Raw genomic sequence first — 228945 nt, 5'->3', positions numbered from 1 at the left:
CGGGACCGGTCCATCGACGAGGGTTTGGCCGAGTTGGTGGGCCGGCTGGCCGGCACCGACACGCTGCCCCTCGACGAGGTGTGCGACCTGCTGCTCGCCTCGATTCACGGCCGTGAGGACGACGCCGCGCTGCTGGCCGTACGGGCCCGGTGAGCGGTCCAGCGGGGACCACCTGGACGGGTCACCGGCGCGCGTCGGCTCGCGACGGGTCCGGGCGGGGCGTCCGGCGGGCTACCCTGGGCCGGGTGAGAGCCCGTCCCCCGTACCCTCGCGTCCGTCGCCTCCGGGCGGTCCTCGCGGCGTCCTGCGCGGCGCTGCTGCTCGCCTCGGGTTGCAGTTTCGGCGAGCCGGAGCCCGACCCGGCCGGCGAGCCGCCCAACCTGCCGACGCCGTCCGCGTCGGCGAGCCCCGGCGGCGCCGGCCAGCAGGCGGTGACGACCGTGTTGGCGAAGGGTCTGCGGGTGCCGTGGGGCATCGCCTTCCTGCCCGACGGCGGCGCGCTGGTCACCGAACGGGACAACGGCCGGATCCTCCAGGTCGGCCCGGAGTCCGGGCCGGACGGGCTGCGGGTCCGCCCGGCGCAGACGATCCCCGACGTGGCGGCGGCCGGGGAGGGCGGTCTTCTCGGCATCGCCGTCTCCCCCAACTACGCGCAGGACCGGTCGGTCTTCGTCTATTACACCTCCGCGCAGGACAACCGGGTCGCGCGGCTGGAACTCGGCGGTCAGCCCACCCCGATCCTGACCGGCATCCCCAAGGCCAACGTGCACAACGGCGGCGGGTTGGGTTTCGGCCCCGACGGGCAGCTCTACGTCAGCACGGGCGACGCGGGCGAGCGCCCCCTCTCGCAGGACGTGAAGAGCCTCGGCGGCAAGATCCTGCGGATCACACCGGACGGCAAGCCGTCCGCCGGCAACCCCTACCCCGGTTCGCCGGTCTGGTCGCTGGGCCACCGCAACGTACAGGGCTTCACCTGGGACGCCGCCAAGCGGATGTACGCGGTCGAGTTCGGCCAGAACACGTGGGACGAGATCAACCAGATCACCAAGGGCGGCAACTACGGTTGGCCGGAGGTCGAGGGGCGGGCCGGCGACAAGCGGTTCACCGACCCGATCACGCAGTGGGCGACCTCGGACGCGTCCTGCTCCGGTCTGGCCGCCGCGGACCGGCTGCTGGTCACCGGTTGCCTGCGCGGCAAGCGCCTCTGGGTGATGGAGTTGACCGACACGGGTACCCTGCTCGGCCAGCCCAGCGATCTGCTCACCAACCGGTACGGCCGACTGCGAGCGGTGGCCGCCGCACCGGACGGGTCGCTCTGGGTGGGCACGTCGAACCACGACGGGCGGGGTGACCCGGCCGGCGACGACGACCGGCTCCTGCGGGTGGTCTTCGCGGGCGGCGACGGCGGGCGCGGCTGACGTCCGTCACCATCCGTTCAGGTTTGCCAAGATCTTCCGACGGGCAGGTCAGAATCTCAGCATGGACGGGCAACGCGACGAGCAGCACGACGACGCCGGCGACCGGGACGACCCGGCGACCGGCGGCGACCTGCCGCGCCCGAACGGCAGGTGGGTGGCGCTGGCCGGGCCGCTGCGCCGCATCGGGCTGATCGGCGCGGTCCTCGCCATCGCACTGGTCGGGGCGGCGCTCGGGGTGCTGGCCGGCGGTCGGGTGGACACCGACATCGGCCCGTTCCGGGCCAACCTCAGCATCTCCCCCGCCCGGGACGGCGGCACCACCGTCGACATCCCACCGCTCGGTGCGCTGCTGCTCGACAGCCACGACGGGCCGACCCACCTCACCGTCCGGCTCGGCGCACTCGACCAGGGCCGCACCGAGGCACTGCTCGACGACCCGGCCAGCATCAGCCGGGCGAGCCAGAGCGCGGTGGAGGACGTCCGCTCCGGCATCATGCGACTCGGTCTGCGGACCCTCGGCGCGTCGGTGCTGGTCACGCTGGTCCTGGCCGGCTTGATCTTCCGGAACTCGCGGCGGACGGCCTGGGCGGGCGGGTTGGCGCTGCTGTTCACCGCGGGCAGCCTCGGCACGGCGGCGGCCACCCTGCGCCCCCAGGCGATCGAGGAACCACGCTACGAAGGGCTGCTGGTCAACGCGCCGGCCATCGTCGGTGACGCCCGCCGGATCGCCAACGACTACACCAAGTACGCCGAGCAGTTGCAACGCCTGGTCGGCAACGTCAGCCAGCTCTACACCACCGTCTCGGCACTCCCGGTGTACGAGCCGGCCCCGGGCACCACCCGGGTCCTGCACGTCTCCGACATGCACCTCAACCCGACCGGCTGGCAGCTGATCCGCACCGTCGTCGAGCAGTTCGGCATCGACGTGGTGATCGACACCGGCGACATCACCGACTGGGGCAGCGAGCCGGAGGCGTCCTTCGTCGGTTCGATCAGCCTGCTCAAGAAGCCGTACGTCTTCATCCGGGGCAACCACGACTCGGGCAAGACCGCCGCCGCGGTGGCCCGACAGTCGAACGCGATCGTATTGGACAATTCCACGACGACAGTCGCGGGCCTGACCATCGCCGGCATCGGCGACCCGCGTTTCACCCCGGACAAGAACACCTCCCCGGCCGGCAGCGGGCTGACCCCGCAGGTGGCCGACCAGGTGGCGGGGGCCGGCGTCGATCTCGCCGCGACCGTCCGCGCCTCACCGCGACCGGTCGACATCGCGCTCGTGCACGACCCGGCGTCGGCCGGGCCGCTGGCCGGCACCTGCCCGCTGGTGCTGGCCGGGCACACCCACTCCCGGCAGGTCTCCAAGCTGCCGCAGGCGCCGGGGCAGCAGCCCACCACGCTGATGGTGGAGGGCTCGACCGGCGGTGCCGGGCTGCGGGGCCTGGAGGGCGAGAAGCCCACCCCACTGTCGATGAGCGTGCTCTACTTCGACCAGCAGAAGATGCTGCAGGCGTACGACACGATCACCGTCGGCGGCACCGGCCAGGCCCAGGTCAACCTCGAACGACGCCTGGTGGAGAACCCGACCGCCGGTGTCCCCGCCACGACCACGCCCACGCCGACCGGCGGAGCGCCGGCCACTCCCACGCCCACGCCGACCGGCTGAGCCGAGGCGACGCGCCGATGGGGCGACCCCGCCCCTCGAATGTGACGGACAGTAGAAAGACCGGAGCCCCTTCACCACCCCGCTTGCCCCCTTTGCTCTGCCGCCCAATCCGCACCAGTCACTCTCGGTGCACCTGGCCACGCCCACGCCAACCTAGAGTCGGCCTGTTCGCGCTGGTCAACCTGGTGGCGCATCGGCAGCAGCAGAGCAAAGGACGAATTGGGGTGGTGTTGTTGACGGCTGGCCATCACAGTGAGTTGCGAACATGCTCTTCCTGAGCAACTCACTCAAAGTGACAACGCTCCTCGCCGGAGTCAGCGCAGGGCGATGGCGGCCAGCGCCGCGTTGACGATGCTGCCGGGCAGCAGGTCGTGCACCTCGTACAGCTCCGCGACGGTGCCGGACTGGCCGAACTCGTCCACCCCGAGCGGCACCGCCGGCGCGCCCACGGCCGACCCGAGCCAGGCCATCGCGTGCGACGCCGCGTCGTGCACGGTCACCACCGGCACCCGGTCGGCGAACGCGGACCGCAGCGCACCAGGCACGCTGGGCACCGTGGCCGTGCGCACACCCTGCCGCAGGGTGCGCTGCCACGCCCGGTAGAGCCGGTCCAGCGACGTCACGTCCACCACGTGCGCGGCGACGCCCTCCTCGGCCAACTCCGCCGCGGCGGCCAGCACCTCGGGCAGCACCGCGCCGGAGGCGGCCAGTTGCACCACCGGCGCGTCGACCAGGTGCGGGTACGCCTGGTGCGCGTCGACCAACCGGTACGCCCCGGCGACCACCTGCCGACGCAGGACCGCGTCACCGAGCCGGGCCCGGGCCGCCTCGAACGGCGCCTGGTCCAGCGGGCGGGTGCTCAGCCGGAAGTAGTACGCCCCGTCCTCGGTCGGCCCAGCCGTCGCGGCCGGGCTGGAACCGCCGGCGATCTGGCCCAGCGCGTCGCAGAGCAACCAGTCGAGGCTGCCCGCGTACGCCGGTTCGAGGAAGGTCACCCCGGGCAACTCCAGGCCGACCGACGCGGTGATCGTGGACTGGTGGGCGCCGCCCTCCGGGGCCAGTGTGATGCCGGACGGGGTGCCCGCCACCACGAACCGGGAGCCGGAGTACGTGCCGTACAGGAACGCGTCGAGGCCCCGCAACACGAACGGGTCGTAGACCGTGCCCACCGGCAGCAGCGGCTGCCCGGACAGGTCCCACGACAGGCCGAGCTGACCCAGCAGCAGGAACAGGTTCATCTCCGAGATGCCCAGCTCGATGTGCTGCCCGGCGGGGCTCTCCGTCCAGCGCAGCATCCGGTCCTCGGTCCAGGAACGCTGCTCGGTGGGGGCGAACACCCCGGTCTTGTTGATGAACCCGGCGAGGTTGGTGGAGGTGGCCACGTCCGGGGCGGTGGTGACCAGGTAACGACCCACCTCCCGGTCCCGGGCCAGGTCCACCAGCACCCGACCGAAGACCTCCTGCGTGGAGATCGGCTTGTTGGCGCGTACTCCCGTGCTCTCCGGGACGGTGACCCCCAACGCGCGCTCGCGCGGCGCGCGGGACAGCGCCTCCCGGCGGGCGCCGGCCCGGATCCCGGCCGGTGACGCCGGGTCGAGGCGGTCCCACTCGGTGTCGGCGGTGAGGCCCTGCGCGGCCCGCAGCGTGTCCACCTGCTCGGTGCTGAGCAGCGCGGAGTGGTTGCGGGGGTTGCCGGCGATGGGCAGACCCCAACCCTTCACGGTGTACGCGAAGACGACGCTGGGCCGGTCGGTGACCGCGTCGCACTGGGCGTACGCGTCGAGCATCGCCTGCAGGTCGTGCCCGCCCAGGTCGGTGACGAGCGGGCCGAGGTCCTCGTCGGAAACGTCGGCGATCAGCTCGGCGATCCCGCCCGGCGCCCCGTCCAGGAACTGCTTGCGCAGGGCGGGACCGGCCAACCCGAACAGCGACTGGTACTGCTCGTTGGGCATCGCGTCGATCCAGTCGCGCAGCGCCTCGCCACCCGGCCGGGCGTACGCCTCGGCGAGCTTACGGCCGTACTTGACCTCCACGACGTGCCAGCCGGCCGCCTCGAACTGACCGCGCCACTGGTTGATCCGGATGCCCGGGACCACCCGGTCCAGCGACTGACGGTTGAAGTCGACGAGCCACATGACGTTGCCCAGCCCGGTGGTGGCCGGGTCGGCGACCGCCTCCCAGATGTTGCCCTCGTCCAGCTCGGCGTCCCCGATGAGCGCCACGAACCGGGAGTGCGGGCGGGCCCCGAAGTGCGCGTCGACGTACCGCCGGGTGGCGGCGGCGAAGAGCGGCGCCGCCGCCCCGAGACCCACCGAACCGGTCGAGAAGTCCACCTCGTCCGGGTCCTTGGTGCGCGACGGGTACGACTGGAGGCCGCCCCGGGCCCGCAGCCGGGGCAGGTAGGACCGGTCCAGGTTGCCGAGCAGGTACTGGATGGCGTGGAACACCGGGGACGCGTGCGGCTTCACGGCGACCCGGTCCTCGGCGTCGAGGTGCGCGAACCAGAGCGCGGTCATCGCCGTCACCAGGGAGGCGCTGGACGCCTGGTGGCCGCCGACCTTCACACCGTCACCGGTGGCCCGGTCGTGGTTGGCGGCGTCCACGATCCGGGTGGCGAGCCAGAGCACCCGCCGCTGGATCTCGTCGAGGACGTCGAGGTCGTGCTGGGTCACGGTGGCTCCATTCGGGCGTCCGCGTTGACGCCCTCGACGAGGGGTGCGGGGTGGCCGCGTGGTCGACGGGGGTGACGGAAGGCCGCCGCCGGGTCACGGCGGCGGCCTGCTCCGGGTCGATCTCTCAGCCCTGGACGCCGAAGCGCTCCAGGATCAGCGTGCGGACGGCGGCGGCGTCGGCCTGGCCCCGGGTGGTCTTCATGACGGCCCCGACCAGCGCGCCGGCCGCGGCGACCTTGCCGCTGCGGATCTTGTCGGCGATGCCGGGGTTCGCGGCGATCGCCTCGTCCACGGCGGCGGTCAACGCACCGGTGTCCGAGACGACCTCCAGGCCCCGGTTGGTCATGATCTCGGTGGGCGAGCCCTCACCGTCGACCACGCCCTCCAGCACCGTACGGGCCATCTTGTCGTTGAGCTTGCCGGCGTCGACCAGCCCCTGCAGCTCGGCGACCTGGGCGGGGGTGGCACCGATCTCGGCCAACTCCACGCCGCTCTCGTTGGCCCGGCGGGACAGCTCACCCAGCCACCACTTGCGGGCCGCCGCCGGGGTGGTGCCGGCCGCCACCGTGGCCTCGATCAGCTCGACCGCGCCCGCGTTCAACACCGACTGCATGTCCAGGTCGGAGAGGCCCCACTGCTCCTGAAGCCGACGCCGGTGCACCCGGGGCAGCTCCGGCAGGGCCGCCTTCAGCTCGGCGACCCACGCCGGGTCCGGAGCGATCGGCACCAGATCCGGCTCCGGGAAGTACCGGTAGTCGGTGGCCGTCTCCTTCGAGCGACCCGGGGTGGTGTCGCCGGTGTCCTCGTGGAAGTGCCGGGTCTCCTGGGTGATCCGGCCACCCGCGTCGAGCACCGACGCCTGCCGCAGCATCTCCGAGCGGACCGCGCGCTCCACCGACCGCAGCGAGTTGACGTTCTTCGTCTCGGTGCGGGTGCCCCACTCCGCGCCCGGCAGGTTGAGCGAGGTGTTCACGTCACAGCGCAGCGAACCCTCCTCCATCCGCACGTCGGAGACACCGAGGGCACGGATCACGTCGCGCAGCTCGGCGACGTACGCCTTGGCCACCTCCGGCGCGAGCGCGCCGGTCCCCGTGATCGGCTTGGTGACGATCTCGACCAACGGGATGCCGGCCCGGTTGTAGTCGACGAGCGACTCCGTCGCGCCGTGGATGCGGCCGGTGGCCCCACCGACGTGCAGCGTCTTGCCGGTGTCCTCCTCCAGGTGCACCCGCTCGATCTCGATCCGCACCGTCTCGCCGCCGACCTCGACGTCCAGGTAACCGTCGACGCAGATCGGCTCGTCGTACTGGCTGATCTGGAAGTTCTTCGGCATGTCCGGGTAGAAGTAGTTCTTCCGGGCGAACCGGCACCACTCGGCGATCGAACAGTTCAACGCCAGACCGATCCGGATGATCGCCTCGATCGCCGCCTTGTTGGCCACCGGCAACGACCCGGGCAGGCCCAGACACACCGGGCAGACCCGGGTGTTCGGCTCGCCACCGAAATCGGTCGGGCAGCCGCACCACATCTTGGTCTTCGTGCCCAGCTCGACGTGGGTCTCCAGGCCGATCACCGGTTCGTAGCGCGCGACGACCTCGTCGTACGCGGGCAGTGTCGTGGTCATCTGGGCTCCTGCCTCACAACGTCGGTGGAGTGAACGTGCCGATGGCGGACTCCAACGCGGCGGCGACCCGGTACATCCGGTCGTCGGCCATCGTCGGGGCCATCACCTGCAGACCGACGGGCAACCCCTCGGAGAGCCCGCACGGCACCGAGATGCCCGGCCCGCCGTAGAGGTTGGTCGGGATCGTGTACAGGTCGGCCAGGTACATCTGGTACGGGTCGGCGGTCCGCGCACCGATCGGGAACGCCACCGACGGGGTGGTCGGCGAGATCAGCGCGTCGACCTGCTCGAACGCGGCGTTGAAGTCCCGCGTGATGAGCGTCCGGACCTTCTGCGCCTGGCCGTAGTACGCGTCGTAGTAACCCGACGACAACGCGTACGTGCCGATCATGATGCGGCGCTTGACCTCCGGACCGAAGCCGGCCTCACGGGTCAGCGACATGACCTCCTCCAGCGAGCGGTTGCCGTCGTCGCCGACCCGCAGGCCGAACCGGACGCCGTCGAACCGGGCCAGGTTGGAGGAGCACTCGCTCGGGGCGATCAGGTAGTACGCCGGCAGCGCGTACGCGAACGTCGGGCAGGACACCTCGACGATCTCCGCGCCCATCTTCGCGAGCGCGTCCACGGACTCGCGGAACGCGGTCATCACGCCCGGCTCGGCGCCCTCGCCGACGAACTCGCTGACGATGCCGAGGCGTACGCCGGTCAGGTCACCGGTCGCGCCGAGCTTCGCCGCCGCCACCACGTCCGGGATCGGCTGCGGGATCGAGGTGGAGTCGCGCGGGTCGTGGCCGCCGATGACCTGGTGCAGCAGGGCCGCGTCGAGCACGTTACGGGCGCACGGTCCGGGAGTGTCCAGCGACGAGGAGAACGCGACCAGCCCGTAGCGGGAGGTGCCGCCGTAGGTGGGCTTCGCACCGACCGTGCCGGTGACCGCACCGGGCTGGCGGATCGAGCCGCCGGTGTCCGAGCCGATCGCCAGCGGCGCCTCGTACGCGGCCAGCGCGGCGGAACTGCCACCACCCGAGCCGCCCGGGATCCGGGTCAGGTCCCACGGGTTGTGCGTCGGGCCGTACGCCGAGTATTCGGTGGAGGAGCCCATGGCGAACTCGTCCATGTTGGTCTTGCCGAGCATCACCGTGCCGGCGTCGCGCAGGCGCTGCACGATCGTCGCGTCGTACGGCGGGCGCCAACCCTCCAGGATCTTCGAACCCACTGTGGTCGGGATGCCCCGGGTGGCGAGCACGTCCTTGACGGCTACCGGCACTCCCGCGAGCGGGCCCAACTCCTCACCGGCGGCCCGGCGCTCGTCCACCGCGCGAGCCGCGGCGAGCGCGCCGTCGGTGTCGACGTGCAGGAACGCGTGCACCCGGTCGTCGACGGCGGCGATCCGGTCCAGGTGGGCCTGGGTCACCTCGACGGCGGAGGTCTCGCCCCCGGCGATCAGGGACGCGATCTCCGTCGCGGTCATCTTGATCAAATCGCTCATGCCGTCACTCCGCTCCGCTCCGCGACGCCATGAGGCACCACGGCGCTGCACCGACGATTCGCTCGCTGCCGCTCGCTCATGAGGCCACGTCCTCGCTGAGGATCCGCGGTACGCGGAACCGCTGGTCCTCGGCATCGGGTGCGCCCGAGAGCGCCTCCTGCGGGGTCAGGCACGGCGTGACGACGTCCTCGCGGAAGACGTTGGTCAGCGGCACCGAGTGCGAGGTCGGCGGGATGTCCGCGGCGGCGACCTCGCCGACCTGGGCGACCGCCTGGAGGATCACGTCGAGCTGGCCGGCGAACGTGTCCAGCTCCTCCTCGGTGACGGCGAGCCGCGACAGGCGCGCCAGGTGCGCGACCTCCTCGCGGGAGATGGCGGCCATCCGTGCCCCCTTCTGATGTCCTGCTGGTCGGGCGGTGTGCCTGCCGCGCGGCGGGTGGAGCGTGACGCGCGGTGACCGGAGCGAGTCTATTGTTCCGCTCCGGTGCCGCGTCCCCGACTCCCCCTCCCGGCACCCGGCTCAGCGGGTGGGGTGGCGACCGGTGTTCGACTGCGGGGGCCCGCTCGGGCGAACCGGCCGGTACCGGGCCAACCACGTGACCAGTTCCTCGGCGGGCATGGGCCGGGCGTAGAACCAGCCCTGCGCGGCGTCGCAGCCGGCGGCGTGCAACATCCGCCAGGTCCGCTCGTCCTCGACGCCCTCGGCGACCACCCGCAGCCCCAGTGCGCCGGCCAGCTCGATCATCGACCGGACGATCGCCGCGTCGTCGGCGTCGTCGGCCATGCCGAGCACGAACGACCGGTCCACCTTCACCTCGGACAGCGGCAACCGGCGCAGGTGTTGCAGCGAGGAGTAGCCGGTGCCGAAGTCGTCCAACGAGATGGCCACGCCGATGCGGTGCAGATGGGAGATGGTGGCCAGCACCCGGCGCGGGTCGGCCATCAGGGCGCCTTCGGTGATCTCCACCTGGAGCCGCTCGGCCGGCACCTGGTGACGGGCCAACCGGTCGGCGATCTGGTCGGCGATCTCGCCGGTGTGCAGGTCGCGCACGCTCACGTTCAGCGCCGCGCGCACATCGATGCCGGCCGCCGACCACTTGGCGAGTTGTTCCACCACGTCGTCGACCACCCGACGGGTGAGGAGCCGCATCACCGCGCTCTGCTCCGCGACCCGGATGAGTTCCTCCGGGTCGACCATGCCCCGCCGGGGGTGCCGCCACCGCAGCAGGGCCTCGACCCCGACCACCTCGCCGGTCGCGATGGCGATCTGCGGCTGGTAGTACATGGTGATCTCCCCGGCGTCGTCCGCCGCGTCACCGTCCGGGTGCGCCCACCCGGTCGCTCCCACCTGGTGCCCCGACGTGCCCGGCCCGCCCTCACGCCTCGGCCAGGGGCCACCGTTGCCCCTCGCGGGCAGCGCGCCGCCGTTCGACGACCGGCGGCCGTTCGCCACCGCGGCGCGTCGTTCCCGGGCCGGACCCGAGCGGGTGCCGGCGACCGAGGCACGGGAACCGCGGCCCCGGATCGGGTCGGCCCCGGTGGCGATCCGTTTGATCAGCTCGTCGGCGTGCGCCAGTTCGGAGTCGTTGCGACGACGGCGCCCCCACCAGCGGAGACCGGCCGGCGACGCCGTGGCGACCGCCGACGCCGGCTCCGCGTGTGGTGCGGGCTCGGCCGGGGACCCGATGGGCAACGCCGCCCCGTCACCGCCGCGCACCTCGGCCTTCCCCGCCAGGGGTACGTCGACCCGCTCGACGCCGCTCGGTACGACCTTCCGGCCGTCCCCGTCAGCCTGCCCGGCCGCGCCCTCGTCGTGAACCGACCCCGCTCGACCGGGGTCGAACGACCCGCTGGTGCGGGCGGCATCGGCCTCCGACGACCCGATGGTCTGGTCGGCCGGGTCCGCTGCCTGGTCGGCGTCGAACAGCCCGTCCGTGGACGGTCCGGATTCCAGGACCCGGCGTAGGTCGGCGAGGAGGCCGAGTCGCTCGGCCGAGTTGTGGTCGGACTCGGGGGCGTACACGGCCACCGTGTCGTTGCGGTGCTTGGCGTCGTACATCGCCACGTCGGCGTGGCGCATCAGGGTGGCGAAGTCCTCGCCGTGTTCGGGGAAGATCGCGATCCCGATCGAACCGCCGACGTCCAACGGCAGCCCGTCCAGTGGCACCGGCTCGGCCAACGCCTGGACCACCCGGTCGGCCAACTCGCGCGCCTGAGCGACGTCGGTCAGGCCGGTCATCACGATGGCGAACTCGTCGCCGCCGAGCCGGGCGATCATCTGTGGCCGGGGCTGCACGTCGGTGAGCCGGGCACTGACCTCGACCAGGAGCCGGTCGCCCACGGCGTGACCGAGAGCGTCGTTGACGTTCTTGAAACGGTCCAGGTCGATCAGGAGCAGGGCCAGTCGCCCGTCGGGTTCGCCACGGGCCGTCCGCTCGGCGTGCAGGTGCACCTGCTCGGCCACCTCGGCCAGCAACGCCTTGCGGTTGGGCAGCCCGGTCAGCGGGTCGGCGGCGGCGAGGTGCTGCTGCTCCACGGTCAGTCGGGCCATCCGGTAGACCGCGAAGAGCGGCACCAGCACCAGCGGGATCAATGCCGCGCTGACCCGCGCGGCGGCGACCAGCACCGGGGCGAGCAGCAACAGCGAGCCGGTGGACAGCAGCTCGAAGCCGAGGCCCCGGCGGAGGGTCGGCCACCACCGGTCGCCGAAACGCAGTCGCACCGCCCAGCTGACCAACCCGTAGTTGACGACGAACCACGCCAGCGTGGCACCGCCGACAGCAGCCACGTCGGTCCAGTGCAGACGCCCGCCGGAGAAGATGATGCCCGAGCCGAGCTGGATCACCCCGTACGCGGCGGCGAGAGCGCACGCGTACTGGCCGACGTTGAACGCCGTCCGCCAGGCCGCGTGCCGCATCCGCCAGCCCGAGACGATCACCCCGACCGCCTGCACCGCCACTGCGGGCGCGAGGCCCCAGCCGAGCAGGATCGCGAACGTGAAGCAGGTGGACGGGAAGACCGCGGAGGTCTGCCGACGCCCCGGTGGGACGAACGGTCGGGCGTCGCAGACCACCGCGAGCACCGCCATCGTCCAGAACGCCACCGGCAGGCCGGGCACGTCGGCGGGGAGCTTCGCCAGGGGGACGGCGGCGGTCAGCGCGGCCACCACCAGGATGCCGACGACGAAGGTGGCGAACGGCGTCGCGCGTCCCGGCGGGAGCGAGTTGCGTGGATCGGCGACCTCCACCACACCTCCCGACGACCGTCGGCGTGCCGGTGCGGTACGCCGTGACCCAATGAAACGCCCTCAGCCCCCGGTTTCCCGGTATGACAGTCACGAATCGGTCGTAGTCGTAATTAAGTTGGTATACGCCGCCGGCCGTCGCCGCAACCGCGGTCGGGTCACCCGCCGAGCTGGGCGACCTCCCGGGCGGCGTCCGGACCCGCGTCCAGCAGCAGCCGGAACCCGTCCTCGTCCAGCACCGGCACCTTGAGGCTGGCCGCCTTGTCGGCCTTGGAGCCGGGGTTGTCCCCGACGACGACGAAGCTCGTCTTCTTGGAGACCGACCCGCTGAGCTTTCCGCCCCGGCTCTGCACGGCTTCGGCCGCCTGGTCCCGGGAGAAGCCAGCGAGTGTGCCGGTCACCACCACGGTCAGCCCCTCCAGCGGGCGCGGGCCCTCGTCGACCGCCTCCTCGGCCATCCGTACGCCCGACTCGGCCCACTTGCGGACGACCTCCCGGTGCCAGTCCACCGCGAACCACTCGCGGATGCTGGCGGCGATGGTCGGGCCGACCCCGTCGACGGAGGACAGCTCCTCCTCGCTGGCCGCGTCGATGGCCTCCATCGAGCGGAAGTGCCGGGCGAGCGCTTGGGCGGCGGTGGGGCCGACGTGGCGGATGGAGAGCGCCACCAACACCCGCCACAGGTCACGCTCCCGGGCGACGGCGAGATTATCCAACAACTTGACCGCGTTGCTGCCCAGCGTGCCGTCCTTGTTGACGAAGAACGGGGACCGGGACAACTGCTCGGCGTCGAGCTGGAAGAGGTCGCCCTCGTCCGCGATGACCTCGGCGTCCAGCAGGGCCGCCGCGCCCTTGTAGCCGAGAACCTCGATGTCGAACGCGCCGCGACCGGCGAGGTGGAACACCCGTTCCCGCAGCTGGGCGGGGCAGCTGCGGGTGTTGGGGCAGCGGATGTCGATGTCGCCCTCCTTCGCCGGCGCGAGCGGAGTGCCGCACGCCGGGCAGGTGGTCGGCATGACGAACGGCCGGGCGTCGACGGGCCGCAGGTCGATGACCGGGCCGAGCACCTCGGGGATCACGTCGCCGGCCTTGCGCAGCACCACCGTGTCGCCGATGAACACGCCCTTGCGTTCGACCTCGCGGGCGTTGTGCAGGGTGGCCAGGGCGACGGTCGAGCCGGCCACCCGCACCGGCTCGAGCACGGCGAACGGGGTGACCCGCCCGGTGCGCCCCACGTTGACGTCGATGTCCAGCAGCTTGGTGGTGACCTCCTCCGGCGGGTACTTGAAGGCGATCGCCCATCGCGGCGCGCGACTGGTCGAGCCGAGCCGGCCCTGGATGGACACCGGGTCGACCTTGACCACCACCCCGTCGATCTCGTGCTCGACGTCGTGCCGGTGCTCGGCGTAGTAGGCGATGTATTCCGCCACCCCGGCCAGATCCGGGACGACCCGCCACCGGTCGCTGGTCGGCAGCCCCCACGCCTTCAGCGCCGCGTACGACTCGGACTGGGCGGTGGGCTGGAACCCCCGGCGGGCGCCGATGCCGTGCACCACCAGGCGCAGCGGCCGGGAGGCGGTGATCCGCGGGTCCTTCTGCCGCAGGCTGCCCGCAGCGGCGTTGCGAGGGTTGGCGAACGGTGCCTTGCCCTGCTCCACCAGGCCCGCGTTGAGGTCGGCGAACGCGGCCACCGGGAAGTAGATCTCGCCCCGGACCTCGATCAGCTCGGGCACGTCCGGGAAGTCGGCCGACGCGGTGAGCTGGCCGGGCACGTCGCGGATGCTGCGGACGTTGGCGGTCACGTCCTCACCGGTGCGGCCGTCGCCCCGGGTGGCCGCACGGACCAGCCGGCCCTTCTCGTAGGTCAGGTTGATCGCCAGCCCGTCGACCTTCAGCTCGCACAGGTAGGGCACCGCGCCACCGGCGTCCCGCTCGACCCGCTCGGCCCACGCCGCCAACTCCTCGTCGGCGAACGCGTTGTCGAGCGACAGCATCCGCTCGGCGTGGGTGACCGGGGTGAAGTCCGTGGAGAACGTGCCACCCACCCGTTGGGTCGGCGAGTCGGGCGTGCGCAGCGCCGGGAACTCCGTCTCCAGCGCCTCCAGCTCGCGCAACTGCCTGTCGAAGTCGGCGTCGGTGATGGTCGGCGAATCCAGCACGTAGTAGCGGTACTGGTGCTCGGTCAGCTCCTGGCTGAGCGTGGCGTGCCGCTCCCGGGCCTGGGGCGTCGGCTCCGCACCGGCCGCCGCCTCCTGAGCCGGGCTGACCTGCTGACCGATCTGCTCCTCGGACACACCGCCACCTTCGGACACGCCTGCGACCTCCCTGATCACGCTACTCCGGCACGGTATCGGGCCGGTGGGACAATCTGCCGTCCGCCCGCGCCGGAAGCGACGCCGCCCTCACCCGCTCCCTTGATCGACCCCACCTCGGCGACGCGCTGCCGTCCTCTCGGCATCCGGGTTCGACGCCACATCGGCGACGTGGTCCCATCCCGCCACGCCGACACCGCCACATCGCCGACCTGGCGCCCCCCGCCACTCCGACACCGCCACATCGCCGACCTGGCGCCACCCCGACAAGCCCACGGCGGCGACGTGGAGTGGCGACGCTGCGGCGTTGTCGGCGGGCGGTCCGGGCGATGACGTGCGAGGATCGCCGGACGGTGCGACCTCCCGGGGTCGCCGGGAGGCGGAGGTACGGATGCCCGAGGCGCTGCTCTGGGCCGTGGCGATCCTGCTGGCGGTGGCCGCTGGTTGGGCGTGGAACAGTTGGCGGCACCGGGTGTCGACCCGCCCTCCGGGCACCCGCCCGGATCGCGCCGCCCCGGCCCGCCCCGGCGGTCGACGTCCGGCTCCGCCCCGACCGCGCGGCACCGACCGGCCCGCGGCCAAGCCCCGCCCACGCGACTCCGACCGGCACGACGTCCCGGCACCCGGCGAGATCTGGTGGGCCGACGTGCCGTACGCCGACGGCACCGGATCGAAGGTGCGCCCGTGCCTGGTGCTACGCGCGGATTCCCGGGGCGCCGACGTTCTGAAGATCACCAGCCAGGACAAGAGCGACCGGGACGACCACGTGCGGATCCCCACCCGGGACTGGGACCCCGGCGCGGAGCACGACAGCTACCTCAGCCTGACCGAGCCGATCCGACTCGACTTCGCCGCCTTCGCCGACCAGGCCGGGCGCTGCCACGCCGACCTGTGGCGCACGGTACGCAGCCTGCGCCACCTGCCCACCGCCTGACCATCTCGGTCACCCCGGAAGGGTGCCCGGGGCCGTGATCCACTCGGCTTCTTGAAAGGCGCGGCATCAGCGGCCCTGCGACACCCCGACTTCCAGAAACCCGAGTCGATCACGGTCACCGGCCGAACGGGACGGCACACGACCCCCGCCGGACGGACCGGCGCGTGGCCGATCAGTCCCAGACGGCGCCGAGGGTGGCGAGCTGGTCCGCGTGCTCGATGCGGTCGGCCCATTCGGTCGGCCAGGCGGCCATCCCGAGCGCCGCGCCCACGAACGCGCCGGCCAGGGCGGCGATCGAGTCGGAGTCGCCGGCGGTGGTCGCGCCCCGGGCCAGGGCGGTGACCGGGTCGTCGGCGTGCCGTACGGCGCAGAGCAGCGCGGTGGCCAGCGCCTCCTCGGCGACCCAACCCTCTCCGGTGGCCCGGCACGGGTCACCGCCGTCGTCCGGCCGCCCGAGGGCGTTCACCAGTCGGCCCAGCGCCACCAGGCACTCGTCCCAGCCCTGGGCGATGAACTCCTCCGGAGGCCGCGGACCGGGGCGCTGCCACAGGTCACCCAGCCAGTGCTCCCGGTAGACCAGGCGCTGGGACCGCGCCCGCTCGATGAGCAGCGCGGGCACCTCGGGCAGTGTGGCTCCCGCGCGTAGCGCGAAGACCGCGTACGCGGTCAGCTCGCTGGCGGCCAGCCCGGTCGGGTGACCGTGGGTCAGCCCGGCCTGTAGCTGGGCCAGCCCGGCGAGGGTGTCCAGGTCGGTGTCGAGCAGGCCGACCGGGGTGACCCGCATGTTGGCCCCGCAGCCCTTCGACCCGGCCACTGTCGCTTCCTGCCAGCGCACCCCGCGGCTCAGCTCGGCGCAGGCGCGCAGGCAGGTCATGCCCGGGGCGCGGTTGTTGTCCGGGCTGACCGACCAGGCCACGAAGCGTTGCCGCAGCAGCGGCTCCACCGCTTCCGGGGTCAACGAGGGCGCCTCGTGGAGTGCCCAGCCCACGGCGAGCGCCATCTGGGTGTCGTCGGTGACCAGGGCCGGCTCGCCGGACAGCTCGCGGGGCCCGGCCGGACCGTACCGGCGTTCGATCTCGGCCACGGTCAGGAACTCGGTCGGCTTGCCCAGCGCGTCACCGTAGGCGAGGCCGTAGAGCGAACCGGAGGCGCGCAGCGCTGAGTTGTGGATCACGGCGGCCATCATGCCCGGCCGCCGCAACCCACGCCGGGGTCAGTCCCAGCAGAGACAGAACGGGTGGCCGGCCGGATCGGCGTAGACCCGGAAACCCTCGCCCTCACCGGGCAGCCGTCGGGCACCGAGTGCGAGCGCCGCCTTCTCCGCGCTCTCGATGTCGTCCACCGTCACATCCAGGTGGAACTGTTGCGGGCGCTCCGGGTCCGGCCAGGCCGGTGACCGCAGGTTGAGCGCCTGCTGGAAGGCGAGACGTGGCTGGTGACCGGGCGGGCCGCCCAACACCACCCAGTCGTCGTCGGAGTCACCCTCGGCGAAGGGGATGCCGAGCAGCTCGGCGTAGAACGCCGCCAGCGCCCGCGGATCCGGGCAGTCGATCACCACTGAACGCAGCTGTCCAATCATGACCGTCATGCTGCCCACCGGGTACGACAGGAAACCCGGGTACGACAGGAGACCTCACACGTCGGCGAGCCGCCGGCCGGCGTCCCGGCAGGCGGTGAGCACCGCCCGGGCGTACTCCGGGGTGGCACCGGCGAGACCGCAGGCGGGAGTGACCACCACCTGCTGGGCGAGTTGTCGGCGGGGAAAGCCGAGGCGGTCCCAGAGCTGGCGCACCCGATCGGCGATCTGCGCGGAGGTCGGAGCGCGACCGGCCGACGGCGGCCGGGTCGGCGCGGCCCCGGCCAGCAACCCGAGACCGGCGTCGATCGCCTCGCCCAGCGGGTCCAGGTCGGTGACGAGGTCCAGGTCGAGGGCGACCGCGACGGCACCGGTGGAGCGGATCAGCTCCAGCGGCACGTCCGGGGCGCAGCAGTGCACGAGCGTCGGCACGCCGACCGTCTCGACGAGGGCGCGTAGCAGCGCGGCGGCGTCCGCCGACTCGACCGCACGGTACGCGCCGAACCCGCTCTCGGTCGGCACCCGCCCGGCCAGCACGGCCGGCAGCGACGGTTCGTCCACCTGGAGCAGCACCGACGCCCGGGGGAGCCGCCGGGCCACCGCCGCGACGTGGGCGCGCAGCCCTTCGGCGAGGGAGCCGGTCAGGTCGCGGACCGCGCCGGCGTCACGCAACAGGCGACCACCGATCGGCAGCTCCAGGGAGGCGGCGAGCGTGAGAGGGCCGGCGGCCTGCACCTTGACCGGCCCGGCGTACTCCTCGGCCTGCTCGGCGAGCTGGTCCAGGTCGCGTTCCATCAGGTCGAGGGCTCGGCGCAGGTCCCGGCCCGGGCGCGGGGCGACCCGCCAACGGCCGGCGTAGACCTCGACCGGCAGGTCGACGAGCAGCCCGGCGGAGCGGCCGATCAGGTCCGCGCCGGGACCACGGGCCGGTAGCTCGGGCAGGTGGGGCAGGTCGGGAAGCTCACCGAGGACCACCCGCTGGGCCTCGCCGATGTCGGTACCGGGCAACGAGCCGATCCCGGTCGCCGAACCCGCCGCCCAGGGCCACGCCTGATCTGTCACGGCCGAAAGGCTATCCCGCGAACACCCGGGCCGTGCGGTCAGCCGGTGATGGTCGCCGAGCCGAGGACCACGTCACCGGCCGGGTCCGGCCGGTACGCGACGAGGGCCTGACCGGCGGCGACGCCGCGTACCGGCCGACGCAGCTCGGCGTGCAGCAGATCACCGTCGAGGGCGACGGTGGCGGGCACCACGCTGCCGTGCGCGCGCAACTGCACCTCGCACTCCACCGGGGAGCCCGGAAGCGGGCCGCCGGTCCAGACCGGACGAACGGCACGGACCTCGGACACCTCCAGCGCCTCGGCGGGGCCGACGGTCACCGTGTTGGTCTTCGGCGTGATGGAGAGCACGTAGCGCGGCCGGCCGTCCGGGGCGGGCCGGTCCAGGTGCAGCCCACGACGCTGCCCCACCGTGTACGCGTACGCGCCGGTGTGCGTGCCGACCACCGCGCCGGTGCTGGCGTCCACCACGTCGCCGGGCGCCTCGCCGAGCCGCCCGGCCAGGAAGCCACGGGTGTCGCCGTCGGCGATGAAGCAGATGTCGTGCGAGTCCGGCTTGTCGGCGACCGCCAGGCCACGCTCGGCGGCCTCCGCGCGGACCTGCGCCTTGGTCGAGTCGCCCAGCGGGAAGATCGATCGGTCGAGCTGCTCGCGGGTGAGCACGGCCAGGACGTACGACTGGTCCTTGGCCACGTCGACACTGCGCCGCAGCAGCCCGTCCGGGCCGAGCCGGGCGTGGTGCCCGGTGACCACCGCGTCGAAGCCCAGCGCCACCGCCCGGTCCAGCACCGCCGCGAACTTGATCTTCTCGTTGCAGCGCAGGCAGGGGTTCGGTGTGCGACCGGCGGCGTACTCGGCGACGAAGTCGTCCACCACGTCCTCGTGGAAGCGGTCGGCCATGTCCCACACGTAGAAGGGGATGCCGATCACGTCGGCGGCCCGGCGGGCGTCGCGGGAGTCTTCCAGGGTGCAGCAGCCGCGCGCCCCAGTCCGATAGGTCTGTGGGTTGCGGGCCAGCGCCAGGTGCACGCCCGTCACGTCGTGCCCGGCCGCCACCGCCCGCGCCGCCGCCACGGCCGAGTCAACCCCGCCCGACATCGCCGCCAGAACCCGCACCTACGAACTCCCTCCACCCCACCGAACGCCCCCAACCATATCCACCACCCTCCCACCCCCGTCGATCATGGAGTTGTGCTGGGTGACAAAAGGTGCCTTTACGCCGTCTCCGGGCACCACAACTCCATGATCGACCCGTAAAGGAGGACGGGGGTTAGCGGGGGGTGCGGGGGGCGGCGGCTCGGCGGGCTCGCTCGACTGCTGCCGGGAGGGCCGCCACGACGGCGTCGACGTCGGCCTGGGTGCTGGTGTGGCCCAGGGAGAAGCGCAGCGAGGATCGGGCGCGGTCGTCGTCGGCGCCCATCGCCAGGAGCACGTGCGACGGCTGGGCCACCCCGGCGGAGCAGGCCGACCCCGTCGAACAGGCGATCCCCTGCGCGTCGAGCAGCAGGAGCAGGGCGTCGCCCTCGGAGCCGGGGAAGGAGAAGTGCGCGTTGCCGGGCAGCCGGTCGACCGGGTCACCGTTGTAGATCACCTCGGGTACCGCCCGGCGCACCCGCTCGATCAGGTCGTCGCGAAGGGCGGCCACCCGGGCCGCGTACTCCTGCTGGCCCTTGACGGCGGCCTCGACGGCGACCGCGAAGGCGACGATTCCCGCGGTGTCGAGGGTGCCGGAGCGGATGTCCCGTTCCTGCCCGCCACCGTGCAGCAGCGGCGTGGCCGCCACGTCCCGGCCGAGCAGCAGCGCGCCCACCCCGGCCGGGCCGCCCAGCTTGTGCCCGGTGACGGTCAGCGCGGCCACCCCGCTGGCGGCGAAGTCGACGGGCACCTGACCGACCGCCTGAATGGCGTCGGTGTGGAACGGCACACCGTGCTCGGCGGCGACGGCGGCCAGCTCGGCGACCGGCTGGAGGGTGCCCACCTCGTTGTTCGCCCACATCGCGGTGACCACCGCCACCCGGTCGGCGTGCGCGGCCAACTCGGCGCGCAGGTCCTCCGGGTCGAGCCGACCGACGGCGTCCACCGGCAGCAGGCCGACCTCGGCGCCCTCGTGCTGCGCCAACCAGTCGACCGCGTCCAGCACGGCGTGGTGCTCGACGGCGCTGGAGACCACCCGACGGCGGTCGGCGTCCCGACGAGCCCAGAAGACGCCCTTGACCGCGAGGTTGTCGCTCTCGGTGCCACCGCCGGTGAAGATCACCTCGGAGGGCCGTGCACCCAGCACCGCGGCCACCCGCTCGCGTGACTCTTCGACCCGGCGACGGGCACGGCGACCCGCCGCGTGCAGGGAGGACGCGTTGCCGACCTCGCGGGCGGTAGCGACGTACGCCTCCAGTGCCTCGTCGAGCATCGGAGTCGTCGCCGCGTGATCCAGGTAAGCCATCACCGTCCAGCGTACGGCCGACACGTCGGGAGCCGGATGCCGGAGGGGCTTCACGTCACGTGCCGGGGTGGAACTCACCACCCCGGCACGTGGCGGGCCTCGTCAGGCGGGCACCGCGGTGACGACGATGTTGTCCCGGTACGTGCGGGCCTCGGCGTCGAACGGCCCACCGCACGTGATCAGGGTCAGCCGCGGCTTGCCGTCGCGGGCGAAGTACCGGTCGAGGGGGATCCTGGTCTTGGCGTACTCCTCCCGGGCGACGACCCGGTACCGCCGGGCCGCACCGTCGCTGCCGGTCGCGGTCACCGTGTCGCCCTGGTCCAGCTCCCGCAGCCGGAAGAACGCGCCCCTGCCCTGCTCGGCGCTGTCCACGTGACCGGCGATGACCACCGATCCGGCCGCTGCCTCCAGGCCGGGGCCGTGGCGGTACCAGCCGATCCGGTCGACGCTCGGCGGCACCTCGAACTCGTCGGTCCGCTCGTTGATGCCGACCGCGTCGACGGTGGCGGTGACGTCGATCTCCGGGATCACCAGCCGTACCGGCCCGACGACCTCCGCTTCGGCGGGCAGCTCACCGGCGGTCACCGGGACCGACGGGCCGGTGGCGACGGGCGGTGGGGTGTCGGCGAGGGCTGTCGCCTCGTCGGCGCCCACGTTCGCCGCCGGCTGCGAGCCGCACGCCACCAGGGCGGCGACGGTGAGCGCGGCAACGCCGGCGGCCACTGCCGCCAGCGCGCCGCGGTTGCGCACCGTCACTTGCGACCGGTCCGTGCGGTGGCCATCCGCACCCCACCACCGAGCAGCAGGAGTACGCCGGCACCGGTGAGCACGTACCACCAGGTCTGCACGCCCGTGCCGGCCTGCCCACCGTCACCGCTCGGCACACCGCCGGGGGCGGAGTGCAGGCCGGAGATGGTCTGTGCCACCACACCGAGCGTCTTGCCCTCGGCGGAGCCGATCGCGTAGACGATCGTGGCGGTGCCCTCCTTGAGGTTGAGGTCCGCCGGGCCGATCGCCACGGTCTCGGTGCCGGCCAGCACCACGTCCGCCTGCACACCGCCGGCGTCGACGTCGCCCTTGGCCTCGTTCGGGTTGGTGAGGTCCTCGAAGACCGGGGTGCCACCGGCGCGTACGTCGACCGCCGGGGCGGCGGCGGTGTGCCGGACGACGAGCCGGGCCTTGCCGGCACCGACCTTCGAGACGTCGTTCACGAACGGCGTGATCTTCGGCTGGCCGGCGGCGTCGAGGTGCGCCGCGATGCTGATGTTCGCCCCGCCGGGCACCGCCGCGTCGTCGGCCTTGAGGATCGCGCTGCCGATCGGCTCGCCGGGCTTGGTGAGCGCGATGTCGTAGTCGCCCTCCTCCAGGTTCAGTGGGCCGGCGACGTCACCGGGCTTGAAGTTCTCCAGCGTCTTCTCGCCGTTGACGTAGACGTCGACGGGGGTGTCCGGGATGCCGTGCACGACGGAGACCTTCGACGTGGCGGCGTACGCGGGGGTGGCGGTGAACGCGCCGACACCGGCGAACGTCAACGCGGCGACCGCGCCACCCGCGGCGACCCGACGGACGTACGAGAGCTGCATGTCTGCCTCCTGGTGATAACTGCTGATTCGTCAGGCCTGGCTTGCAGAACGGGTTACGCCGGCTCTCCGACGGGCGGATGCGCCGGAGGCGCACTTTTCTTTTCGGCGGCGCCTGCATCCGGGCGGGGCTCCGGGAGCGAAGAGCTGGTGAGATGACATCGACCGGGAGAGTGGGGCGGAGACTGTGGCAGCTACAGTCGGGCATGCCCCATCGAAGGCGAGCCGCCCGATGACGGCCCCCCGACAGGAACCGGACCCTCCGGTGGACGACCTCGACCTGCGCTTCCGCGACGGCGACGAGGGGGCGCTGCGCGAGGCGTACGACAGGTACGGCCGCGCCGTGCACCACCTGGCCACCTCCATGCTGGCCAACCGCACCGACGCCGAGGACGTCACCCAGGCGACGTTCGTCGCCGCCTGGCTGGGTCGCGACACCTTCGACCCGGCGAAGGGATCGCTGGTCGGGTGGCTGCTCGGCATCGGCCGCCGCAAGGTGATCGACCGGATGCGCGCCTCGGCCCGGGAGACCCGGGTGGTGGAGACCGTGCGGCAACTACCCGAGCCGACCTCCACCGAGCCGGACCCGGACCGGGTGGTGGACCGGCTGGTGATCGCCGACGAGCTGGCCCGCCTCCCGGACGACCAGCGGCGCATGTTGGAGTTGGCCTTCTACGACGACCTGACACACCAGCAGATAGCCACGATGACCGGAGTGCCGTTGGGCACCGTCAAGAGCCACATCCGGCGCGGCATGGCGAGCTTGAAACGCAGATGGGAGGTGGACGGTGCAGCACCTGGACCACGACCGGCTGGTCTTTCTGGCGCTCGGTGAGAGCGAGGCGGACAACGGGGAGAGCACCCACCTCGACACCTGCACGCACTGCCGTGCGGAGCTGGCCACCCTCGAACGGGTGGCGGCGCTCGGCACCGAGACGCAGGGCCTCGCCGACCTGCCCGACCCGCCGGAGCACGTCTGGCAGGACATCATCGCCCAGGTCGGGGCTGCGGAAGCCGGGGCGTCACCGACCGGGTCCGGTCGCCGGCAGGTGCCCGGGCAAGCCGACGCCACCAGCGTCGAGAGGGTCGACGACACGACCACCGGGGCGACGGTCACCCGGTTGGATCCGGCGCGCCGGTCCCGCCGGGGCTCCGGCTGGTCGCGGTGGGCGGCCACCGCGGTGACCGCGGCGGCGGCCGCGGCGGTCGGTGTGGTGGGCACGGTCTCCGTGCTCCGGCCGGACGACCCGACGCCCGCTCCACCGCAGGTGGTGGTGGCGAGCGCGCCACTGGCGGCGTACGGATCGACGCCACCGGCGGCCAAGGGAGACGCGCGGGTTCTCCAGAACGGCCAACTGCATCTGCATGTGGCGAATCTCCCGCGCGTCCCTGGGTACTACGAGGTCTGGCTCATCAATCCGACGACGATGGAGATGTTCTCGGTGGGGACCCTGGGAGGCGGATCGGACGCGCTGCTGCCGCTGCCCCCGAACGTCGACCTCGCGAGTTACTCGGTTGTCGACGTGTCCGCCGAGCAGTACGACAACAACACCCGCCACTCCGGCGACAGCCTGTTGAGGGGCACCCTGACGGGCTGATCGGTGGGCCGGTTCAGCTCCCCGGCCCGCCGATCAGCTCCCACAATGGAAGTGGCCGCCCGTCGCGACGGGCGGCCACTTCCGTGGTGACCGGGTCACTTGCGCTTGCGGATCTCCTCGGCGGCCTGCGGGACGATCTTGAACAGGTCGCCCACCACGCCGAAGTCGGCCAGCTCGAAGATCGGCGCCTCGCCGTCCTTGTTGACCGCGACGATGGTCTTCGAGGTCTGCATGCCGGCCCGGTGCTGGATGGCGCCGGAGATGCCGAGCGCCACGTAGAGCTGCGGGGAGACCGTCTTGCCGGTCTGGCCCACCTGGAACTGGTGCGGGTAGAAGCCGGAGTCGACCGCCGCGCGGGACGCGCCGACGGCGCCGCCGAGCAGGTCGGCCAACTCCTCGACCAGCTTGAAGTTGTCGGCGTTGCCGACACCGCGACCGCCGGAGACGACCACGCCGGCCTCGGTCAACTCGGGGCGGGAGCCCTTCTGCTCGGCGACCCGCTCGACGACCTTCGCGAGCTTGTCGGTGTCGGTGACCGACGCGGTGAGCTGCTCGATCGTCGGGGTGGCCGCCGCCGGAGCGGGGGTGACCGAGTTGGGTCGTACGGTGACCAGCGGCAGACCCTTGGTGACCTTGGCCTTGACGATGGTGGAGCCGGCGAAGGCGACCTGCGTGGCGGTGCCGTCGGCATCCAGACCGACCACGTCGGTCAGGATGCCGTTGTCCAGCTTGACGGCGAGCCGAGCGGCGATCTCCTTGCCCTCCTGGGCGGAGGCCAGCAGCACGGCGGCCGGCTGCACCCGCTTGACCAGTTCGGCCAGCACGGTGGCCTTGGGGGCCACCAGGTAGCCGTCGATGTCGTCACCCTCGGCGGCGTAGATCTTCTCCGCGCCGTACTCGCCCAGCTTGCCGCTCAGCGCCTCGGCGGCGCCGGCACCGCCGAGCACCACCGCGCTCGGGGTGCCCAGCTCGCGGGCGAGGGTGAGCATCTCCAGGGTGACCTTCTTGACGCCGAATTCCTTGGTGGCTTCGACGACGACGAGAACCTCAGACATGTCCAGACCCGCTCTCACACGAACTTCTCGGTGGCGAGGAACTCGACCAGCTTGACGCCGCCCTCGCCCTCATCGGTGATCTTGGCTCCGCCGGAACGCGGCGGGCGCTTGGTGTGCTCGACGACGGCGCTGGTGGCACCGTCGAAGCCCACCTCGGCGGGCGCGACACCGAGGTCGGCCAGCGCGAGCGTCTGAACCGGCTTCTTCTTCGCGGCCATGATGCCCTTGAAGGAGGGGTAGCGCGGCTCGTTGATCGTGTCCCAGACGGAGACCACGGCCGGGGTGGAGGCGGTGACAACCTCGTACCCCTCCTCGGTCTGCCGCTCGACGGTCAGCGTCGCGCCGTCCACGGTGAGCTTGCGGGCGCCGGTGAGCGCCGCGACACCCAGCCGCTCGGCGATCATGTGCGGCATGACCTGGACCCGACCGTCGGTGGACTCGGCACCGCAGATGACCAGGTCGGCATCGAGCTGACCGAGGGCGGCGGCGAGCACCTTGGAGGTGGCGACGGCACAGGAGCCGTGCAGGGCGTCGTCCAGCACGTGCACGGCCTTGTCCGGGCCCATGGAGAGCGCCTTGCGGATCGACTCGGTCGCCCGGTCCGGACCCATGGTCAGGATGGTGACCTCGCCGCCGTGCGCCTCCTTGATCTTCAGCGCCTCCTCGATGGCGTACTCGTCCATCTCGTTGATCACGTTGTTCGCCGAACCGCGGTCGACGGTGTTGTCGTCATTGCGCAGGTTGCGGTCCGCGCCCGAATCAGGCACCTGCTTGACGAGTACGACGATGTTCATCGCGCTTCGACGACCCTCCTGTGTGGTGTTGCGATTCGCTCGCCCGGTATGGGGCGCAGCGTCGCGCGTCGGTCGACGCCAGGTCAACCGCGGGCTGCTGTGCGGTTTCCCACGAGGCAATGTTACCTGCCAGTAGGTTGCGCTCCCGAGGGGCACGGAGTGACACAGCTCACCGACGCCGGGCCGGTCAGGCCGGCTCGGCCAGCGCAATCCTGATCTGGTCGATGGCCGCCGCCTCGGCGGGCGCGACCCCGTCGTGCGCCCGGGCCACCCGGTCCGCCGCGGCCAACACCACCGACCGGTACGCCTCCACGTCCGGCGGCGACTTCTCGCGCAGGATCAGCACCGCCGCACGCAACGCCGGCAGCACCACCGACTCGATCTCCAACTGCGAATCCCGGGGAAGCCGCGGCAACGGGCCGGTGGTCAGCGCCTCCTTGACGGCACCACTGGCGTCGGCGAGCGCGCCGGACGCCGCGATGCTCTCCCGGATCACCCCCAGCACCCCCGGATCGGCGTTGGAGACCAGGAAGACAGCACCGAAGGCACCGGTCTTGATGGTCAGGCGCTCCTCGTCCGTCAACCGCTGCTCCATGATCACGGAGTGTAGACGTACGGGGTGGTGGTGGTGACCGCGACGAGGCCGAGCCGCTGGAGGATCGGCCGGCTGTCCTCGGAACAGTCGACCTGCATGAGCGTCCGCCCCCGCTGCTCGGCCAGCCGGGCCCGGTAGTTGACCAACGCCCGGTAGATGCCCTTGCGCCGCCACTGCGGCAGCGTCGAGCCACCCCACAGCGTGGCGAAACCGGTGTTCGCCGGGAACCGCACCCAGCCGGCGCTCACCACCGTCCCGTCCGCCTCGGCGACCACCACGGTGATCGAGGTCGGGTCGGCGTCGATCTCCTTGGCCAGACCCGACACGAGGTGCGAACGGTCGGCCTGCCAGACCTCCTCCTCCATGGCGGCGATCCGCTCCAGGTCCTCCCGGGACGTCACCTCACTCAGGCGTACCCCCTCGGGGACGACCGGCAGCGCGCCGGCCAGCGGCGCGACCGGCCCGACCACGACGGTCTCCCGGTCCTCCGGCACGAAGCCGGCGGCGCGCAGGCGGTCCGCCAGGTCGGCCGGTTCGTCGTGTTCGTTGAGCTTCCACTCGACCGACTGGCCACGCTCACGGAACAGTCGCACCTGCCGGCCGATCAGCTCGTCCAGCGCGTCACCGGTCAACCCGCCCAGGTCGCGGTAGGTGAGGAACCCACCGGCGTCGAGCCCGATGATGCGGACCAGCGGCCCGTCCCGCTCCACGGTCACCCCGGCCGGAACCGGGTCGGGGATCTCCGGGCGGAGTTGGTTGTCGTAGGCGTCGCGCAGCGCGATCACGTCGAGATCAGTCACCGGCCCAGGCTAAGCGGCATGGGAAGCGGATAATCTCCCTCTGTGTGGGAGGCGATCAGGCGATGGTTCGACCCGGCGGAGCTGCGCTCGGTCGGTGAGACGCCCGACTACCGGTTCTCGCTGGCCAACGAACGGACCTTCCTCGCCTGGTTGCGCACCGGGCTGGCGCTGGTGGGCGGCGGGTTGGCCGCCGCACAGTTCCTGCCGCCCCTGGCGATGAGTCACCTGCGGGAGGCGATCGCGGTGACGTTGCTGCTGCTCGGCGGGCTGGTCGCGATCCGCGCCGTGGACCACTGGGCGCGTACCGAACGGGCCATCCGCCTCGGTGAGGAGCTGCCCGCGTCGCGCTTTCCCGCCGTCCTCGCCATCGCGGTGGGCGCCGGGGCGGTGCTGCTCGTCGTGGCCGTCCTGAGCCGGGCCGTCGGCGGGCGGTGAGCACCGGACGCGATCCGGGGCTGCAACCGGAGCGGACCCGACTGGCCTGGCGGCGCACGCTGCTCACGGTCACGGTGGTGACCGCGCTCGCCATCCGGCTGGCGTCGACCGGAGGCCGGGCCGGGGCGCTGGTCGCCGGTGTCACGGTGCTGTTGTGGGGCGCTCTGCTGGTGCTCTGCTGGCCCCGCGCGACAGGCACCGGAGCGGCCCGCACCGGCGGCCGGACACTACCGCTGGTCGCGTTCGGGACCGTGGGGCTCGCCCTACTGGGAGTGCTGCTGGTGCTCCGCGGACTGGGGTGACGGGAAACGGTGCGCCATGATGGGGGTATGGCCCGGCTTGGCGTACTCCTCTTCCTGGTGCAGATCGTCCTCGCGGTCTGCGCGCTGATCAGCTGTCTCTCCGCCGAGGAGGGGCAGATCCGTGCCCTGCCCCGGATCGCCTGGGTGCTGATCATCTTGTTCTTCCCGCTGATCGGCTCGATCGCCTGGTTCGTCGCCGGTCGGCAGGCCGGCTCCGGCGCCCGCAAGGGCTGGCTGGGCGGCACCGGCTCACCCGAGCGACAGCGTCCCCGAACGGTCGCCCCGGACGACGACCCCGAGTTCCTGCGTTCCGTGCAGGAGCGCGCCAAGCAACAGGACGAGGAGCTCTTCCGCCGCTGGGAGGAGGACCTGCGTCGGCGCGAGGACGACCTGCGCCGCCGCGACGGCGAGCCGCCCCGCGAGGGTGACCGGCCGGAGGTGTGAGCGCGCCGCCGTCGCCCCCGCAGGAGCGACGGCGGCGGCAGGTGCGATTCAGGCCAGGTTCGACGACCTGGGGTACGCGTCGGTCGGGTCGGTGAGCACGTTGACCAGGTACGGCACTCCGGAGTCGAACGCCCGCTGGAGCGCCGGACCGAGGTCGGCGGCCTTGGCGACCGTCTCCCCCGCACCGCCGAGCGCGCTGACCACCGTGTCGTAGCGCAGCTCCGGCTGAAGGTCGGCGGCCACGTCGTAGCCGTACATGGCGCGCATCGGGTGCTTCTCCAACCCCCAGATGCCGTTGTTGCCGACGACGATCACCACCGGCAGCTTCTGGCGGACCAGCGACTCGACGTCCATCAGCGAGAAGCCGGCCGCGCCGTCACCCATCAGCACACAGATCTGCCGGTCCGGGTGACTGACCCGGGCCCCCATCGCGTAACCCATGCCGGTGCCCAGGCAGCCGTACGGGCCCGGGTCCAGCCAGGTGCCGGGCTGCGACGGCTCCAGGTACCGCCCGGCGTACGACACGAAGTCGCCGCCGTCGCCGATGGTGATCGCGTCCGGGGCCAGCACCCGACGAAGCTCGCCGTAGATCCGCGCCGGGCGGATCGGGTCGGTCTCGGCGGCCATCTCGGCGGCGTCCCGCGCCTTCGCCGCGTCCTCGGCGACGCGCAGGTCGGCGATCCAGTCGGAGTGGTCGGTCCGGTCGCCGGCGTGGTCGGCCAGCGCGGAGAGGATCAGGCGCAGGTCGCCGGCGGGGGCGGCGGCCGGCTGCACGTGCGTCGCCCGCTGGCTGGGCGCGTCGACGATGTGCACCACCTTGGCGTCGCCGAAGTCACCGAAGCTGAGGCGGAAGTCCAGCGGGGTGCCCACCACCACGACCACGTCGGCGCCGGAGAGCGCGGCCCGGCGGGCCTTGGCGAACGCGAGCGGGTGCTCCGGCGGGAGCGAGCCGCGACCCATCCCGTTGGTGAAGACCGGAACCTGCAGCGCCTCGGCCGCCTCGCGCAGCGCGGCGACCGCGTCGCCCGCGTACACGTCGGAGCCGGCGATGATGACCGGTCGCTGTGCCCCGGCGATGAGCAGGGCGGCGCGGCCGACCTCCTCCGGGTCCGGCGCGACCGGGTCGACGCCGGTCGCGGCGGGCAGCTCGGCCTCGGCGACCGAGAAGACCGTCTCGAGCGGGAAGTCGAGGAAGGCCGGACCGCGGTGCGGGGTGAGCGCGGCGGTGAGTGCCGCACCCACCGCACGCGGGATGTCGTCGGTGCTGAACACCGTCTCGGCGTGCTTGGTGACCGGGGCGACCAGCGGCAGGTGGTCCATCTCCTGGAGGCTGCCGGAGCCCCAGCGGAACGCGGGCGCGCGGCCACCGAGCACCAGCACCGGGGAGGCGTTGAAGAACGCGCTGGTCATGCCGGAGATGCCGTTGGTGACACCGGGCCCGGCGGTGAGCACGGCGAGACCGGGGCGACGCTGCAGCTTGGCGACCGCCTCGGCGGCGAAGACCGCGGACTGTTCGTGCCGGACGTCGTAGATCGGGAAGTCGGTCTTGTACGCGGCGTCGTACAGCGGGAAGACGTGCCCTCCGGAGAGGGTGAACATCTCCCGTACGCCGTGCGCGCGTAGGGCCGCGAGCGCCAACTCGCCGCCGTGACCCTCGATCCGCTCCGTCATTCGCCGCTCCCCTTCGTTCCTCATGACCGAGGCCCCACGCTACTGGCCGGTAGGAACAATGTGAACCGTTCTCGGCTAAGCCGTGTCAGCGGCCGGTGAAGTCCGGCTTGCGCTTCTCCACGAAGGCCGACATGCCCTCCCGCCGGTCGTCGGTGGCGAACAGCGCCGCGAAGAGCTGGCTCTCCCAGGCCAGGCCCGAGTTGAGGTCCATGTCCAGGCCGCCGTCGACAGCCAGCTTCGCCGCGCGCAGCGCCTGCACCGGGCCCGTCAGGTACGGCTTCACGTAGGCGACCGCGGCCTCGTAGACCTCGCCGGCCGGAACCACCCGGTCGGCGAGGCCGATCCGCAGCGCCTCCTCGGCGTCGACCATCCGACCCGTCATGATCAGATCCTTGGCGCGGGCCGGGCCGACCAGGCGGGCCAGCCTCTGGGTGCCGCCGGCGCCCGGGATGATGCCGAGCTTGATCTCCGGCTGGCCGAGCTTCGCGTCGTCGGCCACGATCCGCCAGTCGCAGGCCAGAGCCAGCTCGCAGCCGCCACCGAGGGCGTACCCGGTGATCGCGGCCACCACCGGCTTCGGGATCCGGGCGATCGCACCGAGAGCGCTGGACAGGTTCGCCGCCCGGTCCGCCATGTCGACATAGGACATCTCGGCCATCTGCTTGATGTCCGCACCGGCGGCGAAGACCTTCTCCCCGCCGTACACGATGACGGCGCGGACCTCGGGGTCGTCGGTGGCGGCCGTCGCGGCGGCGCGCAACTCCTCCTGCACCTGGGTGTTGAGCGCGTTCATCGGCGGCCGCTCCAGCCGGATCGTGCCGATGCCGTCAGTGGTCTCCAGCCGAACGAACTCGCCCACGCTGCCCTCACTTCCTCGTCGAAGTCGCGTGCCAACCTTACGACCCGGCTCGTTTGGGTAAGTAGTGTGGTGTCAGCCCCGTGGGCGGGAGTCCAGCCATGACGACGTACTACGACGACAGGTCGGTGCAGGTCACCTCCACCACCGTCCGGGTCGATGGCCGCAGCTACGCGCTGTCCGACATCAGCATGATCTGGCACCGCCGCGGCACCCGTTCCTGGCGCGTGCTCGCCGGGCGGGGCGCGATCGGTGCGGCGCTCGCCGGTCCGCTGGTCGCGGCGGTGCTCGGCATCGGTGTGGCGGTCTGGCTGCACCGCTCCCCCACCGTGACGATCGCGATCGTCGGCGCGTCGGTGCTGGTCGGCCTGGCCGTCGGGCCCGTCGCCGACTTCCTCTTCGAACATCTGGACCGCTCGTACGCCCGGGGCAGCCGCCAACTGGAGATCTGGGCCCGTTGGCGGGGCCAGCCGGTGCGTCTGCTGCGGACGGGTGACGCGCTGCGCTTCGGGCAGATCTACCGTGCCCTGCAGCGCGCCGTCGAGCACAGCCAACCGGCCCGCCCCGGCGCCCGCCGCTAGCCGTCGCGTCCCGACCTGAGCGGCGGGCGGCGGGCGGCGGGCGGCGGGCGCAGTGTTCGTCCAGTGCCTATGGAGCTGATATCGCAAACGAATCAGACCGGGCCCAGCACCGCGGCGCCACAGCGCCCCGCCGCGACACGGCGACTGACGCCACCGGCCACGACCAGGAAGGACCCCGGCGCCACGACATAGCGGCGCGGCGACACGGCGCGATGACACAGCGATGCCGCCACACGTGATGTCGCAAACGATTCAGCTCCAAAGGACCATCGCGACATCAGCTCCACCCGCCCGACGACGTGCGGCGAATCCGGGGCGGGCCAGGGCCGAGTGCCGGCGGCCGAGCCGGGCGGAAGTTGCCCTCCGGTGGTTAGGCTTAGTGATGACCCTCTATTACCGGGACGACGCGGTGCAGGTGACCTCCGAGTCGATCCGGGCGGGCGGTCATGTGATCGCCCTGTCCGACGTGACGTTCGTCTGGCACGCCCGCGGGCAGAAGACCCTCGCCGTACGCGGCCGGGTGCTGGGTCGCGGTGTCCTGGTCCTGCTGCTCTCGCTGCCACCGCTGGTCGCCGTGGTGTGCGTGCTGTCACTGGCCTGGTCCGCCCAGGATCGGGGCAACTGGCAACTGGCGCTGATCATCCTCGCCGCCTGCGCGGTGGGGGCGCTGGCGTTGACACCGTTCCTGGAGATCCCACTGGGCTGGCTGGACCGCTCCTACGAGCGTGGCAGCCACGTGCACGAGCTGTGGGTGCAGCACCACGGTCGGGAGGATCTGCTGGTGCGTACGCCGGACGCGCTCCGGTTCGGGCAGATCTACCGGGCCGTGCAGCGTGCCGTCGAACAGCAGGGCGACCACCGGTGACCGTCGGCGTCGCCCATCCGGCGGTTGCGGCCCGGTCGACGCACACTTGATCCCATGGCGATTCCCCTCCCCACCCCGACCGCCGTGGTCGGCCTGACCCGTTCCGCTCTCGACCAGGCGCTCGGCTCGGCCGCCTCGTTCGCCGCCGTGCCCGCCCGCGCGTTCGCGGTGCTGGACGGGGTGGAGGCGCTGCTGGCCCGGATCAACGGCGTGGTCGACCGGATCGAGACGACGCTGGACCGCACCGACCAGGTGCTCACCGACGCCGAGGCGGCCGTCCGTGAGGTGGCCGTGATCAGCGCCGCCGCGACCACCGCCATCGACACCGCCACCGAGGTGGCGTCGGCGGCCGCGGTCGTGGTCCAGGAGGCCGACACCGTCGCCCGGGTGGCCGGCACGGTGGTCGCCGACGCCGAGGCGGTGGCCGGCCGGGCTGCGGTGACAGTGGGCACCGCGACGGAGGCGGCGGCCACGGCGGCCGAACTGCTGGCGGCGTACGAGCCGGCGCTGCGGCGGGCCGCGCCGATGACCGAACGGTTCGTCGAACAGCTCAGTCACGAGGAGATCACCGCCGCGATCCACCTGATCGACGAGCTGCCCAAGCTCAAACAGCATTTGACGGCGGACATCCTGCCGATCCTGGCCACCCTCGACCGGGTCGGGCCCGACCTGCACGATCTGCTCGACGTGACCCGTGACCTCAAGCTCGCCGTGGCCGGCATCCCCGGGCTGGGCATGCTGCGCCGACGCGGGGAGAAGCTCAGCGACGACGACGCCGGTTGAGCCCTCGGTTCAGGCCGGCGCGTACAGCTCGTCGATCTCGGCGCGCTGCGGAAGCGCCACCGAGGCACCGAGCTTGCGTACGCAGGCGGCACCGGCCGCCGACGCCCAGCGCACCGCGTCGACCAGGTCGCGTCCCTCGCCCCAGCCGACGGCCAGCGCGGCGGTGAACGCGTCACCCGCTGCGGTGGAGTCGACGACGTCGACGCGTACCGGCGGCACGTGCACCTCGACGCCGTCCCGGTCGACGTACCAGGCGCCCTCCCCACCGAGGGTGAGTACGGCCCGAGGAGTCAGGTCCAGCAGCGCCCGGGGTTCTTCCCGACCTCGACCGGCGAGCGTGCGCGCCTCGCCCTCGTTGACGACCAGCAGGTCCACCGACGCGAGCAGCTCGGGCGGGAGATCGCGGGCCGGGGCGGCGTTGAGGATGACCCGGGTGCCGGCGGCGCGGGCGGCCACCGCGGCGGCCGTCACCGTCGACACCGGGATCTCCAGTTGGGCGACGAGGACGTCCGCCGCGCTCACCGTGGCCAGCTCGTCCTCGGTGAGACCGGTCAATGCGTCGTTCGCGCCGGGGGTCACCATGATGGCGTTCTCGCCCTGGGCGTTCACCATCACCAATGCCACGCCGGAGGTGCCGTAGACCACCCGTAGTTGGCTGGTGTCCACCCCGGCCGCCGTGATGCGGGCCTTGAGGGTGACGCCGAAGGCGTCCGAGCCGATCGCGCCGAGGAAGGCACAGGACGCGCCGGCCCGGGCCGCGGCGACGGCCTGGTTGGCGCCCTTACCGCCGGGCACCATCATGAAGTCGGTGCCGAGCATGGTCTCGCCCAGTCTCGGCAACGCCGGCGCCATCGCGACCAGGTCCATGTTGGCGCTGCCCACCACGGCGACGCGGGTCTGCGGCACTGTCGTCTCCGCCCTGACCGTCGCTCAGGCGGCCCGAGCGGTGTAGCGGTCGCCGGAACGCTCGACCACCAGCGGCAGGCCGAAGGTCTTGGAGAGGTTGTCGCCGGTCAGCGTCTCGGCGAGCAGGCCCTGGGCGACCACGCCACCCTCCCGCAGCAGCAGCGCGTGGGTGAACCCCGGCGGGATCTCCTCGACGTGGTGGGTGACCAGCACCATCGCCGGGGCGTCCGGGTCGTACGCCAGCTCGGCCAGTCGGGCGACCAGGTCCTCCCGACCACCCAGGTCGAGCCCGGCGGCGGGCTCGTCGAGCAGCAGCAGCTCCGGGTCGGTCATCAGGGCACGGGCGATCTGCACCCGCTTGCGCTCCCCCTCGGAGAGGGTGCCGTACCGGCGTTCGGCGAGCCCGCCGACGCCGAGCTGGCTCAGCAGTGCCCGCGCCCGCGCCTCGTCGCCGCGGTCGTAGTTCTCCCGCCAGCGGCCGACGACCGACCAGGCGGCGGTCACCACCACGTCGCTGACCTGTTCGTCGGCGGGCAGCCGTTCGGCGATCGCGGCGGTGGTGAGCCCGATGCGGGTACGCAGCTCGTTGACGTCGGTGCGGCCGATCCGCTCGCCGAGCACGTGCGCGACACCGGTGGTGGGGTGCAGTCGGCCGGCGGCGAGGTTGAGCAGTGTCGTCTTGCCCGCGCCGTTGGAACCGAGCACGACCCACCGCTCGTCCAGCTCGACACGCCAGGTCAGGTCCTGCAGGAGGGCGGTGCCGGAGCGGCGTACGCCGACGCTGTCGAGGCTGACCACCAGATCCGGGTCGACGGGGGCGCCGGCAGCGCCGGGGAGCAGGTCACCAGTCACCGCTCCATCCAACCACGCAACGACGAGGCGCCCCCCACGGGCGGCGCCCCGGCCATAGGGTGATGCACCGTGTCGTTGCTCACCAAGACCGAAGGACCACTCATGCCCCGCCGAGGTACGGAGCCGCGCGGATGAGCGCGGCCATCGAGATCGAGGGTCTGCGCAAGACCTTCCACACCCTGCGCAACGGCCGACGGGTGGCGGTTGACGGGTTCGACCTGCTGGTCGAGGAGGGCCAGATCCACGGCTTCCTGGGGCCCAACGGTTCAGGCAAGACCACCACGCTGCGCGCCCTGCTCGGGCTGGTACGCCCGGACGGCGGACGGATGACGGTGCTGGGTCAGCCGTCGCCGGAGTTGCTGCCCCGGGTGGCGGGCCAGGTGGGCGCCATCGTGGAGAGTCCGCAGTTCTTCGGTAACTTCACCGGTCACCGCACCTTGCGCCTGTTGGCGCGCGCCGGCGGGGTGCCGGTCTCCCGGGTGGACGAGGCCCTGGACCTGGTGGGCCTGCGCGACCGGGGCGACGAGCGGGTGAAGGGCTACTCACTGGGCATGAAGCAGCGCCTGGCGGTGGCGTCCGCGTTGCTGAAGGACCCACGGTTGCTCATTCTGGACGAGCCGGCGAACGGGCTGGACCCGGCGGGCATCCGGGAGATGCGGGACCTGATGCGGTCGTTGTCGGCGCAGGGGGTGACCGTGCTGGTGTCCAGTCACATCCTGGGTGAGATCCAGCTGATCTGCGACCACGTCACGATCATCTCGCGGGGGCGTCGGGTGGCGGCCGGCCGGGTGGACGAGGTGCTGGCGGGTCACGACCGGCACGAGTTCCTGGTGCGGGTGGCCGAGTCCGAGCGTGCCGTCGAGCTGCTGCACGCGGCCGGGATGACGGCGGTCGTCGACGGCGAGGCGCTCGTGGTGAGCGGGGTGAGCGACCCGACGGCGGTCAGCCGGGCGCTCGGCGAGCAGGGTCTGTGGGTGGGCGAGCTGACCCCGCTCCGGCCGGATCTGGAGAGCGTCTTCCTGGAGCTGACGGGCGCGTACGACCATCCGTCGGTGCCCCGCCAGGTCGACGACTCGCACCTGCCGTACACCGACCAGGGTGGCGCGGTGATCGACATCGATCGGGGAGTGGACGCGTGAACCTGGTCCGTGCAGAGGTGGAGCGACTGTCGGCCCGTCGCTTCGTGCAGCTCATGGTCGTCCTGCTGGCGTTCGCCTTCGCGGTCACGGCGGCGACCACGCTGGCTGGTTCGCACAAGCCCAACGCGGACGAGTTGAACTCGGCGCGGGCTCAGGCCGTCGAGGCGCGGCAGGCGATGGACCTGGCTCACCAGCAGTGCCTGGCGCGACAGAACGGCACTCTTCCGCAGGGCGACATGGAGAAGTACTTCCCTGAGGAGTGCTCGGACATCGACCCCGTCCGGCAGGATCGGCTGCCGATCGCCGCGGACTTCCTGCCGGGGGTGTTCAGCTTCGCCAAGCAGGCGCTGCCGCTGCTCTATTTCCTCATCGCCTTCCTGGTGCTGTTCGGGTTCCTGGTCGGTGCCTCCTACATCGGCGCCGACCTGAATTCCGGTGGCGTGGTGAACCTGCTGCTCTGGCGACCACGCCGGTTGACCGTGCTCGCGACCAAGTTGGGCACCCTGCTCGGCACGGTGCTGGTCCTGGCCGTGATCGCGTCGGTGGCCTACCTCGGCACGTTCTGGGTGATCGGGCAGACCGCCGGGCTACCCGGCCGGCTGAGCGGTGAGTTCTGGCGTTCGCTCGGCGCGGTGCATGTCCGTGGCCTGGTGCTGGTGCTGCTGGCCTCCGCGTTGGGCTTCGCGATCGCGACCCTGGGTCGGCACACGTCGGCGGCGCTGGGGGCGGCCGCCGCGTACCTGGTGGTGTGGGAGTTGGGCGGTCGCCTGATCCTGGAGATCGTCGACGCCCGACGACCGGACCGGTTCATGCTCTCCAGCCACATCCAGGCCTGGCTCACCGCCAGGGCGGATTTCTGGGACACCTGCCCCGGCAGCTCGGGCACCGCGTACTGCGATGGCTCCTACAGCCTGACCTGGGGGCCGGCCCTGGTGGTGTTGCTCGCGCTCACCGGCGGGCTGACCGCGGCGGCGTTCGCCGTGTTCCGTCGTCGTGACCTGATCTGAGTCGAGTCCGTCGGGCCGGCCGTACCCGGGCCGGCCCGACGGATCGGCAAGAGCTTGCAACCCGTCGCCCTGCGGTGAAATATTCCTTCACATGACCGCCGCAGCGGGCTCAGCCGACGGTGGAGCCGAACACCTCGTCGCGCACGGCGTCCAGCGCGGTGCGCAGCGCGCCGTGCAGGATCGGCTCCTCGGTCAGCCCGGTCGGCACCACCCGAGGTCGGACCAGGGTGATCGCCGCCACCTCCTGCTGCACCCGGTCGGCGAGCGCGGCGCCACCGGCCTGACCCACCTCGCCGGCGAGCACCACGAGCGGCGGGTCGAGCACCACGCAGGTGCTGGCCACGCCGATCGCGAGCCGGCGGGCCAGCTCGTCGAGCATCGGGCCGCCGTCGGCGCCGGCCGCGACGGCCGCGCGGACCGCCTCGGCGGCGTCGGCGTCCGGGTAGCCGTGCTCACCGGCCACCGCGCGCACCGAGTCCGCGCCGACGAGCTGCTGGAAGGCCGGCTTGGCGCGACGGGAGACATCACGCGGGATGGGCGCGCCGGGCACCGGCAGGTAGCCGATCTCGCCGGCCGCTCCACTGCTGCCGTGGTGCAGCCGCCCGCCCAGCATGATCGCCAGCCCGACGCCGGCACCCACCCACACCAGCACGAAGTCCGAGAGCCCCTGCGCGGCGCCGGACTGCGCCTCGGCCACCGCGGCCAGGTTGACGTCGTTCTCGAAGACGACCGGGGTGTGCAGGTCCTCCCGCAACGCGGCGAGCAGACCGCTGTGCCAGCGCGGCAGGTTGAAGGCGAACGTGATGTCGCCGGTGCCCGGGTCGACCAGGCCCGGCGTGCCGAGCACAATCCGGCGTACGCTGCTCAGCTGCGCCTGCGCGCTGCTCGCGGCCTGCACCACGGCGTTGTGCACCACACCCACCGGATCGTCGGTGTCCCGGGTCGACTGCTCCACCCGCCCGATGACCGCACCGGTGATGTCGGCACAGGCGGCCACCACCCGGTCCGGCCCGACGTCGACCCCGACCACGTGCGCGCTGCTCGGGCGAACCGCGTAGAGCTGGGCGTTCGGCCCCCGCCCGCCGGCCTGCTCGCCGACGCGCGTGACCAGACCGCGCTCCTCCAGCCGCTCGACGAGCTGCGACGCGGTGACCTTGGACAGCCCGGTCAGCTCGCCGAGCCGGGCCCTGGTCAGCGGACCGCGTTCGAGGAGCAGTTCCAGCGCGGCACGGTCGTTGAGCGCCCGCAACAGGCGGGGGGTGCCGGGTAGCCGGGTCGCACTCATGACACGTCCTCTAGTTTTAGTAAACTTTGCTAACTGTAAACCGACCTGCGAACGGGTAGCCGTAGCGTAACGGTCACCCGACGGTGGGACGCTCGGCCGACTCGGCAGGGCCAAGACCACCACAGGTATGACGTTTCGTACCCGCCGGGCACCGAAGGGGGAGATCACGTGGGGCTGGATCCAGGACTGCGCCGACTGGCGCTCGGCACGCTACTGGCCGCGTACCCGGGGCCGGTCCCGCCGGACTGGGCGGTCGACCTGCTGACCGACGGGCTGGCCGGGCACACCCTGTTCGGCACCAACGTGCACGACCCGGCGCAGGTGGCGGCGAGCACCGCCGCGCTGCGCGCCGGACGACCGGACGTGCTCATCGCCATCGACGAGGAGGGTGGCGACGTGACCCGGCTGGCGCACGCCACCGGCAGCCCGTACCCCGGAAACGCCGCCCTCGGCGCGATCGGCGACGTGGCGCTCACCCGACGGGTCTACCAGTCGATCGGCGCCGAACTGGCCGCGCTCGGCATCACCGTCAACCTCGCCCCGACGGTGGACGTCAACACCGCCGACGACAACCCGGTGATCGGCACCCGGTCCTTCGGCGCGGATCCGGTGCGGGTCGCCGCCCACTCGGCCGCCGCCGTGGCCGGCCTGCAGGCGTCCGGCGTGGCCGCCTGCGCCAAACACTTCCCCGGGCACGGTGCCACGATCACCGACTCCCACCACGAGTTGCCCACCGTGGACGCACCACTGACCCTGCTGCGCCAGCGGGACCTGCCGCCGTTCGCGGCGGTCGTCGCCGCCGGGGCGCGGGCCGTGATGACCGCGCACATCCGGGTTCCGGAGCTGACCGGGAACGACCCGGCCACCTTCAGCCGGGCCGTCCTGGTCGACCTGCTCCGCTCCGAGTACGGCTTCACCGGCGCCGTCATCACCGACGCCCTGGAGATGAAGGGCGCGGCGGTGGCTGCCGGCGGGGTGGGCCCGGCCGCCGTCCGCGCTCTGGCCGCGGGCGCCGACCTGCTCTGCATCGGCGCCAAGGTCGACGTCGAGCTGGTCGAGCTGGTCGCCGCCGAGATCGTCGGCGCGCTCACCGACGGCCGGTTGACGACCGCGCGAGTCGAGGAGGCGGCCGGTCGCGCCGCCGAACTCGCCGCTTGGACCCGGGCCGCCGTCGCGTCGCCGACCACCCCCGACAACGACCTGGGGTACGCGGCAGCGCGGCGAGCCGTGCGGGTGGACGGCCTGCTCACCGGCCTGGACCAACCACTCGTCGTGCACCTGCACACCGAGTCGACGATCGCCGAGGGGCGGGTGCCGTGGGGCCTCGGTCCACACCTCGACGGCGTGCAGGAGCTCCGGGTGATCGCCACCGAGGCCGACCCGTCGGGGCTGCGCGGGCTGGCCGGTGACCGACCCATCGTGCTGGTCGGGCGGCACCTGCACCGCCTTCCCGGCGGGCCGGAGCTGATCACCGACCTGGCCGCCCAGCACGCGGTGACGGTGGTGGAGATGGGCTGGCCGGCACAGTGGCGGCCGGCCGGCGTACGCGCCTTCGTCACCACCTACGGAGCGAGCCACGCCAACGGGCGTGCGGCGGCCGAGGCGCTCGGCCTGACCGGGTGAACGGAGCGATCGACCCCGGTACGGCACGCTACGTCACCGGCAGTTGAGCTACCGTGACCGGCCCAGCCGCAGGTCAAGTCCACTTTTCGACACTCCGAACCGACAGCCTAAGCCTTGCTCCACGCCTGTTCGATACGTAGCGTGATCGACATGTTCCGGCTCGCGCAGAGCGTGACCGGCGCACCGGAGCCGGGGCCTGGGGGGAGGTTGCGGACCGTGGATCCGGCCCGGGATCCACGGTCCGCGCCCATTACCGGCCTGCTGGCCCGCTCAGCGTGGGTAGACCCCGTACGCCCGCCAGCCCCGATCCGGGAACCCGGCCGCGTCGGCGACCCGGGCGGACGCGTGATTGTCCCGCTCGTGCAGATAGGTCGGCACCGCTCCCTCGTCGAGGACCCGCCGTGCCGCCTGCGCCACGAGCCGACGGGCCAGGCCGCGCCCCTCGGCGGCCGGCACCGTGCCCACTGCCAACTCGTGCCCGTACGCGTCGTGCCGTTTGATCCCGGCACCCGCCAGGTAGGTGCCGTCCGGGTCACGAACCACCAGCACAGGTTGGTCGAAGAGCCGCAACCAGGGCGGCAACCCGGGAGCCGTCGGCTCGGTCCACTCCCCCACGTCGGGAAGCGGCGCGGGAGCCACGCTCCACCGGAAGGCGCCGTCGTGCACGCACCACTCCGGCAGCCCGACGGCCTCCGGCAGCGCGGCGAGCAGCCGATCGGGCGTACGCCGCACCAACGAGCGGATCGCCGCCACCCGCTCCGGTGCCACGGAGAGGACACCGCTCTGCCCGGTGTCCACGGCGAGCGCGGGGCGCAGCCGACCGTCCCAGGCCGGTTGGGCCCGTCGGCGCGAGGCGACCACGTGCAACCCCGGCCCGGCCGGCCACTGGCCGAGCCAGCTGGCCAGGTGCAGTTGGAGCCGCCGGTCGAGCATCAGACCTCCCCGTCACCCGGCCCGTCGTGGATCACCGTACGCCGGGTGGCCCGATCGGGCGGACGAACCGTGCGGGCCGGACCCGACCGCGCTGGCGCGGAACCAGGCGAACGAATCGACCGTCATATCTATTTCCATACCTGGACACCTTTGTTTGGGACGGTGAACGCATGCCGATGCAGCCGAGCGACAACTACCAGCAGGACCCCGAGCGACTCTGGCGGGCGGCGGAGACCGTCGGCGGCATCCCTCCGCAGCCGCGCTACCGCCACCCCCGCGCGGTCGGCGCCGGCGACCTGTCGTGGAGCGGGCTGAACAAGATGTCCTCCGGCAGTTCCACTCGACACCGCCTGAACCGCCACTGACGCACCAGCGACGGACCGGGCCCTGGCGGTCCATCGCATCCTCGCGGCGGACAGCCAGCACCGCCACTTCCGGCTACCCGACCTGATCATCGCAGCGACCGCGGAGCAGCACGGCGCTACGGTGCTGCACTACGACGCCGACTACGACAAGATCAGCGCCGTCACCGGTCAGCCCACCGAGTGGGTCGCGCCGAAGGGCAGCCTCTGAGGCTCCCGCGTGGGCGACACACCGGGGAGGTCCAGCGGCGGCTTTCGCACACCTGTCGGGTAATTTCTTGTGGTCCGGCATCCCGGCCAACGACAGGAGAAGCTCCGCGCATGGGCAAGAAGACGATCCACGTCTCCGACTTCACCGGCACGGTTCTGCAGCAGGACGACGAGGTGGTCCGCGTCGTGGTGCTGGAGCACCCGGACCTGGTCGCCGGGCCCGTGCAGTTGGACGCCACGCCGACCGAGGTGGAGAACATCGACGACGCCGCCCTGGACGTGGCGGTGGTCGAGATCCACGACCGGCACGGCGGCGGCGAGCCCCGCCGGGTGGTATTGACAGCCAGCGAGTTCGACGCGATGGCCACCGACGTACCGATGGCCCAACTACTGAAGACGGCCGAGCGGGTCCGCCCGCCCAAGGCCCGCAAGAGCGCCGAGAAGATCGACTACGGCACGCTGGAGCACGCCGGCAAACCGCACCGTGGTCGGGTGACCGAGGAGGAGGCCCGACTGGTACGCGAGCAACTCGACGAGGTCAACAAGCGCCTCGCCGACGCGGGCGTGCGCCAGATCGACCCTGCCGATCCGGAGCACGCCCTGCGCTACGGCTTCTCCGACGCCTCCTGACCCGACCGCGTCAGCAGGCCTTCTTCGCCTTGTCGCGGAAGGCGGTCTCGGTGACCGCCTTCCGCTTTCCCGCCGTCCCACCGGTCAAGACCTGCTCCGGCCCGAGCCCGGTCACCTCGGCCAGTGTGAAATGGACGGGGACGGCGTTGTGCCGATCCCCATAGGCGGCGACGGAGTATTCGGTATCGGGTTCGAAGGCGGTGAGCGTCTGCTCGTCGGCCGTCCAACCCGTCGGGGGCGCGAAGAAGGTCACGTCCCTCACCTCGCCGCCACCGTCGCGGTCGATGGTCCACCTCTCAGCCGGCGTGACGTCGACGGTGTAGACGCTGATCCGGTCGGCGGTGAATTCAGCACACTCCGCCAGGACCAGAGCCGGTTGCCCGTCGACCACACGTACCGCGAGCACCGGCTTGTCCGCCGGGGAGCAGGCGGTCAGCCCCGCCAGGGCGGCGAGCGTCACCAGGACGCCCACCGCCCGGACCCGTGCGCTGGTCACCAGGTCTCGCCTAGCACCAGACGATGATCCAGCACTTGGACCAGTCGATGATCGGCTTGCCGTATTCCCAGTAACCGCCCTTGTACGGGTTGGCTCCGATCTCCCAAGGATTGCCATTACCGTCGGTTCCCGTCAGAAGGTAGGAGGTGCCCGTTCCGAGGAAGTACAGCGTAAGGAACTGGGTCGGCGGTAGGTACTGCCACTGGTCGGAATGCCGCGCCTCGTGTTCCAGGAGATCGGGACCGTAGGTGCTGGCGTCCACGCCCGCTGCCCGCAGGGCGTCCCGGTCACTGGCCTCGCTGTTCAACAGGCTGTCGAGGTCCGCGCGGCTGTGGGGATAGAGCAGGTAGTCGCCGACCGTCATGGGTCGGCCGTTCGGGGTGTCCACATCGGTGCAGATGATCTGCTTGGCGCCGGTGAAGCAGTTGCCTCCCCAGAGCAGCAGCGCAGCCTGGGCGAGGGCGTTGTTGCCCAGCAACTCGTTCCCCAACCGCCTCGGATCCTCCCCGGTCGGCTGGTCCAGTCGCGGCCCGTCGGGCGGCCCGCCCGGGTTCTGTGCCGCCTCCTGGCGCTGGAGGGTGACGGCTGCGGCCAGCGCCGCCGCCGCCTCCGCGGCGGCCTGGTCGGCACTTCGACCGGCGGCCAACGCCGAGGCGCGGGCCCGGTCCGCGGCGTCGTACGCCGCGCTGGCGTAGGCACTCGCCCGTGCCGCGGCGTCAGTGGCCTTGGCAGCCGACGCGGCGGCGTTCGCCGCACTCTGCCGCGCCGAGGCGGCGGCGGCCTTCGCGACCTGCGCCGCCTGCGCGGCCTGGATCGCCGATGCCGCTGCCGACTGCGCGGACTGCATGGCCTGGGTGGCGTAGCCGGCGGCCTGGCTGGCCGCCTGCTGAGCCTCCAGTGCGTACCGCGCCGCGTCCTCGGCCGCCTTGCGGGCCACCGCCGCGACCCGTGCCGCCTCGGCGGCGTCCTTACGCGCGTTGGCGGCGTAACCGGCCGCCTCGGCGACCAGGCCGCGCACCCGCGCCACGTGGGTGACCGCCTCCAGGTCCCGCCGTTGCGCCCGGAACTGCCCGTCGGCCAGGAAGTCCTTCAGGAGCGCCCGGGAACCCTCCAGGGCCACCTGGGCGGCGGACTTCACCTCGGGGCCACCGGTGGACATGATCTGGCCGACCTTGATCCGGTCGTCGATCTCGGCCGCGGCGTACTGCCCGGTCATCAGGAACTCGTGCCGGTCGGCTTCGGTGCCGTTGAGCGCCGCCTGCCCCCTGGTCTGCATGGTCGGCCCACCCGCGGTGATCAGCTGACCGATCTGGATGCGGTCGTCCTGCTCCTTGCCCACGTAGTCCCTGGTGCGCAGGAACCCCTCGACGTCGTCGTGGTCACCGGCGAGGGCCGCCTTCGCCGCGTCGCGCAACGCGGGCTTGCCCAGGGCACCGATGTGCCGCACCCGCGCGCGGTCGTCCTCCTCCGCCGCCACGGCCCGTCCGGAGGCCAGGAAGGTCCGCAGGTCCGCCTCGGAACCCGCGAGGGCCTCGGAGGCTGCCTTCCGGGTCCACTGACCACCGGTGCGGACGAGGCGCGCGGCCGCGAGCCGGCCACTGGACAGCACGACTGTCGAAGGCGCTCCGGGTGCGCTGGCCTCGGCCAACCACTGCCGCGTCTGCGCGTCCAGCCGGGCCTCCTCGGCCGCGTCGTCGGCGGCCTGGGCCGACTCCGCCTGCTCGGCGAGCCGGGCCTCCTTGGCGTCCTGCACGCCGTACTCCGTCTGGGCCGCCAACCGCTCCACGTCCGCGACCCGGGCGGCCTCCTCGACCGCCGCGGCCTGGTTCGCCGCTGCGGTGGCGGTGTTGGCGGCGGCCAGCGCACCGGCCGCGTGCTGGGTCGACTTGGCCGCGGCCGTCGCGGCGTCACCAGCGTGCGCGGCCGCGTCGTCGGCCGCTGCGGCAGCCGCGGTCGCGTGCGCGGCGGCGTCCATCGCCGCCTGGTACGCCTGGTTGGCCGCCTGCGCCGACTGCCGGGCGAACCGGTCGGCCTCGTTCGCCGCACGGGTCGCGGCGGCGGCGTTGCGCTGTGCGGCCTCGGCCGCCGCGCGGGCCCGCGCCGCCTCCGCCGCCGCCACGTTGGACTGCCCACCGGCTGCGGCAGCTGCCGCAGCGGCCGCCGCCGCGTGCGCTCCGGCGTTGGCGGCGTTGAGCGCCGCTCCACTGGCCGCCTGCGCCGCGTTGCCGGCCGCCTTCGAGGCGTCGGCCGCCTTCCGGGCGTCCGCCGCCACCTTGCGCGCCGTCGCGGCGGCCTGGCGGGCCGCCTCCGCCTTGCTCGCGTCGGTCGCCGCTGCGGCTGCCGCCCCGAACGCCTTGGAGGCCGCCTGGCCGGCGAGGGTCGCCGCCGAGGCGGCCCGGGCCGCGGCGTTCGAGGCGAGTCGGGCGGCGTTGTTGGCCGCCTTCGCCGCGCTGACCGCGGTCCGCGCCGCGTCCGCCGCACGAGCCGCCGCGTCGGCGGCCCGGGCCGCTGCGCGGGAGGCCCGCTCGGCGGAGTTCTGCGCGGCCTGGGTCTCGGCCTTGGCGCGCTCGGCGGCCTCCTTGGCCAGCCGGGACGCCTCCACCGCCTGGGCAGAGGCGAGCTTCGCGGCCTCGGTCTCCTCGGCCGCCAAATCGCCGGCTTCCTTGGCCCGGCTCACCAGCGACGACAGCGTGCTGATCTCCTGGTCGCGCGCCCGCGCCACGTGTTGCCCGGCGATCAGGAATTCCCGCAGGTCCTGACCGGTGCCGCCGTTCAGTGCCTGTTGGGCGGACTCCCGAACGACCGGGCCGCCGGCGGAGATGATCTGCGCGATGCGGATCCGGTCGTCGAGGGTGCGGGCCTGGTCCAGGCCGAGGTAGAAGAAGTTGAGGACCTGCTGGTGACTGCCGTTCAGCGCGGTCTGACCGGCGGCCTTGACCTGCGGCCCACCAGCGGAGATGACCTGACCCAGCTTGATGCGGAGGTCGATGGCCAACGGTTCCTCGTACCCAGTGTCGAGGAACGCCCGGACATCGGCGGGCGAGCCGGCCAGAGCGGCCTCGGCCGCGGCGCGGGTGGTGCTGCCGCCCGCGGCCTGCAACTGCGCCACCTGCACCCGGTCGTCGTGCGCCTGAGCGGCGGCCAGCCCGGTGTCCAGGAAGGCCCGCAGGTCGGCGTCCGAACCGGTGAGTGCCGACTCGGCGGCGCGGACGACCTCCGGGCCACCGGTCAGCAGGAGGTCGACGCAGCGCTGCCGGTCGGCTGGGGTCGGTGGGTCGGCCTGTGCCGGCGCGGCGAACATCCCGCCGGCCACTGTCAACACGACGGCGGCTCCCATGGTGCGTCGGAGCAACCGTCTGAATGAATTCCTCAATTCGCTCCCCCGTTCAACGAATTCCCATGCGTCAATGGTCGACGCGATGAGCCGAGGCTAGGTGAGCGCGGTCCGGCACGAGGACCCGTGGAGGCATATGCAACTTTCCGGACGCCGATCACCGGGCGAAGACGGGCGATTGCCAGGACCGCCTGCGCCATTCACGGTCGGTGATGCCGGGGTGAGAGGCGCTGCGACGGACCGGGGCCGCCACGCTCGCCCCGGAGCATCGGATTGAAGGGCGCCTTCCGCGACGAGGGAGGCGTGATGAGTGCTGCTGCGACGACGTGGGCTGCCGGCGACGGCACGCGCCGTCCCGCAGTGGCCTCGCCACTCGCGGGACGGCTGGAACGGCTGCGGGACGCCTAACCGGCGTCGTCGCTCTTCGACGCGGCTGTGACGGCGGCGGCGAGTGCGGTGGCGAGGTCGGCCTCCACCGCCGCCTTCTCCAGGCCGAGGCTGGTGAGCACCCCGGCACCGTCCTCCTGCTCCAGCAGGGCGAGCAGGATGTGCTCGGTGCCGATGTAGTTGTGCCCGAGGCGCAGCGCCTCCCGGAAGGTCAGCTCCAACGCCTTCTTGCCGCGAGCGTCGTACGGGATGAGGTCCGGCACCTGCTCGACCCGTGGCGGAAGGGCGGCGGCGACCGTCTCCCGCACCGCCTCGGGCGTGACGCCCAGGTCAGCCATCACCCGGGCGGCCAGCGCCTCCGGCTCGGCGAGCAGACCCAGCACCAGGTGCTCGGGCCTGATCTCGGCGTTCCCGCTGGCGCGGGCCTCCTCCTGGGAGGCCATCACCACGTTCCGGGCCCGGGGGGTGAACCGGCCGAAGCCGGCGTTCGGGTCGAGTGTGGCGGTGTCGGTCGAGGTCTTCGGCACGAAACGCTTCTGGGCGGCCTGCTTGCTGACGCCCATGCTGCGGCCGATGTCGGTCCAGGAGGCACCCGAGCGGCGAGCCTGGTCGACGAAGTGACCGATCAGGTGATCGGCGACCTCACCGAGGTGGTCGGCGGCGATGACCGCGTCGGTGAGCTGGTCGAGCGCATCGGTGTGCGCCTTCTTGATCGCCTGGATGAGGTCGTCGAGCTTGACGGTGACACCGATCTGAAGAGGTTCTGTCATGCGTCAACCATAGGTTGACGCACCTCCCGTCGTCAACCCCTAGTTGACGACAGGAGGTCGGCCGTCGCCCCGATACCGGCCCGGATACGGTGGGCAGCGTCGAGCACGGTCACCGGTGGGAGGGGTGCGGTCATGCGTCTCCACGTGGGGTGCGCGATGTGGAGTCACCGGTCGTGGCCGGGGCACCGGCTGCCGCCTGGGGAACGCCTGGCGCACTACGCGAGCTGGTGCGACGCCGTGGAGGGCAACACGACGTTCTACGCGACCCCGACCCGGGACACCGTGACGTCGTGGGCCGCGCAGACCGATCCCGCGTTCCGGTTCCTCCCCAAGCTTCCGAAGGTCGTCACGCACGAACGTCGACTCACCGACGTCGACGAACCACTGCGCGCCTTCCTGGACGCGATCGAGCCGCTCGGCCCCCGCGCGCACGCGCTCTGGATCCAGTTGCCCGGCTCGTTCGCGCCCGCCGACGTGCCGACCCTGGGTCGCTTCCTGACCCGACTCCCCCGATCCCACCGGTACGCGGTGGAGGTCCGCCACCCGGCGTTCTTCACCGACGACCGCGCGATCCGACTGTTGGAGGCGACCCTCGGATCCGTGTCGGCCGAGTGGATCCCCTTCGACACGACCGCCTTCTTCGCGAGCCGGCCGACCAGCGACGCGGAGCGGGACGCCTGGACCAAGAAACCCCGTGTGCCGCTGCGGTCGCTGGCACTGACCGATCGGCCGATCGTCCGCTATCTCGGCCGCGACGACTCCGCTCGCACTGTCGAGGGGTGGCAGCACTGGGTCGACGTGACAGCCACCTGGCTCCGGGAGGGGCGCTCACCGACGATGTTCGTCCACACGCCGGACAACGCCGACGCGCCCGCGCTCGCCCGCCGGTTCCACGACGAGGTACGCGCGCAGGTGCCCACGCTCGACGCACTGCCCGAGCCGATCCCGGTCGAACCCCTGACGCTGTTCTGAACGGGTCAACCCTGCTCGTCGAGCAGACGGTCGAGGTGGTTCGCGGTACTGATCAGCGACAGGTGACTGAACGCCTGGGGGAAGTTCCCGATCTGCTCACCGGTCGGCGCGATCTCCTCGGAGTAGAGGCCCAGCGGGTTGCTGTAGGTGAGCATCTTCTCGAAGGTCAGTCGGGCGTCGTCGAGCCGGCCGGCCTGGGCGAGGGCCTGCACGTACCAGAAGGTGCACATGCTGAAGGTGCCCTCGGTGCCGGCCAGACCGTCCGGCGAGGCGTTCGGGTCGTAGCGGTAGACGAGGCTGTCGGAGACCAGTTCGGCGTCCATCGCCCGCAACGTCGACTCCCACATCGGGTCCATCGGTGAGATGAAGCCGATCCCGGGCATGGCCAGGAGCGAGGCGTCCAGGATGTCGGTGCGGTAATGCTGCACGAAGGCTTGCCGACCCGGGTGGAAGCCCCGGGTCATGATCTGCTCGTAGATGGCGTTGCGCTCGGTCGTCCAACGGGTGGTGTCACCGGGGCGCCCGCGGCGTTGGGCGAGGCGGATGGCGCGGTCCAGCGCCACCCAGGACATCACCCGCCCGTACGTGAAGTCCTGCCGTCCTGACCGGGTCTCCCAGACGCCGTCCTCGGGTTGGTCCCAGTGTTCGCAGAGCCAGTCCATCAATTCTGCCGTTTTCCGCCAACCCTCGTACGGCGCGATGAGGCCGTTGCGGTCGGCGAGTTCCAAGGAGTTGAGCGCCTCGCCGTGGATGTCGAGTTGCAGCTGGCCCGACGCGGCGTTGCCGATGCGCACCGGCGCCGAACCCCGGTACCCCTCCAGGTGGTCCAGCACCTCCTCGGGCAGGTGCGGTGAGCCGTCGATCCGGTACATGATCTGTAGGGGCAGATCGGGATCTCGGGCCTCCCGGATGCGTGCGTCCAGCCAGAGCAGGTATTTCTGGGCCTCGTCGGTGAAGCCGATACTCAGCAGCGCGTGTACCGAGAAGGACGCGTCCCTGATCCAGGTGTAGCGGTAGTCCCAGTTCCGCTGCCCGCCGATCTGCTCCGGCAGCCCGGTGGTGGGCGCGGCGACCAGAGCGCCGGTCGGGGCGTACGTCATCAGTTTGAGCGTCATCGCGGACCGCTCGACCACCTCCCTCCACCGACCGGTGTAACGGCAGCCGTCAATCCACCGTCGCCAGTAGTCGCGGGTCTGGGCGAGCAGTTCGCATGCCTCGTCGGTGTTGAGCGGTCGCGGTGCCTGTGGTCGGGCCGTCTCCAGCACCACCCCGCCGATGTCGCCGGCGTGCAGCGTGAACCGGGCCGACACGCCCTGCTCGTCGCGGTGGATGTCCGCCTCGCCGATCAGCCATTTCCCGTCCCTGAAGGGGGTGAGAGTGAGGTTCAGCGTCGCGCTCCGGAACACGTCTCCCCCGGGGTGCACCTCAAGCTCGAACGGGTCGCGTCCGTAGTTGAATCGAGGCTGGCAGTCGAAGCGAAACGGCATACTGCCCCGGATCATGCGGACGAGCCGGACCAACCGGTGCCGGTTGGTGGCGTGTTCACCGGTGACCGGCATGAAGTCCACCAATTCGCCCACACCGTCAGCACTGTGGAAACGAGTGATGAGGATCGGCGTACCGGGCAGGTAAAGCTGCTTGCTCGTGTAGTCGATGCCGTCGGGCGCGAGTTGGAAGTAGCCGCCCTTCCGGCGGTCCAGCAGCGCTCCGAAAACGCTCGGTGAATCGAAGCGGGGCGCGCAGAACCAGTCGACAATGCCGTCCTTGCTGATCAGCGCCGCCGTCTGCAGGTCACCGATGAGGCCATGGTTCTCGACCGCCGGGTAGCTCTCCACGCTGTCCCCCGCCATCCGTCGTGGCAACGGCGGCGACTACCCGGAAAAGGGCCGCGACACACTGCCCGCACCCGTCCCCTGACTCGACATCGTCGAACCCGACGGCATTGCGGAAGGGATCCGTCCGCAATCGCCGATAACGTCTTCATCGACGACAGCGACGAGAGGACCGCGGATGAGCCTGCGAGGATTTGCCACACTCAACATCTGGGCGGACGACGTGGAGGCGGCCACCGCCTGGTACGCGGACCTCCTCGGCGTCGAGCCGTACTTCACGCGCCCCGGGCCGGACGGACGCCTCGCGTACGCCGAGTTCCGCGTCGGCGACTACCAGGCTGAACTGGGCATCATCGACCGCCGGTACGCACCACCCACGGCATCCGCGACCGGGCCCGGCGGTGTGGTCATGCACTGGCACGTCGACGACCTCGACGCCACCGTGGACCGACTGCTGGCGCTGGGCGCGACGGAGTACCAGCCGATCACGCCGCACGGGGACGGGGGGTTCGTCACCGCGTCGGTGGTCGACCCGTTCGGCAATGTGCTGGGCGTCATGAGGAACCCGCACTACCTCGACGTCCTCGCCGCACTCACGGCGACCTGAGGCGGATCAGTCCCATTCGTCCGGCTCCGCCGTCCGCCGCACCAACAGCGCCGCGGCGTCGGCGTCGAGCCCGCTGGCGATGAGCAGGTCGTTCGCCGCCGTACGGAACTCACCGGCGGCGACCATGCCCGAGTAGCCCAACCGGTGGGCGTGCAGGCGGTTGGGATCGGGCGCGACCTCCCCCTGCGCCTTCCCGACCAGCTCGACGGCCGTCAGGATCTGCTGCCGCGCCTCCCCTGGATCCGCCCGCGTACGGATCGCGCATCTGAGGGTCTGCACACTGACGGCCAGCAGGTCGATCGCCTCGGGAAACTCCTCGGGTATCGGTTCGTCGTCCCGGAGGGCCCTGGTGAGCCGCCTCGTGATGGACCGACAGCTGTACAGGCTGCGCTCCATGTGACGCACGGCTTCGGTGTAGAAGGCCAGCGACGCGCGTTCGCGCCAGCGCAGCGGCGCAAGTCGTGTCACCTCCTGGGCGGCGTTGAGCCCTTCGTCCAGCGCACCCAGCCGAGGGGTGAGCTCGCGCAGCTTGCCGAGAACCCGCTCGGTCGCGGCGATATCACGGAGGCGGAGCGCCGCAGCCAGGTCGTGCAGCGCGGTCATCGTCGAGTCGATGACGGGTTCGGCCAGCCGCCGCACCGTCCGCTGCGGGTGGATGGGCACCACCAACAGGCCGACCGCCAGCCCGATCAACCCACCGACCGCGGCGTCGACGAAGCGGGGAACGGACAGGTCACGCACGGGCGGTTCCAGCGTGGCGATGAGCACCGCCGTGGCACCCGCCTGGGTGAGCAGCGAACCACCACCCTTGAACAGCAGCGCGACGATGATCGCCAGTACGACGACCACACCGGTCTGCCAGGCCCCGATGCCGAACAACGGCATGAGCGTGTCACCGACGGCGAGCCCGAGGACCACCCCGACCAGCAGCTCGACCGTGCGCCGCAGGCGTGATCCCATCGAGGCCGCCACGATGCCCACCGCCGTGGTGGGCGCGAAGACCGGGGCGGAATTGTCCAGGAACTGGTAACCCACGAACCAGGCGGGCGACGCCGCGATGCCGGCCTGCACGGCGAGGAGCCCGTTGAGGCGCAGCCGCCAGGCGCGGGAGCGCACGCCGTATCCCAGCCGATCACGCAGGCCGGCCAACGCCCGGTCGGCCGGGGACGGGTCGGGGTCGCCTGACGACTCCTGCTTCGCGGGCACCGCGCCGTCTACCCGGCGGTGCCGGATCTATCCCGTCGGCGACGCGGAGCAGCGTCGCTCGCCTCAGTGGGCCGGATTCGGGGTGTGCGGCAACTTGCCGAGTTGCCGCCAGTTCGTCTCCGCGACCTCGACGTCGTAGTGCTCGGCGGCGGCGAGGATGTTCTGGAACGCCTGTTCACGCTCCTTGTCGGTGACCCCCTGCACCTGGTCGAACCGGGCGATGGCGTTGCGGACGTGGCTCGCGTCGGTCATCGGTTCCTTGCGCTTGTCGGGGAACGCGAAGACGCTCTCCGGCAGCTCGCGCTTGTCCTTGTCCGACAGGCCACCGTGCTTCTCGTGGGGTTTCCAGGTCGACGTCATCAGTCACCAGTACCCACAACCTGCGCGGCAGCACCTCCGGCGACGAGATTTTCCGGGCCACCACAAGATCCATATCATGCGGCCGATCCGGGTCCGGCCGAAGCCCCTGCAGCGGATCGTCCCTTGTGGAGTGCGAGCATGGCCGACATGGATATCTACGAGGACGCCCGTACGGTGTCACGTTCGGATCTGGCCGCCTGGTTGCGTCAGCTGGCGAGCCAGCTGGAGTCCGATGGGCGGATCTTCTACGGCGCGGCGGGCGCCGTGTCCGTGGCGGACACCGTGCGCTGCGAGCTGGAGATCGAACAGGAGAGCGAGACGGAGGTGTCCGTCGAGATCGAGTTCTCCTGGACGGTGCCGACGTCCGGGCAGGCGGCGGACGAGGTCGAGGAATCGCCGAGCGGGGAGCAGCAGGACGAGGCCGCGCCGGAGGCGTGATCCCGGGGGCGACGACACGTCGCACGGCGGCCATCGACCCGGTGGCCGCCACCACCGTCGCCCGCACCGCCGAGAGCGGAACGACCAACATCCTTTAAAGAAGCTTTAAGAAGCTGTCGGGTGTGATCGGGAAGCGCCTACCATACGGCGGCCGTGGCCGTCCGGGTCAACGCCGTCGTCTGCTCGTTGGGAGTGACCCGTGTCGTACGCCCCGTCGCCCGAACCGGACGCGAGCCCACCCCCGTCCCGGCACCGCCCGCCGAGTCGGTTCACCCGCACCCGGCTGGCGATGGCCGCAGGCGCGACGGTCGCGCTGGTCATCGCCGCCACCGGCGTGTACCTGGGCAACGGTGACGTGACACCCGAGCCGTCGAACGCGTCCAACGCCCTCGACGACCCGTCGACGTCGGCCGGGCAGCCCGGATCCCTCGCCGTGGCGGCGTCGACCTCGGCGACACCGGCGGCCTCCTCGACCCCGTCGGCCTCCACGACACCGTCGACCGCGGCCACGCCGAAGGTCCCGACGACCGGTTGGATACCCGTGGACCGGGCCGCCTGGAAGGCGCAGGCCGACGCGTACCAGAGGTTGAAGATCGATCCTGTCCCGGCCGGCGTGGGCAACCTCCCGGAGTTCCGGGCGGACTGCCAGTACAGCCACCGGCTGCCGGACGACCCGATCGTCGCTCCCGGCCTCCCGGGCGCCTCCCACATGCACTCCTTCGTCGGGAACAAGGCGGTCGACGCCGACACCGTCGCCGGGGACCTGACGAAGTTCACCGCCACCTCCTGCAAGCCGGTCCAGGACCACTCCGCCTACTGGGTGCCCACGCTCTACGACAACGCGACCGGCAAGCCGGTCGAGACGACCGGTTTCCGGGTCTACTACCGCTCGCTGGCGAAGAACTCGACCGGCCAGATGCCGATGCCCAACGGCCTGCGCATGATCTCCGGTGACGCCAAGAAGAAGAAGCCGACGCCGCGCGGCGCGACCGGCCAGTTCTACTGCGCCTTCTACGGCCCCGGTGACCTCGACGGAATCGCCCGCAGCACCAACGGCAACTGGCCCATCTGCGGCGGCGACGCGACCCTGCACTTCATGATGCAGTTCCCCGACTGCTGGGACGGCAAGCACCTGGACAGCCCCAACCACAAGGACCATGTGGCGTACGGCAGCGGCAACGGCTGCCCGAGCAGCCACCCGGTGCGGATCCCGGCGATCACCTTCGACATCCAGTACCCGGCGAAGGGCACTCCGGCGGGCTACTACCTCTCCTCCGACAAGGAGGGGAAGAGCGCTTCGTCGATGCACGGGGACGCGTTCGTGATGTGGGACGTCGACACCATGAACAAGCGCACCAAGAACTGCGTCCTGCAGCGGCGGACCTGCGACAACTACGGCTACCAGAAATAGCCGGGGCCAGGCCCGTGTCGGCCTGGCCCCGGGGTCGGGTTGGGTCAGCTACGCAGCGTCCACTGCTGGTTCGTGCCACCGTTGCAGGACCAAAGGATGATCTTCGTGCCGTTGGCGGTGGCGGCGCCGTTGGCGTCGAGGCAGAGCCCCGACTGGACGTTCGTGACGGTGCCGTTGGTGTTGACGTTCCACTGCTGGTTCGTGCCGCCGTGGCAGTCCCAGATGATGACCTGGGTGCCGTTGGCCGTGCCGTTCCCGGAGGCGTCCAGGCACTTGTTGCCGTACACGGTCAGTTGCCTGCCGCTGGTGTGGGTCCACCGCTGGTTGGCGCCGCTGCCGCAGTCCCAGAGCTGCGTCTGGGTGCCGTTGGTGGTCGACGAGTTGGGCACCTCGACGCAGCGACCGGACTGGCCGCCCACGAGCTGTCCCTGCCCCGTACCGCTGCCGCCGCCCTGCTGCTGGCGGACGATCCACGTCGACTCCGCCGACCGGTTGCCCTGGGCGTCGACGACGTAGAGCCGGTACTCACCCTGGGTCGCCGGCACGGCGATGGTGGTCGCGTTGCCGGCCGCCCGGGTCATCGTCGCCCCGGCGGTGAAGCTGGTCGTGCCGGACGGCGCCAGCCAGACCGACCTGGTGGCGTCGCCGGTGCTCCGGACCGGGATCGACGCCGTGGCGCTGGTGACGAACGTGCTGGCCGGCAGCACGTAGTTCGGCGAAGAGGAGATGCTCGCCGGGACGATGTCCCGGTAGGCGTCCTCGAGGCCGGAGTTCGCCGCGATGCTGTATGCCACCGCCGGCCAGACGTAGTCGGAGGAGACGAGGATGTCCGCGACGGTGCTGTTCGGCAGGTTCTTGTTCGAGACCTTGTTGATCGGGCCGTAGATCTGCGTGATGCTCAGGTCGTGCTTCCGGCCGAAGTCGTCGGAATTGATCATCCAGGTGACGTTCTTGTCGATGCTCAGCACGTTGTCCCGGAAGGTGATGAACGCCGACCCCTCGTCCGGGTGCAGGCCGTACTTGTGACCCGACGGAACGCCCTGGAGATAGTTGTTGGTGATCGTCGTCCCCGGCTGGCTGCCCAACGTGTAGATGGGCGCCGTGTCACTCAGACGCTGCACCGTGTCGATGATGTGGTTGTGGCTGATCGTGTTGTTCCGCGCCGTCGTGGTGGGGCGGTTCGGCTGGATCGAGCCCGATGACCCGTCGAAGTTCCACCATCCCCACCCCATGGTGATGCCCGACCACGGGGCCTTCTCGATCCGGTTGCGCTGGATCGACAGGGTGTCGACGAAGTACGCCGAGATGGGGCTGTGCCCGTTGAACAGGACAGCGCTGTCGTAGATGTAGTTGTTCTTGATGTCGATGTTCTTCGGCAGCCCCTCGACCTGCGGGAGGTACTTCTCCCGGTTGGTCGACGTGCCGTCTCCGATGTAGACGTGCTGGGGATGACCGACGTTGATGGCCGACCCCGCGATGTCGTTGGTGGCGTTCCCGATCAACTGCGTGCCCTGCACGTCGTTGATCAGGCTGATGCCGTCGGCGCCGGTGTGCTCGATCCGGTTGCGTTGCAGCAGGAGGCCGTCGGCGTTCTGGATCTGGATGATGCCGGGGGTGAGGTCCACGTTGCGGTAGTGGTAGACGTGGAAGTTGCCCTTCGCGTACGCCTGCGCGCCGAGGTTGCCCTGCTGCGCCTGCTTGTAGGACGAACCGGCGACGTTGAACAGGTTCCAGTCCGAGTGCCGCACGGTCAGACCGGAGAACGTGATGTTGCGGGCGTGGCTGGTCGTCGAGGTGCCGGCGACCCGCAGCACGGTGGTCACGTTGTTCGGCGCGTAGACCGTCGCGGTGGACATGTTCTCGGCGCTGGCCTTGTAGTAGTAGACCGTCTTCGCGCCCTTGTCGTAGTAGAACTCACCGGGCGCGTCCAGGAACTCGTACGCGTTCATCAGCTTGTGGGTGCCGCCGACCTGGGCGTTGCCGTTGAAGGCCCCCTGGGCGATGGCCGCACCCGGCTGCTGGAACAGGGCGACGCGGCTCCCACCGTCGGTGGTCACCTGGCGGACGCCCACGATGGCGGTGGTCCAGGTCGTGCCGGTCTCGATCTCGATGTCGTCCTGGTTGCGCGCGATGGCGGGGAAGTCGTTCTGGTTGTACCTGGCGCCGTCGCACTGCGACCCCGACTCCCAGGCCCACGCGGCCTGGCCGGCGGTGATGTTGTACGTCCCGAAGCAGCCGCCCGAGCTGACCGTCTTCGTCGCCATGACGGCGCGCTTGTCGTTGACGTAGAGCGCCCGCAGCTTGTTGGCGCGGTCCAGCGGCGCCTTCCAGATGTTGCCGCTGTGCTGGGTCCAACCGGTCACCTGGACGCCACCGTCGAGGATCGGCTTCTCGTTGGCGTACGCGCCGTAGATGACCCGGTATCCGTTGGTGCCCGAGTCGCTCTGACCGAACTCGACCGTGCTGCTGATCGGATAACTCCCACCACGCAGATACACGTTGATGTCGCCGGTCATGTTCGCGTTCACCGTACGAACGACGTCTCGTGCGCGTTGCAGGGTCCGGAACGGGGATTGGAGCGTCCCCGCGTTGGCGTCGTTTCCGTCGGGGGCGACGTAGTAGGTGGCCTGCACCGCAGCCGCGGCCGGTGTTTGGTCGCTCAGCACGGCCGGCAGTGTGGCGGCAACGAGGGCCGCCACCGCCAGCATCGACGTTCGAGCGGTGGACACGTTTGACCTCACGTACGGTTCCTCTCATTTGCCGTCGACAGGGGGCCCCGTGCGTATCGAGCGACGAGCGCGGAAACAGCGACACCACTAAGGACCGGTGGGCACTTGTCGCCCGACCGCACTCTGTTGTTAATCGCTACGAAATCTTCCCGAAGCGTAGGTCACACGTGTGATGAATGCAACCATGAATCGTAGTACATCTATGCGCTAATGCTGGTTTTTCGGACAGATCGCCCTTCACTGCTTGGCACTGCCGATTGATCATCAGATGAATCCGCACCGATGCCGGTGATGTGCCAGCCGGGGGTCGGGGCGCGACAGCCGCCCCGACCCCCGAACCTCCCGTCACCTGATGGAGAAGTCCGCCAGCCGCAGCGCGGAATCGAACACCAGGTACACGTCATGGGTGCCGGCCACCCGGGCCAACTCGGTGCTGGTGCTCACGTACCGGTAGTCGTCGCCGGTGCTGGGCGCGGTGACCGTCCCGAGCAGTCGGCCGGTGGGTGAGCCCAGCCGGACCTGGATCGCACCGACGCCCGTCCCGGCCCTGGCGACGGTCGCGGTGAAGGTGCGCGCGCCGGGTCGCAGCGCGGAACCCGCGAAGGAGACCCACTGACCGGCCTCGGTGGCACCGACGGCCGTACCCCTGACCTTCGTCTCGTCGACGAGCCGGACCCCCGCGTACCTGTCGAAGTTCTCCGCCCGGGTGGGCCGGGACAGGTCGCGCGCCGGGATCGTCTCCCCGTCGACGCGCACCGCGGTCCGAGCCCGGATGTCCCCGGCGGAGGCCCCGACCATCAGGTCGTAGGTGGACGACTCGACCACCCACCGGCTGCGGGTGACGTCCCAGTGCGCCAGGTCGGCGGCGGGCACCCGAAGCGTCACGGTACGGGTCTGCCCGGGTGCGAGTTCCACCCGCTGGAACGCCTTGAGCTGCTGGATCGGCGTCCGGTCCCGGGACGTGCGCTGATGGGTGTAGAGCTGCACCACCTCGGAGCCGGCCCGCCCGCCGGTGTTCGTCACGTCGACGTCGACCGCGATGGTGCCGTCGGTGGTGACCGACCCGGCACCGACGCGGGCCGGGCCGTACCGGAAGCGGGTGTACGACAGCCCGTGGCCGAACGGGTAGAGCGGCTTCGCCTTGCTGTACAGGTAGGTCTGTCCGGACGAGATGATGTCGTACTCCAGCAGGTCCGGCGGCAGTTGCCGGTCGGAGCGGTACCAGGTCTGGGTCAGCCGTCCGGACGGGTTGCGGTCGCCGAAGAGGACGTCGGCGACGGCGTGCCCGGTCTCGGCCCCGGCGTGCGTGGTCCAGACGATCGCCGGGACGTGCTCCTGCGCCCATGTCGTCGTCACCGGGTAACTCGTCTGGAGCACCAGCACGGTCCGCGGGTTGGCCCTCGTCACGGCCTTGACCAGCGCCTCCTGGCTCGCGCTCAACGCCGTCGAGGTCCGGTCGTGCGCCTCCCGGCCGTTGATGAACGGGTTGCTGCCGACCACCAGCACGGCGGTGTCGGCCGCCTTCGCCGCCGCCACGGCCCGATCGAGCCCGCTGCTGATCAGCTCGCGACTGAAGTGGGTGGCGTCGGCCGCCGTCGACGCGCCGAGCTTGAGGGCGCCGTCGTCGCCGACCGTGACGTACGTGTTCGCGCCGAACCAGCTCTCCTTGGTCTCGTAGCCGACGTAGCGCAGCGCCACCGTGCCGTCGGCCTGCGGCTCCAGCTTGAACTGCTGCTGCACGTACCAGCCGTTCGGCTGCTCGTCACGGGTGACGAACGGCCCCCAGTTGTAGCCGAGGTAGCGGCCGTTGGCGGCGTTGCGCAGCGTCACCACGTCCTGCCCCCAGTCGACGACGTCGAACTGGGCGGCGGGTGACGCCGTTTCGCCGGTGGCGGCGACCGGGTCGGCGTCGGTGGTGCCGGTGGCCGAGACGTACCGGCCGGTCGACGACACCTTCAGCGCGATCCGGTCCGCCCCGTCGAGCCCTCGAACGTCGGCCGCGCCACCCAACCGTTCGCGGACGCCGTCGAGCGTCGTCACCTGGTACGGCAGGTCGCCGCCGTACCAGTCGGTGTAGAGGGTGTCGGCCAGCGGACCGAGCACGGCGACCTTGCGGGTCCGGGCCGGATTCAACGGAAGCGCCTGCCGGGAGTTCTTCAGCAGCACCATGGCCTCACCGGCGGCCTCGCGGGCGAGTCGCTGGTGCTGCGGGCTGTTGATGACGTCCGGGGTGATGCCGCCGTACCGACCGCCGCCCGGGTCGAACTCACCCAACCGGAACCGGATGTTCAGGATCTCCCGGATCCGGGCGTCGATGTCGGCCTCGGTCAGCAGGCCGGTGGCGAGGGCCTGCCTGATGGCGGTGACCGTCGGCTGTGCGTTCGTGTCGTCGGTGATGAAGCTGCTGAGGCCGGCCTTGACGATCGCCGCGTTCCCCTCGGCCTGGGTGGCGTAGTACTTCTGCGAGTTGACGAGGTTGTTCGGCGCCCAGGCGTCGGTGACGTTCATCAGCGGCCGGTCGGTCCAGGTGGGGAACACCGTGTTCAGGTCCGGGTCCACGGTGGCCGGACGGCCGTTGACCAGGTTGTACGCGGCCATCACCCCGGTCGCGGCGTCGGCGGCGAGGGCGGGCTTGAAGGCGGCGCGGTCGTACTCGTTGAGCACCCGTGGTGGCACGTTGGACGAGGTGACGTCCCGCCGGACCTCGTTGTTGTAGGCCAGGTAGTGCTTGAGGGTCGGCGCGCTCTTCAGGTGGTCCGGGTCGCCGCCGGTCATCCCCGAGCCGTACGCGGTGGACATGGCGGCGGTGAGCACCGGATCCTCCGAGTAGCCCTCCTCGTTGCGGCCCCAGCGGGGGTCACGCAGCAGGTTGACCACCGGCGCCCAGAGGTTGAGACCCCAGACCCGGGGGTTCTGCGCGTGGTAGCCGCGCGCCTCGTCACCGACGGCGGAACCCACCCGCTGGACCAGGTCGGTGTTCCAGGTGCTCGCCATGCCCACCGGCTGCGGGAAGACCGTGCCACGGGCCTTCACCACCGCGCCGTTGTTGTCGATGTCGGTCGACCAGGCGACCCCGTGCAGGGCCTCGGTGCCGGTCTTGAACAGGCCGATGCCCAGTCGGGGCACGGCCGGCTGGTACTGGTGCAGCCAGGAGATCTTCTCGTCCAGGGTGAGCCGGCCGAGCAGATCGTCGACCCGGGCGTTCACCGGCAGGTCGGGATCTCGGAACGGGTAGGTCGGTTCGGCGAGCGCGGTGCCGGGAACGGCTGGTAGGGCCAGCAGGGCGAGCGCGAGCGCGGTGATTCCGCGCCGAAGGCGCCACTTCCGCATGCGGTTCTCCTCATGTCGTACGACAGGCGCGATTCAGCGCCAAGACCGGCTCGGCCAGGCTCGACACCCGGCTGACGGGCCTGAACGACGAATCATCGAAGCGCTTCGACGACCCCACCGCACCACCACGGTCAGGAAGGTGTGCGATCGCGCAACTATAGGTGGGCATCTATTGGTGGACAAGCCGGCGCGGACGGCGGGGGTGCGCGCGTCTCAGCGACGAGCAGCCGACGACCCGCGCCGGGCGAAGGATCCTGAGGTAGCGTCGGCGTCAGGGGGACCGGTCCGCACGGCGATGATCGGAGACGACATGGACGACGGCCTGCGATCGATCGCCCTTGCGAGCACATGCGCGGCCTTCGTCGCCACACCCGTACTCGGAGCACTGGTCGGTGACGGGGAGCAGACCGCGCGCTACGACACGGTCATCACGCCGCCGGACTACGCGTTCGCCGTCTGGGGGCCGATCTTCGCCGGGTGCGTCGCCTCGACCGTTGGTCAGTGCCTGCCGCAGGGTCGACGCCACCCCATGAGTCGCCGGGTGGGTTGGCCGTTGGCCGGCGCCTATGCGGTGAACGCCGCCTGGTCGGTGGCAGCGCAGACCGATCGTTTCGCGTACACCCCGTACCTGCTGCCGGTCGCCGCCGGCCTCGCCGCCACCGCTCACCTTCGCCTTCAGCGCATCCCCACCACGATCAGGTGGACCGCGCTCACACCACTGAGCACGGGCCTCCTCCTGGGATGGACGGCCCTGGCGAGCACCGTCAACATCGCCGCCGCCAAGGTCGCCTCCGGCACGCCCCCGGACGCGCCGCGCACGGTCACCGCATCCACCGTCGGACTGCTCGCCACCTCCGCCGTGGCAGCCGGCACGGTCGCGCGAAGCCGGCGAGGGCGGCTGCCGCTCGCGCTGGCGTCCGGGTGGGGGCTGGTGACGACGGCCCTGTCCACGAATCGACCTCGCCGCGTCCGACTCGCCGCCGCAGCCGGCGCTGCCCTGATCGCCACAGCCGCGGCAGCCACCCGACTCCGCTAGCCCGAGCCGCCCTCGCCGCGCGCCCCACGCCCCGGATCCGCGCAACATCAGGGATATCGCTGCCTCCCAAGCCCCCGCAGGCAGCAACATCGGGGAAGTTGCGCGGATCTCGGTCGTGGGGCGCGAGGCGCGAGGGTAGACCCAGTCGATCAGACACATCTACAATCTTCGTTGTTAACGCTCACACTCGTCCCAGTGCTGAGGCAGGAGAGATCTATGCGAACGAGGGCAAGATGGCTCGCGACACTCGCCGCGCTCGGTGTCGTGGCCTCCGGTGTGCTGACCCCGACCGGCCCGGCCAGCGCGGAGTCCAACGGCGGGGTACGGGTGATGCCGCTCGGCGACTCCATCACCGAGGGCACCCAGGTGCCCGGCGGATACCGCATCGGGCTCTGGCAGCGACTGGTCAACGGCCGGTACACGGTGGACTTCGTCGGGTCGCAGTTCAACGGGCCCGCCAGCCTGGGTGACCACGACCACCAGGGGCACCCCGGCTGGCGCATCGACCAGATCGACGCGAACATCGTCAACTGGCTCAACACCCAACGGCCGCAGACCGTCCTGCTGCACATCGGCACCAACGACATCCTGCAGAACTACAACGTGAGCAGCGCACCGAACCGGCTCTCCACGCTGATCGACCGCATCACCACCACCGCGCCCACCGCGGAGGTGTTCGTGGCGCAGCTCATCCCGATCTCCAACAGCAACCAGGGAGCCGCCGTCCGCACCTTCAACGCGGCGATCCCGGGCATCGTGCAGAGCAAGGTGAACGCCGGCAAGCGGGTGCACCTGGTCGACATGCACAGCGCCCTCACCACCGCCGACCTGATCGACGGCGTACACCCCACCGCCGGTGGCTACGACAAGATGGCCGCTCGCTGGTACAGCGCCCTACAGTCGGTGCCCGGCAGCATCGGCAACCCGGGCAGCGGCGGCGGGCAGACCACCGCCATCGTGGGCACCCGGTCCGGCCGGTGCGTCGACGTCCCCGGGGCGTCCACCACCAACGGCCTCCAACTACAACTGTGGGACTGCCACGGCGGCACCAACCAGCAGTGGACCTACACGAGCGCCAAGGCCCTGACCGTGTACGGCAACAAGTGCCTCGACGCCGCCGGCTACGGCACCTCCCCGGGCACCCTGGTCACCATCTACGACTGCCACGGCGGGACGAACCAGCAGTGGAACGTCAACGCGAACGGCACCATCACCGGGGTGCAGTCCGGCCTCTGCCTGGACCCCGTGAACCAGGGCACCGCCAACGGCACCAAGCTCGTCCTGTGGACCTGCACCGGTCAGACCAACCAGCAGTGGACCCGCCGATAGCCGACACGACGTCGGCGACCTGCCGTGCCGCCGAGGACGGTGTTCGGCGGCACGGCGCGGGTCAGCGCGGTTTCAGCGCCTTTTCAGGCCGCTCAATACGTTCGCGGCATGACAATCAACCGTTCCACGCGTACGAGGCGCGGGACCGCCGTGGTGGCGATGATCGCGGTCACCGCGGCAAGCGTGCTGTTCGGCGAACCCGCGTCGGCCGACCCCGTCCCCGTCCCCATCCCACCGGCAGCGCTCACCGACCGGGCCTTCGGCCAGGTCGCCGAGACCCACATCCAGGGCGCCGACCGGATCAAAGGCCGTCGTGCTGTCGGCCGAGTTCGTCCAGTGGCACCGGCTGCACCCGAACGCCACCACCGAACAGGCGCAGGCCCAGCTCACGGCACGCAAGCAGGTGCTCGACAGCTCGCTGACCGGCTACGACCTCCTGGTGCCCGAGCAGGACCTGCTGCTGCGGTCCGTCGACATCCTGCTCGGCACACCCGGCGGCGACACCCGGACCTCGCCGGAGATCACCGGCCTGGTCGCCGCGGTGATCGGCAAGACGGTCGAGCCGTGGGACACCCGTGAGGAACTCGCCTCCGGCGCTCTGCGTACCGCCCAGTGGTCGCGCGGTCGCGACGACGCCCTCGCCGCCGTGTGGTCCGCGGTCCGGCAGGCGGCGACCGCCGACGCGCCGGTCGCCAGCGCGTGGAACGCCGTACTCGGTGCGCCCTTCGGGGTGGATGTGACACGTACCTACGAGCAGCTCACCCAGGATCCCGGGCTGTCCCACGTGAACCTCGGCGCGATCCTGGCGCTACAGGGCGACCCGGTGGCGTACGTCGCGGCGGCCAAGCAGAAGCTCGCCTCCCTGCACGCCCGACTACTCGGCCTGAGCGTGGAGATCCGCCTCGAGATCGGCGCCAACAACAGCAAGTGCCCACCGGAGGGGCCACCCAGCGCCGAGTGCACCGCAGCGGCCAAGAAGGCCGCCGAGGACCGGGACAAGGCGCGGCAGCAGACCATCTCCGACGTCAAAGCCGGGCTGGGCATGGTGTCCACCCTCATCGGGTTCGCCGACCCCGACGCCGGAAAGAAGGCCAAGGTGATCGGCGAGGCGGTCCTCACCACGATCAGCGCCATCTCGACGTACGCGGCGGCGATCACCGGCCGCGGTCTGGCGGGCTCGGTCTTCAACACCGCTACGTTGGCGATGACCGGCAACATCTTCGGTGCCGTGATGTCGATCGTCGGACTCTTCGGCAACAGCGCCCCGTCGCTGGACGCGCAGATCCTCGCCCAGGTGAAGGCACTGCGCGACGAGGTGCGGGCCCTCGGCGACGAGATGCGCGCCGGCTTCGCGCGGGTCGAGGCCCAGATCAACACGGTGTACGCGAACATGATGGCCCAGTTCGACAAGCTGAACGCGGCGATCGCCGGCAACACCGCGCAGCTCACCCTCGTCCAGCAGCAGGTCGCCCAGCTCGGGCTGCGACTGGAGGACATCGCCGCCACCGTCCTGGCCGCGATCGGCGACGCCACCCTGCACGACGCCCGCGCCGACATCAACAAGTACATCGGCTACCTGGAGAACTTCGGCCAGCCGATCCCGACGTACGGCGAGTTCGTCGGCCCGGAGAACGAGTTCCACCTGACCGCCACCCAGTTGGCCGGCGGTGCCGCCTTCGTGGTGCCGAAGGCCGACGCCGACAACCCCGCGCTCGACCCGACCACCGTCCTGAACAGCTTCGGCGAGGCCCGGTCGATCAACTACCTGGCCCGGGTGGCCAGCGGACGCGACCCGTCGATGGTCGAACCGGCGACCCCGGTCGGCAACCCCACGGTCTGGAACCTCGGAGCGCAGGCGTACTCCATGCTGATGCTCCAGAACCCGACATACGCCGCCCAGGTCAGCGCCAGTCGCGCGGCGCAGATCGAGGCCGAGGGCACCCGCATCGCCGACCTCGCGGCCAGCTTCGGCCGACCGGTCGACGGCAACGCCAACAGCCTGATCACCGGGCTGGTCGACGAGTACCTCGGCGCCACCAACGAGCTGTCGGCCGCGCTGAGGGCGTTCCGGACCAACGAGATCCAGGTCCGCTGGGAGCCCGACGCCAACGGCGTGCAGGTCAAGACCCCGAAGGACTACGACCTGTTCTGGGACACGGACAAGCAGCTCGCCCCGGCACCGGCGAAGGCCGACGAGGCGACAGTGCCGTCGTGCAACGGCACCCGGCAGATCGACCGACCCGGCAACGTCCGCTACGACCTGATGTCGAACGTGGTGCGGACGCTCCACTACGCGTACACGCCACGCCCCGACGAGCCACCGGCAGGGGTACGGGAGTTGCCCGAGGTGGGCCACTGCTACACGCCGAGCTGGGTCCACACCCGCACCACGGGCTACGGCACCGGGGTGATCCGGTACTACGGCAAGCTGCGGTTGCAGATCCACAGCCGGTTCCGGCTCAACTCCTCGTCAGCCTGGCAGACCTCGCGGACGGCCGACTTCACCTGGCCGGACGAGCAGGTCTACCAGGTCGACTGCGAGCTGTTCAACTGTGACAGCGAAACCAGCCCGGACCAGGCGCTGACCCAGAAGTGGCCGTCCGGCCGGTACACCTTCGCGAGCGCCGCCACGGCAGTGCCCAACCCGGCGCTGGACGCCTCACTGACGCCGACGCTGCGCGGTTTCCTCCAGGCCCGGCAGAGGTCGATGTACGACCGGGTCCGGGACCTGAGCACCCAGACCAGCGGACCGGTGCCCGCCGCGCTGAAGAAGATGAACACGGCGGCGCGGCTGCTCCAGGCGTACACCAGGTTGGGTCTGCCCAACGCCCTCGACGCGGACGACGTGCTGTCGGCGAACCTGTTCGGGCAGTACCAGATCCCGGTGAACATGCCGACCGACGCCAAGATCGGCAATGCGTACGCGAAGGCGGGCGGGAACTACGCGGCGTGCGGGCCCGCGCCGTGCGCGCCCGACCCCAGCCGACCGTTGCGCGACCAGGTCAGCCTCAAGCTGCCCTGCGAGCCCGCTGTCGACTCGTCCAACCTGCCCGGTGATCCGCTCGGGGACTGCCTGGTCACCAGCGCGCGGTCCCGCGCCGGCGCGCTGACCCAGCGGTACGAGGTCTGGGCCGACCAGATGACCGCCGGCCTGCACCGCGAGCGGCTGCCCTGGCTGAACGACACACTGACCGGGCTGCGCATCACCACGCGCCTGACCCACGCCAACTGACACGAAGCGGTGCCGGTGCCTTCGGGCGCCGGCACCGCGCCGACAATCGTCAGTCGGAGCGGAAGCTGGCGAGGGCCAGTCGTTGCAAAGGCTCGGTCGCACTCCACTGGCTGTCCTGGGTGATCCAGGACAGGCTGTAGGCGCGGGTCCTGCTCTCGTTCACCAGTAGCCGGCGGACGTGCAGCCGCGCACCGGCGGCCCGGTCACAGGTGTACTCCCACTCCGCGGCGCCACCCGGGCGAATGACCGGCCCGATGCTGATCCGCTGGTAGGCGGGTAGCGCCCCGGCCCCCAGCGCGTCGCGCTCCGCGGCCTCCCACCGGGTCGACGGTATCGAGGTCACCGTGGCGGCGGGATCGACGGCGATGGCCCGCACCTCGACGGGGTCCCGGAAACAGACGGTTCCGCCCTCGGTGTGCCGGGTCCATCCCTCGGGCACCGCCATGAGGAAGCCAGCCGGGTCCTGGTGCCACACCCAGCCGTCCGGCAACGCGTACGGCAGTGGCGCGCTGGCCGCCTCCAGAGGTTCGGACTCACTGGAGGCGGCATCGTCCAGGCAGAGGTGGGCAGGCTGCGCCGCCTCGGTCGACCCCACCGCTCCGGCCGCCGCACCGCCCGGTTCGGCCACCGACGCGTCGTCGGGACCGCCCAAGCCGCCGATCACGGCACCGGCTGCCGTGACGACGACGGCCACGACCGCCAGCAGGCCCACCACGGCACCAGCGAACGCCCAGGCGGTCGTCCGGTCACGGGTCGTCGAAACGCCTACTGGAATGACAGTGGTGTCGACCCCGTCCTGTGGGATCGGAGACGCCGGGGAAGCGGTGTCTCGCGGCGGACGACGCACTGTGGCGCGCACGCTCCGCCAGCGACGCGATCGGGGCATCGACACAGGCTCGATCGGTACGGTCGCCGCAGCCACCTGCTCCAGCAGGCTGCGGGCCTCCCGCGCGGACAGGCGCTGACGGGGATTGCGCAGTAGGAGACCGGTGATCGCGGGTTCGAGCGGCAGGGCGCTCATTCGGTGCGGCGCCTCGGTGGCCAGAGCGGCGAGCGTGGCCAGGGTCGAGGATCGGGCCCACGGTGGGCGACCCTCCGCGGCCAGGTAGAGAGTCGCGCCGAGAGCCCACAGGTCGGAGGCGGGGGTGGACCTGCCATCGCGAGCACGCTCAGGCGCGACGTACTGGATCCTCGACAGGCTCGCCGCGCTGACGGTCGCCGGGCTGTGGCTGTCGAAGATCGACGGGCCGAACCCGCCGAGCATGACCCTCCCGTCGTCGACGAGCAGCACGTTCTGCGGACAGAGCTCCCGATGCACCACGCCCACCCCGTGCGCGGCACTCAGTGCGGCGAGCAGGTGCAGCCCGACCCGCGCCACCTCGGTCGGCGCCAGCGGGCCGCCGGCGGCAACCACCTCTGCCAGGGACCGAGAGGGCACGTGCTCCATGACGAGCCACAGGTACCCGTCGGCGCTCAGCACGTCCCACATCCCCACGACGCCCGGATGGTCCAGCCCGGCCAGCCCACGAACCTCGGCCAGCGTCCGCTCGTGCAACCGGGACCGTTCGGCGTCGCTCGCCCACCCCGGCACCGCGATCTGCTTGAGCGCGACGTCCCGGCCGAGCACCTCGTCGCGAGCCAGCCAGACGCGTCCCGGGGTGGCCGTGTCTTCGACAGGCAGGAGCCTGCGGTACCGGCCGGCGAGCAGCTCGTCATCCATGTGGGTGATTCGGAGCGATCCGCCGCACGGATGGCTGGGTGACGAGACGAGCAGCAACCGGGCCGGCCGACGGTGTGACCGCGGCCGGCCCATGCTCAGCTCAACTCGACCGTACCCACGATCCGTGTGGGGGCGACGGAGCCGCCCACGGGCTCGTTGGACACCCCGAAGGTGCCCGCCTGGGCGACCGGACCGATGACGGTGGTCGACGCCCTGCCCCCCTCGGGCAGTTGCCCCACGGAGCGGGCCGGCTCGGTGCCACGGATGAGCCACAGCTCGTAGATCCGCCCAGGGCCAGGTTCAGGCAGATCACGCAGCAGCACCACCCCACGGTCGCGATCCCGGGACACCACGACGGTCGCGGCACCGCCGGGCTGCAACGACCGCTCGAACACCCGGGCATCCGGAGCGTCCAGAACCGCGGCGATCTGCCGAGCCTGGTCGCTGCTGGCCCGCTCGTCGCTGACCCGATCGTTGCTCACGGTCCAGGTGACCACGCTCGCGCCGGCAGCCACGACGACGGCTGCGGCGGCGGCCACGGTGAGCTGTCGCCATCTGCTCGCCTGCCGCCTGTGGCCGGTACCTGTGGCGGCGACCCGCAGCTGCGGTGTCCTGGCAACCTCGGCCAGGGTCCGCTCCCGCAACCCCCGCGAGGTCACCTCGACAGCCGTGTCCTCGGCGAGCCGCGCGGCCGTCTCCCGCAGCTCGGTGACCTCGACGCGACACGGCTCGCACTCGGCCAGGTGCCGCTCGAACGCGGCCCGCTCCAGGTCGTCGACCGCGTCGAGGGCGTACGCGCCGGCGAGGGTGTGGATGTCGGCGCTCATGCCCGTCCCTCCATCTCGATACCCAGACAGTCGCGCATCCGGATCAGTCCGTCGCGCATCCGCGTCTTCACCGTCGGCAGCGGCGCCTCCAGCTTCTCGGCGACCTCGCGGTAGGTGTGGCCGCCGTAGTAGGCGAGAGTCACCGCCTCCCGCTGGACCGGCGTCAACCGCCCCAGGCACCGGCGGACCTGTTCCCGCTCCAATCGGGCGGTGACGTCCTCGACCACCTCGTCGTAGGGGACGTGCGACTCGGTAGCGGCGACCTGCCGGTCGCGGTTGGTGTGGGCCTGCTCGGCGCGTACCCGGTCCACCGCCCGGCGGTGCGCCATGGTGAGGATCCACGCCGAGGCGGAGCCGCGACCGGGATCGAAACGGCCAGCGGTGCGCCACACCTCGACCATCACCTCCTGCGTCACCTCCTCCGCCTGCGCCGGATCGCGAACGACCCGGCGGGCCAACCCGAGGACCCTGCCCACCACGGCGTCGTACAGCGCCGCGAACGCCGCCTCGTCACCCCGCGCCACCTGTGGCAACAGCTCGTCGGCGGTCGGTGGGGTCGCGGTGTCCGGCGGCACTGACCGCAACCGCCTCGCCTGTTCCGGGTCGCCGCCCATTCTCGGCATGTCCTCTCCTGTGCTGGCGACGGTTGGGAGCACCGCCGACGTGTACTCGGCTTCAGGCGGGATGAGCGTGAGCGAGGCGTGCATAGACGATGACATTGTCGCGGTAGTGCTGGGTGGCGTCGTCGAACTCGCCGCCGCAGGTGACCAGGCGCAGCGCGGCGTGGTCGGTGGCCCCGTACACCTCGTCGGTGGGGAAGCGGTCCTTGGGATACTGCTCGACCCTGGTCACGGTGAACATCGCGGTGCCGCCGTCCTGACGGTCGACGGTGATCCCGGCGCCGACGGGCAGCTTGCCCAGGTCGAAGAACGTCCCACGGCGCCCCTTCCAGTTGACGTGCCCGGCCAGCACGGCCGGGCCGAGCGCTCCGGGCGTCGGCGCCTTGGTGAACCAGCCCACGTCGGTGGCGCTGTCCGGGACCTGCATCGCACCGTCCGCCTGCAGGCCGAGGGCGACGATCGCCGCAGTGGCCTTCAACGACGGGATCGACACCCGCGTCGGCGGCGAGCTGGCCATCAGCGGGCCCGAGGTCAACTCGCCCGGACTGGTCGCCGGGACAGGCGACGCGTTCCCGGCCGATGCCGCAACGGACGCCTCGGGTCGTGGGGGGTCGCCCCCCGGGTCGGCGACCGCGAGACCGATCGTCACGGCTGCCGTCACTGTGAGAATGCCGGCCACCGCCAGGAGCGCGAGACGCCCCTGACGGTGGCCGGTCGGCACTGGTGCATCGCCGGTGTCTGTCACGAATACTCCCGGCTCAGCGCTCGCCGACGAGCCGGCGTCGCGCGACGACCGCACCGGCGGCGCCGAGCAACGCGAGGCCCCCCACCGACCACATCATGGTCGGTGATCCGCCGGAGGTGCTGCCGTCACCGGTGGCGACACCCCCAGCGGGTACGGAGCCAGCGGCCGCGCCACTGACCATGCCGCACGTCGCGGGATCGGTGGCCTCGGCGGGGATCCCGTTGACACCGATGGACTTGGCGAACGTCGACTCCCCGAGCGCTTCCATGTCGTACTTGCCGTTCTTGTTGGCATCGATTCCGTGCTGCACGAGGTGCAGGTCCTTCAGGTGCTCGATCGTTCCGGCGGGTAGTTCGGCGGCCGGGATGGTGCGCTCGTAACTGAGGTTGCCCTTCGCGTCGGCCTTCGGCATCCGGTCCACCGCGAGTCCGCTCGCCTTCGTCGTGTCGCCGGTGGTGGTCAGCGAGATGAAGATGTCCCCGTACATCTTGAGGCCCTCCTCAGTGCTCACGTAGCCGTTGCCGTTGGCATCGGCGGACTTGTCCGGGCAGTGGAAGTCCATGCCGTTGGCCGCGCCGTGCACGTGCTGGGCGTGCGGCGAGTTCGGCGTCATGCCCTTCGACCGGATCATGACTTTCAGGTCACCGCCGCTCGTCGCGGTCAACGTCGCGGTTCCCGTCGCGCCGGTTTCGTTGAGGTCCTGCAACTGGACCTGCACGCTCTCGTCGGCGTGCGCGACGCCGGGGAACGCGAGGACCAGCGCGGCTGCGGGCACGGCGAGCAGGGCTCGGGTCAGTCTCACAACAAATCTCCGTCTCCGCCGGTACGGCGAGTTGATACTCAGGTGCTGTCGGGAGGTATTCGTCGCGTGCCGCGCGCCGGATTGGTGCCGGACCGAACTCTTTCCGGAGGATCTGACAGCCCGGCGGTCCTACGGTCGCCGTCCGGGTGCCGCCGCCCCATCTGCCAGTCGCACGTCGACCACATAGGGTGGATGGCGGACCCTCGCGCTGGAGGCTGTTATGGATCTGCTGTTGTCGGCTCGACCGGGCCGGGGTTGCACAGTTGTCGAGGCGCGAGGTGAGCTCGACATGGCCACCGCCCCGCAACTGCGCGACAGCCTGCAGCAGCTCATCGATTCCGGCGACCGGCAGGTGGTGGTCGACCTGTCAGGGGTGGGGTTCATCGACTCGAGCGCGCTGGGCACGCTGGTGGTGATGTTCACGTCGCTGCGCGACGTCGACGGCCGGCTGAGCCTGGCGGGGGTGCAGCCCGGGGTACGCCGCGTCCTGAGCATCACGTCGGTGGACCGGGTCATCGACATCTACAACGACGTACACACGGCCGAAAGCGACATCTCGATCTCCGGCGGCGTCACCCGGGGCCAGTAGTCACCCGAGCAACGCCACGCTGGCACGCTCCAGATCGGCACCCGCGCTGGTACGCCGGTCCTCCCCGTGCCCGCCGTACCAATCGATGATCAAGAGGGTCGCGTCGTCGGCAAGAGTCGGACCACCCACTTCCAGCACCGCGTCGGCCAACGCCCGGACGGCCTCGCGGGGGTGCAGCTCGCTGATCGAGCCCAACACGGCGGGCAGGTCCACGTTGGCGGCGTTGCGTTCCACCATGCCGTCGGTGACCACGACCAGACGATCACCGGGTTGCAGGGTGATCTCCTCGTGGAGGAACTCGGCCGCACCGAACATCCCCAGCGGAAAATTACCCGGCAGCCGCAGCGGCTGGGCTTCCCCGCCCCGTACCAGCAGTGGCGGTACGTGGCCGGCGTTGAGCATCGCGCACACCCCGGTACGCAGGTCGAGACGGCCGAGGACCGCGGTGACGTAACTACCGCGCACGCCGGCGTGTTCAGCCACCGCGGCGTTCGCGACATCAGCCTGTTCGACCAGTTCAGCGCCGCGTCGGCGGGTGTTGCGGAGGCTTCCCACACCGAGAGTCGCCGTCAGGGCGCTCGCCACGCCGTGGCCCATCGCGTCGGTGACGCTGAAGTGCAGCACATCGCGACCCAGGCTGTAGTCGAACGTGTCCCCGCCGATGCTGGCAGCCGGCTCCAGCCAACCGGACAACGTGAACGCACTGGCCTCACAGGTGAACGCCCCCGGCAGCAACCGGCGCTGGATCTCCGCGGACAGAGTGAACGGAGTCGTCCGTTGGCCCCACTCGAACAGGTCGGTGTGCCGCCGGTTCGCGATCACCACGAACGCCAACGCGTGCGCCGTGCGCGTGATCTCGCCCAACGCCTGCGCCGAGGGCTCCTCCGGTAACACCATCTCCAACAGGCCGATAGCCTCACCACGCTCCGTCACCGGCGCCAACACCATCCAGTCGTCAGACCGCGCGACCACCTGCACCGTCTGGGTGCGCAGCGCCTGCTCGGCCAGGCTGCCGTCGAACGGCAGCACGGTGGCGACCTCCCCACCGTGCCGGCGGCTCCCGCCCGCGTCGTCGATCGGCACATGCGCCAACCGCACCAGCGCCCGCCCACTGAAGTCGGCGATCAGGAACGAGACGGCCGAGGCGCCGAGCGCCACACCGACCTCTCGGGTGACCGCCTCGACCGCCTCGACCGGCGAGGCCGCCTCAGCCGCGTCCAACATGCCGGCCAGGGCTCGCCCTTGACTGCTCTGCACCCTCAGAGTTTACGAACATCCCCGGCCGACGGAGACGGAGCGCTGCCGACGCCTCCGACCGCCGACAACGCCCTGTGGCAGTTTCAGCGACGTTCCAGGCCGCGCAGGATCAGTCGCCGGGTGGACCCCATCCCGAAATGATCAGCCTCACCCGAGATCTCGGCGACCGCATACAGAACGGGCTCGACGTCGATCCCGTTGTCGCGCGCCCGCTCGCACAACTCCCAGATCTCCATGAGGTCGTCGCGTGGATCCGCAGACTGGTCCCGGGCGGAGATGTGGACCAGCCGTCGACGAAACTCGGCGGCGGCCGAGGGGAACTCATCGTGGAGACCGACTCCCCAGCTGAAAGCTCGATGGGCGCGGAAGATTCGGCGGACCTCGTCCCTGGTCACCTCGTCACCGAACTCGTAGACGTCCAGCAGAGCGGCCAGGGTCGCCGCCGCCTCAACGGCCACCCCGGCTTCCTCAACTGGCGGCTTGGCTGCTGACAGCTTCGCTGGCCAGTCCGGATCCGTCAGGTCCACCGGACGATCAGCGATGTCCCGGAGAAGGGCGTCGATGACGGCGACGTCCTCCCGAATCGCGGCGAGGTCCATATCGCGGAATCTAACCGTCCCTCTCGCGGGATGGCTGCGCCCTGGGGTAGGGCCTGCCCCACCGGCGACATTCCCGCTCACCGGCTGTCACCTTGATCTACCGCTTCGTAGGGTCGGAGAGAGGAAACCATCGAATTCGATGTCCTTTTCGTTACGGGGGTAGTCGCGTGACGTTCTCCATCAAAGACCCGCCAGTCGTGAATGAGGGATCACCCAGAACGGGCTCCCGGATCGCCGACGTCGACGCGCTGCGCGCCGTGGCGCTGCTCCTCATCCTCATTGTCAACATCGCCTTCTTCAGCTCCGGCTATTCCTTCCATCTGGTTCCGGATCCCGCGTACGACTCGTGGGGCGACCAGGCGGTCCGGTGGCTGGTCGAGCTGCTCTTCGCGATGAAGGCGTACCTGCTCTTCTCCTTCCTGTTCGGCTACAGCTTCACGCTCCAACTCGACTCCGCCGCGCGGCGGGGCGTCGACTTCGCCCCCCGGTTCCGGCGACGGCTGGCCGGGCTCTTCGTGCTCGGCATCCTGCACGCGGTGCTGCTGTTCCAGGGCGACATCCTGGCCACGTACGCGTTGCTCGGCCTGGTCCTGCTCGGCATGCGACGAGTCGCCGTCGGCACCGCCGTGCGCACTGCCGTACTGCTGACCGGCGGGATCGGTCTCGTCGTCGCGCTCGCCGCCGTCGGCGGGGCTCAGCTGGTCACCGATCCGGCGGCGGCGCTCGCGGCGGGGCAACGGTCCACCGAGGCACTGCAGGGCGGGATCGGGTCGGTGATCGCCGAGCACGTACGCCAACTGCCGGCGATGGTCGGCACGCTCCTCGTGCAGGGGCCGCTCGCCCTCTCGGCCTTCCTCTTCGGTTACGCGGCCGGGCGACGCCGGCTGCTCACCGACGCCGTCGGAAACCGGCAGCTCCTGCGCCGGGTGCAGCAGCTGGGCTATCCGATCGGCCTGGCCGGTGCGGTGATCTTCGCCGCCGGTGGGGGCACCGCCAACCTGACCGGGCTGGCGGCGGGCGTACTCACCGCGCCGCTGCTCGCGGCCGCGTACGCCGCCACCCTTCTCCAGTTCTTCCAGACCAGCCGGGGACGGCGGGTAGTCGCCGTAGTCGCGCCGGCCGGACGGATGTCCCTGTCGAACTACCTGGGTCAGTCGCTGCTCTGTGTGCTGGTCTTCACCGGCGTCGGACTGGGCCTCGCCGGCACCGCCGCACCTGCTGTCGTCCTCCTCATCGCGGTCGCCATCTACGGTGCGCAGCTCGCCGCGAGCGCGGCGTGGATGGCCCGGTTCCGGTACGGACCGGTGGAGTGGCTGTTGCGGGCCTGGACCGAGCAGCGGTGGCCACCAATCCGCGCCGCCGACAGGGTCTGACGGTCCCGCCCGCGCCGGGTTCCCCGATGCCGCCGGCTGAGCTGCGCTACAGGGACGCAACGTTCGGTGGCAGGTCGTCGTCGCGTCCGGTCTGAGGTAGCTCAGCCGCAGCCGCGATGGCCTCGACGGCGTCGACCAGGGTGGTGGTTTCCGGTAGGACGAGTTCGTCGGGCCATCCCAGGACGTCATGGGCGGCGTACCAGCCGCTCATCTGCTCGGCGCTGAACTCACCGACCTGCGGGCGCGTGAGGTGCCGGCGCAGGGTCTCGGCCAGGGACACGTCGAGATAGCAGAACAGTGACCGGCCGCGGTGGTCGTGCCGCAGGGCGGTCAGCATGCTGCGGTATCGGCTGGTGTGCATGATGCCCTCCAGCACCACGTGGTAGCCGTGGTCCAGCGCGAACCGGACCGTCTGACCGATCAAGTCCGGTGCCGCGCCGCCGGGCTTGTCCCGCTCGCGCAGCAGGATGCGGCGCAGGTAGTCCTGCTCGACCAGGGCGCAACCCCGGCCGTGCCGGCGTCGTAGCTCGCGGGCGATGCTGCTCTTGCCCGAGCCGGAGTTGCCCCGGATGCAGACGAGGATCGTGTCCGGGCTGCCGGTGGGTTCAGCGAGCACGATCCCTCCTCGGATTCACTCGTTGCGCACGCAGACCTGCTCGTCCGGCCGGTGGCGATACGACAACGGCATTGGACGGCACCATCGCACGAAAAAGGCCCTTCCCCAGTGTGATCCACCAGGTCAGGGCCTTGATCGTTGGTGCGCCGCCAGGGACTCGAACCCCGAACCCGCGGATTAAGAGTCCGCTGCTCTGCCAGTTGAGCTAGCGGCGCTCACCGACAACGGGACGAGACGTTAGCACGCCCGCGTATCCGCCCGGAGAGGCAGTGGCCAGCACCGGAGACGGGTGGCGAGAATCCGGCGGACCCTGGCAATTTCGCCTCTCGTCCCTTATGGCAGGCCTTCCTAGGCTCCTTCTCCACACGCTTCAACGGGAACGGAAACGGTGCTGGTCGTGCTTCGCTATGTCATGCCCGTGGTGATCGGGCTGGTCTACGTCGGGCTCAACTCCCTCGTGCCGGAGCCGCACCGGCGGCGCCTGAACGCGCTCATCGTCACCGGCGCCGGGGCCGCCTACATCAGCGGTGGCGGATTCGGACTGTGGGAGCTGGCTTTCTGCGCGCTGCTGCTGGTGGTGGGCTACGCCGGGCTCACCTCGTACACCTTCATCGGCGTCGGATGGCTCCTGCACACGGTCTGGGACGTCGTGCACCACCGGCGCGGTACCCCGATCATCCCGTCGCTGCACGACTCGTCCTTCGGCTGCGCGCTCTGCGATCCGGTCATCACACTGTGGTGCTTCGCCGGTGGCATGTCGGTCAAAGACCTGTACGACCGGGTCGTGCGGCGGGCGGACGATGCGCGCCCGCCGGTCACCGCACAGTCCTGACTGGTTGAATTCCGCCATGCACACCGTGGCCGTGCTCGCCCTCGACAGCGTCGTCCCGTTCGACCTGGCCACCCCGATGGAGGTCTTCCACCGCACCCGCCTGCCCGACGGGAGCGCCGGCTACCGCGTCCTCGTCTGCGCCGCCACGCCGACGGTCACCACTGGCGCGTTCAGCATGGCGGTGCCATGGGGCCTGGACGTCCTCGTCGACGCCGACACCGTCGTCGTGCCGGGTGTCTCCGACCCCGCCGCCGCGACACCCACCGCGGTGCTCGACTCGCTGCGCGCCGCCGCCGCGAATGGCGCCCGGATCGCTTCCATCTGCGGTGGGGCGTTCACCCTCGCCGCCGCCGGCCTGCTCGACGGACACCGCGCCACCACGCACTGGCTCGCCACCGACCGGCTCGCCGCCCAGCATCCGCGGATCCAGGTCGACCCCAACGTGCTCTACGTGGACAACGGCCAGTTCCTGACCTCCGCCGGCGCCGCTGCCGGGCTCGACCTGTGCCTGCACCTGGTCCGCCGCGACCACGGCGCCGCCGTCGCCGCCGACGCGGCGAGGTTGTCCGTCATGCCGCTGGAACGCGCGGGCGGACAGGCGCAGTTCATCACGCACGAACCACCGGCCCCGGAGGGGGCGACCCTGGAGCCGCTGCTGGCCTGGATGCGCGACAACGCCCCACGTGAGTTGACTCTCGCCGACATCGCCCGCCACGCCGGCATGAGTACCCGGACGCTGAACCGGCGCTTCCGCGACCAGACCGGCACCACCCCGCTGCGGTGGCTGCACCGGGTCCGCGTCCACCAGGCGCAGCACCTCCTGGAGACCACCGCCCATCCCGTGGACCGGGTGGCGGCGCGTGTCGGTTTCGGCTCCACCACCGCCTTCCGGGACCACTTCAAGCGGATCACCGGCACCAGTCCGCAGGCGTATCGGCGCAGCTTCCCCGGCGGGTGACCACGACGCGCGGGGCGGCCGATGGACGTAGCACGACAGGCAGGGGTCCGCCTCACTTCAGCGTCAGCGTGACCTGCCCGGTCGCGGCCCCGGACGGGTCTACCACCACTGTGTACGTGCCGGAGCTCGGCAGCACTGTCGGCGCGATGTCGCCGGCTCCGTTGATCACGCAGCCGCTGGTGATCGGGCTGTCGTCGGGGGCGCGTAGCTCCAGCACACCGCACTGGTCGGGCAGGTCGGAGGCGGTCGCGGTCAGGCTCACCGACGTACCGGCGTCGGCGGTGAACCGGTAGGTGGTGACGGCGCCCGGTCGGTCGATGGTGGCGACGACCGGCGGCCCGCCGACGGTGATCGTCGCCGCCTGGTCGCGGCTGCTGAGCAGCCGCAGTGTGGTCGCGCCGGTGGTGCGCCCGGTGGGGTCTACCACCACGGTGTACGTCCCGTCGGCGGGCAGCAGGGTGCCGTCGATCTCGCCGACGCCGTTGATCACGCAGCCGCTGCTCAGCAGCCGGTCCTCGGCGCCGCGCAGTTCCAGCGGGGAGCACTGGTTGGGCAGTGTGCTCGTGGGCACCTCGACATAGACGCGTTCACCCTGCTGCCCGGTGAACCGGTACCGGGCCCGCGCGCCGGGCTGATCCAGCGTCGCGGTGACCGCCGGGCCGTTCGCCTGCAGCGTGCCGTCGACGTCCCGAGCCACGTACACCCGGACGGCTGCTCGTCCGGTGTCGCCGGGGGCGGCGGTGACCCGCACGGCGTACGTGCCGGTGGTGGTGAGGTCGACGCGGTCGATGTACCCGACGCCGTTGATGGCGCAGCCGCCCCCGACGTACTGGCCGGTCGGGTCGGTGAGCGCGTACGGCGAGCAGCGGTCGGCGATCCCGGGCGCGGAGGCGTCGACGAAGACGGCGTCCCCGGCCCGACCGGGGAACGTCAGTGGCGGCCCGCCGGGGGTAAGGCTGGCGGTCGCCACGGGTACGGCGGTGATCGGCGTGGCGGCGGGCGGGGCGACCCGCTCGGTGGTGGCGCCGGCCACCGCGAACTCGGGGCGGCCGCTGACCGCGACGTCGAAGACGCACTCGGCGAGCTGGGCGGGGGCGGTGATGCCGGCCCACCGGCAGATCTGCTCGGCCGCGGCGCGGCGGGCCGGGTCGAGGTCGTCGACGGTGACCTCCCGTTCGGGGAAGGCGCGGTCGGTGAACGTGCCGGTGTCCTGCCCGTCGTCGTAGTGCAGCAGCGAGCGGTCCGGGGTGATCCGCCAACTGTCCGCGTACGCCGGGTAGAGCTGCGCGAACGGCACCGGCTGGGTGAGCGCGGTCCCGGAGGACGGTGCGATGTCGTCGGCCGGGTCGCCGTCGAAGTCGCCGAGCAGGCCGCGTACCTTCCCGGCCCGGCCGTCGGCGAGCCTGACCAGCACCCGGTAGCCGTAGTGGCCGATCTGGTCCACCGCCGCCGCGGAGCCGTCCGGCCACGTCACGTCGTACCCGTCGGTGGGTCCGGTGTCGGAGGGGCGGCGGGTGAGGGTGCCGCCGCCGGGCAGGTCGGTGCGTTCCGGTGGCGCGGCCAGCGACGTGCCGTCGACGTGTACGCGGGTGCCGCCGTCGGTGAGCGTGAGCGCGACCCGGTGGGCACCCACCCGGAACGCGACAGCCGAGTTGACCGAGGCGGTTCGGGTGCCGACCATCGGCGCCTGCCGGACCTGCACCTCCAGCGGATCGCCGCCGGTGGCGGTGACCAGCGTGAACTCGCCCACGGCCTGGAAGTCGTAGGCGACCCGGTCGAAAGTGACCAGGTGCGGGTCGCCGTTGCTGCCGCCGCAGTCGGCGCCCTCCTCGCAGAGCTTCACCGGGCCCTTCTGCGGGGGTTTCTTCTTCGCCGGTTTCTTGCACTCGTCGAGGCTCTTCGGCAGCGGCTTCCCGTCGTACTCGGTGCGCGGTGGCAGGCCCTTCGCCGCCCGGTAACGGTTCTCCGCGAGAGTCGCCTTCACCTCGGCGGTACGGATCTCGGTGCTGCCGCAGTCGCCCTGCGGAACCTTGTTCTGGGAGATGTCGTCGGCGTGGTTCAGCTCGTGGTAGAGGGCGGCGCAGGGGTCCCGGGCCACACCGTCGCCGTACGGTTCGACGGAGGTGGGATTCCAGGTGACCGTCGAGGATCCCTTCCCGTCGGGGCTGTCCGGGGTCTCGAACGCGCCCGAGCCGCCGGTGGTCGGGATGATCCGCACCCGGGGAGACTTCTTGTCCCGCAGCCGCGGGAGCAGGCCGGACGGGTCCCCGCCGGGCGCGGCGAACCCCTTGAGGCAGTTGTCGACAGCGCCCTGGAAGTCGACGCCGCTGACCGGCACGCCACCGGTCGGGTCCACCGCGTAGTCGGCCCGGGCCGGTCGGGACCCGCCGACGACCAGTGCGCCGACCGACACCAGCAGCAGTGCCACCGCGGCGGCGGTCGGCCGACGGCGGCGTGTCCGCCGGAGGACCAGCACCAACACGACGGTGAGTAGCGCCAGCAGCAACGCCGACCCGGCGAGCCACAGCCAGCGCCGCTGGGCCAGGCCACCGCCATCACCCACCGTGAAGGTGGTCGTCCGCAGCGTGGTCCCGCCCGCGCAGAGGCCGGTCGCGCCGGTCACCGGCAGGGGCAGGTAGCCGGCGGTCACCTCGTACCGGCCGGGAGCGCCGACCGGCCACAGCGTGTCCAGGCCACCGCCGTCCGGGGTCGCCGCCACCGAGCGGAGCAGCACCGCGTCGGGCGTGTCACCGTCGTGCAGGCGTACGCCGGTCAGGCTCACCGTCGTGGTCGCACCGGGTTCCACAGTGGTGAGGCCGGCGGTGGCGGCAGCACCGATGCCGTCGTCGTGGAAGCTGCGGGCCAGCGTCGGCGTGAGGTCCCGCCCGTCGAGGCGTACCCCGGTCACCTGGACGGTGCCGACGGCGCTGGTCGGCAGCGCGCACGCCGCTCCGCCGGTGTTCGTGACAGTGAGGTCGAGGCGGACCTGGTCGCCGGCCCGGTAGTCGGTCTGGCCGGGCCGCAGGGCCAGGCCGAGGCCGCCGTCGGCGGGCGCCGCGGCGGCGCTCACCGCTCCGGCCGCCAGGGCGGTCAGCAGTACGGAAACCGTGGCCGCGAGTCGCACCGTCCACCTCATGGTGCGGACTGTAGGGGCGCGACGGCCGGTCTCCGCACGCACTGTCGGGGACCGGTCCCAGCCGTCACGCGCCACACCGAGTGCGCGTGGCAGGGCCTCGCCTGCCACCACACGACAAAAGCCCTGACCAGGTGTGAACCACCAGGTCAGGGCTTTGATCGTTGGTGCGCCGCCAGGGACTCGAACCCCGAACCCGCGGATTAAGAGTCCGCTGCTCTGCCAGTTGAGCTAGCGGCGCTCATCGGCAACGGAGAGAACATTAGCACCCCCGGAACCTGGGCTCCAATTCGGTTGCCCGGCTCCCCCCTTCGGTCGAGCTTTGCCGACAAAATGCCCCAAACCGCCGCAGCCGCACACGACGGGGACTTGAGTTGCGGCGTCGATGCGGCACGATGTCCGCCAGGTACGCGAGAACAGAGGTGGGCATGGCACGGTTCACGCGAGCCGGAGCGGTGGTGGGCGCTCTGACTCTGGCGGCGTCGCTGGCACTGACCGGGTGTGGCGACGAGCAGAAGAAGCCGGAATTCGTGGGCGGGACGTCGGCGGCCGACCCGGGAGCCGCGCCCGGCTCGTCGGCGAGTCCGGACCCGAACGCGCCGAGCACACCGAGCGGGCCGACGCTCACCCTGAGCCCGGCCGACGGCACGAAGAACCGGCCGGTGAGCACGGAGATCAGTGCGAAGCTCCCGGACGGCGGGAAGGTGTCAGCGGTCACCCTGACGGCGGACGGCGGGGGCACCGTCGAGGGCAAGCTGCGTACCGACGGTTCCGCGTGGGTGCCGTCCGCCCCGCTGAAGTGGGGCACCCGCTACACCGCCACGCTGACGGCGAGCGGGGCCGACGGCACGAGCAGTCAGGGCACCAGCACCTTCACCACGATGGTCAAGCCCAAGTCGACGATCGGCTCCGGCCTGTACCTCTTCGACGACAAGAGCTACGGGGTGGCCATGCCGGTGGTCACCGAGTTCCACCCGGGCATCCCGAAGAAGGACCGGGCCGCGGTGCAGAAGCGGATGTTCGTCCGCACCGACCCGCCGCAGCCGGGCGCGTGGCACTGGGTCGACAACGGTACGCAGGCCTACTACCGGGCCCCGGAGTACTGGAAGCCGGGCACGACCATCACCGTGCGGATCGCCATCGCGGGGATGCCGCTGAGCAACGGCAAGTACGGCGACGTCGACCGCAAGGCCAGCGCGAAGATCGGCCGGTCGTTCGAGATGAAGGTCGACAACGCCACCAAGAAGATGACCGTGTACGAGAACGGCGCGGTCGTGCGCACCATCCCGGTGAGCCTGGGCAAGAAGAGCACCCCGTCGTCGAGCGGGACCATGGTCGTGATGGAGAAGAAGGAGGCCACGGTCTTCGACACGCGCGACGACCCGGACCCGGCCAACCGCTACGTCACCGACATCCAGTTCGCCCAGCGGCTCACCTGGGGCGGCGAGTACATCCACGCCGCGCCCTGGTCGGAGCACGTGCAGGGGCGGCAGAACGTGTCGCACGGCTGCGTGAACGTGTCGATGGTCAACGCCCGGTGGCTGTTCGAGAAGACCCGCATCGGTGACCCGATCACCATCAAGGGCACCGAGCGCAAGATCGCTGCCGGCAACGGTTGGACGGCGTGGAGCCTGAGCTGGTCCGCGTTCGTCAAGGGCAGTGCGCTACCCGTACCCAGTGGTGGGGCCGGCCCGGCGCTCTGAGTCGCCCGACGTCTATGTGCCGGTCCGGCCGATGGCCGGGCCGGCGCGTACTCTTGCAGTCCCGCGCCGCGACGACGCCGCGGCGACCCCTCAGCCCGGCACGGAGACGAAGCACGCTCACGAAACGCCGGATAGTAGCAAGAATCCGGCACCCTGGTCGGCGTGTTTCCGTTCACCCTCGGCAACCGGGGGCGGCTCTGGCGCGTCAGTAGGAGACGATGGGGCAGCGACCACGACTGTGAGGGAATCATGCGAGCTAGCCAGGATCGGCTGATCAGGCGAGGCGGGCGAGGCCGCGTGTTCGCGGCGGGTCTCCTCGCCGTGGCGCTGGCCTTCACCTCGGCGTGCACCGACGGCGACGGCGGCAAGCCGTCCTCGTGGCACGGCGGTGGCGAGGACGCGGCGCCGAAGGCGGCGGCGACCATCAGCGAGCCGGCGGCCGACGCCAAGGACGTGCCGGCCTCCACCGGCATCACCTTCACCACGAAGGACGCCAAGGAGACAACCGTCGAGCTCAAGGACGCGGCGGGCAAGGCGGTGGAGGGCACCCTCGCCGCGGACGGCAAGTCCTGGCTGCCGTCCGGCGCGCTGGACTACGGCACCGCCTACACCGCGACCGTGACCGCCACCGGCGACGACGGCCGTCCGGCCACCGCCACCAGCACCTTCACCACGATGGCCAAGCCGGCCAATCAGGTACGGGTGACCAGCTTCCTCGGTGACAACCAGGTCGTCGGGGTCGGCATGCCGTTGATCGTGAAGTTCAGCCGGGGCATTCCGGAGGACTACCGCGACGACGTGCAGCGCCGGATGACGGTGACGTCGACACCGGCGCAGGAGGGCATCTGGCACTGGGTCAGCCCCACCGAGATCCGGTACCGCCCGAAGGAGTTCTGGAAGACCGACAGCAAGGTCTCCTACCGCGTGCAGGCCGGCGGCCTGCCGATGGGTGACGGTTGGTACGGCCGCGCCGACCTGAACGTGGACATCAAGATCGGCCCTGCGGTGGTCATGACGGTGGACAACAAGACCAAGCGGATGACCGTCACCCGCAACGGCTCTGTGATCAAGACCATTCCGGTCAGCCTCGGCAAGAAGAGCACCCCGTCGTCGAGCGGCACCATGGTCGTGATCGAGAAGCTGCGCAAGACGGTCTTCGACACGTTCGAGGAGCTGGGCCCGGAGGAGGGCTACCGCACCAAGATCGACTTCGCGCAGCGTCTCACCTGGGGCGGGGAGTTCATCCACGCCGCGCCCTGGTCGGAGGGCCAGCAGGGCACCACGAACGTCTCGCACGGCTGTGTGAACGTGTCGATGGCCAACGGCGACTGGCTGTTCAAGAACACCCAGATCGGTGACCCGATCACGGTCAAGGGCACCGAGCGCAAGCTGCAGAACGGCAACGGCTGGACCGACTGGAACATGAGCTGGGACGAGTACGTCAAGGGCAGCGCCCTGCCGTACGAGCCTCCCGCCGACCCGGACACCACCCCGACGACGCCGGACGGCGCGACCCCGTCGGCGACGCCGACCGCCTGACCCAGGGTCGACTCGCGTTACCGGAAACCGGGGCAGCCCAGCGAGGGGATGCCCCGGTTTTCCGGTAACCGGAGTGGATCACGCCCGACAACGACGAAGGCCCCCTCCGAAGAGGGGGCCTTCTCGTGGGGTGACTGATGGGAATTGAACCCACGACAACCGGGACCACAACCCGGTGCTCTGCCAACTGAGCTACAGCCACCATGCCGCCGTCGCCCGGTCGATCGCCCCGGGCGGGGTGCGGACCAATAATAGCGGCACCGCCGCCGGCCCCGTCCAGCGGGTTCCCCGCCCACCGCGGCCGCGGTCAGAGTTCGGCGGCGATCGCCTTGGCGGTCTCCACGTCGGGGCCGGGCAGCGGGACGAAGAGCGTCCGCCGGTAGTACTCCAACTCCCTGATGCTCTCCCGGATGTCGGCCAGCGCCCGGTGGGCGAGCCCCTTCTGCGGCTGGCCGAAGTACACCCGCGGGTACCAGCGGCGGCAGAGTTCCTTGATCGACGAGACGTCGATCATCCGGTAGTGCAGGTGCGCGTCGAGGCGAGGCATGTCCCGGGCGATGAAGCCCCGGTCGGTGGCGATCGAGTTGCCGCACAGCGGGGCCGTACGCGGATCCTTGACGAAGCTGGTCACGTACTCCATCACCCGGTCCTCGGCCTCGGCGAGGGTGACCGCCGAACGACGGACCTCGTCGGTCAGGCCGGACTTGGCGTGCATCGTCTGGACGATCTCCGGCATCGCCTCCAACGCCGCCTCGTCGGCGTGGATCACCACATCGACACCGTCACCCAGCACGTTGAGTTCCGGATCGGTGACCAGTGCCGCGACCTCGATCAGTTTGTCCCTGCCGAGGTCCAACCCGGTCATCTCACAGTCGATCCAGACGAGGAGTTCAGCCACCGGGACAGCCTACGCGCAGCCCACGCCCCGCGGCTGCGCGCTCTCGGCGGACCGGCCCGCTAGGGTTTCGGGGTGCCAGCAGAACCCGTCGCACCGCCCGCCGTCACGGACGACGATCCCGGCGGCCGTACGGTCCGTCGCCTGGTCGCGGTGGTGGCTCTTCTCGCCGTGCTGCCGGCGCTTTACCTGCCCGGCCTGGTGCACAACTTCTTCGATCTCAAGATCTATATGTCGGCCATGGACTGGTGGCGCGTCGGTCATCCCCTCTACGACTACGTCCAGCCGGACCGGGTGCAGGGCGAGCTGTACTTCACCTATCCGCCGTTCAGCGCGCTGCTGCTGTGGCCGTTCGGTCTGCTGAGGCTGGGCGCCACCGTGGCGATCTTCACGGTGCTCACCGTGCTGGCCGTGGTGCTCACCACCCGCTGGCTGGTGCTGCCGGTGATCGCCCGGCACGGCCTGCCGCGGACGTTCACACTGGTCGCCGCCGTGCTCTTGGTGCTGGCTGTGGAGAGCATCCGCGAGACGATCACCTTCGGCCAGATCAACATGCTGCTGGTCGTGCTGATCCTGGCCGACCTGCTGTTCGCCGTGCCGCAGGCGCGACGCTGGGCCGGGGTGGGTGTGGGACTGGCGACGGCGCTCAAGCTCTTTCCCGGCATCTTCATCGTGTACCTGCTGGCCACCCGGCGGTGGCGGGCCGCGGCGGTGGCCGGCGCCACCGCGGCGGCGGCGACCCTGCTCGCGGCGGCCATCGCCCCCAGCGACTCGTGGCGGTTCTGGACACACGAGCTGTGGACCACCGAGCGGGTCGGACGCACCGACATCGTCGGCAACCAGTCGCTGTTCGGGCTGCTCAGCAGGTTCACCGCACCGGAGAAGCCGGACCGGCTGCTGTGGCTGCTGCTGGTCGCCGCGGTCGCGGTCTACGGGCTGTGGCGGGCCACCCGCGCCGCCCGGGCCGGTGACGCGTTGACAGGTCTGACGCTGACCGGGCTGGTGGGGGCTCTGGTGAGCCCGATCAGCTGGACCCACCACATCTACTGGTTCGTGCCGGCGGTGGTGCTGCTGGTCGACGCGGCGCTGAGCGCCGATCGGCCGGAGCAGGCGGGTCGGCGCTGGTGGTCCGCCACGCTCGCGCTGGTCACCACAGTCGTGATCGTCTACGGGGTGGTGACGTTCCAGAAGTGGGGCGCGGGCGTGATCCGTACCCATGACCCGGTGGACTTCGTCGCGCAGAACACGTACGTGCTGCTCAGCGTGCTGCTGTTGGCGGCCCTGCCGATCCGTTCGGGACACGCGACGGAAAATCGCACCAAATGGACAGACCTCTCGACTAGCCGCGATCAACGCTAATCTGACCTCATCTACCCCAAGCGTCGCTCGGGTAGCACCGCTCCCCCGGTGAAGGTGGCCCTCCGCGTCGGCAGCGCGGAGGGCCACCCGCCGTTGCGGCTCCGGAAACGCGCCGGCCCGCCCGATGGTGCGGGCGGGCCGGCGGGCGCGTCGGGGGTCAGGCCTTGGCGAGCGGCTCCCGACGGGTCCGCGTGAAGGCCAGGCCGCCCAGCACCAGGCCGGCCAGACCGGCGACGAGACCGGCGACACCGAGGCCGACAGCCAGGCCGTTGCCCTCGTCGTCATCGTCGTCGTCGGGAGCCGCGACGGCGGCGGTCGGCGTGGTGGCCGCGCCCTCCGGCGCGGCGGCGGCCAGGGTGAGCACCGGCGCGGGGTGCTCCGGCTCCTCGCCGCCCGGTGCCGGGTCGTCGATCCACCGCGAGATGTTGCCGTCCGAGTAGGTCTGCAGGACCTTGAAGACCATCGTGTCGACCTTCGGCAGCGGCCCCATCGAGACGGGGAACTCCTGGAACTGCCCCGGCTTCACGGCCGCGTCGCCGGTGGCCGTCCAGGTGATCTTGGAGACCGCCTCGGTGAGCTGGCTGCCGTGCACCTCGATCGGCGGGTCCACCTTGCGCTTCTCGGTGGCCACCGTCCACCCGGGCACCGGCATCGTCGACACCGAGCCGACGGGGGCGTTCTCCGGCAACACCACCTCCAGCTTGTTGGTCGAGGCGGTGTCGCTCTCGTTGGGCACCCGGAACGCCACCCGCGCGTAGCCGCCCTGGGTCGCCTCCTTCGGGTTCACCGTGACGTGGGCGGACGCCGGTCCGGCGAAGCCGAGCACAGCGGTGGCGGCGGCGGTGACCGCCAGGGCGGCAGCGGCGGTTGCGGTACGCCGGAATCGGGTCATGGGTTTCGCGGACCTCTCTAACGGATGGGCACGGTGGCGGTCACCGTGGCCTGGTCGATGTCGGTCGTACGGGCGGTGATCTTCAGTTGCCACTCGCCGGCGGCCGGCAGGCTGATGTCGCCGTAGGCGTGGTTGTCGGTCAACGGCAGCAGCGGAACCTCGATCGGCTCGATCCCGGCCGAGGGCAACGCCACTGTCGCCCGCCACTCCTTGACCGGCAGCGGCAGGTTGTCCTTGCTGTACGCGTACAGGTGCACGGAGTTGTTGCCCCGCTCGGCCGGGCTCAGCTCGACCTGCATGGTGTAGAGCGTGCTGGTCAGCGTGGTGGTGAACTGGCCGGCCGAGACGTCGGACGACTCGGCGGAGGCGGTCCGGGCGGGCGGCGTCTGCACGAGGGTCGCGGACAGGCCCAGCACCACCGCCGTCACGGCCAACTCCACCCAGACCGCCCGGCGGACCGGAACGGGACGCTGCGCCGCGACCCGACTGCGCACCAACTGCCGGGAGTACGCGGCCACGCCGATCACCACCGCGAACAGCGCGATCTTCGCCAGCAGCAGTCGACCGTAGGTGGTGCCGACCAGCGCCTGCGGGGTGGCCACCTCGATCAACGCCTGCACGGTGCCGCCGAGCAGCAGGGCCGAGACGGCGAGCGCCGCCCAGCGGGACCAGATCGGCAGGATCGCACTCAACTCCCGCTCGTCGGCCTGGCGCAGCAGGAAGACGGCGAGCATGAGCAGGCCACCCAGCCAGACCGCCATGCTGCCGAGGTGTACCGCGTCGACCACCACGGAGACCGCCGGTGCCGGGGAGGCCGCCGGGTGCCCGGCCAGCGGCCAGGTCAGCAGGGCGGCGACGCCGAGCACGGCCAGGATGATCGCGTCGGTGCGGCCGGCCGGGCGGGCCAGCAGCGGCCGGAGCAGGAAGACGGAGGCCGCCAGCAGGCCCAGCCGGACCAGGTGGGCGGCACCGAACGGGCTGCCGAAGACGGTGGCGAACCCCTCGCCGGACACCTCGAAGAGACCACCGCCGCCCGTGTACGGCACCTGCAACCACAGGTCGGCGAGCGTGGCGACGGTGACCAGGCCGAGGCCGGTCCAGGCCAGCCGGCTCGGCTCCCGCCGGGAGAGCCGCTTCGGCCACAGCGCGGCGAGCACCAGCACCGGCCCGACCAGCAGCACCAGGCCCGCGTAGCCGAGGAACCGGGCCACCTTCACGGCGGTGCTCACCACCGGGTCGGCGCGGCTGTCGTCCCCACCGGAGTCGGCCGGCGGGGTCGAGGGCGCACCCACCGAGTACGTGAACGCGCCGGACACCGGGTGACTGTCGGCGGAGATCACCCGGAAGCTGACCAGGTAGGTGCCACGTCCGGCGTCCGGGCTCACCGGGATCGTCACGACGGTGTTGTCGAAGGCCGGCTCACCCCGATCGGCCCGGGAGCCGTCCGGAGCGATGACCCTGATCTTGCCGGGCACCTTACGGACCGACTCGCTGAACGTGAGGACCACCTCGGACGGCCCGCTCGGCACGACCGAGGAGGCAGCCGGGCTGCTGCTCTGCAGCACCGCGTGGGCGCTCGCGGAGGTGGCCGGCGCGATCAGCAGTGCGCCGACGGTGACCAGCAGGCCGGCGGCGACAGCCAGCCGGGCGAGCCAGCGGTGGGGGGCGACAGTCATGCCAGCCATGGTCGCCGACAGGTGTGGATCTCGGCGACCCGAGTCGGGCAGAGGGCTCAACTCTGCTCAGCCGCCGGTGCCGCGCGTGAGGGATCGCGTGTCATGAGGAGGTAGTCGGTCCGCGGTGGGAGAAAGTTCCCGGGGTGGCGCAGACCATCCACGGGCCGAAGGCCCCTGTCGCTCGGCGGAGCGGCGCGTATCGTGGTTTGTCGTGATCCCCGTCCCGCGTGACACCGGTTCCGCCGGTCCGGCCGAGCCGGCCGACGACGTCGCCCGGGACCCGGCCACCGAGTGGGCGCTGAGCGCGCGACACGGCGACCCGACCGCCCAGTCGGCGTTCGTCCGGCTGACCCAGGCCGAGGTCTGGCGTTTCGCCGCCGCCCTGGTCGACCCGGACAGCGCCGACGACCTGACCCAGGAGACGTACCTGCGGGCGTTCCGGGCTCTGCCCGCGTTCGAGGGCCGCTCCAGCGCCCGCACCTGGCTGCTCGGCATCGCGCGCCGGGCCTGCGCCGACCACCTGCGCACGGTGATCCGTCGCCGCCGGCTCGACGAGCGCCTGACCGCGAACGCGTACACCGACCGCCCGCACCCGGACCCGTCCGGGCAGCTCGGCGCCACCGACCTGGTCCGCCGGCTCAGCGCCGAGCGACGCGCCGCGTTCGTGCTCACCCAACTGCTCGGCCTGTCGTACGCCGAGGCGGCAGCCGTGGAGGGGGTGCCGGTGGGCACCATCCGGTCCCGGGTGGCCCGGGCCCGCGACGAGCTGGTCGAGGCCGTCGGCGACGCCCTGGCCGGCTGATCCCGGAACTTCCGGCGGAGACGGAACGACAAATGAGCGTGACTGCACCTCCCGGCCGTTGGCCGGTGCTCCGGCCCTGGCTCGGCACGGTGGCCCGGCTCGGCCTCGCCGCCGTCTGGCTCGTCGCCGGCGCGTCGAAGGTCGGTGACCTGGCCGCCTCCGGGCGGGCGGTCAACGCGTACCAGGTGATGCCCTACGACGTGGCGACCGTGATCGGCGCGGCCCTGCCCTTCGTCGAGCTGGCGCTCGGCGTGCTGCTGCTGGTGGGGCTGGCCACCCGGCTCGCCGCCGGGGTGTCCGCCGCGCTGCTGGTGGTCTTCATCGCGGGGATCGCCTCGGCCTGGGCACGCGGGCTGGCCATCGACTGCGGCTGCTTCGGCAGCGGCGGGCAGCTGGCCGAGGGACAGGCCCCCAGTTATCTCCCGGAGATCCTCCGGGACCTGGGATTCTTGGTATTGGCCGGATTTCTGCTGATCTGGCCACGTACGCCGGTGTCGGTGGACGGGTGGTTGGCCGGCGAGCCCGTTGTGGAGGACGAGGATGAGTAGTCGCAAGGGGCAGCGGGACGCCGCCCGGGTGGTCCGCGAACAGCTCGCCCGTGAGCGGCGGCGTCGGCGCACGATATGGGTCTCCGCCGCCGCGGTCGTCGTCCTGGTCGTCGCCGGAGTCGCCGGTTGGGCGATCTGGTCCAGCCAGCGGTCGGACAGCTTCAACACCCCGCCCGGCGCGAACGCCGACGGCACCGGCATCGTCACCGGCGGCGGGCCGGTCACCGTCGACGTCTACGAGGACTTCCTCTGCCCGGCCTGCAACCAGTTCGAGCAGACCAGCGGCGAGACGCTCACCCAGCTGGCGGCCGACAACAAGGCGAAAGTGGTCTACCACCCGGTGGCGTACCTCAACCGCTTCTCCACCACCGAGTACTCCAGCCGTTCCTCGGCCGCCTCCGGCTGCGCGGCGGCCGGCGGCAAGTTCCGGGAGTACGCGTCCGCGCTCTTCGCCAAGCAGCCGCCGGAGGGCAGCGCCGGTCTGGACAACGACGAGCTGATCGACATCGGTGTCGGGGTGGGCCTCGACCGGGGTTCGTTCGCCGGCTGCGTCAAGGACGGCACGTACCGGACCTGGACCGAGCACGTCACCGACGAGGCCAGCCGGAGCAACGTCACCGGCACACCGACGATCCTGGTCAACGGCGAGCCGCTCGCCGACCGCAGCCCGCAGGGCCTCAGCGCCGCCGTGGCGGCGGCCGGCAAGTGATCCGTACCCTGCTGACCCGCGCCGCGGTCGTCGTCGCCGCGGCCGGCGCGGCCACAGTGCTCACGGCGGCGCCGGCCGCCGCGCACGGCGCGGACGCCCCGGACGGCACCGACTACCGGACCCGGACCACCGGGGTCGCGCCGGCGCGGCCCGGGCTGGAGGTACGCGTCGTCGAGGCGGGCGCCCGACTGGAGCTGACCAACCGCAGCGGCCGCGCCGTCGAGGTGATCGGTTACTCCGGTGAGCCGTACCTGCGGGTCGGCCCGGACGGCGTCTTCGAGAACCGCCGCTCCCCCGCGACCTACCTGAACCGCACCCTCGCCGGGGACACCGCGCTGCCGGCCGAGGCCGACCCGGCCGCACCGCCGTCCTGGCGGCGGGTCGCCGACGGGCCCACAGTGCGCTGGCACGACCAGCGGGCGCTGTGGCAGGAGTCGGGCCCTCCGGCGGCGGTACGCGCCGCACCGGACCGCGAACACCGGGTGCGGGACTGGACGGTCCCGCTGCGCGACGGCGCGGACCCCGTCGTGATCGGCGGCACGCTCGACTGGGTGCCGCCGCCGGACGCGTACTCCTGGTGGACGGTGACCATCGTGGGGCTCCTCGCGGTGGGCGCGCTCGGTCTGGTCGCCGCCGCCTCGGCGGTCGGCGGGCGAGCGCTGTCCGCGGTGGGCGCGCTGCTGATCGTCGGCGGCGCGGTCGCGGTGGTGTACCCGGTGGGTCGGGAGTTGGACGCCGGCGCGCAGGGCGTCGGCGGTGTGCTGCTCGGGTTGCTGTCCGGGCAGATCTGGTCGCTGCTCACCGGGCTCGGCGCGATCGCCGCCGGGTGGTACGCGTCGGCCCGCCGCCCGGCCGCCGACTTCGCGGTGGCGTTGGCCGGGGCCTGCCTGGCGCTGTTCGCGGGCGCGGCGAACGCCGCCGTCTTCGCCCGGTCCATCGCGCCGGTGCCGTGGTCGCCCGGGATCGCCCGCGTCATGGTGGCGACGGTGCTGATCACCGGCGCCGGAGCGACAGCCGCCGGAGTCCTGCGCCTGCACGCCGCCTCGCGGGCCGCCCGAGCGCCGCGCGTCGAGGACGCCGAGCAGGGAGCTACTGATCGGGGCGCCCCCGATCGGGGCGCTACGGCCGCGGGCTGAAGCCGTAGGGGAGTTCGAGGCGGTGGCGGGCCAGCAGGGCCGGGTCGGTCAGCAGATCCAGGGTGGGGGCGTCGGCGACGATCCGACCGCCGTCGAGGATCACCGAACGGTCGCACAGCTCCGCCGCGTACGGCAGGTCGTGCGTGACCATCAGCAGCGTCACCGGCAGGTCGCGCAGGATCTCGGCCAGCTCACGGCGAGCCGCCGGGTCCAGGTTCGACGACGGTTCGTCGAGCACCAGGATCTCCGGGTGCATGGCGAGCACGGTGGCCACCGCCACCCGGCGGCGCTGCCCGAACGAGAGGTGCTGCGGCGACCGGTCCCGGTGCTCACCCATCCCCACCGCGGCGAGCGCCTCGTCCACCCGGGCGGTCAACTCCGCCCCGCGCAGGCCCAGGTTCGCCGGACCGAACGCCACGTCCTCCGCCACCGTGGGCAGGAACAACTGGTCGTCCGGGTCCTGAAAGACGATGCCCACCCGCCGACGGACCTCGGCCAGGGTGGCCCGATCCGGCGTGACGGTCAGCCCGCCGACGCTCACGCTGCCCTCGGTCGGGGTGAGGATGCCGTTGAGGTGCAGCACCAACGTGGTCTTGCCGGCGCCGTTGGGCCCGAGCAGCGCCACCCGATCCCCGCGCGGCACGGTCAGGTCCACCCCGTGCAGGGCGACGTGCCCGTCCGGGTACGCGTACCGGACACCACGAACGTCCAGCGAGACAGCGGTCTGCACGACACCGATCATGACAGGACGACGGCGGTGGCGGCGATGGAGGCCGCCAGCACCGGCACGGTCGCCGCGACCAACCACTGACCGACGCTCGCCGCGCCCTCGCCCTGCCACACGACAGGCATCCGCCCGTTGTAACCCCGGGACAGCATCGCCAGATAGACCCGCTCGCCGCGCTCGAAGGCGCGCAGGAACAACGCCCCGATCCCGGCGGCGAAGCCGCGCAACTGCCACAGGAAGCGCGGGTCGTCACCCCGGGACATCCGGGCCACCCGCATCCGTCGCGCCTCGCCGACCAACACGTCCAGGTAGCGCAGCATGAACGTGGCGATCTGGGTGAGCACCTGCGGGCAGTGCAGCCGGTCCAGTCCCACGATCAGGTCCCGGGTGGTGGTGGTCGCGGCGAGCAGCAGCGAGGCGAGCACACCCAGGGTGCCCTTGGCCAGGATGTTCCACGCCCCGTGCAGCCCGTCCTCGGACAGCCGCAGACCCAGCACCTCGACCCGGTCACCGCTGCCGAGGAACGGCAGCGCGACGGCGAACAGCACGAACGGCACCTCGATCAGCGCCCGGCTGAGCAACCACCGCGGCCCGACCCGGGCCAGCGCCGCCACCACGGCCACCAGCAGGGCGTACGCGCCGAAGGCCCAGAACGCCTCGCGCGGGGTGGCCACCACGGCGATGGTGAAGACCACCATCGCCGCGATCTTGACCTCGGGCGGGAGCCGGTGCACCGGCGAGTCGGACTCGCGGTACAGCACATGCCCGTGACCGGCACCCATCTCCGCGTACTCCTTTATTCAGCTGGCCGCGTCGGCGCGGCGTCGGGCCTCGTCGTCGGCGGTCGTCGTCTCGGCGCCGTCGGTCGGGGTGCCGCCCCGGCGGCGCAGCAGCCAGAAGCCGCCGGCGCCGATCGCGAAGGTGACCAGCACGCCGAGGACCCCGGACAGACCGGTGGAGACGAAGCTGTTCTCGATGCCGCGCACGCCGTAGTCCGCGAGCGGGCTGTCCCCCAGCTCGTGGTCCTTCGCCTGCTGGGCCGGGCAGCTCCCGCCGACGATCGTGTCGTCGGCGTCGACGGTGCAGCCCTTGAGCAGTGAGGAGTCCAACCCGTCCGGGTGGGACGAGGCGTAGTTGCTGACCACACCGGCGAGCAGCAGGGCGACCAGCAGGCCGCCGGCCAGGAACGCCCAGGAACGGTTCTTCATCGGACACCTCCGGCGACCGGGACAGCGGGGGCGGTGGGCGTACGCAGGGAGCGCAGCGCGTACACCAGGTCGGGGCGCACCTTCGCGACGGTCAGCACGGTGGTCGCGGTGATCAGCCCCTCGCCGATGCCGATGAGCAGGTGGGTGCCGGCCATCGTGCCGGCCAGGCCGGCGAGGTTGCCGCCCAGGTCGGTGGTGCCGCCCAGCCAGTACTGCACGACGAAGCCCTGGGACGCGACGACCACGCTGAGCATGGCCGCGACGAACGCGGTCACCGCCAGACCGGCGCGCGTCCGGGGCAGCACCCGCAGCAGCAGGGCGATCAGCAGGTACGCCGCAGCGGTGCCGAGCAGCGCCATGTTGGTGATGTTGAGACCGAGCATCGCCACGCCGCCGTCGCCGAAGACCAGCGCCTGCACGACCAGCACCACTGACACGCAGAGCGCGCCCACCCAGGGGCCGACCAGCATGGCGGCGAGCGCGCCACCGAGCAGGTGCCCACTCACACCGGCGGTGAAGATCGGGAAGTTGAGCATCTGGACGGCGAAGATGAACGCCGCCACCAGGCCGGCCATCGGGGCCAGCCGGTCGTCCAGGTCGCGCCGGCCGCGCAGAACGCAGGCGGTGAGCCCGGCCAGTGCGAGCGCAGCGAAGATCGCTGCGACGGGACCGTCGATGATCCCGTTCGAGATGTGCATCGCCAGTGTCTCCACGCGACCTCCCACGCGTCAGCGAGCCCGAGCGGGCCGGCGTGCGTCAGCCTATTTCTCAAGCCTCGCTGTTGCCATAGCCTGGCAACAACGCGAGGTGATGATCACCTTTACGGCAGGTGGCGGACGCGCAGCTCAGGCCCCCGGGCGGCGACAGCACGTCGCACCTCGGCGGTAGGGTCGGGCCATGACCGCGCCCGACCGCCTCTCCCCCGGCGACCCCGCACCCGAGTTCACCCTCGCCACCGACACCGGCGACCAGCTCTCCCTCGCCGACCTGCGGGGCCGCAAGGTCGTCCTGTACGCCTACCCGGCCGCGATGACCCCCGGCTGCACCAAGCAGGCCTGCGACTTCCGTGACTCCCTCGCCTCGCTCCAGGCCGCCGGCTACGAGGTCGTCGGCATCTCCCCGGACAAGCCGGAGAAGCTGGCGAAGTTCCGCGAGCGCGACGCGATCACCTTCCCGCTGGTGTCGGACCAGGACCGGTCGGTGCTGACCGCCTACGGCGCGTACGGCGAGAAGCAGATGTACGGCAAGACCGTCACCGGCGTGATCCGCTCGACGTTCGTGATCGACGCCGACGGCAAGATCGAGCGCGCGTTCTACAACGTCAAGGCCACCGGGCACGTCGCCAAGCTCCGCCGCGACCTCGGCCTGGACTGACCTGTCACACGGGGCCATTACGGTCCGCGCATGACTTCCTCGACAACCGACCATGCAACCTCCGGCTGCTCTGCCCCAACTGTCACAGCCAGACCTCCACGTTCGCTGGTCAGCGGCGGCCTGCTCGCGTCGAGCCGGATGTGGTCTACGATCCTGATGCGGTTACTCCGACCGGCTACCCGATAGGCAGGCGACTGCCTCGGCAGGAGTGGCCGTGGTCGCTGGTGGAGTTCAGCTTCAAGGGGCCGTAGCCCAACGGCAGGAGGCATGCGGTTTAGGTCCGCACCAGTGCGGGTTCGAATCCCGTCGGCCCTACCTCAGTATTGGCCCGACACGGTGGCGCGGCCGACAGTCGACAACTGTCGGGCGCGTCACTGTCGTGGGTCACGGACCTGGTCGTCGGGTCAGGATGGCGGGCGTGAGTCTGCGCTTCGTCCTCGACCCCGAGCTGACCCCGCGGCTGCGCGCCGAGATCGTCGACCTCTGGGCGGACGTCAGCAACGCCGGCGGCGCGGTCGGCTTCGTGCCGCCGGTCACCGCGGCCGACGTGCACGTCCTCGCCGATCCGACCTTCGCCGGGATCGCCGACGGGCCGGACCGGCTGCTGATGGGCTACTTCGGCGACCGGCTCGTGGCGATGCTGGTCTTCAGTGACAACCGCTTCCCGCTCAAGGCGCACTGGTGTGTCCTGAAGCGGGTGATGGTCCACCCGGGCACCCAGGGCACCGGCTACGGCTCGGCGCTGATGATGGAGGCGGCCCGGTTGGCCCGGGAGTTCGGCCACGAGGCGTTGCACGTCACGGTGCGCGACGGGCTGGGGTTGGACAAGTTCTACGACCGTCTCGGGTACCGGGAGATCGGCCGTCTGCCGGGCGCGTTGCGGGTGGCACCCGACGACGACCGGGACGAGATCCTGATGTGGCTGGACCTCCGACCGCAAGGCCAGTAATGCGCGAAGCACCAACGGTCGCTAGGCGGAGCCGATCGCGGCCGCGCTCGCGGTGGCCCGCGCCGGGTGGCCGCGCAGGATGTCCGCGCCGGATGCTCATCGCCAAGATCCGCGCAACATCGGGCATGTTGGTGTTTCCCGCAGCCTGGAGGCAGCAATATCGGGGAAGTTGCGTGGATCTTGGGCGCGGCGCGGCGCGGCGCAGCGCCCGGCGCGAGGGCGCGCGGTGTGCGGCACAAGGGCCGCGGCGCAACGGGCGCGGCGCAAGGGCCGCGGCGCAAGGGGCGCGAGGCGTGCGCGTGGGTGCGGGCGGGTCGGACAGGTGCGGTCAGCCTGTGCACCAGCGGGCGTTCGCCGCGGCCGGCTGGGCGGTCGGTGTGCCGCTGGCCGGGGCGCTCGCCTGCGCCACCTCGACCGGCCGGCGGGTCGGTGTCGGCGTGCCGGCGGGCCGGTTCCCGGGTGGGCGGGGCGTCGCGGACGCCCGCGGGGTGGCCGCGACGGCGCTGCGCCCGTACATCCGGATCGTGCTGTTCTGGACCTGACCTGGTGCCATCCGGATGCCGCCGACGGTGGCCCGGTTTCCGTAGACGTCGCTGACGCGGATGCTGAACGGCCCCGGCCCGGCGCCGGAGGCGAGCAACCAGTAGTTGTAGTCCTGACGGGCGGCCGACTTCCACGCGCCGCTGTCGCCCTGCCGGACCTCGACGGACCGCAGCGGGTTGCCGTGGTTGCCGACGCGGACGGCGAACCACCACTGCGACGAGCCCTCCTTCATCCGGAAGGTGAGTGCTCCGGGCAGTGGCGGGTTGACCACCGCGCGGTAGGTGACCGGGACGAGGCCCTGGACCGGTTCGGCGATCCGGGCGAACGCCTCGCGGGACAGGTCGAGGTGGCCGGGCGCGCACTCCGGGCACTGATCCATGATCAGCACGCGGACGGTGCCCTTCGGGCCGGTCACGTCGAGGAACCCGCCGCAGGCGGCGCCGGCGGAGTATTCGGTCGGGCCGAGCGCGACGTAGAGCCGGTTGGCCGGGGCCGCCGGGTTCGAGCAGTTGCCGCCGGCGCCCTTCGAGTCGTAGAAGGTCGCCTTGCCGTTGTGGGTGGCGTTGCCGGTGGGCGGGGCGGCGGCGAGGGCCGGCCCGGCGGCGCAGGCCGGTGCGGCGCCGGAGCGCATGGTCAGGGTCAGTCCGAGCGCCGCCGCGACGACTGTGACGCCGGCGGCGACCAGCCACGGCGTCGAGCGGGGCGACGACGCCTGCTGCTCCTGGGGAGCGTGGTCCAGGTCGATGTCGATGTCGACCGCGCTGACGTCCGTCACGTCGGCGATGCTGCCGGACCTGGACGCGGAGGGACAAGCCGGCTAAGCCAAAGCTAAGACAGCATCGACGGACGGTGATCGGATTGTTTCGATCGGGGGTGGTGGGCCGGTCAGGGCGTGATGACGACCTGGTCGCCCACTGTCACCCGCCCAGTGTCGATCGGCACCAGGTTGAGTCCGAAGAGGAGCTTCTGCTTGACGTTGCGGTGTCGCCCGAGGGTGCGCAGTGGCTCCTTGGTGCGTACCCCGGTCTCCTGGTCGGTCGTGGTGACCACGCACCTGTCGCACGGCCCGGCGGCCCGGAGGAGCAGGTCACCGATGCGCAGCGTCCGGCCCACCCAGTCGTCCTCGGCCCAGGCCGACGCGCCGTCGACGACCAGGTTGGGCCGGAACCGGGTCATCGGCACCGGCTCCTGGGCCGCCTCGGCCAACCAGTCGTTCAGGGCGTCGAGGGAGGCGGTGTTCGCCAGCAGCAGCGGGTAGGCGTCGGCGAAGGTGACCTGGTCACCGGTGTCGTGTTCGCGGGTTCCGGCGGCCAGGTGGCGGGTCGGCTGGGCCAGCCAGACCAGCCGGACCGGTCGGCCGAGCAGCACGCCGAGCCAGTCGTCGGCCGCCGGGCCGGCCGACAGAGCCGGGACCGGGAAGGTGCGGCTGCGGAAGGTCCGCACCGGGACCGGGTCACCGTCGACCGGTTCGGGCACGTCGAGGTCGGGCCGCCCGTCGGCACGCAACGTCAGACCGCCGGGACGCACGGTGGCGCGCAGGCCGACCAACCGGGTGGTGTCCCGCTGGGTGACGCCGACGCCGTCGGCGTCCACGACCATCCACCGCCGGTCGCCGGCCAGGCCCCATTGATGCACGAACGCGCCGTCGTGGTCGAGCCGGTGACAACCCTTGACGGGGTACGTGTGGATCGAGGTCAGCCGCACCCGCTCACCATGCCACGCCGATGCCGTCGCCCGGGTACCAGTGGTTGGCGGGGCTCTCCCGGTAGGCGAGGAACCGGCGGCCGGTGCGCTCGGCGTGCTCGGCGAGCACGTTGGTGCTGGTGACGTTGTCGGTGAGCAGGATTGCGCCGGGGGCGAGCTTCGACTCCACGGCGTCGAACTCGCGCTTCTCGTGGGCGCGGCTGTGGTCACTGTCGTGCAGGAACAGGTCGACCGGGCGGTCCAGTGCGCCGATCGAGGCGATCGAGTCGCCGATCACCAGGTCGACGACCTCCGACCAGGGTTCGCTGGCGGCGAGGTAACCGGCTTCGGGGTTGATGTCCAGCGAGGTGACCCGACCGGGGTGCCCCTCCTGGGCGTTGCGCAGCAGGGCGGAGGCCAGGACGCAGGTGCCCAGCCCTTTGTCGACACCGGTCTCCACGACGTGTGCGGGGCGGGTGGCCCGGACGATCGCGTACCAGCCGACGCGGCGGGCGTAGTGGACCTTCTTGTCGGCGAGGCCACGGCGGGCCGCCCCGGCCGTGGCCCGTTCGATGTGGTCGCGCAGCGCCTGGTCGGACTCGATCTCGTCGAGCCAGCCCCGGACCTCCTTGACCGGTCGGTCGCAGACCACGCTAACGAACCAGGCCAGGTGGTTCCGGCTGAGTTTGGTCAACTCGTACGTGTAGTTGTGGTGCTCCCGGGAGGTGACCAGCCACCGGGCCGAGATGCGCAGCACCTTGGCGTCGTGGCGGGCGACCCGGGCAAGCCGCTTGGGAAACGCGGCGACGGGTGCGAGTGGGGTACGGGCGATGGCTCGGCGCAGCTGCGTAGCGTCCACTGCTGCTTCATACCAGGTTCAGGCGAACGTCTGGGCGGAAAGTTTTTTTGGTCAGGATGTGAAACCGGACGGCCCAGACGGGGGCACGTGAGCGTAACCCGCAATCAGTAGCATCGCGGCATGCAGTATCGCCAGGAGTACGCGGAGCCCGAAACCCAGTTCATTGCAGCGCAGCAACCACCGGAGCCGACTGAGCCGACGCGTCCGCGGCGTCGCCGGTGGCGGAAGATCGCGCTGATCACCTTTGTGGTCGTCGCGTTACTCGCTGGTGGTGGCATGGTCGCCGGAGGCCTCTACTTCCGTTCGATCAATTCGGGCATCGAACGGGTCGACGCCTTCGCCGACGTGCCGGAGGAGTCCCGGCCCCAGGTCGTCGCGAAGGGCGCCCTGAACATCATGATTCTCGGCAGCGACTCGCGCGACCCGGAGAACAGCTCCGGCTCCCGGACCGACACGATCATCCTGGCCCACCTTCCGAAGGACCGGCAGAGCGCACAGCTCATCTCGATCCCCCGGGACAGCTGGGTCAGCGTTCCGGAGTCGCCGCAGGGCCGGGGTGGCCGGGACGCGAAGATCAACGCAGCGTTCGCCTGGGGTGGCGTTCCGCTCATGGTGCAGACCATCGAGAAGTTCACCGGCGTCCGCATCGACAACGTGGCGATGGTCGACTTCGCCGGCTTCAAGGAGATCGTGGACGCCCTGGGCGGCATCGACATCACGGTGGACAAGGGCTTCACGTCGAAGCACTCGTTGAACCCGGATGGTCGGCGCGAGTTCGTCGCGGGCCGGCAGACCATGGACGGCGGCGCCGCACTGGACTACGCCCGCGAACGGTACGCGTTCGCCGAGGGCGACTTCACCCGGATCAAGCACCAGCAGCAGGTCATCAAGGCGATCCTGGACAAGGCCGCCTCCGGTGGCACGCTGGGCAGCCCCACCAAGTTGAACTCGTTCGTCCGGGCCACCGCCGACGCCGTCGCGGTCGATGAGTCGATGTCCCTGGTCGACCTGGCGATGCAGATGCGGCACCTGCGCAGCGGGCAGCTCAGCTTCTTGACCTGCCCCACGACGGGCACCGGCCGGATGGGCACGGAGAGCGTCGTCCTGGTGGACAAGCCGAAGGCGGAGCGGGTCTTCGACGCGGTTCGCCGCGATTCGGTGGAGGAAATCGCAGCCGCGGCGGCGAAGTAGCCAGCGGATATCGGCCCTTCGTCTAATACCGGCCGACCTGACCTGGCCGTAACCTTCCTTCGCCCTTCGGGTCGAGGTGTGGATTCCGAAGGACTAACGGGGAAAGGTTGACCATGTCGGGTCATTCGACAACAAGCCGATCAGACGTACCGGCACAATGGACCGGCGAGCAGCCGGGCCCAGCGCAGCGCCCGGTCTCGCCGGCACCGAGAACCGCGCCGACGCCACAGCCGGGCCTGGAGACCACTGCGGTCCTGCCGTACGCCGGGTCCCGGACGTCGTCCCGGACGCGCCTGCTGCGGGCCTGGATGATGACGATTCCGATCGACGTGGTGGCGCTGCTCGCCCCGCTGGCGATCTCGCAGAACTACTGGCGTGGCACGCTCGTCAACGCCGGGCTCACCATGGCCATCTTCGCGGCCGGCGGGCTCTACCAGGCCCGCCGGCACGTGAGCATCCTGGACGAGCTGCCCAGCATCGTCGGACGGCTGCTGGCGTCGGCCGCGGTGGTGGCCATCATCGCCGCGGAACGCCATGCGTCGGTCGAGTACGTCGGCGGTTTCATGCGTGGTGTCGCCATCTCCGCCGGTCTGGTGATCGTCGGTCGGGCACTCAGCCGGGCGCTCACCATCCTGGTGCGCAAGCGTCGCTGGGTGGAGCACAACGCCATCATCATCGGCAGCGGCCCGATCGCCCTGGAACTGGCCCGGTTGCTGCGCCGCTATCCGCGGTACGGGTTGCGCTTCGTCGGCTGCGTGGACGTGACCGCGCAGCAGGACTCCGCGGTGCTACCCCTTCTCGGCAGCCTCAACGACCTGGAGAAGCTCGTCCGGGTGCTGAAGGTCGAGGTCCTGGTCATCGCCGACCCCGACTGCCCGGAGTCGGACCTGATGGACACCCTGCTGCGACCCGGCAGCTCCCGCTGCGACCTGTGGGAGGTGCCGCGTCTGTGGGGGTCCCGCTCGCAGGGCGGCTACCCCGACCACATCGGGGCGATCCCGATCGTGAAGGTCGGTGACATCTCGCTCTCCGGTCCGCGCTGGGCGATCAAGCGGGCTTCCGACGTGGTGTTCTCCGGCCTCGCCCTGCTCCTGCTCAGCCCGGTCCTGCTGCTGTGCGCGCTCGCCACCTTCATCGACGGTGGGCGGGGCATCTTCTTCTACCAGGAGCGGATCGGCCGGTTCGGCAAGCCGTTCAACGTGGTCAAGTTCCGGTCGATGCGCCCGGTCGACGAGACCGAGTCGCAGACGAACTGGTCGATCGCGAACGATCGGCGGGTCGGCCCGATCGGTCGGTTCATGCGTCGCACCTCGCTGGACGAGCTTCCCCAGCTGTGGAACATCCTGCGCGGCGACATGAGCGTGGTCGGGCCACGGCCGGAGCGGCCGTACTTCGTCGAGAAGTTCTCGGCGGAGTACCCGAACTACGCGATGCGGCACCGGGTGCCGGTGGGCCTCACCGGGCTCGCGCAGGTCAGCGGTCTGCGTGGCGACACGCCGATCTCCGACCGTGCGCGGTTCGACAACTACTACATCGAGAACTGGTCGCTCTGGCTGGACGTCAAGGTCGTGCTGCGCACGGTCGCCGAGGTCTTCCGCGGCGGCGGCCGATGACCGTCAGCGTCCCGGTGAGCTGAGCAGAGGCAGCAGGCGGGCCCGGTAACCGCCGAGGTAGCGGTCCGGGTCCCCGGCCAACACGTGGGCGAGGACGGTGCCGAAGACGTCCCGAAAGTCCGTCGTCGCCTTCAGGTCACCGTCGTCCAGGTCCGTCAGGCTCGGCTGCTCGCCGTAGAACCCACCGGCCACGGTGTGCCCCAGCACGAATACCGGGCCGGCCGTGCCGTGGTCGGTGCCGTCGGAGGCGTTCGCCCGGACCCGCCGGCCGAACTCGCTGTAGACCACGACGGTGACCCGGCGGCCGGCCTCGGTACGCGCCATCCGGTCCACGAATCCGCTCAGCGCGTCATCCAGGTGCCGCAACAGCGTCTCCTGCCACACACGCTCACCGGCGTGGGTGTCGAAGCCACCGAGGCTCACCGAGTAGACCCGGGTGGGGACCCGGGACTCGACGCACCGGGCGACGAGCGCCAACTGGGCCGTCAACGCGTTGTCGCCACCCGTTCCGGTAGCCGGGACGGCCTCGCCGCCGCTGTGGCCCTGCTCGTCGGAGCCGCTGCCCGCGGATTTCGCCACCACCCGGTTCATGGTGATGAGGTCCGCGTAGGAGGTGGCGGCTCGCGCCTGCATCTCCGACTCGCCGGGCTGGACCTGACCGAGGGCCGAGACCGCGTCGGGGGTGACCCCCGGCGGCAGCACGAGCCCTCGATAGCTCACGCAGACGCCGATGCGGGACTTGCCCACGAGCAGCGGCGGCAGGACCGGCTCGAAGCTCACGGCCGCCTCGGTGGCGGCCTTCGTCCCGTCCAGCCACCGCCCGACCCAACCCGTGGGAGCGGGAGTGCCGGGGGATGCGGTCTGCCAGATGTCCATCGACTTGAAGTGGCTCCGGTCCGGGTTGGGGTAACCGGCCCCGAGAACGATCGCCAACCGCTTGGCATCCCACAGCCGCTTCATTCCGCGCAGCATCGGATTGAGGCCCAGCGTCTGGTCGAGTCGCAGCACCCGCTCCGGCGCGTACGCCAGCTCCGGTCGGGCCTGGTGGTAGGCCGGGTCCGCGTACGGCACGACGGTGTTGAGCCCGTCGTTACCGCCGTAGAGGGTGACCAGGACGAGTGTCGGCAGGCCGTCCTCGACGTCGCCGGCGGTGGCCTTCTCGGCGGTCTGAAGCAGTTCCTGGAAGCCCAGCACACCTGCCCCGGCCGCCAACGCGCTGCCGCCGACCACCCCGGAGGAGATGAGGAAGCGCCGTCGGGTCAATGCATCCATGTCCACCCACCCACTCTGGTCAGGTCACCAGATACTCGGGGCTGACCAGCCCGAAGGTCAGCTTCAGTCGGTCGCTGCGGGCATCGCGCAGCACCGCGTACGTCCGGTCGGTCCACCGGTCGACGCAGAGCAGATGGGCGACAGCCTCTGGGGTCAATGGACCGGGTCGCACCATGTCGACGAGCATGCCGGCGATCGTCAGCCGGGTCTGCGCGGCGGCCGACGTCAACCAGGCGGTGCCCGCCGGCCACCCGCCGACACTGGGTGGGGCGAGTGGACGTTGACCCAACGCCTCCATCGCCCAGTAGAGCTGCGTGAACACCTTGTCGGACATCGCCGCCGGCCGGAGCCCCAGATGACGCATGGCACCGACGAGCCACTCGACCGGCTGCTGGACCAGCGTCCCGCGGGTCTGCTGGAATGCCTCGTCGGCGAAGAGCACCTTGAGCATCGCCATCGGGGCCGGGAACGCCGCAGCCATCGCCTCCCGGGTGCGCTCAGGGATCGGTCGGTTGCTGGAGGCGTACCGGAACCACAGTCGGGATGCGATGAACCGGCTGCAGGCCGGCTGTCGGAGCAGGAGGTCGACGAGGCTTCGGGCGTCGAAGTTCTCGGTTACGCCGAGGATCGTCTTTCGGCCGGTATCGCGGTGCTGGGGCTCGGAAACGGGCATCTCGCGGTCGAGGATGACCCGCCAGCCCGCCAGAGCCCGACCGGCCTCCTTGATGTCCCGTTCCGTGTATTGCCCGACGCCGAGCATGAACAGCTCGAACAACTCCCGGGCCAGGTTCTCGTTCGGTGCCGACTTCTTGTTGTGCTGCCCGTCCAGCCAGTAGACCAGCGCGCGGTCGAGCACCATCCGGTGCGCCAGGTCGGCGAAGTCGCGCGCCTCTCGGAACGCGCGCAGCTGCCCGAACATGAGCTGAGGGCTGCGAACCTTGGCGACCGACGTGGCCCAGTGGCCGTGCCAGAAGAACAGAAGCTTCTCGACCGCCTGGTGGTCGGCCACGGTCATCCTGTCGAGCCACCACCGTGCCAGCGAGATGGTCTGCTCCGTGCGACGACGGGCGACCTCGGCTCGCTGGGCCTCGGTGGCAGTGGGCAGGAGCGTGACCGGATCGGGCCCCAGGTCGGGTGTGGGCGCGCTGGTCGCGCCGACATCCGGGCCGGTCGGCGCCAACACACCGGACAGTGTCGATGCGTAGCCGAGCCGACGAGCGGCACCAATCTCCGCCACGGTGGGACCGAAGCCGGCCCGCCGAAGCAGGAGCACGATGTCGTCGGTCATACGTCCACAGTAAGGGAGCAGTGGCGTTCCCCGCACACGGGCGGTAGTCGGTCCCTCGTCGGCACAGTCTGACCGAAAAGCCATTTCCTCTGCGTTACTCGCCCTCCCACACGCCCTCAAATCTGCACATTCCGTGCGGCCTTTCGTGGCCCGCGGCGGCGCCCGCCCGGTCCGGCGCCGGGCCGCCATTGACAGGAGGGGCGGCGTTGAGGTCTATTAACCCGGGCTTGACGGGCAGCCTGCACTGCTGCGCGTCTGCGGGTGCGCCCGATACAGCCTGGTCGGGCTGGCGAAGCGCGCCACACCAAACGGGGATCGTAAGGCAACGGGGGTGCGTCCCGTCATGCACGCACCAACGCTGCCCCGCGGTCTGCACACCTGCGGCCGCAGCGGGAACACGCGGCCGGACGAATCCGGAAGAGATACGTGACGACACCACCTTCGCCCCCGGACCCCCTTCCCGGAACCGGGTCGACAGCGCCGACGATCCTGGTCCTGGGCACCGCCGAGTGGAACTCTCCGATCGCCACGAACCAGCACTACGTCGTACGGGAACTGGCCCGTGACTTCGACACCTACTTCGTGGAGTCCCTGGGTCTGCGGCGGGTGCGGCTCGACGCGAAGGACGTCACCCGTATCGCGAAGCGGCTGCGCCACTCGGTCGTCGGCCATGAGAAGACTGCCACCTACCGTCCGATTCCGGATCGGGTCACTGTCATCTCGCCGCTCATCGTGCCGATTCACCAGGCGCCCACGCGGTTGCCGAACCGGCTTCTGTTGGAGCGGGCGGTGGCCGAGTGGCGACGCAGCCCCAGCCCGCGGGTCCTCTGGACCTTCACGCCCGTCACGTACGGTCTCGAACAGTACGCGGACTACACCCTCTACCACTGCGTGGACATCTTCCAGGCGTTCCCCGGCATCGACGGCTCGGCCGTGTCCGCTGGTGAGCGGATCCTCGCGAACCGTGCCGACCTGACCATCGGCACCAGCGGCGCCGTCACGGCCCACCTCAACGACGTCGGGTTCACCGATGTCCTGACCCTGCCGAACGTCGCCGAGGTCGACGTCTTCGCCGCCGACAGCCAACCGGCGGCCCAGCGGCGGCCCGCCGCGCTGTTCGCCGGCAACCTCACGCCGCACAAGCTGGACTTCGAGCTGCTGCGCACGCTGGCCACCGCACTGAAGGGCCGTGGCGAACTGCTCCTCGCGGGCCCGATCGCGGCGGGCGGGGGCGGATACGACCGGGAATTGGCCGAACTCGAACGGCTCGGGGCTCGATACCTCGGGATGCTTCCGCTCAACGAACTCGCCGCCGCGGCGGGCACGTGCACCGTGGGATTGATCCCGTACGCGCTGAACGACTACACCGCGGGTGTCAGCCCACTCAAGTGCTACGAATACCTCTCCTCGGGCCTGAAGGTGGTCAGCACCCCCATCCCCGACGTCGTGCAGGCCGCTCGGGCGACCGACCACATCACGGCCGCGACCTCGACCGACGACTTCGTCGACCACGTACTGGCCGCGATCGACCCCGCGTCGGACGACGTACTCGCGGCCCGTGTGCGGTACGCCGGCGACTTCGGCTGGAGTTCCCGGGGTGGTCTCCTGCGCGACATCGCGGCCCGGATGCCACGGCGCACCGACGAGGTGGTGACGCGGCCGGCGGGTGGTGCCGGAAGGCCTCGTGGCTAGGGCCCGCTCAGCCATCGCTTGGGCGATCACGATCGGATCGGCGCCGTGGGCCGCAGCGTGCCTCGTGCTCTTCCTCGCGGTGCCACAGTTCTATCTGCTGCCCGAGGGCAGCACCGACGTGGCGGCGTCGACGGTGGTCACCATCCTGCTGGTGCCGGGCGTGCTGTTGGCGGCCCGGCGCGGCTCAGGTGTCGAACTGTTCCGCCTCGGCCTGTTCCGCGTCCTGATCGCCCTGCTGGTGGTGCGGCTGCTCGCACTGGCCTGGTCCCCGGACCCGCGAGCCGGTCTGCCACTGATCGCCCTGCTCGGCCAGTTCGTCGTCACGCTGACGCTGATGGTCCAGGCGGTCCGTCAGGACGACGGCCTGCTGCGCCGGATCGAACCCTGGTACTGGCCCTGGATCGTGGTCGAGGCGCTGCTCGTACTCGTCTTCCGCGTCCTGCCCGGGGTGGAGGACGCCTTCCTGCGGTCGATCGCCGGGCTCGTCAGCGGGCAGAACACCGTCGCCGCCCTCTTCACCGGAAGTCCGAACAACGTCTTCGACGAGGCCAAATCCGGTGGGGTGTTCGTCAACGCGAACGTCGCCGGGCTCTTCCTCGGGGTGAACGCGGTCGCCGCGTTCGCCATCGCGACGATCACCGGAAGCCGCTGGACGCGCATGGTGGGCTTCGTCGCGCTGGCGGCGGTGCCGGTCACCGGTTCCAAATCGGCCACGCTCCTCGCGGTCGCCCTGCCCGCGTCAGTACTCGCCGTTCGGCGGCTCACCCGGGCACGCCGGGCGGGGTCGGGAGAGCCGCTCCCGTCCCGGCACGGCAGCCACCGACGCCCGGTGGGGCGCAAACTGGCGCTCGGGCTCGTGGGCGCCGGTGTGCTCGGCGTCGTCGGCGCGGTGGTGCTCGCCGCCGAACTCGGCTTCCTCCAGGCGTTGGCGAAGTCCTTCGGTGACCGGACAGCCATCTGGGGCTTCGGGGCCGAGGCGTTCCTGCGGGATCCCCTCCTCGGCCTCGGTTACGGGGGCTGGGACGCCGGCTTCGCGGCGTACGCGCGTGAGCACGGCATCTACCGCAGCTTCCCGCCCCACAACGTCCTCCTGGCGGGATGGGCCGCGACAGGTCTGGCCGGCCTGGTGCTGATCGCGGTGTTCTTCGCGCTCACCCTGCGGCTCGCCGTCCGGGCCGTGCACACCGGTGGTCACCGGCATCGGACCTTCGCGCTCTGGGCCACCGCCGCGGTCGCGTGGACGCTGATCCACGGCCTGGGCGACAACACCGAGATCTTCGGCGACATCCATCTCATTCCCATTCTTTCGCTGCTGGTGGCCTACCTCGTCGTGGGCGACCGCGAGGAGTCGAACCACCATGCAACTCCCCACCGTCGGGATCCTGAGACATCAACAATTCCTGCCGTCCGAGACGTTCATTCCGAACCAGGCCTTGGCGATGCGCAGCTTCCATCCCTTGTTCGTGGGCCGCGACCCGGTCCCGGCCCGACCGGGAACTGATTCGGTAAGCGTCGCCGAGTTCGGCAAACCCGCTGTCCTGTCGTACACGTTCACCCGCCGCTCGGAGGCACTCGTCGGTGCCCTCGGGAAGCGGGGCACCGCACTGCTGCACGCCCACTTCGGCGTGGAGGGGGTGTACGCCGTCCCCACCGCGAAGGCGCTGGGAGTGCCACTGGTCACCACCCTGCACGGCTTCGACGTGACGGTCAGTCGGACGAAGATGATGACGTCGAAGAAGCCCTCGTGGATGAACTACGTGACCTGGCGTCAGTCCCTCTTCGCCGAGGGCGCCGTGTTCATCTGCGTGTCCGAGCACATCCGTCGGCGCGCGGTGGAGTGGGGTTACCCCGCCGAGAAGTGTCACGTTCTGCCCATCGGGGTGGACGTGGACGCCATCGAACCGTCCGGTCCCGTGGAGACGCCCCGGATCCTGCACGTCGCGCGGTTGGTGGAGAAGAAGGGGACGCAGTACCTGCTGCGGGCGTTCGCCGAGGTGCGCAAGGCTGTTCCCGCCGCCGAGCTGGTACTGATCGGCGAGGGGCCGCTACGCGACTCCCTCGGTGCGCTCGCCCGGGAGGTCGGGGTCGAGGCCGGCGTGCGTTTCCTGGGCGCGCAGAAACACAGTGACACCCTCCGCTGGCTGAGCCGGTCGACCCTGCTGTGCCTGCCGAGCGTGACGGCCCAGGACGGTGACCAGGAAGGTCTGGGGATGGTCCTGTTGGAGGCGGCCGCCTCCGGCAAACCCGTGGTCGGAACCCACCACGGCGGCATCCCCGAGGCGGTCACGGACGGGGCGAACGGCTTCCTGGTGCCCGAACGAGACGCCACCGCGCTCGCGGCCCGGCTGATCGAGCTACTACGCGACCAGGACCTCTGTGACAGGTTCGGCAAGGTGGGACGGCAGAACGTCGAAGACCGGTTCAACCTGAGCCGACAGACCGGCAAACTCGAATCGTTGTATAGGGACCTGCTGTGATCGAGTCGATTCTCATCCATTCCCGGTCGACGCCGCACCACCACACCGGTGGAATGGAGACCCTCGCCTGGCGGCTGGCCGCCGAATGGGCATTGCACGTACCGCGGGTGCAGATCGTCACCACCGCGATCCCCGGCCGTTCCGGCACCTTCACCGAGGACGGCGTGCAGGTGACGCCGTTGGCCGGCACCCGGCCCGGCCGCTACTCCCATGCCTGGTGGGAGGAGTCCCGGGCGCACTGGGTGGCGACGGGCGCGGCCCCGAGCGTGGTCTTCTCGGTGAGCGCCGGCTCCTACGCGGTGGTCCGCGAGCGGGCCCAGCACCCTCGTACGCCGTTCGTGCTCCAGGTGCACGGTACGTCCGCCATGGAGTTGGGCTCGAAGCTGCGGGCGCCGACCGCGCGCTCCCTGGCCGGCACGCCCAAGAACGCCCTCGGCCTGGTGCGCGACCTGGCCCGCTACCGCGACTTCGACCGCCTCGTCGCGGTCGGCGAGAACGTGGTCGAGTCGCTGACGGCAGCACCGCAGAACTGGTCCGCCTCGCCCGACAAGGTGCGTCTGATCCCCAACGGCGTCCGAGCCGAGGATCACGCGTTCGACGGCGTCGCCCGGGACCGGATCCGGCGCGAGCTGGGAGTCGACGAGGAGACCGTGCTGGTCGGCTGCGTCGGCCGCCTGCATGTGCAGAAGAGGGTGGATCGGGCGCTGCAGGCGGCGGCGATCCTGCGCGACCGCGGCCTCGGCAGCCGGTTCCGGTTCGTGGTCGTCGGCGACGGCCCGGACGAGGGGCGGTTGCAGGGTCTGGTCCGCAAGCTCCAGTTGGAGGAGATGGTCCGGTTCACCGGACGCGTCGACGCGGACGTGGTGCGCGACTACTACTCCGCGGCGGACGTGTCACTGCTCACCACGGCACGTCTGGAAGGGCTTCCGATGGCGGTTCTGGAGGCGTTGGCGTCCGGCCTGCCGTGCGTCGTCACCGCCGGTTCGATCCGATCCGAGGCGCTGAGCCGGGTGTTGCACGAAGTCGACACGGCTGACTCCGACGCGCTCGCCGACGTGGTGCAGAAGGTGACGGCGGAGCGGGGGCCGCGCGTCAACCTGCTCCCGCCCACCTTCCTTCTCGACCACTGCGCACGGGACTACCTCGCCGACTTCGCGCAGCTGATCACACAGCGTCAGGCCTGACATGGGCAAGGTCTTCTTCCGTCTGGTTCTCGGTGGCATCGCCGGGAAGATCCTCGGCCTGCTCCGCGAGGTCCTGTTGGCCGCGCTCTTCGGAGCGGGGCGGGTGGTCGCTGCCAACCGCATCGCGTTGACGGCGACGTTGATCCCGATCAACTTCTTCACCGCCGACGCGCTCTCCGCCGGGTTCCTGCCGCTCTACGTGCAGTACCGCCAGGAGCGGCCCTCGATGGCGCAGGTGCTCTATCGCGCCGTGCACCTGCTGCTGGGTGTGTTCTCCGTGGTCCTGGCGGTGGCGCTCATCTTCGGTCGGGACCTGTGGGTGGGGCTGCTCGGGCCGGGCCTCGACCCTCAAACGGCGAACATCGCCGCGACGATGCTCGGCATCGCCGCGCTGGGCGTGCCGTTCTACGTTCTCTACAACCTGTACACCCTGGTCGGCCTCGCCAACGACGACGTCAGACTGATCAACCTGCGCCCCTCGTGCCAGAGCATCGGGCTGATCCTCGCCACGGTCATCGCCTGGATGACCGGCCACGTGTCGGTGCTGGCCTGGGGGTTCACCCTTCCGTACATCGTGCTGTGGTGTGTGGGCAGCTACTGGCTTCGACGTCAGGGCTATCTGCGCGACGCCGACGGGTCGGGTCCCCACCGCCCGGACCGGACCGCCACCAAGCTGGCTCTGCGGATGTTCTGGCGACGGCTGCGGCCGCTGCTGCTGATCCCGGTGATCCTCCAGGGGTCGATCGGCGTCGAGCGGGCCGTCGGGTCGCTGCTCGGTGTGGAGGTGGTCGCGGCCACCGAGTACGCACGGTTCGTGGTCGACTCGGTGATGGCCCTGCTCGCCGCGCCGCTGGGCCTGGCCGGCCTGGCCTCGTTCGCCCGCATGAAGACGCACGAGGTGGGTGACGGGCTCCGCCGCCTGATCCCGCCGGTGATCCTGGTGGCCATCCCCCTCGCCCTGGTCCTCTCTCTCAACAGCAGGGGGATCGTCACCCTGCTGTACGCCCGGGGCGAGTTCGACAGCCGAGCGGTGGACGTCTCATCGGTGCTGTTGCTGGGCTTCGCGCTCGGGATCTGGGCGCACGTGCTCGGCTACACCTTCGTGAAGGTGTTGAACGCCCGGGGAGCGAACTTCAAGGTAGCGATCGTGATGGCGGTCTCCTTCGGCGTTCCGATCGCCTTCAACCTGCTGCTGTACAAGCACTGGGGCGCTTTCACGATCGGCGCCGCTTCGTCCCTCAGCGGCATCCTGATGTTCCTCATCTCGGCCCGGTTGCTCTCGGTACTGGGCTTCAGCATGCGGCTGATCGCGATCGCGCTGCCCGGCGCGGCCGCCGCGGCCGTCGCCGGGTATCTGTTGGCCGGCTCCGGGCTGCTGCACCTCGTCGCGTCGTGCGTGGCGATCCTGCTGGTCTGGATCGGCTACGTGGCGGCCGTTCCCCAGCTTCGCCGTACGTTCCTGTCGTTCGTCCTGAAGAAGCTCGGTCGCGGAGTCGACGAGACTCCGCAGGACGACCTGGTAGCGATCAAATGAGGAAACCATGCTTGTGCAAGCCGGTTTGATGACCGGGGTGGAGGGAGCGCCGGACCGTCCGGCCCCACCGCCGGTGGCTACCCCCGATGTGACGGCCTCCGCGTCCTCGCAGCGCGCACGCGGCGACCGCCTCTACATCCTCGACCTGCTGCGCTTCTGCGCCGCCATCGCGGTACTCGGCTTCCACGTGTTCGTCGACAACGACAACCGCGGTGCCTGGGGTAGGAACGTGGTCGAGATCTTCGGTGAGCCGGTCGTCACCGTGTTCCGGTACGGCTGGATGGGTGTGGAGTTCTTCTTCGTCATCAGCGGGTTCGTGATCTGCATGAGCTGCTGGGGTCGGTCCGTTGCCGACTTCGCGATCTCGAGGGTCACCCGCCTCATGCCCGCATATGTCTTCGCGGTACTGGCCACCTCGGCGGCCCTCACACTGTGGCCGCTCGAGAACGGTCCCCCGCAGCCGTCACACGTCCTCATCAACGCGACGATGCTGCAGACCTTCCTCGGCATACCGAACATCGACTCGGTCTACTGGACTCTCTTCGTCGAGCTGAAGTTCTACCTCCTCTTCGCTGTCGTCGTGTGGTTCGGGCTGACCTACAAGCGGGTCGTGCTCTTCTGCGTGTTGTGGATGACCGCCGCCCTGTACGCCGAATACTCGCAGGTCAAGCCCCTGATCCAGTTTGTCGAGGCAGGCTTCGCCCCGTATTTCGTCGCCGGTATCGCGCTATACCTGATCTATCGGTTCGGTCCGAACCTGGTGGCCTGGGGAATTCTCGGCACGTCGATGGTGATCGGTCTGATCACCCTCGGACGCCGGGTGGATGGACAGAACGCCGACCAGCCCGTCGTGTCGTTCGAGGTCGCGCTTCCCGTGATGTTCCTGTTCTTCGCCCTGATGGTGGCGGTGGCGCTGGGCTGGTTCTCCTGGTTCAAGTGGCGCGGCCTGACTGTCATCGGGGCGCTGACCTATCCGGTGTACCTGCTGCACATGCAGTTCAGCCGGATCGTGGTTATCCGGTTCCACGACTCGGTGACGCCATGGCTGTTGGTTGCCTCTTTCGTGGCCGGGGTGCTCCTGCTCGCGTACCTGACGAACCGGTTCGTGGAGCGGCCACTCGCCAAGGCGCTCCGCCGACAGTTGCGCAAGGGTTTCGCGGAGATCAGTACGAAATCGGCGAGCGGCACCTCCACCGATCGCCGGACGGCGAACAGTGATCAAAATGGCGGCTCGGTCTCGTCGGGCGCCGCAAGTCCCGTGGCATGAGGAGCAACCAGTGGTAGACAACCTTTCCGCGATCCCCCAAGCCGGCGCGACAGGCCCACTCGACGCTCTGGCGAGCGCCCGTGTCGCGCTCGTTCACGAGTGGTTCGGGGCAACCGGCGGTTCGGAGAACGTCTTCCGGCAGATCAGCAACCTGCTGCCGGAAGCTGAGCGTTTCGTGCTCTGGAAGGACCACGACGCCGTCGAGCCCAACCTGCGGGAGTCGTGGATGGCGCGGACACCGCTGCGCCGGACGAAGGCAGGGGCGCTGCCGGTGATGCCACTGGTGTGGCGGACCCTCAGCCAGGAGCGGTTCGACCTCGTGATCTCGTCCAGCCACGCGTTCGCGCACACCGTTCGGCTCGGTACCTCGGAGAGCACCCGCTACCTCAGCTATGTGCACTCCCCCGCTCGGTACATCTGGAGCCCGGACTTCGACGGGCGTGGCTCCAACCCGATGCTGACGTTGCCGCGACGCGTGTTGCAGACCGCCGACGTCCGGCTCAGCCGTCATGTGAACAGCTATGCCGCGAACTCGGAGGAGGTGCGGGCCCGCATCGCCCGTTTCTGGCGCAGGGACGCGGTCGTCATCAACCCCCCGGTGGACGTCGACTACTTCGCGGCCGCGCCGGCTGCGGACCAGAGCCAGTCGCGCGACTACCTGCTCGGGGTGGGGCGGTGGATCCCGTACAAGAACTTCGACCTGATCATCCAGATCGCCGAGGAGGCCGGGCTGCCGGTGGTGATCGCCGGTTCCGGTCCGGAAGAGGCCGCTCTGCGACGTGCGGCCGAGCGGGTCAGGGTGCCGGTGACGTTCGAGGTGCGTCCGTCGAAGGAGCGTCTGCGCCAGCTCTACTGGGGTGCGAGGGCGCTGTTGTTCCCCGTGCACGAGGACTTCGGCATCATCCCGGTCGAGGCTCAGGCGTGCGGGACCCCGGTCGTGGGTCTGCGCCGAGGTGGCCTGCTGGAGACCGTCGTCGACGGGGAGACCGGCTTCCTCATCGACTCCCAGGAGCCGCGTAGCTTCGCTCCGCTGGTGCACCGGTTGACGCAGCTGTCGCAGGACCGTGTCCGGTCACACGCCAACGGGTTCTCGGAACAGCAGTTCGCGGCGCGGATGACGGCCTGGATCGCCGAAGCCGGCGTTTGAGTGTCACCGGCGACGGATGTGCGTGCCGCGCGGCACGCACATCCGCGCCGGGTTTAGAAGACGAGCACGCCCCGCAGGTAGGTGGCGATGCGACGCAGCTGATTCGCCTCCTGCATCGGACCGGTCAGCCGCAGGACGATCTGTCGATCGACGACGCCGTCCGGGCCACCACGGTAGTAGGCGACGACGGCCAGAGCGTGTCGCTGCTCACCGTCGACGTTGAGCAGCGTCTCGCCGAGCGTGGTGGACTGACCGGTGCGGATCCACCGCGCGCCCCACGCCTCTTCGGCCATCCGCATGGCGGTCTGGCGGCGCTCGTCGCACGGTTGAGGACAGTTCCGGACGATCAACTCACCGCCCATCGTGGACTCCCCGGAGGCCGCCCGGCCGCAGTTGTACTTGGCGAAGCCCTCGGCCTGACCGGCGATGGTGCAGTTCCAGTCCAGCGGAACCTTGACCGGGAAGCCGAGCCCGTCGAGGTTCGCCAACGTGCGTACGTTGTCCCGCTCGGTGAACGTCGGCCACTGGGTCGGCCACTTACCGCCCTGCGGCGGTTCGATGCCGGGTGACTGTGGTGGCGTGGCGGGCATCGGCGGCGGTGCGGGGCTGCTGCTGCCGCCGGCAACGTCCGTGGGCTTGTCGCCTGAACCCCTCCACAGTGCCAGGCCGCCGGCACCGGCGAGCACCACCAGGACCAGCGCGGCGATCCCGATCCAGAGGCCGGTCCGCTGGGGCTTGGGCGCGGACGGGGCGATGCGGCGGACCGGTGAGGAGAACGCGTCGCCGCCCGGCCCACTCGTCGGGACGGGGATGGCCGGCGGCGCGGAGGTCACCGCACCCGGTGAGGTGGGTGCGCCGGAGACCGGGTGCGGGGCTGCGGATACCAGTTGGCTGGGGATCGGCGCGGCCTGCACCGCCCACGGGGCAGGCGGTCCACCGGAGACGGGCTGCGGCGGGGCCGACACGGGAGGCGCGGACACCGCAGGCGGCGCGGAGAACGGTGGGGCGGAGGACGGTGGGGCGGAGGTCGGCGGGGCCGTCGTCGGGGCGGGGGTGTAGTCGACACCGAGGGCCCGGAACAGCTTCTCCGCGCCGGGGCCGACGTCCGCCGCGTAGGCCACCCAGGGGGCGGCGGCGGAGAAGTCGGCGTACGTGTAGGGGGTCGGGTCGGCCGACCGGGCCAGCAGGTCGGCTGCCCCGGAGAAGGCTTCGCGCCATCCGGCGGTGGCGGCGACGGTGGCGTCGAGCACCGCCACCGTGACGAACCGGCCCTGTTCGTCGATGGCTGCCCATGCCTTGCCCACTGGTGACCCGCCGAGAGCGTGGGTGAACCTGTAGGGGCCTTCCGGCTGCATGCGCACTCCTCCGTTGAACCGCCGTGCGGATAGTACCGACCGCCGTCCAGCGCTCCCGGCCCCGGTTGGCACCCTTCGATGCGGGGGACCACTGCTTGCCTCGTGAAAGTTTCTATGCATAGAGTCAGCTCATGAATGAAGGAGCTGTCGAGGCGCCCGCTGACCGGGTGCTCGACCTGTTCCAGGGTGTCCGGCTCACCCCCACGCAGCGCCGGATCGCGCACTGCCTCGTGCAGCACGCCCCCGCCGTGGCGTACCTGTCGGCCGCCGAGGTCGCCGATCTCGCCGGGGTCAGCCAGCCGTCGGTCACCCGGTTCGCCGTCGCGCTCGGGCACGACGGTTACCCGGCCCTACGCCGTCGGCTGCGTGATCTCACCGCCGGGACACCGGGCGGGTCGGCGGACGCGGGCAACGAACTCCAGCAGGCGGTACGCGCGGAGATGGGCAACCTGGACCGGCTGGCCGGTCAGCTCGCCGACCGGGACCGGATCGCCGAGACCGGTCGGCTGCTCGCCGAGAGCCGCCCGCTGCCGGTGCTCGGTCTGCGTGCCGCCGCGCCGCTGGCCGCGTACTTCGCCTATTTCGCGGCGAAGGTGCACCCGGACGTACGCGTGCTCGACGACGGAGGCAGCCTGCTCACCGACCGGCTGGAGCAGGCGGCCGAGGCCGGGGCGTCCGCCCTGCTGGCGTTCGTCCTGCCCCGCTACCCCCGGGAGACCCTGGACGCGCTGCGTGACGCGCGGGCCGCAGGCCTGACCGTGGTGGCGATCACCGACTCCCCGGTCAGCCCGGCCACCGAACACGCCCACGTGGTGCTGCCCGCCGCGGTCGGCGCGCAGCTCGTGTTCGACCTGCACACCGCACCGATGACCCTGGCCATGGTGCTGTTGCAGGCGATCTGCGACGCCGCGCCGGCCGACACCCAGCGCCGCCTGGAGGCGTTCGAAGCCTCCGCGGCCCGCCGACAGTTGTTCCTCGGATGACCGGAGGAGAAGCAGAGATGACCCAGCCCATCCGTGCCGCACGGGGCAGCCGGCTCACCACCCGCGGGTGGCAGCAGGAGGCCGCTCTGCGCATGCTGATGAACAACCTCGATCCCGAGGTGGCCGAGCGCCCCGACGACCTGGTGGTCTACGGCGGCACCGGGAAGGCGGCGCGGGACTGGCCGTCGTACCACGCGTTGGTCCGCACGCTCACCGACCTGCGCGAGGACGAGACGATGTTGGTGCAGTCGGGCCGCCCGGTCGGGGTGATGCGCACCCACGAGTGGGCGCCTCGGGTGCTGCTGGCCAACTCCAACCTGGTCGGCGACTGGGCGACCTGGCCGGAGTTCCGCCGCCTGGAACAGCTCGGCCTGACCATGTACGGGCAGATGACCGCCGGTTCGTGGATCTACATCGGCACCCAGGGCATCCTCCAGGGCACCTACGAGACGTTCGCGGCGGTGGCCGCCAAACGGTTCGGGGGCACCCTCGCCGGCACGTTGACGCTGACCGCCGGCTGCGGCGGGATGGGCGGCGCGCAGCCTCTCGCGGTCACCATGAACGACGGCGTGTGCCTGATCGTGGACGTGGACCGCACCCGGCTCGACCGTCGGGTGCACGACCGTTATCTCGACGAGGTCGCCGACTCCCTGGACGACGCGGTCGCGCGGGTCCTCGCCGCGAAGCGGGACCGCCGGGCGCTGAGCGTCGGGGTGGTCGGCAACGCCGCCGAGGTCTTCCCGGAGCTGCTCGCTCGGGGCGTCGATATCGACATCGTGACCGACCAGACCAGCGCGCACGACCCGTTGGCGTACCTGCCGGTGGGGGTGGAGCTCGCCGACGCCCGGGACTACGCGGCGGCGAAGCCGGCCGAGTTCACCGACCGGGCCAGGGCGTCGATGGCGAAGCACGTCGAGGCGATGGTCGGCTTCCTCGACGCCGGGGCCGAGGTGTTCGACTACGGCAACTCGATCCGGGGTGAGGCACAGCTCGGCGGTTACCAGCGGGCGTTCGACTTCCCCGGCTTCGTGCCGGCGTACATCCGGCCGTTGTTCTGCGAGGGCAGGGGCCCGTTCCGGTGGGCGGCGCTCTCGGGCGACCCGGCGGACATCGCGGCCACCGACCGGGCGATCCTGGACCTGTTCCCGGAGAACGAGTCGCTGGCCCGTTGGATCAAGCTCGCCGGTGAGCGGGTCGCCTTCCAGGGCCTGCCGGCGCGGATCTGCTGGCTCGGCCAGGGCGAACGGGACCGGGCGGGCGTGCGGTTCAACGACATGGTCGCCTCCGGTGAACTCTCCGCGCCGGTGGTGATCGGCCGGGACCACCTGGACACCGGCAGCGTCGCCAGCCCGTACCGGGAGACCGAGGGCATGGCCGACGGCTCCGACGCGATCGCCGACTGGCCGCTGCTCAACGCCCTGGTCAACACGGCCAGCGGGGCGTCCTGGGTGTCCATCCACCATGGCGGTGGCGTCGGCATCGGCCGGTCGATCCACGCCGGGCAGGTCTGCGTGGCCGACGGCACCGCCCTGGCCGGTCAGAAGATCGAGCGGGTGCTCACCAACGACCCGGCGATGGGCGTGATCCGGCACGTCGACGCCGGCTACGACAGCGCCCGCGAGGTCGCCGAACGCACCGGGGTCCGCGTCCCGATGGCCGAGGGTGCCGACTCATGACGGCCGACCTCACCGCCCGGTTCCGGGCCCTGTGGGACGAGATCGCGCCGATCGGCCGGGACGCCGACAGCGGTGGCTATCTGCGGTACGCGTTGACAGCGCCGGAGCTGGAGCTGCGGACCTGGTTCCGCGCGCAGGCCGACCGTCGCGCGATGCCGGTCACCGAGGACGGCAACGGCAACCTCTTCGCCCACTGGGGTGACCCCGAGGGCGCCGACGCCGTGCTGACCGGCAGCCACTTCGACTCGGTGCCGCACGGCGGGGCGTACGACGGCCCACTCGGCATCGTCAGCGCCTTCCTCGCCGTGGACGAACTACGCGCCGCCGGGGTCACCCCGGACCGGCCGCTGGTGCTGGGCGCGTTCGTGGAGGAGGAGGGGGCGCGTTTCGGCGTACCCTGCCTGGGGTCTCGGCTGCTCACCGGGGCCCTGCCGCCCGAGCGCGCAGCCGGCCTGCGCGACGCGGCCGGGGTGAGCTTCGCCGACGCGCTCGGCGACCGGCCGGCGGGCGCCCGCCCGGAGGTGCTGGGCCGGTTCGGCGCCTTCGTCGAGCTGCACGTCGAGCAGGGCCGGGCGCTCGTCGACACCGACGCGCCGGTCGCGGTGGCCAGCGCGATCTGGCCGCACGGCCGGTGGCGCTTCGACGTGGTCGGGGAGGGCAACCACGCGGGTACGACCCGGATGGCCGACCGCCGCGACCCGATGCTCACCTACGCGTTCGCGGTGCTGGCGGCCAACAAGGAGGCCCGGCTGCGCGGCGCGCACGCCACGGTGGGTCGGGTCGCCGTCGAACCCAACGCCACGAACGCGATCCCGTCGAAGGTGACCGGTTGGCTGGACGCCCGGGCCGCCGACCCGGAGACGCTGACCGGCCTGGTCGACGCGGTGCGCGGCAAGCTCACCGAGCGGGCCCGCCGCGACGGCACGGCGGTGACGGTCACCGAGGAGTCGGCCACCGAGCTGGTCGCCTTCGACGGTGGGCTGGCCGAGCGCCTGGCCACGCTGCTGGACGCGCCGGTGCTGCCGACCGGTGCGGGGCACGACGCCGGAGTGCTCGCCGGGCACCTGCCCACCGCGATGCTCTTCGTGCGCAACCCGACCGGGGTCTCGCACTCCCCCGCCGAGGCCGCGAGCGACGACGACTGCGCCGCCGGGGTGCAGGCACTGGCCCGGGTGCTGGAGGAACTGACATGCCGGTAGGCGTGGTACGGCGGCTCCGACGCGGCGGGGGTCGACCCCTGGTGGTGCCGTCCTTTGGAGCTGATGTCGCAAACGAATCAGATCGAGGCCCGGCACCGACGACCGCGCTCGTGCCGACGCCCGGCTCGGCACCGACGCTGATGTCGCAGACGATTCAGCTCCAAAGGAGGCGAGCGGCATGACCACCACCCGCTGGCTGGCGGAGTACGCCTGGTTGCCCGAGCACGCCGAGCCCACGCCCGACGTGCTGATCGAGGTCGAGGACGGCCGGATCACCGCGGTGACGCCGCTGCTGGGAGCGCACGGACCGGACGCCGGGGTCGAGGTGTACGCGGACTCCGTGGCACTGCCCGGCCTGACCCTGCCGGGTCTGGCCAACGTGCACTCGCACGCCTTCCACCGGGCGCTGCGTGGGCGCACCCACGGCGGCCGGGGTGACTTCTGGACCTGGCGGGACCAGATGTACGGCGTCGCGGACCGGCTGGACCCGGACACCTACCTGGCTCTGGCCCGCGCGGTGTACGCGGAGATGGCGCTCGCCGGGGTCACCTGTGTGGGCGAGTTCCACTACCTGCACCACCGCCCCGGCGGCGGCGCGTACGACGACCCGAACGAGATGGGCGCGGCGCTGGTCGAGGCCGCCGCACACGCCGGGATCCGGCTCACCCTGCTGGACACCTGCTATCTGACGTCCACCGTGGACGGACAGGCGCTCACCGGCCCGCAGCGCCGCTTCGGCGACGGCGACGCGACCCGCTGGGCGCAGCGGGCGGAGGCGTTCCAGCCGACGGACTCCCACGTCCGGGTCGGCGCGGCGGTGCACTCGGTACGCGCGGTCCCGGCCGACCAGCTCAGCACGGTGGCCGAGTGGGCCGGGCAGCGGCAGGCGCCGCTGCACGTGCACCTCTCCGAGCAGCCCGCCGAGAACGACGAGTGCCGGGCCGTGCACGGGCGCTCGCCCACCGGGCTGCTCGCCGAGCACGGCGTGCTCGGGCCGAACACCACAGCCGTGCACACCACCCACCCGACCAGCGCCGACCTGACAGTGCTCGCCGACAGCGGGACCGGGGTGTGCCTCTGCCCGACCACCGAGCGGGATCTCGCCGACGGCATCGGCCCGGCCCGGCTGATGGCCGACGCGGGCATCCGGCTGAGCCTGGGCAGCGACAGTCACGCGGTGGTCGACCTGTTCGAGGAGGCCCGGGCGGTGGAGTTGGACGAGCGGCTGCGTACCCGCCGACGCGGCCACTTCACGCCGGTGGACCTGGTGACGGCGGCCGGCTCCGCCGGGCACGCCGCGCTGGGCTGGGCCGACGCCGGGAGGATCGCCGTCGGCGAACGTGCCGACCTGGTCACGGTACGGCTGGACAGCGCCCGTACCGCCGGGGTGCCGCCGGTGGGCGCGTTCTTCGCGGCCTCCGCCGCGGACGTCACGCAGGTCGTGGTGGACGGTCGGCTGGTGGTGGCCGAGGGCCGGCACCTGAGGGTCGACGTGGCGGCTGAGTTGTCGGCGGCCATCGAGGCGGTGACGCTCTCATGAGCAGCCTGCTCGTCGACAACATCGGGGAGCTGGTCACCAACGGTGCGGGCGAGGGCCCGCTGGGCATCCGCCGCGACGCGGCCGTCCTGGTCGAGGAGGGTCGGGTGGCCTGGGTCGGGCCGTCCGCGTACGCGCCGGCCGCCGACCGGCGGCTCGACGCCGGTGGGGCGGCGGTGCTGCCCGGCTTCGTGGACAGCCACGCCCACCTGGTCTTCGCCGGGGACCGCGCCACCGAGTTCGCCGCCCGGATGGCCGGTCAGCCCTACACCGGCGGCGGCATCCGGACCACTGTCGGCGCCACCCGGGCCGCCACCGACAACGAGTTGCGGGCCACCGTGCGCCGGCTGCGCGGGGAGGCGCTGCGCCAGGGCACCACGACCATGGAGATCAAGAGTGGGTACGGGCTGACCGTCGCCGACGAGGCCCGCTCGCTGCGGATCGCCGCCGAGAGCAGCACCGAGACCACCTTCCTCGGGGCGCACGTGGTGCCCGCCGAGTACGCCGACCGCCCCGACGACTACGTGAGCCTGGTGTGCGGCCCGATGCTGGGCGCCGCCACGCCGTACGCGAAGTGGGTCGACGTGTTCTGCGAGCGGGGTGCCTTCGACGTCGACCACGCCCGGGCCATCCTGGCCTGCGGGCAGGCTGCCGGGCTGGGCGTCCGTATCCACGCGAACCAACTCGGCCCCGGAGCGGGGGTGCGGCTCGGCGTGGAGCTGGACGCGGCGAGCGTCGACCACTGCACCCACCTGGGCGACGCCGACGTGGACGCGCTGGCCGGCACGGCCCACAGCGACGGGTCGGGGACCCGTACGGTGGCGACCCTGCTGCCGGGCGCGGAGTTCTCCACCCGATCGCCGTACCCGGACGCGCGCCGGCTGCTCGACGCCGGTGTCACGGTGGCGCTGGCGACGGACTGCAACCCCGGGTCGTCGTACACCTCGTCGATGCCCTTCTGCGTCGCCCTCGCGGTCCGCGAGATGCGGATGACTCCGGCGGAGGCGGTCTGGGCCGCCACTGCCGGTGGCGCGCGGGCGCTGCGCCGCGACGACATCGGTGTCCTCACCCCCGGCGCGCGGGCCGACCTCGTCGTCCTGGACGCGCCGTCGTACCTCCACCTGGCCTACCGGCCCGGTGTCCCCTTGATCCGCCAGGTAATGCGCAACGGAGTAACGCCATGACGACAGTGACCATCCAGCCCACCGGAATCTCCGCCGACGACGTCCTCGCGGTGGCCCGCGGCACCGCCACTGTCGTCCTCGACCCGGCCACCATCGACGCGATGGCGACCAGCCGGGCCATCGTGGACGGCATCGAGTCGTCCGGCCGTCCGGTCTATGGGGTGTCCACCGGGTTCGGGGCGCTGGCCAACACCTTCGTCGCTCCGGAGCGGCGCGCCGAGCTGCAACACGCGTTGATCCGTTCGCACGCCGCCGGGGTGGGTTCCCCGATGCCGCGCGAGGTGGTCCGGGCCATGATGCTGCTGCGGGTCCGGTCCCTCGCCCTGGGCCGCTCCGGGGTCCGGCCGCTGGTCGCCGAGGCCCTGGTCGACCTGCTCAACAACGACATCACCCCGTGGGTGCCGGAGCACGGCTCGCTGGGCGCCTCCGGTGACCTGGCTCCGCTGGCACACTGCGCGCTGGCCCTGCTGGGTGAGGGCTGGGTCCTCGGCCCGGCAGGTGAGCGGCTGGACGCCGCCGACGCGCTGACCGCCGCCGGGCTCAAGCCGATCGAGCTGGCCGCCAAGGAGGGGCTCGCGCTGATCAACGGCACCGACGGCATGCTCGGCATGCTGTTGCTGGCGATCGACGACGCGGCGCACCTGTTCGCCATGGCCGACGTGACCGCCGCGCTGGCCATCGAGGCGATGCTCGGCTCCGAGCGGCCGTTCCTGCCCGAGCTGCACGCGATCCGGCCGCACCCCGGCCAGGCCGCCTCGGCGGCGAACATCCACCGGCTGTTGCAGGACTCGCGGGTGATGGACTCGCACCGCGACGACCTGGCGCACGCCGTGCAGGACGCGTACTCGATGCGCTGTGCCCCGCAGGTGGCCGGCGCGGCCCGCGACACCCTGGACTTCGTCCGGGCCGTCGCCGCCCGGGAGTTGGTGTCCGTGGTGGACAACCCGGTGGTGCTGCCGGACGGTCGGGTCGAGTCGACGGGCAACTTCCACGGCGCTCCGCTCGGGTTCGCCGCGGACTTCCTCGCCATCGCCGCCGCCGAGGTGGGCGCCATCGCCGAGCGGCGGGTGGACCGGCTGCTCGACGTCACCCGTTCCCGGGAACTGCCGGCGTTCCTCTCCCCCGACGCCGGGGTCAACTCCGGGCTGATGATCGCCCAGTACACGGCGGCGGGCATCGTCGCCGAGAACCGTCGCCTGGCCGCCCCGGCCTCGGTGGACTCGCTGCCCACCAGCGGCATGCAGGAGGACCACGTGTCGATGGGCTGGGCGGCGGCGAAGAAGCTGCGCACCGTGCTGGACAACCTGACCAGCCTGCTCGCGGTGGAGCTGCTGGCCGGCGTACGCGGGTTGCAACTGCGTGCGCCCCTGCAACCGTCGCCGGCCGGCCGTGCCGCCGTCACCGCGCTCGGCCCGGCGGCCGGTGAGCCCGGCCCGGACGTGTTCCTCGCCCCGGTGATGGAGGCGGCCCGTGCGGTCGTCGCCGGAGGTGAGTTGCGCGCCGCCATCGAACGGGAGGTCGGCCCGCTGGGCTGACCTCCGCCGGGTCGCTGTCGTCCGCCGCGGGTCAGGCGGCGGACGACAGCACCTCGCGCCCGTCAGGCGGCGGGCGGCAGCACCTCGCGCCCGTCAGGCGGCGGGCGGCAGCACCTCGCGCCCGTCAGGCGGCGGGCGGCAGCACCTCGCGCCCGTCAGGCGGCGGGCGGCAGCACCTTGGCGACCAGCTTCGCCAGCTCGCGCAGCGCCTTGCCCCGGTGGCTGATCGCGTCCTTCTCCGCCGGGGTCAGCTCGGCGTTGGTCCGGTCCTGCCCGTCACCCAGGAAGATCGGGTCGTAGCCGAACCCGCCGTCGCCGCGCGGAGTGCGCAGCACCTGCCCGGACTGCCGGCCGTCGACCAGGTGCTCCTTGCCGCCGGGCAGCACCAGCGCCACGGTGCAGACGAACGACGCCGCCCGCTGCTCGTCCGGCACGTCGGCGATCTGGTCCAGCACCAGCTGGAGGTTGGCCTGGTCGTCGCCGTGCCGACCGGACCAGCGGGCGCTGAACACCCCCGGCATCCCGTTGAGCGCGTCCACCGCGAGCCCGGAGTCGTCGGCGATGGTCGGCAGACCGGTCTGCCGACACCCCTCCCGCGCCTTGATCAGGGCGTTCTCACCGAAGGTCAGGCCGGTCTCCGGCAGCTCCGCGTACTGCTCGACGTCGTCCAGGCCGAGCAGGGCGATCCGGTGCGCGCCGAGCGCGCCGTCCAGGATCCGCTGAAGCTCCACCAGCTTCTTCCGGTTACGGGTGGCGAGCAGGACCTTGTTCATGCTGAATCACCTTTGTTCGCGACTGCGGGGCTCGCAAGCTCACTCCTCGCGCTCACGGGAGGGAAAGTGCCTTCCGCTGGGCTTCGGCCAATTCGGTGCAACCCGCGACGGCCAGGTCGAGCAGACTGTCGAGCTGGTCCCGGGCGAACACGCCCGCCTCCCCGGTGCCCTGCACCTCGACGAAGTCACCCGTGCCGGTGCACACCACGTTCATGTCGACCTCGGCGGCGACGTCCTCCTCGTAGCAGAGGTCCAGACGTGCCTCACCGGCGACGATCCCGACGCTCACCGCGGCCACCGACCGGTGCATCACCTTCTCCGGCTTGCCGGCCAACGCCTTGCGGGCGGCGAGCCAGCCCACCGCGTCGTGCAGGGCGACGTACGCGCCGGTGATCGCGGCGGTGCGGGTGCCACCGTCGGCCTGGAGCACGTCGCAGTCGAGCACGATCGAGTTCTCGCCGAGCGCCTTGAGGTCGATGGCGGCCCGCAGGCTACGGCCGATCAGCCGGGAGATCTCGTGGGTGCGTCCACCGACGCGGCCCTTGACGCTCTCCCGGTCCGAGCGGGTGTTGGTGGCGCGGGGCAGCATCGCGTACTCGGCGGTCACCCAGCCGAGCCCGGAGCCCTTGCGCCAGCGCGGCACCCCCTCGGTGACGCTCGCCGTGCAGAGCACCCGGGTACCGCCGAACTCGACGAGCACCGAGCCCTCCGGATGGGTGCTCCAGCCTCGGGTCAGAGTCACCGGTCGGAGTTGAGAGGGCCCTCGCCCGTCAGGTCGCGCCATGCCTGCACCCTATGCGGTGCGGGGATCCACCTCGCTCGGGGTGCCCACGGGCGCGTTCGCGTCGTGCACGCGGAGGAACCCGGCGACGGCTGCCGGCCACCCGAACTCCTCGGCCCGCGCCCGGGCGGCCAGTCGCCGCTGCGCCTCCGGTCGGCCCGCCAGGCGGGTCACCGCCGCGGCCATCGACTCCCCCGAGCCGTACGCGGCCAGACCGGCGGCTCCGATCACCTCGGGCAGGGCGCTTGCCGCGTTGACGACGACCGGGGTGCCGCAGGCCAACGCCTCCAGCCCGGCGAGACCGAACGTCTCCACCGGGCCGGGCGCGAGCACGACGTCGGCGCTCGCGAGCAACGCGGCCACCGCGGCACGGTCCGGCAGGAAGCCGGTGAACGTGACCGGCAGACCTTCCGCCCGCCGGGCGAGCGCGCCGCGCAGCGGGCCGTCGCCGGCCATCACCAGCACCGCCGGTACGCCGGCCCGACGCAACTCGGCGAGGGCCTGGACCGCCAACTCCGGCCGCTTCTCCGGGGACAGCCGAGCGCAGTGCACCACCAGCAACTCGCCCGGGTCGGCGTACCGGGCGCGCAACCCGGGGTCGGCCCGGTCCGGCGAGAAGGTGTCCAGGTCCACCCCGAGTGGCACCAGCTCGACGTTGCCGGCACCGATGCGGTCGAACTCCTCGGCCGCCCAGCGGGTCGTGCAGACGATCCGGTCGTACGCCTGGCCGGTCGCCCGGTTGAGCCGGTCGGCGGTCGACCTGCGCAGCGGGTGGGGCACACCCCACTGGCCGAGCAGCCCGGTCAGCGACTCGTGCGAGACCATCACCGACGGCACCCCGTGCGCCCGCGCCCACCGGCCCGTCCAACGCAGCGACGACCGGTCGGACACCTCCAACCGGTCCGGTGCCAGATCGGCGAGGAGTCGGGCCAGCCGACGCCGGCCGGCGAGCAGCCGGTAACCGCCGCTGCCCGGCATCTCCGGGCCCGGCAGGGTGATCACCCGCCCCCACGGGTACGACTCGTCGGCGGCGCGCCTGCCGGGGATCACCAGCACCGGATCGTGTCCCGCCGCCCGGTAGCCCTCGCCGAGGTGTCGCAGCGCGGTCCGCAGACCACCCGAGCGGGCGGTCACGAAGTTGGCGAGCCGCACGATCCGCAGACCGCCCGCAGCCCCGTTCACGAGGCGGCCGGCAGGCCGACGGTGGCGGCCACGGCGCGTACCGCGTGATAGTGCCCGATCAGCTCGTCGCCGACGGCCGACCAGCTACGGCGACTGACCGCGACCCGGGCGGCCACCCCGTAGGCCCGCCGCCGGTCGCCGTCGCCGGCCAGGTCGGCCACCGCCGCGGCGAGCGCGTCGCCGTCGTTCGGCGGCACCAACGAACCGGTCACGCCCGGGTCGACCAGGTCGACCGGGCCGCCGCTGGCCGGTGCCACCACCGGCACCCCGGAGGCCAACGCCTCCTGGATGGTCTGGCCGAAGGTCTCGTGCGGTCCGGTGTGCACGAACAGGTCCAGGCTGGCGTAGAGCCGGGCCAGGTCCTCGCCCTGCTGCACGCCGAGGAAGGTCACCCCGGGCAACTCCCGGGCCAACTGCCGGCGGGCCGGGCCGTCCCCGGCCACCACCACCCGCACACCGGGCAGCCGCGACGTCGCCGCCAACAGCTCCACCCGCTTCTCCGGGGCGAGCCGGCCGACGTAGCCGATCAGCAGCTCACCGTTGGGCGCCAGCCGCTCCCGCAGCGCCGCACACCGTTTGGCCGGGTCGAAGCGCACGGCGTCCACGCCACGACGCCACAGCCAGATCCGCTGCACCCCGTTCGCGATCAGGTCGGCCGCGGCCCGGGTGGACGGGGCGAGGGTGCGCTGCGCCGAATTGTGGATCTCCCGGATCCGCCGCCAGGCCGCCGCCTCGCCCCAGCTCACCCGGTACGCCCGCGCGTACGCGGCCACATCGGTCTGGTAGACCGCCACCATGGGCAGCCCGTGCCGGCCGGCCAGGGTGGCCGCCCGTGCGCCGAGGACGAACGGACTGGCCAGGTGGACCACGTCCGGCTCGGCCGACAGCAACGCGCCGGTCAGCCGGGTGGTGGTCGGCACGCCCAACCGGAAACCCTGGTATCGGGGCAGCGGCACGCTGGGGATGCGCACCACCGGGTACGGCAGACGGTCGGTGCTCTGCCGACCGGCGCCGGGCGGGGCGGGCGCGATGACGACCGGCTCGTGGCCCCGGTCGAGCAGGTGCTCCGCCGTGCGCACCACTGAGTGCGCGACGCCGTTCACGTCCGGTGGGAACGACTCGGTCACGATGGCGATCCGCATGCCCACACCGTGCGGGTGCCACTGGTGCGTCAGACGACCGTCCGCTGACCGGTTGGCGAACAGTACGGCACAACACCGCGGCCCGGCCCGCCCCAACCGGGACGGGGTGGGTCAGACGTCGTAACTGGCGCCGGGACGAACCACGTCGATGGGCCCGGTGTACGCCGCTGCCGCCGACTCCAACGTGTGCGCCTCGCTGCCCCACGCCGCGACCAGATGGGTGAGCAGCAACCGACCCACCGCGGCCTTGGTCGCCGTCTCGCCGGCCTCCCGGCCGGTCAGGTGCAGGTCCGGTGGGTTGTCCACCCCGTCCAGGTAGCTGGCCTCGCAGAGGAACATGTCGGCGTTCTGGGCCAACCGCAGCAACGCGTCGCAGGGCGCGGTGTCCGACGAGTAACAGAGCGACCGGCCACCGTGCTCCAGCCGCACCCCGTACGTCTCGACCGGGTGGTTGACCCGGTCGACGGTGACCGAGAACGGGCCGATCGGGAAGGTGCCGGGCTGGAGGGCGTAGAACTGGTAGACGTCCTCGACGGTTCCGTCGTCGCCGTACGCGGCGCTGAGCCGGTCCGGTGCGCCGGACGGCGCGTACACCGGCAACGGCGGATAAGGGCCCTCCGGGGCGTACCGGCGGACCACCACGTAGGTGACGGCGTCGAGGATGTGGTCGCAGTGCAGGTGGGTCAGCAGGATCGCGTCCGGGGCGTGCAGGCCCGCGTACCGCTGGAGGCTGGACAGCGACCCCGAGCCGAAGTCGACCAGGAGCCGGAAACCGTCGGCCTCGACGAGGTAGGCCGAACACGGTGCCTCGGGGCCGGGGAAGCTGCCGGCGCAGCCAAGGACTGTCAGTCGCATCGAGTCGTCTCGCTGTCACTGTCAGTAGCATTCGTGTCGGCCAACGCTCCAGCCGTGATCTCTACCGACGCGTGCGTCACGCTGCGCAGCCTACGCCCGGGGGCCCGGCGGCAAGAATGATCCAACGGAACTTGTCACGAACGTGACACCCGCTCACGGCGTGGCGGACAGCGTACGGGCCGCCGACACACGTCGACGGCCCGTAACGAGAAACCCACCGGTCAGGCCCAGAGCTGCCCCTCCAGGGCGTCCTCGGCGTCGGCGAGCGTGCCACCGTACGCGCCGGTGGACAGGTACTTCCACCCGCCGTCGCAGACCACGAAGGCCACGTCGGCACGCCGGCCGTCCCGGACCGCCTCGTGCGCCACAGCGAGCGCGGCGTGCAGGATGGCACCGGTGGAGAAGCCGGCGAAGATGCCCTCCACCTCGACCAGCTGCCGGGTCCGCAGCACCGCGTCCCGGGTGCCGACCGAGAACCGCCGGGACAGCACCGAGGCGTCGTACAGCTCCGGCACGTACCCCTCGTCGATGTTGCGCAGGCCGTAGACCAGCTCGCCGTAGCGCGGCTCGGCGGCCACCACCTGGATGCCGTCGACCTTCTCCCGCAGGTAGCGACCGGTGCCCATCAACGTGCCGGTGGTGCCGAGCCCGGCCACGAAATGCGTGATGGTGGGCAGGTCGTGCAGCAGCTCCGGCCCGGTCGTCTCGTAGTGCGCCCGAGCGTTGGCCTCATTGCCGTACTGGTAGAGCATCACCCAGTCGGGGTGCTCCAGCGCGATCTGCTTGGCCGTGGCGACCGCCTGGTTGGACCCGCCCGCCGCCGGCGAGAAGATGATCTCGGCCCCGTACATGCGGAGCAGCTGCACCCGCTCGGTGGAGACGTTCTCCGGCATCACGCAGACCAGCCGGTAGCCGCGCAACTTGGCCACCATCGCCAACGAGATGCCGGTGTTGCCACTCGTCGGTTCGAGGATGGTGTCACCCGTGCGGAGCCGACCGGCCTCCTCGGCCGCCCGCACCATGAACAGCGCCGCGCGGTCCTTGATGCTGCCGGTCGGATTCCGGTCCTCCAGCTTGGCCCAGAGCCGCACCGGCGGCGCCCCGTCGGGCACCGTCGGAGAGAGCCGGGGCAGACCCACCAGCGGTGTGCCCCCGCACGCGTCGAGCAGACTGTCGTACCGCGCCATGGCGGCCGACCTCAGCGAGCCGCGACGGCGCCGCGCACCGCCGCCGCCGCGGCGCTGTGCGAGCTGATCGCCGCCGCCGCGGCGCTGTGCGAGCTGATCGCCGCCGCCGCGGCGCTGTGCGAGCTGATCGCCGCTGCCGCGGCGAAGCCGAACGCACCGCCGGCCACGGCCGGCAGGATGGTGACGCTGTCGCCGTCGGAGAGCTTGGCGTCCAGCGCACCGAGGAAGCGGACGTCCTCGTCGTTGACGTAGACGTTGACGAAGCGGTGCAACGTGCCCGTCTCGGTGATCAGTCGGCCGCGCAGGCCGCCGTGCCGGGAGTCCAGGTCGTTGAGCAGATCGGCGAGGGTGTCGCCGGTGCCGTCGACGACCTTGGCGCCGCCGGTGTAGCTGCGCAGGATGGTGGGGATGCGAACCTCAATGGCCATGATGTCGAGCTCCTCGATCGGGTGTGCCTACGGTGGCGGGACGAGACGAATGCGGACGCTGACGGATCAGCGGCCGGAACACTCGTAGTCGACCGTCGCCGGGCTCTGCCCGAACATGTAGGACTGGACGGCATGCGGGTCGACGCCGGCCTCCACGACCTGGACCGGCTCCTCGGTGACCACACCGTCGACGATCCGGAAAGACCGGATCTCCTCCGAGTCGGGCTCACGGGTCGAGACGAGCAGGTAGTGCGCGCCCGGCTCGCCGGCGAAGGAGACATCCGTCCGCGACGGGTACGCCTCGGTGGCGGTGTGCGAGTGGTAGATGACGACGGGCTCCTCGTCCCGGTCGTCCATCTCCCGCCACACCCGCAGGTGCTCCATCGAGTCGAACTCGTAGAAGGTCATCGACCGCGCGGCGTTGTCCATCGGGATGTGCCGGGTCGGGGTGTCGCTGCCGACGGGCCCGGCGACCACGCCGCACGCCTCGTCGGGGTGATCCCGGCGCGCGTGGGCGACGATCGCGTCGATGATCGACCGGTCGATGCTCAGCACGAGCACCAGCCTAACGCCTGACGACCACACACCGAAGTGGTGCCGGTCACGCCTAGTCGATCAAGGCGTTGAGCAGCGACTCCTGCAAATATCCGAGGTACGCGTAGACCGAAAGCTGGAACACCCGGCTGGACGCCGGGTCCTCGGCGACCGCGTCGTCCAACTCCTCGCCCAGATCCGTGCCGTCCTTGATCTCCAGCCGGACACCCATCGCGAGCCGGGCGTCGTTGAGCGCCCGCAACCACGCCTCGGCCGCCTCGGCGTCCAGCCGCACCTCGCCACCGGCCTCGTCGGGCAGCGCGGCCAGGATCGCCCCCGCCTGGTCGATCTTGGCGGTCTTCAGGTCGCCCTCGGTGTAGCGGCGGAACTCCGCGGTGCCCGAGGCGTCCTGGGGGTAGACGGCGGGAAAGAGCCGACCGACGACCGGGTCGGTGTGGTCGAAGCCATCGGTGAGCAGGCCGACCACCTCGGAGGCGACCTTGCGCAACACCCGCGCCTCGTCCACGGCGAAGGTGGCGACGTAGCAGCCGGCCTGGCGACGGAACATGCTCACGACTTGTCCACCGTCGCCCACAGCCCGTACGCGTGCAGCTGCGACGCGTCGTGCTCCATCCGCTCCCGGGCACCGGTGGAGACCACGGCACGGCCCTTGTGGTGCACGTCCAGCATCAGCTGCTCGGCCCTCTCCCGGCTGTAGCCGAAAAGCTTCTGGAAGACCCAGGTCACGTACGTCATCAGATTGACCGGGTCGTCCCACACGATCGTCACCCACTGCCGGTCGGACGCCGGCACCTCGTCAGTGGCCGGCGTCTCGACCGGTGCAACCTGCGGAGCCGCCATGCCCCCCATCGTGCCACCGGTTTCCCGGAACCGAGGAACCGGAACGCCGGCCCGTCTTGGATCGCCTACTCCGGGCACGCCTGAGTCGCCCCGCACGCCGTCTGACGCGCGGTGCGAGACGAACTCGGACCGAGGTGCCACCGCGCGGTCAGGCCAGCAGGATGCCGTGGTCGACTGCATCGGAGAGCACCGCGCCCAGCGAGAGACGGATCACCTCGAACCGACGGGAGATCTCCCGGGACAACCCCAGCTCGACCTCCCGCACCGCCCGCTGGGACCAGGCCCGCGCCGCGCTGTGATCGTCGTTGCCCGGCGTACGCCACTGTTGCCAGCACCCGCCGGACAGCGCGACCGCGACCGGCGGGAGCACCTCGGCGCGGGCCGCCGCCGGATAGCTCGCGAGGGCGTCGATTGCCTCCGGGCCGGTCAACGTCGCGACCCCGGCCGTGCTGGTGATCAGTAGCACCTTGTCCAGCTCGTGGCCGGGCCGGTCGTCGACCAGGCCGTACTGCACGGCGGTGGCGATCCGCCGCCGCACGCCCTCGGTCGGCGGTGCGCCGAGCACCCGGCCCGCGACGTCGGTCACGATCCCGCGCACCGCCTGGTCGCACTGCGCGGTGGCCAACAGCGACAACGCCGCCATCTCCCGGTCCAGCAGGTCCGGTAGGCCCGCGCACCCGACCCCGAACACGATCTCCTGGACCGCCCGCAGGTGGATGTTCGCCAACTCCAGGGCGAGGTGCTGGCGGATCCGCTGGGCGCACGAGCGGGTGTGCCGGTCGAGTCGCTCGGACCAGTCGCCGGGGTCGGCGACCACCGGGATGCGGCCCTGCCCGCCCGGCAACACCGGCGGGTCGACACTGGCCCGCTGCAGGCCCTCCCGCGACGACCAACCGACGAGCGCCCGCCGCAGATCGGCGGCGGAGTCGGCGTCACCGACCGCGAACCACCGCGCGCCGGCCAGCGCCGGCACGGCGGCCAACAGCGCCGCGCGGTGTGCCGCCACGCTCACCGAGGCCGAGTCGACCTCCGTCGCCGCACCCTCGGCCGGCGGGACGGACGCCCCCGCGCCCTCCGTAGTCGCCGCACCGTCGGCCGACGGGGCCCAACCCGTCGCACCCGGGGTCACCGCGAAGACGACCTCCACCGAGGTCGGGGCGACCTCGGTGAGCAGGGTCAGCTCCGCGGCGGTGAACGCCTGGTCGGCAGCGATCACGAAGAGCAGCGCGCCGGCCCGGCCCACCGCGTCGAGCAGCACCCGGGTGCCGGCCACGCCCAGGATGGCGGTGTCCGGACTGTCGATCAGGGTGAAGTGCCGCAGAAGTGGTTCGGGCACGCTCAGCTCGACACGCCGGGGCGGGCGGGCCAACGCCGGGCCGGCGGCGTTGCGGTCCGCGCCGTAGGAGTGCGGCTGGCGGTAGCCGGGCACGAACGCGGCCCGGGTGGGCACCTTGGCGTTGCGCACCACCAGCCAACTGCCGGTCGGCACGGTGAGCATGACCGGGTCGAGCCCGAGCAGGGTGGCGAGCACGGCACGCCGGTCGGCGCCGGCCGGGCCGACGGCGACCACGCCGAGCGGTTCCTCCGGGGCGGGGCCGGTCACGCCGACCCGGGCGGGCAGCGGGCCGCAGATGGGCAGGTCGGCTGGGCCGGCCATGTCGTCCGGCGAGTCGACCGAGGGGAGAGGGCCCTGCTTCATCAGGTGACCTCCCGTGGCAGGTGACCGGTTACGGCGGTCGCGTGGAAGAGCCGGTGCACAACCCGGATGCCCGAACAGTACGGGCGGGCCGGCGACCGCGCGGAACACATCGGATACTCATCGGTAATTGTGCGACTACTCAACTTCGTTCCGTGACGGTACGGGCGCGGACGGATTCCGATCGATATGCTGCGCGGATGAGTCGATGGGAGTTCGTCGGCCGGACGGACGAGCTGAACCGCCTGCTGGCGGCGGTGACCGGCGAGGCTGGGCGCGGGCTCTTCTTCAGCGGCAGCGCAGGCATCGGCAAGAGCCGGTTACTGCGCGAGGGCGTCAACGCGTTGCCCAGCGACCGGTTCGCGATCTGGTCCATCGCGGCCAGCGCCACCACCGCCGCGCTGCCGTTCGGTGGGCTGGTGCAGGTCCTCCCCGCCGAGCAACCCCAGGGCCTCTCCCCCGCCGGCATCCTGCGCTGGGCCCTCAACGTGCTGCAACAGCAGGCGGCGGGCCGACGCATCGTGCTCGCCATCGACGACGCCCATTTGCTCGACCCGCCCTCGGCGGCGCTGGTGCACCTGGTCGCCCGTGCGGAGAACGCCACAGTGCTCGGCACCCTGCGCGACGGCGAGCAGATTCCGCTGCCGATCCGCGCACTCTGGACCGACGACCTGGTCGAGCACGTCGAGCTGAGCCCGATGCCACAGGAGGAGACGGCGGGGCTGCTGGCGGCCATCCTCGGCGGCCCGGTCGACGCCGGCTCCGCCGACCGGCTCGGTGAGCTCTCGGCCGGCAACCCGCTGCTGTTACGCGAGCTGGTGCACGCAGCCAGCGGCAGCGCGGAGCTGAAGCGCACCTACGGGATCTGGAAGTGGACCGGGCGGCTGGAGTTGGCGCCCAACCTCACCGACCTGATCGACACCCGGGTCGGCAAGCTCACCGACGGCGTCCGCGCGGTCGTCGAGCTGGTGGCGTTCGGCGAACCGCTCGGTCTGCACCTGCTCAAGCAGGCGGCCGACCAGGCGGATGTGGAGACCGCCGAGGAACGCGGCCTGATCAGTGTGATCCAGCACGACCGGCGGACCGACGTCCGGTTGGCCCACCCGCTCTACGGCGAGGTGATGCGCCGCCGCTGCCCGGTCAGCCGCACCCGCCGCCTCCAGGCGCACCTCGCGGAGTTGCTCGAACAGGTCGGCAAGCGCCGCCGCGACGACCTGCTGCGGGTGGCGGTCTGGCGCCTCGACTCCGGCACCGCACAGGACCCGGCGCTGCTGGTGGATGCCGCGGTCCAGGCGTTCACCCGCTACGACGTGCCGCTGGCCACCCGCCTGGCGCGCGCCGCGCTCAACGCCGACGGCGGTTCGGACGCGGCGGAGCTGCTGGCCACGATCCTGATGTTCGCCGACCGGCCCGAGGAGGCGATCGGAGTCCTCGACGGGGTGACCCCCGAACCCGGCGACGAACGGCGACTCTGCCGCTGGCTGACAGTGCGCGGGATGGTCAGCTACTGGGGGTTGAGCCGACAGTCCACGGTGGAGGAGATCGCGAGTCGGGTCGAGCAACTGAGCGACTCCGCCGACCGGTCCCGGGTGCACGCCTTCGAGGCGATCATGCGTCTGCACGGGATGGACACGACGACGGCCGTGCGGCTCAGCCAACGCGTCCTCGACCGACCGGCGGCCGGCGTCGCCGCCCGCGAACTGGCGCGCTCCACCATCGCGTACGTGCAGGCCGCGCAGGGCCAGCTCAACCGCAGCGGTACGGCGATCGCCCAGGTGCACTCCGCCGCCGCCAACTGGCGCACCGACATGCCGTACCTGCAGTTGGCACTGGAACTGGCCCGGGGCACCCGGCTCATGCTCACCGGCGACCTGGCCGGGATCGACGCGATCGTCGCCGACGAGTTCGCCGACCTCGCCGGTGCCGGTGACTTCCGGCTCGGCACCGGCTACCTCGCCATCCTCCAGGCGTACGCGGCCCGGATGCGTGGGCAGAGCGACGCGGCCATGCGGACCGCCCTGGGCGCCTGCGCGGTGCTGGCCACCAGCCGGGTCTACGCCGGTCTGGCCCAGGCCGAGCGCGCCCAGTCGGCGGCGCTTCGCGGTGACGCCGCGCAGGCGACCGCGGCGATGGCCGAGGCGGACCGCACCCACGCGCCGGGCATGGCGGTGCTGTATCCGTGGTTGGAGCAGGCCCGGGGCGCGGCCCTCGCCGCGTCGGGCGACCTGCCGGGCGCGGTCAAGCACCTCGGCGACCTGGTGGACCGGCTGCGCGCGGATGGTTTCGCCGGGCACGAGGTGCACGTCCTGCACGACCTCGTGCGGCTGGACCAGGCGAGCATGCCGGTCGGTCCCACCTGCTCCGACGGTGGCCGCCGGACAGTGGCCCAGCGCCTCGCCGAGCTCTCCGAACGGGTCGACGGGGTGCTCCCGCCGCTGCTGGCCCGGCACGCCCGCGCCGCGGTGACCGACTCGGCCACCGACCTGCTCGCGGTCGCCGACGACTACGCCGCCCTGGAGTTGACCGTGTACGCGGCCGAGGCCACCTCCCAGGCCGTGCAGCGGTTGCGCCGGCAGCACTCGGCGGCGGTCAACGACGCGCGGGAGCGCCTGGCCGGGTTGCTCGGGCGTTGTGACCTGATCCGGACGCCGGCGCTGCACGTCGGAGCGCCGGTGCTCACCGAGCGGGAATGGCAGGTGGCCCGTCTCGCCGCACACGGCGCTCCCAGCCGGGCCATCGCCGAACGCCTCTACCTCTCGGCCCGCACGGTGGAGAACCACCTCCAGCGGATCTACGCCAAGCTCGGCGTGACCGGCCGCACCGAGCTGTGGGCCGCGTTGCGCTCGATCCCGGGCCACGAGGGCGGCGAGGCGGGCTGAACCTTAGGCTGGGGCGGTGAGCGACAACCGACCCGCGCTGCTGACCGACCACTACGAGCTGACCATGGTCAGCGCGGCACTGCGGGACGGCACCGCCGACCGCCGGTGTGTCTTCGAGGTGTTCACCCGCCGGCTGCCCAGTGGCCGCCGGTACGGCGTGGTCGCCGGCACCGCCCGGCTGGTCGAGCTGATCCGTGACTTCCGGTTCGACCCCACCGAGGTCGACTTCCTGCGCCGGACCGGCGTGGTCGACGAAGCGGCCGCCGCGTGGCTCACCGACTACCGCTTCACCGGCGACATCGACGGGTACGCCGAGGGTGAGCTGTTCTTCCCCGGCTCACCGATCCTCACCGTCTCCGGGGGCTTCGCCGAGTGCGTGGTGCTCGAGACGCTGGTGCTCTCCGTGCTGAACCATGACAGCGCGGTGGCCGCGGCGGCGGCACGCATGGTGACCGCGGCACGGGGCCGGACGCTCATCGAGATGGGCTCGCGTCGGGCGCACGAGGAGGCCGCGGTGGCCGCGGCGCGGGCCGCGTACCTGGCCGGGTTCCGGTTCACGTCCAACCTCGCCGCCGGCGCGCGTTACGGCATCCCGACGGCGGGCACGGCGGCGCACGCGTTCACCCTGCTGCACGACGACGAGCGGGCGGCGTTCGCCTCGCAGGTCGCCACGCTGGGCAAGGACACCACGCTGCTGGTCGACACGTACGACATCAGCCAGGGCATCCGCAACGCGATCGCGGTGGCCGGGCCGGAGCTGCGAGCCGTCCGGATCGACTCGGGTGACCTGGCCGTGATCGCCCAGCAGTCCCGGGAACTGCTCGACTCGCTGGGCGCCACCGAGACCAAGATCATCGTGTCCGGCGACCTCGACGAGTACGCGATCGCCGCGCTGGCCGCCGAACCGGTGGACATGTACGGCGCCGGCACGGCAGTCGTCACCGGCTCCGGAGCGCCGACCGCCGGGCTGGTCTACAAGCTCGTCGAGGTCGAGGGACGACCGGTGGTGAAGCGCTCCGAGCAGAAGGCGACGATCGGCGGTCGTAAGGTCGCGGTCCGCCGGCACAAGCCGACCGGCACCGCCACGGAGGAGATCATCGTCCCGCAGGGTGTGCCGGACCGGAAGCCCAACGACCGCATGCTCCAGCACTCGTACGTGGTCGGCGGCGAGCCGGTGTCGCTGCCCACCCTCGACCAGTCCCGGGAGCACCTGCGGGAGTGCCTGATCTCCATCCCCTGGGAGGGGTTGAAGCTGTCGGCCGGGGACCCGGCCGTGCCGGTCACCGTCGTACCCGCTGGCTGAACCCTCCCGCCGACCCGATCTGAAAAGGGAACCCGATGGCCAACGCGCTGATCATCGTGGACGTGCAGAACGACTTCTGCGAGGGCGGTTCGTTGGCCGTCGCGGGCGGCGCGGGGGTGGCCGCGGGCATCTCCCGGCTGCTCGCCGGAGAGCCGGACCGGTGGACACACGTCGTCGCCACGAAGGACTACCACGTCGACCCGGGCGCTCACTTCGGCGATCCGCCGGACTTCGTGGAGTCCTGGCCCCGGCACTGTGTGGTCGGGACCAGCGGCTCGGAGTTCCACCCCGAACTCGACACCGGCCGGATCGAGGCGATCTTCCACAAGGGCGAGCACGCGGCGGCGTACTCCGGGTTCGAGGGGCACGCCGACGGCGGCGAGTGCCTGGCCGACTGGCTGCGCCGGCACGACGTGGACCGGGTCGACGTGGTCGGCATCGCCACCGACCACTGCGTACGGGCGACCGCGCTGGACGCCGCCCGGGAGGGTTTCGCCACCACCGTACTGCTCGAACTGACCGCAGCCGTCGCCCCGGCGACCACCGACGTGGCGCTGCGTGCGATGGAGGGCGCCGGGGTGACTCTGCACGGGGATCCTGTGATCACTGCCGCATGAGGGCGTAAATGGTTGGCCATCGGGCCGTCTCCCGTCGAGGATGTCGCCGGAGGTACGGACCCACGTGAACATGAAGCCTTACCGGCAGGCACTCGCGCTGCCCGGCCTGCGGTCGCTGCTGGTGGTGGCCGTCCTCGCCCGCATCCCGCTCACCGCGACCGGGGTGACGCTGACCTTCCACGTGGTGTTCGACCTCGGTCGAGGTTACGGAGCCGCCGGCCTGGTGGGCACGGCCGTCACGGTGGGTGCGGCGATCGGCGGGCCGATCCTCGGCCGACTGGTGGACCGGCGGGGCCTACGCCCGGTGCTGGTGCTCACCGGCATCGCCGAGGCGATCTTCTGGTCCACCGCGCCGACACTGCCGTACCCCCTGCTGTTGCCGCTCGCCTTCGTGGCCGGCTCGTTGGCGCTGCCGATCTTCTCCGTGGTCCGGCAGTCGATCGCCGCGCTGGTCCCGGAGGACCAGCGTCGCCCGGCTTACGCGTTGGACTCCATGTCGGTGGAGCTGTCGTTCATGATCGGCCCGGCGCTGGCCGTGGCCCTGGTCACCGCGATCTCCGCGCAGACCACCATGTACCTGGTCGGCGGCGGCATCGTCGCCGCCGGGATCGCCCTGTGGGTGGTCAACCCGCCGATCCGCGAGGGCACCGAGGAGCCGAGCGGCCCGCCACAGCGGGTGTCCCGCCGGGAGTGGCTGTCTCCGCGACTGCTCGCCGTACTGGCGCTCAGCGCGGCGGCGACCCTGGTGCTCGGCGGCACCGACGTCGCGGTGGTCGCGGTGCTGCGGGCCAGCGGCGAGGTCGGTTGGACCGGCGCGGTGTTGGCCATCTGGGCGGTCGCCTCGCTGGCCGGCGGGTTCGCCTACGGGGCTGTGCACCGCTCGTTCTCGCCGCTGGCGTTGACCGCCGCACTCGCCCTGTGCACCATCCCGGTCGGGCTGGGCGGCGCGCACTGGTGGCTCCTGTCCCTGGCGCTGATCCCGGCCGGCGCGCTCTGCGCGCCGACGATCGCGGCCGGTTCCGACGCGGTGAGTCGCCTGGTCCCGGCCCAGGTACGCGGCGAGGCGATGGGGCTGCACGGCTCGGCGGTCACCGTCGGCATCGCGATCGGCGCGCCGCTCGCCGGTGCGGTGATCGACGCCAGCTCGCCGGTCTGGGGTTTCGTGGTCACCGGAGCGCTCGGCGCGCTGGTCACGCTGGTGGTGCTCCCGATCGAGCTGCGCCGCCGCCGCGCCGCCGCAGCCACCCCACCACAGGTCGAGGCGGACCTCACCCCCGCCGTTCGCTGAGGGCTGCCTCCCCTCATCCCCCGACGCGACCGCGGCCACCGCCCCGGTGAAACCGCCGTGCGCTGCTGCGGCGGCCGGGCGGAGGCACGTACCCGAACAGCGGATATACCTGTGAGTCATATTTATGACTCACAGGTATATCTCTGAAAAGCAGCACCGCCGGATGAGCAGGGGGCGGATGGGATCGAGCCACGCCAAGCCGGGCCAAGGCCAGCGCAGGGGCCGGGGGCCGAGCGGGGAGGGGTTGGCAATGGCGACGGGCGCCGCTCCCGGGTGGTCCCGGGGGCGGCGCCCGTCGTACTGCCGAGCGTGGAGCGTCAGTGCCGATCGATGTCGCTGGCGGTGTCCTCGCGGTAGCTGGCGCCACCGTCGGACTCGCTGGTGAGCGGCTTGGCGCCACCCTCCGGCGGGCCGGCCAGGCTCTGGCCGCCGGCGGCCAGCTCCGGGAACTTCGCGTCGAACGCCGGCCGCTCGGAGCGGATGCGGGGCATCCGGTCGAAGTTGCGCAGCGGCGGCGGGCTGGTGGTCGCCCACTCCAGCGAGTTGCCGTGACCCCAGGGGTCGTTCACCTCGACCACCGGGCCGGTCTTGTACGACTTCCAGCAGTTGTAGATGAACGGCAGCGTGGAGATACCGGTGATGAACGCGCCGATCGTGGAGATCATGTTCAGCGTGGTGAAGCCGTCACCGGGCAGGTAGTCGGCGTACCGACGGGGCATGCCCTCGTTGCCGAGCCAGTGCTGCACCAGGAACGTGGTGTGGAAGCCGATCATGGTGAGCCAGAAGTGCACCTTGCCCAGCCGCTCGTCGAGCATCCGGCCGAACATCTTCGGGAACCAGAAGTAGATGCCCGCGAACACCGCGAACACGATGGTGCCGAAGAGCACGTAGTGGAAGTGCGCCACCACGAAGTACGAGTCCGACACGTGGAAGTCGATCGGCGGGCTGGCCAGCAGCACACCGGTCAGACCACCGAAGAGGAAGGTGACCAGGAAGCCGACCGCCCAGAGCATGGGCGTCTCGAAGCTGATCTGGCCCCGCCACATGGTGCCGATCCAGTTGAAGAACTTCATGCCGGTCGGCACGGCGATCAGGTAGCTCAGGAAGCTGAAGAACGGCAGCAGCACCTGACCGGTGGCGAACATGTGGTGCGCCCAGACGCTCATCGAGAGCGCGGCGATCGCGACGGTCGCGGCGACCAGACCCTTGTAGCCGAAGATCGGCTTGCGGGAGAAGACCGGGATGACCTCGCTGATGATGCCGAAGAACGGCAGCGCGACGATGTAGACCTCGGGGTGCCCGAAGAACCAGAACAGGTGCTGCCAGAGCATCGGCCCGCCGGTCGCGGGGTCGTACACGTGGGCGCCCAGGATGCGGTCCGCGGCGAGCGCGAACAGCGCGGCGGCCAGCAGCGGGAAGACCAGGATCACCAGGAGGCTCGTGACCAGGATGTTCCACGTGAAGATCGGCATCCGGAACATGGTCATGCCGGGCGCGCGCAGGGTCAGCACCGTGGTGATCATGTTCACCGCGCCGAGGATGGTGCCCAGACCGGAGATGGCCAGACCCATGATCCACATGTTGGCGCCGACACCGGGCGAGTGCTCGACGCTGCTCAGCGGCGCGTACGCGAACCAGCCGAAGTCGGCGGCGCCACCCGGGGTGATGAATCCGGCGGTCGCCATCGTGCCGCCGAACAGGTACAGCCAGTAGGCGAAGCTGTTCAGACGGGGGAAGGAGACGTCGGGCGCGCCGATCTGGATCGGCACGATGTAGTTCGCGAAGGCGAACACGATCGGCGTCGCGAAGAACAGCAACATGATCGTGCCGTGCATCGTGAAGAGCTGGTTGTACTGCTCCGGCGACAGGAACTGCAGCCCGGGTCGGGCCAGCTCAGCCCGCATGATCAGGGCCATCAGGCCACCGATCATGAAGAACACGAACGCGGTGATCATGTACATGATCCCGATCTGCTTCGCGTCCGTGGTTCGCAGCAGCCGCGCGATGGCCGACCCCTTGACCGGCTCCCGGACCGGCCAGGGCCGGGTCACGACCGGCTTGGGTGCGACGGTGGTCACGAGTGGCCTCCGGTTCTCGGTTGTCCCGCTCGGCACACGCTGGTTATCGGCGGGCCGTCATCCGCAAGGAGGATAGTCCCCGGCAGGTCGCAGCGCCGCGTGGGGTGGCGTGACACGATCTACAACGGGGCTACAGCGGGCCGAGCAGCAACCGGTAGTGCTCCCCGAAGATGCGGTCGCCGCGTCCGCGCAGCAGAGGGTCGCGCAACGCCGGCGGCACGTCCCTGGTCCGGTTGCGGTCCCGGGTCCGGTCCCGCACCCATCGGGTACGCGGGCGGCGGCGACTCTCGTACGCCACGAGCGCCGCCTCCACGCTGTTGGCGGCGCGCAGCGACTCGGCCAGCACCACGGCGTCCTCCAGCGCCATGGCCGCACCCTGGGAGAGCGTCGGCGCGGTGGCGTGCGCGGCGTCGCCGACCAGCAGCACCCGTCCCCGGTGCCAGCGGCCCAGCTCCACCTCGTCGGTGATGCCGACGTGCACCTCGTCGAGGGTGGCCAGCACCTCGGGCACCGGGCCCCGGTAGTCGGCGAAGAGTTCCCGCAGCCGCGCGAGGGGCTCGGCGGGCTCCTCGGTGCCGGCCTCGTCGGCGTACAGGTGCAGTCGTCCGGCACCGATGGGCACCATCAGGAAGCCGGAGCGCCGGCCGAGCAGGGCGGTCCACTCCGCGACCGGCGGGCCGTCCCGCAGCACGGCCCGGTAGACCACCTGCCCGACCGGGCGGGGCGGCCCGCCGAGCGCGGCCAGCGCCCGCACCGAGGAGCGTGGCCCGTCGGCACCGATGACCAGGTCGTACTCGGTGGTGGTGCCGTCGGTGAAGGTGACGCCGACCGCCCCCGGCAGCAGCTCCAGGGTGCGGACCTCGGCGCCGTGCCGGACGGCACCGCCGGCCCCACTGAGCAGCACCCGGTGCAGGTCGGCCCGGGGCAGCGCCCGGCACTCGCCGACGCCTGCCCAGAGGGTGTCGAGGTCGACCTCGCAGAGGTGCGCGCCGGCGGCGTCGAAGAAGTGCTGCCGGCGGATCACCTGCCCGAGCGGGCGGACCGGGTCGTGCAGGTCGAGCCGGTGCAGCGCGCGGGCGGCGTTACCGGGCAGGTAGAGGCCGGTCTCGGTGGACTCCCCCGGCGGCAGCTTGTCGGTGACGTCCGGCCGGAAGCCCGCCAGGCGCAGCGCCCGGGCCACGGCGAGGCCAGCGATGCCCGCGCCGACGACGAGGATGCGCAGGGGGGAGCCACCCATGGTGGTGTACGCCTCCGGAGGGGGAGCGGAACGCGTTGGAGGCAACACGCTACTCGGAGCTATCGGCCCACACCAGGCCCCGATCGGCTCGCTCGGCGGCGCTCGTCGGCGGTTCGCGGCGCTCAGCTGGCCGTCGGGTGGCGGCCGTCCGGCGCGGGCGTGGCAATCCTCACAATTCGCCAGTTTGACGCATGCAGTTGCGCCCTAGTTTCAAGCATGTAAATGTGTCGTTGAGCGTGGGAGCGCTCCCGCACCACCCCACCACATCCGGCGCCCGGCACGCGCCGAGTCAAGGAGCGTCATGAAACGTCAACTTCGGGCCCTGGCCGCCGCCGGGCTCCTCCTCACCAGCTCACTGGTGGCCGTGGCCCTCGGCGGCACCGCCTCCGCCGACACCCTGATCTGCGAGCAGTACGGCTCGACCACCATCCAGGGCCGCTACGTGGTGCAGAACAACCGCTGGGGCACCACCGCCCAGCAGTGCATCAACGTCACCAACAACGGCTTCGAGATCACCACGCTGAACGGCAGCAGCCCGACCAACGGCGCGCCCACGGCGTACCCCTCGGTGTTCCTCGGTTGTCACTACACCAACTGCTCCCCCGGCACGAACCTGCCGATCCAGGTGTCCCAGATCAGCAGTGCGACAAGCAGCATCTCCTACCGCTACGTCAGCGGCGCCACCTACAACGCGTCGTATGACATCTGGCTGGACCCGTCTCCCAAGCGGGACGGGGTGAACCAGATGGAGATCATGATCTGGCTCAACCGGCAGGGCCCGATCCAGCCCATCGGCTCGGTGGTCGGCACCACCAACCTGGCCGGCCGCACCTGGGAGGTCTGGCGGGGCAGCAACGGCTCCAACAACGTCATCTCCTACGTCGCGTCGTCCGCGATCTCCAGCCTGAACTTCAGCGTGCTGGACTTCATCAACGACACCCGCAACCGTGGCGCGATCACCAACTCCTGGTACCTGACCAGCATCCAGGCCGGCTTCGAGCCGTGGCAGGGTGGCGTCGGCCTCGCGGTCACGTCGTTCTCGGCCAACGTCAACGGCGGTGGCGGCCCCACCAACCCGCCGCCGACCACCCCGCCGCCGAGCGGTGGCGGAAGCTGCGCGGTGAAGTACACGGCCAACTCGTGGAACAACGGCTTCACCGCCGACGTGCAGGTCACCAACACCGGGTCCAGCGCGATCAACGGCTGGACGCTCAACTACAGCCTGCCCAGCGGGCAGACGGTCACCAACGCGTGGAACGCCACGGTGAGCCAGAGCGGCTCCGCGGTGACCGCCCGCAACGTCGGCCACAACGGGTCCATCCCGCCCGGGGGCACTGCCAGCTTCGGCTACCAGGGCACCCTGAACGGGTCGTACTCGTCACCGACGAGCTTCTCGCTCAACGGGGCGACCTGCTCGCGTAACTGACCGACACGGCCAGGGCCGTGCGGTGGTGACCGGATGGTCACGACCGCACGGCCCTGGTGTCGTTCGCGGTCCGCTCAGGCGGCAGTGATCAGACCCGGGTGAGGCGTACCGCGTCGGCGATGACCAGGCCGGCGGCGTTGCTCCACCGGCTCACCGCCACCCGGTTGGCGTCACCGGCCGGCAGCGCGAATGTGCCGAGGGCCCGCCACTGCCCTCCGGTCGCCCGCTGGTCGACATAGACGGTGCGGTTGCCGGTGCTGGTGGCGACGATGTAGGGGGTGGCGCTGTTGTAGCCGCTGTTCGTCGGCCACCACGCCTCGACCCGGTAGTTGCCGGCCGCCGGCACGTTGAACCGGTACCAGGCGGGGTCGCTGGCGGCGACCGGGTCGGCGTAGCGGTAGTCGGCGCCGTACCGCTGGCTGGAGTACGTCGAGACACCCCAGTTGGCGCTGGCGGTGAACCGGCCGGCGGTGGTGTTGTCCACGGTGGAGGACCACGCCGTGCCGCCGCCGGCCATCTTCGCCGCGACGTCGGCCCTCATCACGTTGAGGTCGATGAAGGACGGGTCGATCTTGCCGGTGGTGCTGGTCTCCCGGTGCCCCCGGGCGTAGCTGCTGTCCCGGCCGAGGCGGGTGAGCACGGCGGCGGTCGCGGCGATCGACGCGTTGTACTGCGCGGCGGTCATCTCCTGGTTGACGCCGTTGTAGTCGATCTCCCACCCGATCATCAGGGTGTTGCCGTCCCCGGCCGGGATCGGCCCGCTGCCGCCGCTGACCCCGGCGTGGTTGCAGCGGCCGGCGGAGATGACGTGGAAGACGCCGTGGTAGTCGACCAGCGCCTGGCACAGCGGCCCGGGCAGGTCGGACCGGCCGTTGATGCAGATGCCGAGCGCCGGGTGCGGGTTGCTCGCGCTGCTGGTGGAGGCGGTGTGGTGCCAGAGCACACCGATCGGGTCGAAGGAGCCGGGTCGCATCCGGTTGAGCCAGTCGCCCTCGACGACGACCTGGACCCCGGCGCCGCGCAGCACGTCCACGAGCCACGGAATCGTCGCCATCAGGCGTCCTGGAGCAGGTCGGCGAGGCACTCGGCCTTCGGTGCGGCACGTGCCGGGTCGGGGCGGGTGACGACTGCCAACGCGGCGACGACGAGGGCGGGGATGCCGAGCACCCCGCGGCGGCGGAGACGGACGGATGGTGATCGGGTCATGGCGATCCTCCAGCGACGGCGGGCACGAACGGATCGACGATCGTGATGACGGGCACGCTATACCGTCACGAACGTCGATGTCGATACCCTTCACAGCCAAGACGGAAGCTGAAGGAAACCGCCGCGTCAGGCGTTGCCGAGCGCGTCGATGTCGCGCATCTCCTCCGCAGTCAGGGCGAAGTGGAAGACGTCGAAGTTGGCGGTGATCCGCTCCGGCGTCACCGACTTCGGGATCGCCACGATCTCGTGGTCGATGTGCCAGCGCAGCACCACCTGCGCCGGAGAGACGTCGTGCGCCGCCGCGATCCTGGTCAGCACCGGGTCGCTGAGGTCGCTGGTCTTGAACGGGCTGTACCCCTCCAGCACCACTCCCCGGTCCCGGTGCTCGGCGTGCCGCTGCCTGTCGTACAACGCCGGACTCCACTCGATCTGGTTGACCGCCGGGTTCTCCTCGGTCGACTGGATCAACTCGTCGATCTGCCCGGTGCTGTAGTTGCTGACGCCGATCGCCCGGGTCAGGTTCTCGTCCCGGGCGGCGAGCAACTCGCGCCACAGCGGGATGCTGTCCGACGGCGACGACGGCGGCCAGTGGATCAACCAGAGGTCCAGGTGGTCGACGCCGAGCGCCTCCAGGCTCGCCTCCAGCGTCGCGCGCTCCTGACCCACCCGGTTCGGCGGGAGCTTGGTGGTGATGAAGACGTCCTCGCGGCGCAGCCCGCTCTCCCGCACCGCCCGGCCGACCTCCCGCTCGTTGCCGTACACGGTGGCGGTGTCGATGTGCCGGTAGCCGGTGTCGAGCGCGGCCAGCACGGCGTCGTAGCCGGCCTGGCCGGTGGCCTGCCAGGTGCCGAAGCCGAGCAGGGGCATCCGCACGTCACCGGGGAGCAGGGCGGCGGGCTGGTCGGTGAGGTCCATGAGGTCCGTTCTACCCCGCCGGGCCCGCTGCCGCCGAGCGAACCGGACACTCCGGCGTCCAGCGGGACGGTCCGGTCTGCCGGAGAATGCGGGTGTGACCGACCGGTTGGAGGAGTACCGGCGACGACGGGACGCGGCCCGGACACCCGAGCCGGTGCCCGAGCGGAGCCCCGCCGCCGGCCCGGACGGCGACACGGCCCGCTTCGTCATCCAGCAGCACCACGCCCGCAGCCTGCACTGGGATCTGCGCCTGGAGCACGAGGGAGTGCTCGCGTCGTGGGCGGTGCCGCGTGGTCTCCCCCGCGACCCGGGCCGCAACCACCTCGCTGTGCACACCGAGGACCACCCGATGGAGTATCTCGACTTCGCCGGCGAGATCCCCGCGGGCGAGTACGGCGGCGGCCGGATGCTGATCCACGACCGGGGCACCTACCGCTGCGAGAAGTGGCGCGACGACGAGGTGATCGTGACGCTCTCCGGCGACCGCACCGCCGGCCGCTACGTCCTCTTCGCCACCGGCGGCCGGGACTGGATGGTCCGGCGCACCGACCCGCCGCCGCCGGGATGGACACCGATGCCCGACCTGGTCCGCCCGATGCACGCCACGCCGGCCGCCCGGCTCCCCCGCGACCGCGCCGCCTGGGGGTACGAGCTGCGGTGGGACGGGGTCCGGGCGGTGGCGTACGTCTCCGGCGGGCGGCTGCGCCTGCTCTCCGAGACCGACGAGGAGATCACCGGCGGGTACCCGTGGCTGCGGGCGATGGCCGAGGCGCTCGCGCCCACCGAGGCCGTGCTCGACGGTGTGCTGGTGCGCATCGACGACGCCGGGCGGGTGCGCCCGATCCGCGCGAGCACCGGCGGCCGCGTCCCCGCCGGTGCCCAGTACCTGGTCGTCGACCTGCTCTGGTTGGAGGGCGCGAGCAGCGTCGACGTGCCGTACGCGCAACGCCGGGAGCTGCTCGATGGGCTGGCCTTGGCGGGTGCGCACTGGCAGACTCCGCCGTGGTTCCCCGGCGCGGGCGACGAGGCCCTGCGCGCCGGGCAGGAGCAAGGGCTGCCGGGCGTGGTCGCCAAGCGGCTGGACTCCGTCTACGAGCCGGGGCGGCGCAGCCGGCGCTGGCTGAGCGTCGACGCGGTCTGACGGCGAGGAGCGACGTGTACCTGACCCACCTGGACTGCCCGCGCTGCGGCCGGGAGCACGCGGCCGACCGGCTGCAGAACCTCTGCGAGTGCGGCTCACCGCTGCTGGCCCGCTACGACCTGGCGGCGGTGGCGAAGGCGGTCACCCCGGAACGTTTCCCGCTGCGTCCGGCCGACCTGTGGCGCTACCGGGAACTGCTGCCGGTCGCCGACCCGCGGCACGTGACGACGCTCGGTGAGGGCTGGACGCCGCTGCTGCGCGCCCCGGCGTACGGCGCCGAGATCGGCATCACCGACCTGCTGGTCAAGGACGAGGGGTTGATCCCGACCGGCTCGTTCAAGGCACGCGGCGCGGCGGTCGGGGTGAGCCGGGCCCGCGAGCTGGGCGTCGAGCGGATCGCGATGCCCACCAACGGCAACGCCGGGTCGGCTTGGGCCACGTACGCCGCGCGGGCCGGGATGGGCGCGACGATCGTCATGCCGCTGGAGGCGCCGGGCATCTGCCGACGCGAGTGCGTCGCCGCCGGTGCCGATCTGCGCCTGGTCGACGGGCTGATCAGCGACGCCGGACGGCGGGTGGCCGAGCTGATCGCGGAGTCGAACGGAACCATCTTCGACGCCGGCACGCTGCGCGAGCCCTACCGGCTCGAGGGCAAGAAGACGATGGGGTACGAGATCGTCGAGCAGCTCGGCTGGCAGATCCCGGACGTGATCATCTATCCGACGGGCGGCGGTGTCGGCCTGATCGGCATCCACAAGGCGATGCACGAGTTGCGCGAGCTGGGCTGGATCGGCGACAAGCTGCCTCGACTGGTGGCGGTGCAGTCGAGCGGCTGCGCGCCGATCGTCCGGGCGTTCGCCGCCGGTGAGGACCGGGCGCAACCGTGGGAGGACGCGCACACCGTGGCGTTCGGCATCACCGTGCCGGCCCCGCTGGCCGACGAACTGATCCTGGCGGCGTTGCGCGAGTCGTCCGGCACAGCCGTGGCCGTGGACGACGCGGAACTGCTGGCCGACCTGCGGGAGTTCGCCGGCCGGGAGGGGTTGCTGCTCTGCCCGGAGGGCGCGGCCTGCCTGACGGCGGCCCGGCACCTGCGCGCCGGCGGGTGGATCCGGGCCGGTGAACGGGTGGTGGTGCTCAACACCGGGGCCGGGCTGAAGTATCCGGACACCGTCGACGTGTCCGGCGTACCCGTGCTGGGGTGAGCCGGTGGGCGGGGCCGGTCAGAAGCTGTTCGGCTCGGTCAACCGCCAGGCCGCGTTGATCAGCCCGATGTGCGAGAGCGCCTGCGGGGTGTTGCCGAGCTGCATCCCGGTGGTCAGGTCGATCTGCTCGCTGAACAGCCCCAGGTCGTTGGAGAATCCGATCACCCGCTCGAACAGCGCCTCGGCCCGCTTCGGCTCCCCCGCCATCACCAGGCACTCCACCAGCCAGAACGAGCACAGCAGGAAGCCCGCCGGGTCGCTCGTCCACCGCCGCAGCAGGCCGCTCTCGGTGCCCAGGTCACGCTCGACCATCTCGATGGTGGAGCGCATCCGCGGATCGGTGGCCGGCAGGAAACGCGCCACCGGGAGGGCGAGCACGGAGGCGTCCAACTCCGGCGACCCGAACGCACCGGTGAACGCCCCGATGCGATCGTTCCACCCCTCACGCAACACGGTGTCGCGGATCTCGTCGCGTACCGCGGCCCAGCGACGTGGGTCGGCCCGGTCGCCGAGCCGGTCGGCGAGCCCCACCGCCCGGTCCAGCGCCAACCAGCAGGAGACCTTCGACGAGACGTAGTGGCGCTCCTCGTCCCGGGTCTCCCAGATGCCCCGGTCGGGCAGGCGCCACGTCGCGGCCACCTGGTCGGTCAACCCGAGCACCATCTCCTCCAGCTCACCGTCGAACCTTGCGCCGAGGTAGTCGCGCAGCCGCCACACCGCCGACATCACCTCCCCGGGAACGTCGAGCTGCCGCTGCCGCCAGGCGTCGTTGCCGACCCGGACCGGCCTGCTGTCGCGGTATCCGCGCAGGTGGTCGCAGTGGTGCTCGGAGATGTCCCGCTCGCCCTCCAACCCGAAGAGCACCGGCACGGGTTCGTCGCCGAACCGGCCGATCGAGCGGGCCGCCCAGGCGAACAGCCGGGACGTCTCCTCGGGACAGGCCGCCACCCAGAGCGCGCGCATCGTCAACGAGAAGTCCCGCAGCCAGGAGTAGCGGTAGTCGTAGTTCCGGTCGCCACCGATCTGCTCGGGCAGCGAACTGGTCAGCGCGGCGGCGACCGCGCCACTGCGGGAGTACGTGAGGCCGGTCAGGACCGTCGCGCTGTGCCGGACGAGTTCCGGGTAGCGGCCCTTGTAGATGTGCGTGTCGCGGAACGCCTGCCAGGCCCGCGTCGTCTCGGCGAGGGCGGCCAGCGGTTCCATCCGGGCCGGCGGGCTGCCGTACACCTCACCGAACGCCGCGTCCATCCCGATCACCTGACCGGCGGAGATCTCGAACTCGTGGTGCACCCGGTCGACGTCCGCCCGCAGGTCCAGATCGTCGGCGCGCAACACCAGCACCACCGGGCCCGCGCCGGCCAGCACGCCGCCGTCCGGCTGCTCATGGAAGTACGGCGTGAGCAGCCCATACTCCGGCCTGGGCGCGAAGTCCAGCACCATTCGTACCCGGCCGGACAGCCCCTGCACCACCCGGATCAGCACGGCTGGCGAGTTCTTGCCCAACTCGTGCGCACGGGCCCCGACCTCGGCGGCGAGGGCGTCGGTGACCGCCACGCTGCCCTGCGGTGTGTGGTGCACCGTGCGCAGCACCAGGGAGTCCGGCAGGTACGCCCGCTCCATCCGATGCCCCGGTCCGCCGACGCCCACCGGTGCCAGCTTGAAGTGCCCGGCCCCCGGGTCGAGCAGTCGCCCGAACACGGACGTCCCGTCGAACCGGTGCGGGCACCACCAGTCGACCGACCCGTCCTTGCCGACCAGGGCACCGGAACGGGAGTCCGAGAGGAATCCGTAGTCGGAGATCGCCGGCTGCTGCTCCACCCGCCGCGGGTACCCACGTGGGGCCGGATCAGGCAGCCGGCGGCCGGATCACTCGGTCGGTGGCTCGTCCTCGCCCGCCGCCTCCGCCGCGTCGGCCTCCTCCTTGGTCCGGTGCACGGCCTGGTCGGCGTGCTCCGGCGGGCCGTAGACGGTGTAGAGCACCAGCGGGTTGGGCCCGGTGTTGACGAAGTTGTGCTTGGTGCCGGACGGCACCACGACCAGATCGCCCGCGGCGACCTTCCGCTTCTCGCCGGCGACCCGGGCCTCGCCGACGCCGCTGACGAACGTCAGGATCTGGTCGATGCCCTCGTGGACCTCCTCGCCGATCTCGCCACCGGCGGGGATGGTCATGATGACCAACTGGGTGTGCTCACCGGTCCACAGCACCCGCCGGAAATCCGGGCTCTTCTCGGCGACCGTCGCGATCGTGAAATGCTCCATGCCGACGCTCATACCCCGTTCGGCAGTACGCCACGCCGGGACTCGCAGATGGTGGAATTCCCCACGTTCGGCGGGTTTGGACCCGCCCGGACCGGGGATCGACAACCCGACCGGCACGAACAGCCGGTCGAGCCAGGTCCCCGCCGGCGTACCGCCGAACGGCTGCGGTGGTGGGAGACGGCCAGAGCGCGGCGACGTTGCGACCACGGTCCAACGGCGCCGCGCGCTCGTTCCACCCCACCCACCCCGCCCTGCTCCTGCTCCTGCTCCACCCCGTCGATCATGGAGTTGTGGTGGGCGCAAAGCAGGCGCAATAGCACCGAACCAGACACCACAAGTCCATGATCGACTGCGGCAGTCGGTCGAGGGGCATTGGGGTCGGCGGAGGGGCTAGCGGTGCAGCCAGGTGAGCAGGTCGGGCGGGGCCAGCGCGGCCACGCGCTTCTCGTAGCGGGCCCGGTCGTCGGCGTCCAGCAGATCGCGGCCCTGCCCCGAGCCGCCCTGCCGGAAGAAGGCCCGGCGGTCGCGCAGCACGCCGAGCGTGTCCGGAGCGAGCCGGTCGGCGCGTTCCCGCATCCGACCGAAGGTCGCCGCCTCGACCAGGTCCGGCCCCGGGCTCGGGAGATCCCATCGCTCGGCGAGCCGGCGCATCTCACCACCCAGGTCGGCCAGCAGGTCGTCGTAGTGCACCAGCTCGACGTTCGGCTCGTGTCGACGCGCCCAGGCGTCGTTCAGATGCAGCAGCACCCCGGGCAGCGAATCCAGCTCGGCGCGCGGGTCCACCTCGTGGTCGACCCAGCTGCGCAGCCACTGCTCCACCGGCGCGCGCTCGCGGGTCGGCCCGGACGGGGCAGGTTGGCCGGTCAGCTCGGCGAGGCGTACGCGATCCAGGTTGCCCGCCTGGTGGTAGAGGGAGACCGCCATGTCCAACGGGTGCCGGGCCACCACCACGTAGTGCACCCGGGGTTCGAGGGGCACCCCGTCCAGTGGGGTGTGTGTCTTGATGAACCGCCGGTGCGGCTGCGCGGCCAACCTGTCGAACACCACGTCGCGGGGCTCGGCGAGCCAGTCCAGCCAGGGCGACAGCACGTTCAGCGGCGCCGGCAGCTCAGGAGTGCCCAGCACCAGCAGCGCGCAGATCATCTGCATCCAGGTGGTGCCGCTCTTGGACCGGGTACTGATCACGATGTCGCCGTCGCGGAACGGGAATCCGGCCCACCGGGCGCTGTCCTCGTCGTCGGAACGGTATCGGTGCGCTGGCTCGGGCATCGGAGGATGCTAGTCGCGCAGGCGACAGTCGAGCAGCCGAATTCCGACTCCACGAGCTGTGACATATGCCTATGCCTGGCTAGATTGAAGTATGGTGCCCGCCCACGGGAGCCGGGCGGCGGAACCGGTTTACCGCCCCATCCTCGCCTGCCGTCGAGGTGAGCTGGACGCCCTGAGCCACCTCGACCCCACGGCCACCACACTCGTCGCCCCGATCCTGGAGATCGGCACGATCGACCGGTCCACACTGGATTCCCTCCGCCGACTACCGGCCGGGTTGCTGCCGGCCGTCGACGTCAGCGGCATTCCCGACGGCCGCGCGGCGGAGCTGAGTCGTTGGGGCGTACCCCTGGTGCCGGTCATCGGTCTCGCGGAGAGCGACCACCGGTTGGTCGCGCACGGCGCGGCGGCGCGGGCCTGCGGTCGGCGGGCGCTGGTCCGCCTGCGGGCCGCACAGGACCGGGCCGGGCCGGACGCGAGCACCGCGGCCGTCGAACGGGTCTGGCGGTCCACCGACCTCGCCCCGGAGGAGTGCGACCTGCTGGTGGACGCGGGAGACGTGTGCTGCCCGGCGGATGTGCGGGTGGCCGAGCCACGGGTACGCCGTCTGCTGGACTGGGCGCGCCGGCACGCCTGGCGGTCGGTGACCGTGGCAGCGGGCGGCATGCCGCCCACCCTGTCCCGACTGCCGACCGACGAGCCGGTCCGGCTGGAACGCTGGGACTGGCAGCTCTGGCAGCGGCTGGCCGACGTCGGGGTCGACTACGGCGACTACGGGGTCCACCCGGCCGTTCCCGGCACCGGTGACCCCGGTGACCGGCTGCCGACGGTGCGGTACACCGACGACGGCAGCTGGTGGGTCTACCGCTGGGCACGCAGGGGTGGCCGGGGCGAGGAGCGGTTCGCCGACCTGTGCCGAACGCTGGTGTCGGCGTCGCACTGGCCGAGCACCGGTGCGGCGTTCTCCTGGGGCGACCACGAGTTGGCCCGCCGGGCCCGCCGAGGCGCCGGTGCCGGTTCGGCCGCCAACTGGGCGGCCTGGAGCACCTCACACCACCTGGCGTACGTGCTCGCCACGCTGTCGCGCCCGGACGGCGACACCGCACCGAGCCGGCACCACCGGCCCGGTCCGCCGCAGCGCGGGCGCTCGCTGCGGTGAGACGGGTGGCTACTGCTTCTCGGTGAAGCCGAACTGGATGATGCCCTCGTCGTCGACGGTGGCGTCCACCGAGGCGTCGCCGAGCAGTTCGGCGGCGTCCTCGTCCAGGAAGATGCGGGCGCCCTGGTTGTCGACCACCCGATCGCCCTGCACCGGCTCGGGCACCAGCTCCACGGTGAGCGAGCCGGCCTCGGTGTCGGCGGCGATCCGCACTCCGCCGCCCTCGGCGACGTCCTGCTGGTTGGCGAGGTCACGGATGACGAGCACGGCATTGTCGGTCATGGTGAGCATGAGCGGAACTCCTCGTGGAATCTCGGCTCCCGGTCGGAACCTTCGCAGACCGGACGATCGGCCCGCGTACGAGCACACCTGGGAGGCGACAGAAGGGGCGAACGGTCATCGCCGTCGCATCGACATCGGGGCAGCTGCGGGCCCCGCCACCACCACCGTGCCCGCTGACCGGCGATCCGTCAAATAGAGCCGGATCAGTCGAGAGCGGGGGCCGGGGCGAGCCGGGCGCGAATCTCGTTGACCGCCGCGCGACCGGCCCGGTTGGCGCCGATCGTGCTGGCCGAGGGGCCGTAACCGACCAGGTGAACCCGCTCGTCGGCGACCACCCGGGTGCCGTCCATCGTGATACCGCCGCCCGGCGCGCGCAGCCCCAGGGGGGCGAGATGGTCGATGGCGGCACGGAAGCCGGTGCACCAGAGGATCACGTCTGCCGGCACGAAGCGCCCGTCCGCCCACGCCACCCCGTCGGGTGTGATCCGGTCGAACACGGGTAGCCGATCCAGGACGCCCCGCTCACGTAGCCGGCGTACCTCCGGCGTGACCGGCAGCCCGGTCACGCCCACCACGCTGCCCGGTGGGCGGCCCTCCCGGACCGCCTCGTCCACCCGGGCCACCGCGGCGCGGCCCAACTCCGGGCCGAACTCCTCGTCCCGGAACTCCGGCGGCCGGCGGGTCACCCAGGTGGTGGCCGCCGCGACGGTGGAGACCTCGCCGAGCAGCTGCACGGCGGAGGTTCCCCCGCCCACGACCACCACCCGCTGGCCGGCGAATTCGGCCGGCCCTCGGTAGTCGGCAGTGTGCAGTTGCCGGCCCCGGAACGACTCCCGACCCGGGTAGTGCGGCCAGAACGGCCTGGTCCAGGTGCCGGTCGCGTTGATCAGTGCCCGGGCGATCCACCGGTCCTGGTCGGTGTGCACGTCCAGCCGCCCGTCCGGACGGGAGCGCACCGCACGGACCCGCACCGGCCGTCGTACCGGCAGGTCGAACGTCTTCTCGTACGCGGCGAAGTAGGCGCGTACCTGCTCGGCCGCCGGGCGGTGGGGCTGCACGGGCGGAAGAGGCAGCCCGGGCAGGTCGTGGAAGCCGTGCACGCGGTCGAAGACGAGCGTCGGCCAGCGGTGCTGCCAGGCCCCACCCGGCCCGTCGTCGCCGTCGAGGATGACGAAGCCGGTGCCGGGCAGGAAGCCGGTGCGGCGCAGGTGGTAGCCGGCGCTCAGGCCGGCCTGACCGGCACCGATCACCACGACGTCCACGGAGTGGGTGTCCACGTGATGTGCAACGCCGAGCACGGCACCGCTGTGCCCGCCGTCGGCCGTCGCGCCGATCACAGACTTTCGACAACGGCCTCCCGACCTGCACCTACGCTGAGTGAATGAGCGACTTCCGGCGGTACGCGGCTGAGTTCCTCGGCACTCTGCTGCTGGTCTTCTTCGGAGTGGGCAGCGCCGTCGCCGCACGGGTTCAGGGCGGCGTCGTGGTGGTCGCGTTGTCGTTCGGGTTCGTGATGCTGGCACTCGTCTACACGATCGGCCCGCTCTCCGGCAGTCACGTCAATCCGGCGGTGACCCTCGGCGTCCTGCTCTCCGGAAAGATCTCGGTGCTCGGCGCGGTGGCGTACTGGATCGCCCAGTTCCTGGGTGCGACGGTGGCCGCCTTCGTGCTCTGGGCGCTGACCCGGTGGGGCGACGTCGCGGACCAGACCGGGGCGCTGGGCACGAACGGTTACGGCGCCCACATCAACCGGGGCGGCGCGGCGGTGCTGGAGATCGTGCTGACGTTCCTGTTCGTCCTCGTCGTCCTGGTGGTGACCAGTCGGAGCGAGAACCCGGGTACCGCCGGGGTGGCCATCGGCTTGGCCCTGGCGGCGACCCAACTGGTCGGCGTGACGCTGACCGGTGCGGCGGTCAACCCGGCCCGGGCGTTCGGCCCGGCGGTCTTCGAGGGTGGCGTGGCTCTGCGGCAGCTCTGGGTGTTCATCGTCTTCCCGCTGCTCGGCGGGGCGCTCGCCGCCCTGGTCGCCCCCTTGGTGATGGGCGCGCAGCGGCACTACTGGGGCGGGCACGAGAAGTCGGTCGGACGGCCCGCGTAGCCCGGTTGGCAGTAACTTTCGCGTGGCACTCTTTTCCGGCGATTATCTTCGTGGCAGCATCAGCGCATGCATCGCCGTCAGTTCGTCCGGGCCCTGGCACTGCTCACGCTGGTCGCCACCGCGGCCACCGCCGGCGCGCCGGGTGCCACGGCCGAGTCGCCCACCCCCGCGACGACCCGACTGCACGACACCATCGACACGATCCTCGCCGACGCCCGCCTCAACGGAGCGCAGGCGTCGGTGGTCGTCGTCGACACCGGCACGGGGCAGACGCTCTACGACCGCAACGGCGACCGTCGACTGATCCCGGCCTCCAACACCAAGCTGATGACCTCGACAGCGGCCCTCGGGCTGCTCGGCCCGGGGCACCGCTTCACCACCGACGTGCACACCAGCGGCAAACGCCGCGCGGGCCTGCTCAGTGGCAACCTCTACCTGCGCGGTGGCGGTGACCCGACCATGCTCGCCGCCGACTACGACGCGCTCGCCGCCCAGGTCGCCGCCGACGGCGTACGGGTGGTGACCGGCAACCTGGTCGCCGACGACACCCGCTACGACAGCACCCGCCTCGGCCCCGACTGGACGTGGGACGACGAGCCCTACTACTACGCCGCGCAGGTGTCCGCGCTGACCGTCGCACCGGACACCGACTACGACGCGGGCACGGTGATCGTGCGGGCCACCCCCGCCGGCCGGGCAGGTGCCCCACCGGCGGTCGACACCACCCCACCGACCGGGTACGTCCGCGTCGAGAACCGGGCCGTGACGGTCGCCGAGGGCGAGACCTCGATCTCGATCGAGCGCGAACACGGCGGCAACACCGTCGTGGTGACCGGCCAGATCGCCGTCGGAAGCGCACCCGCCAGCGACTGGGTGACCGTCTGGGAACCCACCGGCTACGCGGCCGACGTGTTCCGGGCGGCGCTGCACCGGCACGGCGTCCGGGTGATCGGCCGGACCGTGCTGGGCCAACCCACCCCGGAGACCGCCCACCCGGTCGCCCGGCACGACTCGATGAGCCTGGGCGAGTTGATGACACCGTTCCTCAAGCTCTCCAACAACGGGCACGCCGAGGTGCTGACCAAGGAGATCGGCCGGGTGCTGAGCGGTTCGGGGACCTGGACGGCCGGCATGACCGCGATCAGCGAGTACGTCGCCGACACCGGGATGGACACCGGGCGGCTACGCCAGCGCGACGGCTCGGGGTTGTCCCGGCGGAACCTGGTCCCGGCGGCGGAGTTCGTGGACCTGCTGAGCGCCGTCCGCTCCGCACCCTGGTTCGAGACCTGGTACGCGGCCCTACCGATCGCCGGCCAGCCGGAGCGGTTCGTCGGCGGCACTCTCCGCAGCCGGATGGCCGGCACCCCCGCGGCCGGGAACGTGCACGCCAAGACCGGCAGTCTGACCGGGGTCTCCGGCCTCTCCGGCTATGTCACAAGCGCCGACGGCCGACTGCTGGCGTTCGCCATCCTGCTGAACAACTACCTCACGGCGTCGGTCAAGCCGTTGGAGGACCAGATCGCGGTGGCACTGGCCGGGTTCCGCGCGGACGGTACGAACACCGCCCGGACGGCACCGCCGGCGGTGCCGGAGACTCCCCGGACCCCCGAGGGCGTGGAGTGTTCCTGGGTGAAGCCGATCACCTGTTGAGCGGTGGCCGGGAGGCGCGGGCTGGCGCCTCCCGGCCGACGCGGCCTCAGGCCGGACGGTCCGGTGGAGGGCTCAGGCCGGACGGTCCGGTGGAGGGCTCAGGCCGGACGGTCCGGCGGGGGGACCACCGCCGTCGGGTCACCGCGCTCGATCAGCGCGGCGATCTCGGCGGCCCGCAGCCCGCGCAGCGCCAGCACCCGGGTGCCCCAGCGGTGCAGGCGGCACGGATGCGGGCTGGCATCGTTGCGGCAGACCACTCCCCCGGACCACCTCCGAGGGGCGTGCACCACCACGGCCCGCACCGCGAACTGGGTGTCCTCGCCCGTCACGTACGGCGGCAGGGGGATGTCGCGGAGCCCCTCCCCGGACGCGGCACCGGCACCGGACGAAGCGGCGCGACGGATGCGGTGGGCGGTACTACTGCTCATCTCCACTGCCTCCACACTGGATGGTTGGATGGGGACAGCAGAAAGCTACGGCCTGGTCGACGGTCGGCGACGGACAAACTGTCCCCGCTGTGCGGCCGCGCAGCGATCGGCCGGTCAGCGCACCGCCACGGCCTGGAGACCGACGTTGCCGCAGTGCGGAGTGAAGACCTTCTCGACTTTCCAGGTCAGCAGCAGTCGGGCGCCCTTCGGCACGGTGAACGTGACGGTGAACTGGGCGCTCTTGCTCGTGTACGGGTCCTCCAGCACCGCGCTGCTGGCCGGCCCGCCGGTGGACAGCCGCGCCTCCAGACGCCCCCGGGCCATCCAGGTGCCGCCGTAGAGCTGAACCGTGCGCGGCTCACCGCTGCCGGCCACCGACAGGGAGAACCCGTTGCCGGCACCGCAGGTGTAGACACCGTCGGCGCTGTCCCGCGCCGACCGCTGCGACGAGCCGTCGGACCACCTGACGTGCTCCTGGTTGCCGTCCCAGGCGACCCGGGTGCCGGCACCGCCCTCGTCGACGATCTCGCCGGAGCCCGCACGTTTGCGGACCGACGAGTTGGCCCCGCGCTGCCCCCAGTGCATCCAGTCCCGGGTGCCCACGGCGGTGAGGTTGACCTCGGCGGGCATCTCGGCCCGGGTCACCGACAGCACCGGCGGCTGCTGTGCCGGCGGCGGCGGGGCCGGGGCGGTCGCCGACGGTGTCGGGTCCGGCGAGGGCGGACGCTGGCGCGGACGCAGGCCGGGCTCCGCCACCCCCGCGTCAGCGGTGCGCCCGTCGGTGGCCGGGAAACCGGGAGAACGGGCGGCGACCCCGGTCACACCGTCCGGTCGAGCCGCCTGGTCGTCGTCGGGCGCCGGGTCCGACCGGATGCCGAGGTACGAGATCAACGCCGCCAGGCAGGCGAGTGCGGCGACCCCCTCCACGGCCCACCGGCGGCGCTGTCGGGCACGGGCGACCCGGCGCGACGCGGTGCGGGTCTGCCCGGAGGCGGCGGCACCCGGGCGGTGCTTCGCCGATGCGTCCCCAGCACCCGAATCAGTCCGCGTGCGGTCTTCGTCCGCCACCGACCCCTCCAACTCCACCACCCGGCCGCCGCCGACGACAGCGAATCACACCGTCCACTGTGGGCCGTTTCGCGTTCGTACCGGTGTGGACGACACGCTAGATCCGGACTGCCGGACGTGTCCAGCCCGCATCCCGGCGATGCCACCTGACCATTCCCGCGCGGGTGGGCACTTGGGCAGGCCACGAGCGCCGCCCGGGTCAGCCGATCCGGAAACCGAGCGACTGCGCGATGACGACGGCCTGCTCGACGTCGACGATGGCGCCGGCCCGTTCGACCACCGTCGGGTCGAGCGCGGTGAGATCACTGCCCCGCAGGTCGGCCCCGCCGAGCCGCATGTTGAGCAGTTGCGCGCCGGACAGGTCGACGCCGGTGACGGTGGCGCCGGTCAGGTTGGCGCGGGTCAGGTCCACCTCCCGCATCCGCACCCCGGTCAGCCGGACGCCCCGCAGGTCGGCACCGGGCAACGCCACGAACGACCAGTCACCGCCGTCGACTGTCAACGGGCGCAGGTCACACTCGGCGAAGGTGCTGCCGACCAGTTTGCAGCCGGTGAACTCGGCCTCGAAGAAGTTGCACCGGCGGAAGACGCAACGGGTGAAGGCCGAGTCGACATGTCGGGACGCGTTGAACCGGACGTTGCCGAACGTGCACCCGGTGAAGACCGCTCCCCGGCTCACCGCCTCGGTCAGGTCGACGTCGAAGAACTCGCAACCCACGAAGTGCCGGTCGGTCAACTCCTCGGCGTACCAGTCCTCGTTGCGGAAGGTCACGTCCTCGGTCAACTCCGGCATCCGGCCAGGCTAGTGGTCACCGGCGACGATCGGCTGCCGGCCCGACAGGTGTCGGCCCCCCTTCCGGTCCGGCCGTACCGGCGAGTAGGTTCGGCGGCGTGAGTGTGGCCCGAGGCAAGGACCCGGATCAGATCGGTTTCGACCCGGCGCGGTTGGCGCGGATCGACGAGCACTTCGGCCGGTACGTGGACGACGGCCGACTGGCCGGCTGGCAGGTCGTGGTCACCCGCCGCGGCGAGGTGGCGCACTCCTCGACGTGCGGGCTGCGGGACCGGGAGTCGGGCGCGCCGGTCGAGGCGGACACGCTCTGGCGGATCTACTCGATGACCAAGCCGGTCACCTCGGTCGCGGCGATGATGCTCTGGGAGGAGGGCCGGTTCGAGCTGACCGACGAGATCAGCCGCTGGCTCCCCGAGTTCGCCGATCTGCGGGTCTACTCCAAGGGGTCGGTGCTCAAGCCGTACACGGTGCCGGCGACCGAGCCGATCCGGGTCTGGCACCTGCTCACCCACACGGCCGGCCTGACGTACGGCTTCATGCAGACCTCGGTGGTCGACGGCCTGTACCGGGCCGCCGGCTACGACCTGTACCCGCCGGCGGACGTCGACCTGGCCGGTGCCTGCGCGGTCTTCGGCGAGCTGCCGCTGCTGTTCCAGCCCGGTTCCGCCTGGGGCTACTCGGTCGCCACCGACGTGCTCGGTCGGCTCGTCGAGGTGATCTCCGGGCAGAGCCTCGACGCGTTCTTCACCGACCGGATCTTCGGCCCGCTGGGCATGACCGACACCCGTTGGTGGGTGGACGGCGACGAGGCCGACCGGATGGCCGCGCTCTACGTACCGGACCCGCGTAGCGGGAAGGCCGTCCGCTACGACAGCCTCGGCGCACTCGCGTTCCGCAAGCCCGCCCTGCTGTCCGGTGGAGGCGGTCTGATCTCCAGCGCCGCCGACTACCACCGCTTCACCCAACTCCTGCTGCGCGGCGGTGAACTGGACGGGGTCCGCCTGCTCGGGCCCCGCACGGTGCGGTTCATGACCCGTAACCACCTGCCCGGCGGGCAGGACCTGGGCACCCTGTCCACCGGCGGCTTCGCCGAGACGACACTGGACGGGATCGGCTTCGGCCTCGGCTTCGCCGTCGTCGAGGACCCGATCCCCAGCCGGGTGCCGAGCAGCGTCGGCGAGTACTACTGGGGTGGGGTGGCCAGCACCGCGTTCTGGGTGGACCCGGCCGAGGAGATCACCGCGCTGCTGTTCACCCAGCTGATGCCGTCGAGCACCTACCCGCTCCGCTCACAGCTGCGCCAGCTCGTCTACGCGGCGCTGACCGACTGACGGCCGCGACTGCCGGTCAGTCGGCGAGGCGCGCGGGGAAGCCTCCGGTGGCGATCGGGCCCCACGCGTCGATGGTGACCCGGATCAGCGACTTCCCCTGGCGCACCATCGCCGCCCGGTAGTCGTCCCAGTCCGGGTGCTCGCCGGAGATGCTGCGAAAGTAGTCGACCAGCGGCTCCAGCGCCTCGGGCAGGTCGAGCACCTCGGCGGTGCCGTCGATCTGGACCCAGGGGCCGTTCCAGTCGTCGCTGAGCACGCACGCCGACACCCGCGGGTCGCGGCGGATGTTGGTCACCTTGGCCCGCTCCGGGTAGGTCGAGACGACCAGCCGGCCCTGCCCGTCGACGCCGGCGGAGACGGGGGAGGACTGCGGACGCCCGTCGGCTCGGATGGTCATCAACACGACGCGGTGTCGCGTCCGGAGGAAGTCGAGCAGGTCGTCCCGGTCGACCCGGGTGTTCCGTGCGATGCTGCGCGCCATTCCTCGTTCCTACCAGGGCGCGCGGGCGGCAGCGGCGGCGGGTCAGCGAGGTCGGGCGGTCGAGCGGTGCGTCGCCTGGGTGGGCACCCGGGGGCGGCCGGACGGGCGCCAGGCCCGCCCGTTGGCGTAGATCACCCGGAAGCCGAGGTACGACGCCAGCGGCGCCCAGTGGGCGGATCCCATCCGCAGCTCGGCGGCATTGTGTCGCTGGCCGTTGGCGAGCACGTCGAGGAGGACGGTCTCGAAGGCCGCCGATTCGACCCAGTCGACCTCCCGGGTGAAACCGCAGATCAGGGCGGCTCCGGTGACCTCAAGGAATTCGCGCAGCACGGCGTCGGAGGCGCGCAGGACGGAGCAGCTGCCGAAGTAGAGCCGGCGGCCCTCGGCACGGCCGGCCATCAGGTCGGCGACCTCGTTCAGCTCCACGGACTGCCAGTCGGTGAGGCAGAGCCGGCTCGGCTCGCCGTGCATGGCGAAGAAGCCGACCCGGTGGTCTGCGTACTGCTTGAGCAGCCAGCGGTCCAGGAAGTAGAACAGCTCGTCCCGGGTCGCGGCGTCCTTGTGGATGAAGCGGATCTTGCCCAGCCGCTCCAGCAGCTCGAGGGTGGGCAGCACGGAGCCCCGCTCGTTGAGGTCGCGGTGCCATTGACCCTCGACACAGAAGACGCCACCGCGTGCCACGTGCACCTCCGCCAGTCCGCCGCCCGGAGCTGACGTTACCGGCCACCACGGGCCAGGGAACATCACCCTCGGTGTGGCTGATTGCGACGTTCGGTGCGGTTGGCCGCAACAGCGCCGATCGGCGGTGAATGGCTGTTTCGCAAATCAGTCGAATTCACAGCCGATACCCAGGAGCGATGGTTTGTGAGGACGATTCTCGTTAATCGCCTCCAACCTCCTCGATCAGTGTCAGGGTGGAAATCGCGGGACTTCTTGGTCGATGCCCCGTAGCCACCCCAATCGCTCTCCTATCGGGAGGACTTCTGTGCGCGTAAACACCTTGAAGCGTGCTGCCATCGCATTCGCCCTGGCACTGCCCGGGGCAGCGATCGCCGCGGTGGTAGCCGCCCCGGCGGCACACGCGGACGGCTGCTACACGTGGAACCGCACCCTGAGCCAGGGGCGCTCCGGCGACGACGTCCGCCAGTTGCAGATCCGCGTCGCCGGGTGGGCCGGCTACCGGGACATCGTGGAGAACGACGGCCGCTACGGGCCGAAGACCGCCGCCGCGGTCAAACGGTTCCAGCAGGCGTACGGGTTGCGCGCCGACGGCATCGCCGGCCCGCAGACCTACGCCAAGCTGTACCAGCTCCAGGACAACGACTGCACACCCGCGCACTTCAGCTACGGCGAGATGGACAACGGCTGCGGCGGCAGCGGATGGAGTGGCGGCCCGCTGTCCGCGGCGCAGACCAAGCAGAACGCGCTGCGCACGATGTGGAAGTTGGAGGCGCTCCGCAAGAGCCTCGGCGACAAGCCGCTCTACGTGTCCAGCGGCTTCCGCAGTCGCGCCTGCAACAACCAGGTCGGCGGCGCGTCGGACAGCCAGCACCTCTACGGCAACGCGGCCGACGTCACCTCACGGACGTCGTCGCTGTGCCAGGTCGCCCGTACCGCCCGTGACAACGGGTTCAGCGGGATCTACGGGCCGGGCTACCCCGACCACGACGACCACGTGCACGTCGACTCGCGTCGGGAGAACAACAGCGACCGCAGCTCGAACACGACGAGTTGGTCCGCGCCGGACTGCGGCATCGGAGCCGGCAACGACTGAGCCGACGGTCGGAGCGACGCCGGCCCGACGCGGAGGGGAATCTCCGCGTCGGGCCGACGTCGTGTCGGCCTCGGGTCCGCGAGCGGAGGGGTAGCGCTCAGCTCGCCCGGGGCCAGCGCGGCGCGGTGACGGGGGCAGTCACCGGCCGGCCGGCAGCGGTGGGCCGTACACCCGGAGGCACGGCCCGCGCGGCCTGCTGCCGCGCCGGCAACCCGCCGGTACGCCCGGCCGGGGCCGGGTAGCCGGTCGTCGGCGGCCGGCTACCGGCGGGACGCGCCGGGGACGGCCCGGTCGCCGTGAACGGGAAGGGTACGTGCACGAACGGGTTGCCGTGCCGGATCAACGCCTCGATCTGCCGCTCGTTGAGCCCGTGCGCCTCCAACACGCGCCGCCCCCACCGGTGCAGGCGGCACGGGTAGGAGGCACCGTCGTTGCGGCACAGCGGCCCGGTGGGCCACTCCTCAGCGGTGTGTACGACCACCGCCCGGACCGCGAGCCGAACATCCTCCGGGGTCAGTGGTGCCGGCATTGGCACCTCACCCAGTACCTGGTCGATGGGATCCGTCGACTGCTCACCAACTCGCACGGCAGGCCTCCCGCAGCTCGGCAGCGGTACGGCGGACTCACCGCACCGACATCCTCGGCCATTGGTACGGGAGACGTCGGACGAAAGTTCAATCCTGGTACCGAATCGGATTCCTTGATGTCGGGGCATCTCCACGGCGGGACACCGCGACTTCGACGAAGCCGAGTCGATCGACCGGCCTGCGTCAGACGAGGCCGGCGTCGTGGACGAGCAGGGCCACCTGGACCCGGTTGTTGAGGTCCAGGCGGGTCAACAGCCGGGATACGTACGCCTTGACCGTCGCCACACTCATGAACAGCTCCCCGGCGATCTCCGCGTTGGTGTGGCCCCGCCCCAATGCGACAGCCACCTGCCGCTCCCGCTCGCTGAGCCCGGCGAGCAACCGCACCGCCCGCTCCCGGCGCGGGTCGGGCCCGACCGCGCCGGGAACAGCGGCGGTCACGTGCGCGATCAGCGTCCGGGTGACCGTCGGGGAGAGCGTCGCCTCTCCGGCCGCCACCCGGCGCACGGCGTGCACGATCTCCGCCGGCGGGGTGTCCTTGAGCAGGAAACCGGCCGCCCCGGCGCGCAGCGCCCGTAGCACCTGCTCGTCGGCGTCGAACGTGGTCAGCACCAGCACCTCCGGCGGGTGTGGCTGGGCGCGCAGCGCCTCGGTGGCGGTCAGCCCGTCCACCCGGGGCATCCGGATGTCCATCAGCACCACGTCCGGGGCGTACGCGGCGACGGCTGCGGGCACCTCACCACCATCGGCCGCCTCACCGACCACTGTCAGGTCCGGCAGGCCGCCGAGGATCATCGAGAGCCCGGCCCGGACCAGCGCATCGTCGTCCACGATCAGCACGCGCACCGACGGCACCACCGATTCCGGCCCGGCCACACCGGAAGGCCCAGCCGCACCGGACGGCACGGTCACACCGGAAGGCCCGGCCGCACCGGACGGGCCGGTCACCGCTCACCGGCCGGGAGGAGCAGGCCGGTCACGCCGGCCACGGCAGCCAGGCCGCCAGCCGGAAGTCGCCGCTGTCGTCCCGGCCGTAGGCGAGCCTGCCGCCGGCCAGGGTGACCCGTTCGCTGATCCCGACGAGGCCGGTGCCCGCACCCGGCAGGGTGCCGCCGGCCGGCGCTCCGACCGGCCACCGGTTGCCGATCGCCACGGTCAGGCCGGCGCCCGGCCCGCCGGCCACGTCCACGGTGACCGCCGCACCGGCCGCGTGCTTGCGGGCGTTGGTCAACCCCTCCTGCACGATCCGGTACGCGGCCCGGCCCAGCGCCGCCGGCACCTCCCCCGGCTCGGCGACGCTGTCGCTGACGTTGACCCGTACCCCGGCCGACCGCGACTCGGCGATCAGGGCCGGCAGGTCGGCGAGGGTCGGCTGGGGAGGCTCCGGCGCGTCGTCGCCACCGCCCTCGGCCCGGAGCACCCCGATGACCTCGCGCAGGTCCTGCAGGGCGGCGTGGGCGCTGCCCCGGATCACCCCGGCGGCGCGGGCCACCTCGTCGGCCGGCGCGTCCGGGCGGAACTCCAGCGCACCGGCGTGCAGGCTGAGCAGCGAGATCCGGTGGGCGAGCACGTCGTGCATCTCCCGGGCGATCCGGGTGCGTTCGAGGTGGCGGGCCTGGGCGACCCGAAGCTGCTGCTCCGCCTCGGCCCGTTCGGCCCGCTCCCGTAGCGACACGATCAACTGCCGGCGGGCCCGGACGAACATCCCCCAGGCCAACACGGCGAGAGTGATCACCACACCCCAGGTCACGGTGAGCCAGTACGACATCGCCGGATCCGGACGTGCCCAACTGAAGACCAGGTTGGTGACGAGCCCGGCGCCGGTGACCGCGATCGCGACGGCGGTCCGGCGATGCACCACCACGGTGAAGTAGAAGATCAGCAGCGGGATGGCGGCGGCCATCGAGAACATGCTCAGCGGCAGGGTGGCCACCGCCAGCCCGAGGGGCCACCGCCGACGCACCCAGAGCAGCCCGCAGCAGATCAGCCCGAGCACCGTGTCGACGCTGAGCATCCAGTCGTGCGGCAGCGGGAGCGCCATCTCCGGGGCGGGCGACAGGGCGTCGGCGGTGGCGAACCCCACCCAGAGCAGCCCGATCAGGAACGCGAGGCCGTCCACCACCCAGTCCCGGGTGGTGCGGCGCGGACGCCGACGCCCAGGGTCAGCCGGCACGGCCAGCGCCCCGGGCAACAGCCAGGGGTGCTCCGGGACGGCGAGGCTGGTCACCAGGCCATGCTAGGCAGCCGACGGGCGACACGACCAGCTACCAAAGTCGAGACCCGCCAGTCGACCAAGGTCGACGCGGCACCGACCGGTGGCCGCAGCGGATGGCCGGGCGGCCCCGGCACGCTCGGCGACATGATCGTCGTAGAGAACCTCACCAAGCGATACGGGCCACACCCGGCCGTGGACGACGTGTCGTTCCGGTGCGAGCCGGGCACCGTCACCGGTTTCCTCGGCCCGAACGGCGCCGGCAAGTCGACAACCATGCGGATGATCTGCGGGCTCACCGCACCGACAGCCGGTCGCGCCACCGTCTCCGGGCACCCGTACCGGGAGCTGCCCAACCCGGGGCGGGAGGTGGGCGTGCTGCTGGACGCCTCCGCCCAGCACGCCGGGCGCACCGGCCGCGAGGCGTTGACGCTGTCCGCGTACACCATGGGTCTGGACAAGCGCGAGGTCGCCGCGAAGCTCGACCTGGTCGGGTTGAACGCGGTGGCCGCGAAGCGGCGCGTCCGGGCGTACTCGTTGGGCATGCGGCAGCGGCTCGGGCTGGCGCAGGCGATGCTCGGCGACCCCCGGGTGTTGATCCTCGACGAGCCGGCCAACGGCCTGGACCCGGAGGGGATCTTCTGGATGCGCGGCCTGCTGCGCGACTTCGCCGACCGGGGCGGCACCGTGCTGCTCTCCTCCCACCTGCTGCGCGAGGTGGAGGCCGTCGCGGACCGGCTGGTGGTGATCGGGGGCGGCCGGATCGTGGCCCAGGGCGACAAGAACGAGCTGCTGGCGAGTGGCGGCACGGTGGTCCGGGCCCGCGACGGCGCGGCGTTGCGCCGGGCGCTGGAGACGGCGGGTCTGACCGCGGCCGACAGCCCCGACGGGCTGCTCGTGCAGGCCGACGCCGAGGCGGTCGGCCAGGCCGCCGCCGACGCCGGCGTCGCGTTGGCCGAGCTGCGCCCCGCCGGCGGCGGTGGCCTCGAACAGCTCTTCCTCACCCTGACCGCCGGCGAATCCACCAAGGAGGCCGTCCGATGACCACCACCGCAGCGCCCGCACCCGCCGTCGCACCCCAGCACCGTGCCCCGGTACGCCGCCCGTCGCTGCTCCGGCTCACCGGTGTGGAGCTGCGCAAGCTCGTCGACACCCGGGCCGGCCGTTGGCTGCTGATCACCATCGGCCTGGTCGTCGTCGCGATCGTCACCCTCCTGCTGATCTACGCCGAGGACTCCGAGCAGACCTTCTTCACCTTCTTCGTCACCTCGCTGCTGCCGGTGTCGGTGCTGCTGCCGGTGCTCGGCATCCTGTCGATCACCAGCGAGTGGTCGCAGCGCACCGCCCTCACCACATACGCCCTGGTGCCCCGCCGGGAGCGGGTGGTGGTCGCGAAGCTGATCGCCGTGACGCTCACCGCGCTCGCCTCGGTGCTGGCCAGCCTCGCCGTCGCCGCCGTCGGCACACTCGTGGCGTCCGCCATCGGCGGGGCGGGCACCTGGCAGTTCGATTGGTCGCTGGTCCTGAACGCGGCGATCCTCCAGGTCACCAGCGTGTTGATGGGCGCCGCCTTCGGTCTGCTGCTGCTCAACCCGCCGCTGGCGATCGTCGGCTACCTGCTGTTGCCCACCCTGTGGGGGGTGCTCGGCGAAATGGTCAAGCCGCTGCGCGGCCCGTCCGAGTGGTTGGACACCAGCAAGACCATGGAACCGTTGTTCGGCAGCGACGCCGTCACCGGCGAGCAGTGGGGGCGGGTAGCTGTCTCCCTGCTGGTCTGGATGGTTCTCCCGCTGGCCGCCGGCCTGTTCCGGACGCTGCGCCGCGAGGTGTCCTGACCATGGACACGGCCGATTACCGACCCCGCACCGTGGTCAGCGGCGGCCCGCTGGAGCTGGCGGTCCTGTGGGGTGGCTTCCCGCTGCTCGGCGCGGGCGCCGGGTGGCTCCTCGCCGCGGCGACGGGCTGGCTCGACCGGCTGCCCTGGGTGCCGTTCGGCGACCTGATCGCGTGGTTGGACCGGCTGCCCGAGCCGCAGGCCACCGCCGGCACCGTCGCGGTGGGCGTCGTCGCCGGCCTGGTCATCGCCGGGATCGGCACCGCCGAACGGCTGATCGTCACCGTCGACCCGGGGCAGGTCCGGTTACGCCGTTCCGACCAGGAACGGGCCGTCGCCCGGACCGACACCCGGGTGGTCTTCCTCGCCGACAAGCACCTGGTGCTGCTCGACGGCGACGGCGCGGAACTGGTCCGGGAGCCGACTGACCATTCGGCCAGGCAACTGGCGGCGGCATTCCGGGCACACGGCTGGGGTTGGGCGGACGACGACCCGCACCGGTCGGCGTACCGGCTGTGGGTGCCCGACCTGCCCGGGCTGCCGGCCGGCGCGGAGGCGCTGCTGCGGGCCCGCGAACGGGCGATCGAGCGGGACCGCCGCGACGACGCCCGGGAGTTGCGCCGGGAGTTGGGCCTGCTCGGGGTGGTGCTGCGCGACGAGGGCAAGCGGCAGTACTGGCGGCTGACCGGTCGGGCGGTGCCCGCTCGGCCGGAGCAGTCGACTTCGGCCGAGCGGGAGCCGGACGGACGGTAGCGTCGGTTCCAGCAGACAGTGGGAGCCGCACGATGACCGAACAGCAGCCGTACCGGGTGGTGTCCCGCCACCCCGGGTTCGAGCTGCGTCGGTATCCCGCCCACCTGGTGGCCGAGATGCAGGTCCAGTCCTCGTTCACCCGGGCGCCGATCGAGGCGTTCCGGCCGCTGGCCGCCTACCTCGGCGGCGCGAACCGGGCCCGACACCCGGTCGGTGCCCCCGAGCCGACGACGTCGGCGGCCGGCGGCCCGCAGAAGATCGCCATGACCGTGCCGGTGGTCCAGGTCGAGGGCGAGCGGCCGGGCGCGTACCTGATCCAGTTCGTCCTGCCGGCTGCCTGCACCGCGGCGACCGCGCCCGAGCCGGTGGACGCCCGGGTGCGGATCCGCGAGGTTGCGGCGCAACTGGCGGCGGCGATGCGCTTCTCCGGGCGGTGGACGGAGAAGACGTTCGGTCAGCGGGCCACCATGCTCGGCCGGTCGGTGACCGCGGCCGGGCTGCAGCCCACCGGCGCCGTCCGCTACGCACGCTTCGACCTGCCGTGGAAGCCGTGGTTCCTGCGCCGCAACGAGGTCGTGCTGCCGGTCGCCGAGTAAGCGGGCCGGTCATCCGACGACGCCGACCGGGGTCCGCGCGGGGCGGTGACGCAGTGACCGCCACGTCGGCAGCACGCTGGCCAGCACGGCGAGCAGCAGACACAGCCCCACCACACCGGCGATCACCGACCACGGCACCACCAGGTCGACTGACGTACCCACCTGCTCGGCCAGGCCGGCGCGGATGCTGAGCAGACCGACGAATGCGACCGCGCCACCGAGCAGCGCGCCGATCAGCACCACCAGGGCGGCCTCGGCCGTGACCAGCCAGACGACCTGCCGCCGGGTCGCCCCGGCCAACCGGATCAGCCGCAGGTCCGCGACCCGGCCGGCGGCGGCCAGCAGCAACGTGTTGGCCACCGCGATGGCACCGTAGCCGGCCGACACACCGATCAGCAGCACCGTGAACAGCCAGACCAGGCGGTCCTCGGCGGCGTCCGCCTCGGCCGCCCAGGTGGCGACGTCGACGGTCCGCGCGCCGACCGGCGCGGCGATCCGGTCCCGGACGTACACCGTGGAGGTCAACGCCGACGGGTCGTGCGTCCGCACCACGGCCCGGGGCACGAGCAGGTCGCCCGGGAGCGAGTCGTCGGTGACGACGGCGACGACCCGCAACGACACCACCGTCCCGTCGGCGAAGACCACCGGGTACGGCTCGGACGGCCGCAGGTTCGCCGAGGCGGTGACCACCACCGTGTCGTCGCCGCGCAGGTCGTCCAGGGAACCGGCGACGACGGTGAGCACCCGGTTCGCGGCGGCGAAGCCCGCCGGGTCCACGCCGAGCGCGGTCAGCGGCCGGTTCTCCGGCAGTTTCCCGGGGTCGGTGCGGAAGACCGTCGTCGGGAGCAGGGCGGTGCCTCCGGTCGCGGCGACAGCCGCGTCCGACAGACCGGGCGCCCGATCCGGTACGACGATCCAGCCGGCGTTCACGTTGTCCGCCCGACCTGCCGCGTACGCGGCGCTGGTGGTCCGCACCATCCCGGACACCAACACCGCGAAGGCGACGGTGAGCAGCACCGGCGCGGCGATCGAGGCGGTGCGCCGGGTGGCCGTCAACGCGCCGCCCCGGACCAGCATCCCGATCGCGCCACCGCGCCGTCGCACCGGGGAACGCAGCAGCCGTACCACCGGCCCGACCACCGCCGGGGCGAGCACTGTGGCACCGGCCACCAGCGCCATCACCGCGTACAGGGCGTAGGACGCCGCCACGCGGGCCTCGTCGGCGGTCGCCGTCCCGACGCCCAGGGCGATCCCCGCCGCGACGAGGAGCGCTCCGGTGGCGACCCGGGCGCGCCCGATCGGCCGCTGCTCGACCGCGGCCTCACGCAACGCCTCCAACGGGCGGACCCGCGCCGCCCGACGCGACGCCGACCAGACCGCCGACAACGCGATCACCGGCCCGGCGGCGAGCGACAGCGCGATCGGCCAGGTGGCGTACCCGACCCGGAAGGTGGCCGGCTCGTAGCCGAAGTCCACGAGCAGCCGACCCAGCACCGGGGCGAGCGCCGCGCCGACCAGCAGACCGACCAGCCCGGCGCTGACGCCGACGACGAGCGCCTCGGCGTACACCAGGCGGCGGACCTGCCGTCCGGTGGCGCCGACGGCGCGCAGGAGACCCAACTCGCGGCGGCGCTGCGCGATGGTGAACGCGAAGGTGGAGGAGACGACGAACACCGTGACGAAGCCGGCGAGGGCCGCCGTGGCGGTGAGCACCTGCATGCCGATCCACCGGGTCCGGGCGTCGGCGCGCGGCTCCAATGCGCTGCGCGCGTCGCCGGTCAGCACCCGTCCGTCGCCGCCGACGACCCCGCGAGCCGACGCGGCGACCCGCTCGGGGTCGGCCCCCGGCGCGAGGACCAGCCCGATGGCCCGGACGCCGGGCGCGAGCGCGGCGGCGACCTCGTCCGCGACGTGCACGCCGGGCCCGTCGACCAGACCGGTGACGGTGTACGCCTCCGGGCCCGCCGCGGTCAGCAGGGTGACCGGGGCGCCGGTACGCAGTCCGAGCGCGCTGTCGACGACCACCTCGCCGGGCCTGCCCGGCGGCTCGCCGGTGGTGAGGCGCAACCCACCCAGCCGGGCGCTGGACCACCCGTGCCCCTGGTACGCGTCCTCCCGCCGGGTGTCGACGGCGGAGGGTCGGCCGTCGACGAGCGGCTGGGCGTAGAAGGTCCGGTCCGGCACCGCCGCCACGACGCCCGGCAGAGCGGCCAGCCGCCCGACGAGTCCCGCCGCCGTACCGGCTGACCACGGCCGGGTCGGCACGAACTGGTCGGCCGCCGCGCCCGCTTCGGGGCTCTGCACGACCACTGCGGCCCGCGCCAGCCGGTCCGGCACCTGCGGGCGTCCGGAGGCGAGCAGCAGGGTGGCCGCCGCGACCAGCGCGACCCCGATGGCGACGGCCACGAACGCGCTCGTCGACCGTCGGATGGTCAGCATGACCGCCCCCCGGCCGTCTCCCGCTCGGCGATCCGCGCGGCGACGACCGCCGCGGAGATCTCGCCGTCCAACTCGTCGACGACGCGGCCGTCGGCGAGCAGGAGGACCCGATCGGCGTACGCGGCGGCGGTGGGGTCGTGGGTCACCATCACGACGGTCTGGCCGTGGTCGTCGACGAGCCCCCGCAGCAGCCGGAGCACCTGCCGGGAGGCGGTGCTGTCCAGCGCCCCGGTCGGCTCGTCGGCGAAGACCACCGCCGGACGGGTGATCAACGCTCGGGCCACGGCGACGCGCTGCTGCTCACCGCCGGACAGCTCACTCGGCCGGTGCCCGGCCCGGTCGGCCAGCCCCACGGCGTCGAGGGCGGCGGTGACGTCCCCGGCCGGTGGGCGGCGTCCGGCCAGCCGCAACGGCAACTCGACGTTCTGCGCGGCGGTCAGCGTGGACACCAGGTTGAACGCCTGGAACACGAACCCGATCCGGTCGCGCCGCAGTCGGGTCACCTCGTCCTCGCCGAGTTGGTCGAGGCGGACGCCGTCGATCGTGACGGTCCCCTCGGTCGGGCTGTCCAACCCCGCCGCGCAGTGCAGCAGGGTGGATTTCCCCGACCCGGAGGGGCCCATCACCGCCGTGAACGTCCCACTCGCGAAGCCTGTCGTCACGCCGTCGAGCGCCGTCACCCGCCGGGTTCCGGTGCCGTACACCGCGCGCAGCCCCGTCAGGGTCACCGTGTGTGTGGTCATGACCGCCACAGTGCCGGTCCGAGCGGGTGCCGCGCGTCGTGCCGACGCGGTCGGTTTCCGCCCCTCCTCCGGGTGGAGTCGGAGGCCCGCAACCGTCGGTACGTCGTCCCCGGGGATGACCACCCGTGGGTGGACGCGGACCGGTCGGGCGGTCGATACCGTCGGGCAGGTGACCCCTCCCCTGCTGACCCGTCGGCTACGGCCGGTGGACCTGTACATCGTGGACGCCCTGCTGGCCGTGGCGGTCGGCGGGCTGCTCTGCCCGTACGCGGCACTGGAGTCACCGCTGCACGGCGGCGTACGCGAGCCGTTCTGGGTGTCCGTCCTCGTCGGGATGGCCCTCGGGCTGCCGCTGGCCGTACGCCGCCGGTGGCCGATGACAGTGGCCGCCGTGATCAGCGCCGTCGCCACCGTCGCCCTGGTCACCGGGGTGATCCCGAACTTCGCCGCCGCCGCGCCGGCCCTCGCCATCGGCCTGTCCTTCTACACGGTCGCGGTGTCGACGCCCACCCGCCGTTCGATCCTCGGCGCGGCGGGTTGCCTCGCGCTGGTGAGCGTCGCCCTGGTGCTGACGGCGGGTGATCTCTGGTCCCGTGCCGGTGGGGTCGTCTACGCGGTCGTCATGATCGCGCCCGCCTGGGTGATCGGGTGGCTGGTCCGGGAACGACGGGCCCTGGCCGCTCGGCAGAGTGACAACCTGGTCCGTCAGGCCACGGCGGAGGAACGACTGCGGGTGGCGCGCGAGCTGCACGACGTCGTCGCCCACACGCTGAGCCTCATCGTGGTCAAGGCGGCCGTCGCCAACCACGTCGCCGAGGCGGACCCCCGCGAGGCGGGCGCCGCCCTGCGGGTGATCGAGGAGACCGGTCGCAACGCCCTGGCCGACGTCCGTCGGGTGCTCGGCGTACTGCGCGAGGACACCTCGTACGCCCCGACACCCGGGCTGGACGAGCTGCCCGCGCTGGCCCGGCAGGCGGCGATCGGCGGTGTCGACGTACGGCTCGACGTCCGGCGGGAGGCCCCGGGCGGCGCGGTCCCGGAATCGGTGGGCCTGGCGGTGTACCGGATCGTGCAGGAGGCGGTGACCAACGTGGTGAAGCACGCGGCCCCGGCCGCCTGCCGGGCTACGGTGATCGTCACGTCCGGCGAGGTACGGGTCGAGGTGACCGACGACGGTCGACGTCCGTTCCTGACCGGCGGGGAGGGGCACGGGTTGATCGGCATGCGGGAACGGGTGGCGTTGCACGGTGGAGAGTTCCGCGCCGGGCCACGCTCGGACGGCGGTTTCGCGGTGACGGCCAGCCTGCCGTACCGGGTGGCCGCGTGATCCGGGTGCTGATCGCCGACGACCAGGCGCTGCTGCGCGGCAGCTTCCGGCTGCTCGTCGACCTCGCCCCGGACTGCACCACGGTCGGTGAGGCGGGCACCGGCGTGGAGGCCGTCGCGTTGACCGGTCAGCACCGGCCGGACGTGGTGCTGATGGACGTGCGGATGCCGGAGATGGACGGCATCGAGGCGACCCGGCGGATCTGCGCCGACCCGGCGACCGCCGGCACCCGGGTCATCATCCTGACCACGTTCGACCTGGACGAGTACGTCTACGGCGCGCTGCGCGCCGGTGCCAGCGGTTTCCTGCTCAAGGACACCCCACCGGCGGACCTGCTGACCGGCATCCGGGTGGTCGCCGCCGGTGAGGGGCTGCTCGCGCCGACGGTGACCCGCCGGTTGATCGACGAGTTCGCCCGGCGACCCGAGCCGGCCCGGCCGCTGCCCCGTCGACTGGACGGGGTGACGGAACGGGAACGGGAGGTGCTCGCGTTGATCGCCCGGGGCCTGTCCAACACGGAGTTGGCCACGCACCTCAACCTCAGCCAGGCCACGGTCAAGACCCACGTCGGGCGGCTGCTGACCAAGCTCGGGGTCCGGGACCGCGCGCAACTGGTCATCGTCGCCTACGAAACGGGCCTGGTGGGGCCGGGCGGCCTACGCTGAGCCGGTTGGCCCCACCCGAGGAGGACTGGATGACCCGTTACGTCGCCCTGCTGCGCGGGGTCAACGTCGGCGGCGCCACCCGGCTGGCGATGGCCGACCTGCGCCGGATCGTCACCGACCTCGGCCACGGGGACGTCACGACGTACCTGCAGAGCGGCAACGTCGCCTTCAACAGCACGGTGCGCGACGCGGAGAAGTTGGCCGCCGGGATCACGCGGGCGCTCACCGACGAGCTGGCGTTGCCGGTGCCGGTGCTGGTGCGCAGCGGCCGGGAGCTGGCGGCGATCGCCGGCGGCAACCCGTACGCCGACCGGGAGAACGACCCCACGAGGCTGCTGGTCGCCTTCCTGGCGACGCCGCCCGCGTCGTCCACGGTGGACGCGCTGACCGTGCCCGGTGGGGAGAACGTGTCGTTCACGGTGACCGGCCGGGAGCTCTACCTGCACTACGTCGACGGCGGTTACGGCCGGTCGAAGTTCACCAACGCGTACCTGGAGAAGAGACTCGGCGTGGCGGCGACCACCCGCAACTGGAAGTCGGTGCGGGCCCTGGCCGAGCTGGCCGCCGGCTGACCCCGGTGGGGGCCGCGGGCCGGCGACCCCCACCGGCGCTGCTCAGAAGTGGTACGCGGTCTCGTACTCGGGCACCAGCACCCGGCTGCGCGGCGAGATCCGGCGGATCGCCGCGATCATCTCGTTCAACCGGGTGCGGTCGGTCTCGGCGACCGGTGGCGGGTTCTTCAGCTCCGTCTCGAAGTTGTCGTAGTGCACCGGCACCACGACCTTCGGGTAGTCCAGCCCGGCCAGCAGGCGGGGCAGGTAGTCGCCGGTCGTGGTGGCGCTCTGCATGGCCACCATCGCCACGTCGGGCGCGAGCCCGGTGAGGTTGCGCTCGGCGACGTCGCTGGCCCCGGTGAAGTAGACCGACGGGCCGCCGTCGACCCGCAGCAGGTAGCCGAGCGTGTCGCCCTCCGGCAGGTCCGCGATGGTCTCCGGCTGCGGGGGCCGGCTCACCCGCACTCCCGGGAAGGCCACCGAGTACGACGCGTTGCGGCTGTGCAGCGACCCGACCACCTCGACGGTGTGGTCGCCGAAGTCCAGCACCTCCCCACCCTTCACGGCGCTGAGCTGCGTCGACGGCAGCTCGTAGGCCAACCCCAGGTGGTACGCGGTCAGCGTGCCGAAGACCCGCGCGCCGGTGCGCTTGGCGATGTACGGCACATCCATGAAGTGGTCCCAGTGGGTGTGCGTGACCAGCACCGTCGTGGCCCGGTCGACGCGCGGATCGATCACGTCGGTGCGCACGGTCAGCGCCTTCGCCGGGTTGAACGCTCCTCTGAACAGCCCGGTGTCGATCCGGCTGAGGAACGGGTCGACGAGGACCGTGCGGTCGCCGATGTCGACGCGCCAGCCGGCCGTACCCCACCAGCGGAAGCTGACCACGCCCTTGCGGCGGGCGGTCGGGGCGGGCGCGGCGGCGGGCGACGCCGCCTGGGCCGGGGTGGTCGACCCGGCGGCGAGGCCGGCGGTGGTGACCAGGGCGGTGGTGGCGGCGGTGTCGCGCAGGAAGCGTCGGCGGTCGAGACTGGGCATGCGGTTCTACTCCCCGTGATCGGGCGGTTGGTCGACACGAGCCAACCAGCGCGACCACGGTCCGGTCCAAGATCAAAGGACACCGGATCCGATACGCCGCCGCATATCGGGCCTGTTCAGTGGCGGTGCGCCGCCCCTCCGGCGAGCGCGAAATCAGTCGCCGCGCAACGCCTCGACAGCCGTCCGGGCGGCCTCTCCCATCGCCAGGTCCACGTCGATCCGGCGCGACGCCAACCCGTCGGCACTGGCGAAGACGGCGATCGCGTACCGGCCGCCGTCGGGGTATTCCGCGACCCCGGCCTCCAGGTGCAGCCCGGGCAGGGTGCCGGTCTTCCCGGCGACCCGCACACCGGGCGGGAAGCCGGCGGCCAACCGGGTCCAGAAGAGCTGCCGGGCCATCCAGGTACGGACCATCGCGCAGGCGGCCGGCGGACCGGCCTCGTCCCGCCAGATCATCGTGAGCAGTCGGGTGATCTCCCGGGCGGTACTGGACGTGGTGTGCTCGGGGTCGAAGACCCGCATCGCCCGGACCCGGTCCGCCGGCACCGTAGGGAAGATCCGGGCGAAGTCCGCCTCGGTACGGGCGCCCACGTCGGCGAGCATCAGCTCGACCAACTCCCGGGGACCACCCCGGATGCGGGTACGGGTCAGCCCCAGCTCGGCGGCGAGCATCGGGAGCAGGTCCGCGCCGACCCGACGCAGCAGCAGGTCGGCGGCCGTGTTGTCGCTGACCGACATGGCGAAGTACGCGAGGTCGCGCAGGGACACCTCGGCGTCGTCGGTGCAACCGGCCAGACCCCACCCGCCGAGCCGGTCGGCGGCGGTGACCAGCAACCGTTCGGTCGGGTCGAGCTGACCGGCCTCTACCTGCCGGGCGAACTCCAGCACCAGCAGGATCTTGAAGATCGAGGCGATCACCACCTGCTCGTCGGCCCGTACCCCGACCTCCCGCACACCGTCGGTCGGACCGGTGGCGGTGAGGTCCACGGCGTCCAGGTCCACGGCGTGCAGGCTGGCGGTCACCCCGGCGGCGGCGAAGATCGCCCCGATGCTTTCGTCCACGTCCATGCCAGCACGCTATCCAGCAGCCCGGCGTCGGGGCTGGCGTAGGGTCCCGGCCGTGGACCTGCTCCGGCACCTGCGGCACTTCGTGGTCGTCGCACACGAGTTGCACTTCGGGCGGGCCGCCGAGCAGCTCGGGATGGCCCAGCCGCCCCTGAGCCAGTCGATCCAGCGCCTGGAACGAGAGCTGGCCGTCGAACTGTTCGACAGGTCCCGCCGCCAGGTACGCCTCACCACAGCCGGTGAGCTGCTGCTCGGCGAGGCGGAGGAGTTGCTCGCCGGTGAGGGTCGGCTGCGCAACCTGATGGGGCAGATCCGCGCCGGTGAGCTGGGCGTACTGCGGGCCGGGGTGCCGCCGGAGACACCCGCCGTGACGCTGCGGGCGCTACTGGACGGGCTCACCACCCGGGCACCCGGCCTGGACGTGGAGTTGCACGAGCTGACCACCGCCGAGCAGGTCCGCATGCTCGCCGAGCGCACCCTGGACGTGGGGCTCGTGCACCACCCGGTGGCGGCGGACGGGCTGCGCTTCGGCGCCCCTGTCGACGTACCCCTGGGGGTGTTGCTGCCGCGCACCTCGCCGCTGGCCCGCGACCGGGAGGTGACCCTGGCGTCGCTGGCCGGTCTTGACCTGGTGGCCGCGCCCCGGGCCACCGCGCCCGGCTGGCACGACCACCTGCTGGCGGTGTGCCGAGAGCACCGTTGGCGACCGGCCCGGGTACGCCCGGCCCGTAACCCGGAGTTCCTGTTCGGCCTGGTGCTGGCCGGGGGCGGGGTGGCCGTGGAACCGGCGGCGGTGGCGCGCCGCGAGCCCCGGATCGCCTGGCGGCCGATCGTCGACGCGCCGCTGGCGAAGCGCACCTCGGCGGCCTGGCCGGACCGGTCGGCGCACCCGGCGGCCTCGATGTTCGGGCAGCTCGCCGCCGAGGTGCTGGCCGACGCCGAGCCCGCGCCGCCCGCGTCGGCCGGGACGTCGGCGCCGGCCGCACGACCCTGGCCGGTGCTCTTCGACACGACCGGGTGAACCCTTCCGACGTTGCGCTCGTCACCTCGCGTTGGGCGGTGATTCGACAGGCCACCCGGGTATGGATGACAGGCAACGACGATGACGCGAAGGAGCCGTGGTGGCCAACACCATTCCCGACATCAGCCTGAACGACGGCACCACCATTCCGCAGCTCGGCTTCGGGGTGTTCCAGATCGAGCCGAAGGACACCGTCGCCGCGGTGGCCACCGCCCTGGAGACGGGCTACCGGCACATCGACACCGCCGAGATGTACGGCAACGAGGCCGAGGTCGGCGAGGCGGTACGCATGTCCGGCCTCGACCGGGGCGCGGTCTACGTGACCAGCAAGCTGAGCAACGCCTTCCACCGCCCCGACGACGCCCGCCGGGCGTTCGACTCGACGCTCGCGGCGCTGAAGATGGACTACATCGACCTGTTCCTCATCCACTGGCCGCTGCCGACCCTCTACGACGGCGACTACGTCTCGACGTGGAAGACGCTCGAGGAGTTCCAGCGCGACGGCCGGGCCCGCTCGATCGGCGTGTCGAACTTCCAGGTTTCGCACCTGGAGCGGCTCGCGGACGAGGCGAGCGTCGTGCCGGCGGTGAACCAGATCGAGGCGCACCCGTACTTCACGAACGACGAGGTCCGCGCCTACGGTCGCGCGCACAACATCCTCACCGAGGCCTGGTCGCCGATCGCGCAGGGCAAGGTGCTCGACGACCCGACGGTGGTCGACCTGGCCGAGCAGCTCGGCCGGACCCCGGCGCAGGTGGTGCTGCGCTGGCACGTGCAGCGCGGCGACATCATCTTCCCGAAGTCGACCACCCCGAAGCGGATCGAGGAGAACACCAAGATCTTCGACTTCGAGCTGGACGACACCGCGATGGAGCGGATCACCGGGCTGAACCAGGGCGAGGCCGGGCGGCAGGGCCCGAACCCGGACACCTTCGCCTACCTGCCCAACTGACCCCGGCCCGCCACCCGGCGGGTCATGCCCCAACGAGCGATATACCTCAGAGTCATAAAGATGACTCTGAGGTATATCGCTCGTGGCGGTTCCGGCCTCCGACGGCGGCGTTCAGAGGTCGACGCGCTCCGCGATCCGGCGAAACGCCGCCTGGGTCGCCGAGCCGGGCTCGGGGACGTAAACGATCATCCGCTGGTCGGTCTCCTGCACGTGCAGCACCCGGCACTCGAACTCCAACGGCCCCAGCTCGGGGTGCGGCACCCGCTTCACGACGGGCCGACGTTCGGCCACGTCGTGCTCGGCCCAGAGCTGGGCGAACCGCGATGACGTGCCGAGCAGCTCGGTGACCAGCTCACGGATCGCCGGATCGGCCGGGTAGCGGCCGTAGGCGGCCCGCAGGTCCGCGACCGTGCCGCGGACGAACCGCAGTGTTTCGGCGTCGTTCCAACGGCCGCCGGTCGCCGGCTGCCGGAACGTCCAGCGAATCATGTTCCGGTCCGCGTCGGGCACTGTCGCGAGATCCCCGACGAAGTACGTGGCCAGACGGTTCCAGGCCAGCACGTGGTACGCGGCGTCGACGAGGTACGCCGGGGTCTCGGTCATCGCGTCGAGCAGGTGCCGCAGGCCCGACGGCACCTCCCGGCTCGGCCCACGGGTCGGCGGAGGGTTCTCCCCCGCGAGCCGGAACAGGTACTCGCGCTCGTCGCGGCTCAGCAGCAGCGCCCGGGCCATCGACGCGAGCACCTGCCGGGACGGATGTGGCCCCCGGCCCTGCTCCAGCCGGATGTAGTAGTCGATCGACATCCCGGCGAGTTGGGCGACCTCCTGTCGGCGTAGCCCGGGGGTACGTCGGCGCTCACCCTCGGGAAGCCCGACCTCGGCCGGACGCAGCCGGGCCCGACGGGTGCGCAGGAACGCCGCCAGTTCGGCACGGCGCAGGCTGCTCGTCATGCCGTCCAGCATGCCCCGGCGGGCGCCCGCGAGGGTGGTACCGCCGGTCCCAGCCTCCGCCCGTCTCTCCTGGCGGGCCGCCCGCCGATACAGGCTCGACGGCATGACGAACATGATCGCCCTGGTCACCGGGGCCAACAAGGGAATCGGCCTGGCAACCGCCCGCCGGCTCGGCGGTCTGGGGATGACGGTGCTGGTCGGCGCGCGGGACGCCGACCGGGGCCGCGCAGCGGAGCGGGAGCTGCGCGACGGCGGCGCGGACGCGCGGTTCGTGCCTCTCGACGTGACCGACGCCGATTCGGTGACAGCGGTCGCGAAGCTGGTGGAGGAGGAACACGGCCGACTCGACGTACTCGTCAACAACGCGGGCATCGTCCTCGCCGACGGTGCGCGGGGGCTGCCCAGCGAGACGACGGTGGCGACACTGCGTCGGCTGTACGAGACCAACGTCTTCGGAGTGGTGGCGGTGACCAACGCGCTGCTGCCGCTGCTCCGCCGGGCACCGGCGGCACGGATCGTCAACGTCTCCAGCGAGGTCGGCTCGATCACCGTGATGACCGACCCGGACGGAGCGCTGTTCGAGCTGACCTCGGTGCCGTACCCGTCGTCGAAATCGGCGCTGAACATGCTCACCGCGATGTACGCCAAGGAGCTGCGGGACACCCCGATCAAGGTGAACGCGGCGAACCCGGGCTACTGCGCCACCGACCTGAACGGCAACAGCGGCTTCCGTACCGCCGAGCAGGGCGCCGAGGTGAGCGTGCACCTCGCGACCCTGCCGGCCGACGGGCCGAACGGGCTGCTCTGGGGCTTCCAGATGGACGCCGGCGGTGGGTACGGCGTACTCCCCTGGTGAGCTTGACCTGGAGCGCGCTCCAGCCTGCAGGGTGGTCGGTGCGCCCACCGGTAGGGCGCGCGAGAGGAGATCCCCATGCGGTACCGCACGATCGGCACCGACCCGGCGACCCGACGCGAGGTCAGCGTCCTCAGCCTCGGCGCGATGCTCTTCGGCAGCGCCACCGACGAGGCCACCTCGTACGCGATCCTCGACCGGTACGTCGAGGCCGGTGGCACGTTCATCGACACGTCCGACAACTACGCGTTCTGGGTGGACGGCGGGCAGGGCGGGCAGAGCGAAGATCTGCTGGGCCGGTGGCGACGCAGCCGGGGCGTCGGTGCCGAGATCGTCATCGCCACGAAGCTCGGCGCCCGACCGCTGGCCCCCGGGACCAGTTACCTGGACAACGCCGAGGGCCTGTCCGCCACGGTGATCCGCGAGTCCGCGGAGCGCAGCCGGGACCGGCTCGGTGTGGAACGGCTGGACCTGCTCTACGCGCACATCGAGGACCGCACGGTGCCGCTTCAGGAGACCGTGGAGGGCTTCGCCGAACTGGTCGCCGAGGGCACTGTGGGCCTGCTCGGCGCGAGCAACCACCGTGCCTGGCGGGTGGAACGGGCCCGCGCGTTGGCCGCCGCCGCCGGCCTACCGGGGTACGAGGTGCTCCAGTACCACCGCAGCTACCTGCCCAACCGCACGGACCTGGCGAGTGACCTGGACCCGGACGGCGAGCCGGGCGGTGTCAGTGGTGACCTGCTGAGCTACCTGCGGGCCGAGCCCGAGCTGACCCTGGTGGCGTACTCGCCGCTGCTCAAGGGCGCCTACACCCGGCCCGACAAGCCGCTCGGCTCGGCGTACGACCTGCCGAGCGCGCCCCGGCGGCTGGAGGCGCTGCGGGACGTGGCCGGGCAGTGCGGTGCGACCGTCAACCAGGTGGTGCTCGCCTGGTTGCTCGGCGGCGAGCTGCCGTCCATTCCGCTGGTGGGCGCCTCCTCCCTGGCGCAACTGGAGGAGAGCCTGGCGGCGGTGGACCTGGAGCTGACCGCCGAGCAGCGACACCGCCTCGACACCACCTGGTGACCGTCACCGGCCGCCCCGCCGACCTCAGCTTCCGGTCGGCGGGGCGGTCAGGTCGAGCTGCCAGTCGTTGACGCGCATCATCCGCCCCGGCGGGTACTCGAAATCGGTCTCGCCGAGCAACGTGAAACCGGCCTTGCGGCAGACCGCGTTCGAGGCGGGATTGTCGATCGAGGGGTAGGCGTGGGCGTAGCGCCGGTCCCGCCGGGCGCGAGCGACGTCGACGACCGCGCGCACCGCCGCCGTGGCCAGCCCCTTCCCCCGGTACGCGGGCAGCACCGCCCAGCCCATCTCGTACACCTGTTGCTCGCGCCACTCGCGGGCCCAGTAGCCGACGCTGCCCGCCCGCGCGCCGTCCGGCAGCACCAGCGTGAACATGCAACCCTGCTCGGTGCCGGAGAAGTGCACGTACCGGTCGTGCCGGGCGAGCACCTGCTCGTCGGTCTCCGGGCCGCCGGTGTGCTTGCGGGTGTCCGGCGAGTTGAGCTGCCGCAGCAGATCGAGGTCGTCCTCGTGCCACGGTTCGATACGTACCTGCGCCATTCCCCGTCCCCTGTTCGTCGGCTCCAGTCAAGCCGACCCGTGTGACATCCCACCCCGAAACGCGCCGCTAGATCGGATCTAGCGGGCGGCCGGCCGTCACCTCGCGCCTTCTCGGTGGAAGGGGGTGGCGATGACACAGTTACGGATCGCCGTGATCGTCGGCAGCACCCGGGAGGGGCGGGCCGGCGACCGGGTCGCCGGCTGGTTCGTCGACCAGGTCACGCGGCACGACGACCTGACGGTGACGGTCGTTGACCTGACCGACTACGACTTCCCGGCCAGCTACCCCGCCGAGCCGACCGCGTCCATCCGGGCGTTCGTCGACGAGGTGGGCCGGGCGGACGCGTTCGTCGTGGTCACCCCCGAGTACAACCACAGTTTTCCGGCACCCTTGAAACAAGCCATCGACTACGCGTACGACGAGTGGCAGGCGAAACCGGTCGGCTTCGTGTCGTACGGCTGCCGGTCCACCGGCCTGCACGCCGTCGACCAGTTGCGCACCGTCTTCACCGCGCTGCACGCCATGACGGTGCGCGACGTCGTCGGGATCGACCTGCTCGCCGGGGAACCGACCCCGCAGTGCACCGACGAGCTGCGCCGCGACGCCGGCGTCCTGATCGACCAGCTCCGCTGGTGGGGTCTGGCGCTGCGCGACGGCCGGGCGGCTCGGCCCTACGTCTCCTGAACACGTCCGACGAAAGGTAAGGATCATGAATAGACGCACCACCGGGCCGGCCATCGAGGCCGAGGGGTTGACCCGCTCGTTCGGGGACACCCGGGCGCTGGCCGGGATCGACCTGCAGGTGCCGGCCGGCACCGTCTACGGCCTGCTCGGGCCCAACGGGGCGGGCAAGACCACAGCCGTCCGGGTGCTCGCGACGTTGCTGCGCCCCGACGGCGGTTCGGCCCGGGTGTTCGGCCACGACGTGGTCACCGAGGCCGACAAGGTCCGCTCCCGGGTCAGCCTCACCGGCCAGTACGCCTCGGTCGACGAGGACCTGACCGGCACGGAGAACCTGGTGCTCCTCGCCCGCCTGCTCGGCCTGCGCAAGCCGGCCGCCCGGGAGCGCGCGGCGGCCCTGCTCGCCGCGTTCGGTCTGACCGAGGCGAGCGACCGCCAGGTGAAGAAGTACTCGGGTGGGATGCGGCGGCGCATCGACATCGCCGCGAGCATCCTCAACACCCCCGACCTGCTGTTCCTCGACGAGCCGACGACCGGTCTCGACCCGCGCAGCCGCAACCAGGTGTGGGAGATCGTCCGGGCGGTGGTGTCCCACGGCACGACGGTGCTGCTGACCACCCAGTACCTGGACGAGGCCGACCAACTCGCCGGACGGATCGCGGTCGTCGACCACGGCCGGGTGATCGCGGAGGGCACCCCGGGTGAGTTGAAGTCGTCGATCGGCTCCGGCACGGTCCACCTGCGACTGCGCGATCCCGGCCAGCGTCCCGAGGCGGAGCGGGTGCTCCGGGAGGCGCTCGGTGTGCCGGTGCAGCTCGCCGCCGACCCGGTGGCGTTGACCGCCCGCGTCGGCGAGGCCGGCACCGACCTCGACGCCAGCGCCCAGGCCGCCCGGGTGCTGAGCGACCTGGCCCGCGCCGGCATCGTCGTGGACAACTTCTCCCTGGGCCAGCCGAGCCTGGACGAGGTCTTCCTGGCCCTGACCGATCACCCCGCCGTGCCGGCCGACGAGCGCGACGACGAGCTGGAGGCAGCCCGATGAGCGACACCACGACCACCACCACCGAACGGGCCCCGTCCGTCTACGTCCCGTCCGCCGAGGCGCTGGCGACGGTGCTCGCGCCCAATGCCCGACCGCCCCGGCCCAGCGCGCTGAGCGCGTCGCTCACCTTCGGCTGGCGCGCCATGCTGAAGATCAAGCACGTGCCGGAGCAGCTCTTCGACGTGACCGCGTTCCCGATCATCATGGTGCTGATGTTCACGTACCTGTTCGGTGGGGCACTCGCCGGCAGCCCGCGCGAATACCTGCAGTTCTTCCTGCCCGGCATCATGGTGACCAGCGTCGTCATGATCACGATGTACACCGGTATCGGCCTCAACACCGACATCGAGAAGGGCATCTTCGACCGGTTCCGGACGCTGCCCGTCTGGCGTCCGTCCGCACTGGTCGGCATGATCTTCGGCGACGTGCTGCGCTACGTCCTCGCCGCGCTGGTGATCCTGGGCCTGGGGCTGGTGCTCGGTTTCCGCCCGCAGGGCGGGGTGGTCGGCGTGGCCGCCGGGATCGGCCTGCTGGTGGTCTTCTCGTTCGCGTTCTCCTGGGTGTGGACGTTCTTCGGGCTGATCCTGCGCAGCGAGAAGTCGGTGATGGGGGTCAGCATGATGGTGCTGTTCCCGCTGACGTTCCTCAGCAACGTCTTCGTCGACCCGAGCACCATGCCCGGCTGGCTCCAGGCGTTCGTGAAGGTCAACCCGGTGACGCAGTTGGTCGCCGCGATCCGTGGGGCGATGAGCGGCGATTCGGACCCGTCCGCCACCATGTGGCTGCTGGTGTGGAGCGCCGGCTTCCTGCTCGTCTTCGGCACCCTCACCATGTACCGGTACAACCGCCGCTGACAGCGATCAGAACGGCGGGCGCCGCCACGGCCGTGGCGGCGCCCGCCGTCGTGTCAGAGCCGCCGTGGCGGCGCCCGATGTGGTGTCAGAGCCGCCAGCGCAGCGGCTCGGGCGGCAGGTAGCGGCACGTGCTGCCGGTCGAGACGGAGTCGCGCAAATGGCCGGCGAGGGCCGGGTGCCGCCCGTCGAGCTTGCGCAGCGTGTCCCGGATCCGGGCGGTCACCGTCTTGCGGGCCCGCTCGGCCTCGTCACCCAACCGACGGCTCCGGCCGGCCAGCCCCGCCGCCGCCCGCAGCTCGTCGAGCAACGCGCTCCGCTCGGCGTCCAGCGTGGCCACCTTCCGGTCGTCGTCACGGGCGGCGGCCCGGTCGATCTCCTCGTCGAGTCGGGCCAGGTGCCGCCGGTAGCGGGCCTTCGCCTCGTCGTCGAGGACCGGGTCGGCACCCAGTCGCCGGGCCGCGACCAACTCCGGCCCGGCGGCCGGATCGAGCAACTCCACGGCGGGTACGTCGCTGCCCGGTCGACTCAGCAACAGGTGCAGGTCGTGCAGGCCCTTGGCGTCGGGCAGGTGCACCACCACACCCGCGTACGCGAGTTGCCAGACCGGCCCGTCGCGTCGAAACTCGTACCCCTCGATGACCGGCGCGACCTGGACCGGCCTGGCGTTCTCGACCAGCCCGACGGCCTCGATCGCCGCGACGCCGTGGCCCGGCTCGACGGCGTGGCCCGGCTCCGGGGCGTGGCCCGGCTCGACTGCGCCCGTCACGGCCCCTGTGGGCGCGGCGAGCCGGTGGAGCACCTGCGTCATCCCGAGCGCTGTCGCCTCCTGCACGGTGCTCGCGTGCAGCGCGGCGGCCGTCGCGGCGTCGCCCGGATGACCCCGGCCGGTCAGAGCCCTCCCCAGCCCGGCGCGGGCGAGCAGCGACCAGGGTCGGGCACCCAGCCGGTCGGCGGATTCACGGGCGGCGGTGAACCCGGCGACGGCGTCACCCCACCGCTCCTGGGCCAGGTCGATCAGGGCCAGCCAGTGGTCGACGGGGCCGCTGATGTCGCAGCCGAAGAGGCCCACCATCCACTCGCCTCGGTGCGGGGCGAGCGCGGCTCGGGCGTCGTCGCAGCGCCGCGGGTCGGCGGACGCCGCGGCGACCTGTGCCCGTAACCGCAGCCAGAGCGGCGACACCGGACGCGGGTACCGGATGTCGGCGGCCTCGATGCCCGCGGTCAACCGGATCGCCGTCTCGCCGTCGCCACGCTCGGCGGCGGTGATCGCCCGCAGCAACTCCTGGTAGGGGTAGTCGATCGGGGCCAGCCCGTCCAGCAGGTTCTCGGCCTCAGCGCACCGGCCCTGCAACAGCAGCCGCGACCAGCGCAGGTGATGACCCATGAACCCGAACTCGGCGTGACTCGGGTCCGCGATGTCGGTGAGGTCGGCGAACCGCTCGTCGGCCTCGGCGAAGTCGCCCCGGAAGGCGGCGATGATCCCGCTGTCGACTGATGCCGCCATCCGGTGCCTGGGGAGATCGGCCTCCCGGTCCGCGCCGACGAACGTGGTGAACTCGTCGTTGAAGCGGGGGTCGCCCAACTCCAGCAGCGCCACCCAGCGCAGCGAGGTGGCCCACAGCTCGGTCTCCCGGTCGCCGGTGCGGCGGGCCACATCGCGGATCTCGGCGGTCAGCGCGGCGCGGGCCGTCGCGGTGCCCAGGCCCCAGGTGGTGTCGTGGCGGGCCCACAGGCTGAAGGTGAGCGCCTCGTCGTCCTGCCCACGACGGGCGATCGTCTCGGTGGCGGTGATCAGGTCGGCGACCAGCGTGCCGACCGACGCGTCGGCGTCCGGTTCGCCGATCAACCGCCGGTACGCCTCCCGGACCAGCCCCGCCGCCTCAGCCGACCGGGCGGTCTCCACCTGTCGGGCGCGGTTGACGATGAGGGCGACCCGGGCCAGCAGCACCGGATCGTCGAGTGTGCGGGCCAACGCCCCCGCCTCGGTGAGCAGTCGGGTGGCCTCGTCCCGACCGGAGTGGTGGTATTGCGCCTCACCGAACTCCACCAGGATCCGTACGCGCTGCGCCGGGTCCTCGACCACGTCCAGGGCCCGACGGAAGTGCACCGCCGCCTCGTCGGTCGCCAGCCGGGTGAACGCGTCCCGCCCGGCGGCGACCAGCAGCGTCGCCACCCGGGCCCGGTCGAGCACGGGCCCGGCCAGGTAGGCGTGCCGGGCCAGGTCGGCGGGGACCAACCGGTCGCTGAGCTCCTGGAGGTGGTCGACCGCTCGGACGACAGCGCCGTGCCGGGCCTGCCGGTCGTCGTCGGACAGCCCGTCGTAGAGGGTCTCGCGGACCAGGTCGTGGGCGAAGGCGAACCGGCCGCCACCCCGGGCGACCATCAGCCGGGCGGTCACCGCCCGGTCGAGCAGTCTGTCGACCTGCGCCACCGGGGCCGCCACGCAGGCCGCCAGCACCTGACGGTGGAGTTCCCGACCGAGTACGGCGGCGACGGTGAGCGCCTCGACCACGGCCGGGGGTAGTTGTGCCAGGCGGCGGCGCACCGCCTCCCGTACGCCGGGGGCGATGGTCCCGGCCGCGTCGTCGGCGTGCCACAACCGCGCGGTCTGCTCGATGAAGAACGGGTTGCCGCCGGTGCGGCGGTGCACCTCGTCGACGAGACCGGCGTCGGGTTGCCGCCCGGCGGTCCGTGTCATCAACGCGGCCACCTCGTCGCGGGAGAGGCCGGTGAGGGTGATGCCGGTGGCCTTCGCGACGAGCGGCATGAGCAGGGGGCGCAGCGGGTGCTCGCCCGACTCGACCTCGGCGTCCCGGTACGTGCCGATCAGCAGTAACCGCTCGAACCAGGTGTGCTGGGCGGCGAAGCTCAGCAGCCGCAGCGAGGCCGGGTCGGCCCAGTGCAGATCGTCGAGGACCACCACGACCGGCCGGTGCTGGGAGACCGCGACCAGCGCGGCGGTCACCGCGTCGAACAGCGCGAACGCCTCCCGGTCGGCGGCGTCCGCGCCGGTGTCGACGCCGGCCCAACTGGCGGCGCGGCCGGCCTGCTCGCCGCTGGGGTCGGCCTCGCCGAGCAGAGCCGCCAGGGCGGGCTCAGCGGTTGGGCGGGCCACCTCCCAGTCGTCGGCGGAGCGCCGCAGACCACGCAGCACCTGCACCCACGGCCAGTAGCCGGGGGCGCTGTCCGAATCCCAGCAGGCCGCGCCGAGCACCAGCGCGCCGCGCTGCCGAGCCTCCCGCGCCGCCGCCGTGACGAGTGTCGTCTTGCCGATGCCCGGCTCACCGGTGACCAGGACGAGACCGCCATGACTGGTCGTCGCCCGGTCCATCTCGGCGCGCAGCAGACCCACGGGGTGATCCCGGCCGATGATCGCGTCGCCGCGCCGCGCGTCCATGGTTTCCAGACGGTACTGGAACCGTCCGACAAGCCGGGCGGGTTATTCGCCCAACCACCGTTTACGCCTGCGCGCCACGCGGTAGCGCCATCTCCACCGCGTCCGGCTCGACCCCTCTGACCTGGGCCTGCTCGGCCGCCCACCGCAGGTAGGCCAGCCACTCCTCGGACGACCACCCGTTGCGGCGCACGACGCCGGCCTCGGCGGGCAGCCCGCTGGCCACGACGCGGTCCAGGATCAGCGGCTGCACCCCACCCACCCCCCACCGGTAACCGGCGAAGTAGAGCACCTTCGTGAACAGGCCCGGCCCCAACCACGGCAGCCGCGCCTGATCGCGGTCGAGGAAGCGGTGGTACACCGACCGCAACCGAGCCTCGTCGGGTGCCTCTTCCAGCGCGTACGCCAGGCGCTTGCCGTCCGGATCGGCGTCGAGCGACCTGGCCGCACGCCACGGGCCGTACCCAATCGGGCCGTAAGCCCAGGCCAGGACGGCGGTCAGCAGTTGCCGGGAACTCGCCGAGCCGGCCCGGTAGGCGTCGGCGACCGCGAAGACGTCACGCCGCCGAATCTCGCCACTCGCCGGGAGCATGTCGGGCCACGCGTCCGGTGGCAGCCCCGCCCGCCACCGGTCGACCTTCACGTTGACCGGATGCTGCTCGATGTCCGTTGGTCTGCGCATTGTCAGCTCCCCTCGCATCGCGCCCTCCATCGGGACGCTATGACCGAGGCTCTTCCCCGACCGCCCGCTGACGGCATATCGCGGTATCAGGCACGGAAGTGGGCCGCCCCACGCGGTCGCGGGGCGGCCACACCTATCGCGCCTTGCTACGCCGTGGCGCAGATGGCATACGCCGTGTCGGACCAGTTGCCGGCGAACGCGTCCTCCTCGTACGCGCCGGAGGCAACGGATGTCGGCGCGGTGGCGGGGCCGCCGTTGGGGCGGAAGTCGTCCACGATGCCCTCGCCGGTCACCCCGTTCAGCTCGTAGCCGGCACCGGTCAGCACCTTCCCGACCGGACAGGTGGCAGTGACGCTGCGGAAGTCGAGCGAGTTGCTGGCCCCCACCGTGGACGCCCGGACCAGGCCGAGGAGCGGGTTGGCGCAGATGGCGTACGCGGTCACCGACCAGTTGAGGGTCGTCGCGTCCGACTCGTACGCGCCGACGGTGACGGCGGTCGGCGCGGCGGCGACGCCACCGTTGGGGCGGAAGTCGTCGACGACCCCTTCACCGGTGACGCCGTTCAACTCGTAGCCCGTGCCGGTCAGCACCTTGCCGGCCGGGCAGGTCGCCGTGGTGGAGTGGTAGTCGGTCGAGTTGCTGGCCCCGACTGTGGAGACCCGCACCAGACCGGGCACCGGGTTGGCGCAGATCGCGTACGCCGTCACGGACCAGTTCCCGGCGAACGCCTCCGTCTCGTACGCGCCGACGGTGACCGCTGTCGGCGCGGTGGCCGGGCCGCCGTTGGGGCGCAGGTCGTCGACGACGCCTTCGCCGGTGACGCCGTTCAGCTCGTAGCCGGTGCCGGTGAGCACCTTCCCGGCCGGGCAGGTCGCCGTGGCGCTGTGGAAGTCGGCCGAGTCGCTGACGCTCGTCGCGGCCACCCGCACCAGGCCGGGGACCGCGGCGGACGCCGGGCTCGCCGGGGCGACCACCACCGCGACCGCGACGAGACCCAGCACGAGTACGACGGCGCGGGCTTGTTTCCGAGTATGCATATGTTTCTCCCGTCTGAGGCCCGATCAGCGGATGTCGTACCGCCGACATCTAGGCCGTTCGCAATTGACGGGTTGACGGTAGGTAGCCGCCCGACCAGGGGTTATCCCCAAACCGACTACGTCGCGTAGCGGACGGGCAGCGTGAACCCGAGCCCACATATTGACTGTTAACTATCAGTTTCGCGAGCGCGGCCCTAGCATTCGCCTCATGTCAGCTCGTCGCGTCATCGCCGTCGTAGCCGTCGCCGCGCTGGCGAGCCTGCTCGCCGTCAACGTCGCCCATGCCGACGACGGCCCGGCGATCAGCACCCCCGGCAGCCCGACTGTGGTGGTCAACGAACCGCACCAGCTCACGCTCACCTGGACGCCGTCCGCCTGGGTCGACGGGCAGGGCACCGGGCAGCCCATCAACTACGAGGTGCAGGTGCCACTGGGCCCCAACACGTACCGCTGGCTCGGCACCACCGAGGACACCACGATCACGCTGACGGACCTGGCGCCCGGCACGACGTACCGCATCGCGATTGCCGCCCGCGCGCTCGGCGGCTACTCCGACTCCTCGGCCGCCACCACGGTGCGCACGGCCAACGGTCGCGCGACGGTCAGCTACCTCAATCTCGACTGGTCCCCGACGAACAACCAGATCCAGTACCTCCTGCGGGTCACCAACACCGGCACCGGGCCGCTCGACCTGAGCACCGTGCGAGTGCGATACCACCTGCGCTTCGAGGGCGGCAACACCTCGTTGGTGCCGAACTGTGACTGGGCGGCGCTGGGCTGCGCCCGGATCCAGCAGACCGTGCAGTTCTTCGTCCCACCGGGCGGGCCGCCGTCCGCGATGTCGACGCCGGCCCCGCCGTACCCCCCGCCGGGCACGCCCGTCCCGGGTTGGGTGGAGCTGACCTTCACCGGTGGGACGCTCGCGCCGGGCCAGTCGACCGGCCCGATCCAGCTACGGCATCACCGGCACAGTTGGAGCACCATCGACGAACGCGACGACCCGAGTTGGCTCGCCGCCACCGGGCAATGGACCGAGAACGGTCGGATCACGCTGGACGTCGACGAGGTACGCGAGTTCGGCGACACGAACACCTGACCTCGCCTTCGACTGGCTCGGCCTGGCCGGGCGGGCCATGTCCTGACGAGCGATATACCTGTGAGTCATAACTATGACTCACAGGTATATGCCTCTCTGAGCAATCACCTCTGCCGCCGTACGCCCTAGCTGCTCGCCGCCGGCCTTCCGCCTCGCCAGGGCAGGTCCTCGACGTGGCCCCACTTGAGCTCGTTGCCACCGAGCAGAGCCGCCTCACCCCAGGACACTCGGAGCAGACCTTCGTCGGAGTTGCAGGCGAACCCGACGAGCAGCACCCTCGGCTCGTCGGTCGACTCCTCCACGGCCTCCCGGAGAGCTGAGCGGTCACGGGCCTCCTCCGGCGTGAGCGGCATCATGGGCAACGTGATCTCCTCGTGGCTCGGCGCAGGCCCGAAGAGGATCAGAAGATCGCGAATCAGCCGGTTGAGGTCCCGTCCGGGACGGACGTTTCGCATGTCCACGTCGCCCCGTGTCGCGTACCGCCAGGGCAGCAGGAGGTGGCCCCGGCAGATGGTGACCCGCACCTGAGCACCCGGCGGGTGCACGTCCACCACGTCGGGAAAGTCGTGCAGATACTCGTGGAGCACCTCGTACTGCTGCTTCCAGCGAACCGGGCCGAAGGCGTGATCGGTGTCCAACTCCGACGCCTCGCGCGCACCCTGGGCAAGTTCGACCGCACGGGCCAGCGCCGCCGGGACAGCGGTGCGCAGCGCTGCTGCCAGGGGCAGCCCGAACTTCTCGACGGACCACTGTGACGGGCCGTCAGGGTCACCCACGCCGCTCACCCCCCGTACTGGCTTGCATACGCTCAGACAGAAAGCCTCTTATGACCGTCAATGGCGGAAGGTCTAAGCGAAACTCTCCGCCACGTGGATGCGGGCGGCGACACGAGCACCCGGCCCGGGCCATGCGTCGACCCTCGCTGTTACCAGGCGATACGGCATGTCGCGGTGGTCGTCGGTGCCATGCGGAATCGGCATGCGCTCGCCTGCGCGTCCAAGGAATCGGGCAGACTGCGGGCATGACGGAACGCCCGGTGCTGTATCTGGTCGTCTGCGCCGCGGGTCCGGCGGAACACATCCACAAGCTGGTCGATCTGCTGATCGCCGACGGGTGGCAGGTGTGCATGATCGTCAGCCCGACCGCCGCGCCGTGGCTCGACCGGCAGGCGTTGCAAGACAAGACCGGTTATCTGGTACGCGTGGAGTGGCGCATGCCCGGCGACCCCGAACCCCACCCGCCCGCCGATGTGGTGGTGGCCGCGCCGGTCACGTTCAACACGGTGACGAAGTGGGCGCTGGGTATCAACGACACGTTGGCGCTCGGCGTCCTCAACGAGTCACTGGGCGCGGGCCTGCCGATCGTCGCGTTCCCGCACACCAAGGACGAGCTGGCGGCGCATCCGGCTTATGCGGGTCACCTGGCGGTGCTACGCGCCGCCGGCGTGATCGTGGCGGACGGGAAACCGCTGAACCCGATGAACGGGCCGGAACGCTGGGACGTGGTGGTCGAGGCCCTGCGCTCGATTCGACCGTCCTGAAGGGGATGTCGGTCGAGGTTGTCAGGCCGCCGACCCGCTCCGGGCGTCGCGCGCGAGTTCGCAAGCCACCTCCGTTCGGTAAGGCACAATGATCCGACAGCCCATTGTGGGCGTCCTTCGCTGACCTCACTGTCCTAAGAAGGAACCGCCGGTGATGCGATCAGACCGCCCCCGAACGCGGCAGGCGACCAGCCAACTTCGTATTGATCGATAACTCGTCCAGCCATGCGACCAACACCCACCCGGATCTTGCATTTCACGCACATCGACAATCTGCCCGGCATCGCCAAGACGGGCCGGTTACTGGCGGACAACACCGTGGGCGCACAGCTCGCCGTTAATGTGGGCGCAGTCGAAATCAAAGCGCGTCGACGGGAACGGCTCGTACCGTGCCCTCCCGGTGGCGTCGTGGCCGACTACGTACCGTTCTACTTCGCTCCACGTTCACCCATGATGTACCGAATCGCTTGCGACCATCGGGACGGCAAATCGGGATGCTACCCCGGAGGGGACGACCCTCTCATCTACCTGGTGAGTTCCGTGGAGCGAGTGCACGAGTCTGGACGGGGCTGGGCCGCGAGCGACGGCAATTGCGCGGTCGGGTTGACCCGGTTCTCGGCCGAGTTGACCGAGCTCGACGCACTGGTCGACTGGCCCTTGCTGGAAGCCCAGATCTGGAAGGACATCCCCGACGACATGGACCGCATGCGCCGCCGGGCGGCCGAGTTCCTGGTACATCGCGAGTTTCCTGTCGATCTGCTCGCCGGTTACGCCGTACGGACGAAGGACCGACAGGAACAGGTGAGGCAGGTGTTCCGCGATGCTGGCATGATCGAGCCGTACGTTGGTGTCAGACCGAGCTGGTACTACGGGTACGCACGGGGGGAGGTGCGCGAGTGATCATCATCAGTCATGGCAACCTACTGACGGCCGAGGCGGATGCGCTGGTCAACACCGTTAATACGGTCGGGGTCATGGGCAAGGGCATCGCTCTTCAGTTCAAGCGCGCCTACCCAGCCAACTACACGGCCTATCGCAGCGCGTGCAGCGAGAATCAAGTCAGCCTAGGGCGGGTCTTCGTCTTCGACTCGGCGCGACTCGGCCCACGTCGATACGTGATCAACTTCCCGACCAAGGGCCACTGGCGGGCCAACTCCAAGTTGTCGGACATTGAGGCTGGGCTGATCGATCTCGTCCGCGTGATTCGCGAGCGGAAGATCACTTCAGTGGCGATGCCCGCCCTGGGCTGCGGCAACGGTGGCCTCAGATGGGGCGACGTCCGGCCCCTCATCGAGGACGCCTTCGCCGAGGCCCCCGATGTGCGGGTCCTGCTCTTCCCCCCGGAGGGAGCACCCGATCCGGCAGACATGCCGGTAGCAACCGAGAGACCGCCGCTGACACCAGGACGCGTTACCCTCATCCAGGCCATCGACCACTATCTGAGCCGAGCCCGGAGACTCGAGTTCCGCGATGGTGTCACCGTCCTGGAGATTCAGAAGATCGCTTACTTTCTTCAGGTCCTGGGGCAACCACTCCGACTGGATTTCACTCGCGGCAGATATGGCCCGTATGCCGACAGCCTCAACCACGTTCTCGACCGGCTCGAAGGTCACTACCTAACCGGCTTCGGTGACCGTTCAGCACGAGTCGAAGAGCTGCAACCCATTCGGCTGACTGCTGGTGCCGCCGACGCCGTTACGGCCTGGTCCCGGGCGCACGGCGAAGCAGCCACCCAGACATTGGAGCAGTTAGCCCTGCTGACCGACGGGTTCGAAGCACCGTACAGCCTGGAGCTCCTGGCCACCGTGCATTACGCGGCCGCATCGCGTCCGCCAACCGCTGACCTCGACGAGCTAACCGAGCGGGTTCGCTCCTGGAGTGGCCGTAAGGCGCGCCTCTTCACGCCCGCTCATGTCGAGCTCGCGTACGACCGGCTCCAATCAGTCGGTCTGCTGCCCGCACTGCCCGTTGGGTGACTCGCCACTAGTGGAAGGTGTGCCGAGGTTGGGGTGCCTATATGACGGATCTTGAGCGAGGGCTTTACGAGCATCTCATCACTCGTGAGCTGGCCGATCGTCTTCAGCACGTCGATCCCGCTCTGATCCAGCACCACAAGCTCGACCCCGCCGACGCGCATACCACCCTCGCCCGGCACATCGCCGCCTTGGCTGCACGTGCCCTCCAAGCCGTCCCAGCCGGCGACGACAAGCTCCACCACCAGGTCGAGATGGCGAACCGGATCGCCGACGCGATCGCCGAGCTGAGCCCGAAGGCCGCAACGGATCAAGACCAGGTGACCGACGCGAAGCATCTGCTCCACGCCATCGCCGCACCGCCAATCCCGCCCGCGCTGCCAGCGTTCCCAGACCGCCCGAGCACACCGCTCTCCACCGGCGCGCTGCTGGTCAACGGCCGCCACCAGCCCCGCATCGGCCACGAGGTCAACCACGAGATGGCGTCGGCCGAGAGCGTCGACCTGCTCTGCGCGTTCATCAAGTGGTACGGCCTGCGCATCGTTGAGAAGCCCATCAGTGAGCTGATCGCCCGGGGTGGCAAGGTCCGGGTCATCACCACCACCTACCTGGGTGCCACCGATCAGCGGGCGCTAGACCGGCTCAAGGAATTGGGCGCGGAGGTCAAGGTGTCCTACGAGACACGGACCACCCGGCTGCACGCCAAGGCGTGGTTGTTCCGCCGGGCCAACGGCACCACCACCGCGTACGTCGGCTCGTCCAACCTGTCGAAGACCGCGCTGGTGGACGGCGTGGAGTGGAACGTCCGCATCTCGAACATCGAGCAGCCACACGTCATCGACACGTTCACGGCGACGTTCGAGGACTACTGGAATGACCCCGCGTTCGAGGCGTACGACGCGACCAGGGACGCCGAGCGGCTGCGGCACGCACTCACCGGAGAGCGCCGCGACGATGCACCGACCGAAATCTCGAACCTGGACGTGCGCCCGTACCCGTACCAGGCAGAGATCCTGGCCGACCTGGACGCTGAGCGGTTGGTGCACGGGCGCTGGCGCAATCTGGTGGTGATGGCGACCGGCACCGGCAAGACAGTGGTCGCTGCGCTCGACTACCGCCGGCTGAACAGGGCAGGCAGGGCAGACTCCCTGCTCTTCGTCGCTCATCAGGAGCAAATCCTGCGGCAGAGCCTGTCGACTTTCCGGCAGGTCATGGGCGATGGCAGCTTCGGCGAGACGCTTGTCGCGGGCGAGAAGCCCAACGGCTGGAAGCACGTCTTCGCCTCCATCCAGTCGCTACACCGTCGGGAGGTCGACCCCGAGGCGTACGACATGGTGATCGTGGACGAGTTCCACCACGCGGAGGCGCCGACGTACACGCGGCTGTTGGAGCGGCTGCGTCCCCGCGTACTCCTTGGATTGACGGCGACCCCCGACCGCGCCGACGGCGGCGACGTGCGCCGGTGGTTCGACGGCCGCGCGGCGGTTGAGCTGCATTTGTGGGACGCATTGGAGCGGCAGTTGTTGTCGCCGTTCCAGTACTTCGGGCTGCACGACGACGTGGACCTGTCGCACCTCGCCTGGAAGCGCGGCCAGGGCTATGACCTGGCCGAACTCACCGCCCTCTACACCGCCGACCACGCCCGGGCACGGACAGTGCTGCGCGCGGTTCGCGAGAAGGTGGATGTCGGGCGGATGCGGGCGCTCGGTTTCTGCGTAAGCATCGCGCACGCGAAGTTCATGGCTGACTGGTTCAACCAGCACGAAGTGGCGGCGGCAGCAGTCACCTCGGGGGCCGACCGTCTGACGCAGAAAGGGCTGTTGCGGGACTTCAAGGCCGGCAAGCTGCGGGTCCTCTTCACAGTGGACCTGTTCAACGAGGGCGTCGACCTGCCGATGGTCGACACGATCCTGATGCTGCGGCCCACCGAGAGCGCCACGATCTTCCTGCAACAGCTCGGCCGTGGCCTGCGCCTGGACGACGACAAGCCCTGTCTCACCGTTCTCGACTTCATCGGCGGGCAGAACGCCAACTTCCGGTTCGACCTGCGCTGGCGTGCCCTGACCGGGGTGAGTCGGCGAGCGATCACCGAGGCGGTACGGGATGACTTCCCGAACCTGCCGAGCGGCTGCCACGTCGAGCTGGACCGGGTGGCCAAGGAGGTCGTGCTCGCCAACCTCAAGAGCGCGCTGCCGACCTCGAAGGCAGGCCTGCTGTCCGAGCTGCGGCAGCTCGGCGACGTCAGCCTCGCCACGTTCCTTCGCGAGACCGGCCTGGAGATCGAGGACGTATACCGGTCGGCCAGCATTGGCGGCTGGACCGGCCTGCGTCGGCTCGCCGGCATCGAGACGTCGGCGCCCGGCCCGGACGACCGGGAGTTGGGCCGCGCCATCGGGCGCATGCTGCACACCGACGACGTAGACCGGCTGGAGCTGCTGACCCGGGTCGCGGCCGGACCGCCCGCGCCAGCTCAGCAGGTGTACGCGGGCAGCGGCCGACTGCTGGACATGCTGCACTTCAGCCTCTGGGGGCCGAACGCATCCCTCGCCACGCGGGACGAACGGCTGGCACGGCTGTGGAAGGAACCCGCTCGCTGTGCCGAGTTGCGGCAGGTCGCCGAGGTGCTGCGCGACCGCATCCACCGGGTCACACCCACGCTCACTCCGGGGGCGGTGCCGTTGCGGGTGCACGCCCGCTACAGCCGCAACGAGGCATGTGCCGCCTTCGGGATGACCAACCCCGGGTCGCTGCGCGAGGGAGTGAAATGGCTGCCAGACGCCCAAGCCGACCTGTTCTTCGTCACCCTGGTCAAGTCGGAGGCGCACTACTCCCCCACCACCATGTACGCCGACCGGGCCATCACCGACACCCTCTTCCAGTGGGAGTCGCAGAGCACCACCTCATCGGCGTCGGCGACCGGTCAGCGCTACACGTCGGGCGGCTCGACAGTGCACCTCTTCGTCCGGGAAACCCGTATCCCCGACCGCGACCTGGGCGCGCCGCCGTACCTGTACGCCGGGCCGATGACGTACCAGGAGCACACCGGCGACCGACCCATGCGCATCCTCTGGAAGCTGCACCACGCGCTGCCCGCCGACATGTACGCCGCAGCTCGGGCCATCGCCGCCTGATATCGGCCGTCCGTCCGCTCGCCCGGCTACCCCTTCGCCACAGCCTCCGGCGGGACGTGCGGCCCGCCGGCCGGTCGCTCGTCGCCGTGGCCCGGCCACCACGCCTTGTGCCCGATCAGCGCGGTCAGCGCCGGCACGAAGAACATCGACATGACGAACGCCGACAGTACGATGCCGATCGCCACCGCGAAGCCCATCTGCTGCAGGAACGAGATCGGGGCTAGCAGCAGCACCGCGAACGTCCCGGCCAGGATCAAGCCTGCTGCCGCGACCGTCGGGCCGGCGTGTTCGACCCCGATGGCGGCGGCCTGGTGCGGCTCGTTTCCCTCCCGCGCCTCCTCGCGTAGTCGGGCGATCATCAGGATGTTGTAGTCAGTCCCGATCGCCACCACGAAGAGGTAGAGGATGATCGGCAGCTGGAAGGTGACACCGGGCTCGCCCTGCAGCCCTTGGAAGAGGTAGACAGTGGCGCCCAGCGTGGCGGCGAAGTTGAGCAGCACCGCTATCACGAGGTAGATCGGCGCGACCAGACTGCGCAGCAGCAGCGCGAGGATGAGCGCGATCAGGCCGGCCGCGACCGGCAGGATCACCGACAGGTCGCGGTTGTTGGCCGAGTTGATGTCCGCGAAGATCGCGGTGGTCCCGCCGACCAGCGCCCGGGTGCCCGGCGGGGCCGCCGCGTGCACGGCACCGCGCAAGTCGTCGCGGACGAGGGTGATCGCCTCGTTGGAGACCGGGTTCTCGTTGAGCAGCAGGTTGACCCGGGCCACACTCGGGTCGGTGCTGCGCTCCGGGGGCTGCGCCTGGCCCACACCCGGGGCTTTCGCCACGGCCGCCGCGAAGTCGTTGACCTGCTGCTCGTTCAGCGGCGACCCGTTGCTGGTGGTCAGGTAGACCTCGGTAGGGGCGAGCGCACCGGCGGCGAACCCGCGCTGTAGGTCCTGTGCGGCCTTCGCCGACTCGGTGTCCTGCGGGAAGCCGGCGCTGAAGTCGTAGTCGGCCTTGTAGCCGAGCACGCCTGCGGCGAGCGCGACCAGGAGAACGCCGGAGGCCGCCGCGACTAGCGCCGGGCGGCGCCCGACGGTGTTGCCGAGCCGGTGCCAGATGGTGGCCTTGGGCGCACGCTGCCACGCCTTCGAGGGCCAGAAGACGTACCGGCCGAGCAGGGAGACGACCGCCGGGATGAGGGTGAGCGAGGTGACCAGCATGACGCCGACCGCGATCGCGAGCGCCGGACCGAGGGAGCCGAAGAAGCCCAGCGAGGCGAGGAGCAGCACGAGGAACGCGACGATGACCGCTCCGGCGGCCGAGGTGATGACCTCGCCGACCCGCTGGACGGTGACGATCATCGCGGTGCGCTTGTCGTCGCCGGCGCGCAGCCGCTCCCGGTAGCGGAAGAGCAGGAACAGGATGTAGTCGGTGCCGATGCCGAACAGCACGATCAGCAGGATCGTCTGCAGATCCTGGCTGACGCTGAGGTCGAATGCCTTGCCTGCGGCGGCGACGAGACCCGTCGTGATGCTCAGGACGACGCCGACGACCACCACCGGCAGCAGCGCCGCGATGGGGCTGCGGAAGATGACGAGGATCAGTCCGATGATGAGGATGATCGTCGCGATGCCGACCACGGCGAAGGCGTTGTTGAAGGTGTCCTCGTTGTCGACGAAGCTCGCCACGTCACCGGCCACGCCCGCGGTCAGCCCACTGTTCGCCAGCTCCGGGCCGATGTCCGCGCGCAGGTCGCGCACGGCGTCGAGTAGTGCCGGGTCGTCGGGGGTGGGGGCGTCGAGCCCGACGTTGATGATCTGCACCGACTTGTCCGGTGCGACCGCGGGCGGGCCGGTCAGGTAGCCGGACGTGCGCGGGATGTTCTTGGCCTTGAGCGACTGGGCGAGCTGGCCCACCTTCGCCTCGTCCGCCGACGTGAGTTTCTGCCCGTCGGAGCGCTTGACCACGATGGTCGCCGTCGCGGTGGCCTGCTGCGGGAACGCCTTCTGCCCCAGCTCGGTGGCCTGCACCGACTCGTACGAGCGAGGCAGGAAGCTTTCCTGGTCGGCGGAGGTGATGTCGCTCAGGGACGGTGTGGTGAGGATGATGGCGGCTGCCGCGACCACCCACCCGGCGATCACCCACCACGCTCTGCCCACGACGAATCTGCCCAGCCGCTCGAACATGGTTCCCCCCGTGTGTCCGGCACAACCGACGTCTGGCGGCCGAGGCGCCCACGGACGCCCCCATCACCACTCTGCGCTACCGATGTGCAGCGTATCGTCACGCGCTAGGCCTTTCTGGAATGCTAGATCAACGACCGTTTCGTATGCGGTCAGTCAGGCGGCGTCCGCGTTGGAACTGAACCTGACGTCCAGCCTTCGGTCCAAGGCACGGGCCAGGCGCTCCAGCACCGGCAGGGTCGGCACTGTGCCGCCAGCCTCAAAACGAGCCACCGCTGATTGAGTCATGCGGGCAGCTTGGGCCAGCTGGCTCTGACTCCAACCGTGCCCCTCGCGCAGGTGGCGCACCTCCTGCCCGAGCTCGAAGGCGATCCGGGTGGCTTCGTAGGTCTCGGATGCTCCCGGCTCCGCCATCCGGCGCTCACGTAGGTCGTTCCAGTCCAGGCGATCACTCATCGCTCTGCCCCCTCGTTCACGATGTGCCGCTCCACCACGCACCGCTCGAATGCGCGGCGAGCCCGCTCGACCTCCCGGTCCTCCCGCATTCGCGTCTTGCGGAACACCGTGAGCAGGATGATTCTCCGGTCGGAGGCTATCCAGTACGTCACACGGACCGCGTCGCGCTCCAGATAAAACCGCAGCTCACGCAATTTGCCGTCGAGCTGTCTGCTGTGCGGCTCTCCGAGCAACACACCTCGGCTAGCCAGAAGGTCGATGTAGAACGCCGCTCGGGCGAAGTCGCCAGTTGGTAGTTCCTCCAGCCAATCTCGGACCTCTGGTTCCAGCTCCACGCTACCCCAACCCATAGCATCGATGCTATGGGTTGGGTAGTTCCCAGCGAACTTCATCCGACGCGTGTTGCACATGACGCCGGCCCTGTCCATGCCGCGAGCCGACCGGCAACCACGTCGAGGCCGCCTGCCAGCCCTCCGACGTGATCGCGCGTAGGTTGAGGACCATGGAGCAGCGGATCAGTCTCGTCACCCTGGGAGTCGCGGACGTAGCCCGGGCCAAGGCGTTCTACGAGCACCTTGGCTGGCGTGGCCAGGAGGTCGAGGAGACGGTCTTCATGCAGGCCGGCGGCCTGGCCGTGGTGCTCTGGGGTCGCGACAAGCTCGCCGATGACGCGGGCATCGCCGACCCGGGCACGGACGGCTTCGGTGGGGTGACCCTCGCGCAGAACGTCCGATCCCGCGAGGAGGTGGACGAGGTGATCGCCACGGCGACCAAGGCGGGTGCCTCGGTGACGAAGCCGGCCCGTGAGACGTTCTACGGCGGCTACGCGGGTTACTTCACCGACCCGGACGGCCACGTCTGGGAGATCGCCTGGAACCCCGGCTTCGCCCTGGCGGACGACGGCACCCTCACGGTTCCCGACTTCAGCGCCATGGGCTGAGCCGCACCGGCGGCGACACGGATCAGGGCGTCGGAGGCGGGCAGAGCAGCGGGTCCAGCAACGGCAGTTGCAGGGGATCCAGGCAGACCGCCAGCAGGGAGTTCGGCGAAGGCGTCGCAGTGGGAGTCGGCGTCGGGGAGGCCGACGCGACGGGTGACGTCGGGACGGCTGACGCGGGCGGTTCCGCGGTGGGCCCAGGGGTCGGCACCGAGGTGGGCGACGGAACAGGGACGGCCGACGGGGTAACCGTCGGCGCTACCGCCACCGTAGCGGCAGGTGACACCACTCTGGAGACGGCTGCCGCGGGCGACGGCCGGACCGCCGGGGCGTGCGGCGGGCTCCAGACGGCACTGTCGGCCGTACCGACCCGCGACCGGGGTGCCTCCGGCCCGACGGGAACGGTCGGAACGAGGACTACTCCGGCCCTCGGCACGTCCAGGGCGATGGTCTCCGCCAGCGGCACGGGCTCGGCCCCCGACAGGTGCGGGTTCGGACCGAGAGCGCCGGGACCGACCGTCGCGAACACCACGGCTGCGATGGCCGCGGCACCGAGCGCCCGCCGGTCGGGGCGTACCGCCGTCAGGGGCGCGTCGTCGGGTTCCGCCGGTACGGGAGGCGCAGGCCGGGTTGCCCGGTGCGCGGCCAGCTGCGCGGCGACCTGCGCCAGGACGGCAGCGCGATCCGTAGCGGCGGCGAGCGTGAGGTAAAAGCGGAAGTTCACCACGGCGTTGGCGGGAACGAGCAGTCCGGCGAGTCGACTGTGGTCGGGCAGCAGGGTGACCGGCACGTCGGGGTGGTGGGCGGGGCCGACCAGGTCCGCGTACCGCCACTCGCGTCGGTGCTCACGCCCGCCGAAGGCGACCCGGTGACTGGTCACGACGGCCATACCGGTGTCGACGGCCCGCAGGCCCGCCGGCAGCGAGCCCACAAAGATCTCCGCGAAATCGCACGGACCTGGTGTGGGCAGGCCCGGGACGTGCCGCGCCTCGGCCTCGACCAGCGTGGCGACGGGGAGGACGCGGAAGACGAGTTCGTCGTCGGCGAGGTCCACCGGCAGGCCGGTGCGGGGCTGCGTACACCCGAGGAAGCCGGCGGCTTCGACGCGGAGCCGGGCCAGGTGGTCGTCGCGGCGTCGCCAGGCGGCGGTGGCGTCGCGGTACGCGCGCTGCCGGCGCTCGTTCTCGCGCTCGGCCCAGGCGATCCGCCAGGGGGCGCAGGCCACAGAGGTCACGTTCACATGCGTTACAACCGCTCGCGTACGTGACAGGGAACGCGAGCAGGATCGATGCATCCCGTTGCGCCCGAAAGGAGAGAATTGCAGGTGATCAGCCGGCGCGGCGGCGGTCGGTCATCGGGTCGCGGACCGGGAACCGCGACCGGGCCCTCGGTGGGTACGCCTCGCAGTGCTCGGCCCAGTGTTCGGCGGCGCTGGCGAGGGCGTCCGCGGAGACGGTGAGGATCAGCGGGTAGATGGCGCTGGAGGGGCGGCGCATCCATGGGGGCAGTGACTCGGCGGAGAACTCCACGATCAGTTCCAGCCGGCGACGACGGAGCACCCGGGTGCGCAGGGCCAGGTTGGGTTCGGTGAAGCGGACCAGCGCCGGTGGCGCGCTCAGCCCGAGGGCGGCGGTGGCCTGGCCGTGCAGCCAGCCGCCGAGCGCGCGGGCCTCCTCGACCATCAGGCTCGGGTAGTGGTGTGACCAGGTCTGACCGTCGGAGGTACGGGCGTCGACCTCGATGAGCAGCCAGTCGTGCCAGCCGGGCGTGGCCCCGTCGGGGTCGTCGGGCGGGTCGATGCCGGGCTGGTAGCCGACGGGGCGTATCCGCACCCGTGCGCCATCGTCAGACCGGATCTCCACTCGATCATTCTGGCCGATCAAAGCGGACTTAGACCCCCAAATCGGTCACTTGGTGACGGTTCTCCGCACGCCTCGGTGCTCCGCGCAGGCGTTGGACCGGCCGCCGGTGAGGCTGACCGCACCGTCGCGGCACTGCACCAGGTAACCCCGACCGGCCCAGAACTGCGGTACGCAGTCGAACCAGTCGCACACCTCGGCCGCCGGTTTGCGGATCCGGGTCCCGCCGCAGAAGTCGTACCCCAGTGGGTTCTCCGGCGCCCCGCAGCGCGGCCCCTGGGTCGTCGTGCTGGGCGACGGGCGTGGTGACGTCGTCGGCTTCGGCGACGGGGGCTTCAACGCGAGCCCCGGGGTCGCCGGGCGGCTCGGCGTGGACGTCACGCCGAGCGTGGGCGCCGGGGTGGCGGCGACGGCGACCTCCGTCGGGTCGGACGGGTTCGACTCGATCAGCGCCGCCGGTACCAGCAAGGCGACGGCGGCCGCCACCGCGATGGTTCGTCGGCCGCCCGGCACGAACGACGACAGCCGGGCCTGCCCGGGTGTGGCCACCGCCGGGCGGAACGGCTTGAGCTGGGCGTGTTCGGCGATCAGCTCGTCGAGTTGGGTGAGCACCGCCGCGCGTTGTTCGATCGCGTCGGCGAAGGCCAGGGTCAGCTTGAACCGGAAGTCCGCCGCGGCGTCGACGGGCAACAGCAACCCGGAGGTGTGCCGCCGGTCGAGCACCTGGATCAGCGTGACCGGCGCCGTCGGGTCGTGGGCGAGACCGGTCATCCGGCCGTACGCCCAGTCGCGCCGGCCGCGACCGCCGAGCAGCACCAGTCGTCGGCTGGTGATCACGGCCATGCCGGCGTCGATGACGCGTACGCCGTCGGGGCGGCGCGGGCGCAGCGGCCCGGCCGGCCGGGCGATCGTGAGGTCCGGCGCGGGAAGGACCGTGGTGTGGCGTACCTCGATCAGTTGCGCGGCGGGTAGCGCCCAGAGCACCACCTCGTCGGCGGCCAACTCCAGGGGCAGCCCGGCACCGGCCGCGGCGGAGCCCTGGAAGTCGGCGGCCAGGGCGCGTAGTCGCCGTAACTCGTCGGCGCGTCGGCGCCACGCCGCCTCGGCACTGCGGTACGTGCTGACCCGCCGCACGTTCTGCCGGTGCGCCCACCGGTACCGCCATGTGGAACCCGTCGAATCAGTTTTTGCCACGCCGACTCCTTCGCCGCGCAGACCACCAATCTGGGTTGTCACGTGGTCTAACGGCAGCGGCGCGGTACTCGGACACGTCGAATCAGGCAAAATACCCGATCGGCGGAGCATCCGGCACGATAGGGCGATACTGGTTGCCGGCGTTCACGTTCTCCGAGGGGGTGACGGTCGTGCCGCCAGTCACCTTGCCGGGGGTCGTGATCGGCGTCGACATCGGCACCACCAGCACCAAGGCCGTCGCGTACGACACCGATGGCAAGCAGCTCGGCAGCCACTCGCTCGGCTACCCGCTGAACGACCCGCAACCCGGCTACGCCGAGCAGGACCCGCAGCTCATCCTCGACGCGGTACTCAGGTCGATCAGCATCGTCGTGGCCGAGCTGGTCCAGCCGGTGGCCGGGCTGTCGTTCAGCTCCGCCATGCACAGCCTGATCGGGCTGGATGCGGACGGCAACCCGCTCACCCCGTCGCTGACCTGGGCCGACTCACGCTCGACGCGGCAGGCCGAACGGTTGCGGGCGGTGCCGTCCGGGCTGGCCCTGCACCGACGCACCGGCACGCCCATGCACCCGATGTCACCGCTGCCCAAGCTGCTCTGGTTCGCCGAGCAGGAGCCGAAGCTCTTCGAGAAGGTCACGCACTGGGTGGGCATCAAGGACTGGGTGCTGCTGCGACTCTGCGGCACGCTGGTCACCGACCACTCGATCGCGTCGGCCACCGGCCTGCTGGACATCCACAGGTTGGAGTGGGACAGCGAGGCGCTGAGCATCGCCGGCATCACCGCTGACAAACTCCCCCGACTGGTCGCCACCACCGCCGTGCTGCCCGACCTCACGCCGCAGGCCGCCGCCGAGACCGGCCTGCCGCAGCGCACGCCGGTGGTGGTCGGCGCCGGCGACGGGCCGCTGGCGAACCTGGGTCTGGGCGCGGTGCACCCCGGCATGGTGGCGTGCTCGATCGGCACCAGCGGGGCGATGCGGGTGATGGTCGAACGGCCCGGCGTGGACCCGCTCGGCGGGGTGTTCTGCTACGCGCTGACCGAGCGACGGTGGGCGGTCGGAGGCGCGATCAACAACGGCGGCATCGTGCTCAAATGGGCCGGCGCGGCGCTCGCCCCGGACTTGGGCGAGCACTCCGAGGAGGACCTGGTCGCCCTCGCCGCCCGCGCGCCGGCCGGGTCGGGCGGGCTCCTCATGCTGCCGTACCTGCACAGCGAGCGGGCCCCGCACTGGAGTGCCCTGCCGCGCGGCGCGTACGTCGGGCTGACCCACGGGCACCGTCGCGAACACCTGATCCGGGCCGCCCTGGAGGGGGTCTGCCAACAGCTCGCGTTGGTGCTCAGCTCGGTGCGGGCCGCCGGCAACGAGGTCCGCGAGATCCGGGCCGGTGGCGGTTTCGCCCGCAGCGGCCTGTGGCGGCAGATGCTCGCCGACGTGCTCGGCATGCCGGTGAGCTTCCCGTCGGCGCACGAGGGGTCGAGCTTCGGCGCGGCGCTGCTCGGCATGCAGGCGCTCGGGTTGATCCCCAGCATCGACGTCGCCGCCGACCTGGTGCGGATCGAGGAGACGATCCGCCCCGACCCGGCCGCCGCCGCCACCTACGCGTCGCTGCTGCCGCTCTTCGCCGAGCTGTACGAAGCCCTGGTGCCCGCCTTCACCTCGCTCCGCCGGATGGCGCCCGGCCTGCCCGCCGAACCCGAGCCCTCGGCCGGGCCACCCATGTGACCGGGGGCGGTGTCGCCACTGAGCTTGATGCCGCAGTGGCATCTTGATGCCGCTGTGGCATCACGCTCACGACGACATCGCCGCCCGGACGGATGACAGCCCGTCCCAGCGACCCCACCTACCTCCGCCGCTTCATATCGTGCAAACGTGAGAAAAAGCGACAAGAAGCGCTCATCTTCCCTGCTGCGGGGCTCTGTCCGCGTACCCCTGAAGTGGCTGGCGGCCGCGGTCGCGCTCGCCGTGGTCGCGACGACCGGGCCGGCCACCGCGGACGGCCCGGACCACGGGCCCGTCGCGGATCCGGCGCAGCAGACCGAGCCGGGGTACGGGGACAGCGAGGGCCACGAGCCCGGCCTGGACCCGACGCCGGAGTGGGCCCCGACCAGCGAGGTGTCCTGGTTGTCGTTCCCCGGCGGGGTGTTCGCCGTGGACTCGCTCGGGCACACCGTGCGCTACCGCGCCTGCGACGGTGACACCGGCCGGGTCGCCGACCCGACCATGCGGGTCGCCGCAGGGGTGGCCAGCGGTGCGGTGGTGGTCGGCGGCATCGCGTACCGCTACCGGGTGCCGCTGGTCGGGCGCAGCGAGGGCACGCTGGAGGTGATCCCCCGGCACCGCCCGCCGGTGGAGCTGACCGGCGTGGTGGTCACCAGCCCGCAGCCGCCCACCGACCCGGTCGCGGGAGCCCGCCTGTTCCCGCTCAGCGGGCAGCTCGCCCGGGTGGTGGCCGACGCGAGCCTCAACCCGGCCGGAGCCACCGTCCGGGACCTGTCCGGCCGGTACGGCGACCAGCAGGTCGCCGTCAACGGCTCGCTCCGGCCCAAGGCCGCCAGCGTGATCAAGCTGTGGATCCTCGTCGAGCTGCTCCGCCGCGTCGACTGTGGACAGGTCTCCCTCAACGACGGGGTGCTGGTCACCCCGGAGGACGTCGTGGGCGGCACCGGGCAGTTGCAGTTCGAGACGTTCCCGCAGGTGGTCAGCCTGCACCGGCTCGCCCAGTATCTGATCAAGTACAGCGACAACGTCGCGGCGAACGTGCTGATCACCTACCTGGGCGGGTTCGCCCCGGTCAACGCGCTGATCGACTCGATGAACCAGCGGTCCACCATCCTGGCCCGGCGGATGCTCGACAGCGCCGCCGCGCAGCGCGGCGAGGAGAACTACACCAGCCCGGACGACGTGGTGTCCCTGCTCGGCGCGGTCTGGGACGGCGAGATCCTCACCCCGGCCTCCCGCGACCTGATGATCGGGTTCATGCGCGAGCAGACCCTGAACACCAAGATCCCGGCGGCGTTGCCACCCGGCGTCCCGGTGGCCCACAAGACCGGTGACCTGCCGGACGCCTCCCACGACGTCGGCTACTACCTCATCCCCGGCACCGAGACCGCCGTCGCGTTCCTCACCGCCGGGCCGATGGCCACCGGCGACGAGACGGTCCGCCGGATGGCCCGGACCGTCTACGACTTCCTGGTCACCCCCACCGACGGGGCGGTCGAGGAGTGACCCGGCGTCAGGCGCCGGGGATGTTCGCCGGCGGGTCCTCGCCGACCAGGTCGGCCGCCGGCGGGTCGGCCGACACGGCCAGGCCGAAGTCCGAGTACGTCAGGTCGAGCTGCGCGGTCTGCGACTGTTCGCTGGCCAACTCGATGCGGTAGCGGACCAACCGCCCCTGCTCGTCGACGGCCGCGGTGAACGGCACGGCCCCGGCCCGGTCACCGAGCACCTTGCTGACCCCGCTGCCCAGCACCGCACCGCTCTCGCGCAGGTCCAGAGTGCCGGCGTACTCCCGCGCGGCGGTCTGCCGCACCCCCGACGGCGCGCCCAGCGTGCTGGCCAGTCGGGTGTTGTCCAGGCCCTGCTTGACCGCCGGCGCGCCCGGTGTGCCGACGTGCCACCAGGTCTTGCCGTCCCACACCGGTACGCGGCGGTCCGGGGCGGTGACCCGCACGTACACGTCCGCCCCGGTGGTCAACCGCTCGATCTTCACCACACCGGTGGGCACCTTCAGCGAGGTGGTCTCCAGACCCCGCTTCGCCTTCGGGTCCCAGAGCAGCACCGTGGCGTCGCCGTCCGCGCCGCCGCTGCCCACCGTCAGCTTGTACGGCTGGTCGTCGGCCTTCGCGGCGGCGGCCTTCAGCACACCGACCGGGTCGGCCGCGTCCGCCGACGCCGTCGGCCGAGCCACGTCCGCCGACGCCGTCGGCCGAGCCGCGTCCGGGTCGTCGCCCGCGGCGACCAGAGCCCACACCCCGGCGGCCACCGCCACGGCGAGGACGGCACCGGCGGCGATCAGCTTCGGTTTCTGCACTGTCATCTCCCCGGGGGCGGGTGCGGTCCGGCCAGACTAGCCGGACCGCACTCCGCTGTGCTCCGGGTCGGCCTCTCGGCCAACTGTGCTCCGGTCGGCCTCCCGGCCAACTGTGCTCCGGGTCGGCCTCCCGGCCAACTGTGCTCCGGGTCGGCCTCCCGGCCGATCAGGCGCGGCTGATCGCGTTGGCGTGGATCGCCTCGTTCAGGTACGCGGCCAGCCCGGGGGCGATGTTCTCGTAGTGCGCGGTGAACCGCTCGTCGGCCAGGTACATGTCGGCCAGGCCGGTGTGGATCTCGTACGAGCACTCGTAGAACCAGCGGCTGATGATCTGCCGGTGCTCCTCGGCCAGGTCCATCGCCTCCGGGCTGTCCGCCGGAGCGCCCGAGGCCAGCACCGCGACGATCCGTCGGCCCCAGTCCTCGTTCTCCGCCTTGATCCGCAGCCAGTCCTCCTTGCCGTAGCGCGAGGCCCGCCGGTTCGACTCCCGGTACGCGTCGGTGTTCCCCCACCGCTGCTCCGCCTCGGCCTCGTGCGCCTCCGGGTCGAAGTCACCGAAGACCTCGAACCGCTCCTGTGGGGTGAGTCGGATGTTCAACTTGCTCGCCTCCATCGCGAACTCGATCGCCGTGACCATCTCCTGCAACCGCTTGATCCGTACCGTCAGCAGCTCGTGCTGCCGGCGCAGGTGCGCGGCCGGGTCGGCCGCCGGGTCGTCGATGATCGCGGCGATCTCCTCAAGCGGGAAACCAAGCTCCCGGTAGTACCGGACGAGTTGCAGCCGTTGCAGGTCCGCGTCGTCGTAGCGGCGGTAACCGGCCGGGGTCCGCCCGCTCGGCGAGAGCAGCCCGACCTCGTCGTAGTGGTGCAACGTCCGCACCGTCACGCCGGCCAGCTTCGCCACCTGACCCACCGTGTACGCCATGGTTCCCTCCCTTCCGGGAACCAGGCTCCCGCCTGCCGCTACGTGAGGGTCAAGCCCGATTCTGGCCCACCATGGCGGCGCCGTCCGGTCGCCCGTACAGATAGCCCTGACCACGCGGGCAGCCGATCGCGGTGACCGCCTCGTGCTGGCGTTCGGTCTCCACCCCCTCGGCGACCACCGCCAGGTCGAACGCGCCGGCCAGTCGGGTGACCATCTCCACCGTGGCGTACGCCCGGTCGTCCGAACCCAGGCGGGCCACGAACGACCGGTCGATCTTCAGCTCGGTGGCCGGGATGCGGTGCAGGTAGCTCAGCGACGAGTAGCCGGTGCCGAAGTCGTCGATGGCGATCCTGATGCCCAGCTCGCGGAGCTGGTGCAGCCGCTCCAACACCGTCTCGGTGCCCTCGATCAACGCCGACTCGGTCAGCTCCAACGTCAACGCCCGGGGCGCCAACCCGGCGGCGCTGACGGCCGAGGTGACAGTGGCGATCAGATCCGGGCGACGCAGGTGCGCCGCGGCGATGTTCACCGCGACGGTCGCCTCCGGCGCACGGCCCCGCCAGGTCGCGGCGGCCCGGCACGCCTCGTGGATCACCCACCTGTCGATCGGCAGGATCAGCCCGGTCTCCTCGGCCAACGGCAGGAACTTCGCCGGTGGCAACGTCCCCAGCCGGGGGTGCCGCCACCGCACCAGCGCCTCGGCGCTGCGGACCGCACCCGTGCACAGGTCCACGATCGGTTGGAACTCCAGGTGCAGTTGGTCCTCGTCCACCGCGCGGCGCAGGTCGGCGATCAGCTCGGCGCGGGACACCGCCGACTCACGCAGTGCCGGGGTGCACGTCCGGTACGCGGACTTCCCGGCCGCCTTCGCCGCGTACATGGCGATGTCGGCGTCGCGCAGCAGGTCGGTGTGGGAGGCGTGCTGCGGGCCGAACTCGGCGATACCGATGCTCGCCGACGGGTGCACCCCCACGTCCTCTTCGTCGTCGGAGGGTCGCAGCGCGTCCAGCAGCCGTTCGGCGAGCCGCTCCGGTGCGACCGGACCGTCGCCGTCGACGAGTACGGCGAACTCGTCACCGCCGAGGCGGGCGATCGTCCCGTCGCCGTCCACGGCGGCCCGCATCCGGGCCGCCAGCCCGGTCAGCAGGGTGTCACCGGTGGCGTGCCCGAACCGGTCGTTGACCTGTTTGAACCCGTCCAGGTCGAGCAGCAGCACGGCCACCGGTCGGCCGTCACGCAGGGCCAGGCGCAGCCGCCGGTTGAACAGCAGGCGGTTGGGCAGCCCGGTCAGCTGGTCGTCGTACGCGAGTCGGCGCAGCCGGGCCACCAGCCGCAGGTTCTCGTTGGCCGCCAGGCCCTGCCGGACGGCGAGGGCGGCCAGCAACACCATCATGGTCACGAAGACCAGCTGCGGGGTCTGCCCGGTTGGTCGACGGGCCAGCACCACCGCGATGATCGCCCCGCCCACCGGCAGGTACGGCAACGCACCCCGCCACCAGGGCGGTAACGGAGACTCGGCGGTGTCGTCGGTGCCGTCGCAGTCCGGCGGCGGCGGCTTGCGGGTGGCCAGGCCGATCAGCAGGTAACTCAACGGCCAGCACAGGTCGATCGGATGACCGGCGGCGTAGTCGGCGCGGGCGACCAGCGACACGTAGACGACGTCGGCGACGACCCGCATGGTGAGGCTCGCCGCGAGCAGGCTCATCGGCCGCCACATCGGTCGGACCGGGCCGGACACCGCGACCAGGATGGTGAGCTGCATCAGGTCGAACATCGGGTAGAGCAGCCCCAGCGTCCGCGCCGTGTCGGCCAACTCGGCGGCGGCGACCCCGCGGTAGACGAGCACCCAGGCGATCGGCACCAGGGCCAGGGCGACGATGATCCCGTCCAGCAGGGTCCGGGCCCGGCCGACCGCCGAGCGGGGCGCCGACGGCGAGCTGAGCAGCGCGGCCGTACCGGTGAGGATGCCGGCGCCGAAGACCACCCCGACCACCGGCGTGTGCGGCAGGTCGCCCCCGACGAGGCGCTGCGCCGTCCAGATCGCCCGGCCCAGCGCGGCCAGCGCCATCGTGACGGCGAGCAGGGTCCAGAAACGCCGCAGCGGCGCCGGATGGCGACGGGCCACCCCGACGCAGGCGAGCGTCGCCCAACCGGCCACCAGCATCGCGCCCAGGTCACTGACGAGCGCGGCACCCGGCAGGGCGGCGACCAGCCAGACCGCCTCCACGACCAGAACCGCGCCGGCGACGAGCAGGCCGAGACGGCCCGCCCGGGACGTCGCCGGCACCCGCCGGTCGGCGGGGTCGGGACGCGTGGGCGGTGCCGACGGGGTCGACACCACGACGGCCTGGCTCACGTCCTGCGGTGACACGGCGAACGCTTCGGCTCTCTCTCGTGGTGCACCCTCGACGGTGAGGACCGGTCCCGGCAAACCTGGCAAAGCCTAGCCAGCGCCCGGATGACCCGCCAGAGCCGAACGGCAGGCCCGTCGATGACGAACGGTGCGGGCCACCCGTCACCGGGTGGCCCGCACCGTCACCGCGCTTCGACTGTCAGCGCCTCACCATCGGCGGGTGCTGTCCGGCCACGAGTCGTACGGCTGCGCGGAGAGCAGCGCATCCCAACCGGTGCTCGTACTGCCGGCGGGAACGTAGGCCGTGAGGTCGGTGCCGCTGCCGTTGAAGGGGCTGTTGTCCAACCAGCCGGTCACCACGCCGTTGGCGTCGCGACGGTAGTAGTGCCCGCCACCCGGCGAGAAGAGCGAGGTGACGCCGCCCCAGCCGCTGCCGGCCGGATCCTCGCGGCTCCAACCGCCCGCCGCCGGGATCGTGTACGCGGCGAGGACGCCCGCGTTCGTCGTGGCGAGCAGCCGACCCTTGCCGGTGGCGGCCAGCGAGGGCACGCCGAACCCGCTCTCGATGACCACCGTGTTGGCGGTGATGTCGGTGGTCGTGTTGGCCGGCTTGGCCTTCGTCACCGTGTATCGCCGCAGAACACTGTTGGCCTGGCCGAACAGCGAGCCGAAGCCGTCGAAGACCAGCCGGTCGTGGCTCCACCCGCCGCCGATGGGGTCGGCCGTACGGGTGAAGGTCAGCGGGTCGGTGCCGGTGATGTCCACCCGGTACAGACTGCTGTTGTTGGTCACCAGCAGCGTGTCCGAGTTCAGCGTCGCCATCGCCTTCGGGGCGAACCCGAGGGTCTGCGTGGACACCGTGGTGATCCGCTTCTCACCGGTCACCGGGTCGAAGGCCGTGTACGACAGCCGTCCGTCCGGCTTCGCGCCGAAGACCGACACCAGGCCGGTCCAGGGACGGGCGGAGAGCAGGACCTGGTTCCACCCGCTGGTGCTGACCGGGTCGGTGGGGAAGGACGCGATGTCGGTGCCGCTGCCGTCGAACGGGTTGGCGTCGCGGTAGCGGTCCAGCCGACCGGCCGAGGTGCGGGCGTAGTAGACACCGCCACCGGGCGAGAGCAGGTGCGTCGGCGCGGCCCAACCGGTCTTGGCCAGCTCGCCGACCGTCCACGCGCTGGGTCCGTTGCCGTAGATGCGGTACGACAGCAGCCGGCCGTCCGCGACCGTACCCATGATGCGGCCGGCCCCCGGCGAGGTGATGGTCTTCTGCCCGAAGCCGGAGGAGATGAGGGTGGACCGGTTGATGTCCGCGCCGACCGGCTTGGTCTTGGTCACCGTCCGGCGGTACAGCTCGTTCGTGGTGCCGTGGATGTAGTAGAGCGAGCCGTACCCGTCGTAGGTCAACCGGTCGTACGGCGAGTAGCCGGTGGCGATGTTCGTGGTGGTGTAGGTCAGCGGGTCGTAGCCGGTGACGTCCACCCGGTACATCGTGCCGCCGGTGTCCGTGATCAGGATGGTGTTCTCGTTCAACGTGGCCATCGCCTTCGGCGCGAAGCCGAGGGCGGCGGTGGAGATCCGGTTGGCGCGCAGGTCACCGGTCGCCGAGTCGATGACGCTGTAGGTCAGCCGCCCGTCGGCCTGCACACCGAAGATCTGGACGTCCGCGGTCTGCTCGGCGACCCAGGCGGCGAGGTCGTCGACCCGGGTGGCGGTCGCTCCGTCGCGCGTCTCGACCTCGCCGAGGCAGCCCTTCTGCCAGGAGGACGAGACCACGGCCACCAGCGTGGTGACGTCGGCGGTCTCGCGGAACACCGGCGCACCGGCGTCGCCCCGGCACAGTGTCGCGCCGCTGGACGCGCCGCTCAGCCCGACGGTGGTCGCGGCGACGGCGTCGACGGTGAAGGTTGCCTGGTGCAGCCGGTCGGGAACCCACTCGGTCGCCGTCCGGCCGTAACCGGTCGCCGTGAGCGTGTCGGCGGTGGCCGGGGCGGTGCCGGCCAGCGTGACCGGGGCGACGTCGGTGACCGGCGCCGACAGGCGGGCCAGCACGAGGTCGCGATCCGGGTGCGGCTTGAGCGACGCCACGGAACGCTGCTGACCGGCCGTGCCGGTGAGATCGGTGCGGCCGACCAGGACGGTGCTCGGCCGACTCGGCGGACCCGCGACGACCGGCGTCGTCGCGGTGGCGAAGCAGCTCTTCGCCGTCACCACCCAGTCCTGGTGGACGAGCGCGCCGGAGCAGGCCAGCTCGGCACCGAAGCTGATTTTGACGTTGAAGCGGTAGCTGCCCTCCGGGACCGGCTGGGCGCCGGCGACGGCGTGCGCTGAGCCGCCGCCCAACAGGCCGGCGAGGACGGTGGCACCGAGCAGGGCTGCGCCCCACCGACGCCCACGGTGTGCTGACAAAGTGGACCCCCCGTGTCGCGACATGACCGCCTCGGTTGGGCGGTCAGCAGGCTGACCGCAACGACGGTAATCGATCGTCGGACGACGCGTTGTCCCTCGTTCAGCGGCCGGCGGAACGGTTCCAGGGCGATCGGGGCAAAGTGGTGCCGGCCAGCGGGCGGCGTACGCGGCGGCGTCTGCGCCGACCCGGGGTGCAGGGCGGATTGGCCACGGAGTGCGGTGCCACGTCGACCGGGGGCGTCGGTCGACCGATCAGCCAGCAGAGGAAGCGTTCCATCGACGGATCAGGCGACCGGGAGGCGCTGGGCGTCGGCCTTGGCGATCCCGTACTCCGCCCCGCAGAACGTGCACTGCTGCGCGTACCGGGTGCGGACCGGGATGAGCGGGATGAAGAAGAGGGTGAACTTGGTCACCCGCCGGGTGATCACCTGCGCGGCGTGGTTGCCGCAGTATCGGCACACCTGCTGCACGACACCGGACCGGTCGACCTTGGTACGCAGACCGAAGATGAAGAACATCGCCCGGCAGTACCCACTCGAACCCGAGAAGTCACCGAATCCAGACCCTCCCTTCAGTGGGACCGCGACGGAGGTATAGCAATTGATATACTACGAGCGTGCATGAGGAGTGGGACGTCTTCGTCGTCGACGAGGTGCGAGCCTGGATCGACAGCCTGGACAAGGCGACGCTCGCCCGGGTCGTCCAGGCGATCGACGCGCTCGCCGAAGCCGGGCCGGGCCTGGGACGCCCCCTGGTAGACACGATCAGCGGGTCGTCCATAGCGAATCTCAAGGAGCTACGCCCCGGCACGGTTCGCATCCTCTTCGTCTTCGACCCCTGGCGGGCGAGCATTCTGCTCGTCGCCGGTGATAAGGCGGGCCAGTGGACGAGCTGGTACCGGCAGGCCATCCCGCTCGCGGAGCAACGTTACGAGATTTACTTGAAGGAACGCGCACAGCAGGAGGGGGACAGCGGTGAGTGGTCACGTGCGGTGGACCGACATCCGGGCGGAGTACGTGCAGCGCGCCGGCGGCGAGGCGGCTGTCGAAGAGGGCAAGCAGGAGTTGCTCGCGCAGATCGTCGGTCACCGCCTCGCCGAGGTGCGACGCGCTCGCGGTTTCACTCAGCAACAAATCGCTGAGCGAATGGGCGTGACCAAGGGTCGGGTCTCCCAGATCGAGCAGGGCCGGATTTCGGGTCAAGACGTTGTAGCCCGCTACGCCGCCGCCCTCGGAGGTCGGCTACACCAGGCCATCTACTTCGATGACGGCGACATCGCAGCCATCGCCTGAGATCACAAGATCCGCCCAGGAACAGGGGAACTGCTGCCTCCGGCCGGCTTGAGGCAGCAGCTCCCCTGATGGTGCTCGGATCTCGGGTCCGCGGGTGGTGGCTCAGAGGGTCGGCTGAGGCTCCAGGCCGGGGATCTCCTCGGAGATCCAGATCGGCTGCCAGTCCGGCATCTCGTGGAAGCGGCGCAGCTCGTACAGCCCGGCAACCGACCCGCTCCACGCCCCGTACGGGGGGTTGGCCTCGTCGAAGCCGCTCTGCACGAAGGTCAGCGTGGTCCGGCCACCGGACTCGGCCAGCTCCCAGCTCGTCACGCCGGTCGGCCCCCAGTCGACGGACATCCGGCGACCGGGCTCCAGGTCGACGACCTTGGCCGCGTAACCGGTCTCGAAGCCGCCCATGGCGTACCGGCCGCCGACCCAGGGCTCGATGCCGATCGGGTAGCCGAACCAGGCGCTGGCCTGCTCCGAGTCGGTCAGCGACTCCCACACCTTGTCGGCGGGGGCGGCGATGACCAGCTCACCGCGCAGGTCGGCGGAGGTGAAGTCGGTGCGGGGCAGCAGTGGCTTGCCCTCCAGGTGGGCGGCCAGGTTGGCGATGGACAGCGCCCAGTACGTCTGGAGCACGCCCCGGATGGTGGAGCCGCTCATCGCCTCGGCGAAGTCGAAGTGGCTCTGGGTCAGCGTCAGCACGGTGCTGTCGGCGCCCTCGGCGGTCAACTGGAACTCGGTGGTGGTCTCCACCCCGTCGAGCAGCCAGCCGAAGCGCAGCGTGTCGTCGTCGGCGTGCAGCAGCCGCTGGTGCGGGGCGTCGCCCTCGGGCGTGTAGCGGCCCCAGAACTCGTACCGCTGGGGCAGCTCGACCTCGGCGTGCTCGGCCAGCCAGAGACGCAGCTCGGCCGGGTCGGTGAGGGCTTGGCGGACGCGCCCGACCGGCGCGGAGAGACGGGCCTGAACCTTCATCGGCTCACTCATTGTCGTTCCCTTTCGGATAGCAGGCGACGGCCAGCTTGAAGGCATCTCCTTCGCTGCCGCCGTAGCGGGTGAACAGGTCCTGAAGTGCGGTTTGCAGGTCGTGCAGGAACTGTTGGCGCTGCTCGGCCGGCACCCGGATCTCGCCGGAGACCCCGATCGAGGGCAGCTCGGGTGCGGCCCGGTCCAGGCCGGCGATGTCGGCCTGGACCTCCTCCATCAGGTCGAGCAGGTAGCCCAGGCTGAGCTCGTCGCGGGCCCGGCGTAGCCCGATCCGGCCGACCAGCCGGGGGGACAGCCAGTAGGAACGGGCGGCGGCCTGGTAGATGCCCTCGGTGATCCCGCGGACCTTGCGCTCGTTGACCAGCTCGACCAGGCCGGCCGCGACGAGCTGCTTGACGTGGTAGTAGACGCGCTGCGGCGTCTGGTCGAGTCGGGCCGCGACCTCGGTGCAGGTGCGCGGTTCGGCCAGTTGCCGCAACACCTCGACGCGTTGCGGCTTGAGCAGGACCTCGGCCTGCTCGATCTGCTCCAGGTACAGGACGTCCCTCATGGCAAAATCAGTTTGTACGTACAAAACTTGTTTGTCAATCGGTTCGCGAGAAGCCGCGCCGACTTTCTCGACGCGGCCTCCGGCGACGCTCAGCGGATGGTCAGGGCAACCAGTCGGGACGCAGCGGGTAGCCGCTCACCCCGTCCGGGCCGTTGTGCGTGGCCAACACCTGGTGCAGCTGGATGCCGTTGCGCTCGAACGCCATCCGCGACCCGGCCATGTACAACCCCCACACCCGAGCGGTGCCCGCACCCACCTCGGACACGCAGAAGTCCCAGTGCTCGACCAGGTTGCGGCACCACGCGGCCAACGTCAGCGCGTAGTGCTGGCGCAGGTTCTCCTCGTGGTGCACCTCGAACCCGGCGTCGTGGATCTCGCTGACCAGCCGGCCCGGACCGGCCAACTCACCGTCCGGGAAGACGTACCTGTCGATGAACGCGCCGGAGCGGTGCGGCGCCCGATTGTCCGCCCGGGTGATGCAGTGGTTCAGCAGCCGCCCACCCTGGCGCAGCCGACCGCGCAACGCCCCGAAGTAGCTCGGGTAGTTGCGCACCCCGATGTGCTCGGTCAACCCGATCGACGAGATGGCGTCGAACTGCTCCGGCGGCGCGTCCCGGTAGTCCAGGTGCCGCACCTCGGCCAGCCCGGTCAACCCCTCCCGCTCGATCGCCGCCTGCGCCCACTGCGCCTGCGCCTTCGACAGGGTCACCCCGAGCGCCTTGACGCCGTACTCCCGGGCGGCGTGCCGCACCATGCCACCCCAGCCGCACCCCACGTCCAGCAGCCGCATCCCCTTCTTCAGCGCCAGCTTGCCGGCGACCAGGTCGTACTTCGCCGCCTGAGCCTGCTCCAGCGTGTCGTCGGGAGACCGGAAAACCGCGCAGGTGTACGTCATCGACGGGCCGAGCACCTTCTCGTAGAAGGCGTTGGAGACGTCGTAGTGGTGCGAGATCGCCGTGCTGTCCCGAACCCGGGAGTGCCGCAGCCCGTTCATCACCCGCTTCCACCGAGGCTGCGCCTCCTGCGGAGGTGCCGGTGGCGGCATCAGCCGCTCCCAGCCCAGCCCACGGACCAGCGTCAGCCCCTCGGCCAGCGACGGTGGGCGCAACCGCAGCTCGTCCTTGAGCACCCGCAACGCCTCGTACGGGTCACCCGGGTGCACCCCCTGCAACGCCAGGTCGCCACTGACGTAGGCCCGGGCCATGCCCAGGTCGCCAGGGGCGGTGAGCAGGTACGACAGGCCACGCTCGGAACGGATCGCCAGGGTGATGCCGGCGTCGGACGGGCCGACGGCACTGCCGTCGTACCCGGTGATCCGAATCGGCAGTGGTCCCGTGGTGACCGCGCGGACGATGTCCGCGACGGTCGGACCCGTGCGCCGGCCCCCCGCCGGCGGGGTGGCGGGAACGCTCGCCGCCCCTTGATCTCTGTCGGTCAGGCTCATGCTCGTGCTACCGCCTTTTCGTACAGTCCCGTCAGCCGGTGGTCCGGGTCGTAGCGGTCTTTCACCGCCCGCCACGTGTCGCCGCCGTACAGGCGGTCGAAGGCGTCCCGGTCGTAGTACGCGTCGGAGTAGAGCGACTTGTGCCCGCCCGCCTCCGACACCCTGCGTTCGATCGTGCGATTGACGTCGCCGTCGGCGGCGCCCGGCGCGATCGGCACGCTCCCCCAGAACCCGATGTTGACGTAGTCCTGCCCCGGCCGGAGCGGATACAGCGGCCAGGACCGCGCCGAACCGGGCCCCGCCGGCTCACGCAGGCGCAACGGACACAGCCACACCGGGTTCATCCCCACTGTGCTGGCGAACCAGCGCAGGAAGTCAGCCGTCTCGTCCAGCGGGATCTCCACGTCCTGCACGACCCGCTCCCGGGCCGGCTGGCCGCGCAGCCGGTCGATCCGGGCCGCCACCTGGTGTCGGTGTTCGAGTCGGACGAGCCGGTGGTAGAAGTCGCTGCGCCGGTAACGGGCCGGCCAGAGCCGACGTACGACCGGGTGCTGCGCACCGAACGCCGCCGAGCACCAGAACCAGTCGGTGTCCCAGCGCCACAGATAGTCGTACGCGGTGAGCACGTCGCGGGTGCGCCGGCGCAGCGACCGGTAGTAGATCTCCTGACCGGTGTAGTCGCTGGGCGGACCGGCGGCGTCGGTGAACGTGGCGAACACCAGGTACGCCTCGCCGGGGCTGAACATCACCCCGTCCATCGCGTCGACCGGCTCCCCGGCCCAGGAACGGGTCGCGGTCACCTCCGCGATCGCGTCGGTGAGCGCCTCCAGTCGGGTGAACCGGACGTTGCGCAACGCCACGTACCGCCCGACCGGTTGCAGCTCGATGCGCAGCCGGGTGGCGTAACCGAGGCTGCCCAGCGAGTTGGGGAACGCGGTGAACAGGTCGGCGTGCTCCCCGTCGGGTCGGGCGGTGACGATCTCGCCGGAGCCGGTGAGGATGTCCAACTCCCGGACCGACTCGTGCGGCAGGCCGTTGCGGAACGAGGTCGACTCGATCCCGAGGCCGGTCACCGCGCCGCCCAGCGTGATGGTGCGCAGCTGCGGCACCACCAGCGGCATCAGCCCGTGCGGCAGCGTCGCGTCGACCAGGTCCTCGTACGTGCACATGCCCTGCACGTCGGCGGTACGGCCGGTCGGGTCGACCGACAGCACCCCGTTCAGGGCACTCACGTCGAGGCCCGGGGTCCGGGGAGCGGACCGGGGGCGGAACAGGTTGGAGGTGCGTTTGGCCAGCCGGACAGGCTCGCCCGTGGGCACCGCGGCGTACGACCGTCGCAGCGTGTCCACCGCTTGATCATGGTCAATGGGGTGATCCACACGCTCAGCGCGCATGTGATCACCTTACGCTCGCGTTTCGGAAACCGTGGGATGTCGACGAGGGCAGTTTCCCGTCCGGCCCCGGGTGAGGCGGTTACCGTGGCGGGCATGCCATCGCCCGCTATCACCGCCCTGGACACCGCCCGACTGCCATATCGGCTGGTCAGCCACGGTGAGGTCGGCAGCCTCGCGGAAGCCGCCGCCGCTCAGGGCGTGGCCGTCTCCGACGTGGTCAAGACCATCGTGGTCCGTCGGGGTGCGGATGATCACCTGTTCGTGCTCACCCCCGGCGACCGGGTCATCTCCTGGCCCAAGCTGCGCGCGCTGCTGGGCGTGCAGCGACTCTCCATGCCCGACGCGGCGGGGGCACGGGCCGCCACCGGTTACGAACGCGGCACCATCACCCCGTTCGGCGCGAGCACGGCCTGGCCGGTGATCGCCGACGAGCGGCTGCGCGGCCGGGAGATCAGTCTGGGGGCCGGCGTTCGTGGTCTCGCCGTCGCGGTCGACGCCGACGCCGCCATCGCCGCGCTCGACGCCACCGTGGCCGACGTGACCGACCCGCAGCCCGCCCGCTGAGCGCTGCCGTCGCCGCCGGACTGGCTCCGGCGCGCCGCCGTGGGCGAGGATGGCGCCTATGTCCGCGCCCCAGGAACGCCCCGAAGCCGCCGGCACCGTCTACGGCGGGCGACCGGCACCCCGCCCCGGGCCGCTGTCCGATCCGCTGCTGCGGGTCGCGGTGGCGGTCGGGGTCGTCGGCGCGCTCCTGGGGGTGCTCTTCGCGACCGGGCTGTTCGACGGGGACGACGAGCAGCAGGTTCCGGCGACGGTCGGCACGCCGTCCATCCCGGCGGAGCCGACCGAACCGGCAGCCGAGCCGAGCCCGACCGAGCCGACCGAGCCGTCACCGACCACCCCGGCCGGGCCGCCCACCGGGCCGAGGGTGCTCCGGGTCGCCTCCGGACTCTGCCTCGGGCTCGACGGCGACGGCAAGGAGGCCGAGGCCCAGGTGGCGGGGTGCAGTGGCGGCCCGGAACAGCAGTGGGTGGTCAACCCGATCGGCGCGGACGTGGTGACGCTCACCAACGCCGCCCACGGGCAGTGTCTCGACGTCGAGGGCGGCAGCCGGGACGACGGCGCGAAGATCCTGCAGTACCCCTGCCACGGCGAGGCCAACCAGCAGTGGCGGCTCGCCGCGACCGGCACCGGCCCGGTGCTGCTGGTCGCGGTGCACAGCGGCCGGTGCGCGCAGGCCGACGACGACGGCGTCGAGGCGGGCGACGAGGTGCGGCAGCGGTCCTGCGACGGCCGACCGGCCCAGCAGTGGACCCTGGGCTGACGGCCCGGCCTCAGCCCCGGAAGCTCCACGCCCTGGGCGCGGTCGCGGCCGCGAGCACGGCCTCCGAGACCGGACGGCCGGGTCGCCGACGCAGCAGCAACGACAGTCCGGCCGCGCCGATCGACAGCGCGCCCGCGACGTACCAGGCCATCGCGTAGTCGCCGAGCCGATCCCGGACCAGTCCCGCACCGGTCGCGGCGAGCGCCGCGCCGAACTGGTGTGCGGCGAACACCCACCCGAACACCACCGCTCCGGCCCCGCCGAAGTACTCCCGGCACAACGCCACGGTCGGCGGCACGGTGGCCACCCAGTCCAACCCGTAGAAGACGATGAAGACCAGCATGCTCGGCTGGGCGGTGCCGGTGAACAGGCTCGGCAACACCAGCAGGGACAGCCCGCGCAGCGCGTAGTACATGCCGAGCAGCAACCGGCTGTCCACCCGGTCGGTCAGCCAGCCGGAGGCGATGGTGCCGACGATGTCGAAGAGCCCCACCAGGGCGAGCAGCCCGGCGGCGGTGGTCTGCGGCATGCCGTGGTCGTGCGCGGCCGGCACGAAGTGCGTACCGACGAGGCCGTTCGTCGTCGCGCCGCAGATCGCGAACCCGCCGGCCAGCAGCCAGAACGGACGGGTCCGGGCCGCGGTCGCCAACGCGCCGAGGGCCCGGGTGGCCGCGCCGCCGGTCGCCGGTGGCGCCGCGACGACCTCGGTCGCGCCGTAGGCGGGCAGCCCGAGATCCGCCGGGTGCTCGCGCAGGAACCACACCACCAGGGGTACGACCGCCAGGGCGGCTCCGGCCACCACGAGTGCCGCCGTCCGCCACCCGTGGTCGCGTACCAGGATGGCGATCAGTGGCAGGAACACCAGCTGCCCGGCGGCCCCGCCGGCGGTCAACACCCCGGTGACCAGGCCCCTGCGGTGGACGAACCAGCGCCCGGTGACGGTGGCCACGAACGCCAGCGCCATCGAGCCGGTGCCCAGCCCGACCAGCACTCCCCAGCAGAGCAGGAGCTGCCAGCTCGCGTTCATGAAGACGGTCAGCCCGCTGCCGGCGGCGACCAGCAGCAGCGCCGCCGAGACCACCCGGCGGATGCCGAAGCGGTCCATCAGGGCGGCGGCGAACGGCGCGGTCAACCCGTAGAGCAGCAGGTTGACCGAGACGGCCGCGGAGATCGTGGCCAGTGGCCACCCGAACTCCTCGTGCAGGGGGTGCAGCAGCACCGAGGGTGTGGCGCGGAAACCGGCCGCGCCGACCAGCGCCACGAAGGCGACGGCGGCGACCAGCCAGGCGGGGTGCAGACGGCGGTACGTGGTCACCGGACCAGTCTGTGCGCGCCCCACCGCGGCGACGAGTGGCCGGAAAGCCATCATGCGCAATAATCGGGCCATGACCGTTCGCCCGCACCGGATCGCCGTACTCGCCCTGGACCAGGTCGTCGGCCTGGACCTCGGCACCCCGTCCCAGGTCTTCAGCACCGCCCGGGCCGCCGACCAGACGCACTTCTACGACGTGCGGGTGTGCACCCCGGGCGGGCGGCCGGTCCGCAGCACCGCCGGCTTCCAGGTGGTCCCCGACCACGACCTGGAGCTGCTCGACACCGCCGACACGGTGATCGTGCCGGGCATCCAGGCCGGTAACGCGTTGACCCTGGGCACCATCGAGCCGGAGGTGACCGAGGCGCTGCGCGCGGCGCACGAGCGGGGTGTCCGGATCGTGTCGATCTGCACGGGAGCGTTCGTGCTGGCCGCCGCCGGGCTGCTCGACGGTCGTCGGGCGACGACCCACTGGGCGTACGCCGAGCGGTTCCGCCGCCTGCACCCCCGAGTGGACCTCGACCCCGGTGTGCTCTTCATCGCCGACGGTCCCGTGCTCACCTCGGCCGGGGTCGCCGCCGGGATCGACCTCTGCCTGCACGTCATCCGCCTCGACCACGGCAGCGAGGTGGCCAACCGGGCGGCCCGTCGCTGCGTGATGCCACCGTGGCGGGACGGCGGCCAGGCGCAGTACATCGAGCGGCCGGTGCCCAAGGCCACCGACACCAGCACCGCGAGCGCCCGGGAATGGGCGCGGCAGCGACTGCACGAGCCGATCGCCCTGCGAGACCTGGCCGGGCAGGCGCGGATGAGCGTGCGCACCTTCACCCGGCGCTTCCGGTCGGAGACCGGCCTGAGCCCCGCGCAGTGGCTGCTGCAACAACGCACCGACCACGCGAGACTGCTGCTGGAGACGACCGACCTCACCGTCGACCAGATCGCCCACCGCTGCGGCTTCGGCACCACCGCCGCCCTGCGCCAGCAACTGCACCAGCGCATCGGCGTGGCACCGTCGACCTACCGCCGCACCTTCCACCCACGCCCCGAGCTGATCGACACCTGAGCCGAGCCCTGCCGCCAAACCACCGGCGCAGCCGCTCACCACCACCAGCAGCAGCCGCCCACCGCCGCTGCATCCGACCGCACCACCCCACCGCACGACCGGCCACGCCGCCCCCGCCGATGCTGCTGGCGTCGGCGCGGCAGCGGGCATCGCAGCGATGAGCGATATACCTCTGAGTCATATTTATGACTCAGAGGTATATCGCTCATCAGACCGTTACCCCGGGGCCGCCCGCTCCGCCGGACGACGAGCCCGACCGGTCGACCCAGAGGCTGAAGCCGCCCAAGGGCCCGGGTCACCCACCGGCCGGGGCCGAACATGGCCGAGCGCTCAGGCGCGGAGCATCCGGAGTTGGGCCTGATGTTTGGGCAGGTGGACCCGGGTGTGCAGGTCCAGGGTGCGGGACCACGGCAGCGACTCGTCCACGATCAGGTCGAAGCCCTCACGCAGGTGCGTCTCGACCGGCGTCTCCGCCGCCAGGCCAAGCTGGTCGACCAGCCCGCACAACCGTTCGCTGGTGCCGTGCAGCAGCGCGGTGAGGCCCCGCAGACCGCCCTGCTCGGCGGCCAACGCGTCGAGTTGCGGGCGGTGCACGTCCTCCTCCATCTCGTAGTACGCGAACGGCGACCCGGCCAGCAGCGCCTCGGTGGCCTGGATCATCAGCTCGTCGTTGGCGACCAGGTGGGCGACGATCTGCTCGGCACTGAGCTGCCCCTCCGGCGCCGGACCGAAACCGCCGGCGTCCACCTCGGCGAGCAGCGCCCCGTAGGCCCGCCGCAACCCTCCGCTCTCCGCCATGCCCCCAGTCAACCCGCAACGCGGGACGTTAGCGGCGGGATTGGCGGGAGCGGAGGTAGTCGGAAACCACGTACTCGCCGAGGTCGTCGGTGTCCGGCGTGAACATGCGGCCCCGGCTGCGGCGGGCCACCGCGTCGACGAAGCGCCGCAGACCCGGGTCGTCGCCGAGCATGAACAGGTTGAGCGTGGCGCCGTACCGACTCAGCCGGTCCACCTCACGGACCGTCGCCTCGATCGTCTCCGGGAGCGGCGGCCAGTGGAACAGCGCCTCCCCGTCGTCCGGGTCCAGGTGCGCGGTGGGCTCCCCGTCGGTGACCACCAGCACCACCGGCTCGGCGTCCGGGTGCCGGCGCAGGTGTCGACCCGCCAACCGCAGCGCGTGCTGGAGGTTGGTGCCCTGCTCCAGGTCCGGCTCGACGGCGGCCAGCTCCTGCTGGGTGAGCGTCATGGCCTCCCGGCCGAAACCCACGATCTGCAGGGCGTCCTGCGGGAAACGCGTCTCCATCAGGTGCGCCAGCGCCAACGCCGTCTGCTTCATCGGCCCCCAACGACCCTGCGAGATCATCGAGTACGACAGGTCGACGCAGAGCACCACCGCCGCCGAGGCCCGCTTCTCGGTCTCCACCACCTCGAAGTCGTCCACAGCGAGCTGCACGGGGACAGTGGGCCCGGCCCGACGGACCGCCCGGGTCAACGTCCGGACCACGTCCAACGGCTGCTCGTCGCCGTACTCCCAGGGTCTCGACCCGCCGCTGACCTCGCCGGCGGCCCCCGCGGAGCGCAGGTCGTGCTGGCCGCGCGGCCCGGCGGTCAGGTCCGCGAAGACCCGGCGCAGCGCCGTCCCGCCGAGCCGGCGCAACGCCTTCGGGCTCAGGGTGAGCCCGTCCGCGTCCCGGCTCACCCAACCCTGCCGGCGTAGCTCCCGCTCCAGTTCGCGCAGCCGGCGGACGTCGTCGGCCGCGTCCCGTCCCAGCGTGCGGGCCACCGCTTCGACGTCCACGTCGTCCAGGGTCGCTCCCGGGTGTTCCTGGTCGAGCTGGTCCAGCAGGTCGTCCAGCTCACCGATCTCGCCCAGGGCTCCGGCCGCGTCGGCGTAGCCCAACTGTTGCTCGCCGCGGACCCGCTCACCGCGCCCCCACCGTAGATCCGGGCGCAGCGCCCGCAGGTTCGCGTCGAGTGCGGACAACTCCCCCGCGAGGCGGTCACCGAGCGACTGCTGCATCAGACCGGCCAGCTCGGCGCGCTGCCGGTCGGACAGCGAGTTCATCAACCGCTCACCGGCCGCCGAGCGGCGGGCCAGCACGTCGATCAACTCGTCGACCGTCTCCGGCTTCTCCGGGAAGAAGTCGCCGTGTCGCCGCATGAACTCGGCGAACGCGTCGGTGGTGTCCTCCGCGCGAGCATGCCGGGCCAGCAGGTCGTTCAGGTCGCCCATCATCTCGGCGAGCCGTTGCTGGGCGGCCGGGTCGGCGGACGCCCGCACGGCGTCGCGCAGCCCGGCGAAACGCTGACCGAGCACATCGTCGCGGAGTTGATCGAGAATCTGCTGGTACGAGCGGCGGGCGTCGTCGCTGGCCCACTGGTAGCCGGACAACTCCTCCACGGCGCGCGCCGTCGAGCGGGGCAGGTTGTCCAGCACCGACTCGGCGAACCGCGCGCCGTCGTCGTCGCGGCCCCGCAGCTCGTCCCGCTCGGCGGCGAGGGCCTGGTCGAGCAGGGCCTGCGCCCTGGTCACCGCGCCGTCCAGGTCACCGCGACGAAGCGCCTCCCGGCGCAGCCGCCGGGCCCGGGCGGCCAGGTCGTCCAACCCACCTCGCCCCTTGGGGCCACGGCGCAGCAGATCGCGCAGCGCCTCCCGGAGGCTGCCGCCGGCCAGCACCTCGGCGCCGACCGCGTCCACCGCCTCCCGCACGTCGTACGGGGGTGCCAGCGGGTCGGGCCCGCCGGTCCACTGCCCGTACCGGAACCGGTTGCCGGTCACGGTCAGCCCCGGCCGCCGTAGACGGTGCGCCCGGAGTCGGTGACGTCCTTGCCGAGCCGGCGGGTCAGGTGCAGCCCTTCCAGCACGAACTCGACGGCAGCGGCCGCCTCCTCCGGGGTGGGCGCGTCACCCAGGCCGAGCCGGTCCAGGACCTTCGCCAGACCGGGCACGGTGCCGACCTGCCGCAGCAACTCGGCGGCGCTGACCAGCTCGCCGGTCTCGATCGCCGCGCCGTCATCGACGAGCGCCGTGAAACCGGACAGGTCCAGCCCGGACAGGTGCGCCCGGAACGTCTCGGCGGTCGCGGTACGCAGCAGGTGCGCGAGGATCTCGATCTCCCGCCCCTCCTCCCCGCTCTCGAACTCCACCTTGCCGCGCAGGGTGCTGGTCACCGACACCGCGTCGCCGACCCGAGCCACCGCCGCCTCGGGGCGACCCTCCTGGTCACCGGCGGCGGCGAGCAGGCCGGAGCGGCGCAACGCGGCACCGGCGACGGTCTCGGCGGCGGCGATGGCGAACCGGGCGGAGACGCCGGAGCGCGGGTCCACCGACGGCGACTCCCGTACCGCGCGGGCGAAGCGCGCCAGGACCTCCAGCACGTGCTCCGGCACGTCGGCGACCAGGTCGGCCTCCTGACGGATCAGTGCCAGCTCGAGGGCCAGGTCGACCGGGTAGTGGGTACGGATCTCCGCGCCGAACCGGTCCTTGAGCGGAGTGATGATCCGGCCCCGGTTGGTGTAGTCCTCCGGGTTCGCGCTGGCGACCAGGAGCAGGTCCAGCGGAAGCCGCAACTGGTAGCCGCGGACCTGGATGTCCCGCTCCTCCAGCACGTTGAGCAGGGCGACCTGAATCCGTTCGGCCAGGTCGGGCAGCTCGTTGACGGCGAAGATGCCCCGGTTGGTGCGAGGCACCAACCCGAAGTGGATCGTCTCCGGGTCGCCGAGGGTGCGACCCTGCGCGATCCGGATCGGGTCGACGTCGCCGATCAGGTCGCCGACGCTGGTGTCCGGGGTGGCGAGCTTCTCGCCGTAGCGCATCGAGCGGTGCAGCCAACCGACCGGCAGCTCGTCGCCGGCCTCGGCGACCCGGGCACGGGACGCCGGCGTGAGCGGGTGCATCGGGTGCTCGTTGAGCACCGAGCCGGGGATGACCGGGGTCCACTCGTCGAGGAGCGCGCCGAGCGAGCGGATCAGTCGGGTCTTGCCCTGGCCGCGCTCGCCGAGCAGCACCATGTCGTGCCCGGCGAGCAGGGCCCGCTCGACCTCGGGCAGCACGCTGTCGTCGTAGCCGACGATGCCGGGGAAACGAACCTCGCCGGAGCGCATCCGGGCGAGCAGATTGTCACGGAGTTCCTGCTTGACGGTGCGGTACTGGTGACCGGCCGCCCGCAGCGCGCCGAGCGTGCCGGGCAGGTCGGCCGGTGGAACCGGGTTTACCGGGTTAGGCGCAGTCACCCGCCCCACGCTAGCTCACGCCGGAGTCGACCCACGCCAATACGGAAAGTGATATCCGAGACGCCCTCTGGATGCGCCGATCGGCGGGCTGTGGCACGTGGTCTCCGCCCCTATACTCACGGTTAGCTCCGCCGCTACGGCCGCCGCACAATGGTCGTGACCGACGGGGTCACGGCCCGGCCATCCGATGGTCAACCTCTCCCGGCGCGGAGGTGCGGTGCTGTACTTCTTCCTCAGTTACGCGAGGGGCGACGAGGACGCACTGGTCCAACGTCTTTACGAGGACCTCAGCGCAGAGGTACGGCTGATCGCGGGTCTACCCCGCGACGAGCGGGTCGGTTTCGTGGATCGGACCATCCTCCTGGGCGAGCGATGGCCGCAGCGGCTGGTCGAGGCGCTGAGCACGTGCCGGTCCTTCCTCGCCCTGATGACCCCGAGGTATTTCCAGAGCGAGGCCTGCGGCCAGGAATGGCAGATCTTCGCCGACCGCACTGCCCGCTTCGACCAGCAGAACGGCGTGGACAGCTCGCTCCTCAAACCGCTGATGTGGATTCCGGCCCGACCCGGCCGCATCCATCCGGTCGCGTCCCCGTTGCAATACTCCTCCCACAGCCTCGGCGACCTCTATCAGCGGCTGGGAGTCCGGCAGTTGATGCGGCTCCAGCGGCACAGCGACGACTACCGCACGTTCCTCTTCGAGCTGGCCAACCAGATCGTGTCCAGCGTGGAGGAGCATCCGCTGCCGGACGCCCAACGCTCCATCGATCTCCGGTCCATCGTCAGCGCCTTCCACCGCCCCGCAGGTGCCGGGCAACTCACCGCGGACGTCGACCAGTTCGCACCGATGCTGGTCCACTTCATCGTGGCGGCGTCACACCGGGACGAGATGAGCACGGTACGCCAACACGTGAACACCTACGGCGACCGCGCATTGGCATGGGCGCCGTACGGACCGCCGTTCCCCGACCCGGTCGTCGACTACGCGCGTGAGATCGCCGCCGACCACAGCTATCGGTCGACGGTCGTGGACCTGACCGAGCTGGCCCGCCGCGCCGAGCAGGCGGCCCGTTACAACCAGATCATGGTGCTGATCGTCGATGCCTGGCTGACCCGCCTGCCCGAGCAGCGGCAGTCGCTGACCGCCCATGCCGCGGCCGCCCTGCGCGACGGTGGCACCACGGCGGTGCTGATCCCGAGCAGTCGTGACGACACCGAGACCCGAGAGCACTGGCAGTCGCTGTCCCGCGCCTGTCGGGAGATCTTCGACGAGTTGGCCTCGGACGACGAGCTGTACCGATCCAACATCCTCACCCACCGCGCCTTCCAGGAGGAGCTGCCGGAGGTGCTGGAGGTCGCCCGTAACCGGGTGTTCAGCCGAGGAGCGGTGCACCGGCCTCCGGGCCCCGCCACCGACTCCCGACCGCCACGCATCGAGGGGCCCTGGGGGGCGGAAGGCGACGACACCGCAGCGGAGGACGGCCGTGACGACGAGCGCTGATCCGGGCATCACCGGCGACGGTGTCGAGGGTCGAATCATCACGTTCTACTCGTACAAGGGCGGCACCGGCCGCACCATGGCGCTCGCCAACGTGGCCTGGATCCTGGCGTCCAACGGTTACCGGGTGCTCGCTGTCGACTGGGACCTGGAATCCCCCGGTCTGCACAAGTATTTTCACCCGTTCCTCCTGGACAAGGACCTGCGAACCTCGACCGGGGTCATCGACATGGTCCGTGACTACGCCGAGGCTGTCGTTCGACCGTTGGAGGAGACGGAGGACGAGGACTGGCTGGGCAGCGCGGCCGACGTACTGCACCACGCCGTCTCGCTGCACTGGGACTTCCTGGCTCCCGCCACGGCCGTCCGGCCCTCCGCTGGTCCGACTACCCGGGGCAGTCTGGACCTCCTGCCGGCCGGCAGACAGGACACGGCGTACACCAAGGCCGTCAGCACGTTCGACTGGCAGGCGTTCTTCGAGAAGTTGGGCGGCAACAGCTTCCTCGACGCGCTGGCCGCCAGCATGCGGGAGCACTACGACTACGTGCTGATCGACAGCCGCACCGGGGTCAGCGACGGCGCCGGCATCTGCACCGTGCGACTGCCCGATGCCGTGGTGACGTCGTTCACGCTCAACGACCAGAGCATCGACGGAGCCGCCGGCGTCACCCGCTCCATCATCCGGCAACGCGGCGACCGACCGATCCGGATCCTGCCGGTGCCGATGCGGGTCGACAACGCCGAGCAGCTCAAGTTGGAAGCGGGGCGTGACCACGCGCGCCGCCGCTTCGCGCCGCTGCTGCCGCGCACCTCACCTGAGGAGAGCGACAGATACTGGGGCGAGATCGAGATTCCCTACCAGCCCTACTACGCGTACGAGGAGATCCTGGCGGGGTTCGGCGACCGGGCCCACCACGAGGGCACCCTGCTCGCCGCCTACGAGCGACTCGCCAAGGCGATCACCGAGAACGCCGTCGACAGCCTGCCGGCGATAGAGGATCGGCTGCGCCGCCAGTGGTTGGCCAAGTTCGAGCGGCAGCGCATCTCCGGTGCGACACCCGACGTGTTCATCAGCTATGTCTCCCTCGACCGGTCCTGGGCCGAATGGGTCCGCGACGAGCTCCGTTCGGCAGGCCTGCACACGGTGATGCGGGAGGTCGACTTCCCGGCCAGCCCTGGTGGCGGGGCGGCGACGGCCGTCGGTTTCAAGGACGCCGCCCGGCTGGTGGTGCTGCTGTCCCAGGAATACATGCAGTCGCCGAACGCCGGCGAGTTGTGGTCCCAGGCCACCACCTTCGAGGCGGGCAGCGGCGGCAACTTCCTGGTGCCCGTCCGGCTGGACAATTCCCGCGCGCCAGCGGTGTTCCTGGAGCGGGTCCCGGTGGACCTGGTGGGCGCCACCGAGGAGGAGGCCGCCAGCCGGTTGCTCGAAGCGCTGGACCACCCCGCCCGCCCGGCGACCGACCCGGAGGGCGCCGGGCAACGCCGACGCTTCCCGGGCAACGAACCGCCGGTCTGGCGGGTGCCGTTGCCGCGTAACGTCCAGTTCGTCGGCCGTAGCCCGCT

At 71.5% G+C, this 228945-nt stretch carries 203 protein-coding genes, 4 tRNA genes and 2 pseudogenes (2 of these 209 running past the window's edge); 95 read left to right on the top strand and 114 right to left on the bottom strand.

The features are described 5' to 3' along the window. From O7616_RS11230 to O7616_RS11220, 3 genes are all read left to right on the top strand, one after another. On the top strand, positions 1–153 hold the final stretch of the coding sequence (locus O7616_RS11230; protein WP_282306749.1) for a SpoIIE family protein phosphatase. It extends 1665 nt beyond the left edge of the window; only the last 153 of its 1818 coding nucleotides appear in the window; its start codon lies beyond the left edge, outside the window; its stop codon occupies positions 151–153. Positions 154–245: 92 nt separating this feature from the next. Beyond that, positions 246–1418 carry a PQQ-dependent sugar dehydrogenase gene (locus O7616_RS11225; RefSeq protein WP_282306748.1) on the top strand — a complete coding sequence of 391 codons (1173 nt, stop codon included), beginning with the start codon at positions 246–248 and terminating at the stop codon, positions 1416–1418. Positions 1419–1479: 61 nt separating this feature from the next. Beyond that, the gene (locus tag O7616_RS11220; protein WP_282306747.1) at positions 1480–3084 is read left to right on the top strand and encodes a metallophosphoesterase; all 1605 of its coding nucleotides are present in this window, start codon (positions 1480–1482) and stop codon (positions 3082–3084) included. Between the two features lie 314 nt (positions 3085–3398). Here the strand turns inward: O7616_RS11220 and O7616_RS11215 are convergent, their stop codons facing one another. The 6 genes from O7616_RS11215 to ligA form a co-directional block, all read right to left on the bottom strand. Further along, a complete protein-coding gene (locus tag O7616_RS11215) occupies positions 3399–5756 on the bottom strand; it encodes a pyruvate dehydrogenase (RefSeq protein WP_282306746.1) in 2358 nt (785 codons plus the stop codon). A gap of 124 nt (positions 5757–5880) precedes the next feature. Further along, entirely contained in the window at positions 5881–7380 is a 1500-nt protein-coding gene (gatB, locus tag O7616_RS11210; protein WP_282306745.1) for an Asp-tRNA(Asn)/Glu-tRNA(Gln) amidotransferase subunit GatB, read from the bottom strand. Positions 7381–7393: 13 nt separating this feature from the next. Continuing rightward, positions 7394–8869 carry an Asp-tRNA(Asn)/Glu-tRNA(Gln) amidotransferase subunit GatA gene (gene gatA, locus O7616_RS11205; protein WP_282306744.1) on the bottom strand — a complete coding sequence of 492 codons (1476 nt, stop codon included), beginning with the start codon at positions 8867–8869 and terminating at the stop codon, positions 7394–7396. 76 nt (positions 8870–8945) lie between these two features. Further along, entirely contained in the window at positions 8946–9251 is a 306-nt protein-coding gene (gatC, locus tag O7616_RS11200; RefSeq protein WP_088991147.1) for an Asp-tRNA(Asn)/Glu-tRNA(Gln) amidotransferase subunit GatC, read from the bottom strand. A gap of 138 nt (positions 9252–9389) precedes the next feature. After that, on the bottom strand, positions 9390–12116 hold the full coding sequence (locus O7616_RS11195) for a bifunctional diguanylate cyclase/phosphodiesterase (protein ID WP_282306743.1): 2727 nt from the start codon (positions 12114–12116) through the stop codon (positions 9390–9392). A gap of 155 nt (positions 12117–12271) precedes the next feature. Next, positions 12272–14407, bottom strand: coding sequence for an NAD-dependent DNA ligase LigA (gene ligA, locus O7616_RS11190; protein WP_282306741.1), 2136 nt, complete (start codon positions 14405–14407; stop codon positions 12272–12274). A 409-nt stretch (positions 14408–14816) separates the two neighbouring features. Between ligA and O7616_RS11185 the strand changes: the two genes are divergently transcribed. After that, complete coding sequence (locus tag O7616_RS11185; protein ID WP_282306740.1) at positions 14817–15359, top strand: type II toxin-antitoxin system PemK/MazF family toxin; 543 nt, start codon at positions 14817–14819, stop codon at positions 15357–15359. Between the two features lie 172 nt (positions 15360–15531). On the opposite strand, the gene O7616_RS11180 is transcribed toward O7616_RS11185, so the two are convergent. The 7 genes from O7616_RS11180 to O7616_RS11150 form a co-directional block, all read right to left on the bottom strand. Continuing rightward, entirely contained in the window at positions 15532–16545 is a 1014-nt protein-coding gene (locus O7616_RS11180; RefSeq protein ID WP_282306739.1) for an ADP-ribosylglycohydrolase family protein, read from the bottom strand. A gap of 27 nt (positions 16546–16572) precedes the next feature. After that, positions 16573–16938, bottom strand: coding sequence for a VOC family protein (locus O7616_RS11175; RefSeq protein WP_208745090.1), 366 nt, complete (start codon positions 16936–16938; stop codon positions 16573–16575). Between the two features lie 54 nt (positions 16939–16992). Further along, positions 16993–17997 (bottom strand): methionine synthase, encoded by a 1005-nt coding sequence (locus O7616_RS11170; protein ID WP_282306736.1) that lies wholly within the window; start codon positions 17995–17997, stop codon positions 16993–16995. Positions 17998–18035: 38 nt separating this feature from the next. Continuing rightward, entirely contained in the window at positions 18036–19109 is a 1074-nt protein-coding gene (gene mnmA / locus O7616_RS11165; protein WP_282262120.1) for a tRNA 2-thiouridine(34) synthase MnmA, read from the bottom strand. Positions 19110–19263: 154 nt separating this feature from the next. Beyond that, the gene (locus O7616_RS11160; protein ID WP_282306735.1) at positions 19264–20433 is read right to left on the bottom strand and encodes a cysteine desulfurase family protein; all 1170 of its coding nucleotides are present in this window, start codon (positions 20431–20433) and stop codon (positions 19264–19266) included. Between the two features lie 102 nt (positions 20434–20535). Then, positions 20536–21189: a class F sortase gene (locus O7616_RS11155; RefSeq protein WP_282306734.1), complete on the bottom strand. Its 654-nt coding sequence runs from the start codon at positions 21187–21189 to the stop codon at positions 20536–20538. After that, positions 21186–22016: a DUF4397 domain-containing protein gene (locus O7616_RS11150; protein WP_282306733.1), complete on the bottom strand. Its 831-nt coding sequence runs from the start codon at positions 22014–22016 to the stop codon at positions 21186–21188. Before O7616_RS11150 ends, O7616_RS11155 begins: the two co-directional genes overlap by 4 nt. A 229-nt stretch (positions 22017–22245) precedes the next feature. On the opposite strand from O7616_RS11150, the gene O7616_RS11145 reads away from it, so the two are divergent. Beyond that, positions 22246–22848, top strand: coding sequence for a sigma-70 family RNA polymerase sigma factor (locus O7616_RS11145; RefSeq protein ID WP_282262128.1), 603 nt, complete (start codon positions 22246–22248; stop codon positions 22846–22848). After that, a complete protein-coding gene (locus O7616_RS11140; protein WP_282306732.1) occupies positions 22802–23611 on the top strand; it encodes an anti-sigma factor in 810 nt (269 codons plus the stop codon). Before O7616_RS11145 ends, O7616_RS11140 begins: the two co-directional genes overlap by 47 nt. A 95-nt stretch (positions 23612–23706) precedes the next feature. Here the strand turns inward: O7616_RS11140 and O7616_RS11135 are convergent, their stop codons facing one another. From O7616_RS11135 to O7616_RS11120, 4 genes are all read right to left on the bottom strand, one after another. Beyond that, on the bottom strand, positions 23707–24666 hold the full coding sequence (locus O7616_RS11135) for an electron transfer flavoprotein subunit alpha/FixB family protein (RefSeq protein ID WP_282306731.1): 960 nt from the start codon (positions 24664–24666) through the stop codon (positions 23707–23709). A 14-nt stretch (positions 24667–24680) separates the two neighbouring features. Next, positions 24681–25460, bottom strand: a complete 780-nt coding sequence (locus O7616_RS11130) for an electron transfer flavoprotein subunit beta/FixA family protein (RefSeq protein WP_282262131.1) — start codon at positions 25458–25460, stop codon at positions 24681–24683. 187 nt (positions 25461–25647) lie between these two features. After that, positions 25648–26061, bottom strand: a complete 414-nt coding sequence (locus tag O7616_RS11125) for a hypothetical protein (RefSeq protein WP_282306730.1) — start codon at positions 26059–26061, stop codon at positions 25648–25650. Next, positions 26058–26855: a GNAT family N-acetyltransferase gene (locus O7616_RS11120; protein ID WP_282306729.1), complete on the bottom strand. Its 798-nt coding sequence runs from the start codon at positions 26853–26855 to the stop codon at positions 26058–26060. The genes O7616_RS11125 and O7616_RS11120 overlap by 4 nt, the downstream gene beginning before the upstream one ends. A gap of 42 nt (positions 26856–26897) precedes the next feature. On the opposite strand from O7616_RS11120, the gene O7616_RS11115 reads away from it, so the two are divergent. From O7616_RS11115 to O7616_RS11105, 3 genes are read left to right on the top strand one after another with little or no spacing between them, the layout of a single operon-like run. Next, positions 26898–27290 (top strand): DUF202 domain-containing protein, encoded by a 393-nt coding sequence (locus tag O7616_RS11115; RefSeq protein ID WP_282306727.1) that lies wholly within the window; start codon positions 26898–26900, stop codon positions 27288–27290. Further along, complete coding sequence (locus tag O7616_RS11110; protein ID WP_282306726.1) at positions 27287–27592, top strand: DUF202 domain-containing protein; 306 nt, start codon at positions 27287–27289, stop codon at positions 27590–27592. Before O7616_RS11115 ends, O7616_RS11110 begins: the two co-directional genes overlap by 4 nt. A gap of 27 nt (positions 27593–27619) precedes the next feature. Beyond that, on the top strand, positions 27620–28036 hold the full coding sequence (locus O7616_RS11105; RefSeq protein WP_282306724.1) for a PLD nuclease N-terminal domain-containing protein: 417 nt from the start codon (positions 27620–27622) through the stop codon (positions 28034–28036). Positions 28037–28084: 48 nt separating this feature from the next. On the opposite strand, the gene O7616_RS11100 is transcribed toward O7616_RS11105, so the two are convergent. Further along, positions 28085–29707 carry an acetolactate synthase gene (locus O7616_RS11100; protein ID WP_282262139.1) on the bottom strand — a complete coding sequence of 541 codons (1623 nt, stop codon included), beginning with the start codon at positions 29705–29707 and terminating at the stop codon, positions 28085–28087. Between the two features lie 85 nt (positions 29708–29792). Further along, a complete protein-coding gene (locus O7616_RS11095; protein WP_282306722.1) occupies positions 29793–30566 on the bottom strand; it encodes an enoyl-CoA hydratase-related protein in 774 nt (257 codons plus the stop codon). Positions 30567–30664: 98 nt separating this feature from the next. On the opposite strand from O7616_RS11095, the gene O7616_RS11090 reads away from it, so the two are divergent. The 3 genes from O7616_RS11090 to O7616_RS11080 all read left to right on the top strand — a co-directional run bounded on the left by O7616_RS11090 (position 30665) and on the right by O7616_RS11080 (position 32792). Then, positions 30665–31144 carry a DUF6232 family protein gene (locus O7616_RS11090; protein ID WP_282262142.1) on the top strand — a complete coding sequence of 160 codons (480 nt, stop codon included), beginning with the start codon at positions 30665–30667 and terminating at the stop codon, positions 31142–31144. 382 nt (positions 31145–31526) lie between these two features. After that, a complete protein-coding gene (locus O7616_RS11085; protein ID WP_282306720.1) occupies positions 31527–32009 on the top strand; it encodes a DUF6232 family protein in 483 nt (160 codons plus the stop codon). 54 nt (positions 32010–32063) lie between these two features. Next, positions 32064–32792, top strand: a complete 729-nt coding sequence (locus O7616_RS11080; RefSeq protein ID WP_282306718.1) for a hypothetical protein — start codon at positions 32064–32066, stop codon at positions 32790–32792. A 9-nt stretch (positions 32793–32801) separates the two neighbouring features. Here O7616_RS11080 and O7616_RS11075 read toward each other — a convergent pair whose 3' ends face one another. Together O7616_RS11075 and O7616_RS11070 are read right to left on the bottom strand one after the other, a co-directional pair. Next, on the bottom strand, positions 32802–33698 hold the full coding sequence (locus O7616_RS11075; RefSeq protein ID WP_282306716.1) for a ribokinase: 897 nt from the start codon (positions 33696–33698) through the stop codon (positions 32802–32804). Positions 33699–33722: 24 nt separating this feature from the next. Then, entirely contained in the window at positions 33723–34550 is an 828-nt protein-coding gene (locus tag O7616_RS11070) for an ABC transporter ATP-binding protein (protein ID WP_282262147.1), read from the bottom strand. Positions 34551–34681: 131 nt separating this feature from the next. Between O7616_RS11070 and O7616_RS11065 the strand changes: the two genes are divergently transcribed. Together O7616_RS11065 and O7616_RS11060 are read left to right on the top strand one after the other, a co-directional pair. After that, positions 34682–35689 (top strand): ATP-binding cassette domain-containing protein, encoded by a 1008-nt coding sequence (locus O7616_RS11065; RefSeq protein WP_282306715.1) that lies wholly within the window; start codon positions 34682–34684, stop codon positions 35687–35689. Continuing rightward, positions 35686–36696 carry an ABC transporter permease subunit gene (locus O7616_RS11060; RefSeq protein ID WP_282306713.1) on the top strand — a complete coding sequence of 337 codons (1011 nt, stop codon included), beginning with the start codon at positions 35686–35688 and terminating at the stop codon, positions 36694–36696. The genes O7616_RS11065 and O7616_RS11060 overlap by 4 nt, the downstream gene beginning before the upstream one ends. A gap of 109 nt (positions 36697–36805) precedes the next feature. On the opposite strand, the gene O7616_RS11055 is transcribed toward O7616_RS11060, so the two are convergent. Then, positions 36806–37981, bottom strand: coding sequence for an ROK family transcriptional regulator (locus O7616_RS11055; RefSeq protein ID WP_282306711.1), 1176 nt, complete (start codon positions 37979–37981; stop codon positions 36806–36808). A 168-nt stretch (positions 37982–38149) separates the two neighbouring features. On the opposite strand from O7616_RS11055, the gene O7616_RS11050 reads away from it, so the two are divergent. After that, on the top strand, positions 38150–39604 hold the full coding sequence (locus O7616_RS11050; protein WP_282306709.1) for a glycoside hydrolase family 3 N-terminal domain-containing protein: 1455 nt from the start codon (positions 38150–38152) through the stop codon (positions 39602–39604). Positions 39605–39874: 270 nt separating this feature from the next. On the opposite strand, the gene O7616_RS11045 is transcribed toward O7616_RS11050, so the two are convergent. After that, positions 39875–40537 (bottom strand): GNAT family N-acetyltransferase, encoded by a 663-nt coding sequence (locus O7616_RS11045; protein WP_282306708.1) that lies wholly within the window; start codon positions 40535–40537, stop codon positions 39875–39877. 170 nt (positions 40538–40707) lie between these two features. Between O7616_RS11045 and O7616_RS11040 the strand changes: the two genes are divergently transcribed. The 3 genes and pseudogenes from O7616_RS11040 to O7616_RS11030 all read left to right on the top strand — a co-directional run bounded on the left by O7616_RS11040 (position 40708) and on the right by O7616_RS11030 (position 41739). Then, positions 40708–40902 carry a DNA repair protein gene (locus O7616_RS11040; protein WP_282306707.1) on the top strand — a complete coding sequence of 65 codons (195 nt, stop codon included), beginning with the start codon at positions 40708–40710 and terminating at the stop codon, positions 40900–40902. Positions 40903–40912: 10 nt separating this feature from the next. Continuing rightward, positions 40913–41110, top strand: a pseudogene (locus tag O7616_RS11035) (PIN domain-containing protein); the annotation flags it as partial. A gap of 110 nt (positions 41111–41220) precedes the next feature. Continuing rightward, complete coding sequence (locus O7616_RS11030; protein WP_282262156.1) at positions 41221–41739, top strand: hypothetical protein; 519 nt, start codon at positions 41221–41223, stop codon at positions 41737–41739. Positions 41740–41749: 10 nt separating this feature from the next. Here O7616_RS11030 and O7616_RS11025 read toward each other — a convergent pair whose 3' ends face one another. The 3 genes from O7616_RS11025 to O7616_RS11015 all read right to left on the bottom strand — a co-directional run bounded on the left by O7616_RS11025 (position 41750) and on the right by O7616_RS11015 (position 46726). Further along, entirely contained in the window at positions 41750–42235 is a 486-nt protein-coding gene (locus O7616_RS11025; protein WP_282306706.1) for a hypothetical protein, read from the bottom strand. A 10-nt stretch (positions 42236–42245) separates the two neighbouring features. Beyond that, positions 42246–45557 carry an ALF repeat-containing protein gene (locus O7616_RS11020; RefSeq protein WP_282306705.1) on the bottom strand — a complete coding sequence of 1104 codons (3312 nt, stop codon included), beginning with the start codon at positions 45555–45557 and terminating at the stop codon, positions 42246–42248. A gap of 416 nt (positions 45558–45973) precedes the next feature. Beyond that, entirely contained in the window at positions 45974–46726 is a 753-nt protein-coding gene (locus tag O7616_RS11015; RefSeq protein WP_282306704.1) for a Clp protease N-terminal domain-containing protein, read from the bottom strand. Between the two features lie 156 nt (positions 46727–46882). On the opposite strand from O7616_RS11015, the gene O7616_RS11010 reads away from it, so the two are divergent. After that, positions 46883–47698, top strand: coding sequence for a DUF72 domain-containing protein (locus tag O7616_RS11010; RefSeq protein WP_282307590.1), 816 nt, complete (start codon positions 46883–46885; stop codon positions 47696–47698). Between the two features lie 5 nt (positions 47699–47703). On the opposite strand, the gene O7616_RS11005 is transcribed toward O7616_RS11010, so the two are convergent. After that, on the bottom strand, positions 47704–49533 hold the full coding sequence (locus O7616_RS11005; protein ID WP_282307589.1) for a glycoside hydrolase family 15 protein: 1830 nt from the start codon (positions 49531–49533) through the stop codon (positions 47704–47706). A gap of 175 nt (positions 49534–49708) precedes the next feature. Between O7616_RS11005 and O7616_RS11000 the strand changes: the two genes are divergently transcribed. Then, positions 49709–50137, top strand: a complete 429-nt coding sequence (locus O7616_RS11000) for a VOC family protein (RefSeq protein WP_282306703.1) — start codon at positions 49709–49711, stop codon at positions 50135–50137. Between the two features lie 6 nt (positions 50138–50143). Here the strand turns inward: O7616_RS11000 and O7616_RS10995 are convergent, their stop codons facing one another. Beyond that, positions 50144–51343 (bottom strand): FUSC family protein, encoded by a 1200-nt coding sequence (locus tag O7616_RS10995; protein ID WP_282306702.1) that lies wholly within the window; start codon positions 51341–51343, stop codon positions 50144–50146. A gap of 63 nt (positions 51344–51406) precedes the next feature. Further along, entirely contained in the window at positions 51407–51703 is a 297-nt protein-coding gene (locus O7616_RS10990) for a DUF6582 domain-containing protein (RefSeq protein WP_282306700.1), read from the bottom strand. A 138-nt stretch (positions 51704–51841) separates the two neighbouring features. Here O7616_RS10990 and O7616_RS10985 point away from each other — a divergent pair, with 138 nt between their 5' ends. After that, entirely contained in the window at positions 51842–52141 is a 300-nt protein-coding gene (locus O7616_RS10985) for an amphi-Trp domain-containing protein (protein WP_282306698.1), read from the top strand. A 199-nt stretch (positions 52142–52340) separates the two neighbouring features. Beyond that, a complete protein-coding gene (locus O7616_RS10980) occupies positions 52341–53552 on the top strand; it encodes a DUF1996 domain-containing protein (protein ID WP_282306696.1) in 1212 nt (403 codons plus the stop codon). Between the two features lie 44 nt (positions 53553–53596). Here O7616_RS10980 and O7616_RS10975 read toward each other — a convergent pair whose 3' ends face one another. Both O7616_RS10975 and O7616_RS10970 read right to left on the bottom strand, forming a co-directional pair. Beyond that, on the bottom strand, positions 53597–56260 hold the full coding sequence (locus O7616_RS10975) for a ricin-type beta-trefoil lectin domain protein (RefSeq protein WP_282307588.1): 2664 nt from the start codon (positions 56258–56260) through the stop codon (positions 53597–53599). 366 nt (positions 56261–56626) lie between these two features. Further along, entirely contained in the window at positions 56627–59611 is a 2985-nt protein-coding gene (locus O7616_RS10970) for a glycoside hydrolase family 3 protein (RefSeq protein WP_282306694.1), read from the bottom strand. Positions 59612–59921: 310 nt separating this feature from the next. On the opposite strand from O7616_RS10970, the gene O7616_RS10965 reads away from it, so the two are divergent. The 3 genes from O7616_RS10965 to O7616_RS10955 all read left to right on the top strand — a co-directional run bounded on the left by O7616_RS10965 (position 59922) and on the right by O7616_RS10955 (position 65208). Then, positions 59922–60647, top strand: coding sequence for a hypothetical protein (locus O7616_RS10965; protein ID WP_282306692.1), 726 nt, complete (start codon positions 59922–59924; stop codon positions 60645–60647). A 216-nt stretch (positions 60648–60863) separates the two neighbouring features. Then, positions 60864–61976, top strand: a complete 1113-nt coding sequence (locus O7616_RS10960) for a ricin-type beta-trefoil lectin domain protein (RefSeq protein ID WP_282306690.1) — start codon at positions 60864–60866, stop codon at positions 61974–61976. A gap of 313 nt (positions 61977–62289) precedes the next feature. Then, positions 62290–65208, top strand: coding sequence for a hypothetical protein (locus O7616_RS10955; RefSeq protein ID WP_282306688.1), 2919 nt, complete (start codon positions 62290–62292; stop codon positions 65206–65208). Between the two features lie 49 nt (positions 65209–65257). On the opposite strand, the gene O7616_RS10950 is transcribed toward O7616_RS10955, so the two are convergent. From O7616_RS10950 to O7616_RS10930, 5 genes are all read right to left on the bottom strand, one after another. Continuing rightward, entirely contained in the window at positions 65258–66928 is a 1671-nt protein-coding gene (locus O7616_RS10950) for a serine/threonine-protein kinase (RefSeq protein WP_282306686.1), read from the bottom strand. A gap of 95 nt (positions 66929–67023) precedes the next feature. Beyond that, a complete protein-coding gene (locus O7616_RS10945) occupies positions 67024–67755 on the bottom strand; it encodes an anti-sigma factor (RefSeq protein ID WP_282306684.1) in 732 nt (243 codons plus the stop codon). After that, positions 67752–68378: a sigma-70 family RNA polymerase sigma factor gene (locus O7616_RS10940; protein ID WP_282306683.1), complete on the bottom strand. Its 627-nt coding sequence runs from the start codon at positions 68376–68378 to the stop codon at positions 67752–67754. The genes O7616_RS10945 and O7616_RS10940 overlap by 4 nt, the downstream gene beginning before the upstream one ends. Positions 68379–68430: 52 nt before the next feature. Next, a complete protein-coding gene (locus O7616_RS10935; protein ID WP_282306681.1) occupies positions 68431–68892 on the bottom strand; it encodes a class F sortase in 462 nt (153 codons plus the stop codon). Between the two features lie 241 nt (positions 68893–69133). Further along, the gene (locus tag O7616_RS10930; protein WP_282306680.1) at positions 69134–69922 is read right to left on the bottom strand and encodes a hypothetical protein; all 789 of its coding nucleotides are present in this window, start codon (positions 69920–69922) and stop codon (positions 69134–69136) included. A gap of 220 nt (positions 69923–70142) precedes the next feature. Here O7616_RS10930 and O7616_RS10925 point away from each other — a divergent pair, with 220 nt between their 5' ends. Beyond that, positions 70143–70511, top strand: a complete 369-nt coding sequence (locus O7616_RS10925) for an STAS domain-containing protein (RefSeq protein ID WP_282306679.1) — start codon at positions 70143–70145, stop codon at positions 70509–70511. On the opposite strand, the gene O7616_RS10920 is transcribed toward O7616_RS10925, so the two are convergent. Next, complete coding sequence (locus O7616_RS10920) at positions 70512–71768, bottom strand: PP2C family protein-serine/threonine phosphatase (RefSeq protein WP_282306678.1); 1257 nt, start codon at positions 71766–71768, stop codon at positions 70512–70514. It abuts the gene before it with no gap. A gap of 83 nt (positions 71769–71851) precedes the next feature. Next, positions 71852–72367 carry a hypothetical protein gene (locus tag O7616_RS10915; RefSeq protein WP_282306677.1) on the bottom strand — a complete coding sequence of 172 codons (516 nt, stop codon included), beginning with the start codon at positions 72365–72367 and terminating at the stop codon, positions 71852–71854. Between the two features lie 197 nt (positions 72368–72564). Here O7616_RS10915 and O7616_RS10910 point away from each other — a divergent pair, with 197 nt between their 5' ends. Further along, complete coding sequence (locus O7616_RS10910; RefSeq protein WP_282306676.1) at positions 72565–73740, top strand: DUF418 domain-containing protein; 1176 nt, start codon at positions 72565–72567, stop codon at positions 73738–73740. A 46-nt stretch (positions 73741–73786) separates the two neighbouring features. On the opposite strand, the gene O7616_RS10905 is transcribed toward O7616_RS10910, so the two are convergent. Next, a complete protein-coding gene (locus tag O7616_RS10905) occupies positions 73787–74356 on the bottom strand; it encodes a kinase (protein ID WP_282306675.1) in 570 nt (189 codons plus the stop codon). 139 nt (positions 74357–74495) lie between these two features. Beyond that, positions 74496–74571: transfer RNA gene (locus O7616_RS10900), tRNA-Lys, on the bottom strand. A 182-nt stretch (positions 74572–74753) separates the two neighbouring features. Between O7616_RS10900 and O7616_RS10895 the strand changes: the two genes are divergently transcribed. Continuing rightward, complete coding sequence (locus O7616_RS10895; RefSeq protein ID WP_282306674.1) at positions 74754–75188, top strand: DUF6010 family protein; 435 nt, start codon at positions 74754–74756, stop codon at positions 75186–75188. A gap of 16 nt (positions 75189–75204) precedes the next feature. Beyond that, positions 75205–76146, top strand: a complete 942-nt coding sequence (locus O7616_RS10890; RefSeq protein WP_282306673.1) for a helix-turn-helix domain-containing protein — start codon at positions 75205–75207, stop codon at positions 76144–76146. Positions 76147–76198: 52 nt separating this feature from the next. Here the strand turns inward: O7616_RS10890 and O7616_RS10885 are convergent, their stop codons facing one another. Further along, positions 76199–79282 (bottom strand): VWD domain-containing protein, encoded by a 3084-nt coding sequence (locus tag O7616_RS10885; protein ID WP_282306672.1) that lies wholly within the window; start codon positions 79280–79282, stop codon positions 76199–76201. 162 nt (positions 79283–79444) lie between these two features. Then, positions 79445–79520: transfer RNA gene (locus O7616_RS10880), tRNA-Lys, on the bottom strand. Positions 79521–79707: 187 nt separating this feature from the next. Here O7616_RS10880 and O7616_RS10875 point away from each other — a divergent pair. After that, positions 79708–80982, top strand: coding sequence for an Ig-like domain-containing protein (locus O7616_RS10875; RefSeq protein ID WP_282306670.1), 1275 nt, complete (start codon positions 79708–79710; stop codon positions 80980–80982). Between the two features lie 249 nt (positions 80983–81231). Further along, complete coding sequence (locus O7616_RS10870) at positions 81232–82521, top strand: Ig-like domain-containing protein (RefSeq protein ID WP_282306669.1); 1290 nt, start codon at positions 81232–81234, stop codon at positions 82519–82521. A gap of 126 nt (positions 82522–82647) precedes the next feature. On the opposite strand, the gene O7616_RS10865 is transcribed toward O7616_RS10870, so the two are convergent. Both O7616_RS10865 and orn read right to left on the bottom strand, forming a co-directional pair. Further along, a tRNA-His gene (locus O7616_RS10865) sits at positions 82648–82723 on the bottom strand. Between the two features lie 105 nt (positions 82724–82828). Beyond that, positions 82829–83419: an oligoribonuclease gene (orn, locus tag O7616_RS10860; RefSeq protein ID WP_282262181.1), complete on the bottom strand. Its 591-nt coding sequence runs from the start codon at positions 83417–83419 to the stop codon at positions 82829–82831. 72 nt (positions 83420–83491) lie between these two features. Between orn and O7616_RS10855 the strand changes: the two genes are divergently transcribed. Beyond that, complete coding sequence (locus O7616_RS10855; RefSeq protein WP_282306668.1) at positions 83492–84775, top strand: glycosyltransferase 87 family protein; 1284 nt, start codon at positions 83492–83494, stop codon at positions 84773–84775. Positions 84776–84932: 157 nt separating this feature from the next. Here the strand turns inward: O7616_RS10855 and O7616_RS10850 are convergent, their stop codons facing one another. Continuing rightward, complete coding sequence (locus O7616_RS10850) at positions 84933–85667, bottom strand: YcnI family protein (protein WP_282306667.1); 735 nt, start codon at positions 85665–85667, stop codon at positions 84933–84935. Positions 85668–85684: 17 nt separating this feature from the next. Continuing rightward, entirely contained in the window at positions 85685–87352 is a 1668-nt protein-coding gene (locus tag O7616_RS10845; RefSeq protein WP_282306666.1) for a copper resistance protein CopC, read from the bottom strand. 202 nt (positions 87353–87554) lie between these two features. Here O7616_RS10845 and O7616_RS10840 point away from each other — a divergent pair, with 202 nt between their 5' ends. From O7616_RS10840 to O7616_RS10825, 4 genes are read left to right on the top strand one after another with little or no spacing between them, the layout of a single operon-like run. Beyond that, complete coding sequence (locus O7616_RS10840; protein WP_282262189.1) at positions 87555–88145, top strand: sigma-70 family RNA polymerase sigma factor; 591 nt, start codon at positions 87555–87557, stop codon at positions 88143–88145. Positions 88146–88177: 32 nt separating this feature from the next. After that, positions 88178–88693 carry a MauE/DoxX family redox-associated membrane protein gene (locus O7616_RS10835; protein ID WP_282306665.1) on the top strand — a complete coding sequence of 172 codons (516 nt, stop codon included), beginning with the start codon at positions 88178–88180 and terminating at the stop codon, positions 88691–88693. Next, positions 88686–89402, top strand: a complete 717-nt coding sequence (locus O7616_RS10830; RefSeq protein ID WP_282262192.1) for a thioredoxin domain-containing protein — start codon at positions 88686–88688, stop codon at positions 89400–89402. Before O7616_RS10835 ends, O7616_RS10830 begins: the two co-directional genes overlap by 8 nt. Further along, on the top strand, positions 89399–90538 hold the full coding sequence (locus tag O7616_RS10825; RefSeq protein ID WP_348773862.1) for a hypothetical protein: 1140 nt from the start codon (positions 89399–89401) through the stop codon (positions 90536–90538). The genes O7616_RS10830 and O7616_RS10825 overlap by 4 nt, the downstream gene beginning before the upstream one ends. On the opposite strand, the gene O7616_RS10820 is transcribed toward O7616_RS10825, so the two are convergent. The 4 genes from O7616_RS10820 to O7616_RS10805 are packed head-to-tail and all read right to left on the bottom strand — an operon-like array spanning position 90522 to position 93186. Beyond that, positions 90522–91280, bottom strand: a complete 759-nt coding sequence (locus tag O7616_RS10820; protein WP_282306664.1) for an ABC transporter ATP-binding protein — start codon at positions 91278–91280, stop codon at positions 90522–90524. The two genes, O7616_RS10825 and O7616_RS10820, sit on opposite strands and share 17 nt — an antisense overlap. Then, on the bottom strand, positions 91277–92047 hold the full coding sequence (gene cbiQ, locus O7616_RS10815) for a cobalt ECF transporter T component CbiQ (RefSeq protein WP_282306663.1): 771 nt from the start codon (positions 92045–92047) through the stop codon (positions 91277–91279). The genes O7616_RS10820 and cbiQ overlap by 4 nt, the downstream gene beginning before the upstream one ends. Positions 92048–92065: 18 nt before the next feature. After that, positions 92066–92473, bottom strand: coding sequence for a PDGLE domain-containing protein (locus tag O7616_RS10810; RefSeq protein WP_282306662.1), 408 nt, complete (start codon positions 92471–92473; stop codon positions 92066–92068). Continuing rightward, complete coding sequence (locus O7616_RS10805; RefSeq protein WP_282306661.1) at positions 92470–93186, bottom strand: energy-coupling factor ABC transporter permease; 717 nt, start codon at positions 93184–93186, stop codon at positions 92470–92472. The genes O7616_RS10810 and O7616_RS10805 overlap by 4 nt, the downstream gene beginning before the upstream one ends. Before the next feature lie 184 nt (positions 93187–93370). On the opposite strand from O7616_RS10805, the gene bcp reads away from it, so the two are divergent. From bcp to O7616_RS10790, 3 genes are all read left to right on the top strand, one after another. Next, complete coding sequence (bcp, locus tag O7616_RS10800; RefSeq protein WP_282262198.1) at positions 93371–93847, top strand: thioredoxin-dependent thiol peroxidase; 477 nt, start codon at positions 93371–93373, stop codon at positions 93845–93847. A 241-nt stretch (positions 93848–94088) separates the two neighbouring features. After that, positions 94089–94162 (top strand) — tRNA-Leu (locus tag O7616_RS10795). 103 nt (positions 94163–94265) lie between these two features. Next, positions 94266–94796 carry a GNAT family N-acetyltransferase gene (locus O7616_RS10790; protein WP_282306660.1) on the top strand — a complete coding sequence of 177 codons (531 nt, stop codon included), beginning with the start codon at positions 94266–94268 and terminating at the stop codon, positions 94794–94796. A gap of 328 nt (positions 94797–95124) precedes the next feature. On the opposite strand, the gene O7616_RS10785 is transcribed toward O7616_RS10790, so the two are convergent. The 3 genes from O7616_RS10785 to O7616_RS10775 all read right to left on the bottom strand — a co-directional run bounded on the left by O7616_RS10785 (position 95125) and on the right by O7616_RS10775 (position 97881). Next, positions 95125–96114: an expansin EXLX1 family cellulose-binding protein gene (locus O7616_RS10785; protein WP_282306659.1), complete on the bottom strand. Its 990-nt coding sequence runs from the start codon at positions 96112–96114 to the stop codon at positions 95125–95127. Between the two features lie 110 nt (positions 96115–96224). Then, the gene (locus O7616_RS10780) at positions 96225–97043 is read right to left on the bottom strand and encodes an MOSC N-terminal beta barrel domain-containing protein (RefSeq protein ID WP_282306658.1); all 819 of its coding nucleotides are present in this window, start codon (positions 97041–97043) and stop codon (positions 96225–96227) included. Positions 97044–97047: 4 nt separating this feature from the next. Then, a complete protein-coding gene (locus O7616_RS10775; protein WP_282306657.1) occupies positions 97048–97881 on the bottom strand; it encodes a class I SAM-dependent methyltransferase in 834 nt (277 codons plus the stop codon). A 276-nt stretch (positions 97882–98157) separates the two neighbouring features. Between O7616_RS10775 and O7616_RS10770 the strand changes: the two genes are divergently transcribed. Further along, positions 98158–99072: an LCP family protein gene (locus tag O7616_RS10770; RefSeq protein WP_282264657.1), complete on the top strand. Its 915-nt coding sequence runs from the start codon at positions 98158–98160 to the stop codon at positions 99070–99072. Between the two features lie 311 nt (positions 99073–99383). Then, complete coding sequence (locus O7616_RS10765; RefSeq protein ID WP_282306656.1) at positions 99384–100685, top strand: sugar transferase; 1302 nt, start codon at positions 99384–99386, stop codon at positions 100683–100685. 3 nt (positions 100686–100688) lie between these two features. Here the strand turns inward: O7616_RS10765 and O7616_RS10760 are convergent, their stop codons facing one another. Together O7616_RS10760 and O7616_RS10755 are read right to left on the bottom strand one after the other, a co-directional pair. Next, the gene (locus O7616_RS10760; RefSeq protein ID WP_282307586.1) at positions 100689–101957 is read right to left on the bottom strand and encodes a DUF1501 domain-containing protein; all 1269 of its coding nucleotides are present in this window, start codon (positions 101955–101957) and stop codon (positions 100689–100691) included. A gap of 19 nt (positions 101958–101976) precedes the next feature. Next, positions 101977–103245: a DUF1800 family protein gene (locus O7616_RS10755; RefSeq protein ID WP_282306655.1), complete on the bottom strand. Its 1269-nt coding sequence runs from the start codon at positions 103243–103245 to the stop codon at positions 101977–101979. Between the two features lie 426 nt (positions 103246–103671). Here O7616_RS10755 and O7616_RS10750 point away from each other — a divergent pair, with 426 nt between their 5' ends. The 7 genes from O7616_RS10750 to O7616_RS10720 all read left to right on the top strand — a co-directional run bounded on the left by O7616_RS10750 (position 103672) and on the right by O7616_RS10720 (position 112546). Next, a complete protein-coding gene (locus tag O7616_RS10750) occupies positions 103672–104937 on the top strand; it encodes a glycosyltransferase (protein ID WP_282306654.1) in 1266 nt (421 codons plus the stop codon). A 64-nt stretch (positions 104938–105001) separates the two neighbouring features. Further along, positions 105002–106438, top strand: coding sequence for an O-antigen ligase family protein (locus O7616_RS10745; RefSeq protein ID WP_282306653.1), 1437 nt, complete (start codon positions 105002–105004; stop codon positions 106436–106438). Then, entirely contained in the window at positions 106377–107414 is a 1038-nt protein-coding gene (locus tag O7616_RS10740) for a glycosyltransferase (protein ID WP_282306652.1), read from the top strand. The genes O7616_RS10745 and O7616_RS10740 overlap by 62 nt, the downstream gene beginning before the upstream one ends. Continuing rightward, on the top strand, positions 107411–108598 hold the full coding sequence (locus O7616_RS10735; protein WP_282306651.1) for a glycosyltransferase family 4 protein: 1188 nt from the start codon (positions 107411–107413) through the stop codon (positions 108596–108598). The genes O7616_RS10740 and O7616_RS10735 overlap by 4 nt, the downstream gene beginning before the upstream one ends. A 1-nt stretch (position 108599) precedes the next feature. Beyond that, positions 108600–110132, top strand: coding sequence for a lipid II flippase MurJ (locus tag O7616_RS10730; protein ID WP_282306650.1), 1533 nt, complete (start codon positions 108600–108602; stop codon positions 110130–110132). Positions 110133–110139: 7 nt separating this feature from the next. Beyond that, positions 110140–111399, top strand: coding sequence for an acyltransferase (locus O7616_RS10725; protein ID WP_348773861.1), 1260 nt, complete (start codon positions 110140–110142; stop codon positions 111397–111399). A 10-nt stretch (positions 111400–111409) separates the two neighbouring features. Continuing rightward, on the top strand, positions 111410–112546 hold the full coding sequence (locus O7616_RS10720) for a glycosyltransferase (protein ID WP_282306649.1): 1137 nt from the start codon (positions 111410–111412) through the stop codon (positions 112544–112546). Positions 112547–112599: 53 nt separating this feature from the next. On the opposite strand, the gene O7616_RS10715 is transcribed toward O7616_RS10720, so the two are convergent. Then, a complete protein-coding gene (locus O7616_RS10715; RefSeq protein WP_282306648.1) occupies positions 112600–113901 on the bottom strand; it encodes a hypothetical protein in 1302 nt (433 codons plus the stop codon). 131 nt (positions 113902–114032) lie between these two features. On the opposite strand from O7616_RS10715, the gene O7616_RS10710 reads away from it, so the two are divergent. The 6 genes from O7616_RS10710 to hutH all read left to right on the top strand — a co-directional run bounded on the left by O7616_RS10710 (position 114033) and on the right by hutH (position 122015). Beyond that, positions 114033–114884 (top strand): MurR/RpiR family transcriptional regulator, encoded by an 852-nt coding sequence (locus O7616_RS10710; RefSeq protein WP_282306647.1) that lies wholly within the window; start codon positions 114033–114035, stop codon positions 114882–114884. Between the two features lie 17 nt (positions 114885–114901). Continuing rightward, complete coding sequence (hutU, locus tag O7616_RS10705) at positions 114902–116560, top strand: urocanate hydratase (RefSeq protein ID WP_282306646.1); 1659 nt, start codon at positions 114902–114904, stop codon at positions 116558–116560. After that, positions 116557–117759 carry an allantoate amidohydrolase gene (locus O7616_RS10700; RefSeq protein WP_282306645.1) on the top strand — a complete coding sequence of 401 codons (1203 nt, stop codon included), beginning with the start codon at positions 116557–116559 and terminating at the stop codon, positions 117757–117759. The genes hutU and O7616_RS10700 overlap by 4 nt, the downstream gene beginning before the upstream one ends. Before the next feature lie 178 nt (positions 117760–117937). Next, the gene (locus O7616_RS10695) at positions 117938–119299 is read left to right on the top strand and encodes a formimidoylglutamate deiminase (protein ID WP_282306644.1); all 1362 of its coding nucleotides are present in this window, start codon (positions 117938–117940) and stop codon (positions 119297–119299) included. Beyond that, positions 119296–120480 (top strand): imidazolonepropionase, encoded by a 1185-nt coding sequence (hutI, locus tag O7616_RS10690; RefSeq protein WP_282306643.1) that lies wholly within the window; start codon positions 119296–119298, stop codon positions 120478–120480. The genes O7616_RS10695 and hutI overlap by 4 nt, the downstream gene beginning before the upstream one ends. Further along, on the top strand, positions 120477–122015 hold the full coding sequence (gene hutH, locus O7616_RS10685; RefSeq protein WP_282306642.1) for a histidine ammonia-lyase: 1539 nt from the start codon (positions 120477–120479) through the stop codon (positions 122013–122015). Before hutI ends, hutH begins: the two co-directional genes overlap by 4 nt. A gap of 155 nt (positions 122016–122170) precedes the next feature. Here hutH and rdgB read toward each other — a convergent pair whose 3' ends face one another. From rdgB to O7616_RS10630, 11 genes are all read right to left on the bottom strand, one after another. Next, the gene (gene rdgB, locus O7616_RS10680) at positions 122171–122788 is read right to left on the bottom strand and encodes an RdgB/HAM1 family non-canonical purine NTP pyrophosphatase (RefSeq protein ID WP_282306641.1); all 618 of its coding nucleotides are present in this window, start codon (positions 122786–122788) and stop codon (positions 122171–122173) included. A gap of 52 nt (positions 122789–122840) precedes the next feature. Further along, positions 122841–123572, bottom strand: coding sequence for a ribonuclease PH (gene rph, locus O7616_RS10675; RefSeq protein ID WP_282306640.1), 732 nt, complete (start codon positions 123570–123572; stop codon positions 122841–122843). A gap of 9 nt (positions 123573–123581) precedes the next feature. Further along, positions 123582–124751 carry a glycosyltransferase gene (locus tag O7616_RS10670; protein ID WP_282306639.1) on the bottom strand — a complete coding sequence of 390 codons (1170 nt, stop codon included), beginning with the start codon at positions 124749–124751 and terminating at the stop codon, positions 123582–123584. Next, positions 124748–125893, bottom strand: a complete 1146-nt coding sequence (locus O7616_RS10665) for a glycosyltransferase family 1 protein (RefSeq protein ID WP_282306638.1) — start codon at positions 125891–125893, stop codon at positions 124748–124750. The genes O7616_RS10670 and O7616_RS10665 overlap by 4 nt, the downstream gene beginning before the upstream one ends. 111 nt (positions 125894–126004) lie before the next feature. Next, positions 126005–126748: an MBL fold metallo-hydrolase gene (locus O7616_RS10660; RefSeq protein WP_282306637.1), complete on the bottom strand. Its 744-nt coding sequence runs from the start codon at positions 126746–126748 to the stop codon at positions 126005–126007. A 221-nt stretch (positions 126749–126969) separates the two neighbouring features. Further along, positions 126970–127935, bottom strand: a complete 966-nt coding sequence (locus tag O7616_RS10655) for a pyridoxal-phosphate dependent enzyme (protein WP_282262241.1) — start codon at positions 127933–127935, stop codon at positions 126970–126972. 11 nt (positions 127936–127946) lie between these two features. Next, the gene (locus O7616_RS10650) at positions 127947–128363 is read right to left on the bottom strand and encodes a MoaD family protein (RefSeq protein WP_282306636.1); all 417 of its coding nucleotides are present in this window, start codon (positions 128361–128363) and stop codon (positions 127947–127949) included. A gap of 66 nt (positions 128364–128429) precedes the next feature. Then, the gene (locus tag O7616_RS10645; protein WP_088991173.1) at positions 128430–128918 is read right to left on the bottom strand and encodes a M67 family metallopeptidase; all 489 of its coding nucleotides are present in this window, start codon (positions 128916–128918) and stop codon (positions 128430–128432) included. 52 nt (positions 128919–128970) lie between these two features. Beyond that, the gene (locus O7616_RS10640; RefSeq protein ID WP_197699390.1) at positions 128971–129465 is read right to left on the bottom strand and encodes a DUF2017 domain-containing protein; all 495 of its coding nucleotides are present in this window, start codon (positions 129463–129465) and stop codon (positions 128971–128973) included. 2 nt (positions 129466–129467) lie between these two features. Beyond that, positions 129468–129758, bottom strand: a complete 291-nt coding sequence (gene clpS / locus O7616_RS10635; protein WP_030487198.1) for an ATP-dependent Clp protease adapter ClpS — start codon at positions 129756–129758, stop codon at positions 129468–129470. Between the two features lie 148 nt (positions 129759–129906). Further along, on the bottom strand, positions 129907–131457 hold the full coding sequence (locus O7616_RS10630; protein ID WP_282262246.1) for a hypothetical protein: 1551 nt from the start codon (positions 131455–131457) through the stop codon (positions 129907–129909). A 197-nt stretch (positions 131458–131654) separates the two neighbouring features. Between O7616_RS10630 and O7616_RS10625 the strand changes: the two genes are divergently transcribed. The 4 genes from O7616_RS10625 to O7616_RS10610 are packed head-to-tail and all read left to right on the top strand — an operon-like array spanning position 131655 to position 137541. Continuing rightward, positions 131655–134333 carry a LuxR family transcriptional regulator gene (locus tag O7616_RS10625; protein ID WP_282306635.1) on the top strand — a complete coding sequence of 893 codons (2679 nt, stop codon included), beginning with the start codon at positions 131655–131657 and terminating at the stop codon, positions 134331–134333. A gap of 16 nt (positions 134334–134349) precedes the next feature. Next, on the top strand, positions 134350–135636 hold the full coding sequence (locus O7616_RS10620) for a nicotinate phosphoribosyltransferase (RefSeq protein ID WP_282262249.1): 1287 nt from the start codon (positions 134350–134352) through the stop codon (positions 135634–135636). Between the two features lie 35 nt (positions 135637–135671). Beyond that, positions 135672–136253, top strand: a complete 582-nt coding sequence (locus O7616_RS10615) for an isochorismatase family protein (RefSeq protein WP_282262250.1) — start codon at positions 135672–135674, stop codon at positions 136251–136253. A 40-nt stretch (positions 136254–136293) separates the two neighbouring features. Beyond that, the gene (locus tag O7616_RS10610; protein WP_282306634.1) at positions 136294–137541 is read left to right on the top strand and encodes an MFS transporter; all 1248 of its coding nucleotides are present in this window, start codon (positions 136294–136296) and stop codon (positions 137539–137541) included. 317 nt (positions 137542–137858) lie between these two features. Here the strand turns inward: O7616_RS10610 and ctaD are convergent, their stop codons facing one another. Together ctaD and O7616_RS10600 are read right to left on the bottom strand one after the other, a co-directional pair. Then, positions 137859–139619 carry a cytochrome c oxidase subunit I gene (gene ctaD, locus O7616_RS10605; protein ID WP_282262252.1) on the bottom strand — a complete coding sequence of 587 codons (1761 nt, stop codon included), beginning with the start codon at positions 139617–139619 and terminating at the stop codon, positions 137859–137861. Positions 139620–139749: 130 nt separating this feature from the next. Beyond that, positions 139750–140856 (bottom strand): FAD-dependent monooxygenase, encoded by a 1107-nt coding sequence (locus O7616_RS10600; protein ID WP_282306633.1) that lies wholly within the window; start codon positions 140854–140856, stop codon positions 139750–139752. 301 nt (positions 140857–141157) lie between these two features. Between O7616_RS10600 and O7616_RS10595 the strand changes: the two genes are divergently transcribed. Further along, a complete protein-coding gene (locus O7616_RS10595) occupies positions 141158–142282 on the top strand; it encodes a cellulose binding domain-containing protein (RefSeq protein WP_282306632.1) in 1125 nt (374 codons plus the stop codon). Between the two features lie 88 nt (positions 142283–142370). Here the strand turns inward: O7616_RS10595 and O7616_RS10590 are convergent, their stop codons facing one another. The 3 genes from O7616_RS10590 to O7616_RS10580 all read right to left on the bottom strand — a co-directional run bounded on the left by O7616_RS10590 (position 142371) and on the right by O7616_RS10580 (position 144403). Then, a complete protein-coding gene (locus tag O7616_RS10590) occupies positions 142371–143336 on the bottom strand; it encodes an N-acetylmuramoyl-L-alanine amidase (RefSeq protein WP_282306631.1) in 966 nt (321 codons plus the stop codon). Next, on the bottom strand, positions 143336–143488 hold the full coding sequence (locus O7616_RS10585) for a hypothetical protein (protein ID WP_282306630.1): 153 nt from the start codon (positions 143486–143488) through the stop codon (positions 143336–143338). The genes O7616_RS10590 and O7616_RS10585 overlap by 1 nt, the downstream gene beginning before the upstream one ends. Positions 143489–143614: 126 nt before the next feature. Beyond that, positions 143615–144403, bottom strand: a complete 789-nt coding sequence (locus tag O7616_RS10580; RefSeq protein WP_282306629.1) for an aldo/keto reductase — start codon at positions 144401–144403, stop codon at positions 143615–143617. A gap of 94 nt (positions 144404–144497) precedes the next feature. Between O7616_RS10580 and O7616_RS10575 the strand changes: the two genes are divergently transcribed. Further along, complete coding sequence (locus O7616_RS10575) at positions 144498–145544, top strand: DNA polymerase ligase N-terminal domain-containing protein (protein WP_282306628.1); 1047 nt, start codon at positions 144498–144500, stop codon at positions 145542–145544. Between the two features lie 14 nt (positions 145545–145558). Further along, positions 145559–146749: a threonine synthase gene (locus O7616_RS10570; RefSeq protein ID WP_282306627.1), complete on the top strand. Its 1191-nt coding sequence runs from the start codon at positions 145559–145561 to the stop codon at positions 146747–146749. 18 nt (positions 146750–146767) lie between these two features. Here O7616_RS10570 and O7616_RS10565 read toward each other — a convergent pair whose 3' ends face one another. The 3 genes from O7616_RS10565 to O7616_RS10555 form a co-directional block, all read right to left on the bottom strand. After that, positions 146768–148567: a glycoside hydrolase family 15 protein gene (locus O7616_RS10565; RefSeq protein WP_282306626.1), complete on the bottom strand. Its 1800-nt coding sequence runs from the start codon at positions 148565–148567 to the stop codon at positions 146768–146770. 48 nt (positions 148568–148615) lie between these two features. Then, positions 148616–149008 (bottom strand): cupin domain-containing protein, encoded by a 393-nt coding sequence (locus O7616_RS10560; RefSeq protein WP_282306625.1) that lies wholly within the window; start codon positions 149006–149008, stop codon positions 148616–148618. A gap of 390 nt (positions 149009–149398) precedes the next feature. After that, a complete protein-coding gene (locus tag O7616_RS10555; RefSeq protein WP_282306624.1) occupies positions 149399–150277 on the bottom strand; it encodes a sulfotransferase domain-containing protein in 879 nt (292 codons plus the stop codon). Between the two features lie 91 nt (positions 150278–150368). Here O7616_RS10555 and O7616_RS10550 point away from each other — a divergent pair, with 91 nt between their 5' ends. Beyond that, positions 150369–151436, top strand: a complete 1068-nt coding sequence (locus tag O7616_RS10550) for a hypothetical protein (protein WP_282262266.1) — start codon at positions 150369–150371, stop codon at positions 151434–151436. A 9-nt stretch (positions 151437–151445) separates the two neighbouring features. Here the strand turns inward: O7616_RS10550 and O7616_RS10545 are convergent, their stop codons facing one another. Both O7616_RS10545 and O7616_RS10540 read right to left on the bottom strand, forming a co-directional pair. Next, the gene (locus O7616_RS10545) at positions 151446–151727 is read right to left on the bottom strand and encodes an adhesin (protein ID WP_282262267.1); all 282 of its coding nucleotides are present in this window, start codon (positions 151725–151727) and stop codon (positions 151446–151448) included. Between the two features lie 194 nt (positions 151728–151921). Then, positions 151922–152995, bottom strand: coding sequence for an NAD(P)-binding domain-containing protein (locus O7616_RS10540; protein ID WP_282306623.1), 1074 nt, complete (start codon positions 152993–152995; stop codon positions 151922–151924). Positions 152996–153099: 104 nt separating this feature from the next. Between O7616_RS10540 and O7616_RS10535 the strand changes: the two genes are divergently transcribed. Together O7616_RS10535 and dacB are read left to right on the top strand one after the other, a co-directional pair. After that, the gene (locus tag O7616_RS10535; RefSeq protein ID WP_282306622.1) at positions 153100–153816 is read left to right on the top strand and encodes an aquaporin; all 717 of its coding nucleotides are present in this window, start codon (positions 153100–153102) and stop codon (positions 153814–153816) included. 66 nt (positions 153817–153882) lie between these two features. After that, entirely contained in the window at positions 153883–155466 is a 1584-nt protein-coding gene (gene dacB, locus O7616_RS10530) for a D-alanyl-D-alanine carboxypeptidase/D-alanyl-D-alanine-endopeptidase (protein ID WP_282306620.1), read from the top strand. Positions 155467–155564: 98 nt separating this feature from the next. Here the strand turns inward: dacB and O7616_RS10525 are convergent, their stop codons facing one another. The 3 genes from O7616_RS10525 to O7616_RS10515 all read right to left on the bottom strand — a co-directional run bounded on the left by O7616_RS10525 (position 155565) and on the right by O7616_RS10515 (position 157755). Next, positions 155565–155894 carry a hypothetical protein gene (locus O7616_RS10525; RefSeq protein WP_282262271.1) on the bottom strand — a complete coding sequence of 110 codons (330 nt, stop codon included), beginning with the start codon at positions 155892–155894 and terminating at the stop codon, positions 155565–155567. A gap of 114 nt (positions 155895–156008) precedes the next feature. Further along, on the bottom strand, positions 156009–156962 hold the full coding sequence (locus tag O7616_RS10520) for a hypothetical protein (protein ID WP_282306619.1): 954 nt from the start codon (positions 156960–156962) through the stop codon (positions 156009–156011). A gap of 199 nt (positions 156963–157161) precedes the next feature. Next, a complete protein-coding gene (locus O7616_RS10515) occupies positions 157162–157755 on the bottom strand; it encodes a pentapeptide repeat-containing protein (RefSeq protein WP_282306618.1) in 594 nt (197 codons plus the stop codon). Positions 157756–157853: 98 nt separating this feature from the next. Here O7616_RS10515 and O7616_RS10510 point away from each other — a divergent pair, with 98 nt between their 5' ends. Next, positions 157854–159086 carry a serine hydrolase domain-containing protein gene (locus O7616_RS10510; RefSeq protein WP_282306617.1) on the top strand — a complete coding sequence of 411 codons (1233 nt, stop codon included), beginning with the start codon at positions 157854–157856 and terminating at the stop codon, positions 159084–159086. Between the two features lie 16 nt (positions 159087–159102). Here the strand turns inward: O7616_RS10510 and O7616_RS10505 are convergent, their stop codons facing one another. Beyond that, positions 159103–159567, bottom strand: a complete 465-nt coding sequence (locus O7616_RS10505) for a PPOX class F420-dependent oxidoreductase (protein ID WP_282306616.1) — start codon at positions 159565–159567, stop codon at positions 159103–159105. A 42-nt stretch (positions 159568–159609) separates the two neighbouring features. Then, the gene (locus O7616_RS10500; protein WP_282306615.1) at positions 159610–160248 is read right to left on the bottom strand and encodes a hypothetical protein; all 639 of its coding nucleotides are present in this window, start codon (positions 160246–160248) and stop codon (positions 159610–159612) included. Positions 160249–160552: 304 nt separating this feature from the next. On the opposite strand from O7616_RS10500, the gene O7616_RS10495 reads away from it, so the two are divergent. Beyond that, complete coding sequence (locus O7616_RS10495; protein WP_282306614.1) at positions 160553–161341, top strand: D-Ala-D-Ala carboxypeptidase family metallohydrolase; 789 nt, start codon at positions 160553–160555, stop codon at positions 161339–161341. Between the two features lie 97 nt (positions 161342–161438). On the opposite strand, the gene O7616_RS10490 is transcribed toward O7616_RS10495, so the two are convergent. The 3 genes from O7616_RS10490 to O7616_RS10480 all read right to left on the bottom strand — a co-directional run bounded on the left by O7616_RS10490 (position 161439) and on the right by O7616_RS10480 (position 164155). After that, positions 161439–161870 (bottom strand): hypothetical protein, encoded by a 432-nt coding sequence (locus O7616_RS10490; RefSeq protein ID WP_282262278.1) that lies wholly within the window; start codon positions 161868–161870, stop codon positions 161439–161441. A gap of 241 nt (positions 161871–162111) precedes the next feature. After that, positions 162112–162786 carry a response regulator transcription factor gene (locus O7616_RS10485; RefSeq protein ID WP_282307584.1) on the bottom strand — a complete coding sequence of 225 codons (675 nt, stop codon included), beginning with the start codon at positions 162784–162786 and terminating at the stop codon, positions 162112–162114. Positions 162787–162904: 118 nt separating this feature from the next. Next, entirely contained in the window at positions 162905–164155 is a 1251-nt protein-coding gene (locus O7616_RS10480) for a histidine kinase (RefSeq protein WP_282306613.1), read from the bottom strand. A gap of 132 nt (positions 164156–164287) precedes the next feature. Between O7616_RS10480 and O7616_RS10475 the strand changes: the two genes are divergently transcribed. The 4 genes from O7616_RS10475 to O7616_RS10460 are packed head-to-tail and all read left to right on the top strand — an operon-like array spanning position 164288 to position 167323. After that, complete coding sequence (locus O7616_RS10475; RefSeq protein ID WP_282306612.1) at positions 164288–165184, top strand: ATP-binding cassette domain-containing protein; 897 nt, start codon at positions 164288–164290, stop codon at positions 165182–165184. Continuing rightward, positions 165181–165975, top strand: a complete 795-nt coding sequence (locus tag O7616_RS10470; protein ID WP_282306611.1) for an ABC transporter permease — start codon at positions 165181–165183, stop codon at positions 165973–165975. Before O7616_RS10475 ends, O7616_RS10470 begins: the two co-directional genes overlap by 4 nt. A gap of 2 nt (positions 165976–165977) precedes the next feature. Beyond that, positions 165978–166727, top strand: a complete 750-nt coding sequence (locus tag O7616_RS10465; RefSeq protein ID WP_282306610.1) for a hypothetical protein — start codon at positions 165978–165980, stop codon at positions 166725–166727. A 32-nt stretch (positions 166728–166759) separates the two neighbouring features. Continuing rightward, on the top strand, positions 166760–167323 hold the full coding sequence (locus O7616_RS10460) for a heme-binding protein (protein ID WP_282306609.1): 564 nt from the start codon (positions 166760–166762) through the stop codon (positions 167321–167323). Positions 167324–167332: 9 nt separating this feature from the next. On the opposite strand, the gene O7616_RS10455 is transcribed toward O7616_RS10460, so the two are convergent. Both O7616_RS10455 and O7616_RS10450 read right to left on the bottom strand, forming a co-directional pair. Then, positions 167333–169762: an FtsX-like permease family protein gene (locus tag O7616_RS10455; RefSeq protein WP_282306608.1), complete on the bottom strand. Its 2430-nt coding sequence runs from the start codon at positions 169760–169762 to the stop codon at positions 167333–167335. Continuing rightward, on the bottom strand, positions 169756–170505 hold the full coding sequence (locus tag O7616_RS10450; protein WP_282306607.1) for an ABC transporter ATP-binding protein: 750 nt from the start codon (positions 170503–170505) through the stop codon (positions 169756–169758). Before O7616_RS10450 ends, O7616_RS10455 begins: the two co-directional genes overlap by 7 nt. A 169-nt stretch (positions 170506–170674) precedes the next feature. Between O7616_RS10450 and O7616_RS10445 the strand changes: the two genes are divergently transcribed. From O7616_RS10445 to O7616_RS10435, 3 genes are read left to right on the top strand one after another with little or no spacing between them, the layout of a single operon-like run. Further along, positions 170675–171832 carry a sensor histidine kinase gene (locus tag O7616_RS10445; RefSeq protein WP_282306606.1) on the top strand — a complete coding sequence of 386 codons (1158 nt, stop codon included), beginning with the start codon at positions 170675–170677 and terminating at the stop codon, positions 171830–171832. After that, positions 171829–172497: a response regulator transcription factor gene (locus O7616_RS10440; protein WP_282306605.1), complete on the top strand. Its 669-nt coding sequence runs from the start codon at positions 171829–171831 to the stop codon at positions 172495–172497. The genes O7616_RS10445 and O7616_RS10440 overlap by 4 nt, the downstream gene beginning before the upstream one ends. 29 nt (positions 172498–172526) lie before the next feature. After that, positions 172527–173069: a DUF1697 domain-containing protein gene (locus tag O7616_RS10435; RefSeq protein WP_282306604.1), complete on the top strand. Its 543-nt coding sequence runs from the start codon at positions 172527–172529 to the stop codon at positions 173067–173069. Positions 173070–173111: 42 nt separating this feature from the next. Here O7616_RS10435 and O7616_RS10430 read toward each other — a convergent pair whose 3' ends face one another. Then, positions 173112–174089, bottom strand: coding sequence for an MBL fold metallo-hydrolase (locus O7616_RS10430; protein WP_282306603.1), 978 nt, complete (start codon positions 174087–174089; stop codon positions 173112–173114). A gap of 153 nt (positions 174090–174242) precedes the next feature. Continuing rightward, on the bottom strand, positions 174243–175157 hold the full coding sequence (locus O7616_RS10425) for a serine hydrolase (RefSeq protein WP_282306602.1): 915 nt from the start codon (positions 175155–175157) through the stop codon (positions 174243–174245). A 52-nt stretch (positions 175158–175209) separates the two neighbouring features. Here O7616_RS10425 and O7616_RS10420 point away from each other — a divergent pair, with 52 nt between their 5' ends. Next, positions 175210–176175 (top strand): LysR family transcriptional regulator, encoded by a 966-nt coding sequence (locus tag O7616_RS10420; RefSeq protein ID WP_282306601.1) that lies wholly within the window; start codon positions 175210–175212, stop codon positions 176173–176175. Positions 176176–176272: 97 nt separating this feature from the next. Beyond that, the gene (locus O7616_RS10415) at positions 176273–177127 is read left to right on the top strand and encodes an aldo/keto reductase (protein WP_282306600.1); all 855 of its coding nucleotides are present in this window, start codon (positions 176273–176275) and stop codon (positions 177125–177127) included. A 111-nt stretch (positions 177128–177238) separates the two neighbouring features. Here O7616_RS10415 and O7616_RS10410 read toward each other — a convergent pair whose 3' ends face one another. After that, the gene (locus tag O7616_RS10410) at positions 177239–178078 is read right to left on the bottom strand and encodes a helix-turn-helix transcriptional regulator (RefSeq protein WP_282306599.1); all 840 of its coding nucleotides are present in this window, start codon (positions 178076–178078) and stop codon (positions 177239–177241) included. Positions 178079–178181: 103 nt separating this feature from the next. On the opposite strand from O7616_RS10410, the gene O7616_RS10405 reads away from it, so the two are divergent. Together O7616_RS10405 and O7616_RS10400 are read left to right on the top strand one after the other, a co-directional pair. Then, positions 178182–178934, top strand: coding sequence for an SDR family oxidoreductase (locus O7616_RS10405; protein ID WP_282306598.1), 753 nt, complete (start codon positions 178182–178184; stop codon positions 178932–178934). A 75-nt stretch (positions 178935–179009) separates the two neighbouring features. Continuing rightward, positions 179010–179996, top strand: coding sequence for an aldo/keto reductase (locus O7616_RS10400; RefSeq protein ID WP_282306597.1), 987 nt, complete (start codon positions 179010–179012; stop codon positions 179994–179996). Positions 179997–180020: 24 nt separating this feature from the next. Here the strand turns inward: O7616_RS10400 and O7616_RS10395 are convergent, their stop codons facing one another. Then, on the bottom strand, positions 180021–180536 hold the full coding sequence (locus O7616_RS10395; protein ID WP_282306596.1) for a GNAT family N-acetyltransferase: 516 nt from the start codon (positions 180534–180536) through the stop codon (positions 180021–180023). Between the two features lie 130 nt (positions 180537–180666). Between O7616_RS10395 and O7616_RS10390 the strand changes: the two genes are divergently transcribed. The 3 genes from O7616_RS10390 to O7616_RS10380 are packed head-to-tail and all read left to right on the top strand — an operon-like array spanning position 180667 to position 183114. Further along, positions 180667–181221 carry an NAD(P)H-dependent oxidoreductase gene (locus O7616_RS10390; RefSeq protein ID WP_282306595.1) on the top strand — a complete coding sequence of 185 codons (555 nt, stop codon included), beginning with the start codon at positions 180667–180669 and terminating at the stop codon, positions 181219–181221. 25 nt (positions 181222–181246) lie between these two features. After that, the gene (locus O7616_RS10385) at positions 181247–182260 is read left to right on the top strand and encodes an ATP-binding cassette domain-containing protein (protein ID WP_282262300.1); all 1014 of its coding nucleotides are present in this window, start codon (positions 181247–181249) and stop codon (positions 182258–182260) included. Then, complete coding sequence (locus tag O7616_RS10380) at positions 182257–183114, top strand: ABC transporter permease (RefSeq protein WP_282262301.1); 858 nt, start codon at positions 182257–182259, stop codon at positions 183112–183114. Before O7616_RS10385 ends, O7616_RS10380 begins: the two co-directional genes overlap by 4 nt. Before the next feature lie 85 nt (positions 183115–183199). Here O7616_RS10380 and O7616_RS10375 read toward each other — a convergent pair whose 3' ends face one another. The 3 genes from O7616_RS10375 to O7616_RS10365 form a co-directional block, all read right to left on the bottom strand. Further along, a complete protein-coding gene (locus O7616_RS10375; protein ID WP_282306594.1) occupies positions 183200–186511 on the bottom strand; it encodes an AAA family ATPase in 3312 nt (1103 codons plus the stop codon). 61 nt (positions 186512–186572) lie between these two features. After that, positions 186573–187190 carry a hypothetical protein gene (locus O7616_RS10370; protein ID WP_282306593.1) on the bottom strand — a complete coding sequence of 206 codons (618 nt, stop codon included), beginning with the start codon at positions 187188–187190 and terminating at the stop codon, positions 186573–186575. 146 nt (positions 187191–187336) lie between these two features. After that, entirely contained in the window at positions 187337–188227 is an 891-nt protein-coding gene (locus tag O7616_RS10365) for a hypothetical protein (RefSeq protein ID WP_282306592.1), read from the bottom strand. A 208-nt stretch (positions 188228–188435) separates the two neighbouring features. On the opposite strand from O7616_RS10365, the gene O7616_RS10360 reads away from it, so the two are divergent. Further along, on the top strand, positions 188436–189323 hold the full coding sequence (locus O7616_RS10360; RefSeq protein ID WP_282306591.1) for a cellulose binding domain-containing protein: 888 nt from the start codon (positions 188436–188438) through the stop codon (positions 189321–189323). A 125-nt stretch (positions 189324–189448) separates the two neighbouring features. Here the strand turns inward: O7616_RS10360 and O7616_RS10355 are convergent, their stop codons facing one another. Next, complete coding sequence (locus O7616_RS10355) at positions 189449–190099, bottom strand: hypothetical protein (protein ID WP_282306590.1); 651 nt, start codon at positions 190097–190099, stop codon at positions 189449–189451. A gap of 245 nt (positions 190100–190344) precedes the next feature. Between O7616_RS10355 and O7616_RS10350 the strand changes: the two genes are divergently transcribed. The 4 genes from O7616_RS10350 to O7616_RS10335 all read left to right on the top strand — a co-directional run bounded on the left by O7616_RS10350 (position 190345) and on the right by O7616_RS10335 (position 195967). Continuing rightward, positions 190345–190863 carry a flavoprotein gene (locus tag O7616_RS10350; RefSeq protein WP_282306589.1) on the top strand — a complete coding sequence of 173 codons (519 nt, stop codon included), beginning with the start codon at positions 190345–190347 and terminating at the stop codon, positions 190861–190863. Positions 190864–191112: 249 nt separating this feature from the next. Further along, positions 191113–191763, top strand: a complete 651-nt coding sequence (locus tag O7616_RS10345; RefSeq protein ID WP_282306588.1) for a DUF4433 domain-containing protein — start codon at positions 191113–191115, stop codon at positions 191761–191763. Continuing rightward, a complete protein-coding gene (locus tag O7616_RS10340) occupies positions 191760–192839 on the top strand; it encodes a macro domain-containing protein (protein WP_282306587.1) in 1080 nt (359 codons plus the stop codon). The genes O7616_RS10345 and O7616_RS10340 overlap by 4 nt, the downstream gene beginning before the upstream one ends. Positions 192840–192880: 41 nt before the next feature. Next, positions 192881–195967, top strand: coding sequence for a DUF3427 domain-containing protein (locus O7616_RS10335; protein ID WP_282306586.1), 3087 nt, complete (start codon positions 192881–192883; stop codon positions 195965–195967). A 26-nt stretch (positions 195968–195993) separates the two neighbouring features. On the opposite strand, the gene O7616_RS10330 is transcribed toward O7616_RS10335, so the two are convergent. The 3 genes from O7616_RS10330 to O7616_RS10320 form a co-directional block, all read right to left on the bottom strand. Beyond that, positions 195994–198141, bottom strand: coding sequence for an MMPL family transporter (locus O7616_RS10330; protein WP_282306585.1), 2148 nt, complete (start codon positions 198139–198141; stop codon positions 195994–195996). A 153-nt stretch (positions 198142–198294) separates the two neighbouring features. Next, the gene (locus tag O7616_RS10325; protein WP_282306584.1) at positions 198295–198594 is read right to left on the bottom strand and encodes a helix-turn-helix transcriptional regulator; all 300 of its coding nucleotides are present in this window, start codon (positions 198592–198594) and stop codon (positions 198295–198297) included. Continuing rightward, positions 198591–198929, bottom strand: coding sequence for a type II toxin-antitoxin system RelE/ParE family toxin (locus tag O7616_RS10320; RefSeq protein WP_282306583.1), 339 nt, complete (start codon positions 198927–198929; stop codon positions 198591–198593). The genes O7616_RS10325 and O7616_RS10320 overlap by 4 nt, the downstream gene beginning before the upstream one ends. Positions 198930–199096: 167 nt before the next feature. On the opposite strand from O7616_RS10320, the gene O7616_RS10315 reads away from it, so the two are divergent. Next, entirely contained in the window at positions 199097–199534 is a 438-nt protein-coding gene (locus tag O7616_RS10315; protein WP_282306582.1) for a VOC family protein, read from the top strand. Between the two features lie 22 nt (positions 199535–199556). Here O7616_RS10315 and O7616_RS10310 read toward each other — a convergent pair whose 3' ends face one another. The 3 genes from O7616_RS10310 to O7616_RS10300 form a co-directional block, all read right to left on the bottom strand. Beyond that, on the bottom strand, positions 199557–200765 hold the full coding sequence (locus O7616_RS10310; RefSeq protein ID WP_282306581.1) for a hypothetical protein: 1209 nt from the start codon (positions 200763–200765) through the stop codon (positions 199557–199559). A gap of 94 nt (positions 200766–200859) precedes the next feature. Beyond that, positions 200860–201363 carry a hypothetical protein gene (locus O7616_RS10305; protein ID WP_282306580.1) on the bottom strand — a complete coding sequence of 168 codons (504 nt, stop codon included), beginning with the start codon at positions 201361–201363 and terminating at the stop codon, positions 200860–200862. A 75-nt stretch (positions 201364–201438) separates the two neighbouring features. Beyond that, positions 201439–202584: a hypothetical protein gene (locus tag O7616_RS10300; RefSeq protein ID WP_282306579.1), complete on the bottom strand. Its 1146-nt coding sequence runs from the start codon at positions 202582–202584 to the stop codon at positions 201439–201441. A 170-nt stretch (positions 202585–202754) separates the two neighbouring features. Here O7616_RS10300 and O7616_RS10295 point away from each other — a divergent pair, with 170 nt between their 5' ends. Together O7616_RS10295 and O7616_RS10290 are read left to right on the top strand one after the other, a co-directional pair. Beyond that, complete coding sequence (locus O7616_RS10295; protein ID WP_282306578.1) at positions 202755–204308, top strand: gluconokinase; 1554 nt, start codon at positions 202755–202757, stop codon at positions 204306–204308. A gap of 147 nt (positions 204309–204455) precedes the next feature. Continuing rightward, complete coding sequence (locus tag O7616_RS10290) at positions 204456–205811, top strand: serine hydrolase (RefSeq protein WP_282306577.1); 1356 nt, start codon at positions 204456–204458, stop codon at positions 205809–205811. A 7-nt stretch (positions 205812–205818) separates the two neighbouring features. Here O7616_RS10290 and O7616_RS10285 read toward each other — a convergent pair whose 3' ends face one another. The 5 genes from O7616_RS10285 to O7616_RS10265 form a co-directional block, all read right to left on the bottom strand. Then, complete coding sequence (locus tag O7616_RS10285; protein WP_282306576.1) at positions 205819–206616, bottom strand: hypothetical protein; 798 nt, start codon at positions 206614–206616, stop codon at positions 205819–205821. A gap of 166 nt (positions 206617–206782) precedes the next feature. Continuing rightward, entirely contained in the window at positions 206783–207541 is a 759-nt protein-coding gene (locus O7616_RS10280) for a MerR family transcriptional regulator (RefSeq protein WP_282306575.1), read from the bottom strand. Positions 207542–207590: 49 nt separating this feature from the next. Next, entirely contained in the window at positions 207591–209912 is a 2322-nt protein-coding gene (locus O7616_RS10275) for an EAL domain-containing protein (RefSeq protein WP_282306574.1), read from the bottom strand. A 189-nt stretch (positions 209913–210101) separates the two neighbouring features. Continuing rightward, positions 210102–212324 (bottom strand): tachylectin-related carbohydrate-binding protein, encoded by a 2223-nt coding sequence (locus O7616_RS10270; protein ID WP_282306573.1) that lies wholly within the window; start codon positions 212322–212324, stop codon positions 210102–210104. 260 nt (positions 212325–212584) lie between these two features. Next, positions 212585–212818: a zinc-ribbon domain-containing protein gene (locus O7616_RS10265; RefSeq protein WP_282306572.1), complete on the bottom strand. Its 234-nt coding sequence runs from the start codon at positions 212816–212818 to the stop codon at positions 212585–212587. A gap of 98 nt (positions 212819–212916) precedes the next feature. On the opposite strand from O7616_RS10265, the pseudogene O7616_RS10260 reads away from it, so the two are divergent. Together O7616_RS10260 and O7616_RS10255 are read left to right on the top strand one after the other, a co-directional pair. Next, a pseudogene (locus tag O7616_RS10260) lies at positions 212917–213264 on the top strand (type II toxin-antitoxin system RelE/ParE family toxin); the annotation flags it as partial. 10 nt (positions 213265–213274) lie between these two features. After that, a complete protein-coding gene (locus O7616_RS10255) occupies positions 213275–213592 on the top strand; it encodes a helix-turn-helix transcriptional regulator (RefSeq protein WP_282262348.1) in 318 nt (105 codons plus the stop codon). 102 nt (positions 213593–213694) lie between these two features. On the opposite strand, the gene O7616_RS10250 is transcribed toward O7616_RS10255, so the two are convergent. The 4 genes from O7616_RS10250 to O7616_RS10235 all read right to left on the bottom strand — a co-directional run bounded on the left by O7616_RS10250 (position 213695) and on the right by O7616_RS10235 (position 217952). After that, a complete protein-coding gene (locus O7616_RS10250; RefSeq protein WP_282306571.1) occupies positions 213695–214564 on the bottom strand; it encodes an SRPBCC family protein in 870 nt (289 codons plus the stop codon). Beyond that, the gene (locus O7616_RS10245; protein WP_030490876.1) at positions 214557–215114 is read right to left on the bottom strand and encodes a helix-turn-helix domain-containing protein; all 558 of its coding nucleotides are present in this window, start codon (positions 215112–215114) and stop codon (positions 214557–214559) included. The genes O7616_RS10250 and O7616_RS10245 overlap by 8 nt, the downstream gene beginning before the upstream one ends. A gap of 100 nt (positions 215115–215214) precedes the next feature. Continuing rightward, on the bottom strand, positions 215215–216558 hold the full coding sequence (locus O7616_RS10240; RefSeq protein ID WP_282306570.1) for a class I SAM-dependent methyltransferase: 1344 nt from the start codon (positions 216556–216558) through the stop codon (positions 215215–215217). Then, positions 216555–217952 carry an FAD-binding oxidoreductase gene (locus tag O7616_RS10235; RefSeq protein ID WP_282306569.1) on the bottom strand — a complete coding sequence of 466 codons (1398 nt, stop codon included), beginning with the start codon at positions 217950–217952 and terminating at the stop codon, positions 216555–216557. The genes O7616_RS10240 and O7616_RS10235 overlap by 4 nt, the downstream gene beginning before the upstream one ends. A gap of 93 nt (positions 217953–218045) precedes the next feature. Between O7616_RS10235 and O7616_RS10230 the strand changes: the two genes are divergently transcribed. Both O7616_RS10230 and O7616_RS10225 read left to right on the top strand, forming a co-directional pair. Beyond that, positions 218046–218516 (top strand): YbaK/EbsC family protein, encoded by a 471-nt coding sequence (locus O7616_RS10230; protein ID WP_282306568.1) that lies wholly within the window; start codon positions 218046–218048, stop codon positions 218514–218516. A gap of 58 nt (positions 218517–218574) precedes the next feature. Beyond that, complete coding sequence (locus O7616_RS10225) at positions 218575–219276, top strand: RICIN domain-containing protein (RefSeq protein WP_282306567.1); 702 nt, start codon at positions 218575–218577, stop codon at positions 219274–219276. A 10-nt stretch (positions 219277–219286) separates the two neighbouring features. Here the strand turns inward: O7616_RS10225 and O7616_RS10220 are convergent, their stop codons facing one another. Further along, positions 219287–220642 (bottom strand): MFS transporter, encoded by a 1356-nt coding sequence (locus O7616_RS10220; RefSeq protein WP_282306566.1) that lies wholly within the window; start codon positions 220640–220642, stop codon positions 219287–219289. Between the two features lies 1 nt (position 220643). Here O7616_RS10220 and O7616_RS10215 point away from each other — a divergent pair, with 1 nt between their 5' ends. Continuing rightward, entirely contained in the window at positions 220644–221651 is a 1008-nt protein-coding gene (locus O7616_RS10215; protein ID WP_282306565.1) for a helix-turn-helix domain-containing protein, read from the top strand. A 330-nt stretch (positions 221652–221981) separates the two neighbouring features. Here the strand turns inward: O7616_RS10215 and O7616_RS10210 are convergent, their stop codons facing one another. From O7616_RS10210 to O7616_RS10200, 3 genes are read right to left on the bottom strand one after another with little or no spacing between them, the layout of a single operon-like run. Then, the gene (locus O7616_RS10210) at positions 221982–222449 is read right to left on the bottom strand and encodes a hypothetical protein (RefSeq protein WP_282306564.1); all 468 of its coding nucleotides are present in this window, start codon (positions 222447–222449) and stop codon (positions 221982–221984) included. A gap of 28 nt (positions 222450–222477) precedes the next feature. Next, on the bottom strand, positions 222478–224430 hold the full coding sequence (locus tag O7616_RS10205) for a VWA domain-containing protein (protein WP_282306563.1): 1953 nt from the start codon (positions 224428–224430) through the stop codon (positions 222478–222480). Positions 224431–224432: 2 nt separating this feature from the next. Next, complete coding sequence (locus O7616_RS10200; RefSeq protein WP_282306562.1) at positions 224433–225893, bottom strand: sigma 54-interacting transcriptional regulator; 1461 nt, start codon at positions 225891–225893, stop codon at positions 224433–224435. Positions 225894–226101: 208 nt separating this feature from the next. On the opposite strand from O7616_RS10200, the gene O7616_RS10195 reads away from it, so the two are divergent. Then, positions 226102–227382, top strand: a complete 1281-nt coding sequence (locus tag O7616_RS10195; protein ID WP_282306561.1) for a TIR-like protein FxsC — start codon at positions 226102–226104, stop codon at positions 227380–227382. Then, positions 227366–228945 carry the 5' portion of an FxSxx-COOH system tetratricopeptide repeat protein gene (fxsT, locus tag O7616_RS10190; RefSeq protein ID WP_282306560.1) on the top strand. The gene runs 2464 nt beyond the window's last position, so only the first 1580 of its 4044 coding nucleotides appear in the window; its start codon is at positions 227366–227368; the stop codon falls past the right edge of the window. The genes O7616_RS10195 and fxsT overlap by 17 nt, the downstream gene beginning before the upstream one ends.

The organism is Micromonospora sp. WMMD964 (assembly GCF_029581455.1).
In the GTDB taxonomy this organism is placed as follows: domain Bacteria; phylum Actinomycetota; class Actinomycetes; order Mycobacteriales; family Micromonosporaceae; genus Micromonospora.
This window is presented reverse-complemented; position numbering and strand designations above follow the sequence as displayed.

What these genes read in the sequence shown, in the direction of transcription:
- O7616_RS11220 (WP_282306747.1), top strand. Translation starts at nt 1,480, where the DNA reads ATGGACGGGCAACGCGACGAGCAGCACGACGACGCCGGCGACCGGGAC.
- gatB (WP_282306745.1), bottom strand. Translation starts at nt 7,380, where the DNA reads ATGACCACGACACTGCCCGCGTACGACGAGGTCGTCGCGCGCTACGAA.
- gatA (WP_282306744.1), bottom strand. Translation starts at nt 8,869, where the DNA reads ATGAGCGATTTGATCAAGATGACCGCGACGGAGATCGCGTCCCTGATC.
- gatC (WP_088991147.1), bottom strand. Translation starts at nt 9,251, where the DNA reads ATGGCCGCCATCTCCCGCGAGGAGGTCGCGCACCTGGCGCGCCTGTCG.
- O7616_RS11185 (WP_282306740.1), top strand. Translation starts at nt 14,817, where the DNA reads ATGCCCGAGGCGCTGCTCTGGGCCGTGGCGATCCTGCTGGCGGTGGCC.
- O7616_RS11180 (WP_282306739.1), bottom strand. Translation starts at nt 16,545, where the DNA reads ATGATGGCCGCCGTGATCCACAACTCAGCGCTGCGCGCCTCCGGTTCG.
- O7616_RS11175 (WP_208745090.1), bottom strand. Translation starts at nt 16,938, where the DNA reads ATGATTGGACAGCTGCGTTCAGTGGTGATCGACTGCCCGGATCCGCGG.
- O7616_RS11160 (WP_282306735.1), bottom strand. Translation starts at nt 20,433, where the DNA reads ATGGCTTACCTGGATCACGCGGCGACGACTCCGATGCTCGACGAGGCA.
- O7616_RS11150 (WP_282306733.1), bottom strand. Translation starts at nt 22,016, where the DNA reads ATGCAGCTCTCGTACGTCCGTCGGGTCGCCGCGGGTGGCGCGGTCGCC.
- O7616_RS11145 (WP_282262128.1), top strand. Translation starts at nt 22,246, where the DNA reads ATGACGGCCCCCCGACAGGAACCGGACCCTCCGGTGGACGACCTCGAC.
- O7616_RS11135 (WP_282306731.1), bottom strand. Translation starts at nt 24,666, where the DNA reads ATGTCTGAGGTTCTCGTCGTCGTCGAAGCCACCAAGGAATTCGGCGTC.
- O7616_RS11130 (WP_282262131.1), bottom strand. Translation starts at nt 25,460, where the DNA reads ATGAACATCGTCGTACTCGTCAAGCAGGTGCCTGATTCGGGCGCGGAC.
- O7616_RS11105 (WP_282306724.1), top strand. Translation starts at nt 27,620, where the DNA reads ATGGCCCGGCTTGGCGTACTCCTCTTCCTGGTGCAGATCGTCCTCGCG.
- O7616_RS11100 (WP_282262139.1), bottom strand. Translation starts at nt 29,707, where the DNA reads ATGACGGAGCGGATCGAGGGTCACGGCGGCGAGTTGGCGCTCGCGGCC.
- O7616_RS11090 (WP_282262142.1), top strand. Translation starts at nt 30,665, where the DNA reads ATGACGACGTACTACGACGACAGGTCGGTGCAGGTCACCTCCACCACC.
- O7616_RS11085 (WP_282306720.1), top strand. Translation starts at nt 31,527, where the DNA reads ATGACCCTCTATTACCGGGACGACGCGGTGCAGGTGACCTCCGAGTCG.
- O7616_RS11080 (WP_282306718.1), top strand. Translation starts at nt 32,064, where the DNA reads ATGGCGATTCCCCTCCCCACCCCGACCGCCGTGGTCGGCCTGACCCGT.
- O7616_RS11065 (WP_282306715.1), top strand. Translation starts at nt 34,682, where the DNA reads ATGAGCGCGGCCATCGAGATCGAGGGTCTGCGCAAGACCTTCCACACC.
- O7616_RS11055 (WP_282306711.1), bottom strand. Translation starts at nt 37,981, where the DNA reads ATGAGTGCGACCCGGCTACCCGGCACCCCCCGCCTGTTGCGGGCGCTC.
- O7616_RS11045 (WP_282306708.1), bottom strand. Translation starts at nt 40,537, where the DNA reads ATGCTCGACCGGCGGCTCCAACTGCACCTGGCCAGCTGGCTCGGCCAG.
- O7616_RS11040 (WP_282306707.1), top strand. Translation starts at nt 40,708, where the DNA reads ATGCCGATGCAGCCGAGCGACAACTACCAGCAGGACCCCGAGCGACTC.
- O7616_RS11030 (WP_282262156.1), top strand. Translation starts at nt 41,221, where the DNA reads ATGGGCAAGAAGACGATCCACGTCTCCGACTTCACCGGCACGGTTCTG.
- O7616_RS11015 (WP_282306704.1), bottom strand. Translation starts at nt 46,726, where the DNA reads ATGACAGAACCTCTTCAGATCGGTGTCACCGTCAAGCTCGACGACCTC.
- O7616_RS11010 (WP_282307590.1), top strand. Translation starts at nt 46,883, where the DNA reads ATGTGGAGTCACCGGTCGTGGCCGGGGCACCGGCTGCCGCCTGGGGAA.
- O7616_RS11000 (WP_282306703.1), top strand. Translation starts at nt 49,709, where the DNA reads ATGAGCCTGCGAGGATTTGCCACACTCAACATCTGGGCGGACGACGTG.
- O7616_RS10990 (WP_282306700.1), bottom strand. Translation starts at nt 51,703, where the DNA reads ATGACGTCGACCTGGAAACCCCACGAGAAGCACGGTGGCCTGTCGGAC.
- O7616_RS10985 (WP_282306698.1), top strand. Translation starts at nt 51,842, where the DNA reads ATGGCCGACATGGATATCTACGAGGACGCCCGTACGGTGTCACGTTCG.
- O7616_RS10975 (WP_282307588.1), bottom strand. Translation starts at nt 56,260, where the DNA reads ATGCTGGCGGTGGCGGCCCTCGTTGCCGCCACACTGCCGGCCGTGCTG.
- O7616_RS10970 (WP_282306694.1), bottom strand. Translation starts at nt 59,611, where the DNA reads ATGCGGAAGTGGCGCCTTCGGCGCGGAATCACCGCGCTCGCGCTCGCC.
- O7616_RS10965 (WP_282306692.1), top strand. Translation starts at nt 59,922, where the DNA reads ATGGACGACGGCCTGCGATCGATCGCCCTTGCGAGCACATGCGCGGCC.
- O7616_RS10960 (WP_282306690.1), top strand. Translation starts at nt 60,864, where the DNA reads ATGCGAACGAGGGCAAGATGGCTCGCGACACTCGCCGCGCTCGGTGTC.
- O7616_RS10950 (WP_282306686.1), bottom strand. Translation starts at nt 66,928, where the DNA reads ATGGATGACGAGCTGCTCGCCGGCCGGTACCGCAGGCTCCTGCCTGTC.
- O7616_RS10945 (WP_282306684.1), bottom strand. Translation starts at nt 67,755, where the DNA reads ATGAGCGCCGACATCCACACCCTCGCCGGCGCGTACGCCCTCGACGCG.
- O7616_RS10940 (WP_282306683.1), bottom strand. Translation starts at nt 68,378, where the DNA reads ATGCCGAGAATGGGCGGCGACCCGGAACAGGCGAGGCGGTTGCGGTCA.
- O7616_RS10935 (WP_282306681.1), bottom strand. Translation starts at nt 68,892, where the DNA reads ATGGCCAGCTCGCCGCCGACGCGGGTGTCGATCCCGTCGTTGAAGGCC.
- O7616_RS10925 (WP_282306679.1), top strand. Translation starts at nt 70,143, where the DNA reads ATGGATCTGCTGTTGTCGGCTCGACCGGGCCGGGGTTGCACAGTTGTC.
- O7616_RS10915 (WP_282306677.1), bottom strand. Translation starts at nt 72,367, where the DNA reads ATGGACCTCGCCGCGATTCGGGAGGACGTCGCCGTCATCGACGCCCTT.
- O7616_RS10890 (WP_282306673.1), top strand. Translation starts at nt 75,205, where the DNA reads ATGCACACCGTGGCCGTGCTCGCCCTCGACAGCGTCGTCCCGTTCGAC.
- O7616_RS10885 (WP_282306672.1), bottom strand. Translation starts at nt 79,282, where the DNA reads ATGAGGTGGACGGTGCGACTCGCGGCCACGGTTTCCGTACTGCTGACC.
- O7616_RS10875 (WP_282306670.1), top strand. Translation starts at nt 79,708, where the DNA reads ATGGCACGGTTCACGCGAGCCGGAGCGGTGGTGGGCGCTCTGACTCTG.
- O7616_RS10870 (WP_282306669.1), top strand. Translation starts at nt 81,232, where the DNA reads ATGCGAGCTAGCCAGGATCGGCTGATCAGGCGAGGCGGGCGAGGCCGC.
- O7616_RS10850 (WP_282306667.1), bottom strand. Translation starts at nt 85,667, where the DNA reads ATGACCCGATTCCGGCGTACCGCAACCGCCGCTGCCGCCCTGGCGGTC.
- O7616_RS10845 (WP_282306666.1), bottom strand. Translation starts at nt 87,352, where the DNA reads ATGGCTGGCATGACTGTCGCCCCCCACCGCTGGCTCGCCCGGCTGGCT.
- O7616_RS10835 (WP_282306665.1), top strand. Translation starts at nt 88,178, where the DNA reads ATGAGCGTGACTGCACCTCCCGGCCGTTGGCCGGTGCTCCGGCCCTGG.
- O7616_RS10830 (WP_282262192.1), top strand. Translation starts at nt 88,686, where the DNA reads ATGAGTAGTCGCAAGGGGCAGCGGGACGCCGCCCGGGTGGTCCGCGAA.
- O7616_RS10820 (WP_282306664.1), bottom strand. Translation starts at nt 91,280, where the DNA reads ATGATCGGTGTCGTGCAGACCGCTGTCTCGCTGGACGTTCGTGGTGTC.
- cbiQ (WP_282306663.1), bottom strand. Translation starts at nt 92,047, where the DNA reads ATGGGTGCCGGTCACGGGCATGTGCTGTACCGCGAGTCCGACTCGCCG.
- O7616_RS10810 (WP_282306662.1), bottom strand. Translation starts at nt 92,473, where the DNA reads ATGAAGAACCGTTCCTGGGCGTTCCTGGCCGGCGGCCTGCTGGTCGCC.
- bcp (WP_282262198.1), top strand. Translation starts at nt 93,371, where the DNA reads ATGACCGCGCCCGACCGCCTCTCCCCCGGCGACCCCGCACCCGAGTTC.
- O7616_RS10770 (WP_282264657.1), top strand. Translation starts at nt 98,158, where the DNA reads ATGGTCGCCGGAGGCCTCTACTTCCGTTCGATCAATTCGGGCATCGAA.
- O7616_RS10765 (WP_282306656.1), top strand. Translation starts at nt 99,384, where the DNA reads ATGACGATTCCGATCGACGTGGTGGCGCTGCTCGCCCCGCTGGCGATC.
- O7616_RS10760 (WP_282307586.1), bottom strand. Translation starts at nt 101,957, where the DNA reads ATGGATGCATTGACCCGACGGCGCTTCCTCATCTCCTCCGGGGTGGTC.
- O7616_RS10755 (WP_282306655.1), bottom strand. Translation starts at nt 103,245, where the DNA reads ATGACCGACGACATCGTGCTCCTGCTTCGGCGGGCCGGCTTCGGTCCC.
- O7616_RS10740 (WP_282306652.1), top strand. Translation starts at nt 106,377, where the DNA reads ATGCGCAGCTTCCATCCCTTGTTCGTGGGCCGCGACCCGGTCCCGGCC.
- O7616_RS10730 (WP_282306650.1), top strand. Translation starts at nt 108,600, where the DNA reads ATGGGCAAGGTCTTCTTCCGTCTGGTTCTCGGTGGCATCGCCGGGAAG.
- O7616_RS10725 (WP_348773861.1), top strand. Translation starts at nt 110,140, where the DNA reads ATGCTTGTGCAAGCCGGTTTGATGACCGGGGTGGAGGGAGCGCCGGAC.
- O7616_RS10715 (WP_282306648.1), bottom strand. Translation starts at nt 113,901, where the DNA reads ATGCAGCCGGAAGGCCCCTACAGGTTCACCCACGCTCTCGGCGGGTCA.
- O7616_RS10710 (WP_282306647.1), top strand. Translation starts at nt 114,033, where the DNA reads ATGAATGAAGGAGCTGTCGAGGCGCCCGCTGACCGGGTGCTCGACCTG.
- hutU (WP_282306646.1), top strand. Translation starts at nt 114,902, where the DNA reads ATGACCCAGCCCATCCGTGCCGCACGGGGCAGCCGGCTCACCACCCGC.
- O7616_RS10700 (WP_282306645.1), top strand. Translation starts at nt 116,557, where the DNA reads ATGACGGCCGACCTCACCGCCCGGTTCCGGGCCCTGTGGGACGAGATC.
- O7616_RS10695 (WP_282306644.1), top strand. Translation starts at nt 117,938, where the DNA reads ATGACCACCACCCGCTGGCTGGCGGAGTACGCCTGGTTGCCCGAGCAC.
- hutI (WP_282306643.1), top strand. Translation starts at nt 119,296, where the DNA reads ATGAGCAGCCTGCTCGTCGACAACATCGGGGAGCTGGTCACCAACGGT.
- hutH (WP_282306642.1), top strand. Translation starts at nt 120,477, where the DNA reads ATGACGACAGTGACCATCCAGCCCACCGGAATCTCCGCCGACGACGTC.
- rdgB (WP_282306641.1), bottom strand. Translation starts at nt 122,788, where the DNA reads ATGAACAAGGTCCTGCTCGCCACCCGTAACCGGAAGAAGCTGGTGGAG.
- rph (WP_282306640.1), bottom strand. Translation starts at nt 123,572, where the DNA reads ATGGCGCGACCTGACGGGCGAGGGCCCTCTCAACTCCGACCGGTGACT.
- O7616_RS10665 (WP_282306638.1), bottom strand. Translation starts at nt 125,893, where the DNA reads ATGCGGATCGCCATCGTGACCGAGTCGTTCCCACCGGACGTGAACGGC.
- O7616_RS10660 (WP_282306637.1), bottom strand. Translation starts at nt 126,748, where the DNA reads ATGCGACTGACAGTCCTTGGCTGCGCCGGCAGCTTCCCCGGCCCCGAG.
- O7616_RS10655 (WP_282262241.1), bottom strand. Translation starts at nt 127,935, where the DNA reads ATGGCGCGGTACGACAGTCTGCTCGACGCGTGCGGGGGCACACCGCTG.
- O7616_RS10650 (WP_282306636.1), bottom strand. Translation starts at nt 128,363, where the DNA reads ATGGCCATTGAGGTTCGCATCCCCACCATCCTGCGCAGCTACACCGGC.
- O7616_RS10640 (WP_197699390.1), bottom strand. Translation starts at nt 129,465, where the DNA reads ATGTTCCGTCGCCAGGCCGGCTGCTACGTCGCCACCTTCGCCGTGGAC.
- clpS (WP_030487198.1), bottom strand. Translation starts at nt 129,758, where the DNA reads ATGGCGGCTCCGCAGGTTGCACCGGTCGAGACGCCGGCCACTGACGAG.
- O7616_RS10630 (WP_282262246.1), bottom strand. Translation starts at nt 131,457, where the DNA reads ATGAAGCAGGGCCCTCTCCCCTCGGTCGACTCGCCGGACGACATGGCC.
- O7616_RS10625 (WP_282306635.1), top strand. Translation starts at nt 131,655, where the DNA reads ATGAGTCGATGGGAGTTCGTCGGCCGGACGGACGAGCTGAACCGCCTG.
- O7616_RS10615 (WP_282262250.1), top strand. Translation starts at nt 135,672, where the DNA reads ATGGCCAACGCGCTGATCATCGTGGACGTGCAGAACGACTTCTGCGAG.
- O7616_RS10610 (WP_282306634.1), top strand. Translation starts at nt 136,294, where the DNA reads ATGTCGCCGGAGGTACGGACCCACGTGAACATGAAGCCTTACCGGCAG.
- O7616_RS10600 (WP_282306633.1), bottom strand. Translation starts at nt 140,856, where the DNA reads ATGGGTGGCTCCCCCCTGCGCATCCTCGTCGTCGGCGCGGGCATCGCT.
- O7616_RS10595 (WP_282306632.1), top strand. Translation starts at nt 141,158, where the DNA reads ATGAAACGTCAACTTCGGGCCCTGGCCGCCGCCGGGCTCCTCCTCACC.
- O7616_RS10590 (WP_282306631.1), bottom strand. Translation starts at nt 143,336, where the DNA reads ATGGCGACGATTCCGTGGCTCGTGGACGTGCTGCGCGGCGCCGGGGTC.
- O7616_RS10585 (WP_282306630.1), bottom strand. Translation starts at nt 143,488, where the DNA reads ATGACCCGATCACCATCCGTCCGTCTCCGCCGCCGCGGGGTGCTCGGC.
- O7616_RS10580 (WP_282306629.1), bottom strand. Translation starts at nt 144,403, where the DNA reads ATGGACCTCACCGACCAGCCCGCCGCCCTGCTCCCCGGTGACGTGCGG.
- O7616_RS10560 (WP_282306625.1), bottom strand. Translation starts at nt 149,008, where the DNA reads ATGGAGCATTTCACGATCGCGACGGTCGCCGAGAAGAGCCCGGATTTC.
- O7616_RS10555 (WP_282306624.1), bottom strand. Translation starts at nt 150,277, where the DNA reads ATGCCCGAGCCAGCGCACCGATACCGTTCCGACGACGAGGACAGCGCC.
- O7616_RS10550 (WP_282262266.1), top strand. Translation starts at nt 150,369, where the DNA reads ATGGTGCCCGCCCACGGGAGCCGGGCGGCGGAACCGGTTTACCGCCCC.
- O7616_RS10545 (WP_282262267.1), bottom strand. Translation starts at nt 151,727, where the DNA reads ATGCTCACCATGACCGACAATGCCGTGCTCGTCATCCGTGACCTCGCC.
- O7616_RS10535 (WP_282306622.1), top strand. Translation starts at nt 153,100, where the DNA reads ATGAGCGACTTCCGGCGGTACGCGGCTGAGTTCCTCGGCACTCTGCTG.
- dacB (WP_282306620.1), top strand. Translation starts at nt 153,883, where the DNA reads ATGCATCGCCGTCAGTTCGTCCGGGCCCTGGCACTGCTCACGCTGGTC.
- O7616_RS10525 (WP_282262271.1), bottom strand. Translation starts at nt 155,894, where the DNA reads ATGAGCAGTAGTACCGCCCACCGCATCCGTCGCGCCGCTTCGTCCGGT.
- O7616_RS10515 (WP_282306618.1), bottom strand. Translation starts at nt 157,755, where the DNA reads ATGCCGGAGTTGACCGAGGACGTGACCTTCCGCAACGAGGACTGGTAC.
- O7616_RS10505 (WP_282306616.1), bottom strand. Translation starts at nt 159,567, where the DNA reads ATGGCGCGCAGCATCGCACGGAACACCCGGGTCGACCGGGACGACCTG.
- O7616_RS10490 (WP_282262278.1), bottom strand. Translation starts at nt 161,870, where the DNA reads ATGCCGGCACCACTGACCCCGGAGGATGTTCGGCTCGCGGTCCGGGCG.
- O7616_RS10475 (WP_282306612.1), top strand. Translation starts at nt 164,288, where the DNA reads ATGATCGTCGTAGAGAACCTCACCAAGCGATACGGGCCACACCCGGCC.
- O7616_RS10470 (WP_282306611.1), top strand. Translation starts at nt 165,181, where the DNA reads ATGACCACCACCGCAGCGCCCGCACCCGCCGTCGCACCCCAGCACCGT.
- O7616_RS10465 (WP_282306610.1), top strand. Translation starts at nt 165,978, where the DNA reads ATGGACACGGCCGATTACCGACCCCGCACCGTGGTCAGCGGCGGCCCG.
- O7616_RS10460 (WP_282306609.1), top strand. Translation starts at nt 166,760, where the DNA reads ATGACCGAACAGCAGCCGTACCGGGTGGTGTCCCGCCACCCCGGGTTC.
- O7616_RS10455 (WP_282306608.1), bottom strand. Translation starts at nt 169,762, where the DNA reads ATGCTGACCATCCGACGGTCGACGAGCGCGTTCGTGGCCGTCGCCATC.
- O7616_RS10450 (WP_282306607.1), bottom strand. Translation starts at nt 170,505, where the DNA reads ATGACCACACACACGGTGACCCTGACGGGGCTGCGCGCGGTGTACGGC.
- O7616_RS10435 (WP_282306604.1), top strand. Translation starts at nt 172,527, where the DNA reads ATGACCCGTTACGTCGCCCTGCTGCGCGGGGTCAACGTCGGCGGCGCC.
- O7616_RS10430 (WP_282306603.1), bottom strand. Translation starts at nt 174,089, where the DNA reads ATGCCCAGTCTCGACCGCCGACGCTTCCTGCGCGACACCGCCGCCACC.
- O7616_RS10425 (WP_282306602.1), bottom strand. Translation starts at nt 175,157, where the DNA reads ATGGACGTGGACGAAAGCATCGGGGCGATCTTCGCCGCCGCCGGGGTG.
- O7616_RS10410 (WP_282306599.1), bottom strand. Translation starts at nt 178,078, where the DNA reads ATGACGAGCAGCCTGCGCCGTGCCGAACTGGCGGCGTTCCTGCGCACC.
- O7616_RS10405 (WP_282306598.1), top strand. Translation starts at nt 178,182, where the DNA reads ATGACGAACATGATCGCCCTGGTCACCGGGGCCAACAAGGGAATCGGC.
- O7616_RS10400 (WP_282306597.1), top strand. Translation starts at nt 179,010, where the DNA reads ATGCGGTACCGCACGATCGGCACCGACCCGGCGACCCGACGCGAGGTC.
- O7616_RS10395 (WP_282306596.1), bottom strand. Translation starts at nt 180,536, where the DNA reads ATGGCGCAGGTACGTATCGAACCGTGGCACGAGGACGACCTCGATCTG.
- O7616_RS10390 (WP_282306595.1), top strand. Translation starts at nt 180,667, where the DNA reads ATGACACAGTTACGGATCGCCGTGATCGTCGGCAGCACCCGGGAGGGG.
- O7616_RS10385 (WP_282262300.1), top strand. Translation starts at nt 181,247, where the DNA reads ATGAATAGACGCACCACCGGGCCGGCCATCGAGGCCGAGGGGTTGACC.
- O7616_RS10380 (WP_282262301.1), top strand. Translation starts at nt 182,257, where the DNA reads ATGAGCGACACCACGACCACCACCACCGAACGGGCCCCGTCCGTCTAC.
- O7616_RS10375 (WP_282306594.1), bottom strand. Translation starts at nt 186,511, where the DNA reads ATGGACGCGCGGCGCGGCGACGCGATCATCGGCCGGGATCACCCCGTG.
- O7616_RS10370 (WP_282306593.1), bottom strand. Translation starts at nt 187,190, where the DNA reads ATGCGCAGACCAACGGACATCGAGCAGCATCCGGTCAACGTGAAGGTC.
- O7616_RS10365 (WP_282306592.1), bottom strand. Translation starts at nt 188,227, where the DNA reads ATGCATACTCGGAAACAAGCCCGCGCCGTCGTACTCGTGCTGGGTCTC.
- O7616_RS10360 (WP_282306591.1), top strand. Translation starts at nt 188,436, where the DNA reads ATGTCAGCTCGTCGCGTCATCGCCGTCGTAGCCGTCGCCGCGCTGGCG.
- O7616_RS10350 (WP_282306589.1), top strand. Translation starts at nt 190,345, where the DNA reads ATGACGGAACGCCCGGTGCTGTATCTGGTCGTCTGCGCCGCGGGTCCG.
- O7616_RS10335 (WP_282306586.1), top strand. Translation starts at nt 192,881, where the DNA reads ATGACGGATCTTGAGCGAGGGCTTTACGAGCATCTCATCACTCGTGAG.
- O7616_RS10330 (WP_282306585.1), bottom strand. Translation starts at nt 198,141, where the DNA reads ATGTTCGAGCGGCTGGGCAGATTCGTCGTGGGCAGAGCGTGGTGGGTG.
- O7616_RS10325 (WP_282306584.1), bottom strand. Translation starts at nt 198,594, where the DNA reads ATGAGTGATCGCCTGGACTGGAACGACCTACGTGAGCGCCGGATGGCG.
- O7616_RS10315 (WP_282306582.1), top strand. Translation starts at nt 199,097, where the DNA reads ATGGAGCAGCGGATCAGTCTCGTCACCCTGGGAGTCGCGGACGTAGCC.
- O7616_RS10280 (WP_282306575.1), bottom strand. Translation starts at nt 207,541, where the DNA reads ATGGCGTACACGGTGGGTCAGGTGGCGAAGCTGGCCGGCGTGACGGTG.
- O7616_RS10270 (WP_282306573.1), bottom strand. Translation starts at nt 212,324, where the DNA reads ATGTCGCGACACGGGGGGTCCACTTTGTCAGCACACCGTGGGCGTCGG.
- O7616_RS10265 (WP_282306572.1), bottom strand. Translation starts at nt 212,818, where the DNA reads ATGTTCTTCATCTTCGGTCTGCGTACCAAGGTCGACCGGTCCGGTGTC.
- O7616_RS10250 (WP_282306571.1), bottom strand. Translation starts at nt 214,564, where the DNA reads ATGAGTGAGCCGATGAAGGTTCAGGCCCGTCTCTCCGCGCCGGTCGGG.
- O7616_RS10245 (WP_030490876.1), bottom strand. Translation starts at nt 215,114, where the DNA reads ATGAGGGACGTCCTGTACCTGGAGCAGATCGAGCAGGCCGAGGTCCTG.
- O7616_RS10240 (WP_282306570.1), bottom strand. Translation starts at nt 216,558, where the DNA reads ATGAGCCTGACCGACAGAGATCAAGGGGCGGCGAGCGTTCCCGCCACC.
- O7616_RS10235 (WP_282306569.1), bottom strand. Translation starts at nt 217,952, where the DNA reads ATGCGCGCTGAGCGTGTGGATCACCCCATTGACCATGATCAAGCGGTG.
- O7616_RS10230 (WP_282306568.1), top strand. Translation starts at nt 218,046, where the DNA reads ATGCCATCGCCCGCTATCACCGCCCTGGACACCGCCCGACTGCCATAT.
- O7616_RS10225 (WP_282306567.1), top strand. Translation starts at nt 218,575, where the DNA reads ATGTCCGCGCCCCAGGAACGCCCCGAAGCCGCCGGCACCGTCTACGGC.
- O7616_RS10220 (WP_282306566.1), bottom strand. Translation starts at nt 220,642, where the DNA reads ATGGCTTTCCGGCCACTCGTCGCCGCGGTGGGGCGCGCACAGACTGGT.
- O7616_RS10215 (WP_282306565.1), top strand. Translation starts at nt 220,644, where the DNA reads ATGCGCAATAATCGGGCCATGACCGTTCGCCCGCACCGGATCGCCGTA.
- O7616_RS10210 (WP_282306564.1), bottom strand. Translation starts at nt 222,449, where the DNA reads ATGGCGGAGAGCGGAGGGTTGCGGCGGGCCTACGGGGCGCTGCTCGCC.